We start from the raw sequence: 227,769 nt of genomic DNA, 5'->3' as shown, positions 1-227,769 counted from the left end.
TTCGCCGAGATCGTGATCGTCTCAAAGGACGTCGAAGCCCGCGAGCGGATCAAGGCGCGGCTGGAGAAGGCGGTCGCCGAGGGCGATCTGAGCGAAGCGCGCGTGCGCATCGACCGCTTCAATTTCGGCCCGCCAGTCGGCTTCCCCGTCCAATTCCGCGTGATCGGCCCCGACGCAAACACCGTGCGCGACATCTCCTACAAGGTGCGCGACGTCATGAAGCAGAATCCCAACGTCGTGGAGCCGCAACTCGACTGGAACGAGCAGTCGCCCTACCTGAAGCTCGTGGTCGACCAGGACCGGGCGCGGGCGCTCGGCCTGACCCCGCAGGACGTCTCGCAGGCGCTCGCCATGCTGATCTCAGGCGCGCAGGTCACGACCATCCGTGATGGCATCGAGAAGGTCGGCGTGGTCGCACGCGCAGTCCCGTCCGAGCGGCTCGATCTCAAGAGCGTCGGTGACCTCACTGTGACGTCACGCAACGGCGTTGCCGTGCCGCTGCAGCAGATCGCCAAGATCGAGTATTCCCATGAGGAGCCGATCATGTGGCGGCGCAACCGCGACATGGCGATCACGGTGCGCACCGACGTCGTCGACGGCGTTCAGGCGCCCGATGTCACCAACCAGATCTGGCCCAAGCTGAAGGAAATCCGCGACCATCTCGAGCCGGCCTACCGGATCGAGCCGGGCGGCGCGTTCGAGGAATCCGCCAAGGGCAATGCCTCGATCTTCGTGCTGTTCCCGCTGATGGTCATGGTGATGCTGACGCTGCTGATGATCCAGCTCCACAGCTTCTCGCGGCTGGTCCTGGTCTTCCTGACCGCGCCGCTCGGCATTGTCGGCGCCTCGCTCGGCCTCAATGTCGCCAACCAGCCGTTCGGCTTCGTGGCGCTGCTCGGCCTGATCGCGCTGGCCGGTATGATCATGCGTAACGCGGTCATTTTAGTCGATCAGATCGAGGCGGATGTCTCTCAGGGCCTGACGCGCAAGGAAGCTATCGTCGAGGCCACCGTTCGTCGGGCTCGCCCGGTGGTGCTGACCGCGCTGGCAGCAATTCTGGCCATGATTCCGCTATCGCGCTCCGCCTTCTGGGGCCCGATGGCGATCACCATCATGGGCGGGTTGTTCGTTGCAACCTTCCTGACCTTGCTGTACCTGCCGGGTCTTTATGCCCTGTGGTTCAGGAAGAGCCTGGACGAAAGCGGCCAAGCCGAGCAGCCTGATCTTGCGCCGCAGCATCAGATCAAGGGCCCGCACGCAATTCCGCTTGCCGACGCCGCAGAATAATTGAACATTGAGAGCTGACATGACGCTGATTTCGGAAAACATCGAAACTGACACCCGGGAAAGGATTCTCGTGGTGGCGGAGCGTCTGTTCAGGCAGATCGGCTACCAGAAGACCACGGTCGCCGATATCGCCAAGGAACTGCGGATGAGCCCCGCCAACGTCTATCGCTTCTTCGATTCGAAGAAGTCGATCCACGAGGGCGTGGCGCGAACCCTGATGGGCGAGGTCGAGATCGAAGCGCGACGGATCGCGGCCCAGCCCGGTCCGGCGAAGCCTCGCCTGCGCGAGCTGCTCAAGACCATCAACCGGATGAACACGGAGCGCTATGTCGGCGACTCCAAGCTCCACGAGATGGTTGAGATCGCGATGGAGGAGGATTGGGACGTCTGCGTCGCCCATATCGAATGCTGCACCGGCATCATCGGCGAGGTGATCGCGCAGGGCGTGGCGTCCGGCGAGTTCGAGGCCCCCGACCTGCCGTTGGCGGCGCTCTGCACCTGCACTGGCATGGTCCGCTTCTTCCACCCGCAGATGATCGCGCAGGCCATCAACAAGCCCAGCGCAACGATCGACCAGATGATCGATTTCCTTTTCAAGGCCCTTGAGCCGCGTAAGGCGAATTGATTCGTTCACTACTTGACACAGCCGTCATTGCGAGCGAAGCGAAGCAATCCATTGGCTCCGCGCGACGCGGCTTGGATTGCTTCGTCGCTTTCGCTCCTCGCAATGACGGAAGAGTCCCGGCGTGACCGAAAAAGACCTGCACTTCTACGAGCCGAAGAACGGCCACGGCCTCAAGCACGACCCCTTCAACGCCATCATCGCGCCGCGCCCGATCGGGTGGATTTCCTCGCGCGATGGCAGCGGCAACATCAATCTGGCGCCCTACAGCTTCTTCAACGCCTTCTGCTATCATCCGCCGATCATCGGCTTCTCCTCCACCAACTGGAAGGACAGCGCTGGAAATATCCAGGACACCGGCGAGTTCGTCTGGAATCTCGCCACCATGGATCTGGCGAAGCAGATGAACGCGACAGCGGCCCACGTTGCCCGTGATGTCGATGAGTTCAAGGTCGCAGGGCTGACGGCCGCGCCCTGCAAGCTCGTCAACGTGCCTCGCGTGGCGGAAAGCCCTGTTGCCTTCGAATGCAAGCTGACGCAGATCATCCAGTTGCAGGGCAAGGACGGCGAAAAGGCGCAGGCCTGGCTGACGCTGGGCGAAGTCGTCGCCGTACACATCGACAAGGCCTTCATCAAGGACGGCGTCTACCAGACCGGGCTGGCCCATCCGATCGTCCGTGCCGGCCGCCGCGGCGACTATTTCGAGATCAAGCCGGAAAACATGTTCGAGATGATCCGCCCGGATTGATCGTTTACCCGAACGTAGCCCGGGTGAAGCGAAGCGAAACCCGGGATCTTTTCCCCCGGACGGACCTTCCCCGGATTGCGCGGAGCCTGTCATCGGGCGGCGCTTTGCGCCGACCCGTTGGTTCCATCCGGGCTACGCGACTTGCGCCTCTTATGGAACTCCGCACCGTCCAAATCTTTATCAGATGTTGTTTCGGAGATTGCCAATGATCCGCTTGCTCGCCGGGCTGATGCTGCTTGCCTGTCTCGCCCCTCCGGCCTTCGCTGGTCCTGACGCCGCGGCGGTCAACAACGCGGAATTCAAGGGCAAGGTGCCCGCTGACGACAAGATTAATCCCGCAATCGTCAAGGCGCAGGTGCTTCTCGACCGTGCCAGTTTCTCTCCCGGCGAGATCGACGGCAAGCTGGGCGAGAATGCCGAAAAAGCCCTGAAGGCATTCGTCGAATCCAAGGGCCTCGCCGTTGGCAAGCAGCCCCTGACTTCTGAAGTCTGGGGCGCCTTGCTAGCCACCGGTCAGGATCCGGTCATCGTCGATTACAAGATCACGGAGAAGGACGTCAAAGGGCCGTTCCTGAAGAAACTGCCCGCAAAGATGGAGGACATGAGGGATCTGAAATCGCTGGACTACACCGGCCCGCGCGAGGCCATCGCCGAAAAGTTTCACATGAGCGAAGCGCTCCTGGAAGCCCTCAACCCCGGCAAGAAATTTGACGAGCCCGGTCAAACGATCTCGGTGGCGAATGTATTGATGAAAGAGACCAGGCCAACGGTTGCGCGTGTCGAGGTCGACAAGTCCGCCCAGACGGTGAAGGCGCTCGGCAAGGCCGGCGAACTGATCGCCTTCTTCCCGGCGAGCGTTGGAAGCGACGAGAAGCCGACCCCGAGCGGCGTGCTCAAGGTGACCTCGATCGATGCGCGACCGAATTACCGCTACAATCCGGACTACAAGTTCAAGGGCGTCAAATCCAGGGAGGCCTTCACGATCAAGCCCGGCCCTAACAACCCTGCCGGCTCTCACTGGATCGGCCTCTCATCGGAGGGGTATGGCATTCACGGCACGCCGCACCCCTCGAAGGTTAGCAAATCTGACTCGCACGGCTGCGTGCGCCTCACCAACTGGGATGTCGACAAGCTGGCGAAGCTGCTGAAGAAGGGCACGGAAGTCACCTTTATCGAGCGCGAGGCGGCCAACAAGAAGTGACGTCTTGGTTGGCGCAGAATTCTGAATTGAAGTTTTCATTGTCGCCAACCATCATTTGCAATGATGCGCGCGAGCGGTGAAGATAGCGCCATGTCGTTTGCCACATTCCGGAAGACCGTTCGACATCTCTACGAAGGCGCGACGCCGGAGGGCGTTCGCTTCCGCTATGCGCTGCTGGTATTCGATATCGTCACGATTCTGTTCATCATCGCCACATCGTTTCTGCCATCCAACGAGATAACCGAAACGCTCGACGTCCTGTTCGGCGTCGTGATCCTCGTGGATTTTGCCGCTCGGATGCTCGCCAGCCGGCATCGTCTGCTCGAGTTCACGCGCTTCTCGACCTGGACCGACGTCATCGCAATCATTTCATTCCTGGCGCCGCTCGCGGGAGAGGCCGGCGGCTTTCTCCGTGTCCTGCGAACATTGCGGCTGTTGCGCGACTACCAGATGCTGGTGCGGCTGCGCGAAGACAGCAGTTTCTTCCGGCGCAATGAGGAAGTTATCTTCGCCGTCACCAACCTGGCGGTATTCATCTTCGTGATGACCGCGATCGTTTACGAAACGCAAAAGTTTCGCAATCCTCAGATTGCGAACTATGCGGACGCGCTGTATTTCACCGTGACGGCGCTGACGACGACAGGCTTCGGCGACATCACCCTATCCGGCACGACCGGCCGCATGATCACCGTCGTCATCATGATTTTCGGCGTGACCCTGTTCTTCAATCTCGCCCGTGCGTTGTTGACTCCACACAAGGTGCGGTTTGCTTGCCCGACCTGTGGATTGCAGCGTCACGATAGTGATGCGGTGCACTGCAAGGCCTGCGGCAACGTGTTGAATATTCCCGACGAAGGCTTGACGTAGCGCAGCGATCATCAGTTGTCCTTGGCAAACGCGTCGTAAACCAGCTTCCTGAAGGCGGGTGTGATACGACCACGTTCGTTCTGGGTCTGCTCAAGCAGGATGTAAATCATGTCCAGCTTTGGGTCGACGCCGAAGTAGGTGCCACTGCCGCTGTCCCATTTGAGTTCGCCGATTGAACCTGGCGGCGGCGGTTTGGCATTTCCCGGATCGGTGCGTACCGCAAAGCCATAGCCGTAGCCAAAGCCATCGCCGGGAAAGTAGTAATAGTCCCGCGCAACGCCGGAACCCGGCCCGATATGGTCTGATGTCATCGACTTGAATGCGGCCGGGCTAAGGTAGCGTTTGCCGTCGAGTTCTCCGTCGCCCAGGATCATCTGGGCAAAGCGCGCATAGTCATTCAGGGTCGACACCAATCCGCCGCCACCGGACTCCCATTCCGGATGGGCGCGCCGTTGAGCCTCTGCATCTTTCAGGATGGTATCGCTTGGCAGCGGCTCGGCCATCCGCGCGCGTTCGTCGGCACTCTCCAGAACGAATTTCGTGCTGGTCATGCCGAGCGGATCGAAGATGTGCTGCTTTTCAAACTGATAGAGCGTCTGTCCGGATACGATCTCAATGATGCGCCCGAGGACGTCGGTTGAATGTCCGTAACGCCAAAGCGTGCCGGGTTGCCGCGCCAACGGCAATCTGGCGATGCGATCGGCAAACACCTTGTTGTTGTAACGCCCATCGAAAAGGCCTGATTCCGAGTAGGCCTTCATGATCAGCTTGCCACCGATATAATCGTACGTGATGCCTGACGTATGGCGCAGCAGGTCCATAATCGTCACCGGCCGATCCGCCGGAACAAGCTTTAGAACGTTCTGGCTGTCAGGAGTGTCAGAGCGGACGAGTACTTTCGCGTCGGAAAACCCGGGAATGAATTTGGACACGGGATCGGCGGGCGAGAGCTTGCCTGCGTCGATCAACATCATCGCCGCGACGCTGGTAATCGGCTTCGTCATCGAATGAAGCGCAAAGATCGTGTCTGACGTCATTGGAATTTTGGTCTCGACATCCTGGACGCCGAAACTTTTCAGATAGACCGGCCTGCCGTGCTGCTGGATCAATACGACAGCGCCCGGCAACTTCCCGGTCGCAACCTCATTGTTGAAAAATTCAGTGATGCGTTCGAGCTTGGCCGCTGAAGGGGCGGTTTCGTCGGCTGCGTGGCTGGCCCCGATCGCTTTGGTCCATATCGCGACCGAGACCGCTGCAATCGCAAGTCGCCCGGCGCGCGATGCAGCGGTGCAACGTAACGCCTTATGTGTATGCGTCCCCATTGATATTTTTCGTTCGGTCGACGGATCAACTGGTTTGACGACGACTTCGACGGCCGACGATAGTTACCATATCGTGCGGCTCGCATCTACTTGGGCACTTGTACTTGGCACCTGTACTTGGGCACTTGCCCAAACAAGCGACGGAGATGAATTCGACAAGGTAATGCCATCATGCATTGCGAGCTTGAACTGCGAGCGGAATCGAAACCAGTTCTCGCAACCGGACACGGACCGGATTAACCTCAGATTGCCAGGCCGGATCAACGGCCGGCACAGACATTGGGAGGATGCGATGCAACACCCGGAACAGCGCGATCCAGAAACCACGATATCACGACGAACCCTTGTCCACGGCCTGGCGGTATGCGCCGGTGCCACCGTGGCAGGGGCAAGCGCCGCGCTGGCCCAAGGGGGACCCCAAGCCGGCCCTCAAGGCGGTCCGGTGGCGCCGCCGTCGACGATCACCAGCCCGCCGCGCGATTTCAGTCCGCGCGGTGCTCCGACCACCTATTTCTGGGACCCCGATATCATCGCCGTCGACCCGTCGTTCAACGACCTCGCCCAGCCCAACACGGCGATCAAGCGCCTTCACACCGGGCTATTGTGGGCCGAAGGCCCGGCCTGGAGCTCGCAAGGGCGTTATCTCTTGTGGAGCGACATCCCCAACAACAGGCAGATGCGATGGTCCGAGGATGACGGTCACATCAGCGTCTTCCGCACGCCCTCCAACAACTCAAACGGCAACTCGTTCGATTTCCAGGGCCGCCAGCTCTCCTGCGAACATCTCACCCGCCGTGTGGTGCGCTATGAGCACGACGGCACCGCGACCGTGCTGGCCGATTCCTACAACGGCAAGAAGCTGAACTCACCCAACGACGTCGTCGCCCACCCGGACGGCAGCTACTGGTTCACCGATCCGCCCTATGGCGGGCAGCTCTATGAGGGTGAGCCTGATGTTGCGGGCGGTCCGAGCAATTCCGGCGGCAAGCTCAATCCGCGGATCGGACAGCCGGCAGGCTTCGTGCCGGGCAAGCGCGAACTGCCGACCAATTGCTATCGCATCGATCCCTCCGGCCGCATCGACCTCGTGGTGACCGAGGAGCAGGTGCCCGATCCCAACGGCCTCTGCTTCTCGCCGGACTACAAGAAGCTCTACGTGGCCTCTACCGGCAAGGGACCTGGCGATACCGGTCCGGGCGGCAAGGGCGACATGTTCGTGTTCGATGTCGGCGCCGACAACAAGCTCAGCAACCACAAGCGGTTCAGCGATTTCATGGTCGATGGCGTGAAATGCGGACCCGACGGCGTGCGCTGCGATGTCAACGGCAATGTCTGGTGCTCGAGCAATGCCGGCCGCGCGGTCGGCTATAGCGGCGTGACGGTGTGGTCGCCGGAAGGCAAGTTGATCGGCCGCATCCGCCTGCCCGAAGTGTGCGGCAACGTCTGCTTCGGCGGCCCCAAGCGTAACCGCCTGTTCATGGCCGCGAGCCAGTCGCTCTACGCCGTGTACACCGCCACGCAAGGCGCAGGACCGGGCTGATCGGTCAGCCTCTCTTTCTACGTCATTCCGGGATGCGCCCCGCTTGGGCGCAGGCCCGGAATCCACCGGGCCGCGGAGGTTGATGCTGAATGGATTCCGGTTCTCGCTTCGCGAGCCCGGAATGACGAAAGCGCCATTCATTAAAATTCGTCACAAATTCGCAACCGGCAGCCAACTGTTCCGGCAAAACCTAGGCGCCCCTAAACCTCAGCTTCATTGCGAGCGATGCACCCTTCTTTCCAGGAAGGGGCCTCGTCTATCAATGCCTATTTTCAAATACTTTACCTACGTCGGTTCGGCGCTACTCGTATTATTGTTTGTTTCAAACGCTTATCTCACCGACGATGAGAGCTTGCGGTTTGACGGATCGCTGTACGCCAGCGCGCTTTACGCGCCTCGCGTGGAGGAAACCCAGACCACCGCGGAGCGTCGCTTTACCCGCGATGTCACGCCTGCCGTTCGCGTTAGGGAAGTGTTTGCCGTGTTCGTCCCCAATGAGCGACGACGCAACAAGCGTGATTCATAACATTGGTTTGCCCGTGGTTGAGACCGGCGGGCACTCGGTAACTATCCTGTAACGTCGCCGGTCTCCAGCCGCCGGACAATACAGCCCTTCGGGAACGGGTCCGGGCCTCCGCCGTTATCTCCTGGTTTATCAATTTCGCTTCATTCCCGATGCGAACCGTCCCCGAAACCCGTGCTTTTCAGCTAGGATGAACCCAGGTTTGGCACGGGTGCGGCGCGACGCCGCGTCCCCGGTCATGAGGAGATCCCCATGAGCTTCCGCCGCGATTTCATCAGCAAGCCGATCTTCGCTTTCGCGCGGGGCGCAATGCCCGCGATGTCCGACACCGAGCGCGAGGCGCTCGAAGCGGGCGATGTCTGGTGGGACGCGGATCTCTTCACCGGCAATCCCGACTGGTCGAAATTGCTGGCTGTTGCGCCGGCCAGTTTGACTGAAGAAGAGAAAGCCTTTCTCAACGGCCCCGTCGACGAGCTCTGCGCCATGCTCGACGAATGGAAGATCAATTGGGAGTGGCGCGATCTGCCGCCCGAGGCGTGGGCCTTCATCAAGCGCCGTAAATTCTTCGGCATGATCATTCCCAAGGAGTTTGGCGGGCTCGGCTTCTCGCCCTATGCGCATTCGGAAGTGGTGCGAAAGCTTTCGTCGCGCTCGCTGACCGCGGCCGTCACCGTGATGGTGCCGAACTCGCTCGGGCCGGGCGAACTCTTGATGCGATTTGGCACCAAGGAGCAGCAGCAGAAATGGTTGCCGCGGCTCGCCGAGGGCACCGACATTCCCTGCTTCGGCCTCACCAGCCCCGAAGCCGGCTCGGATGCAGCGTCGATGGTCGACACCGGCATCATCTGCAAGGGCAATTTCGAAGGCCGCGAAGTGCTGGGCTTGAGGCTGAACTGGCACAAGCGCTACATCACGCTAGGTCCCGTGGCGACGCTGCTCGGTCTCGCTTTCAAGGCCTATGATCCCGATCATCTCGTAGGCCAGCAGGAAGACCTCGGCATTACCGTAGCCCTGATCCCGACCGATCTGCCCGGTGTCGAGATCGGGCGCAGGCATCTGCCGGCGATGCAGGTGTTCCAGAACGGCCCGAACTGGGGCCGCGACGTGTTCATCCCGATGGACTACATCATCGGCGGACAAGAGCGACTCGGGCAGGGCTGGAAGATGCTGATGACGGCGCTCGCCGCCGGCCGCGGCATTTCGCTGCCGTCGCTGTCGGCCGCCGGTGCCGCCTATGCGGCGCGCACGTCAGGCGCCTATGCCCGCATCCGCGAGCAGTTCGGCATTTCCATCGGCAAGTTCGAGGGCATCGAGGAGCCGCTCGCCCGCATCGCCGGCACGGCCTATCTGCTCGACGCCGCGCGCCGGCTGACCTGCGCGGCGCTCAACCAGGGGCATCATCCCGCCGTTATCTCAGGCATCATGAAGCTGCACGCCACCGAGCGGATGCGGATCGTGATCGACGACGCCATGGACATCCATGGCGGCAAGGCCGTGATCGACGGACCGCAAAACTATCTCGGCAATCTCTATCGTTCGGTGCCGGTCGGCATCACCGTCGAGGGCGCCAATATCCTCACGCGAAATCTCATCGTGTTCGGCCAAGGCGCGATCCGCGCGCATCCATTCCTGCTTGAGGAAATGAATGCGTTGGGTGAGGCCGATCGCGCCAAGGGCCTCGACGCCTTCGACAAGGCGTTCTGGAAACATCTTGGCCACAGTTTCAAGACCATGTTCCGCGCCTGGGGCCGGAGCTGGAGCGGCGGTCTGTTCGCACCCGCGCCCGATGCCGGCGAGGCGACGCGATTCTATCGCCAGCTCTCGCGCTATTCTTCGGCATTTGCCTTGTGCGCGGACATGGCGCTGCTGACGCTCGGCGGCGCGCTCAAGCGCAAGGAAATGCTCTCGGCGCGGTTCGGCGACATCCTGTCCGAACTCTATCTGTTGTCGGCGGCGCTGAAACGCTGGCAGGACGAGGGACGACAACAGGCCGATTTCGCTGCGTTGGAATGGTGCATGGCCAGTGGCTTCAAGACCATCGAGAACCGCTTTGCCGAAATCCTCGCCAACCTGCCGAACCGCTTCGTGGCCGTCATCCTGAAATTCCTGATCCAGCCGTTCGGCGCAAGGGTGGTCGGTCCGTCCGACCGCGTCGTGCATCAATGTGCACAGCTCGTGCTGGAGCCGTCGGCAGCGCGCGACCGGCTGACATCAGATCTTTCTGCGGTCGCCGATGATGGCGGCGTCGCGCGGCTGGAAAAGGCATTCCTTCTGGTCACGGCGGCGGAAGAAGTTTCCAAGCAGATGCGCGCCGCACGCCTGCATGACTGGAAGGAGGCAGTGAAGAAGGGCGTCATCACGCAGGCCGACGGCGAGAAGCTTCAGGCCGCACATGAGGCCGTTGCGAAGGTGATCGAGGTCGACGATTTTGCGCCTGAGGCGTTGTCGCGGATTTACAGGAAGGGCGCCGACGTGCATCAGTTCTTCCAGGAACTGGGTGAGCAGAGGGCGGCAAGCTGATGGCAAGACCGGTTTTTATCGTCGACGGCAGCCGGACGCCGTTCCTGAAAGCGCGCTCCGGTCCCGGCCCCTTCACCCCGGTCGATCTCGCCGTGCAGTGTGGTCGGCCGCTGTTGGCACGGCAGCCTTTTGCGCCATCGGCCTTCGACCAGGTTATCCTCGGCTGTGTCAACGTGATCGCCGACGAGATGAACCCGGCCCGGGTCGCCGCGCTGCGGCTCGGCATGGGCGAGAAGATGGTCGCCTTCACCGTGCAGATCAATTGCGGCTCCGGCATGCAGTCGATCGACACGGCTTACCGCTACATTCGCGAAGGCGCCTCGAACCTTATTCTTGCGGGGGGCGCCGAGGCGCTGAGCCACGCACCGCTGGTGTGGCCGCAACAGGGCGTGCGCTGGTTTGCGGGTCTTGCGGGAGCCAAGGATATCGGCGCAAAAATCATGGCCGCGCTGAAGGTGAAGCCGAGCTATTTCAAGCCGATCATCGGGCTCGAGCGCGGGCTGACCGATCCCATTACCGAACTCAACATGGGCCAGACCGCCGAGGCGGTCGGCCATCTCTTCGGCGTCACCCGTGCGCAATCGGATGCCTATGCTGCCGAGAGCCATAGGCGGCTGGCGAAAGCGCAGTCGGAAGGTTGGCTCAAGGGCGAGGTAGAAACCGCATTTGCACGTGACGGCAAGTTCTATGATCACGATGATGGCGTGCGCCCAGACTCGACGCCGGAGTCGCTTGCAAAGTTGAAGCCGGTGTTCGAGCGTCCCTGGGGCAAGGTTACCGCCGGCAATTCCTCGCAGATCACCGACGGTGCGTCCTGGGTGATCCTCGCCTCCGAGGATGCCGTCGCCAAACACGGGCTGACGCCGAAGGCGGTCATTCTCGACAGCCAGTGGTCGGCGCTCGATCCCGGCATCATGGGCCTCGGCCCGGTGCTGTCGGCCACCGAGCTTTTGAAGCGCAATGAGCTCACGCTTTCCGATATCGAGACCTGGGAGTTGAACGAAGCATTTGCGACGCAGGTGCTGGGCTGTCTCGCTGCCTGGAACGACGAGAAATTCTGCAAGGAGATTCTCGGCCTCGACGGCGCGGCCGGCGAACTCGACCAGAGCAAGCTGAACGTCGATGGCGGCGCGATCAGCCTCGGCCATCCCGTGGGCTGCAGCGGCAACCGCATCGTGCTGCACCTCGTCAACGCCATGAAGCGATTGGGCACACGGCGCGGCATCGCCACCGAATGTATCGGCGGCGGGCAGGGCGGCGCGATGCTGATAGAGACGGTGTGAGCATGGATAGCCAGATCATGAACGTTCTCGGCGATCGCGTGCTCGAACTCGGGCCGAAGCCCAATGCCGATGGGCCATACAAAAATTTCAAGCTGACCCGCGACAGCGATGGCGTCGCCTGGCTGTTGTTCGACCGCGAAGGCACCAGCGCCAATACGCTTTCGGCGGACCTGATCGAGGAGCTCGACAAAGTGCTCGCGGAGCTGGAAAGCCAGCGTCCCACCGGCCTCGTTATCCGCTCCGCCAAGAAGTCTGGTTTCATTGCGGGCGCCGACGTCAACGCATTTCGCGGCGCGACCGATGTGGGCGCCGTCGAGACCGAGATCGGCCGCGCGCATGCGGTGATCGACCGGCTTGAGGCTCTGCGGGTTCCGACGGTAGCCGTAATCCACGGCTTCTGCCTCGGCGGCGGTCTTGAAGTCGCGCTGGCCTGCCAGATGCGAATTGCGATCGAGGACGCGCGGTTCGGTTTTCCGGAGGTGATGCTCGGCCTGCATCCCGGCCTCGGCGGCACCGTGCGATTTACGCAGCTCGTCAATCCGATGCAGGCGATGCCGCTGATGCTCACCGGCAAGACCATCGATGCGCGAAAGGCAAAATCGCTCGGGCTGGTCGATGCCGTGACGCAGGAACGGCATGTTCGCAACGCCGTGAAGGACGCCGTGACCGGCCGGCTGAAGCCGGCGCGGCCCGGGTTTCTCAATAACGTGCTTAGCCTCGGTCCGGTGAGAAACTTCCTCGCCGGGCGGATGCGCAGCGAGGCCGCCAAGGCCGCGCCGGAAGCGCATTACCCCGCGCCTTACGCGCTGATCGATCTCTGGGAAAAGCACGGCGGTGACCGCCGGGCGATGCTCAGTGCCGAGAAGGCGTCTTTCGCCAAGCTGATGGTGACGCCGACCGCTCAGAACCTGATCCGCGTCTTCTTCCTGCGCGAGCAGATGAAGAAGCTCGCAGGCAGCGGCAACAAGATCAAGCACGTCCACGTCATCGGCGCGGGCGCGATGGGGGGCGACATCGCCGCCTGGTGCGCCGGCCAGGATTTGCGGGTGACGCTGGCCGACATGAAGCCGGAGCCGATCGCGGGCGCGATCAAGCGCGCCGCCGATCTCTACGGCAAGATCCTGCGCAAGCGCACCGCCGTGCGCGATGCGCTGGACCGACTGATGCCGGACATGCAGGCCGAGGGCGTCCGCAACGCCGATCTCATCATCGAGGCGGTGCCGGAAAAGCTGGAGCTGAAGCAGAAGGTGTATGCCAGCCTTGAGCCTGTCATGAAGCCGGGCGCGATCCTTGCGACCAACACCTCAAGCATTCCGCTGCAGGATCTGCGCACCACGCTATCGAGGCCCGAGCGGCTGCTCGGACTACACTTCTTCAATCCGGTATCGCGGCTGCAGCTCGTTGAGGTCGTCAGCCATGACGGCACCGATGCGCAACTCCTGAAAGAAGCGCTCGCTTTCGTCGGCGCTATCGACCGGCTGCCGCTTCCCGTAAAATCGTCACCCGGCTTCCTCGTCAACCGTGCGCTGACGCCCTACATGCTCGAAGCGATGGTGATGCTGGACGAGAAGATCGACAAGACGGTCATCGACGCGGCCGCGAAAAAATTCGGCATGCCGATGGGACCCATTGAATTGGCCGATCAGGTCGGCCTCGATATCTGCCTCGACGTCGGCGATATGCTGCGCTCGAAATTCGGCGACATGCTGCCGCCGACGCCGGCGTGGTTGCGCGACAAGGTCGCCAAGGGCGAACTCGGCCGCAAGACCGGCAAGGGTTTTTACACCTGGAAGGACGGCAAGGCCGACACCGGCGGCATGTCCGCGATCTCGGAGCCGTCGGCGGAAATGATCGACCGGCTGATCCTGCCGATGTCGAATGTCTGCGTCGCCTGCTTGCGCGAGGGGATCGTCGACAATGCCGATGTCGTCGACGGTGCCGTCATCTTCGGCACGGGCTACGCGCCGTTCCGCGGTGGTCCTTTGAACTATGCGCGAACCCGCGGCGTGGAGAACGTGGTCTCGACGCTGGACGCCCTGACCGACAAATTCGGCGGCCGGTTCACGCCGGATGCCGGCTGGGAGACTTTCAAGTGACGGAGACCCATGTGCAGGCGCCGGTCAACACCGAGACAGAACCGCGCGGTGATCTCTGCATTCGCACGCTGGCGATGCCCGCCGACACCAACGCCAATGGCGACATTTTTGGCGGCTGGCTGCTCAGCCAGATGGACATCGGCGGCGGCGTGTTCGCCTCCAAGATCACCAAATCGCGCACCGTGACCGTCGCGATCGAGGCGATGAATTTCCGCAAAGCGGTCTATGTCGGTGATCTCGTTTCGGTCTACGCCAATCTGGTGCGGGTCGGGCGCACCTCGATCACGGTCCATCTCGAAGCATGGGTCGTGCGCCGCAAGGAGTTGCAGTCAATCCTGGTGACGGACGGCAATTTCACCTACGTCTCGATCGACGATAACGGCCGTCCGCAGCCGGTCAAAGCGTTTTCGAGCGAAGTGGAAACCGGTTCGCGTTAAGAAAACGCGTCAAATCAAAAATCTAGAGTTCCGTTTCGATTCATCGAAACGGGACTCTAGCCCGGACGGCGTGATCAAGACGTGATCCTTACGGGCAGGGACGCTCGTAGCCGTCACGTCCGATGAACGTGCCACGGCGCGGGTCATAACTCTGCGAGCGCATGCAGCGCGGCGTGTCGTCGTAATATCGCGGCGGCGGAGGGGCGTATTGCGCCTGCACCCCGCAATAGCGCGGCGAAACCGCGGCCCAGCCGCCGGGCTGTTCCACGTAGCAGCCGCCTTGATACCAGCGGTAGCCGCCGGGGCGCGGCTCGCCCTGAGCGCCGATGGCCGCTCCGGTGCCTGCGCCGACGATGGCGCCGATCGCGGCCCCGCGGCCGCCACCCAGCGCGCCGCCGACAATAGCGCCTGCGGCGCCGCCGAACAGCGCGCCTCCGAGCGTGCTTTCCTGCGCCGCCGCCTCCTGGAGCGGTGCGCAAACCGCAAGGGCAACCAGCATCGAGAGCGCGAATTTCGGCATCATGTCAGTTCTCCGGCCAATTGGACGATTCGCTAGCTATTCCGCGACCAGCTTTGACATAGGTCGGCCTTGCGGCGCAACGGTGGGAGCGGAACAATTCGCCGTGCAACCCGTTGTAAGCCCGGAAGAAATCACAGGCTGGGCCATGTCGGACACCTATATCATCGAGGTCGGCTCGCAGCCGGCAGGGATTATCGTGCGCGCTCCCGGCGGCTATCGGTTCTTTGCCGCCTCGCACCGTTTCAACCGGCTGGAAGGGCAGATATTCCGCAACGCCCGCGAGGCCGAGCGCGCGGCCCGGCGTCTTGCCAGCGGGATGCCGCTGGCGGCGTAACCGCCAGCGCCGGTGCCCGCTGGTCAGAGCTTGGTGGCCGCCCGGGACAGCAGCTTCCAGTCCGAACCCTGCTTCTGCCAGTTCATCAGGATGTGCAGGTTCTGCGGCGTCTTCTTGCCGTCGGTGAACTCCTGCTCGCCGACGAAGTTGAAGCGCACGATGGCGGCCGGACCGACGATACGGATCGCGGGGTCCTTGTATTCAAGCGACGTCCATTTGTATTTCGCATTCTTGACGCCCGCCAGCAGTGCTGCCTTGTCGTCGACAGCTCCGCTGGAGTGGCTGTAGCTGAGTTCTTCCGCGCAGAGCGGGGCAATCCCATCGGCATTGCCAGCCGCCTGCGCCGCACGGAAGGCTTCCACGTTCTTCGCGATGGCATCCTCATCCGCACCGGCAAAAGCGGGGGCGACGCTCATGAGCCCAATTCCAAGCCCAAGTGCGAGTACGGGCAAGGCGAGCTGACGGCGATCGATGTTCATGGTTTCCTCCATTCGTTTCTGGTTGTTATCACAGTGTTGCAGCCACAAATTGCTTTGTCGAGCGGCCGCGCGCATTGTAGTTTGCATGGCTTCGGACGCGGTCGCTTTAACCAGGATTCGTTGTTTCGCCCCGCCAAGCGCCCTCGCGGTCGATCTCCCTCGTTGACCGCGGCCCCAATCAGCCGCACCATAACGGCAACTTTGTGCCCTAAGTCTGTATCTCAAGGGTGCCGCCATGGCCGGACTGTCCCACCGTCAGACTGAAATCCTGAACATCGCCCGCGCCTTTGGCCGGGTGATGGTGGAAGACCTCGCCAAGCGTTTCGAGGTTTCGGCGCAGACCATCCGCAAGGATCTCAACGACCTCTGCGACCAGCGCTCGCTGACCCGCATCCATGGCGGCGCCATCATCGCCTCCGGCGTCGAAAACCTCGCCTATGAGGCGCGGCGGTTCGTGGCGGCGGAAGAGAAGCGGGCGATCGGCATCGCCGCGGCGTCGCGGATTCCGAACGGCTGCTCGCTGTTCATCAACATCGGTACCACGACGGAAGAAGTCGCGAGCGCACTGACCTCGCATGAGGACCTGCTCGTCATCACCAATAACCTCAACGTCGCGATGCTGCTCTACCGGCACCCGCGCATCGAGGTGATCGTGGCGGGTGGCGCGGTGCGTCGTGCCGACGGCGCGGTGATCGGCTCGACCGCGATCAGCCTGATCGGCCAGTTCAAGGTCGATTACGCCATCATCGGCGCATCCGCGATCGACGAGGAGGGCGCGCTTTTGGACTTCGACTATCGCGAGGTGCAGGCGGCGCAGGCGATCATTGCCAATGCGCGCAGCGTCATGCTGGTCGCAGACTCGACAAAACTCCGGCGCAGCGCCCCGGTGCGCATCGCCCATCTCAGCCAGATCCAGACCTTTGTCACCGATGCGCCGCTGCCGGCGGGCCTTGCCAGCATCTGCCACCATCGGGGCATCGAAGTGGTCGAGGCGATGGAGAAGCCGGCGGCGGATATCGACGAGCCGGGCGAGCCGATTCCTCCTCCCGCCGCCGTGCGACTGCGATAGCGCTTCGGCCCTATCGCGTCGCGGAACGCCATCGCCGTTGTTTTTCGCGATTTCCGCAGCCTTTCATGCTGCACCATTGCCGGCGCCGGCCCTTGCTGGTGTCGAGGTAATAGACGTCGCAGTCCGAGGCGCTACATTTACGAATTCTTTTGCGATCCTCGTCAACGAGCAGACATTCGATAGCGAGCGAACAGGCGTGCAGGGGAATTCCGCGCGTCAGCGCGGGAGACCAGCGGCGATTGGCCAATCCGGGCGAGGGCGAGGAGACCAGGGTCCGGGCCGCATGTGCCGCCTGGATCGCGGCGGATAGCGCATCGAGATCGCCCTGTCGCGCGGGCCGCCCTGAATTTGCAGCAGCCAGCACATCATGAAGGTGCTCGCGAAGCTTGCGCGCGCGGTTCACGATATGCGAGCCGGAGCGGTTATCGAGCCGTTGCAGATGTGCGGCAGTCCGACGATCGAGCAGTCCCGCCAGTGCCGCGAAGCGTGTCAGGTCATGATACGTTGCCAGGTTCTCGATCGGCGTGGGCGAGGGCCGCTCATCCAGGGTGTTCACGAGGTCCAGAGCCGGATGGCCGCCGCTCCATTCGAACGGATTGGCGCGTTCTGCTTGCCTCACGTCGTGCTCCATCATAACCTGTAAAATATACCAAAAGGGTTATGAGCCGTCCATTGATGTCCGGAGTTGATGATGACGGATTTTGCCGTCCCGGCGCGCACCACTGCGGAATATGTCCGCGGCGCCCTCTATGGCCTCGCCGCCGTCAGCATCTGGTCCGGATGGATCGTTGTGGCTCGCCTGGGTCTCAAGACCAGCCTCACGCCATGGGACATCGCTGCGCTTCGTTTCGGCGTGGCCGGTTTGGTCCTGCTGCCGTACGTCGTGAGCAAGGGCCTTGCTCTTAAGCGTCTCGGCTTGATTGGGCTGGCGGCGATCGTCCTGGGTGGCGGCGCTCCCGTCCTGCTCGCGAACGCAGGCCTGCTGTTCGCGCCCGCGGCGCATGCCGGCGCGCTGTTTCCCGGGGTCATGCCGCTGGCCGTCGCGCTGCTTGCCGCGGCGATCCTGCAAGAGCCGTTCACGGCTGCGAAAAAGATCGGCTTCGTGCTGATCCTGCTCGGCGTCTTCGGCATCGCCTGGGGTGCCGGCAGCGCGATCGGGTCCGGGCAGACGATCGGGCACGCGCTGTTTCTTGGATCAGCGGTGGCGTGGGCCTGCTACACCATCGCGATGCGTCACGCGCGGCTCGATGGGCTGCACGCGGCGGGGGTCGCCGCCGTCGGCGCCTTGTTTCTCTACATGCCCGCTTATTTGTTCTTGGAGGGTGCGAGTTTCGCAAGAGCATCATGGAGCGATCTGGCGCTTCAAGCGTTCGTGCAGGGGCTTCTGACCGCCATCGTGTCCCTCGTCTTCTACGGGCGCGCCGTCAGCATCCTCGGCGCCTCGAGCGGGGCCGCATTTGCCGCGCTGTCCCCGGCGATGACAGCGGTCATGGCAATTCCGATTCTCGGCGAGTGGCCGACGGCGACGGACTGGATTGCGATCGCCGGGATTTCCGCAGGCGTTTACGTCGTGAGCGCAGGTCCGCTTCCAAGACGCCGAAGCTGACCCCCGATCAATTTGGAGGCTTCCCCCTCAAGTTCCGCGCTTTCGTCTTGCTTTCGTTTTTCTTTGTGATTAACTCCGATCCGAAAGTAAAATCGCCGAAGTGAAGAGGCGATCGCCGGGGAAACGTCTGTTGGATCGGGTATTCGACCTCGCCATCATCGGAGGCGGCATCAACGGCTGCGGCATCGCACGCGATGCGGTGGGCCGGGGCAATTCCGTTTTCCTGTGTGAAATGAACGACTTGGCGAGCGGGACGTCGTCCTGGTCGACCAAATTGGTGCATGGCGGGCTGCGCTACCTCGAATATTATGAGTTCAGGCTGGTCCGCGAGGCGCTGATCGAGCGCGAAATCCTCTGGCAGATTGCACCCCACATCATCAGGCCGTTGCGTTTCGTTTTGCCGCACCACTCCGGCCTGCGTCCGGCCTGGCTGCTCAGGCTAGGATTGTTTCTGTACGACCATATCGGCGGTCGTCATCTGCTGCCGCCGACGCGTTCGGTCGATCTCGTCCATGACGAGGTGGGCAAGCCCTTGATCGCCAACCGCTACACCAAAGGCTTTGAATATTCCGATTGCTTCGTCGACGACGCGCGCCTCGTCGTGCTCACCGCGCGGGACGCCGCCGATCGCGGCGCCGAAATCCGCACCCGATCGCGCGCGGTCGAGATCCGTCAAATCGACGGCGTCTGGCAAGTCACCGTCGAGAACACGATCAGTGGAGAGCGCACGACCATCCAGGCGCGCGCGCTGGTCAATGCCGGCGGCCCGTGGGTCGAACAGGTGCTCTCGTCAGGTTCGGGCGTCAACGCGCGTGCAAAAGTGCGGCTGGTGCAGGGCTCCCACATCGTGGTGCGCAAGCTCTATGAGCACGACCGCGCCTACATGTTCCAGAACGCCGACGGCCGCATCATCTTCGTCATTCCCTACCAGGATGATTTCACGCTGATCGGCACCACCGATCGCGACTACGACGGCGATCCGGCCAAGGTGAAAGCCTCCCCTGAGGAGATTCAATATCTCTGTGCGTCGGCCAGTGAATATCTGAAAAAGCCGGTGCTGCCTGCGGATGTCGTCTGGACCTATTCCGGCGTGCGGCCGCTCTATGACGACGGCGCCAGCGAAGCGAAAGCTGCGACCCGCGACTATGTATTCGAGCTCGATACGCCGGGTGGCGCGCCGTTGCTGTCGATCTATGGGGGCAAGATCACGACCTATCGGCGCCTGGCGGAAGAAGCGCTGGAGCGGCTCGCGCCCCAGTTGCGCAGCGCGAAAGAGAAGGAAGGTTGGACCGGCAAGGCGCCGCTGCCCGGCGGCGACATGGATGTTTCGGCGGTCGCCGCGCTGACGGCGGAACTGACGCGGGAATATCCGTTCCTCACCCCCGCGCATGCCAACCGGCTCGCGCATGCCTATGGCACGCGTGCGACAAAATTGCTCGGCAACGCGAAATCATTTGCCGATCTCGGCCAGTCGTTTGGCGCTACCCTGACCGAAAGCGAAGTCAGGTACCTGATGTCGAACGAATGGGCCTGCACTGCCGATGACGTGGTATGGCGAAGGTCCAAGCTCGGATTGCGGCTGTCGCCAGATGAAATCGCCGCGCTCGACGAGTGGATCAAAACCCATCGCGCCCCCGGCGAACGTCCCTTGCGTGAAGCGGGAGGGCGGCCATGAGCGTCACGCTCGAACACGTCACGCGAACCGTGGACGGCATCCCGACCATTCGCGATGTCTCGCTGACGCTGGAGCGCGGCACGCTGAGCGTGCTGCTCGGACCGACGCTGTCGGGCAAGACCTCGATCATGCGGCTGCTCGCCGGTCTCGACAAACCCGCGACCGGCCGCGTGCTGGTCGAGGGCAAGGACGTCACCGGCGCCGACGTGCGGCAGCGCTCGGTCGCGATGGTCTATCAGCAGTTCATCAATTACCCCTCGCTGACAGTGTATGAGAACATCGCTTCGCCGCTGCGGGTGCAGGGCCGGCCGCGCGAGGAGATCGACCGGCGCGTCCAGGAAGCCGCAAAGCTGCTGCGGCTCGAGCCCTATCTGAAGCGCACGCCGCTGCAATTGTCGGGCGGCCAGCAGCAGCGCACCGCGATCGCGCGCGCGCTGGTCAAGGGCGCTGACCTCGTGCTACTCGACGAGCCGCTCGCCAATCTCGATTACAAGCTGCGCGAGGAACTGCGCGCCGAACTGCCGCGCATCTTCGAAGCGTCGGGCGCGATCTTCGTCTATGCGACCACCGAACCCTCGGAGGCTTTGCTGCTCGGCGGTGACACCGTGTGCATGTGGGAAGGTCAGGTGCTGCAGGCCGGCAATACATCGCAGGTCTATCGCCGTCCCGATACGCTGCGGGTTGCACAGGTGTTCTCCGATCCGCCGCTCAACATCGTCGGCATCGAGAAGAAGAACGGCCAGGTCGCCTATGCCGGCGGCATCCAGGCGCCGGCCACCGGGCTCTATGCGAAGCTTTCCGACGGGCCCTATCGCGTCGGCTTCCGCGCCCACCAGCTTGAGGTGGCCAGCGGCATCGCCGGCCGCCACGCATTTCATGCCACCGTCACCGTGACCGAGATCACCGGTTCGGAAAGTTTTGTGCATCTCAACCGCGATGCCTCGAACTGGGTTGCGGTGCTGCCGGGCGTGCATGAATACGAGCCCGGCCATGTGCTCGATGCCGTCCTCGATCCCAATAATGTCTTTGTATTCGACGCCGCCGACCGCCTGGTCGCCGCGCCGAGCGCAGCGTTTTCAAGCGAAGTGCGCAGCACTTCGCGAGAAGAAAACGCACCAAGAAACAAGAGCGCATGAGGGAGATGCAGCATGGCCCGCATTGACCTCGTCGATCTCGCGCACTCCTACGGCGGCAATGACGCGCCGGCGGAATCATTTGCGCTGAAGCCGGTGACCATGACCTGGCGGCAGGGCGGGGCGTACGCGCTGCTCGGCCCGTCCGGCTGCGGCAAGACCACGCTGCTCAACCTGATCTCCGGCATCGTCACGCCGTCGCGCGGAAAGATCCTGTTCGACGGCGCCGACATCACACCGCTGTCGACGCAGAAGCGCAATATCGCGCAGGTGTTCCAGTTTCCGGTGATCTACGACACCATGACGGTCGGGCAGAACCTTGCATTCCCGCTGCAGAACCGCGGCGTGCCGAAGGCCGAGGTCGAGGCGCGAGTGAGGCAGATCGCCGATCTGCTCGACCTCACGTTCTATCTCGACCGTAAGGCAACGCGACTGACTGCCGACGCCAAGCAGAAGATTTCGCTCGGCCGCGGCCTCGTTCGCTCCGACGTCGCGGCAGTATTGTTCGATGAGCCGCTGACGGTGATCGATCCCGAGTTGAAATGGCAGTTGCGCTCAAAACTCAAGGCGCTGCATCGCGAGCTCGATCTCACGATGATCTACGTCACCCATGATCAGACCGAGGCGCTGACTTTTGCCGACACCGTCGTCGTCATGCACGATGGCCGCGTCGTGCAGAGCGGGACGCCGGCGGAATTGTTCGACAAGCCCGCGCATACCTTCGTCGGCTATTTCATCGGCTCGCCCGGCATGAACATCGTGCCGGCCGCGGTGAGCGGACACGAGGCGCGCGTCGACGGCCATATCATCGGCCTGCATCGCAATTACGGGGTGCTTCCGGCGGGTGCGAAAATCGAGATCGGCGTGCGGCCGGAATTCCTTCATGTTGCGGCGCCTGCGTCCGGACTGTTGTCGGCCGCGATCGAGCGCATCGACGATCTCGGCCGCGTTCGCTTCGCCCGCGTTCGCGTGGGGGACGCAAAATTTTCCGCCCGCGTGCCGCCGGGATTTTCCGTTCCCGACAACATGGTCGGACTGGTGTTCGATCCCGCCCATGTTCACGTCTATGCCGATAGCCGTCTGGTCGAGGGGGTTGCCTGATGGACAAGACCGTCAACCAGAAAGCCTGGTTCCTGGTGCTACCGGTATTCGCAGTGGTCGCGTTCTCTGCGATCCTGCCGCTGATGACGGTCGTGAACTATTCGATGCAGGACACGTTCGGCAACAACCAGTTCTTCTGGAACGGCGTCGGCTGGTTCAAGGAATTGCTCGATCCCTCGACCGATCTCGGCGGGCGCTTTCTGGCCTCGCTCGGCCGCAACCTGCTGTTCTCCGCCATCATCCTGGCGATCGAAGTGCCGCTCGGCATCGTGGTGGCGCTGTCGATGCCGCGAGAGGGCTGGACGGTTGCCGTATGCCTCGTGATCCTGGCGCTGCCGCTCTTGATCCCGTGGAACGTGGTCGGAACGATCTGGCAGATTTTCGGCCGGCCCGACATCGGCCTGCTCGGCTATACGCTCAACAGCCTCGGCATCGACTACAATTACGTCTCCAACGAGTTCGATGCCTGGGCCACGGTCATCGTGATGGATGTCTGGCACTGGACCAGCCTCGTGGCGCTGCTGTGCTACGCCGGGCTGAAGTCGATCCCCGACGCCTATTACCAGGCGGCGCAGATCGACGGCGCTTCGCGCTGGGCGGTGTTCAAGGCGATCCAGTTGCCGAAGATGAACCGTGTGTTGCTGATCGCCGTTCTGCTGCGCTTCATGGACAGCTTCATGATCTACACCGAGCCGTTCGTGGTGACCGGCGGCGGCCCCGGCAACTCGACCACTTTCGTATCGATCGAACTGGTCAAGATCGCGCTCGGGCAGTTCGACCTCGGCAAGGCCGCGGCACTTTCGCTGGTCTACAATCTGATCATCCTGATCGTGTGCTGGATCTTCTACACCGTGATGACCAACGCCGGGACCGAGCGTCCCGAAAAAAAGGGAGCCGCGTGATGAACTCGATTCCTGGCCGCCGCATCATCATGGTGGTGTTCCTGATCTTCCTGCTGTTGCCGATCTACTGGCTCGTCAACATGAGCTTCAAGACCAATACCGAGATCGTCACGACGATGACGCTGTGGCCGCACCAGCCGACGCTGGAAAACTACAAGCGCATCTTCACCGACGAGAGCTGGTATTCCGGCTACATCAACTCGCTGACCTACGTGCTGATCAACACCGTGATCTCGATTTCGGTGGCGTTGCCGGCGGCCTACGCCTTCTCGCGCTACCGCTTCCTCGGCGACAAGCATCTGTTCTTCTGGCTGCTGTCGAACCGCATGGCGCCGGCGGCGGTGTTTGCGCTGCCGTTCTTCAATCTCTATTCGGCGATCAATTTGTTCGATACGCCCTGGGCGGTCGCGCTGGCGCATTGCATCTTCAATGTGCCGCTGGCGGTCTGGATCCTCGAAGGCTTTGTTTCGGGCGTGCCGCGCGAGATCGACGAGACCGCGTTCCTCGACGGCTATTCATTCCCGCGCTTCTTCGTCAAGATCCTGGTGCCACTGATCGCGAGCGGCATCGGCGTCGCCGCGTTCTTCTGCTTCATGTTCTCCTGGGTCGAACTGCTGTTGGCGCGCACGTTGACCTCGGTCAACGCCAAGCCGATCTCGGCCATCATGACCCGCACCGTCTCGGCCGCTGGCATGGATTGGGGCCTGCTGGCTGCGGCCGGCGTGCTCACGATCATCCCCGGTGCCCTGGTGATCTGGTTCGTCCGCAACTACATCGCGCGCGGTTTCGCACTGGGACGGGTGTAGCCATGGAACACATCGCATGGATGGCCTGGACGCTGCCGACCGCGATCTTCTTCGTGATGCTGGCGCTGACGCTCGGCGTCATGACATGGCTTGCAGCCGTCTACCCCGAAGCCGAACGCGTCGGCGTGCTGCGCATTCCGACCACGCGCGGCGACCGCCTGTTCATTTCGCTGGTGCTCGCCGCAGTCATTCATTTGCTGTGGATCGCCTTTGTCGGCATCGACCCGCTTCTGACCCTGCCGATTGGAGAGGGCATTGAAATATCGAGCCTGTGGCTCGCAACCGTAATTTCGCTCCTATCGGCCGTTGTGATTTTTCGCACCGTCTGAAGAGCGAAGAACGAGCAGATCCGGGATCAACCCGGGCCTGGGTTTTGTTTGTCGCTGCAACCGGAGGACTCAACATGCGACGTTTTAGAGGAAGGAATAGTTCCTTGACCAAGGAGAGCTTTCTGACGATGACCAGCGCGGCTGCGCTGATAGCGGCTTCCGTTACGATTGCCGCACCCGCTCGTGCGGACGACGCCGTCAATCAGAGGTGGATCGACAGCGAATTCCAGCCCTCGACGCTCTCGAAGGCCGATCAGTTGAAGGAGCTGCAGTGGTTCGAAAAGGCCGCCGCACCCTTCAAGGGCATGGAGATCAACGTCGTGTCGGAAACGATCACGACGCATGAGTACGAATCGCGGACGCTGGCGAAGGCCTTCACCGAGATCACCGGCATCAAGGTCAAGCACGACCTGATCCAGGAAGGCGACGTGGTCGAGAAGCTGCAGACCCAGATGCAGTCCGGCAAGAACGTCTATGACGGCTGGATCAACGACTCCGACCTGATCGGTACGCACTTCCGCTACGGCCAGACCGTGATCCTGTCGGATTACATGACCGGCGAGGGCAAGGACGTCACCAACCCGCAGCTCGACGTCAACGACTTCATCGGCAAGTCCTTCACCACCGGCCCGGACGGCAAGCTCTATCAGCTTCCCGACCAGCAGTTCGCTAACCTCTATTGGTTCCGCTACGACTGGTTCTCCAATCCGGACTACAAGGCCAAGTTCAAGGCCAAGTATGGCTACGATCTCGGCGTTCCCGTGAACTGGTCGGCCTATGAAGATATCGCCGAGTTCTTCACCAACGACATCAAGGAGATCAATGGCGTCAAGGTCTATGGCCACATGGACTACGGCAAGAAGGATCCCTCGCTCGGCTGGCGCTTCACCGACGCCTGGCTGTCGATGGCCGGCAATGGCGACAAGGGCATTCCGAACGGCAAGCCGGTCGATGAATGGGGCATCCGCATGGAAGGTTGCCGTCCCGTGGGTTCATCCGTCGAGCGCGGCGGCGACACCAACGGCCCGGCGGCGGTCTATTCGATCGTCAAATATCTCGAATGGATGAAGAAGTATGCCCCGCCGCAGGCGCTAGGCATGACCTTCTCCGAATCGGGACCGGTGCCGGCACAAGGTGCGATCGCGCAGCAGATCTTCTGGTACACCGCCTTCACCGCCGACATGGTGAAGCCCGGTATCCCGGTCGTGAACGCGGACGGCACGCCGAAGTGGCGCATGGCGCCGTCGCCGCACGGCTCGTACTGGAAAGAGGGTATGAAGCTCGGCTATCAGGATGCCGGCTCCTCCACGCTGCTGAAGTCGACTCCGCCCGATCGCCGCAAGGCGGCCTGGCTCTATCTGCAGTTCATCAACTCCAAGACTGTGTCCTTGAAGAAGAGCCATGTCGGTCTCACCTTCGTTCGTGAATCCGACATTTGGGACAAGTCCTTTACTGAACGCGCGCCGAAGCTCGGCGGCCTGATCGAGTTCTACCGCTCGCCTGCGCGCGTGCAGTGGACCCCGACCGGCAACAACGTACCTGACTATCCGAAGCTCGCGCAATTGTGGTGGCAGAACATCGGCGATGCGTCGTCCGGTGCGAAGACGCCACAGGCGGCGATGGATGCGCTGGCAGCAGCGCAGGACTCGGTGCTGGAACGTCTTGAGAAGTCCGGCGTGCAGGGCGCCTGCGGGCCGAAGCTGAACAAGAAGGAGACGGCCGAGTTCTGGTTCAAGAAGTCCGAAAAGGACGGCAACGTCGCTCCCCAGCGCAAGCTGGCGAACGAGAAGCCGAAGGGCGAAACCGTCGACTACGACACGCTGGTGAAGTCGTGGCCGGCTACCCCGCCCAAGCGGGCCGAGGCGAAGTAAGCTCGCCTGTCACGAGTGATGCAAACAAGCGAAAGGCCGGGAGCGATCCCGGCCTTTTTCTTTCGTCATTGCGAGCGAAGCGAACCAATCCATTTCACCGCCTGCTGAGACATGGATTGCTTCGCTCCCTTGCGCGAACGCTTCGCGTTTGTCGCAGGCAATGACGGGGAGAGAGCGGTGAGCCACTTACTCCGCTGCCTGCGCCGCTCCAAGCGTCGGGTAATCCGTGTAGCCCTTTGCGCCGCCGCCGTAGAACGTTGCCTTGTCCCACTCGTTCAAGGGGGCGCCCTTCTTCAGCCGCTCGACGAGATCAGGATTCGAGATGAACGGTTTTCCGAATGCGATCAGGTCGGCCGCGCCGGCTTCGAGCACCTTTGTCGCCAGATCGAAATCATAGCCGTTGTTGGCGACGTAGGCTCCGCCAAAGCGCTTGCGCAAGGATGCGTAGTCGAACGGCGCGATGTCACGGGGACCGCCGGTGGCACCTTCGATGACGTGAATGTAGGTCAGCTTCAGCGCGTTGAGTCCATCGACGATGTAATCGAACAGCGGCTGCGGGTTGCTATCGGAAACGTCGTTGGCCGGCGTCACCGGCGAGATGCGGATGCCTGTGCGCTCGGGGCCGGCGATCGCGGCGACCGCTCCGGATACTTCCAGCATCAGTTTTGCGCGGTTCTCGATTCCGCCGCCATACGCATCGGTGCGCTTGTTGGTGCCGTCCTTGGCGAATTGATCGAGCAGGTAGCCATTCGCGCCGTGGATCTCGATGCCGTCGAAACCGGCCGCGAGCGCGTTCTCGGTGCCGCGCTTGAAATCCTCGATGATCCCTGGAATCTCCGACAGCTCCAGCGCGCGCGGCTCGGAGATATCGGTGAAGGTGCCATTGACAAACGTCTTGCCCTTGGCACGGATCGCGGACGGCCCCACCGGCTTGCCGCCGCCGGGCTGCAATGTGTCGTGCGAGATGCGGCCGACATGCCAGATCTGGATGAAGATGCGCCCGCCTTTTTCGTGCACGCGGTCGGTGACCTTGCGCCAGCCTTCGACCTGTTCTTTCGAGTAGATGCCGGGCGTATCCTGATAGCCCTGGCCCTGCTGCGAAACCTGGCTCGCTTCGGTGATCAGAAGACCTGCAGAAGCACGCTGGCCGTAATAGTCCACCGCGAGCGGGCTCGGCACCATGCCGGGAGGTACCGCGCGGTTGCGGGTCAGCGGCGCCATCGCGAAGCGATTGGGAAGTGTGATCGGGCCAAGCTTGAAAGGCTCGAACAGTTTGGTCTGGCTCATGTCTGATATGTCCGGATGGATGATGATAGGGGACAGTTGGGCATTGCGGCTAATTGCGCAATCCCCGAGCCATTCGGCTTGCGCAGACTAGCTGCGCAGGACCCCGGCTTCGTAGCCGGCATCCCGCTCCGGCACAGGCCCGGCGGCATAGGATGATCCCTTCGCAATCGGGAGCGGCGCAGCATGGGCGACCTCCCGCCCGCGGCAAACAAGGTTGAACGGCACTGTTGGCGCCCGGACCTGTCCCCGGCGGCCGGCGCCATGCCCCGTCGGACGATCGACGAGCCCGGCGCGATCACATTGCAGCGAACGCGCCTTTCTCAACCGCAGGCGAGTGCACCACAACGCCCATTCTCCTGTTGTCCAATTCCACCACGGGGCCTGCGGAATCGACCTGCAGCAGTTCGAACGTCACGCATTCGCAGCCAAGGGCGCGAAGCACCTGGCTGGCGGCTTTCTGCGCGCTATTGCCAAAGCTCTGGTGATCGGTCTGAATTTCGAGGCGGGATTTCCGGCTGCTCAGCGCCTTCACGACCGATTGCAGGCGGATGCAGATCTCGTCCCTGTAATTCTGGGTGCTTTCGAACGCGGCCCTGGGATCGACGATCTGGGTCCGGATGACATAGACGAGGTGGATTGCGGCCCGATCCGAGGAGACGGCGCCTTGCGTAAATCGAAACACCTCGGGACGCATGTCAATCCTCGCCAGTTGGAGGCTGCCGGGCCTGATACGGTGCCGGCCGTGGGTGAGGGCCTTTTCAAAACGCCCGTTCCTGTAGAGCAGCGCGGTTTCGAACGATCGAACACAGATCCGCTCGAAGCCGAGCAGCGCCATGATCCCCCTCCTGAACAGCGTCGAGATCCAGGCCCAGGCGCCGGCGATCACGGCGATGACGATCAAAGAAAATGCTATTGACCCCAGGAGTTCACCCACTTGCTTCCTTCCCCCGCCACCGTCTTCCTCGTTAGCGACACTGCGATTGCCAGTTCTTTTTTTGCTTTTCTCTTTTCTCTTGGCTTTCTGTGCGTCGAAAATAAGTCATCGCCAGTTCAATCAGAACGGGCACACACAAAATAATCCGACTGTTGCCCGGTCATTCGCATTTTAAATGAAGGCATTGTGACGCGCGATTGCTCGCGCCATTGCCCAAGGCTTTTGCAGGACGGGCGGGCGCATCGTCTCCACAACTTTTAATTGTATCGTACAGTTGTAGTGCGCGTGGCTTACCCCTCTCCCTAACGCGAGCGAGCTTCGCTCGTCTCGGACCCCGCAAGTGGGAGGGAACAGACCTTTCGTGCCGAACCGGTAGGCAAGGCGCTGCACAACAACCGTCGTCCCCCGCGCATGCGGGGGATCCAGTACGCTGCGGCCTATCGGTTCAATCATTGACGTCTCTGGAATACTGGGTCACCCGCCCCAGTGCGCAATTGCGCACAAGGCGGGTGACGACAGGTGAGTATGTATCGGCGTTCTCGCGGCGCATTTGCGTCCGAGGTATGCTGGATAACTTCCCGCCCTCCTGAATAGAGGGCGCAGGGAAGACCGGGTGCACGCTGCACCCGCGGTCTCGTGTGCAATTGCGCACAAGGAAAGCGCACACGAGCATACAGGTTCAGCGGAAACACTCCGGCCTTCCCTGCGCAATGGCTTTACGGCTTACTTCGTGCTCTCCCCGGCGAACGGCTTTTTTGCCACCGTCGCCCCCAAGAAGCTTGCTTCTCAAGAACTTGATGCCAGCACCGCGACATCAGGACCACACGACTTCGCCGTACACAACAGCCACGCACGTCGGTCATGGCTCTCGTGTCCACCGCATCCCACCGCGCGTTCGTGACGATCGCGACCCGCCCCTCTCATCGGGTGAGACGGGCGGAGTTATGCGGCTGATTTGGCCTGCGCGTTAAGCGGAATATTTTTGAGCGAAGGGCTGGACAGATTTTAGGTGATTTGCCCGTCGTGTTGAAATGTCGCAGGCGCTGCACAGGATTTGCGCTTGCTCGGCAAGCAAATCAGCCCGCAGAGCGAAGGCCGTAGGGTAGGCAAAGCGAAGCGTGCCCACCAATTCATACCGTGCTCAAGAGGGTGGGCACGCTACGCTTTGCCCACCCTACGCGGACCGCAGCTTCGCCATGGCAAGTAAAGCCGATGGCGCTGCGCGAACGCGTAACCCACCTAGCTATGCGCGGGTATGTCGACGCCGTCAGTCGCATACTGCCGGATCTTGTTCCGCATCGTGCGCACCGAAAGTCCGAGCACGCGCGCGGCGTGGGTGCGGTTGCCGTGGCAGCGCGCCAGCGTCTGCAGAACGAGCTCGCGCTCGATCGCCTCGACCGTGGAGCCGATCAGCATCGGCACGATCTGGTGGGGTGAAAGGGTCTGAAAATCCGGCAGCGGAATCTCGGGCGTGCAGACACAGTCCACGCCAAGGTACAGGTCACGGTACGCGCCAAGATACTCCTGGGGCATCAACACCTCCCGATCGACGCTTGCTCCGAAACGCGGAGCAGAAACATCAGGAATCAACGGCCCCCTAGCCGTAGAGGAGGGTGGACGCGTTTGGTTAATGAAAGGTTAATTGGCACGGAGAGGTTTTGGCGATGTTTTGGCACACCCTGAGGTATATGCTCATTAGCAGGCAGCTGGACGTGTCAGTGCGGCCTCGCAGTTCTGGTCGACCCTGTGAACGCACGGCCATAGCCGCGCTTCGTTGATGGTGCGATTCGGGACGGCTTAAACACCGGATGTCGCTGCGCTCATCCGGGCTTCGATACTGGAGCATACAACACTACGGTCTTTTCTTGCACGTATGGATGCTATGAAGCCATCGATCCATTCAGTGCTAGTTCAGCGATGGATCAGTCTTGGCTTCTTTGCCTCCCGAAACACGTACCGCCCTGGCCATTTCTTTCTCATAAATCCCGTCAGTGCACTGTCCCGTTAAAAGGTCGAGGCGGAACGGCACCCAGGCGTCGCTGACTGGAGAGTATGCTTCGCCTAAAAGATCCGTTTCGTGCACCTCGACGTTACGAAAACCATCCCAGGAAATGCGTGGGCTAAGCCATCCAGCGTTGTCGGCCCCAATGGCAATGAAGTCGGTCAAACGTTGAAATATGACCAGCCCAAGCGACGGAATCGAAAAAACCTGATCAGTATCCCACGCCATACTATCGAGGATGGCGCGGCGCTCTGGGTCGACAATGCAGGCCTCACCTTGTGCGACTACAATGACGTAAACTTCATTGGGATGATCAAGGACTGCGTTGCAGGCACTCATGCCTCCGATGAAGTTACCGACCCACGGTTCGGATGCCATGGGGTAAAAGCGCACAACCAATCCTTCGCGATGTTCGCGCGCGCCGTTCTTCGTGAAAGAGATGGCCATCGGGCCATATGGCGGAAGGCCTGGTAAGATTTCGAACCGCATGAGTCGTTGCTCGCATCGAGCCGAGGGCAGGGGCCATCTTGTACGAGAAGCCAATAGCCGACAGCTTCTAGTTGCTCAATGATTAGTTTGTGCCCAGTCACGTAGCAACAGCCGGAACGACGGCGTCCGCGGCGCAGCAAAAAGCCGGGCTTTCGCCCGGCCTTCGCTATTAGATGGATGCCCGGGTCAAGCCCGGGCATGACGAGGAGAGAGCGGTGCCTCACAGCACCCGATTACTCTCCTTCACCTTCTCCGCATCCAGATACACACTGCTTCCCATCTCCTTGAACTTCTGCGACATCGCCGCCATGCCGTCCTCGATGGTGCCGCTCACCGACATGCCCACGCTCGTCGGATCGTTCAGCGTCGCTGCATAATCCCGCACGTCCTGCGTGATCTTCATCGAACAGAACTTCGGGCCGCACATCGAGCAGAAGTGGGCGACCTTGTGGGCTTCCTTCGGCAGGGTCTCGTCGTGGAAGCTCTTTGCGGTGTCCGGATCAAGGCCGAGGTTGAACTGGTCGGTCCAGCGGAAGTCGAAGCGGGCGCGGCTAAGGGCGTCGTCGCGCAGTTGCGCGGCGGGGTGGCCCTTGGCGAGGTCGCTCGCGTGGGCGGCGATCTTGTAGGTGATGACGCCGACCTTGACGTCGTTACGATCAGGCAGGCCGAGATGCTCCTTCGGCGTGACGTAGCAGAGCATGGCGCAGCCGAACCAGCCGATCATCGCCGCACCGATGCCGGAGGTGATGTGGTCGTAGCCCGGCGCGATGTCGGTGGTCAGCGGGCCTAACGTGTAGAACGGGGCTTCGCCGCACTCCTTGAGCTGCTTGTCCATGTTGATCTTGATCTTGTGCATCGGCACATGGCCGGGGCCTTCGATCATCACCTGGCAGCCTTTCTCCCACGCGATCTTCGTGAGCTCGCCGAGCGTCTCCAGTTCGGCGAACTGCGCGCGGTCGTTGGCATCCGCGATCGAGCCGGGGCGCAGGCCGTCGCCGAGCGAGAACGAGACGTCGTACTTGCGCATGAGGTCGCAGATCTCGTCGAAATGGGTGTAGAGGAAGCTCTCCTTGTGATGCGCCAGGCACCACTTCGCCATGATCGAGCCGCCGCGCGACACGATGCCGGTGACGCGGTTGGCGGTGAGGTGGATGTAGGGCAGGCGCACGCCGGCGTGGATCGTGAAATAATCGACGCCCTGTTCGCACTGCTCGATCAGCGTGTCCTTGTAGAGCTCCCAGGTCAGCTTTACCGGATCGCCTTCGCACTTCTCCAGCGCCTGATAGATCGGCACGGTGCCGATCGGGATCGGTGCGTTGCGCAAAATCCATTCGCGGGTGGTGTGGATGTTGCGACCCGTCGAGAGGTCCATCACCGTGTCGGCGCCCCAGCGGATCGCCCACACCATCTTGTCGACTTCTTCCTCGACCGACGAGGTGACGGCGGAGTTGCCGATATTGGCGTTGATCTTGGTCAGGAAATTGCGGCCGATGATCATCGGCTCGAGTTCGGCGTGGTTGATGTTGCAGGGGATGATGGCGCGGCCGCGCGCGATCTCGGAGCGGACGAATTCCGGCGTGATGAAGGCGGGCACTTCCGCGCCAAAGCTTTCGCCGTCGGCAAGGGCTGCTTCCGCGCGCTCAAGCTGCTTTTTGCGGCCGAGGTTTTCGCGCTCGGCGACGTAGATCATCTCCTTGGTGATGATGCCGGCGCGGGCGAATTCGAGCTGCGTGATCTTGTGGTCGCCTGTGCCGCGCAGCGGCTTGTGATGCGCGGTGAAGGCCTTTGCGGCGTGCGACGCGCCGACATTGCCGTTGTCTTCCGGCTTGATCTCGCGGCCCTCATACTCCTCGACGCCGCCGCGTTCCTTCACCCAGGCGAGGCGGTTGCGCGACAGACCGGCGTTGACGTCGATGGTCACGGACGGATCGGTGTAGGGGCCGGAGGTGTCGTAGACCGGCAGGTTCGGCTCGCCTGCGCCTTCGCTGAGGATGATTTCGCGCAAGGGCACGCGCAGGTCGGGCGCGGCATCGGGGGTGGCGAAGATCTTTCGCGATGAGGGCAGGGGACCAGTGGTGACGGCGGGCAGGGTGGTGTCGGGGTTGGAGCGGATGTTCATTATGTATCCTCCGTTGAATTTCTGATTGGTTTTTCCGTCATTGCGAGCGCAGCGAAGCAATCCATGGCACCGCATGCGCGGAGGGATGGATTGCTTCGTCGCTTGCGCTCCTCGCAATGACGGTTGATGGTTTCGTAAACATCACGAACATCACGCTGCCTCCGCGCTTTTCCCCAGCCACTGCCGCACCCTTGCATCGGGATCGGCGTGCTGGGTGACGTCGCTGACGACGGCGATCGAGTCGGCGCCGGCCGCAAAAATCTCGGCTGATTGTTCGAACTTGATGCCGCCGATCGCGACCAGCGGGATGTCGCCGATGCGCTTCTTCCACTCGGTGATCTTTGGAATGCCCTGCGGCGCGAAGCGCATCGATTTCAGCGTGGTCGGAAAAATTGGACCGAGCGCGATATAATCCGGTTTCGCTGCAAGCGCGGTCGCCAGCTCCTCGTCGTCATGGGTGGAGATGCCGAGCGTCAATCCGGCTTTGCGGATTTCGGTAAGGTCGGCGTCGGCGAGGTCTTCCTGGCCGAGATGCAGATGTTTTGCGCCGGCGACGATCGCCGCGCGCCAGTAATCGTTGACCACGAGTTTTGCCGGCGTGCCCTTGACGGACTCCAGCGCGTCGGTCACGATCTGCAGCGCCTCTGAATCATTGAGGTCCTTGGCGCGCAACTGAATGGTGCCAACGCCGAGCAGCGCGAGCCGCGTCACCCAGGCCACGCTGTCGACCACGGGATAAAATTTATCAGGATACGGCATGCCAGAACGGTGTCCCGATCACAGGGGTTGAGGGGGAGGCGAAATCGCGGGCTTCCATCAGCCCGGCCTCGTAGGCGGTGCGGCCGGCTTCCACGCCAAGGCGGAAGGCGTTGGCCATAGCTATGGGGTCGGCGGCTTTTGCGATTGCCGTGTTGAGCAGCACGGCGTCGTAGCCGAGTTCGAGCGCGTGGGCGGCGTGCGAGGGCGCGCCGAGGCCGGCGTCGACCACCAGCGTCACGTCAGGCAGGCGCTCGCGCATCAGCTTCAGCGCGTCGCGGTTGGTGATTCCCTTGGCGCTGCCGATCGGCGCGGCCCACGGCATCACCACCTTGCAGCCGGCATCGACCAGCCGCATCGCGACCGAAAGGTCTTCGGTGCAATAGGGGAATACTTCAAAGCCGTCCTTGATCAGGATGGCGGCGGCCTCGACCAGGCCAACCACGTCGGGCTGCAGCGTGTCGTTGTCGGCGATCACTTCCAGCTTGATCCAGGGCGTGGAGAATAGCTCGCGCGCCAGCTTTGCCGTGGTCACCGCCTCGCGCACGCTGCGGCAGCCGGCGGTGTTCGGCAACACCGTGACGCCAAGCTCGCGGATCAGCGACCAGAACGCGTCCCCGGTCTTGCCGCCGGCGGCCTCGCGCCGCAGCGACACCGTGACGATGTTGGCGCCTGAGCTGCGGATCGCGTCCTGCATGATCGCGGGTGAGGGGTAGAGTGCCGTGCCGATCAGGAGGCGCGAGGAGAAGGTTTTGCCGTAGAAGTTGAGCATCAGATCAATGTCCTATTCCGAAACTCGTCATCGCACCCACCACTCGTCATCCCCGCGCAGGCGGGGATCCAGTACGCCGGGAAATTTGCGGTCAATCCGAGAGGCCGCGGCGTACTGGGTCGCCCGGTCAAGCCGGGCGATGACAGCGGAGTATGAGGCGGCAGCGCGTAACCAACCTCGTCGTCCCTGCGAACGCAGGGACCCCTAGCGTGAGCGCAATCGCGCTCATTGCGACCGCGTGATCTCGCTTGTTGACGTACTGGGAGACTCCGTCGTTCAAAACGACGGCCGGTGGCTATGGGTCCCTGCTTTCGCAGGGACGACGTGGGGAGAGATGGTGCGCACATCGTCATCATCACCCTCCCTGCCGCGGCGTGATGATCTCGATTTCGTCGCCGCTCTTCAGCACGGTCTCTGACCAGCGGCTTTTCGGCAGCACGTCGTAATTCACGGCGATCGCAAAATGCGTGCCCTCGTAGTCGAGCTCGCTGAGCAGCGCATTGACGCTGGCAGAGATGATCTCCCGCTCTTCGCCGTTGACGGTCACACGCATCGCATCACCTCATTGTCGATCGCGCCGCGCTGCACGTAGCCAAGCGTCAGCTCGGCCAGCGCGGGGGCCAGCAGAAAACCGTGGCGATAGAGCCCGTTCACGGCGATCTTCCTGTCGACCGTGATGCGCGGCAGATTGTCAGGGTAGGCCGGGCGAAGTCCGGAGCCGAACTCGACGATGCGCGCTTCGGCAAAGGCCGGATGCACGGCATAGGCCGCGCCGAGTAGTTCCAGCGCCGAGCGCACGCTGACGCCGGTATCCTCGGCCTCGATCGAGGTGGCGCCCAGCATGAATTTGTTGTCGCCGCGCGGAATGACGTAGAGCGGCCAGCGCGGATGGATCAGCCGCACCGGGCGCGACAGTTCGACCTCATTCGTTTCGACGATGATCATCTCGCCCTTGACGCCGCGCAATTCGGGCTGCTCGTCGCGCGCGGAAAGCCCGCGGCAGTCGATCACGATGCCGTCGAGATCCCTGGCATCGGCATCGCAGTCGAACTTGATGGTGCCGCCGGCGGCTTCAATGCGGGCATGCAGTTCGGGCAGAACTTTTCGCGGCTCGACATGGCCTTCACCGGCATAGAACAGGCCGTCGCGGAAACGGCCATCCAGCGACGGTTCGAGGTCGCTTAACCCTCGCGCGTCGAGCCTGACATGGCCGGTGGTCAGTTTTGCAAAACGTTCGAAATCGGCGCGGTCGCGCGCATGCGCCACGACCAGCGAACCGTTGAACGGCGTTTCTGGGAAATGCTCGCGCCACAAATCGAGCGAGCGGATGCCGAGCCGGCCGATCACCGGCTCGGAGGCCTCGGCCTCGCACCAGGGCGCCAGCATGCCGCCGGCCCAATGGCTGGTTGCGAGCGTCATCTCGGCGTCACTGCGCTCATACAGAGTGACGGCATGGCCGGCCTGCGCGAACAGCAGCGCCTGCCATGCGCCGGCTATGCCCGCGCCGATGATGGAAACGGGGGAATCCCCCCGCGGATCTGACTTCTGGTACATCCCTGTCCCTTCGCCGGCATGACCCGGATCAGGTTCAAAGGGTCACCGCGGTCCTGGGCTGAACGGCCCAAGCTTGCGGTATCTCAGCTCCTCATCGGAGCACCCCTCGGAACAGGTCTAATGTAGGCAGTTGGGGCGGGGTGTCAACAACACCCCCTCGTCATGCCCGGGCTTGGCCCGGGCATCCACGACTTCCTTGTCGTGGAAACCAGACGTGGCTGGCGGGGACGCAGGCGAGCGGAAGCGACGCCGTCCTTTGGACGGCTATGCCCGGCCATGACAGTTATTTCGCGGGAACCTGCATTGCGTTCGCCTCAGCGGGCGTTTTCGCCACCCCAACCGGCCTGGCGACGATTTTCGGCGGCGCACCACTCGCGAGCATCGGCGCGATCTGCAGGGGCCGCTCCTGCCGCTGCCGCTTTGCAGCGTAGTAATAGCCGCTCGCATAATAACGCACGGCTCGGCTGTGATCGCCGTTGGCGGCGCGGTAGGCGCCGGCGAGATATTTGATGCCCCAGGCGAGATTGGTGTCGGGATCGCGCAACCCGGCGGCGTCGCCGGTGTAGCCGAGGCCGCGCGCGGTCGGCAGCTTGATCTGCATCAGCCCGATGGTGCCGCCGCGCCCGACGAGGCCAGGATGATATTTGCTCTCGCGCACGATCACCCGGTGTACCAGCGCTTCCGGCACGTTATTGGCGCTCGCATGGGTTGCGACCATGCTTTCATACTGCGCGCGGCTCTGTGCCATCGCATCGGGCGAAACGAACAGTGCGGCCATGGCGGCGAGCCAAGAAAACTTCAGCGCAAACTGCAGCGCAAACTTCGGTGCAACCTTCGAAAAACTTTTCATAAAATAATCTCTGCGAACGGGGGCATTAACATGGGCACTTTTCGGTAGTTCCATTACCGGGCGCAGATGTGGCGAAAAACCGGCGACATCACGGCGAGATGTTCGCGGCTCGCGCACGCGGTAACGGAGGCGGGCGAGCGTGGCGCTTACGTTGTTACTGCGATGCATCGCGTCTGCGACGCGAACTGCGTCACGCGGACGCGCAGGATTGTCGTGCAAAAGACGCAGTCAAGGTGTAAAGAAGTTTTCCCAGCGACAAAGTTTTCATTCCGGCAGCAAACCTGTCTCATTCCATTAAATAATAAAACATAACAAAACCAGAAGGGAGATGCGCCTATGGCTCGACTCGATTCCGGAAATTTACCCCGCGGAAATCCCTGTGCCCAATGCGGAAAGCCGATTGCGAGACCTGATTGGGTTGAGAGTAGTCCTGGCCGCACTTCGTTCCTCTGGTTCTGCCGTGCCTGCGATTATCGCTTTGAAGCGATCGCGATCTATGAAGAGGCGCATCCCGACGCCCTCGCCGCCTGACGCCTCCGAAATCATCATCCTCTAGGCCGCAGTGCGGTCGCTGTTCTGGTGGATTGGCAATCGTATCCGAACCACCAGTCCGTGCGGCTGCCGGTCATGCAGCGACAGCGTGCCGCCATGCGCTGTTGCGATGGCGTTGGTGATCGAAAGACCAAGGCCGAAGCCTGCCGCTTCATCCATGTTGCGGGCTTCGTCGCCGCGCACGAACGGCTCCAGCATATTCTGCTTCAGCGCGTCCGAAATGCCGGGGCCGTCGTCTTCGACGTCGATGGTGAGCTGATCTACCGAGACGCGAAGGCGGATCACCGCTTCGGCGCCGAACCTCACGGCATTCTCCACCAGATTGGTGACGGCGCGGTGCAAATCGTCCGGCCGCACCGTGGCCATGGCATGCGCGGGGCCGTCATAGGCGACCTTGCGTCCCATGTCACCGAATTGGTCGGTGATAAGCTGCAGCGTGCTGGCGACGTCGGCCAGCGTCATGGCCTCTAACCTGCGGCCGTTGCGCAGGAACGACAGCACGGATTCAAGCATCGCGCGCATCTGATCGAGATCCCCGAGCATGCGGCTGCGATGGGTCTCGTCCTCGATGAATTCGGAGCGAAGACGCATTCTTGTAATCGGCGTGCGCAGATCGTGGCTGATTGCGGCGAGCATTTTTGTGCGGTCGTCGATCAGGCCGGTGATGCGCTCGCGCATGCGATTGAGCGCGCGCGCGACCGAGCGGATTTCCTCCGGCCCGCGTTCGGGGAGGGGAGCCGCGGCGCCGTTGAGGCTGAAACTCTCGGCGGCCTTGGCGAATGACGACAGTGGCGCGGTTAACGCCCGCGCCGCCCACAGGCCGAGCAGGGTGACGCTGATGACGGCAAACAGCAGCGTCATCATCCAGGGACCGCCGAGAAACGGCGGCCGCGGCCGGTCCGGCAGGATGTTGGCCGAAATCATCATGCCGTCAGGCAGGCCGATGCCGACCTTGCGGGGCTCGCCGCCGCTCCCAAGCTGCAAGATGCGATAATCATGGCCGAGGCGCCGCTGCATGCCGCGCGGGTTGAACGCGTCGCCTTCGCCCGCCGCAGGCAACGGTCCCGGCGGGAGGATCTCGATGCCGAGCTGCGGAAAGGCGCGCGCGATGTCGGCGGACAACCGCGGCCGTTCCGGCGCGGGCGCTGCGCCGAGCAACTGCACGGCTGTGACAAGCTGGCCGTGGCCGCGGTCAGACGACGGCTCCCCGTGGTCGGGCCGGTGCAGCAGGAAGCTGGCGGTGATGATCAGATGAAGGGCTGCGATCGAGACGACGACGAGGGCAGCGATCTGGCCGCTGATGCCGCGCAGGTTCAATAGGCCCTTCATGATCAGTGGCCGGCGGCGGTTACCGCCTCGACGCTGACGGCTTCAACTCTGGGCGTGAACATGTAGCCGCCCGAGCGCACCGTCTTGATCATGGTGGCAGCTTGCGGATCGGGTTCGATCTTGCGGCGGATGCGGCTGACCAGCACGTCGATCGAGCGCTCGAACGAGCCGGCGTTGCGGCCCTGCGTGAGGTCGAGCAGGCTGTCGCGCGACAGCACGCGGCCCGGCCGCTCGCAGAATGTTCGCAGCAGGTCGAACTCGGCGCTGGTCATCGCCACATGCGCGCCCTCGGGATTGCGCAGCTCCCGCAGCCGGCAATCGATCCGCCAGCCAGCGAACGCCAGCACGGTTGCGCCCTCGGTGGCGCTGGCGGTATAGGCCGCGGCCTGCCGGCGCAGCACCGCATTGATGCGGGCCAGCAATTCGCGCGGGTTGAACGGTTTGGCGAGATAGTCGTCGGCGCCCATCTCCAAGCCGAGGATGCGGTCGATGTCCTCGCCGCGCGCGGTCAGCATGATGATCGGGGTCTGCGACTCGGCGCGCACCTTGCGGCAGAGGGTGAGGCCGTCCTCGCCGGGCAGCATGACGTCGAGGATCAAAAGATCGACCCGGCGGTCGGTCATGGCGCGGACCATCTCGCGGCCGTCGGCCGCGGTGGTGACGTTGCAGGCGTTGTTGCGCAGGTATTTTGCGATCAGCGACCGCGTCTCGCGATCGTCCTCGACGACAAGGATGTTGGGTATTGCCTGGGCCATGCCAATCTTTTGTCGGTGATTCGGGTGCATGCGCGAAGGATTTTTGTTTCCGGATGTTTCCGGATGACTCAGGGCAACACCGGGCAACAGGCGAGGGGGCGGGCGAAAAGATCTCGTTAAGGTCGTTAACCCTACCGTCGTGACGTCATTTACGAACGCTCGGAGCTATCATGACCTCGATCTCGGCGGCCTCGGCCCAGACCTACCAGTCGCCTCTTCAGAAGTTGCAGGATGAGTTGCTGTCCGAAGTAAAATCCGGTGCCATCAAGTCGTCCGACCAGGACGCATTGTCGGCGGCGCTGACCGATATCGATTCGGCGATGCAGGCGAGCCGCGCCAGCGACCAGGCCAGCGGCACGCGGCCGTCGCCCGACCAACTCAAATCGAAGATCGACGATCTGATCGCCGGCGAAGTTTCCAGCGGCAAGCTGACCAGCGATCAGGCCACTGAACTGCAGGGCATCTTCAAGGCCGCCTTCGCCAACGGCCCCGGCGGGGCTGGCGGTCCGGGCGGCGCCGGCGGTCCTCCTCCGGGTGGTCCCGGCGGTCCGCCGCCTGCGGACTCCAGCGATGATACTTCGTCGAGCACGACTTCGACGTCGATCGACGACATTCTCAAGCAGTTCCTGCAATCGCTCCAGGAATCGCTGTCGGCTTCATCATCGACGACCTACGGTGCAACCGGTAGTTCAAGCACGAGCAGCAGCGGTTCCTTCTCGGCATTGCTGATCGATTATCAAAGCTGAGCTCGCGGACCGCGTTTTCGCGCGGAGCGGACAAGCGACGCAACAACCATCCTTCCCGAAAGGGAAGGATGGTTGTCTCATTTCCGGCTGGAAGGAACCGGGCGGCGATTGCGACGTTGGTTCCGCTACAAGATGTGTGGAGAGGTCCAATGACAAGCGACGTCATGGCCAAGCCGCATCAGTTGATCGCGAGCGACCGCGTCGAGGGGACCGCGGTGCGTCGGCCGAATGGAGACATGATCGGCCATATCGAACGGCTGATGATCGACAAGGTCACGGGTAAAGTATCCTATGCAATCCTGAGTTTCGGCGGGTTTCTGGGCATCGGGGCCAATCTGATTCCGTTGCCCTGGGGACGGCTTCGCTACAACACGAAGTTCGAAGCCTACGAACTCGACATCGACGATGAAGAGCTGAAGCGCGCGCCGTCATTCCAGGCGGACAAGGATTTCGACTGGGGCGATCGCGCGAAGGAAGCCGAGCTGCATCGCTATTACGGCATGCCGCCTTACTGGAGCGGCTTCTGACCGCAGTGCGGCGCACGTGTTCCATGCGAAATGCGTGGAACACTTGTTGAAGTGCCGGGTTTTCTCAGTGCGTTTCTGAAATGAGGAGAACCGATATGTTAACCAAATATGCCGTTGCCGGCGTCGCGGCTTCCGCGCTGCTGGCGAGTGTCGCGTTCGCGCAAGGTCCTTCGGCAACGACCGACAGCGCCACCACTGCCGCGCCTGTGGCTGCGTCCGATACCTCGTCGTTCAAGGGCAGCTGGCGTACGTCGAAGCTGGTCGGCCTGAACGTGTATAACGACAGCAACGAAAGCCTCGGATCGATCAACGATCTCTTGGCCGACAAGAGCGGCGACATCAAAGGCGTGGTGATCGGCGTCGGCGGCTTCCTCGGCGTCGGCGAGCACCTGGTTGCGGTGCCGATCGACAAGGTGAAGTTCGTCGATGAGCCGATCGCCTATACCGGCGCCTCGACCGCACCTGCGACCGGCGGCGCAAGGCCTTCAACGAGCACGACGACGACCGGTGCTGCGACCACGGCGCCTGCCCCGGCAGCCAAAAAGAATCCGTGGTATCCGGATCACGCCATGCTTAGCGCGACGAAGGAGCAGCTGAAGGCGATGCCGGAGTTCAAGTACTCGACCGATTGAGGCCGCGGTCTCGACTAGCAGGCGTCCTCAAAATGGCCGGACGGCGTGATGCCGCCCGGCCATTTGATTTTGTGGACGCATGTTCGCGCAATGGTGCAGCGCATCCTATTCACGATGCGCGTCCCGATGTTAGGTTGTCTCGCGGCAGGAGCACCCTGCGTCCTGCCTGAAAGCAACGGAGGACGACATGGCTGATAGCGTCTACAAGGTCATCGAGCTGATCGGCACCAGCACGGAATCCTGGGAAAAGGCCGCTGCCGCCGCGGTCGGTCGCGCTGGAGCGTCGCTGCGCGATCTGCGCGTCGCCGAGGTCGTGAAGCTGGATCTGCAACTGGACGCCAGTGGCAAGGTCGAAGCCTACCGCGCCAAAGTGAACGTCTCGTTCAAGTTCGAGGGGTCGTAGCGGCGGTTAATGTGTAGGGTGGGCAAAGCGAAGCGTGCCCACCATCCATCAACGGATAGCAAACGTGAATGGTGGGCATGCCTGCGCTTTGCCCACCCTACGGACTCCAATCTTGAGCCGTCATTGCCTGCGGCAAACGCGAAGCTTTGCGCAGGGGAGCGAAGCGACGAAGCAACCCATCTGTCATTGCGGGGATAGATGGATTGCTTCGCTTCGCTCGCAATGACGGTGTGAGAGTGCGCTGCTCGGCTCACAACGCCGGCAGCGCGCTCACATAGACGTTGATCGCGCCTTCGGCTTCGGCGATCACGCGCAGCGTTTTGGAATCGAAGGCGATGTCGGCGAGCCGCAGCTTGCTGATCTCGGCCGAGACCCGCAGGCCGTCCTCGTTCTTCTGGAAGTCGGCGATCACGGCCGCAATCTTTTTCTGGGCGTTGCTTGCGAACGGCTTGAGGTCGACGGTCGCCTTCTCCGCCAGCGTCTTCTGCAGATGCGGGATGGCTGCGCGCGCCGCGGCGCCCAGCAGCCCGAAGGCGGCCTCCGACTCGACGGCGAGTTCGATATCGGTCAGCCGCAGCGTCTGCTCGGCCTGATCGAGCACCGGCCTTCCCCAGATGTGCACATTGGCCTCGCCGCCGAGCCCTAAGAAGCTCTTCTTTTCCTTGGCGCTCACCAGCAGCGAAATCAACAGGCGGTCGCCCGACGCTGCGACGCTGGCGCGCTTGACGGTGACGTCGACCGAACCGGAGCCATCTTCCGGAAAAGTCTTTCCGGCGAACTGCGCTTCCACGATTCTGTTGAGCTCGGTGAAGGGCATGTCGATAGGAACGGCGATCGCGACCCGTCCCGGCGTCGGCGGCACGATGGCGATCGTGGCGGGGAATGGGCAGGACGGCTTGGTCTCGGCCGGTGTGACGCGGGTCTCCGCCTCGATGCCGAGCGTCAGCGTGAGGTTCGAGGCGTCGACGCGCGGCTGCGCGGCAATCGCCCGTATGGGGCGCAATTCCAGCCACAGCGCCGGCATCGTCGAACCTGCGGTCGTGCCTTGCAGCGGGATCGAGCGGCAGGCCTTGGCCCATTGCACACGCGCGTTCTGTTCGAAGGCCGGATCGTTGCGCATGCGCGCCTGCACCAGCGCGATCTGCTCGGCGACATTTTTGTCGATCAATGGCTTCACCTGCGCGGGCACGTTGACGCGCGCGCCCGCCACGGTGAGGCTGGTGTCGCCGAGATTGACCTGGCCTGCGAGGTTGGGCTCGATGCGCCAGTTCGCGGCGATCTTCGGCCGCGCCGATATGACGACGTTGCCCTTGATCTCGGCGCTGGCGTTGAGGTTCTTGATGTTCACGCTGCCGATTTGTTTCGCGACGTTGCCGCCGAGCAGGCCGCCGAGGGCGTCGCCGACCGCACCCGTCGCCTTTGCCGACAGCGAGCCGGTTACGTTCAGTGTGCCCGTCAGCGGTGTCGCCAGCGACAGCACATCCTGCGCGCCGGTAGCGCTGATCGGCCCGCGCGCGGCGGTCCAGCCGATATCGGCATTCTGCAGGATCTGCGAGATCGGATTGTCGGCCTTGCCGGCGAAGTTACGCGGCGCGCCGCGATCGGCGGCGTCGCGGATCGCCGACAGCGCAACCGCAATCGGCGCCATCACGGTGGATGCGCGCGGCGCCGGCGGCAGCGGCGGCAATTGGGCGAGCGCGGGCGGCCGGTTCGTAGCGCGCGGCGCGACGAAGTCCATCAGCTTCAGGCTGACGGCAAACGAAACGACGAGGACCGCGAGCGCGATCGTAATCGTCTTGAGACGCATCGGCAGACGCATCGTCCCCCCGGACCCCATTTAAACGCCCCGCAATATTTTACAGGGGCGGCGAGGGGGACGCCACTACACATTGTCGCGACATCAGGACAATACACAACGGCCCCGGCGAATGCCGGGGCCGCTTTCATATTAAGAAACACTAATGGCTTAGCGGATGGTTCGACCGAGATCGGCGCGGCGATCCGTCATCGGCAGCACGATCACCTTGGTGCCGACGTTGACTCGCGAATAGAGGTCGCTGACGTCTTGGTTGGTGAGGCGGAGGCAGCCCGAGGAAACGCGGGTGCCGATCGTCTCCGGCGCGTTGGTGCCGTGAATGCGATAGATGGTGCCGCCGAGATACATCGCGCGGGCGCCGAGCGGGTTACCCGGGCCGCCGGCCATGTGGCGCGGCAGATAGGGCTGGCGGGCGATCATTTCCGGGGGCGGGGTCCAGGCCGGCCATTCGGCCTTGCGGGTGATCGTCTGCGTGCCGGACCAGGTGAAGCCGTCGCGGCCGATGCCGATGCCGTAGCGCATCGCCTGGCCGTTGCCGAGCACGAGGTAGAGATAGGTATTCGGGGTATCGATGATGATCGTGCCCGGCGCCTCGCGGGTGTAGTAGTTCACGACCTGGCGGCGCAGGCGCGCCGGTATCTCGACCGTCCGGTCTTCTTCATCGCGGGGCACAGCCTGCACCGGCGGCGGGGCTGCTTCGATCTGCGGCAGGAAAAACGGAAACAGCGGCAGCGGAGCCGCGGCGGCAGGTGCGGAAAATGCGGTTGCGCCGATCGCCAGCGCACCAAAAGCGGCGGCAGCAAAGCGGGTGGTCAGGCTAAATGAATGAAACATTGGTCGCCCCTGTTTTAAATTTTTGTCGCGCCGTTCTCGGCGCGTCGTTGGGAAACCTGTACCGGTGAACCGTTTCAGGACATTTGCACGAAATCGCCAAAATGGTTTCGTGGCGTTAGGGAATTGTTTCATTAAGGTTTCGTTGACGGACCCGGCTGGACCGGTTCCCTCTCCCTTGTGGGAGAAGCTCAGCATAGGCGGCCGTCGGCCGCCGTACTTACAAGAGGACGCCGATGCTTGGCATCGGCTATGGCCGCGTAGCGGCGGCGAGACGGGTGAGGGGTTCTCTCCGCGGAGACAGACCCCTTATCCGTCGCGGACTGCGCATAGCCGACGCCAAGCATCGGCGTTCTTGAAGAACGGCGGCCGAAGGCCGCCTATGGCCACCTTCTCCCACAAGGGAGAAGGAAGAAGCGCTCTGGCTGCGCCGGATCAGGCAAGTGAGTTGAACGAGAGAAAAGCCGGCCGATCCAATCAGGCCTAGCCGGCGCGCATTCGCGGCATGCCGGCTTCGCCGGCGCTGAGCACGGTGCGGCGGTCGGCGACTGCGTGATGGAATTGCTCGAGCGCGAGCCCGATCACCGACAGGTCGCCGTCCTCGACTGCGCCGTCGTCATAGCAATCGAGCGCGTGACGCAATATGCCGTCGGCTGTGTTCTGCATCTCTGCCAGCTCTTCCGGCGTTTCCGCCTTGCGTACCCTGGAAATCAGGTCGAGCAGTTCATCGCGATGGCCGACATACACCTCGCGTTCGTCTCTGTTCCAGTAGTGCTTGAACCAGGCGCCGACCGATCCCAACCCCGAGATGATCAGGACTGCGAACCAGATGTAGTCGGTGTATTTTTCGAGGAACGTTCGCTCGTTGCCGTCGATATAGGCGGCCGCTCCCGCATGCGCCGGCAACGCGGCGTCCTTGTCGGTGTCAGGCTTTTCGATCTGCGAGGCGGTCGGCAATTCGCGCGCGAGCTGCTGGCGGTTGGTGAAGAGCTGGCGGGCGAAGGCGGCGACGGCCGTTTCCGACAACGACTTCGGCGCGATGATCAGGTGGTTGACGGCAACCGTATCGACCTTGTCTTCCGGCCGCTGCGGCGAGGAGCCGAAGATGCTGGCGGGAATTTCCTCGGATTCGTAGATCGGGTTCTTTTTCGCGATCGCGTCCGCAACGTCGACCGACAGGAATTTCGGCTCGCCGCGCGCGGTCGCCGTCGCCGCGATCGCGTCCACGGTGATCTTGCTCTTGAGCGGGCCGACCGCCATGAAGGCGTCAATCGTCTGGTCACGCGCCATTTCGCCGATCTTGTCGGTGGCGAACTGGCTGATCGTGACCTTGTCGGGATTGATACCGGACTCTTTCAGAATACTGCGCAGCAACGTGACATTGGCCTGCGTCCGCCCGATCACGCCGACGCGGTGGCCGGCGAGTTCGTCGAGACTCTTGATCTTGGGTGTCGGCTGCTTCTTCGAGCCTTTGGCGGGAAGGCCGGAAGGCGCCCACAGCACGACGACGTTCTTGCGCAGGATGGCGACCGACTCGGCATTTTCAGGCAGGTTCAGGTCGCCGCGCGCCACCGCGAGATCGGCCTTGCCGGCGGTGAACAACGCGATGCTCTCCGCCGCCCCTTCCGTCGTTAGCAACGACAGCCGCACCGAGCTGCCCTCGCGCGCAAACGTCTGCGCCATCAACTGGACCAGTTTCTGGTCTTCGCTGCCGGCGGGCCCGACCGCAATCCGCAGCGTGGTCGGCCGCAGCGCGTAGTACAGCGTGCCGGCGGCGACGCCGAATGCGAGCAAGCCGGCGGCAAGGATCAGAAGCGCGTAGCTCCTCCGCTGTCGCCGCCGTCGGGATCGCGCTGGTTCGTTGTTTGGGTCTGACATCATTCTGTCACGTTACCTGAAAAGCGTGGAGATGGGTTTAAAAAACAACCTTACAGAACGATGACGTCATACGCTTGAAATATCCATGTCCCAACGTCGGATTTGAGAATCATTAATCTCGGGTCCGGGACATGAAGATACTGATTGCGACCGATGCGTGGCATCCGCAGGTGAACGGCGTGGTCCGCACCCTGACGTCGCTGGCGAAGAGCGCCGCCGCGCTCGGCGCCGATATCAGCTTCCTCACTCCCGACGGCTTTCCCTCGATGCCCTTGCCGACCTATCCTGGCTTACGCATTGCGCTGCCGAACCGGCGCGAGGTCGCGCGGCGGATTGGAGAGGCCGCGCCGGATGCCATCCACATCGCGACCGAAGGGCCGATCGGCTGGGCGGTGCGCGCCTATTGCCGCCGCCGCAAGCTTGCGTTCACCACGTCCTATACGACGCGCTTTCCCGAATATGTCGCCGTCCGCACCGGACTCCCGCTCAGCGTGGGCTATGCGGTGATGCGGCACTTTCATGCCGCATCTTCCACAGTCATGGTCGCGACCGATTCGCTGCGGCAGGAACTCGGCGCGCGCGGTTTTCGGAAACTCGGCTTCTGGACGCGTGGCGTCGATACCGAACTGTTCAACCCGTATACATCCGCAGCGCTCGATCTGCCGCGGCCGATCTTCATGACGATGGGCCGCGTCGCGGTGGAAAAGAACCTCGAAGCGTTCTTGTCGCTCGACCTGCCGGGATCGAAAGTGGTCGTCGGCGACGGACCGCAGAAGGTGCAGCTCGCGAAGCAATATCCTGATGCGATCTTCCTCGGCGAGAAGAAGGGTGCGGACCTGACCGCGCATCTCGCCGCCGCCGACGTCTTCGTGTTTCCGAGCCTCACAGATACGTTCGGTGTCGTGCAGCTCGAAGCGCTGGCCTGCGGCACGCCGGTCGCGGCATTTCCGGTCACCGGGCCGAAGGATGTCATTGCCGATCATCCGATCGGCGCGATCGATACCGATCTGCGCAGCGCGTGCCTGCGCGCGCTGACGATGTCGCGCGAGGCTTGCCGGAATTTTGCGCTTTCGCGTTCCTGGGAAAACAGTGCGCGGCAGTTCATCGGCAACCTGACGGCGCTGCAGCCGAGCCGTGCGTTGCGGCCGGTGCGCCGGGCGCCCGCTACGAGCGCTGTGCAGAGCTAAGACCATCAAACCAGTCATACGCGTAAGACGAGAAGGCAGAACCAACCATGGCAGACATCATCAAGCTTGACAGTAGCAGGACCCTCGATTTCGACCGCGAAACGGTCGAGCAGGCCTATGATCGCTGGGCGCCGGTTTACGACCTCGTGTTCGGGGGCGTGTTCTCCAAGGGCCGCAAGGCGGCGATCCAGGCCACTAACAAGATCGGCGGCCGCGTGCTCGAAGTCGGCGTCGGCACCGGCATTTCGCTGCCGCTATACGCGCCGCATCTGCGCATCTTCGGCACCGACATTTCGGAGCTAATGTTGGAGAAGGCGAAGAAGCGCGTCGACGAGCTCGGCCTGAAGAATGTCGAGGGCCTTGCGGTGATGGACGCCGAAAACCTCGAATTCCCCGACGATTCGTTCGATGTCGTGATGGCGCAATATGTCGTCACCGCGGTGCCGAACCCTGAAAAGGCGCTCGACGAATTCGCCCGCGTGCTGCGGCCGGGCGGCGAACTCATCATCCTGACCCGCGTCAGCGCCGATGCCGGCATGCGCCGTTTCATCGAGCAGCGGCTTCAGCCGGTGGTCCGTCCGCTCGGCTTCCGCACCGCCGAGTTCGCCTGGTCGCGCTATGCGCAATGGCTGGCCGGCGCGCGCGGCATCGAACTGGCGGAACGCCGCCTGGTGCCGCCGCTCGGCCATTTCTCCCTGGTGCGGTTTCGCAAGGTCGACGTGGCAGCGGCCGCCTAGTGCGCGGCCGTTGAGGATTGCGTCATCGCGTCGCTGCAAGCCGTCACATGTCAACATGATGATGTCACATGCCGGACATCGAATCTCGGTAAACACAAGCCCGAAAAGAATTTGGGGGTAGAGAATGATCAAGAACTTCCTGCAGGAACTGCGAACCCAGCGCTGGGACGACCATCGCTACTATCACCACAGCCGCATCAACCAGTCGCTGCACTTCGTCAGCGCGGCGAGCTTCCTGTTCGCCTATGCGATGCTGTTCTTCGATCCCGTGGTGTCGGCGCTGGTCGGCTGGCTTGTGTCGATGACCACCCGTCAGGCCGGGCACTTCTTCTTCGAACCGCGCGGCTATGACCACGTCAATCACGCGACCCATGAGCACAAGGAAGAGATCAAGGTCGGCTACAATCTGCAGCGCAAGGTCGTGCTGATGACGATCTGGGCGCTGTCGCCGGTGGTGCTGTTTTTCAGTCCGACACTGTTCGGACTGGTCGAGCCCTGGACAACGAACGCCGACTTCATGCGGCAGGTTGCCAAGGTCTGGCTGGCGGTCGGCATCGGCGGTCTGTTGTTCCGCACCGTCCATCTGTTCTTCATCCGCGATGTCGAGACCGGTCTGGTCTGGATGACGAAAATCCTCACCGACCCCTTCAGCGACCTCAAGCTGTACTACAAGGCGCCGTGGGCTCTCATGAAGGGCGAGCTGATCGATCCGGGTCTCGAGAAGCACGTCAAGCACGCGTGAGTGCTCGGCGTCATCCTGAAAGCCGCACTGAAACCGTCATGCCCGGGCTTGTCCCGGGCATCCTCGTTCTTAAGCGCGCCAGCAACGAGTGATGTCGAGAACAAGAAAGACGTGGATGGCCGTGTCAAGCCCGGCCATGACGAGAGAGACAATCGGTGCGCGAGGATCGCGCTGTCCGTCATTGCGAGCGAAGCGAAGCAATCCATCTTTCTCCGCGGGGATAGACGGATTGCTTCGTCGCTTCGCTCCCTTGCGCAAACGCTTCGCGTTTGTCGCAGGCAATGACGAGCTCTCAGCGCCCCAACTTCTTGGCAAACATCTCTTTCAAAATCTGCCGCTTGATATTCTTGTTGGTCAGCGAAGCGTCATGCCACCACCAGCCATCGCGCTTCATCTTCTCGGTCGCCGCGACAAATCGATCGGCGACTTCGCTGAAATCCGCGTCCGTGTAGTTGAGGCTGAAGATCAGCCGGCCGGTTCCGACCCAGCTCAGCGCCAGCCCTTCGGCGCGGAGATAATATTGAAGCATCCAGTTGTAACGAGACGGTTCGGTATATTGCACCATCCAGATCGAGGAGAGATTGCTGACGCGGACGGGCAGATCGTTCGCCGCCAGCCGCGCGTTCAATGCCTCGGCGCGGCCGTTCCAGGTCTCGTCGAGTCCCTGATAGACGGCGTTGAAATTCGGGCTGGCGAGGCGGCTGAGGAATTCATCCATCGCCGTCAGCACGTAAGGGTGCGAATTGAAGGTGCCGCGGGCGAAGCAGATGTCGGCGGGGCGGTCGTCGCGAAAACGCCGCATCAAGTCTTTGCGGCCGCAGACCACGCCGACGGGGAGACCGCCGGCGAGGCTCTTGCCGTAAGTCACCATGTCGGCGCGGACGCCGAAATATTCCTGCGCGCCGCCGGCGGCGAGGCGGAAGCCGACGAAGATTTCATCGAAGATCAAAACGATGCCGCGTTCGGTGCAGACCTCGCGCAGCTTCTTCAGCCATTCGGTGTAAGCCGCACGGTCGAACGCGGCCTTGCGCGAACTGTCGACGAGCGCGGAATCGCCGGGCGCGTTGGCGTTCGGATGCAGCGCCTGCAGCGGATTGACCAGAACGCAGGCGATGTCCTTGCGCGTGCGCAGCACATGCAGCGTCCGCTCCGACATGTCGGCGAGCGTGTAGGTCTCGTGCGGCGACACCGGATTGCCGATGCCGGGCTGCACGTCGCCCCACCAGCCGTGATAGGCGCCGGCGAAACGAACCAGATGCGAGCGCCTGGTGTGGTAGCGCGCCAGCCGCACCGCCTGCATGACTGCTTCGGTGCCGGACATGTGGAAGGAGACTTCGTCGAGTCCGGAGATTTCGCACAACCGGCGGACGTTGTCGGTGATGACGGGATGATAGGGGCCGAGCACGGGCCCAAGCGCATGGGCGCGCTTTTCGGCTTCCGTGATGCACTCCTTGTAAAAATCGTTGCCAAAGATGTTGACGCCGTAGGAGCCGGTCAGGTCGTAGAACACATTGCCGTCGACATCGGTGACGGTGACGCCGGCGGACGACTGCATGAACGCGCCGGTGCCGAGATTTTCGCGAACGAGCCGGCTGTACTGGAACGGCACCCGGTAGCTTTCGGTGAACTGCAGGTCCGAGATGTGTGCAGCCGCTTCGGCCGTCATCTTCCGTCCCTTGGCGTAGCGCTCCTCATAGAGGCAGGCGAGCCGGAAGAAGGCATCCTGGCGCTGCATGGCGATTTCGGCGGGCGCGCCGTCGGAACGGAAGAAGCCGTCAATATCGAACTCGTAATGCGGCATCAGCCGCGCGACCATTTTGGACATTTTGGAATGTCCTGATAGCGAGCGGTGCTTGGCGCGCGACAGCGCCAGCCGCGCCTGCAATTTGGGGAAGACTGCCGCGGCGCTAGCGACCGCAGCGGCGGACAGGGAAAGAATCGGAAGGGACGAATCCATGCCTGAAGCGCTAGCCAATCCTGCTGACAGATTGATGACAATAAGGGGCCTGATCGCCCGCTTCACACAACAGGAGGACCTGAATTTCCTGCTGACCAACCGCATCCCGCGGGCGGCGCTGACGCGCTTCATGGGCTGGTTCAGCAAGATCGAGAACCCTTTTGTGCGCGATGCCTCGATCGCCTGCTGGCGGCTGTTTTCCGATCTCGATCTGTCGGAAGCCAAGAAGACCGAGTTCAAGAGCCTGCACGATTGTTTTACGCGCGAATTGCGGCCCGGCCTGCGCCCCGCTGATCCCGATCCATCCGTCGTGGCCAGCCCCTCCGACGGCATCATCGGAGCGCACGGCCGGATCGCCGATACCGAGCTGTTCCAGATCAAGGGCGCGCCTTACTCGCTGCTCGATCTGCTCGGCGATCCCGCGCTGGTGGAGCAGCACCGCAACGGCCGCTTCCTCACGCTGCGGCTGACGTCGAGCATGTATCATCGCTTCCACGCGCCCTATGACGCCACGATCAAGAGGGTGACGTTCATCCATGGCGATGTCTGGAACGTCAATCCGATCGCGCTGAAGCGGGTGGAGCGTTTGTTCTGCAAGAACGAGCGCGCGGTGCTGCGCACGCGGCTTTCGACCGGCGAGGCGCTGACGCTGGTGCCGGTCGCCGCCATTCTTGTCGCCAGCATCCGCCTGCATTTCCTCGATGTCACGCTCAACGCGCAGAGCAGGGGACCGGTGGACTTCGCCTGCTTTGCGCGGGTCAAGAAAGGCGACGAACTCGGCTGGTTCGAGCACGGCTCGACCATCATCGTGCTGGCGCCGGAGAGTTTCGAATTCGCCGACGGTGTCGTGGAGGGAGCACGCATTCGCGCCGGCGAACCGTTGTTGCGGAAACCGCAGGTTTAGGCTCGATTCTCCGCGCCCATCCCTCTATATGCTCGCGTTCGCACTGGATTCGCTAGGTGCGATAACGCGGGAAGAGAGAGATGGCGCGATCGCCCGTTCTGGCGGCGGGAGGCATTGTATTGCGGCCGGGGCAAACGCCGCTGGTCGCCGTGGTGCGCCTGCGCAAGCGCAACGAATGGGTTTTGCCCAAGGGCAAGCTCGACGACGGCGAGACGCCGCGTGCTGCTGCCGAGCGCGAGGTGGTGGAAGAAACCGGGCACGATGTCGCCGTGCACGAGTTTCTGGGCACGCTGGTCTATGAATCCCGCGGCGGTTCCAAGGTCGTGCACTACTGGCGGATGGAAGCGCGCGGTGGCGCGGTTCATGAACTGATGCGTGACGTGAAGGCCGTGGACTGGCTGCCGCTCGCGGACGCCGTCGACCGGCTCTCGCGCGATTATGAGCGCGCTTTTCTTGAAAATGTCGGCCCGATTGCACTCTCCGCAGCCGCGCATGCAGCGACCACCCGGAGAGCGCGCGCCAAACAGCCGCCGGAGAAGCGCCGGACACGGCGGCCGGACGTGACGGCGCCGCCTGCGGCCACTCCCGCGCCTGCTCCGTCCCTGCCTGATCTGCCCTCGCCGGAAGTTGCGCAGCATGACGATGTGACTGTCGTGATCGATGCGACTGCCGGTACGTCCGTTGATCAAGCCGTTGATGAAGCGCAGCCGGCCGGCCCGCCATCATTTGCGCTGGAGATAGAGCCGGTGGCCGTCGACACGGTGGAGAGTCGACCGCGACAGCAGCCGCGAAGCTTCATACAGAAGCTGCGCGACTGGCTGCGGCGCGATACCTGACTCCATCTTCCGACTACCGCTGCTCCTTCGGCGGCGGCTTGCCGCGTTGCGGCGCGGGCGCAGGCCGCCTCGGCGCGGCGGGCAGTCCCGGACGTTGTACGGCGGGCGCACCCTGGATGCCGGGCGCGCGCTGCAGTCCGGGCGTGCCAAACCTGTTCGGCAGTTCCGGCCGTACCAGCGGCGCGGCGGGCTGCGCATAGGGCTGTTGCGATTGGCCTGCGCGTGGCGGCAGGCCGGGCTGCGGTGGCAGATCGGTTCGCGGCGGTTGTCCCGCGCGCGGCGGCAGTCCGGGTTGATTGGGCGAGCCCGGTTGCTGTTGTCCCTGGCGGTTCGGCGCGCCTGGCTGTTGCTGCTGACCGGGCCGGTTCAATTGACCCGGCTGTTGCGGCTGTCCGGGACGATTGAGCTGGCCGGGCTGCTGCTGTCCCTGGCGGTTCGGCACGGCCGGCAGTGGCGGCTGACCGGGTTGTCCCGGCAGACCGTTCTGGCGCGGCTGGCCGGGACGGTTCAACTGACCCGGCTGCTGTTGTCCGGGCCTGACCTGTCCGGGCAGACCATTCTGCCGCTGCCCGCCAGGTTGAAGCTGCCGGATCGGGCGGTTCGGATTGACGAAGCTGGGGTTGGCGCGGCGGAATTCGCGCTGCTGGAACACGACCTGGCGGCCGAAATTCTGCGTCGAGTGAAGCTGACGCACAAAGCCCTGATCGCGCAGCATCACCGCTTGCGGAATCACCAGCGGCACCGCGGCGAAACGCGCGCCGCCCGCGCCCGCGCGGATGGTGAAGCCGCTCGCGCCTTGCGTGAGAAAGCCGAGCCGTGCGCCGGCGCGGTCGTTGACCTCGATCCGGCCGACGCGCCCGTCGGCATCGGGATAGAGCTTGACCGCGACGTTGTTCGGATTGTTGGCGGCGGCACCTTCCGGAACTTCGACGAGGCCGGTGGTGCCGCGAATGCCGAGCGTCGCCGTCGGCGTCGTGATCTTCATGTCGCCGGTTTTTGCCACCGAGGCTGCAACGAATGCAGCGGTACCCTTGGCGACGTCGAAGATCGCCGCGTTGCTCTTGCCGCCGTCCTCATAGACGTAATTGTCGATGGTGATTTTTGTGTTGGCCTTGAGATTGAAGGTGGTGTTGTCGATGAAGGTGATGCCGAGCGCGGAATTCGCTCCAGTCTGCACGACGTCGTTGAGATAGATGTCGTCCTTGACCTTGAGCGGCGTGGTTTTGTCGTTGCGGATCACGCTGGCGCTGCCGACCACGGTCGCGACGTTGCCGATCGGCTCCTCGGGCGCGTCCGCAGCGGTCGCGTCAGGCGTGGCGGGATCGGGCGCCGCCGTCGCCGGTGCGGCGGGCTGCGAAGGCTCGGTCTGTGCCTGCGCCAGTTGCGTCAGGCCGGACGCAGCTTCGGAAGCATTCGTCGTGCCGATCGTCGCGCTACAGGCCAACAGCAGTAGCGCGAAGGAAAGCTGGCGCGACATCGGGGATTTCCGTTCACGGGGAAGGCAGAAGGCGGGGCTCTGATTTCAGCGCTGTCAGGCTGAATGCGGGATGAACGCCGCGCTTGTTGTCACGGGAGGCGAAACGAGAAAGCGCCACGTCCGGGATACCGGGACATGGCGCTGTGACCTTAATAAGGAAAATGCTCAGCCGCGCTTGTGCGGAGTCAGGTTGAGTAGCTTGGAGGGTCTTGCCGAGGGCTCGTAGTTCGCGGGCGTGGCGGCTGGCGGCGCGTAATGAAAGACGGCCTTGCAGCCGTCGCTAAGCTGCGCGCGCTTCTGGACCATGCAGGCGGTGACGCGCTCGACATCGGGGATCTCCGAAGAGCAAAGCCGCATCGCATCGCGGGAGTCCCCCGCATGGCTGCCGGGTATCGAGCCGTTTCCACTACTTTCCGCCGCGTCGCCCAAGGTTGGCAATGTCCCTGCGGCAGGGATCGGCTATAATCTGATTCTGGCGCGGCCCATGCCTCCCCCCTCCGTCGGGAAAGCATCATTCATGCGGGGCCATTGCGATCATCGAACCAACTGTTCGAGCACCAAGCATAAGGAGGGGTTGTGATCATTGCTCGTACCAGGAGGTTCTCCGATGAAGCTGTCTGCGCCCCTTTACCACTTGAAGCGTAAGGCCAAACTTCTATCCCGTGCAGAAAATATCCCGCTGCACGAGGCGCTCGACCGCGTTGCCAGGCAAGAGGGCTTTGGCGCCTGGAGCTTGCTCGCGGCCAAAGCGACCGCGGCCGCGCCCGCCGAAAAACTGTTTGCGCGGCTGGCTCCCGGCGACCTCGTGCTGGTGGGTGCGCGCCCGGGCCAGGGCAAAACCCTGATGAGCCTCGAACTCGCCGTGCAAGCCATGAAGTCCGGCAGTCGAGGCGTGTTCTTCACGCTGGAGTATACGGAGAAGGACATGCTGGATCGTTTCCGCGCCATCGGCGTGGCGCGGGAGGATTTTGCAGGCCTGTTTGAATTCGACAGCTCCGACGAAATAAGTTCGGATTACATCGTCAAGCGGCTGGCCACCGCGTCTCGCGGCACCCTGGTGGTCGTAGACTATCTGCAACTGCTCGACCAGAAGCGTGAAAATCCGGAATTGATGGTTCAGGTTCGGGCGCTGCAATCGTTCGCACGCGATCGCGGGCTGATCTTCGTCTTTATCTCCCAGATCGATCGCTCGTACGATTCGTTGAAGAAGCCATGCCCCGATCTGGAAGATGTCAGATTGCCCAATCCACTGGATCTGAGCCTCTTCACCAAGACATGTTTCCTGAACAACGGTGAGGTTCAGTTCCGGTAATCAGCATTCTGGGCGTTGGTGGTTTGACGAGGCGATCCGGGCATGGATCGCCTCGCGGGGTACCTGACAATCTCAGTCGCCGCGTTTTTACACAGTCTGGATCCGCAACGGACTAGGTGGAAATTTCGGTTGAGAACATTGGTCCTCGTCAGCCAGGTAACAAGCCCGCAAATGGCCTGAGATTTGCCGTCCGTATCGCTTGCTCGGGGAAACCTTAGCGTCGCGCAATGCAGGAATCGCGGCGCCAGATGATGCGGCTCGCGCGGGGTGCCCGGACGGGTCGCGGGCGAAACCTCTCACGGGATATTGGACCGTGGTCCAATATCGAACCCGACGGATGCTCTGCTACTGTCGCAAAAATGCGGTGGATTTTATGGATCCAAACGCAGCGGCGCAGCTGAGCGTGGCGGAGCGTTACGTGGAGAGATGGGACCAGACATTGGGAGGGCATTATGAAAATTCACCGGATGGCTCAAGTCGCTTTCGTCGCCCTATTGCTGCTCATGGGTTTTACAAGGGTATGCTTCGCTGAAACCGGCACGGTGAGTGTCGTATTTACCAAGGGCGGTTTTATCGTCGATGTCGGCGGCGGCCAGGGTGTACTAACCTTTCGTGGCAAGAGGTATCCTTTCACGGTTTCGGGCATGAGCTTGGGCCTTCAGATCGGCGCCTCCACCAGCAAGTTCGTAGGCAGAGCACTGAACTTGCGGCGCCCCGGCGATCTCGCAGGCAGCTATGCCGTCGCCGGCGCAGGCGGTGCGATCGCCGCTGGAGCTGGGGGCGTGCAGTTGCAGAACGCCAACGGCGTTATCCTGCAGCTCAGTGGTGCCCGGATCGGTGCTGAGGTGTCGGCTGCGGTGGGCGGGGTGACCATCACAATGCAGTAAGAAGCAGGTCTCCGACTGGAGTCCGAACCTCTGCAAACGTGCTGTGGCGGCCTGGAACATTCGGCGGCGCCGAGTTTTTGGCTGCTGCGTCCGGCAAATCATTGCATCACGCTTGGGTGCTGCAATGATGAAGTGAACCAAATCGACGAAAGAGAAGCGTCAATGAAAAGCGCTGCCATTAGAAATGGCCTATTCGCACTTGCTGGCATTGTTGCGGTGTTCAGCAGCGGTGCGCTGGCGCAGACACCACCAGTCGCGCCCACCGGCTCGGCAGTACTGGCATTTGACGTACTAGTTGGCAGGTGGGTGCGAACCGAAGGCCCATATGTAATCAACATCAGTACTGTTGATGAAAACGGCAAGCTTGCCGCGAGTTATGCCAATCCGAGGCCGCTACCTTTTCACACCGCAGAAGTTACGCGCGACGGAAACGCGCTCAAGCTATTCTTTGAATTACGCGCTGGCGGGTACGGCGGCTCAACTTACACACTCAAATATGATGCCGCGAGCGACAGTTTGAGAGGCGTCTACGACCAAGTTGTCGTAAAGCAAAAGTTCGACGTGGTTTTTAATCGTACCAAGTGATGGTACCCGGCGCAGTTTGACGAGGCGCATAAAGAAGGCCCTGTGGCGAACCACAGGGCCTCAAGTCTCGGGGAGAAACAATCAGCTCACGCGCTTCCAGGTCTGGCCGCCGCAGAACATGCCGCCGAAGGCGCAGCCCTGGACCTTGAGCGTGCTGGCGCCCTTCAGCGCGATCGTCGAGTCGTAATTGCGGCCGCTGTCGGGATCATGGATTCGGCCGGCCCACTTGCTGCCCTGCGGCTTCATGTTGATCAGGATCCTTGCACCGGTGTTGACGGAATAGCCGCACAGATTGGCGCCGCATTCTTCGATGCGAACGTTGCCCTTGTTCTCTTCCGTCGACCAGATGCCGATCGGCGAGTTCGGATCGGACGCGGCTGCCGCGGCCACCGGAGCCGGCTGCGGCGCGGGCGCAGGTGCGGCGGCGACCGGCGCGGGCGGCGGAGGCGGAGCGGGTGGCGCAGCTTCGGTTCGCGCCGGTGTTGCGGCCGCAACGGTTGTTTGAGCGGGCGCGGGCGCAGTCGCGGCGGGAGCGGGGGGCTGCGGCGCGGTGGCTTGGACCGGAGCCGAAGCGGGAGCCGCCGGTGCCGCCGGCGCGGTCACCACGACGTCATCGTCGTCCTTGCGCTTGGAGCCCATGCCCTTGAGGTCGACATTGCCGAGCGTGCCGTTATAGCCGGGCGAGATGACCTTGACGCAGGAAATGGCGTTGCAGTTGCGCGGCGCTTCAACACGAATGCGCTCGCCGTTGATCTGAAAGCTAATTCCGCCGGCATGCGCCGAGGTGGTGGCCATCAACAATGCGGTGAGGATGTAGAGCTTCTTCATGACAGGCTCCTGAGCGGCTTGCGAGCGCGTGGGCGGTGAGCTTGAGGTGAACTTGGGCGGACCCTATGCGGCGGCGAGGGCACGTTCTGTGATGTACGTCACAAGACGCCCGGCAGCGCGGCGCGGCTCGGTGATTCAAATCACATCCAGTCGAGGTTCCCCGCGACTAGTTTTCTCGCATCACCTGCGGGAGGCTTCGATGAAACGATTTTGTTTTCTCGCCGTGCTGATGGCGCTCAGTTCTTCAGCCTATGCCGGCGGGTCGATTTCATTCAGCGTCGGCGGCCACCGGGTGCACATCGAATCTTCCCGGCATTGCCGTTCGGTCTCGTGTACCTCGATGTCGATCTCCAAAGGCCTCGAGTCGCGCCGCAAGCGTGACCGCCAAGACGACGATCGCGACGCGGCAGTTCCGGCAAGGCCTGTGCCATCAGCGCCACAAACGATTTCGCCGCCCGCACCGCCAGCGACCACGGCGCCGGCCAAGACCATCGTCACTGCGCCGCCGCCGGCCGTCTACGCGACGGCCGCATCGAGAAGCCATATCGTCGCTGCGCCTCCGCCAGCTCCGCCGCCCGCACCGCGGCCGGTTCAAGAGGTTTCGATTCCAGCGCCGCCGGCTCCGCCTGTCGAAAAACCGGTCGAGACCGCACAGCCTGCGCCGCAGGTCGAGCACGTCTCGCATCAGGCCGAGGAAGAGCGGTCGGATTCTCCGATCGGCGATTGGCAGACCGAAGGCAAGGGAACGGTGCGGATCGCCAAGTGCGGCAATGCGCTGTGCGGCTATGTGATTGGTTCATCGTCGAACGAGAAGGGCGAAGCGATCCTGATCAACATGAAGCCGAAGACGGAAAGGCAATGGACCGGCGGCGTCTACAGCCAGGACAGCGGCGAGACGTATTACGGCACGATGTCGATGAAGGGGATCAACACGCTTCGCGTCGAAGCCTGCGCGCTCGGCCGCTTCTACTGCTCCGGCAACAACTGGAGCCGCATCACGCGCCGGGCTGACGGCCTGGTGACGTCGCGGCAGACGCTATCCGAGCCGCGCTCGTAGCGCCTTCACAAGTGCCTATGAAGAGTTGGTCGAAGCGTTTTTTGATCGAGCTAGCTTTTTTCCTTGACCATCTCGCCCTTGGCAAAAGTAACGGGGTTGGTTTTATCTCTGGCGTCTATGTTTAGTTTCACTACCCTCGATTTTTTGTCCTCTGCGGAAATGACCGCTATCAATATCCATCCAGTCGGAGAGGATGGCGGACTTCCTAAAGCAAAACGGTCTTTGTTTTCAGGTGACCCGATATTGAAACTTAATGCATCCGCTGCATCGCGTTGCTCAAAAGCCTTGATTCGCTTGTCCTCAATGGTCACCGAACCTTTGAACATACCGAGAATTTTTGACGATACGATACGGCCAATTACAAAGAACGCTCCGTTGCCGTGTTTTATATCTACCGTGTTTGCGGATGAATCTTTGATCTCAGCCGCGAATGGGGCTTCGTAACCTCTGTATTCTACCTGCACCTTCCGTAGCGTCTTGCCATCGTCTGATAAATTGGCGACGACGAGATAGAAAGTATTTTCGTACAGATTCGTCTCACGCCCGTCAGGTGTCTTTACTGAATGAGCCTCACGGTAGATGTTTGGGTCAACGTAAAAAGTCCCGACTTCGATCACTGAAGTTTTTGGCGACCCTTCTCCAGCGGCAATGATTGAAAGCCCAAAAACTCCGATCACGATCGCACAACAAACGATAAATATTCCTGACGCCATGCGTTCCCGCCTTTCGCCTCCCCTTAAGTACGGCCATCCAAACCAAAGCAACCCGAGGCACACCAGTATAACTGCGGCTACGTACATCTGATTAGCAGAGACACCTGGCAGACAATTCTCAGGGAGTGCGGGGGCAAGTTTCCTAGGCCACTTACAAAAGTTCAAAATGGCATCGTCGGGTCCGACCTGCATCATGGTCGGAACTCCGATACCCAATGCGGCCGGAAGCAGTCGCCAAAATCCCATCTAGATTGCCCCTAGCAACACACTACACCGTTGGCAGTCCATACCACGCGCGGAGCAGGGCTCCCCACCCTCGGATCACGTCCTAGACCATTCTTCGCTCGAAAACGCTATGTGCACTCACGAAAACGCCCGGTGACATCGTCACCGGGCGTTCAGGTCCATCTCTGGACGGGAAGTCTAGATCACGCCGAGCACAATCGCGGCGACGAAAGCGAATGCAACATACGCGGTTACAATGCTCAGTCTGCTGACGAGAGGACTTACGAAATCCATTGGGGGTAGCTCCCTAGGTTCACGTCGTGCCCGCACATAACACCTAAGGCTAACAAAGCGTTCCCGGCCTAAAAAGTCAGCGTTGCTGTCCATCCCCTTCTCTCCACAGGCGGCAGCCCCAAGAAACATGGTAAAAAATTCGTAAAATCAATATGTTGAAGAGTCTTTAAATAAATTCGTTGAACGTGCGGGGGATGACGCACGGAGTTCGTTTGTATCTCGTCGGCTCCCTCGTCCTCGTCTCGCTAGCGGGTTGTGGCCGCGGATTTTTTCAGTCCGCCGAGCGCGAACCATGGCGTGCCGAGGCCGAAATCGCTTGCCTGAAGTCCGGCGCGGTCAAGGAGAGCGCGGAACTGGTCCGGATCGACCCGATCTCCGGTCCCGGCGTGTGCGGCGCGGAATATCCGCTGAAAGTGGCGGCGCTCGGCGAAAACATCACCAGCTTCGGATTTGCCGACGAAAGCCTGCGGCCGCCCGGAAATATCGGCAATCAGCCGCGCTGGCCGATCACGCGCGCGCCGGCGGCGGCTCCGCCCCAAGGGAATTATCAAGGAAATTATCAGGGAAGCTATTCCGGAAACAATTCGGGAGGCTATCCGAATCCGGCGCCGCGGCAGCCGACCTATGCCGCGCCGTCGAACGGCCCGATCTCGCTGTCCGCACCGGGCATCGCCACCCAGGAGGATGACGTCGATCTGCCGCCCGAAGGCACACCGGCATCGCGCGACGGCGGCTATAGAGCCGCTCCGTCCTATCCTTATACGGCGCCTTCCTCTGCGCCGTATCCGCAGCCATCCTATTCGCCACCGCCGGCAGCACCGGCTGCGCCGCGGCTCGGGCCCGCGCAGGGCAATTCCGTCAGCGCCTTCGGGCAGGTTTCGATGAAGCCCGCGGCAACGCTGGCATGCCCGATCGTCTCGGCGCTCGACCGCTGGCTCAGCGATTCCGTGCAGCCGGCGGCGATGCGCTGGTTCGGCGTCCGCGTCGTCGAGATCAAGCAGATCTCGGCGTATTCCTGCCGCGGCATGAACGGCAATCCGCACGCGCATATTTCCGAGCATGCGTTCGGCAACGCGCTCGACATCGCGGTCTTCACGCTCGCCGATGGCCGCCGCATCACGGTGAAGGGCGGCTGGCGCGGCATGCCGGAAGAGCAGGGCTTTCTGCGCGACGTGCAGGCGACCGCCTGCCAGCAGTTCAACACCGTGCTGGCGCCGGGCTCCAACTCCCACCACGAGGATCACATCCACGTCGACCTGATGCGCCGTTCCTCCCGCCGCACCATCTGTCAGCCGGCTGCCGTGTCGGGCGACCAGGTCGCCGCGCGCGCCGGCCAACGTAATCCCTACGCGTCACGCGATTCCTATTCGACGGGATCGCTCGGCAGCAAAAGGTCCGTGTCGCGCTGGTTCAGGGGCAACAGCAAGGTCAACGAGGAAGACGAGTTCGAGGATCATCATTAGAGCGATCCCGACTTTGTAGGGCGGATCGGCCAAAGGCATAATCCGCCGACCACAATCACATCGATATCAGAACTCCGTCTATCCCCCACGAGTGGAAAAGTCCTGCCGCTGTCGGCAAGATTTTCCGGCACGCTGCCCTTGTCGAGAACGAGGACGCCAGCCTTATCAATCATTTCCGCGTTGGCATGGTGATTGCTTCCACTCTGAATTCTTGAGGAAGGTGTATCCATGATTACGAGTATGGCCAATGCCGGGAGCTATTTGCGTCCCGCACAAGCGTACCCATCGCGGACGACATTGACGCCGGCAGATGCGTTGCCTGTGGCCGGTGCAGATGCAGGCGCGGCAGCAGGAAATGCGAAGCCGGGAATTCCAGTTTCAGCCGTCAAGGCTCTCGACATCTCCGGACTGAAGGCCGTCTCAATCAAGGACAACCCCGAGCTTCGCGACCGGATGGCGGCGAGTTGGCTAACGAAGAAAGCCGCTGACGCACGCGCCGTCACTGACGTGCCCGATAATGCGCCGCAAAATATCTATGCAACCGTCAAGGTCGACGGCAAGGTCGTTGCGACCCTCTATAACGGCGGCTCTTCGGTGATGACGAACGATGCCGCAGGAAAGGTCGGGGACCTGCAAGACCCTCCCGGCCTAAAAGGCGGCCCCGATCTGGCGCAATCGCGTGCGGAGCGTATCGCGAAGGCCATCGGCGGCACAGTCGAGAAGGCACCCACTGCGATCACGCAGTCCGAATGGAAGCCACGTGAGACTACCTCGACAGACTATACCCGCGCGCAATTGGATGCGGCCTTCGACGCAATGGTGGCCGAACAACAAAAGGCCATCGCGCCGAGGTCTGCGGGCTATTCAACCCAGCGCGAATCCTCCGGCGGTTATACAGACTTCAATGCCTGAGGCTTCTCCAATCCGCCGTTAATGAGTGCACGCCCCAAATTATCCCGCCAGCCGCTCCAGCAGATCCTGCACCACGCCTTTCAGCAGATCGAGCTTGTATCCCGTCATCGGCAGCGGCTTTGCACCTGATGTCGCTCGTTCTGCGGCAACGGCAATCGCTGCTGCATGGGCCCGCTTGCCCTGCAATGCCGCTTCCGCGGCAGCGAGACGTAGCGGCACCGGGGCGATGCCGCCGGCGGCGAGGCGGACGAACTGGAATGCACCGTCCTTGATCACGGCGCGGGCGCAGACCTCGACCAGCGGCCATTCGGCATGGGTGCGGCTGATCGCGCGCTTGTAAAGCGCGCGCTCGCCTTGCAGCGGCGAAGCAAGTGTGACGCTCTTGATCATCTCGCCCGGCTGCAGCGCGTTGTCGGCGCTGCCGTTGGAGCCGTCGCCGAGGAGGTCGCCGATCCTCAGCGAGCCCCTGCGGTCGGTGGTTACTTTCGCTTCATAGGCAAGCAGCGCCGCCGCCATCGTCGAGGGATGCGGCGCCACGCAGGGGCCGAGGTCGAAGGCGACGTGATAGAGATGATTGCCGGACCGTGCGGGACAGTCCGACCCGCCTTTCTTCAGGCAGGCAATATGCGGATTTCGATAATACCAGCAGCGCGAACGCTGCGCGAGATTGCCGCCGAGGGTCGCGAGGTGGCGGATCTGCGGCGTCGCCAGACCTTGCGCGGATGCCGCGATGCCCGGATACGCCGCGGCAAGGCGCGCGTCAGCGGCGATGGCGGCAATGGTGGTGAAGGCGCCGATGCGCAAGCTGCCGTCGGCGTCCCAGTGCATCCCGATCGTGTCGGGGGCGGCTGATATATCGATCAGAGGTCCCGTCGAGACGCCGCTGCGCCGTCTCTCGCTGAGGTCGGTGCCGGCGGCGCGGAATTCGCCTGCTTGCGTGGCGGTCATGGCTGATGGTGTCATGCGGCAGCCCTCCCTTTGAGCGCGGCGACGAGACGGTCGGGACGGATCGGCAGTTCGGTCAGCCGAACGCCGGTGGCGTTGAGAATCGCGTTGGCAACCGCCGGCGACGTTGGCACGGTTGCGACCTCGCCGATGCCGACGCTGCCGCCGAGCACGTGATCGAATCCGCCTTCGTCGAAATGCACATCGATGAGAGGCATGTCCGCGATTCCGGGAATGCGATAGTCCTCCATGCCGCCGCTGAGCACATCGCCGGTGCGGGAATCGACTTCGCGTGCTTCATAGAGCGCGTAGCCAATGCCCTGAATGACAGCGCCGGCCGCCTGGCTGTGCGCCAGCGCGGGCGCTGCGATTTTGCCGACCGCAATGCCGGTGTGAACGTTGACGACGCGCACATGGCCGAGCCAGGTATCGACTTCGACCTCGAGGACCTGCACCGAGCTCGGCACGCCCGCGCCGATCGCAAGATTGGAGAAGCGCCGCATCATCCAGCCGAAGATCCAGCCCAGGAAGCCGACCTGCCTGAGCGGCGACTCAATTCCCGGCGCCATCTGCCTGGAGTCTTCCGGGCGGACGCTGGAAGCGGAGAGGTCGGGCGATGCCGCGAGCATTTCGCGCCATGGCGCGTTGGAGCCGGGGACCGGTTGCCGCTTTGCGTTTTGCTGGATCGCGGTTTTCAACTGCTCGATTGCCAGCAGCGTCGGGGGAATCACCGAAGCGGTGACGCGGCTGCCGCCCGAGCCCGGCCCTTCCGGCAGTTTCGAATCGCCGATCCTGACTTCGATCTCATGCGGCTCCAGCCCGAACTCGCGCGCGACCGTATTGGCAATCACGGTGCGGGTGCCGGTGCCGATATCCTGCGTCGCGGTGCTGGCAACGATGCGTCCGCCCTTGACCGCCACTTCGACCTTCGAGCCCGGTTGCCACAGATAGAGCCAGTAGCCGGTGGCGACACCGACGCCGCGGCGAAAACGGCCGCTCTGCGCGGCGATCGGTTTCCGGTTGCGCCAGGCTTCCAGGCCTGAGGCCCAATCGTACAGCCGTTGCCGGTTGGGATCAGGATCCCAGCGTTTGCGCAGCGCGATCGGATCGACGTTCATGCGCAGCGCCGCTTCGTCGATCGCCTGTTCCAGTGCAAACGCCATCGGCGGCCCGCCGGGTCCGCGGAAGGGAGCGCCGGCCGGCAAATTGCTGATGACGTCGAAATCGGCCAGTTCCTTGCCTTCTGCGGGATAGATCAGGCGGGCGAGTGCTGCGATGGTCGAATTGGTCGCAGCTCCCGTGTCGGCATAAGCGGTGAGCGAAAGTGCTTTCAGTTCGCCTTGCTCGGACGGCAGCAATGCAATTTTCATCTCCGTCGCCGGCCGATAGCCGGTCACCGAAAGCTCCTCGTGCCGGTCGTAGGCTACTCTGACCGGCGCCTTCGCCTCGCGCGCCAGTTCGATCGCAGTGGTGGTCTCCACGCCAAGCGCAGCCTTCGAACCAAAACCGCCGCCGACATGGTCGGCAATCACGCGCACCTTGTCGCGGCCGAGCTTGTAGCGTTTGGCGATCAGCTCCATCACATGAAACACTGCCTGCGTCGAAACATGCACGGTGAGCCGGTCGCCGTCGAAACGCGCGACCGCGGCATGCGGTTCGAGGCAGGCATGCTGTTGCGTGCCGGTGCGGAAGATGCCTTCCACCAGCAGCGGATTGTTCGCCGCGCGCGCGGCGTCGACCCAGCTCCGCACCTTCTTCGGCTTCTTGGAGAACGCCGCCGACGGTCCGCGGACATTGCCTTTCCAGGAGGCCGGCGCGCCGCCGCCCTCGGAGACGTTGCCGGCCTTCTTGCGCGCGGATTTTTCGAACACCACCGGCGCATCGGCCCTGCGCGCTTCGTCGAGCCCGATCGCCGACGGCAGGCGTTCGCTGCCGAGCTTGATGGCGGCGATCGCGGCCAGCGCGGTCTTGCGATCCGTGGCCGCAACGGCTGCAATGGGTTCGCCGACATAGCGCACGATGCGATCGTCGCCGAGCAGCGAGATCGCAGCATTCACGCCCGGCATCGCGCGCGCCGGTGTCAGATCGAGTTCACTGATACGCGCATGCGCGAACGGCGAGCGCAGGATCACGCCTTCGAGCTGGCCGTCATGATGGATGTCGACGGTATACTTCGCCGATCCCGTCACCTTGTCGCGGGCTTCCAGGCGCGGCGGCAGGATATCGTTGCCGTCGAAGCGGCCGGCGCAGGCATCCGCCACGGCGCGGAAGATGCCGTCATAGGCACCGCAGCGGCAGAGATGGCCCGACAGCGCCGCGCCGATTTCCTCGCGCGACGGCACGGCCGTTCCCTTTGCCGCGCGCCAGGAATCGTGAAACGCCGCGGCCTCGACGATGAAGCCCGGCGTGCAGAAGCCGCATTGCAGGGCGTCGTGCGCCATGAAGGCCTTCTGCACCGGGTGCAGCCTGGCCGCGCCGATGCCTTCGACCGTGGTCACGTTCGTGTTCGCGGCTGATCGAGCCGGCATCAGGCAGCTCACGGCGGGCTCGCCATTGACCAGCACCGTGCAGGCGCCGCAGACGCCGGCCCCGCAGACCAGCTTGGTGCCGGTGAGATCGAGCGCGTCGCGCACGACGTCGACCAGCAGCGCATCGGGATCGTCGGGGAGGGGAGCGAGCTTGCCGTTGATCGTCATCGTGCTCATCTGCGATCTCCAGATTTGCGGGAAATGGATTTCTTGGCTGGTTTCGGTTTGACCGCACGCGGCTTCGCTTCCGGGCGCTCGGCGCCCGCGACCAGCGTGCGCAGCATGATTTCCAGATCTTTCAGGAAAGCATCGGCCGGCTGCATCGCGGGGTAGGCGGATTTCGTGCCGTTGACCGCCATCTCGACGCAGCGTGCAAGATCGCGCGGCGTCATGCCGGCATTGAGAACGAGGCCCTGCTTGCGGCAGACGCGCGCAATCGTCGCGGCAAGCTGCTCCGCATAGGCTGTTGCGTATTTCTGGTAGAGGTCGCGCGCCTGCAGGAGATGTTCGGAGAACAGTTCCTCGACATGGGGCGAGCCGTCGAGCGAAGCGGCCAGTTGGCCGAGTTTCGCGCTGACCGACGCGACCAGAATATCAGCGAGGCTGCCGCCTTGCTTCTCCGCGGCGCCGGCCGCCGCGATCTCGGCGGCGAGCGCGTCCTCATGCAGCCGTTCGATGACGGCGCGGAACAGCGCTTCCTTGGACTTGAAGTGATGGTAGAGCGCCTGCCGCGTCAGGCCGGCGGCCTCCGCCGCCTGCTCGATCGACGAGCGTCGGAAACCGTGCCGGCGGAACACCAGCATCGCGGCATCGAGAATTCGGGTACGCGGGCCCATTTGACGATTTTGACAAAAACATAAGAAATGTCAAATAACGAGATTGCGAACAGGGACCGGTGCCGCGACGGTAGGCCTGATGTCACTGATAGGACGGCGCTTTATGTGTGCGGCAGTCGTATGGCCCGTTTTCGTCGGAGCCTGTCGCCTTGATGTTCACATTAAAATACTGGCCCATCGAAGGTGCGTTCAGGAGCGCATCGCGCGCAGCCTTCGGCAGTTCGCAATAATGGTCGTAGACGCCGTTGCGCTGGACGAGCATGTACTGGTTCGCGTCGTCGTAACATACGCGCGCGATGATGCTGCTCCGGGTAACGTCCTGGCAGGTGAAGGCCCTGAGGTCGACCGGGCCCCGGTCCCTGACATCAACGGTTTCCGTTTCCTGCAAGGGGGCGGTGAAGAGTAAGGCGAGGATGAAGGCGAGACGGGTCATGGCGTTTTGCACCGGCAAGGCCGCAGGTAATCTGCGCCTTCAGCGAGGAGCCAGCAAGCGCGCCCGTCAGACTACACGAACTTGATCCCGATCACGTCGCCCTTTTTCCAGGCGACCTTGCAGGCCCTGCCGGGCGATGTCCGGTCGAACTTCAGTTGAAACTGCGGCTTGACGAATTGCGGGTCATCGACCCTCAACCGCGCGCCGCCTTCCGAGATGTCGATGACGATGCACTGGCGCGCCGCGAAGCCGCCATCGATCGTCATCCATGCGGACTGGTTGGTGCGCCGGCGGGCGGGCCGGGACTTTTTGCTAAGTGGCGACATGAAGCGTACCTCCCGGCCATCAAAGGCAGATGGCGCGATGCTTGTTGCGGGCAGGACAATTTGACTGACCGGCCCCGCCACGTGCGGAGTGACAAGCGCGCGCGTGGAGAGAATGGCTCATATTCGCCGGGCGTCGGCCGGAGAGCATCCGCAAGGTAACCGAAGCCCTAACGACCGGCATCGCATTGCGCTCAAATCGCGGCCGCTTCTTCAAGACGAAAGCACTACGAAAGGAGCAGGCCGGGGGCGCTGAGGGTGTTGGGGACGTTGATGACCGAGGGCATCACGAGACAGAAGACCGCGCCGACCAAGCGGCTGTTGGCGTTCTGATGCGCGCGCCGTTCGACATCGACATGATCGGGCAGAGCCTGCGCAAATCCACCGTGTTCAAGCAGTTTCCCAGGATGCAAACCGGCTGGTACGAGACGGTTGCCGGAGCGGGACGCGGCGCGCATCCGATCTCGGCGTCCGCTACGGCGGCGAGGAGTTCGCGGTGCTGTTGCCGGGGGAAACCGGCCAGGGTGCATTTGGGATCGCCGAAGAGATTCGCGCAAGCGTGTTGTCGCTTAGACTCCAGCAGCAGGGTCGCCTTGATATTTGTCCGACGATCAGCGTCGGCGTGGCTTCCATGGTTTCGCAAGTTGGGTTGACGCCAAGCGACCTGATCAAATCGGCCGATCGGGCCCTCTACGAGGCCAAGCGTTCGGGACGCAACCGTACGGTCGCGGCGCCGACCATGGCAAGCGCCCATCGCGTGGCGGCCTGAGAGCCATCTGATCCGGCGCAGTGATGTGGAGGCTGCGGCGTGTGGATATGGGCGCACGCTAGGCACGTGACAGCGGTTGCAGGGATCGCCGTGTTCTCGCACCACATGATATTATTAGAATCATACTAATTCCAAATTTTAATCCGGCGGCTGCGATTCATCCATTTGGAGCAATACTAAATTCTAAACGCGTGATTGACGCGCGCTGTATCCTTCACGCACTTCATCGCGATGGTTGCGCTTGTTACTGGTCCCGCGCAAAGCGATGAGGACTGGAAATGAATGCATGCTTGAAGACCGCGGGATGGCTCGGCGCCGCGCTGCCGATGCTCGCCGCGATGATCGATGTGACGCCGGCGCAAGCGCAATCGTCCGCACGGGAATTACCGGCAGTCGTCGTCGACCAGCCCTCACGTCCGCCGGCCGCGCGATCGCGCCCCGCACCCAGGCGGCAAGCCACGTCGGCCGCGAGCCGCCGCGCAGCCCAGCGCGCGCAGACGCCGCCTGATGCCGCGGCAGCGGCCGCCGGCGCACGCGCCGAAACGGGGACGGGCCCGGTGCGCGGCTATCTCGCCAACCAAAGCGGCACCGGCACCAAGACCGACACGCCGCTGCGTGAAACGCCGCAATCGATCACGGTGGTCACCGCCGACCGCATCACCGACCAGGGGGCACTGACCGTGCAGGAATCACTGCGCTATGTGCCCGGCGTGTTCGCCGATGCCTATGGCCCGGATTCGCGCGGCGATTATCCGCGCATTCGCGGCCAGGATCCGAACATCTATCTCGACGGCACCCGCGTGGTGAACACGTGGCAGTTCAACGAATGGCGGCCCGATCCCTTTACGCTGGAGCGCATCGAGGTGCTGCGCGGTCCGGCATCGGTGCTATATGGCGACACCTCGACGGCCGGTCTCTTGAACCTGGTCTCGAAGCGTCCGCAGCCGGAGGCGTTCAACGAGATCGGCGTGCAGTATGGCAGCTTCAACCGCAAGCAGGTGCAGATGGATAGCACCGGCAAGCTGACCAAGGATGGCGAGTGGCTTTATCGATTCGTCGGCGTATTCCGCGACAGCAATTCGCAGACCGATTACGTCAAGGACGACCGCATCGTGCTGGCGCCGTCACTGACGTGGCGGCCGACCAACAATACGAACTGGACCGTGCTCGGCACATATCAGAAGGACACGACCGGCTCCTCCACCGCGTTCCTGCCGCATGAAGGCACGCTGTTCCCCGGTCCCAACGGCCTCATTCCGGTGCGGCGATTCGCCAGCGATCCGAGTTTTGACAAGTACCAGACCGAGACCGGGGCAATCTCCAGCCTGTTCGAGCACAGCTTTGGCGATGGACTGAAGATCCGTCACAACATGCGCTACACCCATGTCGAGGGCATCTATCGGTCGGTATATCCGGACAATTATTCCAACCCGGCCGATCCATTTCTTGATCCTGCGCACCGCACCGTGGCGCGTTGGGTCTCAAGCCGGCAAACGACCAAGGACGCCTTTACCTCGGACTCCAACGCCGAACTGAAGTTCGCAACCGGCGCGATCACGCACAAAGCGTTGTTCGGAGTCGACTATCGTACCCTTGGGGAGCGCGCGTCGTCGGGCTCCCACAAAGACGGCGGAGACGTTACTCCGACACCGTTCGATCTCTACGCCCCTGTCTACAATAGCGTCGTCCCGCCCACGCTGACGGCCGAGCCTGACCTGAGGCAGAGTCAGCTCGGGCTTTATGCGCAGGACCAGATGCGGCTTGGGCCGTGGCTGGCTGTCGTTGGGATTCGCCAGGATTTCGTCAGCAACAATGTGCAGGGCTCGCCGGCCGAAGACACCAGGGCGACCACCGGCCGCGCGGGACTGATGTACGAATTGCCGTTCGGGCTGACGCCCTACGTCACCTACGCGCAGTCGTTCACGCCGATCTTCGGCTCCGCCTGCGTCGGCGGCATCTGCAAGGCCCAGCAGGGTGAAATGGTCGAACTCGGCTTCAAGTACAATCCGATGCCCGGCACCGCGATCAACGGCGCGATCTTCGACACCATCGAGAAGAACCGGCTGGCGAGCGATCCCGGCGGCACCCTGTTCTCGGTCCAGACCGGCAAGGTGCGGATTCGCGGCGCCGAACTCGAGGTGATTACCCGCGTGACGCCGGACCTCGATCTGATCGGCGCTTACTCCTACCTCAATGCGATCGTAGAAAGCGGCGACAATGCCGGCAAGCGTGTCGAAACCGTTCCCGAACACCAGGCCTCGCTATGGGCGAAGTACCGGCTCACCGCGCTCGGGCTGCAGGGTGTCACGGTTGGTGGTGGCGTGCGCTATATCGGCGTCTCCTGGGATGGCGCCGACAAACTCCAGACGCCTGACTACACCCTGTTCGACGCGATGATCCGCTATGAGACCGGGCCGTGGCGGTTTCAGGTCAATGCCAGCAACATTGCCGACAAGCGCCATCTCACCACGTGCCTCGCGCGTGGCGACTGCTTCTACGGCATCGGCCGCACGGTGCTCGGCAGCGCGACGTACAGGTTCTAGGGCATGACGACGAAAAGGGGAGGCCGGTCTTACGCCGGCTTCGCCCGATACGTCTGCAGAAACAGTCGCGTCGCGCTGTCGACCACACGCGCGATGCGCTCCGCCGATGGTGCCGGCTCTGCCTGAAACACGAACGGCAGAAACAGCGTCGCCTGGCACATCTGCAGGAACTGCGCTGCTGCAAGCACGCAATCGTCGATCGCAAGATCGTCCGGCCCGACATGGGCCTGCAGATAGTCGGCGAGACGGTTGATCGTCTGTGCCAGCACGTTCTCGTAGAACTGGCGTCCGACGTCGGGCATCCGTTCGGCGATCGCCATCACCGTGCGGATCGACGATCCGCCGCCTGGCCGGCAGATTGATCCGATGTAGGTTTGGCCAAATTCCCGCAGCGTGGTTTCGACATCGCGTTTGGGATCGAGATTGTATGCGATCTTGGCCTTTTCGAGCGCTTCGTCCTCGACGATCGCTTCGAAAAGCCGGCTCTTGTCGGCGAAGTAGACGTAGAGCGTGCCCTTGGAGACGCCGGCGGCACGCGCGATCTCGTTCATGCTGGCCCCATCGAAGCCCAGATCCATGAACACCTTTCGCGCGCCATCCAAAATCTGACGGCGCTTCGAACTATCTTCCTCGCCAAAGGGATGAATAGTGTTTGGTGTGGATGCAACCATTGGTTTATCTTCTCGCGCAAGAATTCAACCCGGGGTGCAGGCCCGCATTTCGTTTCGCTTTATGGTAGGTACTCCCGAAACGTAAGTTGACCGAACCGTTCGGTCAATGCTACATTTTGTCTCGATGTTCCCCGCGCGGCAGGTTCTAGGCTTGCGCCCGCGCCGCGTTATTGGATTTGGGAGGCCGATGATGGCCGCAGCGAGAGACCAGGCCGCGCGCATCGTTCGCGCCGGGCTCGAAACGGCGGAGGATGCGGCCGACGTCTCGGCCCAGCCGCGCGCTAGCGTTGCGGAAGAAGCAAGGCGTCGACCTGCGGAAGCGCCAGGTGCGCCGTCCGAAGCGCCCGTTGCGGCACCCGCAAGCGCCGCTCCTGCGCCGGCGGCGAAACCGGGCAAGCGCAAATTCGTCATGATCGGTGCGCTCGCACTGCTCGCGCTGGCCGCGATCGGTTACGGCGTCTACTTCGTCCTGGTCGGACGCTTCTATATCTCGACGGACGACGCTTACGTTCGCGCCAACAACACCACGCTTGGCGCCCGGGTATCGGGCCATGTCGCGGCAATCCTGCCCCGCGACAATTCGATCGTTCGCGCCGGCGACGTGATTTTCAGGATCGATGACGGCGACTATCGCATCGCAGTGGATGCCGCGCGGAGCAAGATCGCTACCCAGCAGGCCACCATCGATCGCATCGGCCGTCAGGTCACGGCGCTCGAAAGCGCTGTCGAGCAGACCAAGGCGCAGCTCGCTTCCGCGGACGCGGCGCTGAAGCGCGCCGGTCTCGACTTCGACCGCCAGCAGACGCTGAGCACCAAGGGTTTTGCCTCGCGCGCGGCCTTTGAAGTTTCAGAGGCCAGCCGCGATCAGGGCGTTGCCGCGGTGAGGTCGGCGCAGGCGGCATTTGACGCCGCGCGCGACAATGTCGAGGTAACCAAGGCGCAGCAGGCCGAGGCTCGCGCTCAGTTCGCGGAGTTGCAGACCCAGCTTGCCAAGGCCGAGCGCGATCTTTCCTTCACCTCGGTGCGCGCGCCCGTCGACGGCACCTTCTCCAACCGTCTCGTCAATGCCGGCGATTTCATCCAGGCCGGGCAGCGGCTCGCCAATGTGGTGCCGCTCAACGACGTCTTCATCGACGCCAATTACAAGGAAACCCAGCTCAAGCGCATCCGTCCCGGCCAACCGGTGAATATCTCGGTCGACGCCTATGGCCATCGCAAGTTCGCCGGCGTCGTCGACAGCATTTCGCCGGCGGCGGGATCGGTATTCACGCTGCTGCCGCCGGACAACGCGACCGGCAATTTCACCAAGATCGTGCAGCGGCTGCCGGTTCGCATTCGCGTGCCGAAGGAAGTGGCGAAGCAGAACCTGCTGCGCGCCGGCATGTCGGTCTACGTGACCGTCGATACCCGTGAGGGCGCGGCCGACGCCGACAACGAAGCCGACCTCGACGCGCCGGGGACGGTTCAACCGCAGTAGTTTTCCAGCAAAGCCCCGGGCAAGAGCCCGGCGCCCGTTCCGAGCTGATCATGGCCGACGCCACCGCTGCATCGCCTTCCACGATGAACGCCGCGGCCGACGACCGCATCCCGCCGCGACGGCTGTTTGCGTTTCTCATCATGGTGTTCGGGATGTTCATGTCGATCCTGGACATCCAGATCGTCTCGGCGTCGCTGCAGCAGATTCAGGCCGGCCTTTCCGCCAGCTCCAGCGAAGTTTCGTGGGTGCAGACTTCCTACCTGATTGCCGAAGTGATCGCGATCCCGCTTTCCGGATTCCTGTCGCGCGCGTTCGGCACGCGTTTGCTGTTTGCGATTTCCGCCTCCGGCTTCACGGTCGCGAGCTTCTTTTGCGGCTTTGCCTCGACCATCGAGCAGATGATCGTGTGGCGCGCGATCCAGGGATTTCTGGGCGCGGGCATGATCCCCACTGTGTTCGCGTCCGCCTACACGGTGTTTCCGCGTTCGAAGTTCCACATCGTCGGCCCCATCATCGGGCTGGTCGCGACGCTGGCGCCGACGATCGGGCCGACGGTCGGCGGCATCATCACCGACATGATGTCGTGGCATTGGCTGTTCTTCATCAACATCGTTCCCGGCATCGGCATCACCATCGGCGTGTGGGTGCTGTGTGATTTTGACAAGCCGAACTTTGCACTGCTCGATCATTTCGACTGGTGGGGTTTGCTGTTCATGGCGGGCTTTCTCGGCACGCTCGAATATGTGCTGGAAGAGGGACCGCAGTCGCAATGGCTGGAGGACACGTCGGTGGCGGTCTGCGCGGCGATCTGCGTGGTATCGGCGATCGCCTTCTTCTGGCGCGTGCTCAGCGCGCGGGAGCCGATCGTCGACATCAGGACCTTCACCGACCGTAATTTCGGCGTCGGCTGCCTGATCTCGTTCTGCGTCGGCATCGGGCTTTACGGCCTCACCTACATGTATCCGCGCTATCTCGCCGAAGTGCGCGGCTACAGTCCGCTGATGATCGGCGAGACCATGTTCGTCTCGGGTGTCGCCATGTTCCTGACCGCGCTGATCGTCGGACGGCTGATGGTGAAGTACGACATGCGCTACCTGATCGCGATCGGTCTGGTGCTGTTCGCGCTCGGCTCCTATCAGATGACCTGGATCACGAAGGAATATGATTTCTACGAATTGCTGCTGCCGCAGATCCTGCGCGGCGCCGGCTTGATGCTGGCGATGGTGCCGACCAACACGATCGCGCTCGGCACGCTGGCGCCGGAGCGGGTGAAGAACGCCTCGGCCCTGTTCAACCTGACGCGCAATCTCGGCGGCGCCGTCGGGCTCGCGGTCATCAACCAGGTGCTGAACGAGCGCACCGACCTGCACATCTCGCGCCTGCACGACCGCATCAACTGGGGCAACGCCACTGCGGTCGAGACGCTCAACATGTTCACCCAGCGCATGCAGGGCATGGGTGACGCCGCGCTGATGGCGATGAAGCAATTGTCGCAGATCGTGCACCGCCAGGCCGTGGTGATGGGCTATGGCGACGCCTTCTTTATGCTGACCGTATTCTATTTCGGCCTCAGCCTGTTCGTCGTGGTTTTGAAAAAGCCTTCCGCGATGGCGGCGGGGGGCGACGCGCACTAGCTTGCGTGGCAATACGCGATCACGCTGATGTCATGTTGCAAATCACCTGCGATGCATTTATAAGCAGCACATTGTCGCTCGAACCGGGGAGATTTGCATGATTTCGATGTACTCGCAGATCGCACCCTCGCGTCCGATGCTCGCGCTGGTATTTCGATCGCGTCACTGAGCGCGATCTCCGCCGGCCCTGATCGGGTCTGACGCCCGATCTCCAAAGCCTCCCAACGACTTAACGCTATTTTTCAACGACGCTTGCGTTCGCCCCTCGGGCCACTCGCGCGTCAATTCAGATGGAGCCGGCGTTGCGTGAGCGCAGCCGGATGACGCCATGACCGTTCAAACAGATAAACGTCCCGCCGCGATACGCGTGGTGATTCCGTTCGTGTTCCGCCATTGGCTGCAACAGCCCGGCCGCGCCGCCATCGTCTCCGGCGGCCTGCTCGGCGCGACCGCCGCCGACCTGTTCATGCCGATTTTCTCCGGCCGCCTGGTCGATGCGCTGACCTCAGGCGCGTCGGACGCGGCGGCGCGGCATGCCGCATTCGTTGCCTTCGGTGGGATCGTGGCGCTCGGCCTTATATCGATGATTCTGCGGCTGATCGGCCTGCAGGCGATCGTGCCGTTCACGCTGAAGACGATGTCCGACGTGTCGCGCGACGCTTTCGCGCGCGTGCAGCGTTTCTCCACGGACTGGCACGCCAACAGCTTTGCCGGCTCGACCGTGCGCAAGGTCACGCGCGGCATGTGGGCGCTCGACCTGCTCAACGACACCATTCTGATGGCGCTGGCGCCGTCGCTGCTGGTGCTGCTGGGCTCGATGATCCTGCTCGGGCTGCACTGGCCCGTGCTCGGCGCGGTCATCGCGGTGGGCACGGTGATCTACGTCTCGATGACGCTGGCGTTCTCGGTGAACTACATCGCCCCCGCCGCACGCGTCTCCAATACCTGGGACACCAAGGTCGGCGGCACGCTGGCGGACGCCCTGACCTGCAACGCGGTGGTCAAATCCTTCGGCGCGGAAGCGCGCGAGGACGCGCGGCTGGCCGGCGTCATCGGCCGGTGGCGCACGCGCGTGCGACGGACGTGGCTGCGCTACAACTACACCTCGACGGCGCAGCTCGCGGTGCTGCTGTGCTTCCGCGCGTCGGTGATCGGCGGCGCGATCCTGCTGTGGATCGCCGGTCGCGCCACGCCGGGCGACGTCACCTATGTGCTGACCAGCTACTATATCATCCACGCGTACCTGCGCGACGTCGGCATGCACATCAACAACCTGCAGCGTTCGGTGAACGACATGGAGGAGCTGGTTGCGATCCATGGCGAGCCGATCGGCATTGCGGATGCGCCTGATGCAAAACCGATCGACATCCAGGGCGGCCGCATCGTGTTCGACGCGGTGACGTTCCATTATGGCGGCCATCTTGCGCCGCTGTATGACGGCCTGTCGGTAGAGATCCGCGCAGGCGAGCGGGTCGGCCTGGTCGGCCGTTCCGGCTCCGGCAAGACGACCTTCGTCAAGCTGGTGCAGCGGCTCTATGACGTCAGCGGCGGAAGGATCCTGATCGACGGTCAGGATATCGCGAAAGCGACGCAGTATTCGCTGCGCAGCCAGATCGCGATCGTGCAACAGGACCCGATCCTGTTTCACCGCACGCTGGCCGAGAACATCGCCTATGGCCGGCCGGGCGCCAGCATGGCGGCGATCGAGCAGGCGGCGCGGCTGGCCAACGCGCACGACTTCATCCTGCGGCTGCCGAAAAGCTATGGCACGCTGGTCGGCGAGCGCGGCGTCAAGCTGTCGGGCGGCGAACGGCAGCGCGTCGCGCTGGCGCGCGCGTTCCTGGCGGACGCGCCGGTGCTGATCCTGGACGAGGCGACCTCGAGCCTCGATTCGGAATCGGAAGGCCTGATCCAGCAGGCGATGGAGCGGCTGATGAAAGGGCGCACCTCGATCGTGATCGCGCACCGGCTGTCGACGGTACGCAGCCTCGATCGCATCCTGGTGTTCGATCGCGGCGAGATCGTCGAGCAGGGAACCCACGCGGCGCTGACGGCGCGTCCGGGCGGCGTCTATCGCGGGCTGTTCGAGCTGCAGGCGACCGAGTTCGGCCGCATCTCGGCGGCGGAGTGATGCGCGTTCTTGCAGTCCTGCTCGGTGTCGGAATATGCTTCCGGCTTTATTGTAGCGGCCCTATTATTTCTCCCAGTGCTGTAATTCCAAAAAAGTGCGCGATCAAAATCACCCGTTATGAAACTAAAGAAGAGGATCCCGAAAGGGACAATCTTGCGGGGCAGTTCACTGTCGAAGGTCCCGCTTATCAGCTTATTCACGAGGCTGTTGGGCGCGTGACGGAAATGATGTCCAGCATTGAAGTCTGGTCCACCACGGGGTTGAAGAAATTAGAGTACCCGCCTGAGGCCTTGTGGAAGACGATAGTGAATGCCGTCATCCATCGTGACTACTCGACATCAGATGACATTCAAATTCTGGTGTTCGATAACCGCACCGAAATTCTTGGCCCGGCAAGCTGCCCGGCTATGTCACTGTTGAGAACATCTGAGGGCGCGTTTCCGAACACTAAATCGGTATCGAGATCCCCCAAACAAGGATCTGGGAGAGGGAGGAAGGAAACTACTTAAGGTGGTGTTGCCGCATCTTCCGCTCGCGGTGCCTACAGTTGCGATCATGGATTTCTTGCGGCAGCACGACCAGATTAGTAACAGGCAAGCTCGCGATCTTCCCGGCATAATGTCCGAGAATTCCATGAAACAGAGTTTTACAAGCTTCGGGATGAAGGTCACATCGAGCGCGTGCCGGACCTAGCAGGTAGTAGATCGGCCTGGCGTTTGACCCCCAAGGGCAAAACTTTCCTAGCCGAATGATGTCCCTCGTCTCATCAGCTCAGAAACTATTTCTGGTGATGGAATATGGGCTGGGCTGTGCGAATGCCCGGCCTAGCGCCTCTCGCTGGTGGAACCCGAATTGCTCTTGTTCTGTTAGGTATAGGCCGAGCGGCCCAACCAGCCGAGCCAACCCTATGCCAAAGATCCGCGTTTCAATGCCGGAATTGCAGCGTCGAGCGTTGTTAGAAGTAAGAAATCAGCCGGGCTGTCATAACGTCCAGGAAATAGCGATCAATCGTGTTGCACAGCACGCTGAAAATAACTGGTCGCTCTGTGTGCTTCGAGCGGGCGCGGCAGATGCCAATACCGCCGCGCGCGCGGCGGTTCACGTTCAAACTGTTTTACGCCGGGACTATGATCTGCTGACGGATTGATCTGTAGGTCCAAAAATGGAAGGCGGAGATCAAATGGACCACCGCTTCTCATTCTCGATATTCACGATTGAGATCAACGATAGGCCAACGCTTGCGTTGCAGGCTAAGAGGCACGCGGACGCGGAACGTCTTTGCGAACACAGCCGGTTACGCACAACGTTGAGTACAATCACGTCTCATGGCACCCCGTTGTGCGATGCCAGCGCCACGATGAAGGTCAGGTTGGCCACTGCCGAAGAAGCAACTCTTTATCGGCAAGCAAGGCAATCGACCGAGCCATCAAGTGACACTAACGTTGTGTACCTTGTGGATCTCGATGGATAGGCCGTGAGTCTCCGCTTTGCTGCGCATCTACGGACTCAACTCGAACATCGAGGTAGGTCCGAAGTGCCAGCAGCGGAAGCAACCCGACGAGAGAATCCCACGGCACTTATTGAGTTTAAGATTGCGCCTTGATCGCCAGAGGACGGCCGGTGAGAGGAGGGGATGATCCGGAAACGTCCGGCTTGTGCGATTGGTGACGGAATGTGGGCTGAACGACGGGTTCACCTCGTGTTCATCCGCAAATCCTTAACAGGCGCTCGGGAGGCGCTTATTGGGAGGTGGACACATGTCGGACGCCCGGGACGGCTTCGATGCCATTGGAGTTGTGGTCGATTGGATCGACGCCTGCAAGCAGCGTCGGCTAGATGATCTGCTAGACCTTTATGATGCCACGGCCACCGTTGAATGCTGCGAAGGCGGAAGCTTTCGAGGTCGATCCGAGATGGAACGATACTGGCGCCCGCGATTGGCTAGAGCCCGCTCGGATGCTTTCGAGATCGACGTTTTGATGCCCGACAAAGACGGCGTGACGCTCGATTATCGAGGGTACGACGGCTTCCCGGTGCGGACGTATTTCCGCTTCACAAGCATGGGGAAAATCAGCCTCACGGCTTGTGAGCCTATCAGAGCGGCCGCCTAAAGTCGTTAGGACCGCCACTGCCCCGGGCGGGCTCATCCGCAAGATCGTACTGCTACAAATGACTCGCAGCGCGCCCGTGCCGGAGCAAAACAGCCGATTTGGCCAGACACAAAAAGATTTGGGCCAGAGGCAACTAGCGGGAACAAGTGGCAATGTCCCAGCGTTATGTCGACGTCTGGAGGATACCGGACACATGCTAAGACGGCCTCAGCGCGTCCCCCGAAAGGCGCTGGGGCCGTCTTTGTTTAGTCGGACCAGTCGCCGGTCGCGGATGGGGCGTGGAACAAGTGGCAGCTTGTCCCCGTTTGCTCATCGAGGGCAAGATGAGGAGGAAGCAACTATGCCAGTAATATTGTTGTGGGCTGTTCCCGCGGTGATCGTTGTCGGTGGCGTTGGCTACTATTTGGTTCGCGCTGTTCACTAGTCGAATTTAGAAACGATAAGCCCGCGCCGGGTTCCGGCGCGGGCTTTTCTATGCTCGCTATGCGGCTTATGCAGCCGCATCCTCAAAGCGCGTTCGTTCAGTCGATCTCGTGCACCACGGTACGGGTGCCGGGATCTACCAGTATCACGCGGTCATTGGAATAAACATAGCGATACTTGCTGACCGAGGGTCCCCAATCCGCCGGCACTGCTTCAAGCTCAACGCTGGCAGGGACCTTGGCGCCGACAACGATTCGTTCTTGAGTCGCAACGGGTCGAATCTTCTTCTCGGTAACGTACGTCTTGATCTTAGCGCGATACTCTGGCTCGATCTGGACAGCTGCAGTGCCAATGCCGGTTGTCACGGTGGTCTGCGCGGTGGCAGTAGTCACCAAGAGCGACGTTGCTGCAGCAATCATCAAAAGCTTCTTCATCGGTTTCTCCTAGGCCGCTTGAGTGCGACGCTGCCCAACGTCCACGGGAACCGTACGTTCCAGTAGTTTTAGGCCCCCTCGATCGGGAAAAAGTAGCAACTTTTTTATGACGATCGAATTGAACGTAGGAGAGGGCGTTTTTTTGGAGTTCAAAAATGGATGAGGAATTTCCGCTGAGGGTTGCTGTTGATCAGGCTTGGACCGTGCACTTAGCCGCGCACAAGGATGTTGACGCGGCCGATCCGCGTCGTTGCTCGCTTGAGAGATACCTACGTGGGAAATGGCAAGCTGGTGAAAGCGATCCAGATGAACTGACATGCCACGGCCTTTCTAGCTCGCCTAAGGTCTGAGAGTTGGTGAGGCTGGATGACCATCTTTGCAAAGGCTCTGACCGACCTGGCTACTCGAAGTGCTCGACCGGATTGGACGTTGGCGGTGATTGCAAGTCTCATTGCATCTGGCATCGCAGCGTCGGTTCGATATGTGTTCTGGATAACAGGGTGAACTAAATGGCTGACACTGACGGTTTGAAACTCATCGGACTTGCTTTTGCAATCGTGACCTTTGTCGTCGTCACTGCAACGGCGGCGGTGGTTGCGAATGTTGATGCTGAGCAACTGGACGTGCAATCCACACTCGTTGCGAGGTAACCCGAGAAACGTCCTGTGCCGGCACTGCGAGGACGGCCATGGAATACAAAGCTTTCGAATTTGAAATCATCGAAATGACAAATCCATGTTGCTGGAAATGGGTCGTCTTTCTCGATGCAACCAAAACGCGGACTGGAATCGCGCTTACACGTGCCGACGCCGTGTTGGATGCCGAATTCGCGATCGAGAAAGCGTTGGGCTGTCATGAGCCGTCACCTCCGACATAACTACTCTAACTCGTGTCGCAGCGCGCGGACCTCTTGAAACTCTCTGATGTAAGCGGGACTCTCGCGAGCGACCCATTGCGGAAGATCATCATCCGGGTCGAAAATGTCAAAAGTGCCGAGAGGGTGGTCTAAGGCGAGCTCCAACTCGATAGAGGCAGCATGGCAAAGCAAGAGGTGCCTCTGCTGCTGGGGTTTCTTTGATTATCCGAGGTTCTCCGAAGCCTTCCGAAAGAAGAAGAATCGGAATATGCTTCCGGCATCGAGAGGACTTGCGCGATGCGCTGGTTTCATGGCGAACGGCAGCTGGAAGTTTGGGAAGTTGCCGACGATCAGCCGTTGGGCGATATCGGCGCGGTTCAAAAGATCCGCGATATTTGTGCATCCGCCGGGGCCATTGCAGAAAAGCTGGTGGCGGTCGGCGGGCGCGATACCGAGAAGAAGCACGCCGCCGATGCCGAGCGATACCAGGCCGCGATCAAGCGCGCGCTCGAACTAGCGATGCAAATCTCCGACGATTCGATGCGTGACGTTTCAGTGAGCCAGATCATCAAGCTGTGCGTGCAGGTGGATCATCTAAAGACCGCGAGGGTCCTGCTTCGCACAATACAGTCGGAAAAGACGAGGGCGGAACTGGTGGCCGATCACCCGAAGCTGATCGATCAGGATGCCGCCGACTGAGGCGGCTCTCGGTCCTGCCTCGATGGCGCCGACGCCGCGGATGCGCGCGTGCGCGTCGAGATCGCAACCGTCACCACGACGGCGGCAGCGAACAGCAGGATTTGCAGCGTGATGGTCTCGTCGTTGAAGAACGCCGCGAGCGCAAAGGTGACGAAGGGTTGCAGCAATTGGATCTGCGACACCCGTGCGATGCCGCCCATTGCGAGGCCAGCGTTCCATGCGAAGAAGCCGATCCATTGCGAGAACAGCGCGACATAGAGCAGCCCGAGCCATGGCTTCAGCGCGATGTGGGTGATGTCGGCAGGCATGGTCAGCGCGGCCGCGGGGATCGAGAGCGGCAGTGCGATGACCAGCACCCAGCTGATCACCTCCCAGCCCGGCATCTGCGACGTGAGCCGGCCGGAGAACGCATAGCCGATCGCGGCGACAGCGACGGATGCAAACAGAAACAGGTCACCGGCCGCGAGCGCCCCGCCGCCTTGACGCAAGGCAAACATGATCACCAGCGCGGCGCCGGCGACGGAAGCGATCCAGAACAGCGGCCTTGGCCGCTCATGGGTGACGGCGACGGCGACCAGCGCGGTGGCGATCGGCAATACGCCCAGCACCACGCCGCCATGCGACGCGTCGACCCGCTGCATCCCGAGCGACATCAGAAGCGGAAACAGGATGGCGACGCAGAGCATGGCGATCACGAGTTGCGGCCACAGCGCGCGGGGCGGCAGCTTGCGGCGCAACACCAGGAGCAGCGCCAGCGAGCATAGCCCGGCGATCACGGTGCGCAGCGAGGTCAGTGCAATCGGATCAATTTCCGCAACCGCGATCCGCGTCGCCGGCAGCGTGCCGCCGAAAATCACCATGCCGATGAAGCCCAGCAGCAGACCGAGACGCTCGCGTGACGCAGGGGTGGTCATGACGCGATTGGTTAGCTGCTTTGCAGGTCAGCGTACAGCAATCTACTCGGAGCACATGGCGGCCATGCGCCGCTAGAGCCCCGTTCCGATTGAATCGGAACGGGGCTCTAGATTTTTGATTTGACGCGTTTTCTTAGCGCGAACCGGTCCCCACTTCGCTGGAAAACGCTCTACCTCGGAGCAATGCTGCTCCACACCAATCCGAGTCCCGACAGAAACAGCAGCGCCAGCACGACGTCGTAGAAGTTTCGGTCGTTCAGGGCGTGGTAGGTCCGCATGCCGAGGTGGGCGCCGATCAGCGTCCCGGGCATCGCCAGCAGCGCCAGCAGCAAGACGTTCAGCTTCACGAAGCCGGTGGCGGCTTGCAGGATCAGCGCGGCGCCGAGCACGGTGCCGTTGAAGATCTGGAATACGCCGCGGCGCTGATCCTTGGTCCAGCCGCGTATGCTGGCCCACAGCGTCGGAAGCGGGCCCGACAGCCCGGCAAGGCCGCCGAGAATGCCGCCGGCAAATCCGACGCAGGCGTCGGCGATGCGGCCGCCGAAACGAAAGGCCATCGGTTTGCGGATGAAATAGAGCGCGGTCGGAAACACCAGCAGCATCACGCCGACGCTGAGCTTGAATACTTGCGGATCGGCGCGCGCGACCAAGAGCGCCCCGATCGGCATGCCGAGGAGTCCGCCGGCCACGAATGGCAAAGCCAGCTTGAAGTCGAGCAGCTTCCACATCGACGGCAATGTCGAGATTTGCGAACTCACCGAACAGATCAAGACCAGCGGCACGGCGATCGCCGGCGGCAGGATGTAAAGCCAGATCCCCAGCGCCATCAGCGCCGTGCCGAAACCGGCGAGACCTGAGACGAAACCACCGGCGAGCGCGCCGGCCAGCAGGATCGCGTAGGTGGCGACGTCCATTACCGTCTCTTGTTCTTGATCATTGCGGCGACGTTTACACGACGCGGCGGACGGGTACTATCGCAATCGAAGCCTTCAACAACAACCCCGTGGAAACCGCCCGATGAGCACAACTCCTTCGAAAACCTTTCTCGTTTGTCACGGCGCGTGGTCCGCCGGCTGGGCCTGGAAGAAGATGCACCCGCTGATGCAGGCGGCCGGGCATCGGCTGATCACTCCGAGCTACACGGGCCTTGGCGAGCGTGCGCATCTGGCGCATCCGGGAATCGATCTCGACGCGCATATCGAGGACATGCTGAATGTCATCAAATATGAGGATCTGCGCGACATCGTGCTGATCGGCCACAGCTACGGCGGCATGGTCGCGACCGGAGTCGCCGATCGCGCCCGCGACAAGGTCAAGCAACTCATCTATGTCGACGCCTTCGTGCCGCAGGACGGCCAGTCGCTGCTCGATCTGAACGAGGTCGCGCGGACGCGGATGCAAGAGCTGGCGAAGACCGGCGACGGCTGGCGCGTGCCGCCGAATCCGACACCGCCGGATACCTCGCCCGCCGACGTCGAATGGCTGACGGCGCGTCGTGTCGACATGCCGATCAAATGTTTCGAGACCAGGCTGAAACTGCAGGGTGGACCGCTGACGTTGCCGCGAAGCTACATCTACGCCACGCGCATCACCCCGGCCGATACGTTCGGACCGTTCGCCAGGATGACGAAGGGTGATCCCGCCTGGCGCTATTACGAGATCGACGCCAGTCATTCGCCGAACGTCACCGCGCCGGAAGCGCTGATGGCGTTGCTGCAGAAAATCGTCGCGTAGTCCCGCAGTCTCGTAGCCCGGATGGAGCGAAGCAAAATTTGGGGTCTCCGCCAAGGGCTCGTCCTATATTTGATTGCCGCGCCCGGGACTAACGTCGGCCCCCGGATTGCGCTTCGCTCCATCCGGGCTACGAGGCTACGAGGCGTCTCCGAGGATTGACTCTCCGCTATCAGCCCAACAAGCTGGGGAACCGGTGGTCGACGTCGATCGCGGAGGGCGGATCATGACAGCCAGGACGACGGCAGGCATCGAGACGTGGTCGACTGGCTCGGTCGAGCCTGAACGGCGCCTGGATTATTGGATCGGCGCCGTCTGCGAATGTTTTCTCGAAATGGATATCACGACGCAGGTCCGCTCGGGCTTCGACTGCTCCGTTCAGCGCGGGCAACTCGACACGATCGGCATCAACCGCGTGCAGGGATCGGCGCAGCACGTCTACCGCCGGAAAGCCAGCGTCGCGCGCAGCACCGCCAACTACTATTACCTGCTGTGCAAGACCGACAACGACTGGACGGTGATGCAGAACGGTCACGCGTCGCGGATGCGGCCAATGGATCTCGTCCTGCTGGATTCCCGGCGCTGCTATGAATTCAACTTTCCGGTGAACGCAGACACGCTGTCGCTGGAGCTGCCGATCCACTGGGTTGAATCGTGGATATCAGATCCGGAGCGGCGCATCGGGCAGCGTATCGACGGGCGCGCCGGCTGGGGCGCGGCACTCAGCGCATTTGCCTGCCAGCTAACTCCGCAACTCGCCAATGACCGGCCGCTGCCGGCGCGGGTGCTGACCGACCAACTCGGCGCGCTGATGGCGCTTGGGTTCGACAGCGAGATTCCGGCCTCGCCCGCCGAGCAGCGCGATGCGGCAAGACTTCTGGACCAGATCGGCCGAGTCATCCGGCTGCGCTACGCCGAGCCGGGACTGACGGCCGTGACGGTCGCGGAGGATTTGCGTGTCTCGGAGCGGACCTTGCATCGTTGTCTCAACAAAGCGGGCCTGACGTTCAGTGGCTTGCTCAACGATTGCCGGATGGCGGCGGCGCGCCGGATGCTGAGCGAGCCGCGGTTCGATCGCATCAGCGTCGGCGGAATCGGGTTGCGGGTCGGCCTGTCCGATCCATCCCACTTCATCCGTCAATGCCGCAAGTTTCTCGGCATGACCCCGGGCGCATTCCGGCGTCAGCGCTAAAGGCGTTATTGTAGCGCCCTTGGCGCAATCCGGCGACGACGGTGGCCGAATCCGGCCATCCGGACGAAACGCCGTCTCTATCAAGGTCTGATTTCTGAATCGAGGGGAGACGGGAATGGCAGACACTTATGTTTTAGTTCACGGCGCGTGGCACACCGGCGCCGAAATGGAAGCGGTGGCCGGACATCTGCGAAAGAGCGGCCACGTCGTGCATTGCCCGACGGTTGCCGGCAACAACAAGGACGACGATCGCGAAAAGATCGGCCTCGAGCAGGCGATCTCGTCCGTCGTTACCTACATCGAAGCGAACAATCTGCGCGACATCCGCCTGGTCGGTCACTCCTATGGCGGCATGGTGATCTCGGGTGTCGTCGACCGTCTGACTGATAGGATCAAGCGGCTCGTCTATGTCAACGCCTTCGTGCCGCTGGACGGGCAGTGCCTCAACGACATGGTGCCGCCGCACTATGTCGGCTTGTTCGATGCGGTGGCCGCCGCCAACAAGGGCGCCGTGATGCTGCCGTTCGAAATCTGGCGCGATGCCTTCATCAACGACGCCGACCTCGAACTGGCGAAGTCGGCCTTCGCCAAACTCAACCTGCATCCGTACAAGACATTCACCGATAAGATCACGCTGAAGCATGGGTTGGCGGAACTGCCGGTCGGCAAATCCTATGTCAATTGCCGGCAGGACATCGCCCTGCCGCACAGCATGCCATGGCATCCCCGGCTGTCGGAGCGGCTGGGGCTGTTCCGGCTGGTCGAATGCGACGGCAGCCACGAGATGTTCTTCAGCAATCCCGCACGGCTGGCGCAGGCGATCGCAGAGGCGGGGCGCGACTGAGATCGTTGGGCCAACGCGTAGCCCGGATGGAGCGCAGCGCAATCCGGGGGCTGGTTTCGGAAGCCATGTCGATATGCGAAAGCCATGAGCCAATCTGGCACCGATCCCGGATTGCGCTGCGCTCCATCCGGGCTACGAGTTGCGTTGGCTGAATGAAGCCGGAAATGGCGAGGGGTCCGGCGCGTTACGCCGAACCCCTCATTCTCAGCAAGACGCGTTTTCTTCGAAAACGCTTTCGCTTAGAGCATCAGCCAGCCTGTAAGCCGGGTTCTGTAGGGCACTATTCTTGCGAATGGTACGTGACGGCCATTCCTCTGGGGCCATGTTTGCACATGGCCTCGAGCAACCTACCCGGACGGCGAGCCTGACATCGCCCTGCGGTGTTATCGCTTTCGCGAACGGACCCGCGTTGCCGTCCCTATTCGGTTTTGCTCCCGGTGTGGTTTGCCATGCCGTTTCCGTTGCCGGATACGCGGTGCGCTCTTACCGCACCTTTTCACCCTTGCTGTCCTCTCCCTTTCGGGCGGGGCAGCGGTTCGTTCTCTGTGGCACTTTCCCTGGGGTTGCCCCCGCCGGACGTTATCCGGCACCGTATGTCGATGGAGCCCGGACTTTCCTCCCCCGCAGCCTTTCGACCATAGCGGGAGCGGCCGTCCGGCCGACTGACGCTGTACGAATGGGGGCTCTGGTGCGCCGCGTCAAGCGATCACGATGGTTAATCGGGTTCCATTGGCAATTTTTGACAGAAGCAGCCCGGCGGCATTTGATTGCTGGTGAGGACGAGTAGGTGACGCGCAATGAACATTCCTGCCGGTCTTGGCGAAGCACTGCTGCACAGCGCTTCCGACGCGATCATCGCGACCGATCGCGACGGCCGCATCACGTTCTGGAATCCCGGCGCCGAACGGATCTTCGGATTTCCGGCCGGGGAGACCATCGGCCAATCGCTCGACCTCATTATCCCCGAGAATTTGCGCGCGCGGCACTGGGCTGGCTTTCGTCATACGATGGAAACGGGAACGAGCCGTTACGGCCAGGGCGACATGCTGTCGGTGCCTGCGCTGACCAGCGATGGACGCCGCATCTCGGTCGAATTCACGATCGTGTTGCTGCGAGACGCGTCGCAGGAGGTCGCGGGCACGGTGGCTGTCATGCGCGACGTGACGAAGCGGTTCGAGGAAGTCAGGGAGCTGAAGCGCAAGCTTGCGGAGGCCGGCAAGAAGTCTTGAATTTGAAGTCCGTCCATGCCGGAGGGCGGCTCCCCGCGAAAAATAATTTCCGTGACGATGTCGTTTTGCGGGAGGCCCGTTCGACTGGGTGTCGGCGATCCAGCCGGTCAGAAGGAGTTTTCAAATGCAGTATCTGTTGTTGATCTATCGAAACGAAGCCGAGCAGGCAAAGATGGACGCTTCCGAGCTCCAGAAGATGACGGCCGAATACCGCGCATTCACCCAATCCATCATCCAGAGCGGCAACTTCAAGGCCGGCGACGCCCTGCAAATGACGGCGACGGCTACCACCGTGCGCGTTCGCGACGGCAAGATGTTGACCACGGACGGTCCATTTGCGGAGACCCGCGAGCAACTCGGCGGCTATTATCTGGTCGAGGCCAAGGATCTCGACACCGCGCTGGGCATTGCTGCCAGAATTCCCACCGCCAAGGTTGGTTCGATCGAAGTCAGGCCGATCATGGTCTATGAATGACGGCAACTGAGATCGCATGACACCACGCGAGATCGAGAAAATATTCCGCGACGAGGCGGGGCGGGCGCTGTCCACGCTGATCCGCCTCGTCGGCGATTTCGATCTGGCTGAGGACGCCTTGCAGGATGCGTTTGCGGTGGCCCTTGAACGTTGGCCCATCGCCGGCCTGCCGTCCAATCCGCGCGCGTGGCTGGTCAATGTCGGCCGGAACAAGGCGGTCGATCGTGTCAGGCGCAGCATTGCGTTCCGCGGCAAGCAGCAGGAATTGACGCATGAGTTGTTGCTGAATACGTCCGGGTCGTGCGACACGTCCGACGGCGCGCTCGACGACGACATGCTGCGGCTGATCTTTACCTGCTGCCATCCGTCCTTTGCCGCGGAAGTGCAGGTCGCGTTGACGTTGCGCACAGTCAGTGGCCTCACGACCGCGCAGGTCGCGCGCGCGTTTCTCGCCAGCGAAGACGCGATGGCGCAGCGCCTGGTGCGGGCCAAACAAAAAATTCGTCTCGCCGGCATTCCCTACGAGGTGCCGGAGCGCGACGCGCTGGAGCCGCGGCTGCGCGGCGTGCTCGCCGTGATCTATCTCGTGTTTACCGAGGGCTATGCGGCTACATCAGGCGAAGATCTGATGCGGCCTGATCTGGCGCGCGAAGCGATCCGGCTGGCGCGGCTGCTCGACGCGCTGATGCCGGGACGCGGCGAGATCAAGGGTTTGCTGGCCCTGATGCTGCTGCACGACTCACGGCGTGCGGGCCGCGAGACCGCAGGCGGCGATATCGTGCTGCTGGAAGAGCAAGATCGCGCGCTGTGGGATCGCGGGCAGATATCGGAGGGCCTGCTTCTCGTGGAAGAGGCGCTGCGGATGCCGGGCCGGCCGCAATCCTATGCGGTGCAGGCGGCCATCGCCGCGCTGCATGCGCGTGCGCCCAGTTACAAGGATACCGACTGGCGACAGATCGCCGGCCTCTACGAAGTGTTGCTGCGGATCAGCCCGTCGCCGGTGATCGAACTCAATCACGCCGCAACGATATCGATGGTCGACGGGCCGGAGCGGGCGCTCGACCTGATCGATGCGCTGGAAGCGCGCGGCGGGCTGAAGGGATATGAGTTGCTGCCCGCGGTGCGCGCCGATTTGCTGCGCAGGTTGGGCCGGCGCGACGCGGCGCGTGAGGCGTATCAGGCGGCGACGGCCGCGACGCAACTCGAGCCGCTGCGAAGGTTCTATGCGCGGCGGATCGCGGAAATGGAGGGAAGCGCGAACGGACCTTAGCCGTCATTGCCTGCGACAAACGCGAAGCGTTTGCGCAAGGGAGCAAAGCGACGAAGCAATCCATCTATCCATGCATGCGAAAAGATGGATTGCTTCGCTGCGCTCGCAATGACGGTTGAGAGTATTCGCGAACTACTTACTTCGCCGCCACCACCGTCGTCGCCGCATCCGCCGGCAGGCTCGTCAGCAGCGCGTGCAGCGTGCTCATGGTCGAGTGATCGGCGATGCCGTCGACGCGCGCGGGACGGAAGTGGCGCTGGAACGCGGTGACCACTTCCATGGTCGGGCCGTCAAACTTGCCGTGGATCGGGATATTGTAGCCGTATTTGGCAAGTGCGGCCTGCATGCCCGCGACGTCATCGCTGATGCTGCCGAGCTTGAGCGTTTCGCCGCGCACGATCGGCGCCGGCTGCACCCAATGGCCGACGCCGGAATTGGCCAGCGAATGCCACGGAAATTTTTCGCCGGGATCTCTTTTGCGCGCCGGGGCGACGTCGGAATGTGCGAGCACGCGATGCGAAGGTATCTTGCGGCGGAGCATGATGCCCCGGCACAGCGCGATCACGGCGGCGATCTGGCGCAGCGGGAAATCCGGATAGCCCCAGTCATGGCCGCGATTGATGATCTCGATCCCGATCGAGCAGGAATTGATGTCTTCCTCGCCGGCCCAGGAGGATACGCCGGCGTGCCAGGCGCGCTTGGCTTCCGGCACGCACTGCACGATGCGGCCGTCTTCCAGCACGATGTAATGCGCCGATACGTCGGTGCCGGGAGTGCAGAGCTGGGCGATCGCGCCTTCCACATCCGGCATGCCGGTGTAGTGCAGCAGGATCATATCGGCGACGCGGCCATTGTTGCGGTCGCCATGGTTCGGCGACGGGATGACGTCGGATGCGATCGAGGAATCTGGGGTAAAGGTCTTCATGTCGGCGTTGGCCCTGGGAACGGGAAGGGCGCGTTGACGCCTCGAATCAATACCAGCAGATACGAGCGGACCAGAAGCCATTTTTTAGTCTCAAACCGGGCAGGAGAACGGCAACTTCGTGTCTTAACCAATGCCGTTTACTATTCCTTTACCTCGCGCTCGCGCAATCCGGCGGGCCGAGTTCCAGTTTGCATTTTGACCGACTGTGTGCGGGACGCATCACCATTTTTTAGCATCTAGAGCTTCGGTTCTGATCGAAGCAGAACCGAAGCTCTAGATTCTTGTTTTGACGCGTTTTCTTCACGCGAACCGGTACCCACTTCGCTGGAAAACGCTACGGAAAGCGCGCAAAACTCGTCACCGATCATCAACGCTTTCTTAACGCTAAGTGCCGTTACTAAGTGGTGAAGAGCCGAACCGGGTTGGGGACGGCCGAGGCCCTCTTTCGCGCTCGAAATGCCATGGCAACCCAGCAAATTCCGTCTGGAAATGAGGGGGCGCGAGGCCGGGCGAGAGACGGCAATCGTGCCTGTTCGCGGCTTTTTGGCCGGAAAAGCCCGGCGAAGCGCAGAGATTTGAGGCGCAATGGGCCCGTTCGCGTCCAGTTTTCACACCATCGACTGGAAAACGCCAGAGGACGGCGCATGAGCCCGGCTGCGCCGCGCCATATCTCCGTTCTCGGCCGCGAGGCGGTCGAGATGCTCGATCCCAAGGACGGTGGCATCTATGTCGACGCGACCTTCGGCGCCGGCGGCTACAGCCGCGCGATCCTCAGCGTCGCGGGAACCCAGGTCATCGGCATCGACCGCGACCGGTCGGCGGTTACCGGTGGGTTCGATCTGATCGATCAGTCCGATGGCCGGCTGACCCTGGTCGAGGACCGGTTCTCCAACCTTGCAGACATCTGCGCGGCGCAAGGCATGGCCGAGGTGGACGGCGTCGTGATGGACGTCGGCGTTTCCTCCATGCAGCTCGATCAGGCCGAGCGCGGCTTTTCGTTCCGGCTCGGCGGCCCGCTCGACATGCGGATGGGCCATGACGGGCCGACGGCGGCGGATGTCGTTGCGAAGGCCTCCGAAGCCGATCTCGCCAACATCATCTATATTTTCGGCGAAGAGCGCCATTCCCGCGCCGTCGCCCGCGCCATCGTGGCGGCGCGCAAGGAAGCGCCGATCACGACGACGCAAGCGCTGGCCGATATCGTCGGCAAGGTGGTGCGCTCCAAGCCGAACGAGATTCATCCGGCGACACGCACGTTCCAGGGCCTGAGAATTTTCGTCAACGCGGAACTCGACGAACTGCACCTGGCGCTCGCGGCAGCCGAGCGCGTGCTGAAGCCCGGCGGCCGGCTGGTGGTCGTATCGTTTCATTCGCTGGAAGACCGCATCGTCAAGGATTTCTTCAACGCACGCGGCAAGACCGGCGGCGGTTCGCGGCACTTGCCTGAGGTCGCGCAGGCTGCGCCGAGCTTTCAGATTCTGACCAAGCGCCCCGTTACCCCCGGCGAAGCCGAAGTGGCTGCCAATCCGCGCGCGCGTTCCGCAAAACTGCGCGCTGCCGAGCGCACCACAGCGCCAGCGCATGCGGCAGGCCACCTGCCGGCCTGGCCCGTTCTTGCCGACGTGATGAGGGGAGGCTGACCATGCGGATGATCCACCTCCTCGTCATCGGCGTGCTGGTGTTCGCGGCAGCCTACGTCTACCGGATCAAGATGGAATCGACCTCGCGCGTCGAGCGCGTGCTGCGGCTCAACGCCGAGATCCGCGAGCAGCGCGACGCCATCGCGGCGCTGCGCGCGGAATGGGCCAGGCTCGATGCGCCGTTGCGGCTGCAAGGGCTCGCCGAGCGCCATCTCGGCCTGAAGCCGCTCAACGCCACGCAATACGATCAGTTGAAGAACCTGCCGGAACGGCCGCCGGCCTTTGCAAGGCCCGATGCGCCCGATCCGATCGGCGCGATGATCAACACCATCGAGGCTGCCGCCGAAGCACCGCCCACAACCGGGTCCGTGCCCGCATCGGGAGATCGGCAATGACCGGCCGGGCGCTCACCAACATCAAGCGGCCGGCGGAGCCGTGGCGGCAGCGGCTGATCCGCAGCCTGCTCTACGGGCGCAATGTCGATCGCGCCGCAAAAGCCCGGGCGCGGGTAGGATTGGCCATCCTGCTGTTCGCAGCGATCTATGCGGTGCTTGCCGGACGTCTGGTGATGTTCGCGGTCGGTGCCGACAGCCACGGCGCGCGCCGCGCCGGCTCGCAGGACGCGATCGCGACCGCGCGGCCCGATATCGTCGACCGCAACGGCACGGTGCTCGCGACCGATGTCAAGAGCCCGAGCCTGTTCGGCGAGCCCAGGCGCATCATCGACAAGGACGAGGCGATTGAACTTTTAACCGCGGCGCTGCCGGACCTCGACGAAGCGGAGGCCCGCACGCGCCTGTCGTCGCGCAAGGGGTTTGTGTGGCTCAAGCGTGAGATCACGCCGAAGCAGCAGCACGACATCCACAAGCTCGGCATTCCCGGCATCGGCTTCCTGCGCGAGAACAAGCGCGTCTATCCGACGGGTGCTGCGGTCGCGCATCTGATCGGGCTCGTCAACATCGACAACCAGGGCATCGCCGGGATGGAGAAGTGGCTGGACAATAACGGTCTGGCCGATCTGCACCGCGCCGGCTTTGCCACCGATCGCCTGCAACGGCCGGTGGAACTGTCGATCGACCTGCGTGTCGAGCATGCGCTGCGCGACGAATTGCTGAAGGCGAAAGAGAAATACAAGGCCAAGGCGGCGTCCGGCCTCGTCTCCAACGTCCGGACCGGCGAGATCGTGGCCCTGGTGTCGCTGCCGGACTTCGATCCGAACAATCCGAAAGAGGCGCACGACCCCGAGCGCATCAACCGCCTGACCACGGGCGTGTTCGAAATGGGCTCGACCTTCAAGGCGCTGACGCTGGCGATGGCGCTGGATTCCGGCAAGGCCAACCTCAACACGCTCTATGACGGACGCGGCGCGCTGAAGTTCGGCAAGTTCACCATTCACGACACCCATCCGGTCGGCCGCAACATCACGCTGGCAGAAGTGTTCACGTTCTCCTCGAACGTCGGCGCGGCCAAGATCGCGCTGGCGCAAGGCGTCGAGGCGCACAAGGCGTTCCTGAAGAAGCTCGGCCAGATGGACCGGCTGCGCACCGAGCTGCCTGAAAGCACCTCGCCGATCGTGCCGAAGCGCTGGACCGAACTCAACACCATTACGGCTTCCTTCGGTCATGGCATCGCGGTGGCGCCGCTGCAGGCGGTGATGGGCATCAACGCCTGCATCAACGGCGGTCTCCTGATTCCCCCGACCTTCCTCAAGCGGTCGGAAGAGGAGGCGAGGGCGATGGCCAAGAAGGTGCTCCGAACCGAAACCTCCGACAAGATGCGCTACCTGATGCGGCTGAACGCCGAGATCGGAACCGCCAAGAAGGCTGACGTGAAGGGCTATTATATCGGCGGCAAGACCGGCACCTCGGAAAAGGTGGTCAACGGGCGCTATTCCAAGAAGCAGGTGCTCAACTCCTTCACGGCGATCATTCCGGCCGACAATCCGCAGTATCAGCTGCTGGTCATGCTGGATGAGCCGAAGGCGCTGCCGGAAACCCATGGCTTCATCACTTCGGGCTGGAATGCGGTGCCGACCGGCGGCAAGGTGATTGCCCGCATCGGGCCGCTTCTGGGCATCGAACCGCGCTTCGATCTGCCGCCGTCCGACCGCCTTATTCTTGCGGCATCGAGGACAACCCAGTAAGGCGTAATATCACGCGCGCCTGCTGCGCCGGCCGGACTGGAACACGATGAAACTTCGCGACCTCTTCAGCGATGACGCTGCGATCGATCCGCAGGCCGAAGCTGTCGATGTGAAAGGCCTTAGCGTCGACAGCCGCGCGGTGAAGCCGGGCGACCTGTTCTTTGCCATTGCAGGCAGCAAGACCGACGGCTCGCGCTTCGTCGATTCGGCGATACAGGCGGGGGCGGTCGCGGTAGCCGGTGACCATGCGCCGCCGGACCGCCGCGTGCCGTTCGTCGTCACGCCAAATCCGCGCCGTGCACTGGCGCTGGCGGCGGCGAGATTTTATCCGCGTCAGCCCGCGACCATTGCGGCGGTGACCGGGACCAGCGGCAAGACGTCGGTCGCAGCCTTCACGCGCCAGATCTGGGAACGGCTCGGCCACGCTTCCGCCAGCATCGGCACCATCGGTCTCGTTTCGCCGAAGCGCACGGTGTACGGCTCGCTGACGACGCCGGACCCGATCGCGCTGCACAGGCAACTCGACGAAATCACGGGCGACGGCGTCACGCATCTGGCCTTCGAGGCCTCCTCGCACGGGCTCGACCAGTTCAGGCTCGACGGCGTGCGCATCGCCGCCGGCGGCTTCACCAATCTTTCGCGCGACCACATGGATTACCATCCGGATGTGGCGCATTACCTCGCTGCCAAGCTGCGGCTGTTCCGCGATCTCGTTCCACCGGGTGCTGCGGCGGTGATCTCAGCCGATCATGAGTGTTCGCCGGAAGTGATCGACGCGGCGCGGGCGCGAGGCTTGCGGATCATCGCCGTCGGCCGCAACGCGGATGGCGACGGTGAAGGCATCCGCCTCGTTGGTGCTACCGTCGAGGGATTTGCGCAGAATCTTGCGCTGGTGCACCGCGGGCGTAATTACACGATCAAGCTGCCGCTGGTCGGCGAATTCCAGATCGAGAACGCGCTCGTTGCCGCCGGGCTCGCGATTGGCACCGGCAGCGAGCCGGATGCGGTCTTCGCGGCGCTTGAACATCTCGAAGGCGCCAAGGGGCGGCTGGAGCGGGTCGGCGAACACAATGGCGCGCCGATCTTCGTCGATTACGCGCACAAGCCGGACGCGCTGGCGAAGGCGCTGCAGGCGCTGCGGCCTTACGCGAAACGCAAGCTCGTCGTTATCTTCGGCGCCGGCGGCGACCGCGACGCAGGCAAGCGGCCGATCATGGGCGCAATCGCAGCCGAGAATGCCGATCAAGTCATCGTCACCGACGATAATCCGCGCAGCGAAAATCCGGCAACGATCCGCGCCGCCATTCTGGCGGCGGCGAAGGGCGCCAGCGACATCGGCGATCGCGCGGAAGCGATCGGGGCAGGAATATCTGCGCTGCAGCCCGGCGATGCGCTCTTGATCGCCGGCAAGGGGCACGAGACCGGCCAGATCGTCGGCGACAAGGTCTTGCCGTTCAGTGATCACGAAGCGGTGGCCGCCGCGCTTGCAGCGAGGGTGGCATGAGCGCGACGCCATTGTGGACCATTGCCGAAGTCGCGCAGGCGCTCGGGCTGTCAGGCGAATTTCCGGATACGCCGATTGATTTCGTCACGCAGGACAGCCGCCTTGTAAAGCCGGGATGCCTGTTCGTGGCGTTGAGCGGCACGCCCAGCGGCGGCTTCATCTCCAGTTTCGCCAGTGCGCGCGACGGCTGGGAATTCGCCGACAAGGCGCAAGCCGCCGGCGCGGTGGCGATGATCGTTCCGCATCGGATCGACGGCGTCAGCGTTCCGCAGTTGATCGTCAAGGACACGCTGATCGACGGCCTGTGGGGGTTAGCGCGGGCGGCGCGGGCGCGGTTCAAGGGCCCGGTGATCGGCCTGACCGGCAGCGCCGGCAAGACCAGCACCAAGGAATTCCTCGCCGCGTATCCTGCCGCCTATGCCAGCCCGAGCAGTTTCAACAATTTCTGGGGCGTGCCGCTGACGCTGTGCAATGCCAGCCCCAAGGCGAGCGTGTGGGTCGTCGAAATGGGCATGAACCAGACCGGCGAGATTGCACGGCTCAGTGAATTGACGAAACCCACCGTGGCGCTGGTCGTGAACGTCCAGCCGGTGCACCTGGAAAAGCTCGGCAGCCTGGAAGCGATCCGGCGCGAGAAGGTGAGCATCGCGCAAGGCCTGCCCAAGGACGGCGTGCTGGTGTTGCCTGGGGATGTCGAGGCGCCGGAATGGAACGGCAAGGTCGTTCGCTTCGGCGAGGGATCCGAGGTGCGGGAGCTGAAGCACGCGGCCGAGGGCGAGAGCTGGATCGTCGCCGCTGATGTGAACGGCAAGCCAATCGAATTCAGCCTGACGCCCGGTGCGCCACACCGGCTGCAGAACGCGCTTGCCGCGCTGGCGTCCATCCATGCCGCTCGCCTCGAACCCGCGGCGCTGGCCAAAGAACTCGATCATGTCGGCATCATGACCGGCCGCGGCGTGGAGCAGGCGGCCCATGGCGTCACCGTGGTCGACGACAGTTTCAACGGCAACCCGGCCAGCATGGGGGCCGCGCTCGGCAGCCTGAAGGCGCGGCCGGTGAAGGCCGGCCGGCGCATCGCCATTCTCGGCGACATGCTGGAATTGGGCGCGGACGCACCCGCCTATCACACGAAGCTCGCGAAAGATTTGGCTGGAATCGACGGCATCTACTGCGTCGGCCCGCTGATGCGCCATTTGTACGATCTCGTGCCGGCGGGGCGAGCGCTCGGCTGGCATGAAGACCCGGCCACGCTCGATCCCCAGGAAATCGCCGCATTGCTGCGGAACGGGGATGTGGTCGTCGTCAAGGGCAGCAAAAAGATGTTCTGGGTGAACAAGTTTGTGCCCAGGCTGCTGGCCGCCTTGCAGGCAAAGGCGTAAACTGGCCGCACTTGACGGCTGTTGTTTCCGCCAGAGGCGATTCGTCAATACCCCATGCATGACCAAGATTTGCTTGGTTTGAGGATGAAAACGATTATCAAGGCGTTTGCCGGAACAAAGGCGTTCCCGGAGCGCATCCCGCCAAAGACGGCGCAACCAAGCCGCGTGATAGGGCCTAGCTGAATGTTTTACTGGCTGATCGAGCTTTCCAACACCGTTCCAGGTTTTGGCATCTTCCGCGGCGTGTTCAACGTGTTTCGCTACATCACCTTCCGCACCGGCGGGGCGATGGTGACGGGCGCGCTGTTCGTGTTCCTGTTCGGGCCCTGGATCATCGATCATCTGCGGCTCAGGCAGGGCAAGGGCCAACCGATCCGCGCCGACGGCCCGCAATCGCATTTGATCTCCAAGAAGGGCACGCCGACGATGGGCGGGCTGATGATCCTGTCGGGCCTCGTGGTCTCGACGTTGCTGTGGGCCAATCCGCTCAACCCCTATGTCTGGATCGTGCTGGCGGTGACGCTCGGCTTCGGCTTTGTCGGATTCTACGACGACTATCTGAAGGTGACGAAACAGAGCCATAGCGGCTTCGCCGGCAAGCTGCGGCTGTTGATCGAAGCGGTGATTGCGCTCGCGGCCTGCTACGCACTGGTCCGGCTCGGCCGTGATGCGACATCGACGTCGCTTGCGGTACCCTTCCTGAAGGACGTGGTGATCAATTTCGGCTGGTTCTTCGTGCTGTTCGGCGCGTTCGTCATCGTCGGCGCCGGCAACGCGGTTAATTTGACCGACGGCCTCGACGGGCTAGCGATCGTGCCGGTCATGATCGCCGCCGCTAGCTTCGGCATGATCTCGTATTTGACCGGCAACGCGGTGTTCTCGGACTACCTGCAGATCAGATACGTCGCCGGTACCGGCGAGCTCGCGGTGCTGTGCGGCGCGGTGCTCGGCGCCGGCCTCGGGTTCCTCTGGTTCAATGCGCCGCCGGCCTCGATCTTCATGGGCGACACCGGCTCGCTCGCGCTCGGCGGTATGCTGGGTGCGACGGCGGTGGCAGTGAAGCATGAGATCGTGCTGGCCGTGATCGGCGGATTGTTCGTGCTGGAAGCCGTCTCCGTGATCGTGCAGGTCGCCTCGTTCAAGCTGACGGGCAAACGGGTGTTCCGGATGGCGCCGCTGCATCATCATTTCGAGCAGAAGGGCTGGACCGAGCCGCAGATCGTGATCCGGTTCTGGATCATCTCGGTGATGCTGGCGCTGGCCGGCCTCTCCACGCTGAAGCTGCGGTGAGCAGCGCGCGATGATCCCCGTCACCTCCTTTGCGGGCAAGACGGTCGCCGTCTTCGGCCTCGGCGGTTCCGGCCTTGCGAGCTGCCACGCGCTGAAGGCCGGCGGCGCGGAAGTGATCGCGGGCGACGACTCTGCCGACAATGTCGCCAAGGCGGCGCAGGCCGGCTTCACCACCGCCGATCTGCGCACGGTGTCATGGTCGAATTTTGCGGCGCTAATCCTGACGCCCGGCGCGCCGCTTACTCATCCGGCGCCGCATTGGTCGGTGCTGATGGCACGCCAGGCCGGCTGTGAGGTGATCGGCGACATCGAACTGTTCTGCCGCGAGCGCCGCCGCCATGCGCCGGACGCGCCGTTCGTTGCCATCACTGGCACCAACGGCAAGTCGACCACCACGGCCCTCATCGCGCATCTGATGAAGGTGGCCGGCTACGACGCCCAGATGGGCGGCAATATCGGCACCGCGATCCTGTCGCTGGAGCCGCCGCGGATGGGACGCGTGCATGTGGTCGAGATGTCGTCCTACCAGATCGATCTGGCGCCCTCGCTCGATCCGTCGGTGGGGATTCTCTTGAATGTCAGCGAAGACCACATCGACCGCCACGGCACGCTGGAGCATTACGCCGCGGTGAAGGCGCGGCTGGTTGCCGGCGTGCAGTCGCAGGGCACCTCGATCGTCGGCGTCGATGACGGCTGGTGCCGCAACATCGCCGACCGGCTCGACCAGGCCGGCAAGCGCGTGGTGCGGATATCAGTGAAAAACCCGCTGCCCGACGGGGTCTATGTCGAGCGCGAAACCGTCGTGCAGGCGTCCGGCGGCGCACGCCGCGAGATCGCAAGGTTGGGGGGCATCGGTTCGCTGCGCGGGCTGCACAATGCGCAAAATGCAGCGTGCGCCTCGGCCTGCGCGCTGGCGATGGGCATCTCGACCGATACATTGCAGAACGGCCTGCGCAGCTTTCCCGGTCTCGCGCACCGCATGGAGCAGGTCGGCCGCCGCGGCAACGTGCTGTTCGTCAACGATTCCAAAGGCACCAATGCCGACGCCGCCGCGCACGCGCTGTCGTCCTTTGCCGATATCTTCTGGATCGCCGGCGGCAAGCCGAAGCAGGGCGGCATCACCGGTCTCGCCGAATATTTCCCGCGCATCCGCAAAGCCTATCTGATCGGCGAAGCCGCGCAGGAATTTGCGGGTACCCTGGGCGAACGCGTGCCGCACGAGATTTCCGAAACGCTCGATGTCGCAGTTGCGAACGCCGCGCGCGACGCGGAGGCTTCAGGGATTGCCGATCCGGTCGTGCTGCTGTCGCCCGCCTGCGCGTCGTTCGACCAGTACCGCAACTTCGAAATCCGCGGCACGAAGTTTCGCGATCTGGTGACGGCGATCCCGGGTGTGAAGCCGGTGGTGTAATTGTAGGATGGGTAGAGCGCAGCGAAACCCATCATCTGCCTGAACGAAAATTGATGGGTATCGCTTCGCTCCACCCATCCTGCGCGCTGGAATTGTCGCTTCTGTTCATTCGAAGGCGCCGCAAATGACAGTTCATGCTCCCTCGTGTACCCGTGCTCTGTTCTCGGTTGCAGTACTTTCGGCTATCTGCGCGTTTCAGGCGGCCGTGTACGCGGCGTCCGACAGTGTGTCTCTCAGCGAGTCGACGATCTCGTGGAGCACCGTCAAGTACGCGACCTCTGCGGAGAACGGGTTCGTCAGTGGGTCGCTCGACAAGAAGACCATCGTCGATCGCACGTTCAAGACCCACGTGCTCGAGAATCGATATCTGAAAGTAACGCTCGTCCCCGAGTTTGGCGGACGCATTGTTTCCATCATCTACAAGCCGACCGGCCACGAACAACTCTACCGCACGGAAGTCGGCGTGCCTTACGGGATCAACGCCGGCAATTTTTATTACGACTGGTTGATGGTGTATGGCGGAATCTTCCCGACGTTCCCCGATGCCGAGCACGGCAAGGCGTGGCTGAAGCCGTGGGATTTCAAGGTCGTAAAGGCGAGCCCCGGCGAAGTGACGGTGTCGATGTCGCGCAAAGATGATTCCGCGTATTCCGCGGCGCCAGGACGGTTCCTCAAGGGTTCGACGGGAATCGAAGCTACTTACTATGTCACGCTGAAAGCCGATCGCGCCGCACTCGATGCGCGCGTGGTGCTGAAAAACCCGCAAGCCCAGGCGGTCGATTACGAGTACTGGACCTGCACGACGCTGGCGCCGGGATCGGACCCGAACAATCCCAAGACGACCGGCGGCGCCGAAATCATCGCGCCGATCGAGGCCTACAGCACGCCCGCCTGGTCGGCCAATCTGTCCGATGGCGACGAGAGCGCAGGTGCGGGCAGGAGCCGTTTCGAAAAACTGCGCCACTTCAGGAACTGGCCGACGATGGGCATCGCCTACGCAGCGCCCGATATGCAGGGCGGGAATTTCTGGGGTGTGATCAACCACGACAATGAAGAGGGGATCATCCGCATCGCCGACAATGCGGTCACGCCGGGCCTGAAGATGTGGACGTGGGGATATCAGTCGTTCACGAACGAAACCGACGCACGCAAAGACCCGAACGAAGCGCGGCCTTACGTCGAATTGTGGGCGGGCGTGTCGGACCAGTTTTTCCACCGCGCAAAACTTCCCGCACGGGGCGAAGTGTCGATTCCGGAGACCTACAGCCCGACCGTCGGCATGAGCAACGTGACGGCCGCGAACGAGAATATCCTGATCAATCTCTCGGCCGCAGCCTCTGGCGTGAACCTTCAGTTCTTCAGTATCGAACCGGCCACGCCGATGCGCATAACGTTGAAACGCGGCGATGCAATATTGTTTAGCGATGCCGTGAAAGCCGACCCGAAAAACGGAAATCGCATTTCCGCGACGATCCCCGCCGGCGGCAGCGGAGAGCAGGTGCGGCTGACGATCGCGACCACGGACGGAAGAGAGCTGATCGCGGCCGAGACAAAAATAAAGTAGTTTCGCCGTGGGATGGGTAGAGCGGTCATGCCCGCGAAAGCGGATGGATCCAGTATTCCAGAGGCCTCAGCGATAGAATCGAAAAGACGCGGCGTACACGGTATGACGATTATTCGGGAAGCGCTGCGTCGCCACAATGTTAACGACCTCATTTAACGCTTTCTCGACGCAGGCCGTTTCTCAACCAGAATTGATGGGCATCGCTTCGCTCCACCCATCCTGCGTAGTGCATATTCAGTTGTAGCGCGCGTCGTTGCGGACAGAGGAGAACGGACTTGAGCGAAAGCGAGCCTGCAATCGAGACGGTCGTAATCCCCAGCGAATTCGCGTTGAAAAATCCGGCCGCTCCGCCCGTCACCGTGTCGCTGCCGATCGTCGCGCGGTCGTCGGAGCTCAAGAATTACTTGCTTGGGTTGTTCTTCCTTGCGGGTGGCTTGTTCGCCCTTTTGTGCGGCGTGCTCATTGGCATGGCGGTGGTGTTTGGATTTGGGCCTCGCGCGGTGAGCGTCGGCATGTCGATTTGGGACGTCCTCCTCCTCCTCCTCCTCCTCCTCGTGCTCGTGCCAATGCTGATTTTAGGCGTGCGGTGGGGCGTGGGCTGCACGGTCGCGGCGTTGACCTGCTTCCGGGACGCCATGCGGAATGGTCCCGCCCTCGAGATCACCGCCGATGGTCTGCGCGACTATCGCTCCGGCCTGTCGGTGCCCTGGTCGTCGGTGCAGTGCGCCAGGATTGCCAACAACGGCATCGATGGCGTCATTCTGCAGCTTCGCGAGCCGGTGAAGCATTGGCAGAATCCGCTTCGGTTGGACGTGCAGTTTCAGGGCTATCGTCCGAAGCCGGATCACGTGCTCGTTTCTGCCGCCTATCTCGATGTGTGCGCGCACGTGGTGACCTACACAATCCTCGCCTTGACCCAATCGAGCGGCGGCGAGGCAAACGGCACGTCGGCTGATCGGAACGGTGCGGGGCTCGGACTGATCCGCGGGCGACGCGCGTGAATGTCCGGTCGTCTCCGGCTTCATGAGCGCTGCCATCTAGAAAGTTACCGACCTCATTAACCTCTTGGAAACCATCCTGCTCCACCAATGGGCGTTACCTCTGCCATTTTGGGGACGCCCATGCTCGCCCGTGACCAACGCACGCCGTTTTCGGACTGGTGGTGGACCGTGGATAAGCTGCTGCTCGGCGCGATCATGGTGCTGATGCTGGGCGGCGTCATCCTTTCGCTGGCGGCGAGCCCGCCGGTGGCGACCCGGATCGGGCTCGATCCCTTCCATTTCTTCGGCCGGCACGTGCTGTTCCTGCTGCCGTCCTTGATGGTGCTGATCGGGGTGTCGTTCCTCTCGCCCAAGCATATCCGCCGTCTCGCGCTGCTGGTGTTCGTGGTCTCGATCCTGCTGATCGTGGCGACGCTTGTCTTCGGCGCGGAGGTGAAGGGATCGCGGCGCTGGATCACGCTGCTTGGCGTCAACATCCAGGCCTCCGAATCCGCAAAACCCGCTTTCGTCGTCATGGCGGCGTGGCTGTTTGCGGAATCGACCAAGCGGCCGGAAATGCCGGCGACGTCGATGGCGATCGTGCTGTTGCTGACGCTGGTGGCGCTTCTGGTGATGGAACCGGATTTCGGCCAGACCATGCTGATCCTGATGGTGTGGGGCGCGCTGTTCTTCATCGCGGGCATGCGGATGATTTGGGTGGCCGGCCTTGCCGGCGCCTCGGCGGCCGGATTGTTCGGTGCGTATCTGCTGGTGCCGCACGTCGCGGGCCGCATCAGGCGCTTCATGAACCCGGCCTCCGGCGACACGTTCCAGGTCGATATGGCGATGGAGGCGTTCTGGAACGGCGGCTGGTTCGGCCTCGGACCCGGTGAAGGGATTGCAAAACGCAGCTTGCCGGACAGCCATACCGACTTCGTGTTCGCGGTGGCCGCCGAAGAGTTCGGCATCATCCTGTGCCTGGCGCTGGTTTCGCTGTTCGCCTTCGTTGTGATCCGGACGCTGACGCGCGCCTATTCGACCGAGGATATGTTCGCGCGCTTTGCGGCGTCGGGGCTTGCGATCCTGTTCGGCGTGCAGGCCGCGATCAACATGGCGGTCAATCTGCAACTGATCCCGGCCAAGGGCATGACGCTGCCCTTCATCTCCTATGGCGGCTCGTCGATCATCTCGCTGGCCTATGGCGTCGGCATGATGCTGGCGCTGACCCGGCAGCGCTCGCGCACCGAGGTGGAATCGATGAACGCCGCCGGCGTATCGCGCGGTTACGCTTGACCGTACGGACGTGGTGACGGCGGCCTCGCCGTCGGCTATTTGAGGCCATGGAAAAAAACGCGCCTCTCATTCTACTCGCCGCGGGCGGCACCGGCGGTCATCTGTTTCCCGCCGAAGCGCTGGGCGTCGAGCTCATCAAACGCGGCCTGCGGGTGCGTCTTGCAACCGACGCCCGCGCGCTGCGGTACAGCGGCCTGTTCACCCCTGAAAATATCGACGTGGTGCCGAGCGAGACCGTGCGCGGCCGCTCGCTGCTGTCGCTGGTGCGCACCGCTTACATGCTCGGTTACGGCACGCTGGTGGCTGCCAGGCTGGTGCGACGGCTGAAACCTGCGGCCGTGGTCGGCTTTGGCGGTTATCCGACGCTGCCGCCGCTGATGGCGGCAAGGCTGCTCGGCGTGCCCGGCATCATTCATGACGCCAATGCCGTGCTCGGCCGCGCCAACCGGTTTCTCTCCCGCCGCGTCAACGCCATTGCCACCTCGCTGCCCGGCGTGCTCGACCGCGATCCTGATCTTGCGGGCAAGACTGTGACCGTCGGCACGCCGATGCGCCCCGCGATCCTCGCGGCTGCCGCGGTGCCGTTTGCGTCTCCGGAACCGAACGGGCCGCTGCGCCTGCTGGTGGTCGGCGGCAGCCAGGGCGCGCGGGTCATGAGCGATATCGTGCCGGGCGCAATCGAAAAGCTGGAGCCGATGCTGTGGAGCCGCCTGATTCTGACGCAGCAGGTGCGCAAGGAAGACATGGGGCGGGTGCGCTCGATCTATGAACGGCGCAGGATCAATGCCGAACTCGCGCCGTTCTTTACCGACCTGCCGGCGCGGCTGGCGTCCAGCCACCTCGTGGTCTCGCGCTCCGGCGCCGGCACGGTGGCGGAACTCGCCGCGATCGGGCGGCCTTCGATTTTGGTGCCGCTGCCCGGCGCGATCGACCAGGACCAGTTCGCCAATGCCGGCGTGCTGGCCCAGGTGGACGGGGCTTTGCGGATTCCGCAGGCCGAATTCACGTCCGACCGGCTGGCGGCGGAAATCTCCGCCTTCGCCGCCGAACCGGCGCGGCTGACCGCGATGGCATCAGCCGCCCGCAATGTGGGCCGGCTGGATGCTGCGGAGCGGTTGGCCGATCTGGTGATGAAAACCGCCGGAATCTAGGCCGTTGCGCACAAAATTGCCCCTTGTCAGCGCCTTCGAAAGCGGGGCATCCAGTACTCTGCGGCGCCTGATTTGAGCCCGGCTTCGCGGAATACTGGATCATCCGCTTTTCGAGGATGATGACGACTAGGGATGCACCATGAGACTGCCGCGCGAGATCGGACCCATTCACTTCGTCGGGATCGGCGGCATCGGCATGAGCGGAATCGCCGAGGTCCTCGTCAATCTCGGCTACACCGTGCAGGGCTCGGACGCCTCCGAGAGCGGCAATGTCGCGCGGCTGCGGGAGAAGGGCGTCAAGGTCTCGGTCGGCCACAAGGCCGAGAATGTCGACGGCGCCGACGTGGTCGTGGTCTCGACCGCGATCAAGCGTGACAATCCGGAGCTGATGGCGGCCCGCGCCCAGCGCATCCCGGTGGTGCGCCGCGCCGAAATGCTCGCCGAATTGATGCGTTTGAAAAGCTGCGTCGCGATTGCGGGCACCCACGGCAAGACTACCACGACGACGATGGTGGCGACACTGCTCGATGCCGGCGGCCTCGATCCGACCGTGATCAACGGCGGTATCATCAATGCCTATGGCTCCAACGCCCGGCTCGGCGCCGGCGACTGGATGGTGGTCGAAGCCGATGAGAGCGACGGCACGTTCCTGAAGCTGCCGTCCGATGTCGTGATCGTCACCAACATCGATCCCGAACATCTCGATCATTTCAAGACTTTCGAGGCGATCCAGGAAGCGTTCCGCAATTTCGTCGAGAACGTGCCGTTCTATGGCTTTGCCGTAATGTGCACCGATCATCCCGTGGTGCAGACCCTTGTCGGCAAGATCGAGGATCGCCGCATCATCACCTACGGTGAAAACCCGCAAGCCGATGTGCGGCTGGTCGATCTGACGCCGACCGGCGGCGGATCGACATTCAAGGTCGTGTTCCGCAACCGCAAGACCGACGCCATCCACGAGATCGCTGATATCATGCTGCCGATGCCCGGCCGGCATAACGCATCGAATGCGACCGCGGCGATCGCGGTGGCCCATGAGCTCGGCATGTCCGACGAGGCGATCCGCAAGGCGATCGCAGGCTTCGGCGGCGTCAAGCGGCGCTTCACCCGGACCGGCGAGTGGAACGGTGTCACCGTGATCGACGATTACGGCCACCACCCCGTCGAGATATCAGCCGTCCTTAAAGCGGCGCGGGAATCCACCAACGGCAAGGTCGTCGCCGTGGTGCAGCCGCATCGCTTCACTCGGCTGCAATCGCTGTTCGAAGAATTCTGCACTTGTTTCAACGATGCCGACGCAGTTGTTGTTGCCGAGGTTTATCCGGCCGGCGAGGCGCCGATCGAGGGCATCGACCGCGACCATTTCGTGCTCGGCCTGCGCACGCATGGCCATCGCGAGGTGATCCCGCTGCAGAGTTCGGCGGAACTGGCCAAAGTCGTTCACGGAATTGCGCATCCGGGCGATCTCGTCGTCTGCCTCGGCGCCGGCAACATCACGCAATGGGCCTACGCGCTGCCCGGCGAATTGAAGGCTTTGGGTTAACGGTGGCATTCCCCGACATCACGCCTGATCTGAAAGCCGCCATGCCGCAACTGCGCGGGCGGCTGCTGGCGAACCAGTCGCTGGCGGAGCTGACGTGGTTTCGCGTCGGCGGGCCGGCACAGGTGCTGTTTACGCCGGCGGATGAGGACGATCTCGCGTACTTCTTGAAGCTGCTTCCGAAGGAATTGGCGGTCTATGTCGTCGGCGTCGGCTCCAACCTGATCGTGCGCGATGGCGGCATGGCGGGTGTGGTGATCCGCCTGGCGCCGCGGGCGTTTGGCGAGACGTCCGCTTCCGGCGATATCGTCAGCGCGGGCACGGCTGCACTCGACAAGCGCGTGGCGGAGACTGCGGCAGCCGCCAACATCGGCGGCATGGAATTCTTCTTCGGCATTCCCGGCACCATCGGCGGCGCGCTGCGGATGAATGCCGGCGCCAATGGCGGGGAAACCAAGGATATCCTGATCGAGGCTGTCGGCATCGGTCGCGACGGCACGAGACATGTCTTTGGCAATGCCGACATGAAGTTCGTCTATCGCAACAGCGGCGTCGACCCATCGATCATCTTCACGTCGGCGCGCTTTCAAGGCGCAATCACGGATACTGAGGCCATTCGCGCGCGGATGAACGAGGTGCAGAACCATCGCGAAACCGCTCAGCCGATTCGCGAAAAGACCGGCGGTTCAACCTTCAAGAATCCACCCGGCAACAGCGCGTGGAAACTGATCGACGCCGCCGGCTGCCGGGGCCTGCGGGTCGGCGGGGCGCAGGTCTCGGAAATGCACTGCAATTTCCTTATCAATACCGGTAACGCCACCGGACATGATATTGAAACGCTGGGTGAAACCGTGCGCGAGCGGGTTAAAGCGAATTCTGGCATAGAGCTACATTGGGAAATCAAGCGGATCGGAATCGAGCAGGGCTGATGCGGATTACCATTCTCTTTGGCGGTACCAACACGGAGCGGCTGGTCTCGGTCGCGAGCGCCCAGGCGCTGCATCGGGCGTTGCCGGAAGCCGATCTCTGGTTCTGGGACGTTGCCGACACCGTGCACGAGGTCGCGTCGCAGAAGCTGCTCGGACACGCGCGTCCGTTCGAGGATGAATTCAAACCCGGCAACCGCGGCCTGCCGCTCGAAGCGGCGCTCGACAAGGCCAAGTCCGAGGATCGCGTGCTGGTGCTCGGCCTGCATGGCGGCCGGGCCGAGAACGGCGAATTGCAGGCGATGTGCGAACTGCGCGGGATTCCCTTCACCGGCTCCGGCTCGGCGTCGTCCAATCTCGCCTTGGACAAGGTGGCGGCCAAACGATTCGCGGCGATTGCGGGCGTCGCGGCGCCGGCCGGTGTCGCCCTGGAAAACCTCGACGCGGCGTTTGCCGAATACGGCAAGCTGATCGCAAAGCCGGCGCGGGATGGATCGAGCTATGGCCTGATCTTCGTCAATGCGAAGCAGGATCTCGTCGCCGTGCGCAACGCCGCCAAAACGGAGGAATATTTGATCGAGCCGTTCATCTCGGGCGTGGAGGCGACCTGCGGTGTGCTGGAGCGGCCCGACGGTTCGGTGCTTTCGCTGCCGCCGGTCGAGATCGTGCCCGCGGATGGCGCGTTCGACTACGCGGCGAAATACCTGCTGAAATCGACCCAGGAGATCTGCCCTGGACGCTTTTCACCCGAGATCAGCGCCGCGCTCATGGACCAGGCGTTGCGGGCGCATCGGGCGCTGTCCTGTAGCGGTTACTCAAGGACCGACTTCATCGTCTCGGCGAAAGGGCTGGTTTACCTGGAAACCAACACGCTGCCGGGCCTGACCGCCGCATCGCTCTACCCGAAGGCGCTGAAGGCGCAGGGGATCGAATTCCCGGATTTTCTGCGTGAGCAGATCGCGCTGGCCGAACGGCGGAACCGGGAACGGGTTTGACCGCCCGCTGAGCCATTAACAGGCCGTTAACCCGGAACTAACCTCGCCACGAGAATTGTTGCTAAAATCCTAAGAATTGTCCGGCAAACCACTCAAAAGACGCGTCAAAGCGCGTCCGCAGTGCCGCAAATTTACACTTTGTTTACCAGGAAGTCCGAAGGTTAACGCTGGCGGCGCATGTTGCGCTTGGCTCCGGCGTGCGCTGTTCCGACTTCAGATCAGCACCAAGTCCGGCAAGACCGAGGCGTCATATGGGCCGGAACCCGCAAAAACGCTTGCGGGAACAACACTTGGACAGGCTCGTGCAATGGATGGTGCAGGACGCCTCGCTCGGTCGGTGAGATCGCTGGGGCCCCAAGCTGACCTGAAAGCGGCCGCTATTGGAGCGGCTGTGCTGCTGCGCGAGCGGCTGGGCCTTCGTGCCCGTGTCCCGGCAAAGCGCGTAGTCGATCGTGAGCCGCCGAATCGTCTGGTCCGTCTGGTCGAGCGTCATCTTCCGAATCGCCTCGGCGTGACCCTCACCGTGCTGATGCTGCTCGGCAGCGCCGGCCTTGGAATCGTCAAGGGCGGTCATGTTGACGAATTCATGGTTGCGCTCAACGACACCCGCAACGCATTGGCCAATTCAGCCGGGTTCCGCATCACCGAGATTGCGATCAACGGCCGCAAGCAATTGAGCCAGGACGAGGTGCTCGCGATCGGCGGCGTCAATGGCCGCTCTTCGCTGCTGTTTCTCGATGCCACCACCCTGCGCGACAAGCTCAAGGCGAATCCCTGGATATCAGACGCGACCATCCTGAAGCTTTATCCGGGCCGGCTGCAGATCGACATCGTTGAGCGCACGGCTTTCGCGCTGTGGCAGCAGGACGGCCGGCTGTCCGTGATCTCGGAAGATGGCGCGGTGCTGGAGCCCTACGTGTCGCGCCGCTTCGTGACGCTGCCGCTGGTGGTGGGGAAGGGCGCCGACGTCAGGGCCCGCGACTTCCTCGCCCTTCTGGACCGCTATCCGCAGGTTCGCGCAGCGACCAAGGCTGCGATCTTCGTCGGCGAACGGCGCTGGAATTTGCGGCTGAAGGACGGCCTCGACATTCGCCTGCCGGAGAACGACGTCGGCAACGCGCTTGCGATGCTGAGCAAGCTCGACAAGGACGACCGGCTGTTCTCGCGCGACATCGTCACCGTCGACATGCGTCTGCCGGACAGGCTCACCGTGCAATTGTCGGAAGAAGCAGCCAAGGCCCGCGAAGAACTGTTCAAGGACAAGAAACCCAAGAAAAAGGCCGGTGACGCATGACCGGCCTCGATCGCAACCAGACCCCGAAGACACGCCCCGTCGATCACAAGCGCACGGCGCTGGTGGCGTCGCTCGATGTCGGCACCAGCAAGATCGCCTGCATGATCGCGCGGCTGAAGCCGTCGCCGGCGAACGACGCGCTGCGCGGCCGCACCCATGCGGTGGAATTGATCGGCTACAGCCAGATCCAGTCGCGCGGCGTCAAGGCCGGCTCCGTGGTCGATCTCGCCGAATGCGAGCAGGCGGTCCGCCAGGCGGTGGCGCTGGCCGAGGGCATGGCCAAGGTCCGCGTTGAGTCAGTATTGCTGTCGGTTTCCGGCGGCCGGTTGCAGGGGCAACTGGTCGAGGCTGCCGCCGATATCAGAGGTGGCGCCGTTACCGCCGATGACGTCACCCGGGTGACCTCCACCGGCATGCGCCACGCCACCGGCGAGGGACGCACGGTACTGCACGCGCTGCCGGTCGGCTATGCGCTGGATGGCGTCAAGGGCATCCGCGATCCCCGCGGCATGGTGGCCCGGCAGTTCGGCGTCGACATGAACGTGGTGACGGCGGATGCGACGGTCGCGCGCAACCTGATGCTGGTGGTCGAGCGCTGCCATCTCAATGTCGAAGCCATGGCGGCGAGTCCTTATGTCGCAGGCCTGTCCGTGTTGACCGACGACGAGGCCGATCTCGGCGCTGCCGTGGTCGAAATGGGCGCCGGATCGACCACGATTGCGACCTATTCGGCTGGCCGCTTCGTGCATGCCAGCGGATTTGCGCTCGGCGGGCAGCACGTGACGATGGATCTTGCACGCGGCGTCAGCGCATGCATTGCGGATGCCGAGCGAATCAAGACGTTATATGGCACCGTGCTGACCGGCGGGTCTGACGCGCGCGAGCTGATGTCTGTACCGACTGCGGGCGAAGAACACGATGCGCCGCAGATCGTTTCGCGCGCCACGATTGCCAACATCGTCCGGCATCGCGCCGAGGAGATTTTTGAAATGGTCCGGGACCGGCTCGCGGATTCCCCCTTTGCGGCAGAGCCGAGGGCGCGGGTTGTGTTGAGCGGCGGCGCTTCCCAGCTCACCGGCACCGTCGAACTCGCCACCCGCATTCTCAACCGGCCGGTCCGGATCGGCCGTCCGCTCGGTTTCGGCCGGTTGCCCAACGAGGCCAAGAGCGCCTCGTTCGCGGTGCCGACCGGCCTCCTGGTCTATCCGCAATACGCTCATCTGGAACACGTCGAACCGCGGCATACGCGGCAGCTCAGGACAGGGACTGACGGCTATTTCGGAAAGGTCGGACGATGGCTTCGCGAGGGCTTCTGATGACCGGTCCAGTAACCAAACGATTTTCACCAAACCCCGCGGCCGCCGGCCGGGGTGAACCAAAGCGCGCGTCGTAATCGAGAGGCAACCATGGCACTCAATCTGACCCCCCCTGACATCAGCGAGCTGAAACCGCGGATTACCGTCTTCGGCGTCGGTGGAGCAGGCGGCAATGCCGTCAATAACATGATTACTGCCGGGTTGCAGGGCGTCGATTTCGTCGTCGCCAACACCGACGCGCAGGCGCTGACCATGTCGAAGGCGCAGCGCATCGTGCAGATGGGCACGCAGGTGACGCAGGGCCTCGGCGCGGGGTCCCAGCCTGATGTCGGCGCGGCGGCGGCGCAGGAGGTCATCGACGAGCTTCGCGACCATCTCTCGGGCGCCAACATGGTGTTCGTCACCGCCGGCATGGGCGGCGGCACCGGCACGGGTGCAGCCCCTGTCATCGCCAAGACCGCGCGCGAAATGGGCATCCTCACCGTCGGCGTCGTGACCAAGCCGTTCCACTTCGAGGGCATGCGCCGCATGCGCACCGCCGAGTCCGGCATCGCCGAACTGCACAAGGTGGTCGACACGCTCCTGATCATCCCGAACCAAAACCTGTTCCGGGTCGCCAACGAAAAGACCACCTTCGCCGACGCCTTCGCGATGGCCGACCAGGTGCTCTATTCGGGCGTTGCCTGCATCACCGACCTGATGGTCAAGGAAGGCCTGATCAACCTCGACTTCGCCGACGTCCGCGCCGTGATGCGCGAAATGGGCAAGGCGATGATGGGAACCGGCGAAGCCACCGGCGACAAGCGGGCGCTGACCGCAGCGGAAGCTGCGATCGCCAACCCGCTGATCGACGACTCATCGATGAAGGGCGCCCGCGGCCTGTTGATCTCGATCACCGGCGGCAAGGACTTGACCCTGTTCGAAGTCGACGAAGCCGCAACCCGGATTCGCGAGGAAGTGGATCAGGACGCCAACATCATCGTCGGCGCCACCTTCGACGAAACGCTCGACGGCATCATCCGCGTTTCCGTCGTCGCCACGGGTATCGAGCAGGCGCAGATCGCGCGCAATGCCGCCGCCGCTCCGGCGGTCGCGACCACTGCCACCGCCGCTGCCCCGTCCTCGCCCGACAACCGTCTGGCTGAACTGACCGCTCGCCTTCGCGCCGACAATGCGCGCCTGGCCGAACGCGCCCAGAAGCTCGAGCCGGCGCCGCATGCGGTTGCTCCGGTTCCCGCGCAGGCTCCCGCCGCGCCGGCGCAACGTCCGGCCAGCAATGTCGAGCGTGCAGCGCTCGCCGCGATCGCCGCGGCGGTCGAGCCGCCGCAACAGGCTCCGATCCAGCCGGCGTCCTATGGCGATGTCACGGTCCGCCCGATCGCGCAGAAGCCGACCCTGTTCCCGGATCACAACGAGGCCGCTCGCGCCGAGGCCGAGCAGCCTCCGACACCCGAAACCTTCATCCCGCAGGCGGCCGAACGTGCGCCGGCCCGCTCGCCGCGGATGCCGAAATTCGAGGATCTCCCGATGCCGGCGCAGGCCGAAATCCGGCAGGCCCGCGGCGAGGCAGAGGAAGAGCATCCGCAGAAGTCCAAGCTGTCGCTCTTGCAGCGGCTCGCCAATGTCGGCCTCGGCCGCCGCGACGAAGAGACCGAGCCGCCGATCGCGGCCCGCGCCTCCGGGCCTGCGATGGCGCCGCTGCCCGATCGGAAGCCGCAGCGTACCGTCGCCCAGCAAATGGCGGCGAATCACGAGCCGGTATCCGAGTATGCAAAGCGCCCGGCGCCGCAAGGTTTGGACGCCCATGGCCGCCCGGCACCTGTTGCGCCGACGCCACAGGGCGACGACCATCTTGATATCCCAGCCTTCCTCCGACGCCAGGCCAACTGAGGTTTTGTAACAATTGAGGCGAGCCAAAGGGCCCCGGCTAACCCAGCCGGGGCCCTTCTCTTGGCTGGGTGCCGCGCCCCGGATAGCCGGTCAACCAACTGATTTTAAATGATTAATTATTCATTCCGTGATCAGCTATCACAGCTGAAACAGCCTTCGGCCGTGCCGGAGTTTGGTTAACCCTTGGCGCGATTGCGGCAGAGATAGGGTAACAATCCGTAAAGAAGCGTGAGTTGGCGCGCTTTCGGAATTGATTATGGTCTGCCGTGACTTGGGGATGCCTAGAACGCGAATCGGCGCTCACGCGCGGTTCCTGTCTTTAGGTTAAGTCGGGTAGTGGGCAGTTATCGATGAAATTCAGCCGTCAAACCACGCTTCGGTCGCAAGCCACCGTAACGGGCGTTGGCGTGCATTCCGGTTTACCTGTCAGCCTGACGCTCGGACCTGCACCTGTGGATGCGGGTTTTATTTTTGTCCGCACCGGCCTTGATGAGGCCGACCGCGAAGTTCCTGCCATCGCAGAATCCGTCACCGCCACCGATCTCGCTACCGTTCTCGGCGACCGCGAAGGCCCGCTGGTTTCCACCGCCGAACATGTGCTCGCTGCCTTGCGCGGCATGGGCGTCGACAACGCCATCATCGAAGTTGACGGTCCCGAAGTTCCGATCATGGACGGCAGCGCGGCGGCTTTCGTCGCCGCCATCGATCAGGCCGGCATCGTCACCCAGTCGGCCTCGCGCCGCTTCATTCAGGTGCTGAAGCCGGTGCAGGTCGCGATCGGCGATAGCTTCGGCGAGCTGCGCCCGCATGCGGGCGGGTTCCGCGTCGAGGTCGAGATCGACTTCGCGAATCCGGTGATCGGCCGCCAGAATTTCTCGCTCGATCTCAACCCCGAAAGCTTCCGCCGCGAGATTTCACGCGCCCGGACCTTTGGCTTCATGAACGACGTCGCGCGGCTCTGGAGCGCCGGTTTTGCGCGCGGCGCCTCGTTTGAGAATACCGTGGTGCTCGATGACGCCCGTCTGCTCAACACCGAAGGGCTGCGCTTCAGCGACGAATGCGCCCGCCACAAGGCGCTGGATGCGGTTGGCGATCTTACCCTGGCTGGTTTGCCGCTGCTCGGTGCCTACCGCTCGGTGCGTGGCGGCCACAAGCTGAACCACGCCGTGCTGACGGCTCTGTTGGCCGATCACAGCGCCTGGCGGGTGGTCGAGGCTGAACCGGCACGCCGCCACCGTGGCCATGTCGAGGCCGGCGCTGGCATGGTGGGCGGCTTGATCGCCCCGGCCTATGGTCCGGACGTTTCCTGACTTTCGTGTCCCGGCCTTCGTCTTCGGGACTTTCGGCTTCGAAATGCCCGGGCTTTCGGCTTCGAAATGCCCAGGCTTTCGGCTTCGAAATGCCCTTGAATTTCTAAGCTATTTTGCGCCGTACGGACGCGTTTTCCGTAGTAACCACAATTGGTAACGCGGCCGTTCCGCCGCCTTAATCCGGGCGAATTGGCTGCGTATTCGGTTGGTCGAGGACCATTTTTCGGTTACAGAGACCGGCGGTCGCCCGAGAAGGCGCCACGAGGTCCCTGAAGAATTGGGCACCAAACGCGCTGGGCTCAGGGAATGTTGGGCACGGGGAATATGGCGTCCATGACTGCGGTTCACGGACGGGCGGGCTCAGTCATCATTCGCATCACAAGGCGTCCAGATTTCATGTCGGCACAGCGTATGACGCTCGAACCACGCAAATCACTAAGGTCTTCCAGCCTCGCTCGCGCCGGACGGTCGCTGCGGTTGGCGGCGGGCCTGATTGCGCTCGCCATTCCCTTGAGCGGATGCGGCAGCGGCGCGCTCTGGGACAAGTTCACCGCCAAGGACGACACTTTCAACGAGGAACCGGCGGACAAGCTCTATAATGAGGGCTTGTACCTGATGAACCAACGCAAGGATAACAAGGCGGCGTCGAAGAAATTCGAGGAAGTCGACCGCCAGCATCCCTATTCGGACTGGGCGCGCAAGTCGCTCCTGATGTCGGCCTATTCCTTCTACAATGCCGGCGACTACGACAGCTGCATCGGTGCCGCCACCCGTTACGTCACGCTGCATCCCGGCAGTTCCGATGCGGCTTACGCGCAATACCTGATCGCGGCCTCGCATTACGACCAGATCCCGGACATCTCCCGCGACCAGGGCCGCACCGAAAAGGCGATCGCGGCGCTGGAAGAGGTGATTCGCAAATATCCGACCTCGGAATATGCCAACTCCGCCAAGGCCAAGCTCGAAGGCGCGCGCGACCAGCTCGCCGGCAAGGAAATGGATGTCGGCCGCTATTATTTGGCAAAGCGCGACTTCACCCCGGCCATCAATCGCTTCAAGACCGTGGTCACCCGCTACCAGACCACGCGGCATGTCGAGGAGGCGCTGGCGCGGCTCACCGAGGCCTATATGGCGATCGGCATCGTCGGCGAGGCGCAGACCGCTGCGGCCGTACTTGGGCACAACTTTCCTGACAGCCGCTGGTACAAGGACGCCTATAATCTTGTAAAGTCGGGCGGTCTCGAGCCGAGCGAGAACAAGGGCTCCTATATTTCCAGGGCCTTCAAGAAATTGGGTCTCGGCTAGGAATTTACTTCGCATGCTGGCGCGTCTGTCGATCCGTGACATCGTCCTGATCGAACGGCTCGATATCGAATTCTCCCGTGGCCTCGCGGTGCTGACCGGCGAGACCGGCGCGGGTAAATCCATCCTGCTCGATGCCTTCGCGCTGGCGCTCGGCGGCCGCGGCGACGCGGGCCTCGTTCGCCATGGCGCGGAGCAGGGCCAGGTGACGGCCACTTTCGACGTCCCCAAGGGCCATCCGGCGGCAAAGATCCTGTCCGGGAACGGCCTCGACGATACCGGCGAGATGATTCTTCGCCGCGTGCAGCTTGCCGACGGCCGCACCCGCGCCTTCATCAATGATCAGTCGATCAGCGTGCAGACCCTCAAAGCGGTCGGTGCGGCGCTCGTCGAGATCCATGGCCAGCATGACGAGCGCGCGCTGGTCGACGCCTCGACGCACCGGCAGTTGCTCGACGCCTTTGCCGGGCTGGAGAAAGAGGTCGCGGCGCTGGAGACGCTTTGGGAGGCGCGGCGCACCGCCAACGCGGCGCTGGACGAGCATCGCGCCAGCATGGAACGCGCCGCGCGCGAGGCGGACTATCTGCGCCACGCCGCCGACGAACTGAAGACGCTGAAACCCAAGGACGGCGAGGAGACGGCGCTGGCCGGGCGCCGCACCACCATGATGCAGGGCGAGAAGATCGCAAGCGACCTGCGCGAGGCGCAGGAGGCGGTCGGCGGCCCCCATTCGCCGGTGCCGGCGCTGGCCGCCGCCGTACGCCGCCTCGAACGCCGTGCCGCCAATTCGCCCGCCCTGGTCGAGCCTGCGGTGAAGGCGATCGATATCGCGATCAACGCGCTGGAAGAGGCCGACCAGCATCTCAACGCAGCCCTGGTCGCGGCCGATTTCGATCCCGCCGAACTGGAACGCATCGAGGAGCGGCTGTTTGCGCTTCGCGCCGCCTCCCGCAAATATTCGACGCCGGTCGACGGGCTCGCCGCACTCGCCGCCAAATTCGTCGCCGATGTGGCGCTGATCGATGCCGGCGCGGACCGGTTGAAGAAGCTGGAAGCCGCGGCAGCCGAGGCCGACCAGCGCTACGGCGCGGCAGCCGAGAAGCTCTCCGCGGCCCGTACCAAATCCGCCGAGAAGCTCAACAAGGCGGTGAATGCCGAACTGGCGCCGCTGAAACTCGAACGCGCAAAATTCATGACGCAGGTTGAAACCGACGCGAAGTCGCCGGGGCCGCAGGGCATCGACCGCGTCGAGTTCTGGGTGCAGACCAATCCCGGCACCAAGGCGGGCCCGCTGATGAAGGTCGCCTCCGGCGGCGAGCTGTCGCGGTTCCTGCTGGCGCTCAAGGTGGTGCTGTCTGACCGCGGTTCGGCCCCCACGCTGGTGTTCGACGAAATCGATACCGGCGTCGGCGGCGCGGTGGCGGACGCGATCGGCGCGCGGCTTTCGCGGCTGGCCGGCCAGGTTCAGGTGATGGCGGTGACGCATGCGCCGCAGGTCGCCGCAAGGGCGAACCAGCATCTGCTGATTTCCAAGGATGCGCTCGACAAGGGCAAGCGCGTCGCCACCCGCGTCAACGCACTCGCCGCCGACCACCGCCGCGAAGAAATTGCCCGCATGCTGGCGGGAGCGGAGATCACCGCGGAGGCGCGGGCCGCGGCGGAGCGGCTGTTGCGCGCGGCGACGGCGTAGCGACGGCGCGACCATGGCTGCGAAAGCGACGAAAGCGCTGGTTGATGTCGAGAAGCTCACCAAGGCCCAGGCCAAGGTGGAGCATATGCGGCTGTCGCTCGAAATCGAGGGGCACAACGAGCGCTACTATCAAAAGGATGCGCCGACAGTCTCGGACGCGGCCTACGATGCCTTGCGCCAGCGGCTGGTAACGATCGAGGCGAAATTCCCCGATCTCGTCACGACGGATTCGCCCACGCAAAAGGTGGGCGCGGCGCCCGCACGCGGCTTTGCGAAAGTGCAGCATGCCGTTCCCATGCTGTCGCTCGGCAATGCGTTCAGCGATGAGGATGTCACGGAGTTCGTCGATCGTATCCGGCGCTTTCTCAAGCTCGATGCCGACCATATTCCGGCACTTGTCGCCGAACCGAAGATCGACGGCCTGTCGTTATCGCTGCGCTACGAAAACGGCGAACTGGTTCGCGCCGCGACGCGCGGCGATGGCTTTACCGGCGAGGACGTCACCGCCAACGTCCGTACCATCAAGGACATTCCGCATACGCTGAAGGGGCGGCATATTCCTGCGGCCTGTGAAATGCGCGGCGAAGTCTACATGCTCAAGAAGGACTTTCTCGAGCTGAACAAGAAGCAGGCGGAGGCCGAAGACACGGTGTTCGCCAATCCGCGCAATTCGGCGGCGGGGTCGCTGCGCCAGAAAGACGTTTCGATCACCGCGTCGCGACCGCTGAAGTTCTTCGCCTATACCTGGGGCGAGATGAGCGAGCGTCCGGCCGATACCCAGCACGGCATGCTGGAGTGGATGGACAAGGCCGGCTTTGTCGTCAATCCGCGGACGAAGCTTTGCAAGGATGTCGACGCCGTCCTGGAATTCTACAGCAAGATCGGCGAGGAACGCGCCTCGCTCGGCTACGATATCGACGGCGTGGTCTACAAGGTCGACCGGCTCGACTGGCAGGATCGCCTCGGCTTCGTTTCGCGCAGTCCGCGCTGGGCGATCGCGCACAAATTCGCGGCCGAGCAGGCGACGACGATCCTCAATGGCATCGATATCCAGGTTGGCCGCACGGGTGCGCTGACGCCGGTGGCGCGGCTCGAGCCGGTGACCGTCGGCGGCGTCGTCGTGTCGAACGCGACGCTGCATAACGAGGACTACATCAAGGGCATCGGCAACGACGGCAATCCGATCCGTGACGGCGTCGATCTTCGCGTCGGCGATACGGTTGTCGTTCAGCGTGCCGGTGACGTGATTCCGCAGGTCGTCAGCGTCGTCATGGACAAGCGGCCGAAGAGCGCCAAGCCCTACAAGTTTCCGGAGACGTGTCCGGTGTGCGGCAGTCATGCGGTTCGCGAGGAGGACGAGGCGGTGCGCCGCTGTACCGGCGCGATGATCTGCCCGGCGCAGGCGGTGGAGCGGCTCAAGCATTTCGTTTCACGGCTGGCGTTCGATATCGACGGCCTCGGCGACAAGCAGATCCAGGAGTTCTACGAGGATGGTCTGGTGATGTCGCCGGTCGACATCTTCACGCTGCAGAAGCGTGATGCCCGCTCGACCAGCAAGCTGATGGCGCGCGAGGGCTATGGCGAAACCTCGGTGCGCAATCTGTTCAATGCGATCGACGCCCGCCGCTCGATCGAGTTGCACCGCCTGATCTTCGCGCTCGGCATCCGCCACGTCGGCGAGGGCAACGCCAAACTGCTGGCACGGCACTACCACACGATCGAGAATTTTCGCGAGGCGATGCTGGCCGCCGCCAAGGGGACGAAGGACGAAGAGAACACGACCGAGGCCTATCAGGACCTCAACAATATCGGCGGCGTCGGCGAGATCGTCGCGGATGCCGTGGTCGAGTTCTTCGCCGAGCCGCGCAATGTGAAGGCGCTCGGCGAGCTCCTGCGTGAGATCGAGGTGAAGCCCGCCGAACAGCCGCGCAAGAGCTCGCCGGTCTCGGACAAGACCGTGGTTTTTACCGGCTCGCTGACCAAGTTCACCCGCGACGAAGCCAAGGCGATGGCGGAGCGCCTCGGCGCCAAGGTTGCGGGTTCGGTGTCGAAGAAAACGGACTATGTGGTTGCGGGCGAGGACGCCGGGTCCAAGCTGACGAAGGCGCGCGAGCTTGGCGTGGCGGTGCTGACCGAGGACGAGTGGCTGAAGCTGATCGGGGAGTGAGGCGGGCGGCACACTCCGTTGTCGTCACCCGCGAAAGCGGGTGACCCAGTATTCCAAAGACAGAGGTGACGGACTGAGGAGCCGCGGCGTACTGGATCGCCCGCTTTCGCGGGCGATGACAGAGGATGGTGAGGCGCTGACTTCGCACATTACTCCGCCTGCTCGATCAATTCTTCGCAAGCATTCAACCTCAGTCGAACTCGAGCGGCTTGCCTTTCTCCCAGGGCCGGAAGGGTGAAACGACGCGTCCCTTGCGATCAATGCGCCCCCATTGCCCACCCTCGTACCAGCCACGCTCGCCCTCAGAGGCAGTGCTGTCAGAGACATAAGTGCAAGCCGTGCAGACGACAGCAACGCCATCCTTGAATGGATAGGCTCCATCATACGTCGCCGGAATCACGAGATTGAGTTTGCGGTCGACGTACCCGATCTTCCCGCCGACCCGCGACCGCGCGAGACCATCCTCGAAATAGTCGGGGCCGTTGTCCATTGATTCAACCGGCACCGGGGCGACGCCACGCCGAACGTAGAACCATTGGAATTTTCGTGGGTCAATCCCATCCCATAATAGGACGGAAGCCAGCCCGTCACGGTCATATCGAAGCCGAGTCAGATAGGATCGTGTCAAGCGCGGTCGTCCGTCGGCGCCGGTTGCTGCGCATTTCTTGAAGGTGCGCTCGGGCTCCCAGCAATCGAAGGCTGGCGCAACCGTGCTCTGATCGATCGCTATGACCGGCCTGGACGAGAGTACAAGCAGGGCGCTCAGCGCAACAATTTTGAAGAAATTAGGCATGATGCGCGCATTTGTTCCGGCCGTCATTGCGAGCGCAGCGAAGCAATCCATTGCGGCGTAAGAAAGTTAAGTGGATTGATTTGCGTTGCGGCGAGGTGGATTGCTTCGCGGAGCCTGTCATCGGGCGCGCGTTTGCGCGACCCGTTGGCTCGCAATGACGGGGCCGACAACTTCTGCGCCTCTCACAACATTCCCGACTCTTCCTCCTCCGCCTTCTTGATCAATTCCTCGCTGACCACGACCGTTGGCCGCGGCACGAGGAAGAACATGGCCGACGCGCAGGCGATCGAGAGCGCGAAGATTGCGGCGGTCAACGGCAGCGTGGTGGTGGAGTGGCCGCCGAGATAGGCGCCGAATTGCGAGACCAGTGCGCCGATGCCCTGCTGCAGAAAGCCCATCGCGCCCGCGGCGGTGCCGGCGGCCTCGGGCCGCACGCTGATGGCGCCGGCCGCGGCGTTGTTCATCACGAAGGCGTTGGCGATCATGACGATCATCTGGGTGCCGAACAGCCAGACTGGCGACTGATTGGTCCCGACGATGCTGAAGGTCAGGTTCAGCAGGGCACCGGCGAATTGCAGCGCCAGCCCGAACCAGATCAGCTTCTCCAGTGAATGGCGCGGCGCGAAGCGGACGCAAAAGAGGTTACCGATCAGATAGGCAAATCCGGTTGTCGCAAACCAGGCGCCATATTCGGCGGTGGTTCGGCCCATCTGCGTCACCACGATGTAAGGCCCGCCGCCGGCAAAGGTGAAGATGATCTGGGAGGCCAGCACCTGGCACAGCACATAGCCGAGAAAGGCGCGGTCGCGGATCAGCTTGCCGACGTCGCCGCGGAAGCTGCTGCCCACGCCGCGGTCGCGCCGCGTCTCGGGCAGCGCAACGGCGATAAGCACGGCGACACTGAGCGAAGCCGCGGTGATGAAATAGAAGATCGCGCGCCAGCCGAACGCGGTCTCCAAGAGGCCGCCGGCGAGCGCGCTCAGCATCTGCGCCACCATCATGACCCCGATGACGAGGCTGATCATGGAGCTGATGCGGTCGCGGCTGTAGAGATCGCGGATGATGGCGCGGCTCACCACCATGCCGGTGGCGCCGCCGAGCGCCTGCAGGAAGCGTGCGGCGATCAACTGCGGCAGCGTCTGCGCCAGCGAGCAGCCGATGCTGGCCGCCACCATCAGGGCCAAGCCCACGAGCAGCACCGGGCGGCGGCCGAACTTGTCCGACAGCGGCCCCATGATGAGCTGCGAGCAGGCGATGCCGACCATATAGAGCGACACCGTCATCTGCGCGACCGAGATGTCGCCGTTGAACGTCGTCGCCAGCACGGGCAGCGCCGGCACCAGCATGTAGAGCGAGATCGGCGCGACGCCGGTCATCGCAACCAGCATCAGCAGCATGATTTTCGAGGTCGCGACGGCGTTCACCGCCGCGCCGGGCGGTTTGCCCACGACGCCGTGCATTCAGTCCAGATCCCTCTGTTGGTTGAATCAGACTTTTAACCAGATGGCTCAGCGGGAATACGGACGTTTCGGCATGCGGCCATGCCGATTTGGGAGGGCATATTCCATCGTGCTTAATGAATGACGTTGTCGTCACCCGCGAATGCGGGTGATCCAGTATTCCAGAGAAGTCAGCGGTTGTACCGATAGGCCGCGGCGTACTGGGTCCCCCGCTTTCGCGGAGGATGACGATCGCGCATTAGGCAGCAACGATTAAAGCGGCAGCATCGCTGCCGTCGCCTCATCGAGCCACAGTTTCGTGGCGTTGTCGTCGAGATGCGGGCGCACCGCGCGGTTGACGCGCTCGTGGTAATCGTTCAGCCACTTCAGTTCAGTGGCGCTCAGCATGTTGACGTCGATCAGGCGGCGGTCGATCGGCGCCAGCGTCAGCGTCTCGAAGGCGTTCACCGGCTTCTCGGCGCCTGATACGTCGGTGCCGATGACGAGTTCGAGGTTTTCGATCCGGATGCCGTAGGCGTCGGTCTTGTAATAGCCGGGCTCGTTGGAAAGGATCATGCCGCGCTTCAGCGGCGTGGTGCCGAGTTTTGAAATCCGCGCCGGGCCTTCGTGCACGGACAGATAGCTGCCGACGCCATGGCCGGTGCCGTGCTCGAAATCGAGGCCGGCCTGCCACAGGAATTGCCGTGCAAAGGAGTCGAGTTGCGCGCCGGTGGTGCCGTCGGGAAAGATCGCGCGCGCGATCGCGATGTGCCCGCGCAGCACGCGGGTGAAGCGGTCGCGCATTTCGTCGGTGGGCGTGCCGATCGCAATCGTACGGGTGACGTCGGTGGTGCCGTCCTCATATTGCGCGCCGGAATCGATCAGCAGGAGGTCGCCGGGCGAAATCCGCCGGTTGCTCCTGCGGGTGACGCGGTAATGCACGATGGCACCGTTCGGCCCGGTCCCGGCGATCGTCGGAAACGAAACATCCTTCAGCGCGCAGGTCTGACGGCGGAAAGTTTCCAGCGCCTCCACGGCGTCGATCTCCGTCAGCGCACCGGACGGCGCCTCGCGGTCGATCCAGGCGAGGAAGCGTGTCAGCGCCACCGCGTCGCGCTGGTGCGCGGTCCGCGTGCCCTCGATCTCGGTGATGTTCTTCACCGCCTTCAACAGGCTCACCGGATCGTTGCCGCGCACCGGCTTTCCGCCGGCGCCAGCGATCAGGCGGCTGAGGGCGTCCGCGGCGGTGGCGCTGTCGAGGGCGATTGTGGCGCCGCTGCGCGAGAGCTCGGTCAGATCGGGCACCAGCGCGTCGGGCTCTCGGACATCGGCGGATTGTTCGAGATGGTCGCGCGTCAGGTTGGACAGCTTGCGGTGATCGATGAAGACGGTGGGGCGGCCGTCCTTCGGCACCAGCGCGTAGGACAACGGTAGCGGCGTGTGGGAGACGTCGGCACCGCGCACGTTGAAGGTCCAGGCCACCGCATGGCTGTCCGACAGCACCAGCGCCTCGACCCCGAGCTTGCTCATCTCGAGCCGGATCCGCTTGAGCTTTTCGGCTTCGATCTCGCCGGAAAATTGCGTGCCATGAATGGCGACGGGGCCGAGCGGCGGGGCCGGGCGCTCATGCCAGACCGAATCCAGCGGGTTGCTGTCCACCGCGATCAGCTCGGCGCCGGCCTTGGCGCAGGCGGCGGCCAGACGCTCGGCTGCCGCCGAAGTGTGCAGCCACGGGTCAAAACCGAGGCGGTCACCGGCCACGAGATGCTTGGCCAGCCAGTGTTCCGGCGGCGGATCGGCCAGCGGCTCGATGTGCCAGGCCTTGCGGTCGACCTGCTTGGCGGCCTGCAGCGTATAGCGGCCATCGACGAAAACGGCGGCCTCGCGCGTCAGGACGATCGCCATGCCGGCCGAGCCGGTGAAGCCGGTCAGCCAGGCCAGACGCTCTTCGGAGGCCGCGACATACTCGTTTTGCTGCTGATCGGCGCGGGGAATCACGAATCCGGTCAGTTTCCGGCGCGCCAGTTCCTCGCGAAAGATGCCCAGCCGCGCGGTTAGCGCGACGCCGCTCTCGGGTTCTTCGAATGTCTGGAAATGAGCTTCGAACATCGCCGGGTCACTTTAGAGTTGGGTGGAGCGGTCCGCAATGCGGCCGGCATGGCCACAATTTGGCATAATCCGTGCTTCAATATATCCGTCCGCGTTAGTCGGATGGAACGGTTTTGCGGTGCAGGGCTGTTCGGCTAAAGATATCCGGGAGGCTCCAGGAGTGTTTCAACTCAATGAAGAGGGGATGCACCATGCCTGCTTTCATGTTTGAGAAGATTTCGCCACCGGCCGACCGCGGCCCGATCCCGCCGGTCGCCAACAAGAAACAGCGCGGCGTCATTGTTCAGATCCTCGACCGCTTCGCGGAAGCGCGCGTCAAACGGACGCTGAAAGAAGGAAAGGGCGTGATCGCCCGCAATCGGCACACACCATCCGACTAGAGTTTCAGTTCACCTTGCGCAGCAACAGGCTGCTCCAGCCGTCGATGCGAAGGTGCCGGACCGGCACCAGCCCACGGGCGCGATAGGCGGCGATGACGCCGGGCGCCTGATGCGTCAGCAGGCCCGAGAGAATGACCAGCGCCGATGGCGCCAGATGCCGCGCCATCGGCCCTGCCAGTTGCCGCAACGGATTGGCGAGAATATTTGCCAGCACCAGGTCGAACGGCGCGGCAGCTACGAATTGCGGCGCTGCGAAGCCGGTGGCGCGGATCGCCTGCACCAGATGCCCTGACACGTTCAGGCGCGCATTTTCGCGGGCGACCTGCACCGAGGGCGGGTCGATATCGCTCGCCAGTATCTTTTCATGCAGCGCCCTGGCGGCGGCGATTGCCAGCACGCCGGTGCCGGTGCCGAGATCGAGTACGCGGCGCGGACGCCAGGCTTTCAGGACATGATCGAGCAGCAGCAGGCAGCCGCGCGTGGTGCCGTGGTGGCCGGTGCCGAAGGCCAGCGCCGCCTCGATTTCGATGCCGATCTTGTTGGGTGCGACCCTCTCGCGGTCATGCTGGCCGTGGACGACGAAGCGCCCGGCCGGCACGGGGACGAGGTCTTCCAGGCTGGCCTTGACCCAATCCTTGGCCTCGACGGTGTCGAAGCCAATGCCCTCTGCAACTTCCCGACCCGCGGCGTTGGCCACGAGTTCGCAGACCAGCGGCTGATCAGGCGGCTCGGCAAAATGCACCGTGACGTCCCATCGGCCATCCGGCCGCTCGAACGCGGCAACCGCGGCCTGGCCTTCAAAGAAAATTTCGGTCAGTGCATCGACGACGCCTTTGGCGGTGTGCTCGTCACCGACGGCAAAATTGGCGCGGTGCGTAGGGGCGATGGAAGTCATTGAAGAACCTGGAGAAAAGTGGGGAGATTCGAATGAGAGAAGGTGCGTTTCATTCAAATTTGAGCAAATTTCATGTCGTATTACTCGAAAAGTTGAGTGCTGGCTGTTAGGGCGACCTTGGATTCCTCTCCCGTATGTTCCCAGACAGGAACTGCAGGGGGAGCCTCGGTTCCGAGGGACGAATCAGGACCCTATCGAGTATGGCCTGATCGCAGCGGGTATCGCGATTACGGCAGTCGACGAACTTCGTTACGATCTCGAACTCGCTGAAGTAATCGCCCATTCCGGGGGCATTACGGGGCCGGCGCGTCAATGCGCCGGCCCTGTGCATTTTTGGGCCGGGATTTGCGCACGCAATCTCCACCGACTATGCACAGCCGGGTGGGGCATTTGCCAACCGGCTATACGCGAAGCATCGCGATGCTTTCCACAGACACTGCGGCGGGGTTTCCACAGCCGCCACGGCAAGTTTTCGACAAGCAATCCACAGGCTTTTCCCCTCGTTACCCACCGGCTCTACACACATTGTCCCCAGCCAGCCGCATGGCGGAGCCGGATGCGAGCGGTGGGGACCTGGTTAAGGTCCGGTTTGCGCCGCCGCTCCCGGCGTCGCGCCTTGTGCATTTTATCGGCCTATCCGAACAGCGCGCGGTGATCGCCCAGGATTGTGCGCGCGGCGTTGTGGCCAGGGGCGCCGGTGACGCCGCCGCCGGGATGGGCACCCGAGCCGCAATGATAGAGGCCCTTCAGCGGTCCGCGATAATCGGCATGGCCCAGCATCGGCCGCGCCGAGAACAATTGGTTGAGCGTCAAGGCGCCGTGAAAGATGTCGCCGCCGAGCAGGCCGAACTGCCGCTCGAGGTCGAGCGGCGACAGCACCTGGCGGCCGATCACGCTGGCTGCAAAGCCCGGTGCGAATTTATCCACCGTCGCAATCATGAGGTCGGCGACCTCCTCGCGATGGTCGTCCCATGATTTTCCGTCCGGCAATTCCGGCGCGACATGCTGGCAGAACAGGCTCGCGACATGTTGGCCCTCCGGCGCGAGCGAATCGTCCAGCGTCGAGGGGATCAGCACTTCCACCACCGGCTCACGGCTCCAGCCGTAGGCACGCGCGTCCTGCCAGGCGCGATCCATGTAGCCGAGGCTGGGCGCTAGGATGATGCCGGCGGTGAGATGGTCGCCGGCGCCGGGCAGTGCGGTGAACGAGGGCAGGGCGTTCAGCGCGACATTCATCCGGAAGGTGCCGGAGCCGTTGCGCCAGCGCGCGATACGCTCGAGGAATTCCGGCGCCAGTGCGCCCGACGGCACGAGCCGCGTATACAGCAATTTCGGATTGACGCCGGAGACGACGTATTTCGCGCGGATGGCCTCGCCATTGTCGAGGGTGACGCCCGCAGCGCGCCCGCCCTCGACGATCACTTCGCGCACGCCGGCCTCGGTTTCGATCTCGGCGCCATGCCCGCGCGCCGCGCGCGCCATCGCTAAAGTGATCGCGCCCATGCCGCCGATCGCGTGGCCCCAGACGCCCTTCTTGCCGTTCACCTCGCCGAACGCATGGTGCAGCATGACGTAGGCAGAGCCCGCCGCGTAGGGGCTGGCGTAATTGCCGACGATGGCGTCGAAGCCAAACAGCGCCTTCACCAGGTCGTTCTCGAAACGCTCGTCCAGCATCTCGCCGGCCGAGCGCGTGAAGAGATCGAGCAGATTGCGCTGCTGTTCCAGTGAAAGCTTGCGCAGGATGCCTGCGGTACCCATCGCGTTGAAGGCTTCGCGGATCGCGCCGATCCCAAAACCCTCGACGAGGTTCGGCGGAGGGCGCAGCACGAACTGCCGCAGCACGTCGGCGATGGCCTCCAGCTCGTGCGAGAAGGCGTCGATGCGGGCGGCATCGTGCCGGCTGAGTTTTTCCACCGATGGTTGGGTGCGGCCTTCGCCGGTCAGGAGATAGCTGCCGTCGCGCGCGGGCAGAAAATTCTGTGCGCGGCGCTCGACGATGCGCAGGCCGTGATCGGCGAGCTTCAGGTCGGCAATGATCCGCGGATTGAGCAGGCTGATCGTATAGGCGGCCACCGAGTTGCGGAAGCCGGGGTGGAATTCCTCGGTCACGGCGGCGCCTCCGACCGCCTTGCGGCGCTCCACAACTTTCACGCGCAGGCCCGCCATCGCGAGATAGGCCGCGCAGGTGAGGCCGTTATGCCCCGCCCCGATGATGACAACGTCCGTCTCGTTCATGCCAGCTTCAACTTCAAGAAGGTTTGATCGGGAGGGGCGCGAAGCGCCCTATCCGTGCTTTCTTATCCCGCATTGCTCGCCGTGTCGCCCTGTGCTCCATTGCGCCCCGCCGGCGGCCCTGCCGGGCATCCCGTCACCGGCGCCCGCCGGTTTCCAGCCGGAGTTTTGATGCTTTCTCCCGATCCGTCCGTTTCAGCGGACCAGCCTTCCGAAAGCCGGAACCGGCTGGTCCTGGTCGTCTACACCGCCGCGATCTTCGTCAGCGCGCTGCTGCTGTTCTCGGTGCAGCCCTTGTTCACCAAGATGGTGCTGCCGCGGCTCGGCGGCTCGCCGGCCGTGTGGTCGGTGGCGATGGTGTTCTTCCAGTCGCTGCTGCTCGGCGGCTATGCCTATGCGCATTTTCTGATGCAGCTCCGTAATCGCACGCTCCCCGTGGCGATTCATCTGGTGTTGCTCGCGGTCGCTATGCTGACGCTGCCGCTGTCGATCTCGAGCGGGTGGGGCGATCCGCCGACTTCGGGCTATGCGTTCTGGCTGCTGGGCCTGTTTGCGGTGTCGATCGGGCTGCCGTTCTTCGCGCTCGCCGCCAATAATCCGCTGCTGCAGGCCTGGTTCGTCCGCACCGGCCACCCCAACGGTCCCGACCCCTACTTCCTCTATGCTTCCTCGAATATCGGCAGCTTCCTGGCGCTGTTGTCCTATCCGGTGCTGCTGGAGCCGATGTTTACGCTGCGCACGCAAAACCTGATCTGGACCGGCGGTTATGGCCTGCTGATCGTGCTGATCGCAACATGCGGCGTCCTGCTGCTGCGCTCGCCGGCGAAGGCGGCGGAACTGAACATGCCGGCCGACGATACCAACGCGTCGGCGCCGCCATGGATTCTGCGCGCGCGCTGGATATTCCTTGCCGCCGTACCGTCCGGGCTGCTGATCGCGGTGACCGCGCATATTTCCACCGATGTCGCGGCGGCGCCGCTGCTGTGGGTGCTGCCGCTGTCGCTTTATCTCCTGACCTGGGTGCTGGTGTTCCAGTCACGCCCGCTGTTGCCGCACAAGTTCATGCTGATGCTGCAACCGTTGGCGATCATGGGGGTGATCCTGCTGTTGGCAGTAGGCGGCGAGCAGAACCTGTTGCTGACGCTCGGTGGACATCAGCTCTGCTTCTTCGTGATCGCGATGGCCTGTCACGGCGAACTGGCGCGCACCCGCCCGGCAGCGAAGTACCTCACCGGCTTCTATGTCGCGCTGTCGTTCGGCGGCATGGTCGGCGGCTTGTTCGCCGGCCTGATCGCGCCGTTCACCTTCTCGTGGATCGCGGAATATCCGATTCTGGTGGCGCTGGCGGTGCTGTGCCGGCCGCCGGCCGACGAGCGGTGGCCGCAATGGACCCGCTGGTTCTGGCCGCTGCTAGCCATCGCTGCGGTGGCGCTGATCGCGCCGTCCTACAGCAGCGGCAAGATCTTCACATGGCTGGATACCAATCGAGTCTACGTGGTAGCCGCAGTTGCGGCCGTCTCGATGATATTGGCGATCCTGCTCAAGGCGGATCGCTGGAAGCTGGCCGCCGTGGTGACGTTGGCGCTGATGCTGATCCGGATGTATCCCTCCGACGAGGGGCGCGTCGAGACGGTGCGCAGCTTCTTCGGCGTCCACAAGATCGTGGTGACGCCGAACGGCCAGTATCACGTGCTGATGCACGGCACCACGATCCACGGCGCGGAGAAATTCAAGAACGACGACGGCACGCCGGTCACCGGCCAGCCGGAGCCGATCACCTACTACCACAAGGACGGCGGCATCGGTCAGGCGATCACGTCGATCCGCGAGCGCAAGGGCGCGCCGCTGCGGGTAGCCGTGATCGGGCTCGGCTCCGGCACGCTGGTCTGCGCGTCCGAGCCCGGCGAGGAGTGGAAGTTCTTCGAGATCGACCAGACGATGGTCGATACCGCGCGCGACCCGAAATACTTCACCTACATCCAGGTCTGCGAGCCGAATCTCGAACCCGTGATCGGCGATGCGCGGCTGACCTTCGCGCGCGAGCCCGACGGCGTCTACGATCTGATCATCGTCGACGCCTATTCCTCGGATGCGATTCCGATCCATCTGGCAACCGAAGAGGCGATGGAGATCTACAAGGCCAAGCTGGCGCCGCAGGGGGCGGTGGTGATGCACGTTTCCAACCGGCATCTGGAACTGTCGAGCGTGGTCGTGGGAATCGCCGACGCCAACGACTTGAAGAGCTGGGTCTACAGCGAGGATTCCGGCCGCGACAATGAATACATCTTCTCGACCTCGGTCGTGGTCTCGGCGCGCGAAGAGGACGACGTCGGCAAGCTGGCGTCGTCGGATAAATGGACACTGACCGAGGCTGAGGATCACCAGCGGGTCTGGACCGACGATTATTCCAACGTGCTGGGCGCGGTATGGCGGCGGCTCAGGGGCGGCGAGGAGTAGGCGGGTTGCGGTCAGGCAAGGCGGGTCTATGATTGAGCGCGCGTCCTAACGAAAGAAAACCCGTCATGGCCAACTTCACTCCCGTATCGGCCGCGATCGGCGGCGTGCTGATCGGGCTTTCCGCCGTCCTGCTGATGTTGTCGACCGGCCGGATCGCTGGCACCAGCGGCATTTTCAGCGGCCTGTTGAATTTGCGCGGCGAGGACAAAGGCTGGCGCATCGCTTTCATCGCCGGGCTCATTCTCGCGCCCATCCTCGCCGGCCTGATCGGTTACGGAATGGCGCAGCCCAAACTGCCATCGAACTGGGCCGTCATTATCGCAGCAGGACTGCTGGTCGGGTTCGGCACCCGGCTCGGCGGCGGCTGCACCTCCGGTCACGGCATTTGCGGAATAGCACGGCTGTCGCCGCGCTCCATCGCCGCCACGATCGTCTTCATGGTGACGGCGGTCATCACGGTGGCGGTCACCCACCATGTGTTGGGAGGTTGAGCCATGTGGATCATTGCTGCCTTGTTGTGCGGCCTGATCTTCGGCGCGGGCCTGCTGATTTCAGGCATGGTGCAGCCGACCAAGGTTTTGGGTTTTCTGGACATCTTCGGCGCGTGGGATCCAAGTCTCGCGGTGGTGATGGCCGCGGCGCTCGCCGTGTCGGTGCCCGGCTTCAGACTGGCTGATCGCAATGCGCAGCCGTGGTTTGCCGCGCAATATTTTCGGCCGGGCAAATCGGGAATCGATCTGCCGCTGGTCGCGGGCGCAGCGCTGTTCGGAATCGGGTGGGGCCTTGTCGGGTTATGCCCGGGGCCGGCTTTGGAGAGCCTGGCGACGCTGTCGCCCGGGGTCATCGTCTTCGTCGTGGCGATGGCCGCCGGCATGATGGCTCACGACGCCTGGCAACAGTCGCGGCTTACGGCGCAACGCGAGCGCCTGCTGGCGAGTGCGACGGACGGCTGAGGTCGCGGCCGCGATGTACTCGCCGGCTAATTCTGATAGCCGAACAGCCCGCGCGGCTGATACGACTGCCGCGGTTGATAGTAGTAGCCCTGCGGCGCCGGCGCATAGCCGCGGTTGTCGTAATATTGCTGCTGCTGCTGCGGCTGCTGATAGGCCTGGGTGTCGTAGACGCGGCGGCCGGGTGCGGGATAGCGCGCTTCGTTCGACGAGCCGTCGGCGGGATAGATGTAGCCGTCGTCGGCCCGCGCCTGCGGTGCCACGCGCTGCTGTTGCGGCGTGATCACAATGGGATCGCCGGCGGCGGAGTCGTATTGCTGCTCATATTGCGGCAGCGGTGCGCGGCGGGCGACGGCGGTGTTGGAGCGCGGCCGCGGATTGCGCGCCAGCGCGACCTGCGACGATCCGCTCAGCGTCACCGTGGTGTTGAGCACGCCTTGCTCCTTGACCAGCGCGAAGAGCTTTGCGGCATTCTCGCGCGACAGCCGGATGCAGCCATGCGAAGCGGGAGAGCCGAGACGGTTGACGGAATCAGTGCCGTGGATGGCGTGGCCGATCTTCGTGAAGAAGATCGAGTGCGGCATCGGCGCCTCGTCGAATTCCTTGGAGTAGTGGTCCTCTTCCATCCGGAAGGCGCGGAAGCTGCCGTTCGGAGTCTCGTAGGAGGGAAGGCCTGATGATACCGGCCATCGGTACGTTTCGACGCCGTCGACGGCGACGGTCATCTGCTGGTTATCCTTGTCGACTGATATGGCGACTTTGGCTTGGGCAGCGCCCGAGGCAAACAGCGTCAGGGCGGCGACGGCAATGAGGAAGGAACGCATTTTACCTTTGGCCTCCAGGCCTCTGAACTAAAACTGCCGGCTCTCCGTCCCCTGGTACCCAATATGCCCGGAAACCGGCACTGGTTCCAGTGGCCCGCGCTCGCAATCGTTAACGCCTGCGGCGGCGCAAACAAGGCGGCAGGACGGCGCAGGCCTGCTGCGGCGCTGACTTTTTCGCGAGTGGAGCACCCGTAGCCCGGATGGAGCGAAGCGCAATCCGGGGCACTGCCAATGATTGAATGGGGAATCCCGGATTGCGCTTCGCTCCATCCGGGCTACAGATCCCCGTCAGTTCTTCAGCCGGTACCCGGTCCGGAAAATCCACCACACCAGGGCCATACAGATGGCGAGGAAGCCGAGTGTCATGCCGAGGCTCACCGCCACGCTGACGTCGGCGATCTCGTAAAAACTCCAGCGGAAGCCCGAGATCAGATACACCACGGGATTGAGCAGGGTGATGGTGCGCCAGCCCGAGGGCAGCATGTTCACCGAGTAGAAGCTGCCGCCGAGGAAGGTCAGCGGCGTCACCACCAGCATCGGGATCATCTGCAGCTTTTCGAAGCCGTCGGCCCAGATGCCGATGATGAAGCCGAACAGGCTGAAGGTCACTGCCGTCAGCACCAGGAAGGTCAGCATCCACCAGGGATGAAGGATGTGCAGCGGCACGAACAGCGCGGCGGTGGCCAGAATGATCAGGCCGAGGATGATGGATTTGGTCGCGGCCGCGCCGACATAGCCAATCACGATCTCGACATACGAAACTGGCGCCGACAATATTTCATAGATGGTGCCGACGAATTTCGGGAAATAGATGCCGAAGGAGGCGTTGGCGATGCTCTGCGTCAAGACCGACAGCATCACCAGACCGGGCACGATGAAGGTGCCGTAGCTGACGCCCTCGACTTCCGTGATGCGGGAGCCGATCGCGGCGCCGAACACCACGAAATAGAGCGAGGTCGAGACCACCGGCGAGACGATGCTCTGCAGCAGCGTGCGCCAGGTGCGGGCCATTTCGAACAAATAGATGGCGCGGATCGCACGGTAATTCATGGCGCCCTCACCAGGCTGACGAAGATGTCTTCGAGGGAAGATTGGCGGGTATCGAGGTCCGAGATGCGAATGCCGGCATTGCGGAGGTCGTTGAGCAGGCTGGTGATGCCCGTACGGTCGCCCTTGGTGTCGTAATCGTAGATCACGGCGTGGCCATCATCGGACAGTTCGAGATTGTAGGCGGCGAGCGAGGCGGGAATCGCATCGATCCTGCCTTGCAGGTGCACCTTCAACTCTTTCTTGCCGAGTTTCTGCATCAGCCCGGCCTTGTCCTCGACCAGGATGATCTCGCCCTTGTTGATGACGCCGATGCGGTCGGCCATCTCCTCGGCTTCCTCGATGTAGTGCGTGGTCAGGATGATGGTGACGCCGGAGGCCTGCAGGGTGCGCACCACTTCCCACATGCCCTTGCGCAGTTCGACGTCGACGCCCGCGGTAGGTTCGTCCAGAAACAGGATCTGCGGCTCGTGCGACAGCGCCTTCGCAATCATCACGCGGCGCTTCATGCCGCCGGAGAGCGTGATGATCTTGGAGTCCTTCTTGTCCCACAGCGACAGGTCCTTCAGCACCTTCTCGATATGTGTCGGGTTCTTCGGCTTGCCGAACAGGCCGCGGCTGAAGCTGACGGTCGCCCACACGGTTTCAAAAGAATCAGTGTGCAGTTCCTGCGGCACCAGCCCGATCAGCGAGCGCGCGGCGCGATAATCCCGGTTGATGTCGTGCCCGCCGACCGTAACGCTGCCCTCGCTCAGATTGGCGATGCCGCAGACGATGCTGATCAGCGTGGTCTTGCCCGCGCCGTTCGGTCCGAGCAGCGCGAAGATCTCGCCGCGCTTGATGTCCAGATTGATACCGTTCAGCGCCTTGAAACCGGAGCCGTAGGTTTTTGAGAGATTTGAGACGGATATGATGGGTGGCATCGCGAGCATGGCAGTCTGAAAAGGAAATGGGCGACGACACAGCGGCGCTTCGGCCGGGTCGAGGCGGGGACAGGTGGGAACCGGGAGATAGGAACGCGATGCTGCTTATGCAATCGCGCGGGGAAAAATTATGCTGCTTTCGGCGTGCCGGCGACTTGCAGCGGCAACTCAGTATAGTTGCCCTTGGCTGGCCAAGGGGGCTCTACACCCGCTCGACGAAGCTATCGACCACCTTCTTCTCGCCGGCCTTTTCGAACGCGATCGTCAGCTTGTTGCCGTCGATCTTCACCACGTTGCCGTAGCCGAACTTCTGGTGAAACACGCGGTCGTCGAGCGAGAACTCCGAAACGGTACCGGTGGATTTTGCGACCAGCTCGCCTTCGATCACCATCGGCCCGCGCTTGTTGCGCGAAAAGCCGCCAGAGAAGGCGTCGCTGCGAGAGCCTGAGGCATCGCTGCGCGAGCCTGAAAATGACGACTGGCTTTCCTCGAAGCCGCCGCGGGCCTGTCCGCGACCACCCTGGCTGCGGTTGCGGTTGGCTTGGGCGCGCTGCCAGCCTGGTGTGCTGTAGCTGGAGCCGAAGGACTCGACATTGTCGAAGCGCGAGGGGCCGTAGCCGCCGCTGCCGCCCCAGCCGGAGCCGCCCTTGGATTCCGTGATCTCGACATTGGCCGCCGGCAGTTCATCGAGGAAGCGCGAGGGGATCGTGGTCGACCACGTGCCGTGGATGCGGCGGTTGGTGGCGAAATAGAGTTTGGCGCGGCGGCGGGCGCGGGTCAGGCCGACATGGGCGAGGCGTCGCTCTTCTTCGAGACCGGCGCGGCCCTGTTCGTCGAGCGTGCGCTGGCTCGGAAACAGGCCTTCTTCCCAGCCGGGCAGGAACACATTGTCGAATTCAAGCCCCTTGGCCGAATGCAGCGTCATCAGCGACACGGCTTCGTCTTCGGCGCCGCCGTCGCGGTCCATCACCAGCGAGATGTGTTCGAGAAAACCCTGCAGGTTCTCGAACTCTTCCATCGAGCGCACCAGTTCCTTCAGGTTATCCAGCCGGCCCGCGGCGTCGGCCGAGCGGTCCTTCTGCCACATCTCGGTGTAGCCGCTCTCGTCGAGCACGATTTCGGCCAATTCCGTATGCGCGGTGACTTCGCGCCGAGCACGCCAGCGATCGAAATTCAGGATGAGATCGCGCAGGCTCCCGCGCGCCTTCGGCTTCAGCTCGTCGGTCTCGACCACGGCGCGCGCGGCCTCGAACAAGGGAATGCGGCGCTTGCGGGCGTGGTCGTGCAGCATCTGCACGGTGGCGTCGCCAAGGCCGCGCTTCGGGACATTGACGATGCGCTCGAAGGCGAGATCGTCGGCCGGCGAATTGATCACGCGCAGATAGGCCAGCGCGTCGCGGATTTCAGCGCGCTCATAAAATCGGGGGCCACCGATGACGCGATAGGGCAGGCCGAGCGTGACGAAACGATCTTCGAATTCGCGCATCTGGAACGAGGCCCGCACCAGGATCGCGACCTCGTTGAGGTTCTCGCCTGATCGTTGCAGCTCCTCGATCTCTTCGCCGATGGCGCGGGCTTCCTCTTCCGAATCCCAGGAGCCGGTCACGGTCACCTTCTCGCCATCGACATCCTCGGTGCGCAGCGTCTTGCCGAGACGGCCTTCGTTGTGCGCGATCAGATGCGAGGCGGCGGCCAGGATGTGGCCGGTGGAGCGGTAATTGCGTTCGAGGCGGATGACTTTTGCGCCGGGAAAGTCGTGATCGAAGCGCAGGATGTTGTCGACCTCCGCGCCGCGCCAGCCATAGATCGACTGATCGTCGTCGCCGACGCAGCAGATGTTTTTGAGGGGGGAGGCGGGTGCCGGGGCAGCAGGCTCCGTCATTCCGGGATGCGCTGAAAGCGCAGACCCGGAAGCTGGAGATGAGTCCTCTTTATCTTGAGATTCCGGGTTCACGCCTTCGGCGTGCCCCGGGATCTCGGGAGGATCGATGCGCCCTGGAACGGCAGAGTCAGTGGCTCCCGGAATGATCGCCGAAAGCGGCGCGCCCGGCCGCGATGGCGCCTGCGACAGCAGCCGCAGCCAGAGATACTGCGCGACGTTGGTGTCCTGATATTCGTCGACCAGAATGAACTTGAACCGGTTCTGGTACTGCCGCAGTACGTCGGGATGCTCGCGGAACAGCCGGATGTTCTCCAGCAAGAGATCGCCGAAATCGGCGGCGTTGAGAATCTTCAGCCGCTCCTGATAGCTGGCGTAGAGTTTTCCACCCTTGCCGTTGCCGAACATCGCGGCCTCGCCCGCCGGCACCTGCGAAGGCGTTAGCCCGCGATTCTTCCAGCCGTCGATCAGTCCGGCCAGCATGCGTGCGGGCCAGCGCTTGTCGTCGATGTTCTCGGCCTGCAGGAGCTGCTTGAGCAGCCGCACCTGATCGTCGACATCGAGCACGGTGAAATTGGATTTGAGCTGCACCAGTTCGGCGTGGAAACGCAGGATGCGGCCGCCGATGGAGTGGAAGGTGCCGAGCCACGGCATGCCTTCCACGGCCTGACCGAGCATCTGGCCGAGCCGCAGCTTCATCTCGCGCGCCGCCTTGTTGGTGAAGGTCACCGACAGGATTTCGTGCGGGCGCGCGCGGCCCTGGCTCAGGATGTGGGCGATCCGCGTGGTCAGCACGCGCGTCTTGCCGGTGCCGGCGCCGGCCAGCACCAGAACCGGGCCGTCCAGCGTCACGACCGCATCGCGCTGTTCCGGATTGAGGCCGTTGAGATATTGCGGGCCGGCCGCAGCCCGCGCACGCGCGGCGATGCCGCCAGCCGCTGGCTGGTGCTCGGGGACGCCGCGATGGGGCAGTTTGCTCGGCTCGGTCATGCTCGAATCGTGTTGGCCCCACGATGGCACCGTGAGGCGGTAAAGGGGAGCCTTCATAGCAGGGATTAAGGGCCATATAGGGCCTGTCCGGCCGTTTTGACAGGTTTATCCCGGGCGCTTTTGCCGGCCGGATTTCGAGGCAAGCCTGCGAATTTGTTCCGCCGGAATCGTCAAATTTCCCGGTTTTGCCGCCCGGAACCATCATTCCCGGCCCGGATTGTTCCTGCAGGCGATGCGCGGCGCTTCAGTCACCGCCGTTGCGAGCAACAGCCAATCGAGGTGGTGTCATGCTGAGCTGGGTCGTTACGTTTCTGATCGTCGCGTTGATCGCAGGTATTCTGGGCTTCGGCGGTATCGCCGGCGCTTCCGTCGAAATCGCCAAGGCGATCTTCTTCATCGCCGTGATCCTGTTTGTGATCTCGGCAGTGGTCGGACTGGTGCGCGGACGCAGTAACGTCTAGCCAGCCGCTGTAAAAACGGGCCGTGGCGCCGCGCAAACTACTGCGCGGCCGCCAATGGCAGACTGGATCGCTCCACGTGACGGGCCACCAAGTCCGCAAATTGCTTCGGGTGGGTCGCGATCATGAAATGAGACGCGCCGGCAATCGTGGCGCGGTCGGCGCGCGGGATATGCCGGCTCAGGAGATCGTTCGCCCGACGTACAGCCGGATGGCTGGTTTCACCCCATATGACGAGCGTGGGAATTTTCACGGTCGCCAGTGACATGGGTGTGAGACGAAAACCATAAGCCGATTTCCAGTCCAGCAAATTCGCAGAGGTCGTTTCGGTGGCGTAGTCGCGAACGCGCTGCGGCCAGGAGGCGAAGGTGCCGGCGCCGCCGTAGAAATCGACCATTCGCGCGATCGCATCGGTTTCGCCGCGCCTGAAAGCATCGGAATAGGCGCGGGACATGTTTCGGAAAGCTTCATAGTGCTGCTGCTCTCCGGTTTCTTTCAGGATTTCCATGGCCGGTGCTTCGGCGATGGTCAGGCTGAGCAGCGGAACACGCCCCCGTAGCGCGACTGCAAGCGCCGTCAATCCGCCGAACGAGTGACCCACGAGATGCACTGGGCCGCCTGCACGACGAATCACGGACTCGAGGATTTCGCGCTCATGGGCGATATCGGTATCATCTGCGGCGCGGCGCTCTGCGGTACCGCCATATCCCAACAGGCTGGTGGTCACGCAGCGGAACTGGCCTTGCCAATGAGCCATGACCGGCCGCCAGGCCGCACCGGTGCTGCATGAGCCCGGCACGAGCACTACGGTCGGGCCCTTGCCGGTCTCCTGGTAATCGATGAGCCCGGGGGTTTGGTAAATCATCGCGGAAGCTCCTTCGTGGACACCACCGACGGGCGGCGGCCTGCTCAATGGCCACCGCTTACGGCTGGATTTCGTCAACGCTTGGTGATGACGATTTCCAAATACTCACTCGCCAGCACCATGGTGCCGTCCTCGGCGCGGTTCATCGATGCGATCAGTTTCAGGATATCGTCGGCGAGGCGGCGCTGGTTGGTTTCATCAAGGGCGGCAAAGGCTTTCAGCGTCGGGCCGTAGTAATTCCTGAACACGTCGAGAAAGTGCATCGGCGAGCGGTAGCGGAACGTGAAGTGACGCTTCTCGGCCTTGATCGAGGCGGCTGACGTTCCGAACATCTCCGTGATGCGCGCCTGCGTTCCCCACAGCGCCGGCGATTTCGCCCCGGCTGGCGGCGGCAGGTACTTGCCGAGCGTCTTGAACAACTGCCCGATAAAGCCTTCCGGCGTCCAGTTGGTGAGACCGATCTTGCCGCCGCTCTTGCACACCCGCAGCAATTCGGAAGCCGCACGGTCCTGGTCCGGCGTGAACATCACGCCGAAGGTCGAGAGCACGACATCGAAAGTCGCGTCACCGAAATCCAAAGCCTCCGCATCGGCTTCCTTGAACTGAACCGACAGGCCTTCCGCCGCGGCGCGCGCGCGGCCGCGCTCGAGCAGGCTCGGCACATAATCGGTCGAGATCACCTCGCACCAACGGCGCGCCGCGGCGAGCGTGGCATTGCCGTTGCCGGCGGCGACGTCGAGCACCTTCTGGCCGGCCCTGAGGTCGAGGGCCTCGCACAGCTCTTCGCCGACGATCTGCAGCGTGGTGCCGACGACGGCATAGTCGCCGGACGACCAGGCGCCGTGCTGCTTGGTCTTGACGGCGGAAAGGTCGATCTGGCCGGGTTGCTCGTTCTTGACGGCAGTGGACGTAGCCATGTGCAAGTTGCTCCTCTGAGGCGCGGATTTGACGGTTTTGGCGTGCTCCGGGCTTAGTCCGGAGGACCTCCGGACGGCTATCCACTTCGCGACACGGCTATCCCGAACGTGAACCTTTCCGCTGTTCCCAGGACTCACAACCGGGGGCCTTCGGAGTTGCGTGCGGATGATTATCAGCCAGGACGTTTCATCGACGGCGTCGCCGCTGCCGCGCGGTGTCAGGCGTGCACTGGACGCGATGCGCTCGAATATCGGCCACAATTGGCGCTTGTCGGAGCTCGCTGCCATCGCTGGTGTTGCCGGCCGAACCTTGCAACGCCAGTTCCTCAGCTTTGTCGGCAAGACCCCGCGCGCCGTGCTTCGCGACATCGGGCTCGAATGCGCCCGCCGCGAGCTGCTGCAGGGGGTGCCCGGCGTCACAATCATGGATATCGCGCTGCGTTGCGGCTTTCCTCATTGCGGCCGGTTTTCGATCGCGTATCGCCGCCGCTACGGCGAGACGCCGTCGCAGACGCTGAAGCGGCAGGCGGTGTTTACGGCTACCCTCGGCGCCATGCCTTCGCTGTTTGGATCGGCGCGGGACCGGCCGGCGGTCGCCTTCGGGCCGATCGAGGCGGCGACAGAACATCTGGAGATCGCGGCCGATATCGCCGACGATATTGCCGCCGCACTCACCCGCGCCGGGATTTCGGTCGCATCCAGCCCGCGGAGGGCCGGCTATCAGTTGACCGGTTCGATGCGGGGATCAGGCCCGCAGACGCGCCTGATCTTCCGGCTGATCGACACTGAAACCGGCGGCCAGCTCTGGGCCCATCGCGCCGACGGGGTGCCGCGCGACGAAACCGCGATCGGAGAACATCTCGCGACCAGGATTGCTGCGGCGCTGCAGCCATGCCTGCGCGTCGCTGAGATCGATCGCGCCTTGCGAAAACCGGCGAACTGCCTCAGCGCGCACGATCTCGCCCTGCGCGCCATGCCGGGCGTATTGTCGCTCGATGCCGACGGCAATGCCCGCGCTCTCGACCTACTGGAGCGCGCACTCGATCTGGATCCCGATCATCCGCTGGCCATTGCACTGGCGGCCTGGGCGCATGTGCAGCGCGTCGTCTATCACTTCACGCATGCTCCACGGGAAGAGCGCGCCCGGAGCCTCGAACTGGCGCACAGAGCGAGCAAGCTTTGCACCGATGCCACGGTGCTTGCGGTTCTCGGCAATGCATTGACGTTGCTCAACGAGGTCGACGCCGCGGATGTCGTCATTCGAAAAGCGCTTGCGGTCGACGGCGGATCTGCCTGGGCGTGGAGCCGCAGCGGATGGATCGACGTCTACAAGGGTGATCCGCAATCCGGGATCGAGCGTTTCAAGATCGCGCTCGACCTCGCGCCGCACGATCCGCTCGCCTTCAACAGCATGGTCGGAATCGGCTGCGCGCATTTCAACGCCGGCCAATATGCCGATGCGGCCGTCTGGCAGGAACGCGCGCTGTCCGAACACCCTTCCGCAAGCTGGGTGCATCGTACGCTGTGCCCCGCCTATGTGCTCGCCGGGCAAGGGCCACAGGCCCGCCGCAGTCTCGGTGCGCTGCGGCAGCATTATCCCGATCTCACGGTGTCGGAGGTGGAGCGAGGCATGCCGCCGCTGCCGCCAAGCCAGTGCGACCTGGTTTTCGGAGCCCTGCAAGAGGCCGGGCTACCGGCCTGAACCGAAACCTATTTCTGGGGCATCGCAACCTTGCGGCCGGTCCCCTCGGGCCGCGGCACGGCTGCATGCGAGTCCGCCACCGCCAGGATGCGCGCGCGGATATCGGGCGGGAAGGGAGCCACTTTCCGCGCATTCATATCCATATGGAGCGTCATGTTTTCCGACGTCGCGGAGAGCCAGCCTTCGGTCGCGTGGCGCAGTTCCTCGAACGTGTGCAGTCGCTTCTCGTCGCTACCCAACAGATAAACTGAAATCTGAACGGGATCGCCGAGATGAATTTCACGTATGTACCGCACATGGCATTCGGCGGTGAAGGTCGAGCAGTGGCGTTCCTTCATGTAGGCCGGCCCGATCCCGAGTTGCAGCCACATCTCGTCGATCGCCCGGTCCATCATCACGTTGTAGTAGGCCATGTTGAGGTGGCCGTTATAGTCGATCCATTGCGGTTCGATCCGCATCACCGAGGACAGGAACGGCGCCGGCGGTAACGGCATATCCTTCAAATTATCCTGCAAACTATCCTTGGCGGCGGCAGCGGTGGTCATCATCCATCCCTTTGTTTTTACGGGTCTCTTGACCCCCCTTATATCCTTTGCCACGGTCCGCTCAAATCCGGAGGAGTTTGCCGTGGCGACGACGATATCGAATAATTTAAAGCGGCCGGCGCCGCAGGCGCTGGCAAGCGCGATCGAGGCGCTGGCGGCGCGATTCGGTAACCGGCTGATCACCTCGCAGGCGGTGCGCGAACAGCACGCCCATACCACCACCTGGCTGCCAACGCAGCCGCCCGATGCGGTGGTGATGGCGCAGGAAACCCAGGACATCCAGGACGTGGTGCGGATCTGCGCCAAACACTCTGTTCCCGTGATCGCCTTCGGCACCGGCACTTCGCTGGAGGGCCAAGTCAACGCGCCGGCCGGCGGCGTCTGCATCGACTTGCGCGACATGAACCGGATTCTCGAAGTTCATGCCGAGGATCTTGATTGCGTGATCCAGCCGGGCGTGACCCGCAAGGCGCTGAACGAGCATCTGCGCGACCAGGGATTGTTCTTCCCGATTGACCCGGGCGCCGACGCTTCGCTCGGCGGTATGGCTTCGACGCGGGCCTCAGGGACCAATGCGGTGCGTTATGGCACCATCCGCGACAATGTGCTCGCGCTCAAGGTGGTGCGCGGCGACGGCGAGATCATCACGACCGGCACGCGGGCGAAAAAATCATCGGCCGGTTACGACCTGACGCATCTGTTCGTCGGCGCCGAGGGTACGCTCGGCATCATCTCCGAACTCACCATCAAGCTGCGCGGCATTCCCGAGACGATCGCGGCCGCGGCCTGCTCGTTCGAAACCGTGCGCGGCGCCTGCCAGGCGACCATCCTTGCCATCCAGACCGGCATTCCGCTCGCGCGGATCGAACTGCTCAACGCCGAGCAGGTCCGCGCCTGCAATTCCTATTCGAAGCTGACCTTGCCGGAGACGCCGCTGCTGTTGCTGGAATTCCATGGCAGCGAGGTCGAGGTGGCCGAGCAGTCGAGGAACTTCAGCGAGATCGCCAAGGAATGCGGCGGCGGGGATTTCACCTGGACCACCAAGCCGGAGGACCGCACAAAACTCTGGCAGGCGCGGCATGACGCCTATTGGTCAGTGAAGGCGCTACGTCCAGGCGCGGGCGTGGTGGCGACCGACGTCTGCGTGCCGATCTCACGGCTGGCCGATTGCGTCACCGAGACCGAAGACGATCTGAAGCGGCTCGGCCTGCTGTCGCCGATCGTCGGCCATGTCGGCGACGGCAATTTCCATTGCTCGCTGGTCTGCGACGTCGACAATGCCGAGGAAATGGCGCGCGGCGAGGACTTCATGCATCGCCTGGTCGAGCGGGCGCAGTCGATGGGCGGCACCTGCACCGGCGAGCACGGCATCGGGCAGGGCAAGCAGAAATACCTCAAGGCCGAGCTTGGCCCCGAGGCGATCGACGCCATGCGCGCGCTGAAGCAGGCGCTCGATCCGCAGAACATTTTCAATCCCGGCAAGATCGTGCCGGTGAACTAGTCACGTGAACCCATAAGGAATGACCGAAGTTGGTGGGAAGCGGACTGGCCGCTTCCAGGATCCAATGAACGAAACCCGCCATCGATCTGTACCTTGTGGGACGCGCCATCTCGTCGCTTGCATAAGAAGGGAAGAGCTGGGTTGATCATCCTCGTGCTTAAACAGTCTTCCGGCAATGCACCGAAAGCGGCTCCGGTTTTCCCGGCGCAAGCGTGTCCAGCGTTACCTCTCCGAATCGCTCCACGAACAGTGCTTCCGCTCGTGCCATCGTGTCCGCCATAGCGGCATTGACGTTCCTTTCGACCAGGCAATCAGGGTGATCGCTGCGGTTTCCGATGGCGAAGAGATTGGGTCGGCCAAGCGCTTCATAAACGGCGAGGAGACTGATCTGGCGCAAGGGGCGCGCCAATTGCCAGCCGCCGCCATGTCCCTTGCCGGACTGGACGTGACCTGCCTTCCTTAAGCCCGCCATGGTCCGCCGGAACACGGCCGGGTTGGTGCCCATGCTTCTCGCCAGAACCTCTGATGTCACCGGCTCTTCGACTTGCCCCAAGTGCAGCAGCACATGCAGGACGTCGGATAGTCTGGTGTCCCTGTTCATCTCCTGAACCTCAAATATTGCGCTGCGCGTCACCGTTGCACGAGGCACCGCATAGATCATTGACAGGAGGCGAGTGCATTTGTATCTTTTGAAGATACATGAGTTGCGTGCCCTTATGTAGCTCCATCTGATACATGACTTGGAATTCCCATGTCCACCCCCAACGACGCCAACACAAAAGCCAAGGACCTTTCTCGAACCCGGCCCTGGTCGCAACCTATGCGGACGACACGCCACGGAAGGTGCCGGGTCTGGCCGATCTCCATCGCATGGCGATGCTGCTCCTCAGCGAGCGGGCACAAGAAGCGGCCCATATTCTCGTGGTCGGTGCGGGAGGGGGCATGGAGCTGAAGGCGATGGCTGAAGCCCAGCGGCAATGGGTATTCACCGGCGTCGACCCCTCCGCCGCCATGCTCGACCTTGCGCGCCGCAATATCGAGCCGTTCAACGATCGGATCATGCTGATAGAGGGTACCGTCGATGCGGCACAGTCAGGTTCGTTCGACGGAGCGGCATGTCTGCTCACGCTGCACTTTCTCGACAAGAGCGAGCGGCTGCTAACGTTGAAGGACATCCATCGTCGGCTGAAGCCGGACGCACGCCTTGTTGTCGCCCATCACAGCGTGCCGAGCGGAGGTGCGGAACGCTGGTTGGCGCGCTCGGCGGCCTTTGCCGACCGCACCAGCGTTGATTGGGGGAAGGCCATGGCCTCCGCGGGAATGGCTGGGCGCTTACCCCTGCTTTCTGTTGCCGAAGAGGAAGCGCTGCTTTGCGAGGCCGGATTCTCGGATGTCGAGCTCTTCTATGCCGCCTTCTCGTTCCGCGGCTGGGTGGCGACGGCAAGCTCGGCCTGAGCGCCTCCAGCGTCCGCTAACGGGGTTGACCCAAACTGACTTCCAGCGGCTGAAATGAGGTCGTTTATCGACTGGCGGCTTTCACAACGCGCCGAGTTCTGATTCCAGCTCAACATGATCTGACCGACTTCGAGTGACGCGTGATCGGTATCCACTTCGCTCGAAACGCCATAGCCGCGCTCGCGGCCCGCCACCTTCGAACTGAAACCGCAGGTGGCGGGCAACGGCTTGCAGCGACCTTCTTCGCTCAAGGGTTGTACATTGTGGCGGCCGTCGCAGTTTGGTTCCAAACATAGCCTCGTTTCAACACAGCGCCGCCCGACTTAAACATCGTCGCGCCCGAAGTTCCCTCTCCAGCTTGGTTCCGCAACATGTGTTGCGTGGTCGTGCGTGATGAGGTGCGTTGATGCGTTTTGTTTCCTGGGGGATTGTTGCGGCTTGTGGCTTTTTACTGGCAGGATCGGCAGCTAAGGCTGCCGATCTTCGTATTCCGGACCTGCCTTCGCCTCATTACAACTGGACCGGGTTTTATGCGGGCGTTTACGGCGGCGGTGCGTATGCGGCGTGGGCGGCCGATTACTGTCGAAATGGTGCTTGCCGTCATTCGGAGGGGCAGGCGAGCGGCTTCGCGGTCGGCGTCTACGGCGGCTACAACCATCAGTTCGCCAACCGCTTTGTGATCGGCGGCGAATTCGAGTGGGGCAAGTCCTCTTCGTCGCGGGACGAACTGATCTTTGGCGACAGCGCCCTGCTGTCGGACTTCGGCGCCTTCGGTGCGGCTCGCCTGCGCGCCGGCTACGCGTTCGACCGCCTGCTGGCGTACGGCGCCATCGGTGTCGGCGTAGCCAGCGTCGGCAATGGCTACCGCTATACGGTGCAGAAGGGGTGCGACACCGTGCAGGAGATGATCTGGGACGAGCAGGTCAAGGCCGGGCTGATCGTGGGCGGCGGCTTCGAGTATGCCTTCACGAAGCATTTTGTCGGGCGCGGCGAATATCTCTATGCCGATTATGGCAGCGTCACGCTGTCCGGCAAGGACCGTACGCGAACCGAATTCCGCAACGAGATGCACCTCGTGCGCGTCGGCGCCAGCTATCGGTTCTGATCCGTGGCGCAAAGGGTCCGGCAGCGACTGGCTGCCGGATCTTCGTTTATCCACGCGGCGCGGTGATCGCCTTGCGGATCGCTGCGAGCGGCGCGGCGTCGTCGAATTCGATATCTTCGCCAACCCGCTTCAAGCCGAGGTCGCGCCATAGTGCGGCAAGGTCGGGCGTCACCGGTTTCGGCCCCATCTCGTTGTGGAGCCGGGTCAGCACGTCGACGCCGACGGCTTTGTCCGCGGTTGCAAGGATGCGCTCGATCGGCCAGTCCTGCTCATGATTGCCGCCGGCGGCAAGCACGCCGCGCATCGCGTCCTGCAAGCCCAGGCGGTTGTTCGTCGCTTTGCGGATTTCGATATCGGCCAGCAGGCAGAACATCGCGCCGCCCCAGTATTTGCGCCCCCAGGTGCCGGTGTTGTCGAGGCCCTGATCGCCGGCCTGCGGCAAACCTTTCGGCATGTCGCGCATCATCGCCTGCCAGATTTCCCGCGCGTTAAGGTCTCCGGCCTGCACCCGCGCGACCGGCTCGACATAGACGGCAAGTCCCTCCGACAGCCAGGCGTAGCGATCCGGCATATCGGGCAGGGCGGTGTGCACCATCTCGTGCACCATCACCCAGTCGCGCTGCAAGACATCCTCGGTGGAATCGCGGCCGAGCGGAATGCGAATGGCGGCGCCGCGATAGCCCCACGTCGTGCCGCCGCGAATGCGCCCGCCATCGACCGGTACCAGCAGCAGCCGCAGCGAATTGACGGGAAACCGCCCGTAATAGGTCGTGACGGCCCGGGCCGACATCCTGATCCAGCCGAGCAGCTTTTCCTTTGGCAGCGTGATGTCGCCCGGCGCGAACGCGACATGGATGGTGCCGCCGGGCACTTCAAGATCGGTCCTGGGCAGCCGGTCGAACGCATCATAGGGCATGCGATTGCCGCGCATATATTCCGATTGCGCGTCGGCGCGGAACGACAGGGTGCTTGCCAGTATCGCGGCGAGCATGGCCGCGGCAACGGTCCAGCGAAACGCGCCGGCGGCTTTCATCTCAGCACGCTTTGGACCGCCGCGGGCCGGTGCTCCTCGGTGCCTTGCGCGATGAACGCGGCGGCCTGTTCGTGGAGGTCGTCGAGCATGGCGGCGAGCAAGGCTTCGCCCTTGGCCGATGTCGCCCGTGTCGGATCGCCATAGCTGCCGGAGCGGCTGTAGTTCGGCGAATTCGGGTCCGATGGCGTCAATGCGCCCGGCGTCTCCTGTTTCAGCGCGGGGCTGGCTTCGGCGCGCGTCATGTCGACCAGATGCGGCGCCAGCGCCAGCATCAGCGACGTTTCCATCTCGTCGGCATGGCTGCCATGGCTCTGCTCGGCCAATTGCCTGGCGACGCGGGGATAGCGCGGACCTTCGTGGATCCACAAATGCTTGACCCGCTCGCTCGCAAGGCGCGCCAGCGCGCGGTCGACCGGGGCCAAGGTGCTGATCCCGGTATTGAGCACAAGCAGCTTTGGGCATCCGCTGGAGAGAATCTGCCCCGCAACCTCGCGCACGAGCGCCTCGAAGGTCGAAATCGACAGGCTGTTGCTGCCGGCATATTCGACGAAGGCGGGGTAATGGCCGTAGGTCAGCGTCGGCCAGATCAGCGCGTCGATTTTTTCCGCCATCCTGCCCGCGAACCATTCGGCCTGAATGCGGTCGGTGTTGAGGGGAAGGTGGAAACCGTGCTGCTTGGCGGCGGCGCCGATCGGCAATATTGCCACCGCGCCATCGCCGATGCGCCGCGCGACTTCATCCCAATGCATGCGCTCGATGAAATGGCGATCAGTGTCTTTTCCCATTTCGCCGAGCGCTCCCCTTCATGGGCCGACGGAAACATCCGTCAAAAGTCCTGCCGTGATCCAGCCGTGCAGATAACCCGCGCCGCGGCCCGCCGCGCTGTCGGGATCGTCATAGGTAGCTAACATTTCGCAGAGCACGCCGAACGGAATGCCGTTCGCGGCTTCGTCCCACATCATCGCTTCCTCCGCCGAAAGTTCGCGGAACATCGGCGTGACGTCCTGACGCCAGATCAGGAGATGCGCGGGTTGCTCCAGCCCGGTCGCGTCCGGCGGCGCTTCGTCGTTCTTGAGCGCAAGCCAGATCGCGGCCGCGTTGGTCGTTAGCTCAAGTCTGCATGCACTGGGATGCGGTCGGAATCGGAGGCCCGACCATGCTTCGGGCGCAAAGCCCGCCATGTCGGTCAGTTCGACGGCCTTGCCTTCCGCGGCGTCGAAGGCGTCGTTGAGCGCCTTTTCGAGCGCTGCGAGATCGGACAGCTCGGGGTGCTCGGCGTAGGGTGGGGTCGATTTCAGGAACGCCGGCAGACCTTGCGAGAACCAGCGCAGGTTCGGATGCCCGGACGGGCGCGCCTTGACATAGGCGTGGCCCATCTCGTCGAACATCTCGTCGCCGAGATAAAGATGCAGCAGCTCATGGTCGTTGCGAACAGCCTCGACCAGCCGCGAACCATAGGCATAGCGATAGACGCCGAACAGCGTCTCGCGCTTCTCCCGGGGGCTGTCGAGAATTTCCGATAACACCGCGTCGTCGCCATCAAGGATGCCGCGCTGAAACTCGGCCTGCTGTCGTGCGAAGTCACTCATTCCGCATGCACGCCCGCGGGCAAGACCTTCTCGGCCATCTCGCGGGTCCTGACGACCTCAACCAGCAGTTCGTCGAGCGACGGAATGTTGTCGTCGCGCTCGATCATGGTCGAGATCCGGCCGAAGCGCTTTAGCGCAGCGACGTAGAGGTCCCAGACATCCTCGCAGACTGGATGATCGTGGGTGTCGATGATATGGGTGCCCATGTGGCTGTGGCCGGCCATATGAAACTGCACCACGCGATCCGCCGGAATTCCGTTGAGGAAGGTCATCGGATCGTAGCCGTGGTTGAAGGCGCTGACATAGACGTTGTTGACGTCGAACAAGAGCCAGCATCCGGAGCGTCGCGACAGCTCGGACAGGAATTCCCATTCCGTCATTTCGGAATTGCTGAACTGGACGTAGGTCGAGACGTTCTCGAGCACGATGGCGCGGCCGAGAAAATCCTGCACCAGCTGGACGCGGCCGACGACGTGATCGAGCGCTTCTTTGGTGTAGGGGATCGGCAGGAGATCATGCAGGTTCTTGCCGTGGACGCCGGTCCAGCACAAATGGTCCGACACCCATTTCGGCTCGACCCGCCTGGCGAGGTCCTTCAGGGCTTGCAGATATTCGAAGTTCGGGGGTGCTGTGGAGGCGATCGACATCGACACGCCGTGCATCACCACGGGATAGCGTTCGCAAATGCGATCGAGCGTGCGCAGCGGTTGGCCGCCGGGCAGCATGTAGTTTTCGCTGATGACCTCGAACCAGTCGATCGGCGGATTGCCGCTGAGGATTTCGTCATAATGCTGGTGGCGCAGGCCGAGACCGAAGCCGAGGAACGGCGGCTTGGCCGATTTCGCCGGCCGGTCTGCAAGCGTGGCCGCCGAGCTGTCCAATCTGCTTGCGACGTTCATCTCGTCTCCGCTCCACCGCCAAGCGAGGCGGCGTGTCCCAAACTGTACTCTCAACCTAGCATGGATACGAGGCCCGGCCTACACCGGGCCTCGACGGGGTCGCGGCTTAAGACGGCATGTACTTGCCCTTGGCAGCGTCGCACTTTTCCTTGGTCATGGCCGAGAAGCCCTGGCCCTTGCAGGCGTTCTGGCCCTTGCAGGCATTTGCCCCGCCCTTGCAGGCGCTCTGACCCTTGCAGGCATTGGCGCCGACGCACTTACCTTCGCCGGCGGCATGGGTCACGGTCGACATGGTGGCGCCGGCCAGGAACAAGGTGGCGGCAGCGGCGGCGAGGGTCGCGCCGGACTTGGAAGTCATCTTCATTTGTATCCTCCAAAGGAAGTGTGAGGGTGCATCGCCCGCAAGCAGCGACAGTTCCAGCCGACAAACGGCACCCGGAGATAGTTACGCGGTGGGTCTGGCCTTGGTTACACGCGGGACCGAATTTATTTCGGCCGCCGGGTCGAAACAACGAGGGCCCGGCAGCGCCGGGCCCTCCCTCGCATTTGATCCGCCGATCAGCCCTTGACGAACTTGGCGCCCATGGCGGCGCACTGCTTTTCGCCAGCCATCGAGAAGCCGGTGCCCTTGCAGGCGTTCTGGCCCTTGCAGGCGTTGCCGGCCATGCACTTGCCCGCGGCGGCGTTCGCTGATGTCGACACCGTCGACACCACCGAGCCGGCGAGGAACAGGGTGGCGGCGGCAGCGGCGAGCGTCGCACCGGATTTGGAATTCAACTTCATGACGATCTCCTCGATGATTGTTTGAAGACAAAGTAACGCCGCGAGATCGGTTGATCGTTCGATCTAAGACCCCGCCGACGCAGGGAGGGACGGATGCCAGTCAGATCGCGGTGGCTTGCCGGAGGACGTCAGGTCTCCGTGATTTGAGTGCTCATCCGAAACCAGCTACGGGGCATCAGGCGATTTGGTTACAGAGTTTCAAAAGAAAATTTTCTTTTTTTCGTATGGGACATCAGGTCCATGTCTAACGCCGGCGGCTTGAGAGTATTTCGTTACGCGCCGCGCCGTCCTCTGCGAGCGTACGAGATCAGAACGCTCGGTACATCAATGGATTAGCGCGGATGCCGATGACCAGTGCGTTGCACAAGAAATTCCAGTCATCTAGCCGCGCACCGGTTTCAGCTTGGCCATCTGCGCTACCGTCGCCCGCAACTCTTCAGCATTGAAGGACGGAAACGAACAGATGCGGTTGCTGCAGGCGAACGCCGCGGGTTCGCCGAGATCAGGGTATTCGACGTCGGGATTGGGCAGCTTGCCCTCGCGCAGATCGAGCCACTCCAGGCGCTTGTAGCGGGCCGGCAGCGCACGGGCCAGGGTGTGCAAGGTTCTCGCGCGGGCGTCGTCCTTGTGTCCGACGATTGTCATGTGGGTGGGCTCGACCGCGAGTTCTTCGTCGGCGAGCAGGACGCCGGGCAGCGGACGCATCATGCCGGCCGAGGCACTGGCGAGATAGCGCATCGCGTGCGCCGCCTGTTCGCGATAGTCGTTGCCGAAGTAGCGGTTGAGCAGGTTCATGAATCTAGCGACCTGAACCTGATCGTCGATCAGCTTGGCGGGCTTTGCGAGCACGCCGGTCTTGCCTTCCGCGGTCTTCGAGGTCACGAAGCCGCCGGCCTCATCCCGGAAGGTCGCGACGAAATCGCCCGCCTTGGCTGCCGAAGTGAGCCAGTCGCGATTTCCCGTGGCGGCATAGAGTTCGAGGAAGGCCTGGCCCATCGCGAGCGTATCGCCCAGAAATGGTCCGCCGCGATCCTTCTCGCCATGACGGAAACCGCCATCCGGCAGCGCGCGGTTGTCGATCACCCATTTCGCCGCGCGTTCCGCGATCGCCAGCACCTTGGGATCGTTGGTGACGTTATAGTACGCGGCAAGTCCTGAAATGGCCCAGCCATTTTCGCGCGCGTATAAATTCTTGTCGATGCGCGGCATGCCGAGTTTGCGGCGCTCGCCGTCCGACAACGCGTAGTATTTGTGCCCGTCGGTATCGTGATCGAGATCGGCATCTTGGCTGACATAGAACGCGCCGTCGGGGCTCGTCAGAAAGTCAGCGAGATAGCGTTCGATGCTGCGTGCGGCGGCGAGATATTTCGGATCCTTCCACAGCGCATAGGCCTGGCTGTATTGCCTCAGATACTGCGCCTGGAACGACATGATCTTTTCGAAATGCGCGCGGGTCCAGGAGCCGCCTTCGGAATATTGGTACACGCCGCCCCAGACCGGATCGATCAGCGCAATGGCGGCATCCAGCGTCTGCCGGGCGCGCTTGATCGCGGTGGCGTCGCCGGCCTCGGCGAGGGTGATCGCCAGATCCATGCTGTCGGCGTCGATGTATTTCTGGTTCTCGCCCCAGCCACCGAGTTTTTCCTCGTAGGATTCGTCGACATTCTTGGTCAGCGCGGCGCGCTGTTCCTTGTCGAGGAAGGCGGAGGTGGACGGCTTTACCTCAAAGGCTTCGCCGACCGACGGTCCGGGTGAGGGATCGTCGATGATCGCCTTGAGTAGTGCCTGCATCCGTTCCGGCTCGATATATCCCCTGATCTTGGCGATTTCGGTGCCGTCGGGGCCGAACACGATGGTCGCCGGCCAGCCCCAGTCGCCATAGCGGCTCGACAGATCGGGGTTGGCGTCCTGGTCGACCCGCACCGGCAGATATTTCGCGGCCAGCAATTCCCTGACCTCGGGATTGGCGTAGGTCGTCTTCTCCATGACGTGGCACCAGTGGCACCACACCGCCTCGAGATCGAGAATGACGAAGCGTTGTTCGGCCTGCGCGCGGGTGAACAGATCGTCGCTCCATTCACTCCATTTCGGCCCGTCCGAAGCAAACGATGGAGACGCCACAAGCGTGGCGAGGGCGAAGGCGACGATGCGGACGAGTGTCATGGCGGCTCCCGGAAACGCTGGCGTTTCGACAGCTACGCGCGCGACAAAATCCGGGCTCAGCTTTTCGCCGCTGTCACAGGATTGTGAGATCAGGTTGATTTCTTGCTGTGGCCGGCCGCATTCACCAGCAGCCGGTCCAGTGACGCAGCGCCGGGACCGCAGATCGCCAGCCACATGAAGGCAGCAAAATAGGTCGCTTCCTCGAAGCCGAGCAGCGTCTCCAGCGAATCGACGTCGCCCCATTTCGCCGACTTGATGGCGACGACCATGACCACTGCCAGCATCGCGGCCGGGATTCGCGTGAACAGGCCGAGGATCAGCATCGCACCGCCGAAAAATTCGACGCCCGACACAAAGGGAGTGAGTATTTTGGGAAACGGAATGCCCCAGCCGATAAAGTTCTCGGTCACCTGCGCCAGATTATTGAGCTTGCCCCAGCCGGCCAGCATGAAGGTGTAACCGACGATCAACCGCATGATCAGCGGTCCGGCCCAGGAAAAATGCGATGCGATTTGCGCGGGCAGCAGGATGAGCAGATGGACGATGAAATACATGCGAACCCCCCTTTAATTATTGGCGATGCCGCGACCTGCGGCTTCTTTCAATCCAGTGCGCGCAAAAAGCCGCGGCCGCGATCGCAGTGATCTGGTCCTGACAGCAATTTCGCAATGGCTCGCCCGCTTGTTACGGGGCCTAACCGAAATTTTGCAGTGCGGGGAAAGTCTCCAGCAGCCAGATGCTGATGCTGGTGACGGAGCCGGTCAGGAAGCCGATGCCGGTGATCACCATCAGGACGCCCATGGCCTGCTCGACCTTGCCGAGGTGCCGCTTCAACCGCGCAAACAGCGAGGAGAACTGCTCGATCATGAAGGCCGCCAGCAGGAACGGGATTCCGAGCCCGGCGGAATAGACCGCGAGCAGCCCGGCGCCCTTGGTGACGGTGGCCTCGGCCGCCGCGATCGACAGGATCGCCGCCAGAATGGGACCGATGCAGGGTGTCCAGCCAAACGCGAAGGCGAGGCCCATGGCATAGGCGCCCCAGAGGCCGACCGGCTTTGCCATCGTCATCCGTCCCTCGCGCATCAACAGCCCGATCCGGGTCAGGCCGAGGAAATGCAGGCCCATGATGATGATCACGATGCCGGCCAGGATCGAGAGCTCTGCCGACCAGGCGCGGATCAGGCCGCCGATCAGGGAGGCGCTGGCGCCGAGCGCCACGAAGACGGTGGAAAAGCCGAGCACGAACATCAGCGCCGAGGTCATCACCGCGCGCCTGGAGGCCTGCGTCGGCCCGTCATTGGCGACATGCTCGATGGTCGCGCCGGTGAGATAGATCAGGTAGGGCGGCACCAGCGGCAGTACGCAGGGCGACAGGAAGCTGACGAGACCGGCAATCAGGGCCGCCGGTATGGAAACATCGTGCATTGCATGACCTTCGAGAATTGCCACAAGGCATAGCGCCGTCCTGGCATGTACGGAACAGCCAATCGATAAGTTTCGTCGTCATTACGGCTCAACTGCGGTCACAGAGCCGTGTCCGGGGCGCCGAAATGGCCTCGCGGCTGAAACAGGCGCTGGTATGGTCTCGTAAGGCCGGTAACGGCCCCGCGAAACAGGACCCCCGCATGCGCCTCGGCATCCGCACCGCCATTTCCGCCCTCGTGCTGACGTCCATCATCGTCAGCGCCGTCGGCGTGCATTTGCTGTGGTGGCGCACCGCCCATCAGGTCAGCCAGACGCTCGCCAACACCATCAACGACCAGATCGTTTCGGCAGTGGGCGACGAACTCCAATCGGTCACGACGGAGGCGCGGTCGTCGATGATGGCGGTGCGAACGCTGCTGGCCGAGAAAGTGTTCGAGCCGCGCGACGCCAGGAAACGCGAAATCGTTTTCCGGTCGCAATTGCTGTCGCAGCCGACCATCTCCTGGGTGGCGTTCGGATGGCCCGACGGATCGTTTTTTGCCGGGCACAAGCTTGGCAACAACATCATCGAAATGCTCGAGATCACGCCCGACCGCAACATGCGCATCAATCGCTACGAATTCGTCGGCAACGATCTGCGGCTCAAGGCCAGCTGGTTCGAAGAAACCGACTATTCCGTGACGGAACAGGAATGGTTTCGGGTCGCCAAAGAGACCAACGACGAATACTGGTCGACGCTGACGACGCATCCGCGTGGCGAAGCGCTGGCGGCGGCCTTCTCGGCCCCGGTCGACATCGACGGGAAATCGGCAGGCGTCATTGCCATCATCATCGAACTGACCCGTGTCTCGAATTTCCTGTCGCAGCTCACGGTCGGAAAATCCGCCGGCGCCTTTCTTCTCGAGCGGGACGGCAAGGTGGTGGCCTCACCCGATCCCGATGCCAGCGAGTTGGTGGCGCTGAAGACCGATCACCTGCTGTTGCCGGTCGCGGTCGAGGCGATCCGCAATGCCGGCAGCGCCTACGAACCCGGCGAGGGGCAGCCGTTCAATACGTCAGTGACTCGGGACGGCAAGGCCTATCAGGCCGTCATCACGCCGATCTCGTTTCCGGGGTGGTCGCTGGTAACGGTGGTGCCGGAATCGGAGTTTCTCGGACCCGTCCAGATGACGATCCGGAATCTGCTGATCGGCCTCGCGGTGTTGATCGTTTGCGCCGGGTTGCTGTCGGCGTGGCTCGCTCAGCGCCTGATCGCCGCGCCTCTGATCAAGGTGGTGAACGAGATCAGGCATGTCGAGCGTTTTGACCTCGACAAGGTGCAGCGGCATCCGTCGCGGCTGACCGAGATCGAGAATCTTTCCGGTGCTATCGGCGACATGGCGCAGGGGCTTGCGGCGTTCCGGAAATATATTCCCGCCGATCTGGTGAAGCGGCTGATCAGCGACGGCAACGGGGCGCGCCTCGGCGGCGCGGTGCGGCCAATGAGCGTGATGTTCATCGACCTCGCCGGCTTCACCGGGATGTCGGAACGGCTCGGCGACCGCATCATTCCGCTGCTGTCGCGCTATTTCGACAGCGTCTCGGTGCAGATTCAAAACCACAACGGCACCATCGACAAGTTCATCGGCGATGCCGTGATGGCGTTCTGGGGCGCGCCGTCGCCCAATCCGGATTATGCCGTTGATTGCTGCCGGGCGGCCCTGGCATGCCGGCGCGCGGTGGAAGAGGCCGGTCTCGTCGACGACCATGGCGAGCGCGTCAAGATTCGCATCGGCATCAATTCCGGCGACATGCTGGTCGGCAATATCGGATCGGAAGTGCGGCTGAATTACACTGTGATCGGCGATGCCGTGAATATTGCGAGCCGGCTTGAGAGCACCAATAAAGCCTACGGCTCCACGATCATCATTGGCCCCGAGACGCGCCGGCTAGCGGGGAAGAGCATCGTGGTTCGCGAACTCGACCGTCTGGCGGTCTATGGCCGCGCGGGCGGACTGCAGATCTATGAACTGCTTGATATGGCCGGCGAGTTCGGCGGCGTGCCCGACTGGGTGGCTTGCTATGAGGCCGGCCTGGCCGCCTTCCGCGCGCGCGATTTCACGGCCGCGATCGGTGCGTTCGAGAAGGTGCTGGAAATCCGCAAAGACGACGCGGCGTCATCGGCGATGATCGACCGCTGCCGGCAGCAACTCGAAAATCCCGCCGGCGAAGCGTGGGACGGCACGACGATTGCGCGAACGAAGTAGGCCGGCGCGGCCCCGCCACCTTGCGCAAGGCGGCGGTCTGGCCATAGATGTGCCGGCCGTGACGCCACATGCCATGACGATCGATAGGGAAGCCGCCCAGCGTTGAAAGTCCTGTTGACCCACACGCCGCAGTCTCGCGCCCAGTATTACGGCGAACGCAGCCTCAGCGGGCTACGAGCCATCGCGCAGGTGAAGCTGTATGAATCGAACAGCGCGCTCGACGCCGCCGGCCTGATCCAGGCTGCGCGCGACGTCGATATCATCGTGGCCGACCGGCTCACCGCGGGTCCGGGCGAGATATTTCCAGCGCTTCCAAAACTGCGCGCCTTCGTTCGCTGCGCGGTCGATATTCGCAACATCGATGTCGACGCCGCTTCCGCGGCCGGCGTTCTGGTCACGCGGGCCGGGCCGGGTTTCGTCCAATCGGTCGCCGAACTGGCGCTCGGCTTCATGGTCGATCTGTCGCGTGGCGTGTCGCGCGCGACCGCTGACTACCATTCGGAGCGCAAGCCCGAGATCATCATGGGGCGGCAACTGGCCGGCAGCCGCCTCGGCATCATCGGCTATGGCAGCATCGGCCGTTACCTGGCTCAGATCGCCAAGGTGTTAGGCATGGAAGTTCTGATTGCCGATCCCTTTGCGACCGTCAGCGAACACGGTCTCCAGCATGTGCCGCTCGACGATCTGCTTGTCCGATCCGACTTCGTCGTCTGTCTCGCTGTTGCCAACGAGCAAACCGAAAATCTGATCGGGCAGGCGGCGCTGGCGCGCATGCAGAGGCATGCTTTCTTCATCAACCTGTCGCGCGGCAATCTCGTCGACGAGGCCGCGTTGTCAGCGGCGCTGCGCGAGAACTGCATCGCCGGCGCCGCGATGGATGTCGGCCGCGCGCTGGACCAGATGCCGACGCCGGAATTGGCCAAGCTGCCGAACGTCATCGCGACGCCGCATATCGGCGGCCTGACGCCGCCGGCGATCGAGAGCCAGTCGCTGGAGACGGTGCGGCAGGTCGAGAAGATCGTCGGCGGTGAGGTTCCTCCCGGCGCCGTCAACGCCGACAACTGGACGCGCCGTCCTTGACCGCCGAAGGCACGAGTGCCAGCGTGACGTTCATCTGATCATCCGCACCAACGCGGCAAAAACAAAACGGTAACGCGGTGATGCGTCTTCCCTTCTTCTACGGCTGGCTGATCGTTGCGGTGACGTTCGTCACCATGGCGATCGGCGTCAATGCGCGGACGGCGTTCTCGCTGTTCTTTCCGCCGATCATCGGCGAGTTCGGATGGGATCGCGGCGTCACCGCGGGCGCGTTTTCCTTTGGCTTCGTGGTTTCCGGTGCCGTCAGTCCGCTGATCGGGCGCATGATGGATCGCTTCGGTCCGCGCGCGGTGATGGAGCTCGGCGTCGCGCTGATGGGCGGCGGGCTGCTGCTCGCGCCGCTGACGACGCAGCCCTGGCATCTCTATCTCACGATCGGCGTGCTGGTCGGTGCGGGGAGTGTGTGCCTCGGCTATTCCGGACAATCGCTGTTTCTGCCGAACTGGTTCATTCGCCGCCGCGGGCTCGCCATGGGGCTCGCCTTTGCCGGCGTCGGCATCGGCTCGGTGACCTTGCTGCCATGGGTGCAGCATTTGATCGAGCAGACCGGCTGGCGCACCGCCTGCACCGCGATGGGCATCCTGGTGCTCGCCGTGCTCGCGCCGATCAATCTGTTGCTGCGCATGCGCCCCGAGGATATCGGGCTATTGCCGGATGGCGACGCGGCGCCGTCGGCGACATCGGCCGCGCCTCGCTCGAACGTCGTCGATCCCGTGTGGGCCAATACCGACTGGACGTTGCGACGCGCGCTGCGCACCGCGCGATTCTGGTGGATTTCGCTCGGTTACTTCTGCGGCCTTTATGTCTGGTACGCGGTGCAGGTGCACCAGACCAAATTTCTGCTGGACATCGGCTTCAGCGCCAACGTTGCGGTATGGGCGCTCGGCGTCGTCAGCCTTCTCGGCATCCCCGGTCAGATCTGGCTCGGGCATCTTTCCGACCGGATCGGGCGCGAATGGATCTGGGCCATCAGCTGCGCCGGCTTTGCGATCTGTTTCGCCGCGCTGATCGCCTTGAAATTCGCGCCGGTATTGCCGCTGGTCTATCTCATGATCTTCACCCAAGGCGCGCTCGGCTACGGCCTGACGTCGGTCATGGGCGCGGTGGTGCTGGAAATTTTTCAGGGCAGGCAATACGGCAGTATCTTCGGCACCATCATGCTGGCGGCACTGGCCGGAGGCGCGGCAGGCCCGTGGGCGACCGGGCTGCTGTACGATCTTTCGGGCAGCTACACGTCAGCCTTTACGATCGGCATTGCCGTCAGCATCCTGTCGGCGGTTGCGATCTGGCGGGCGTCGCCGCGCAAGGTGAGGGCGGTCGCGGGACAAATGCACAGGGCGCACATCAAGAGTGGCGCGGGCTAGCCGCAATTACCGTAACGCGCGGATCAAGGCTCATCGAGAACGTGATTCAACGTCGAAAGTCTTTCGCAGCACTTCGGCGCCGTCTCTGGTTACGCGGTATGTCGCGCTGTAGCGGCCGGCAGGCCACGCCACCTCCGTGCGCTTCTTTCCGGCGATGACAAGAAACTGCGCCTTGTCCCGGTCGAGCGCAGGAAGATTGTTGGTTGAGATGGCAGCACCGCCCGGGCCTTGCACCGTGAGGACTTGCTGGTCGCCGGCCTGCAGGCCGATGGCCCTGACATAAGCGACGAGTGCATCCGAGCCCGACGCGAAGGGATGCTTGCCGATTTCCCCGGACTCGATCAGTTCCATGGTCGGCGCGATACCGGCAAAGCCGTAATCGATGATTTCGCGGGGCCGGTATTCCGTTTGCTCGCCAAGGGAAGCGGCCCAGATCGACCGGCCGCCGCCGCAGGAATTCGCAGGCACACCATAGGCAAAGGGGTCGACGATCTTTCCGCGATGCCGCACCGTAAAATGAAGATGAAAGAATTCGGTATCGCCGGATAGGCCGACCAGGCCGATCGGCTGCCCGGCCGTCGTTTGTTCGCCGACTTTGACCCGGACGCTGCCCTTGGCCATGTGGCAATATTGGGTGCGCCAGCCGCCTTCATGGTCGATGACCACGCCGTTGCCGCATTCCTTTCCGGCGATGGCGGCCTTGCCCGCGGTCTTCACCGAGACGTCGTCCATGTCATTTCGCGTCCCGATGACGCGTCCCGGCGCCGCGGCGAGCACCTCTATTCCCTGTCTCTGTATTTCCAGGTTTCGAATCCGGATGTCGGTGCCGTCGTGACCGTCATAGCTGCGTCCGCCGCAGCGATAGTCGCGGGCCTTGTCCGAGGCATCGTGATCGACATAGTTCTGAAAGAAGCAGGTCACGCCCGGCTGGCACTTCATCGGCAGCGCGAGCGAAATGACTTCCTCGGCCCTGGCGTCGATCGCACCCGACAAACACAGCAAAATCAAGAGCAGGCATTTCAGGCGGAACGATACGCGTGCAGTGAAGCGACGTATGCGTCGGCTCGCGGAATGCGTCGAATTTCCGGTGTCGGCGTTTGCAGGCATCTGCTCACGTTAGCGATTTGTGGTGGCTTTCGCGAGGCGGATATTTTCCTCTCAGGCCGATGAAATTCCCATCGTCCGCTGCAGGTCGCCGATGGCGCGAAAAAAGCTGTCGGGCGGCGTGGTCTCGGGATCGATCAGGCGGTGCAGCCGAAAGCCGTCTTCCAGCGCCAGCACCAGCGCGCCGGCCCATGTCGGATTGAGAATTGTCGTCCGGCCGCTGTTCCTGGCCGTGGTCTCGATGATGTCGGTGACCAGCTTTCGCCGGGCGCGCAGCCGCTTGGCAAGTTCAGGCCGGCGCTTTTCGGCGCGCGCCACGAACAGGATCATTTCCATATGCAGCAGGGGAGAGCGGCCGAGTGGATCGTGATGGCTTTTATCCATGCTCTTCAGCGCGTCGATGAAATCAGCAAGGTTCTTGTGCCTGTCGAGCAGATCGCGGATGCGCCCGATGGATTGCTCGACGTGATCCTCGAGCATGGCGATGATCAGTTCGTCCTTGCTCTTGAAGTTCGAATAGAACGCCCCGCGCGTGAAGCCGGCCGCCGCCGCAATCGCCTCGATGCTGGCGCCGCCGATGCCCTGTTCCTCGAACACGCGCGCCGCCGCTTCGAACAGCTTTTCGCGGGTGTCGTCCCTTGTGGGTCTGGTTCGCACTCTTGACATCTGCCCAGTTTAGGCGAGAATGCAACTCAATACAATAATGTATCGAGTTTCGATCGATCGGCTCCGGGGGGAAAACGCTTTGAACTGCGCACAGCAACCAGTGAGGTCACCATGAACGAGCATGTTCAGACTGCCAGTAGCGCGCCGCTGTTCAACCCGCTGGCCCCGGAGTTCATTCGCAACCCCTATCCCCACTACGAGCGGATGCGGACCACCGATCCGGTGCACCTGACGCCGCTCGGCATGTATGTCTGCAGCCGCCACGCCGAGGCCAGCCTCGTGCTGCGCGACAAGCGGTTCGGCAAGGATTACGTCGAGCGCACGATGCGCCGTTACGGCCCCAAGATCATGGACGAGCCGGTGTTCCGCAGCATGAGCCACTGGATGCTGCAGCAGGATCCGCCGGACCACACCCGCCTGCGCGGGCTGGTGGTGAAGGCGTTCACTGCGCGCCGCGTCGAGGACATGCGCCCGCGCATCCAGCAGATCGTCGACGAGACGCTCGACCGCATCATCCCGCAGGGCAAGATGGACCTGATCGAGGATTTCGCGTTCCGCCTGCCGGTCACCATCATCTGCGACATGCTCGGAATCCCCGAGGAGCATCGCGAGGTGTTTTATACGAGTTCGCGCGATGGCGGGCGCCTGCTCGATCCGGTGCCGCTGACGCCGGAGGAGATCAAGCAGGGCAACGCCGGCAATGCGATGGCGGCGATGTATTTCCAGCAGATGTTCGAGCTGCGGCGGAAGACCCCCGGCGACGACCTGATCACGCAGCTGGTTCAGGCCGAGGAGGACGGCCACAAGCTCTCCAACGAGGAGCTGACCGCCAATATCATCCTCCTGTTCGGCGCGGGCCACGAGACCACCGTCAACCTGATCGGCAACGGTTTGCTGGCGCTGCATCGCAATCCCGACCAGCTCGCGCTGCTCAAGGCCAGGCCCGAGCTCATCACCAACGCCATCGAGGAATTCCTGCGCTACGACTCCTCGGTACAACTAACCGGCCGGGTGGCGCTGGAAGACATCGAAGACCTCGGCGGAAAGCGAATTCCCAAGGGCGAGAGCGTGCTGTGTCTGCTGGGCTCGGCCAACCACGACCCCGCGGTCTATCCGGACCACCCGGAGCGCCTGGACATCGCCCGGCCCAATGTCAGGCCGCTGTCCTTTGGCGGCGGCATCCACTTCTGCCTCGGAGCCCAGTTGGCGCGAATCGAGGCCGAGGTCGCGATTTCGACCCTGCTGCGCCGGCTGCCGGACCTGCGGCTGGATGACGCTGTAAATCCGGAATGGCGGCCGACCTTCGTGCTGCGCGGCCTGAAGCGCCTGCCGGCGAGCTGGTAACGGCTCGGCGCGGCAATGTTAACCCTCGGCTCCGGTGCCTGGAGCCGGACAGGGCTCCTGTCAGTATGACGCTGTGACTTCGCCACACTTCTCTCTATATTCCGGGCAGCTCCGGGGCCGGGTTCGGCGTAGCGCGGCCTGCACGCCGGGGTGGTTCAAAGGGAGATACCGTGCAGACGACGCTGCTCGGCCTGGCAATCGCCTTCATCATTGCGCTGATTGCCGCACTCGTCGGGCCGTATTTCATTGACTGGAACCAGTTCCGGCCGCAATTCGAGGCCGAGGCGACGCGGATCATCGGCGCGCCGGTCCGTGTCGGCGGCAAGCTCGACGCCCGGCTGTTGCCGGCGCCGTCGCTGCAGCTGCGCTCGGTGGTGGTCGGCGGCGCCAACGATCTCGGCAAGGTTCGCGCCGACAAGCTCGACGTGGAATTCAGTCTGGGTTCGCTGATGCGCGGCGAGGTGCGCGCCACCGAATTAACCATCAACGGGCTGTCGCTCGATCTCGGGCTCGATGCGAAGGGGCGCATCGATTGGCCGGCGACGACCGGGACGGTCAATCTGGGCTCGCTGGCGATCGATCGGCTCAATCTCACCGGCCGCATCGCCCTGCATGATGCGGCCAGCCGCTCTACGCTCGAACTGAACGATATCGCCTTCAGTGGCGACGTGCGTTCGCTGGCCGGCTCGGTCCGCGGCGACGGCAACTTCATGCTGTCGGGCACGCGCTATCCGTTTCGCGTCTCCTCGGGGCAGGGCCCCGACGGCAATGGCACCCGCGTGCATCTCAATATCGATCCGGGCCAGCGCGCGCTCGCCATCGATCTCGATGGCGTCCTGAATTTCGATGCCCGCGCGCCGCGCTTCGAAGGCGCGATGACGCTGGCTGCTCCCGCCCAAAAGGGCAAGGGCGACGAACTGCCGTGGCGCATCGCCGCGAAGGTCAAGTCCGATTATTCGGCGGCGCGGCTCGAGCAGGTCGAGGTGACCTTTGGCCCGGAGGAACGCGCGCTGAAACTTTCAGGCAATGGCGACATCCGCTTCGGTGCGGAACCGCTTTTGCGCGCGGCGCTGTCGGCGCGCCAGCTCGATGCCGACAGGTTCGTCGCCAAGGACAACGCCGCTGAGCCGGCCCGCGCGTTACCGGCGCTGCGGGCGATCACATCAGTCGTTCCGCATCTGCCGGTCCGCGCGCAGATCGAACTCGCTTCCGAGCAGGTGATGCTGGGCGGACGCCCGTTGCAGGACATCGCTGCCGAATTGCAAGGCGATACCAAATCCTGGAGCCTCCGAAGACTGGAGTTCCGCGCGCCCGGCGCGACCAGGGTTTCGCTCAGCGAGGCCAGTGCGAAGAGCGTTACGCCTGATAGCTTCAAGGCCGCGCTCAGCGTCGAATCCTCCGATCCCGAGGCGCTGCTGACCTGGCTGCAGGGCCGCGGCGAGACCGCCTATCGCAGCCAGAAGCCGCTTCGGCTGCGCGGCGACGTGACCGTGGCACCCGAGGGCTTTGCCATCGACGCCATGAAGGCCGACATCGATGGCGGCACGGTGGAGGGGCGGGTCGTGGTGTCGTACCGGCAAGCCGTTCACGGCTCCCGGGTCGATGCGGAGCTGAAGGCGGAGCGTCTCGATCTCGATGCCGCCACGGCCTTTGCGCGGTCGCTGGCGGGGCCGCAAGGCGAGTGGCCCGACGAGGCGAAGCTTTCGCTCGATATCGGCCGCGCCACCTCCGCCGGCCAGGAGTTGAGCCCGCTGCTCGCCAGACTAGCCTACTCGCCGGCGAAGATATCGCTCGAGCAGTTGAAGGTCGGCCAGCTTGAAAGCGTGACGCTGGACGGCGCGGGCAATTTCGACCGCGTCAGCGCGACCGGATGGTTCGCGCTCAATTCGAGCGCCGCCTCGCTCAGCCGGTTGACCAGCTTGATCGTTCCCTTTTCACCGGCGCTGGCTGCGCGACTTAATGCGATGGGGACCAGCCCTGGCCCGGCGCGCCTGAAGCTGGCGCTCGATCTCACCAGAAATGCGACGCAGTCCGACCGGGTCCAGGCGCGTGCCGTCGCTGATCTCGACTCACCGCTACTCAAGGGCGTCACCACGATCACAGGCAGGCCGGCTGTCGCGGCAATCCAGGGCCTCGATCTCGCAGCCCTCGGGCGCAGTGAAGTCTGGGTCGATTCGAAATTGTCGTCCGAGCAAGGTCGCGCCTTGCTTGCCGGGCTCGGTCTTGATCGCGTCGTCGCGGCGGGTGATGGCCCTGGGCAGTTCGAGGGCACCGCGACCGGCGCGTGGGGTGCGCCATTGCGGCTCAAGGCAAAGATCTCGGCAACGGGCATTGATGCCGAAGCGGAAGGCTCCGCCGAGCCATGGGCGCCGGAGGCGCAGGCAAATCTCGGCCTGAAAGTTCGCCGCGCCGATTTCGGGCCGCTGCTCGGTCTCAAGCCGGCGGATACGCTGGCGCAGAACATCGGCCTGTCTTCGCGCGTGCAGCTCACCGGCAACAAGCTGATCTTCGACGATCTCGACAGCAGCGCCGGCGGTTCGCGTCTGCGCGGCAGCGTGGCGGTGACGCTCGGTGAGGAGAAGGAGATCGAGGGTGAAATCGGCGCCGACCAGCTCGCGCTGGCGCCGGCGTTTGCGTTGGCGGTCGGCGCCGCCGGACATGATGCCGCCGAGCCGCTCGGCACCGGGCTGGCGAAGGGCTGGCGCGGCAGGATCGCGTTTCAGGCGCTGCGCGGCCTGCTTCCGGGCGGAAGCGAATTGCAGCCGGTGAGCGGGGTGATCAAGAGCGACGGCCAGTCGCTGAGCTTCGATGCCATCAAAGGCAAGATCGGCGGCGGCGAAGTCACCGCCAGCATGGATACGAAGCCGGGCGCGAGCGGCATTGTGTTGAATGCGAGCGTTCAGTTCTCCGGCGTCGACGGCACGGCGCTGCGCTATCGTAACCTCGCGATGCCGGCCGGCCGCGCGTCGATGCAGATGACGCTGACGAGCCAGGGCCGCAGCGCCTCTGCGCTGGCAGGCGCGCTGTCCGGCAGCGGAACGCTGACGCTGGAGGCGGCCAGGATCTCGGGCCTCGATCCGCGCGCCTTCGAAGTAGCGGTCCGCGCCAATGACAGCGGGCAGGCAAAGGACGACGTTCGATTGAAGCAGATTGTCGAAGCCGCTCTTCCGGCCGGCGCGCTTGCGGTTCCTTCCGCGCAAATCCCGTTCACCGTCAGGGACGGCCGGCTTCGCGTGGGCTCGACGACGCTGGACGGCAATGGCGTGCGGGCCACTGTCTCCGGCGGATACGATATCGGCGCCGATCAGGCCGATATCCGAGCCGCCCTTTCCTTGACGATGACGACCGGGCGTCCGGAGATTCAACTGCTTGCGGTGGGCACGCCCGACGCGATGAGCCGCAGCGTCGACGTTGCTCCATTGTCTTCGTGGCTGGCGGTGCGCGCGATCGATCACGAAACCCGAAGGCTCGATGCGATCGAACGTGGCGAGCCGCCGCCGCCGGCGCCGCCGCCAATCGTGCTGCCCGCGGAGGGACTATCGCCGATTCCGGAGGCGGCGCTGCCGCCCGCGCCGGTGGCCCCGAAGGGTCGAGGTCCACGGCAGCCTCCCGCGAAGAAGGCAACGGCGCCGCGTCCGCCCGTCGTCAATGCGCCGCCGCCGCCCGTCGCCGGCCAGCCGCAGGTTGCGCCACTGCCGCCGCCGATCGACGTGAAGCCCGCGCCGGGCGCGGCCAAGCAGAAGCAGCAGCCGCCGCGTCCGCCGCTGGCGCTGACGCCGCAGGTCGCCAATCCGCCGCCGCGCTCGAACTAGGGCATGGACTCATTAGCGCGCAGCCATAGGCAGCCGGTCGCTTTGGGGCAAAGCGGACATCAAATGAAAGGCAGCGCACGCAGACTCGGTCGAAAATGATCCAACTCGGACATTGGCCCTAGCCCAAGGGCAACGCCCCATGCTTTGGTATGTCCGACGGATCTACCGATCTCGGGAGGCCGTTTTGACCGACAATCGCGTTGAACGGCGGCTTGCAGCTATCCTTGCGGCTGATGTGGCTGGGTATAGTCGCCTGACCGGCTTGGACGAGGAAGGGACACACGTCCGGCTGAGGGAGCGTTTGCGTGGGCTCGCTGATCCCAAGATCAGCGAGCATCGTGGCAAGGTCGTCAAGCACACGGGCGATGGCGTGCTCGCTGAGTTCGGCAGTGTCGTAGATGCGGTGCGCTGCGCCATTGAGGTCCAGCGCGGTATGGCTGAGCAAAATGCTACCATGCCGCAGGCCAAGCGGATCGAATTTCGCATCGGCATCCACGTCGGCGACATCATCGTCGATGACAACGATATCTTTGGCGACGGCGTCAACATCGCCGCTCGCCTTGAAGGGATTGCGGAGCCGGGTGGCGTTTGCATCTCTGACGACGCACAACGTCAGGTCCGCGGGAAGGTCAATTTCGCCTTTGAGGATATGGGTCCGCAGAACCTGAAGAATATTGTTGAACCGATGCGGGCGTGGCGGTTGAGGATGAATGCGAGCGGTTCTGCGGCAGCGCCGAATGAGCCGCCTGTCGGGAGCACGCAAGCTCTGGCGCTCCCCGACAAGCCGTCTATCGCCGTGCTTCCATTCGAGAACATGAGTGGCGATCCCGAGCAGGATTATTTCGCCGATGGCATGGTGGAGGACATCATCACTGGACTGTCACGGTCCAAGTCGCTGTTCGTCATCGCACGTAATTCCAGTTTCACCTACAAAGGCAAAGCCGTCGATATCAAGCAAGTTGGGCGTGAACTCGGCGTCCGCTACGTGCTGGAGGGCAGCGTCCGCAAGGCCGGCAATCGCGTTCGTATCACAGGACAGCTCATTAATGCCGAGACGGCTAACCATATCTGGGCAGACAGATACGACAGTACACTCGAAGACATTTTCGATTTGCAGGATCGTGTGACGACGAGCGTAATAGGCGCAATCGCGCCTCAACTTGAGTGGTCCGAAATTGCGAGGGCTCAGCGCAAACCGACCGAGAGCCTGCAAGCGTACGATTACTATCTTCGCGCCCTGGCAAGTTTTTATCGCTTTACACCAGAAGCGAATATAGAGGCGCTTAAGCTCACCCGGACGGCAAACAATCTCGATCCCGGCTATGCAGCCCCATTCGCGTTGGGAGCAACTTGCTATGTCCAACGGTGGGGGTTTGGCTGGAATATTGCTGATGCTGAAGATGAAACTGAGGCTCGCCGATTGACGAGGCGGGCCCTTGAGCTTGGTAAAGATGATCCCCTGGTGCTTGCACTAGCTGGGCAAGCCCTCGGGCTATTCATAGGAGAGGTACAGGAGGGATCGGCGCTACTGGCGCGGGCTATAAGCCTCGATCCAAATTTGGCCGCCGCACGATTCTGGAACGGCTATGTACAGCTTTATCTCGGTGACGGAGATGCCGCGATAGAACAATTCCAAATCGGTCTACGGATGAGCCCCCTCGATCCACGAATTTATTTGGCCCAGAATGGAATAGCAGCTGCTCATTTCTCAGCTGGTCGATATGAGGATGGTTCCTTGTGGGCGAAAATTGCTGTGCAACAGAACCCCAATTTTGTAGCTGCACATCACACCCTGATCGCTTGCCATGCGATGGCCGGACGGGTTGAAGAAGCGCGACAGGCTTGGGCGGTCGCGAGACAAATCGACCCCACCCAGCGACTCTCGACTGTTTTAAGTAAGCGGTACCGCCTTCGGCGATCCAAAGATATTATTCAACGGTATGCGGAAGCGTTCCGGATAGTGGGGATGCCGGAATGACGACGCGCCGCCTCGCAGCCATTCTCGCGGCAGATGTCCTCGGCTACAGCCGCTTGATGGGCATAGCGAAGTCGCGACGCTAGACTGGAGATGTTGAGGGCACATCGGCGTTCAATAGTACAGCCAACGCGGTCGTCGCGACCAAATCCGGCGCAAGACACCGCAGCATTCAGCCGAGCAGGGCATAAAGGCTCCCACCGAGCTTGCTGACGCTCGCCGGTGATGTGATCGAATAGCGACGTTCTTTGCTGCGGTGCATGAGTCCGAGTGTGGCACTTCCCGTCACTTCGCTGCCGTGCGGTAACGGCGTCGCTCTAAGGGCAAAGCAGACATTTTTTCTGTACGTCACATCACCGGTTTTATAGGTACATGGCCTAACCGAGCACGATCTCCCGTCCGATCCCGATCGCCCGCAAGAACGCCTCGTCGTGGCTGACGACGATCAACGCGCCGTCGAATCCTTTCAGAGCATCTTCCAGTTCCTCGATCGCGGCGAGATCGAGATGGTTCGTCGGCTCGTCCAGCAGCAGCAGGAACGGCGGCTGCGGGCGGGCGAATACGCAGGCCAGGCCCGCGCGCAGCAGTTCGCCGCCTGAGAGTGTGGCCGCGATCTGCAGCGCCGCCCGGTTACGGAACGCAAACCGTGCCAGCGCCGCGTGGGCCTCGTTGGCCGAGAGCTCCGGATTCAAGCGGCGCAGATTGTCGAGAATGCTCTCCGCCGGATCGAGCAGGCCGATGTGCTGATCGAGTACGGCAATGCGGTCGGTGAGGCGGCCGACGTCGCCGCTTGCAGGTTTCAGTTCGCCGGTGAGCAGGCGGAACAAGGTGGTCTTGCCAGAACCGTTGGCGCCGCGGATGGCGATCCGCTCGGGTCCGCGAACGTCGAATGACAGCGGACCGAACAGATGTCGCTCTCCGAAGGCCATCACCACGTCTTTCAACGCAATGAGTTCGCGGCCGCCGGGCAGGTGGGTGCGCGGCAGATCGATCGAAAGCGGCGTCAGGATCTCGACTTGCGCCCTGGCCATCTCCAGCGCCTCGGTGCGCTCGCCGAGCAGGCGGCCGGCGAGCTGGCTGTCGCGCGCGGCGCTGTTCTCGGCGCGCTCCTTCTCGCGGTCCATGAACATCTTGTCCTCGATGCCCTTGGCGCGCCAGGCGCGGCCGGCCTTGTCGCGGCGCGCCTTCTTTTCCCGGGCCTTCTGCAGCGCGCGTTCGGTGTTGCGCAGGGCATCCGAGGCGCGGTCGAGGCCATCGGCGGCGCGGGTGCGGGCAGCCTCGCGCGCTTCGGTAAAGGCGGACCACGCGCCGCCGAATATGCTGATGCCGATCGGCGTCAGTTCGACGATGCGGTCGACGCGCTCCAGCAGCGCGCGGTCATGGCTGGCGACGAGGACGCCGCCCTGCCAGCGTTCGAGCAACTGCGCCACGGCCTGCCGGCCGTCAGCGTCGAGATTGTTGGTGGGCTCGTCCAGCAGCAGCAGATCCGGCGCCGCGATCAGGAGGCGCGCCAGCGCGAGGCGCGTTCGCTCGCCGCCGCTCAGGGAGACGATCGGGCGATGCAGTGGCAACGACGGCAGTCCGGCTTCGACCAGCGCCACCTGTATTCTCGCTTCCAGCGTCCAATCAGCCTCCGCGACGTCATCAAGCGATGCTTGAAGCGATCCTTGGCCGTGTTCGAGCCGGCGCAGCCGGGCAAGATCGCCGGCGACGCCGAGCGCCTCGTCGACCGTCAGTCGTTCATCGGTCAGTTGCGCCAGCATGCCGATCGAGCCGATGCGTTGCAGCGATCCGCCTGCTGGTTCGATCTCGCCCGCGATCAGGCGAAGCAATGTGGATTTGCCGCAGCCGTTGCGGCCGACAAGGCCGGTGCGCTCGCGCCCGATGGCGAGCGTCAATCCATCGAACAGCGGACGTCCGTCAGGGGTGGCGAGGGAGATGGAATCCAGAACGAGAAAGGCAGGCATGGAGAGCTTCCGAAAATGGACTGAGGTCGCGAGGCGCGGTCAGCTTTGCGATGTCCATTTCTCTCTCCAGGGTTCTCGGTGACGGGTCTTCTTCCGTCAGTCTTTGTCTTCCGTCGGTCTTCGTCGGGTTCCTCCCGCCGCTTTTGCGGGGAACTGCGACGACCATCAATTAAATACGCATTGCCCCGTCATTCGTCCAGCCTGCCGCAACGCGCAACGCTTCTGCGCGGCCGGCGGGAATACTTGCCGCCCGGCGGGGTCTGTACCTGCGGCTGGACCATGGACTCGCTCACGCAGGAAAACCGGAGGTTCGCATGTTGAAATCGGCAATCAAGCTCGCAACGCTGGCACTGTTTTCGGTGGCTCTGGTCGCAGCGCCGCCATCCGTTCCGGCCTTTGCGGCGGGAGGCGGCGGCGATCCACCTTCGGCCACCCCGCCACCGCCGGACACCAGATCCGCTCCCAGATCGAGCGCCAAATCCAAGAAGAAGCCCAGCAAACAGTCGAGCGTCGACGATGCCGCCTTCCGGCAGGGATACCGCGCCGCCCATGCGACGATCTATGAGCGCAACGATTATGCCGCCGCCATCGGACAGCTAAAGGCGCTCGGCCACGACGACAACGCAGGTGTCGCCAATCTGATCGGCTATTCCTATCGCAAGCTCGGCGACTACAAGCTGTCGCAGACCTGGTATGAGCGCGCGCTGAAGGCGGACCCGAACCACGTGCTGACGTGGCAGTATTACGGGCTGTGGCAGATCGAGCAGGGCAATCGCGACCAGGCGTCGTATCATCTCAGCCGTATCGCGGCGATTTGCGGCACTGCTTGCGAAGAATATCGGTCGTTGGCCACGGCGCTCGAAAAGCCGCCCGGCACCGGACTCGTTTATTGAGCGTTGCGGTGGAGCAGAGCGGGCGCGCTTGCGGCGCGCTCGCCTGATCTAAACCTTAAGCCTGCGGCCGCGGCGCGTCCGGCGCGGCAGCCGGCGGCATGGCGCGGGTGCGGAAATAGTCGAGCACGAAAAGTCGGATCGCCGAGGACAGATTGCCCTGCTGGCGATTGCTGTCGATCTCGCCGACCAGCTCGGACAAGGTCATGTTCCGCAGCCCCGAGATTTCCTTCATGCCGTTCCAGAACGCCTCTTCGAGGCTGACGCTGGTCTTGTGGCCGGCGACCACGATCGAGCGTTTGACGACGGGTGACTTCATGACGCGCCTCCGTCATCGAGCTTGTGCTGGTCCAAAAGATCGCCGGCGCGATCCTTGCGACGTTCATCGAGCGCGCGTTCGGCCTTGGTCCGGCCGAAGCGCGCGCGGTTGGCATCGGCTTGCCTTGCCGATTGTTCCCGTTCGCTACGCTTCTTGAATCGCTTCAGGTTGATCACGTCTGCCATGTTCGCTTCCATCATCCGGCGACTCGAAGGCATGATAATTCATTGGCTGAAAAAACGTCGTGTCGTGCGCTGGCAAATTGCATAGTCATTCGGAATCCCCGTGTAGGACTCTCTGATAGCATCAAAAAATATGTTTCGCTCTGCGAAAACCGAATAATTCCTGCTCCTACCATGCGTCGATGCAATCGCGATAGATGATCAACCTCATTCTTCAGGTATGATCCATAATTTATATTTCTCACCCGTAGTTTCCCGGGGATGGCCGTGGCCTTCAGCCCGGGTGTGTCATTTTGTCCGGCTGCACCAGGCGTTCGAATTCGGCGGCGTTCACAAACCCGAGGCGCACAGCCTCTTCCTTCAATGTTGTTCCGCGCGCGTGCGCCGATTTGGCGACCTTCGCCGCGTTGTCGTATCCGATCTTCGGAGCCAGCGCGGTGACCAGCATCAGCGAGCGCTCCATCAAATCGCGAATTCGCTTTTCGTCGGCGCGTATGCCCACCACGCAATGTTCGGTGAACGAGCGCGCCGCGTCCGACAGCAGTTGAATGGAATGCATCATACAATATGCCAACACGGGTTTGTAAACATTCAATTCGAAATGTCCCTGGCTCCCGGCAACGGTGACGGCTGTCTGGTTACCGAACACCTGACAGCAGACCATGGTGATCGCTTCGCACTGGGTCGGGTTGACCTTGCCGGGCATGATCGACGAGCCCGGTTCGTTTTCCGGCAGGATCAATTCGCCGAGACCGGAACGCGGGCCCGAGCCCAAGAGGCGAATGTCGTTGGCGATCTTGAACAGGCCGGTCGCCACCGAATTGATCGCGCCATGCACCATGACATAGGCGTCGTTGGAAGCCAGCGCCTCGAATTTGTTTGGCGCGCTGGTGAAGGGCAGTCGTGTGATTTTCGCGACGTGCCTGGCAAACAGTTTTGCAAATCGCGGCTTCGAGTTGAGGCCGGTGCCGACGGCAGTTCCGCCCTGCGCCAGCGGGAACAGTTCCTTCACCGCAATGCGCAGCCGCGCGATGCCGCTCTCGACCTGCGCAGCATAGCCGGAAAATTCCTGCCCCAGCGTCAATGGCGTTGCGTCCTGGGTGTGGGTTCGCCCGATCTTGACGATCTTTGCGAACGCCTTTTCCTTCTTGCGCAATTCACGATGCAGTTCGGTGAGCGCCGGAATCAGGTCGGCGATGATGCGTCCCGCGGCGGCGATATGCATTGCCGTCGGAAACGAATCGTTCGACGACTGACTCATGTTGACGTGATCGTTGGGATGAACCGGCTCCTTGGCGCCGAGCTTGCCGCCCAGCAACACGTTGGCGCGGTTGGCGATCACCTCGTTGAGGTTCATGTTGCTCTGGGTGCCGGAGCCGGTCTGCCAGACGACCAGAGGAAAGTGATCGTCGAGCTTGCCTTCGATCACTTCGCGTGCGGCGCGGATGATGGCGCCGGCGCGGCGCGCATCGAGCAAGCCGAGTTCCCGGTTGGTTTGGGCGGAGGCGAGTTTAACGAGGCCGAGCGCATGGACGATCGCGATCGGCATGCGATCCTGTCCGATCTTGAAATTCTGTCGCGAGCGCTCGGTTTGCGCGCCCCAATAGCGGTCGGCGGGAACGTCGATCGGACCGAAGCTGTCGGTCTCGCTGCGGGTAGATTTGTTTCCGGATGTTTCTGATCGAGCCATACGTAATGTCCGTTGCGCCGTGAGATGGCGGAACGTGTACATTACAGCGTCGCGGTTTTTCCGCGCGTAGATTATTTCTTACGAAAACGATCCAGCCGCACCACTTCCGCGCCTTCGCCCGTCTTCGCCGGCTCGTCCTTGCTTTCCGCGGCGGGCTCCGGCGCGGCGACGGGTAGCGCAGACGGAGCGGGGACCGCGGGCAACTTCGCCGCAGGCGCCTCTGCCACGGCTTCGGACGGCTCGAATTGCAGGCCGAACTGCACCGACGGATCGAGAAAACTCTTGATCGCGGCGAACGGCACCACCAGCCGCTCCGGAATGCCGCCGAACGACAGGCCGACCTCGAAACGATCCTCGGTCACCACCAGATCCCAGAACTGGTGCTGCAGGATGATCGTCATCTCTTCCGGATATTGCGCCAACAGCCGCGGCGAGAGCTTCACGCCGTCGGCGGTGGACAGGAAGGTGATGAAGAAATGATGCTCGCCCGGCAGGCCGTGTTCGGCGGCGTCGGTCAGCACGCGGCGCAGCACACCGCGCAGCGCGTCGCGCGCCAGCACGTCATAACGGATATGGTCGGTCGCCATGGTCGTCCTGTTACGTTGGATGGCCGCCGGTCTCCCGACTCGCCCCTTTGCCCCATGCTACCCCGGCGGGAGCCGCAGGTCAGCAGGCGTGAGGGAGCGAATTTGCGGCAGAACGGCGTCGTCGGCCGGATATGAAAAGAATAAAGTGGAGGCTTCTGTTGCCAGGTGCCTCCGAACCCCGCCTAGCGGAGCTTAACCCACTAGGACTTTAGACTTGGTCTTTCAAACTGCGTTACGCAGCCTGAGCAACCGGAGCATAGTTGTCGTTTGCAACTATTGCATAGCCCGATAACGGCGGAACCATACCGAGAAAAAACTCGCCCTTTACGCCCTCGTCGATCCTGGTTCGCCCCCGCCGAAACCCGCACCAAAGGGGTGGGCTTGGGTGGAGGCGCCGGGTACTGCCCCCGGGTCCGAATGGTTTATTGCGACGGTCATTTATTTCCATAGCCGGCGAACCGGCCCCCCCAATATAGGGTGCAAGTTTGGAGAAAAATAGGGCCAAAGGCGCTGAACGGCAGGGGATTACCGGCCCCGGGGCTTTCGGTTTGACATCGCTCAGTTGCGGTTTCGCCGCGAATTCGACCATTCCCGAAGCGCACCAGATGCCGATCGCGTCCCAGCATCAGGATTTCGCCGGCATGGCGTCTGGATCGCGTGTCCGATCGGCTAATGCTCGGATGTTGCTGTGCTCCAATCGCAATGGTTGCGATCTGCGGCCCTTCGGTGAGCCTGATTGCAAGCTTACGACATCATTTGCCAATCGGCCCGGAAGCTTTTTGGGTTTTGCTGGCGTTGTCTGAGGAAACTCGCTAGCAAGTTTCCGGGACAAGTATTCAGGTTATCCAAGCAACGGGCTCAAGCCCGCTTTGGGGGAGGAGTATCCATGAACGCCACGCCCGGCCAGGAGCCGGTCAAATCTTTCTTGCCGAAATGGGTTCGCGGCCCGCAGGATTTCATCGGCGGAGTAGCCCTGATGGCTATCGCCTTGTTCGCCCTTTGGGCGTCGAGCGACCTGCAGGGCATGCGCGGATTTTCGTTCGGCGCCGGCACGGCGCCCCGGATGTTTGGATTTCTGCTGCTGGGTCTGGGCGCTGCCGTCGCCCTCGTCGGCGTTTTCACCGAAGGCGCTCACCTCGCGAAATACCACTGGCGGGGTCCTCTGTTTGTTTCGCTGGCGATCCTGTCGTTTGCCTTTACGATCCGGCCGATGGGAATGATCTTCGCGGCCATGGCAAGCTTCGTCATCGCGGCATGCGGAACACCGGAGACACGGTGGGTAGAAACACTGATCGTCGGCGCCTGCCTGACGGCGTTTTGCGCCCTGCTATTTCCATACGCGCTCGGACTGCCTTTGCAGCTCCTGCCGACTTTCCTGATACGTTGAGGGTACGATGGGAGATATCTTCTCAAATCTTGGGCTCGGCTTCGGTGTCGTTTTCCAGTTCGTACAGTGGACGCCCGCCTTTCTGGGCGGAGCTTCGATTCCGATTCCCGTCAACATTCTGCTGTGTCTGATCGGCGCGCTGGTCGGCACGCTGGTGGGCGTGCTGCCGGGCATCGGCACCATCGCCACTGTCGCCATGCTGCTTCCGATTACCTTTGGCCTGCCGCCGGTTGGCGCGCTGATCATGCTGGCCGGCATCTATTACGGTGCGCAGTATGGCGGCTCGACCACCTCGATCCTGGTCAACATTCCCGGTGAGGCCGGCTCGGTGGTCACCGCGCTGGACGGCTTCCAGATGGCGAAAAAGGGCCGCGCCGGTCCGGCGCTCGCGATCGCCGCGATCGGATCGTTCTTCGCCGGCTGTGTCGCGACCGTGCTGATCGCGCTGCTGGGCGCGCCGCTCACCAAGCTCGCGCTGGCGTTCGGTCCTGCCGAATATTTCTCGCTGATGGTTCTCGGCCTGATCTTTGCGGTTGTGCTCGCAAAGGGGTCGGTGCTGAAGGCGATCGCGATGATCGTGTTCGGACTGCTGCTGTCCATGGTCGGGTCCGACATCGAGACCGGTGCGTCTCGCATGGCTTTCAACATTCCCGAACTCGCCGACGGACTTGGCTTCGCCACGGTGGCGATGGGCCTGTTCGGTTTTGCGGAGATCATCAGAAATCTCGATGCTGGCGGTGAAACCGATCGCAAGCTGGTTCAGGAAAAAGTCACGGGTCTGATGCCGACGCGGAAAGACCTCAAGGATTCGGCCCCCGCGATTCTGCGCGGCACCGTGCTTGGATCGTTGCTCGGTATTCTGCCGGGCGGTGGCGCCGTGATCGCTTCCTTCGCCGCCTACACGCTCGAAAAGAAGATATCTAAGAATCCGTCGCAGTTTGGCCACGGGGTGATCCAGGGCGTCGCGGCGCCCGAAAGCGCCAACAATGCTGCGGCCCAGACCTCGTTCATCCCGTTGCTCACGCTGGGTATCCCACCCAACGCCGTCATGGCGCTGATGGTTGGCGCGATGACGATTCACGGCATCGTGCCGGGTCCCCAGGTAATGCAGAAGCAGCCGGAACTCGTTTGGGGCATGATTGCCTCAATGTGGGTCGGCAATCTGATGCTGCTAATCATCAACCTGCCGCTGGTTGGGATCTGGGTGCGGCTGTTGCGGGTGCCTTATCGCCTGATGTTTCCGGCGATCGTGGTTTTCTGCTCCATCGGCATCTACTCAGTGAACAACGCCCCAACGGACGTCATGCTCGCAGGCGCGTTCGGCTTGGTCGGCTACTGGCTGATCAAGCACGATTTCGAGCCGGCGCCGTTGCTGCTCGGCATGGTGCTCGGACCGCTGATGGAAGAAAACCTGCGTCGTGCACTTCTGATCTCGCGCGGTGACTGGTCAGTGTTCCTGACCCGCCCGTTGTCGGCGGTGCTGATGGCGATCGCTGCGGGCCTGCTTGTGCTTGCGGTATTGCCTTCGCTGCGCAAGAAGCGCGACGAGGTCTTTGTGGAGTCGGAGAACTGACCTGCGTCTGTGCGTCGCAGCCCGAAGTCTGGTTGACTTCGGGCTAATTTTCTATGCCATGGAAAATGATGCCGGCCGGCGGGATCGGCACTGCAACGGATATCGGGAGGTCAAAAATGAATTGGTACGGTCGCTCGCTCGCGAGCGGTTTTCTGGCAGTGCTTGCCGGAATGGGCTTGTCTTCTTCGCAGGCTCAGGCTCAGGCCTATCCGACGCGCAGCATCACCATGATCGTGCCGTTCGCGGCGGGCGGTCCGACCGATGTCATCGCGCGCATCGTCACCGGCCACATGGCGCAGACGCTCGGTCAAGCCATCATCATCGAAAACGTCGTCGGCGCCGGCGGCACCACCGCCACCACGCGCGCGTCGAAGGCCGCCAATGACGGCTATACGTTGATAACAGGGCATATGGGCACGCATGCGGCCTCGGTGCCGCTTTATCCCAAGCTCGCCTATCACCCGGAAAAGGATTTCGAGCCGGTCGGACTGCTCGCAGGCACGCCGATCCTGATCCTGGCGCGCAAGGATCTGCCGCCAAAGGATCTCAAGGAATTCATCACCTACGTCAAAGCGAACGAAAGCAAGGTCAACGCGGCGCATGCCGGCGTCGGCTCGGTCTCGAACGTCTCGTGCGAGTTGCTGAACTCGGTCCTCGGGGTCAAGCCGATCGGCGTTCCCTTCAACGGCACCGGTCCGGCGATGAACGCGCTGGTGGCCGGGCAGGTCGATTACATGTGCGACCAGATCGTCAATGCCGTGCCGCAGGTCAACGGCGGCACCATCAAGGCCTATGCCGTGGCGACAGCGGAGCGCAATCCGTCGCTACCCGATGTTCCCACCACCACCGAGGCCGGGCTGCCGGCGTTCCAGGCCCAGGCGTGGAACGCGATCTTCGCGCCGAAGGGAACGCCTGCGGATGTCGTCGCCAAATTGAACGCCGCCGTCGTCAAGGCGCTGGATGACGAGGGCGTGCGCAAGCGCCTGCTCGATCTCGGCAGCGTGATCCCGGCTCCCGCCGACCGCACCCCTGCGGCGCTGGGAACGCTGGTGAAGAACGAAATCGCCAAGTGGACGCCGGTGCTCAAAGCGGTGAATTAATCCACACAATCAAGGCAATGGGCGAGGGGCGGGACGCAGGTTCCGCCCCTTGTCGTTTGTGCCGGGGATGATCATTTTTCCGGGTATAATCGCCGGGAGGGGTCGAATCGGCGTGTCGATCGGCTATCCCGGTCGTTAAATTCGCCTTCCCGAAAGGCCCGAAACTCAGCCATGAACCAGTACCACGACCTGCTCGAACGGATCCTCTCTGACGGCGCGGAAAAGCACGACCGCACCGGCACCGGCACGCTGTCGATCTTCGGTCACCAGATGCGGTTCAACCTGTCGGCCGGTTTTCCGATGCTGACCACCAAGCGGTTACCGCTGAAGGCGATCGTGCACGAATTGCTGTGGTTCCTCGCCGGCGACACCAACATCAAATACCTCAAGGACAATGGCGTTTCGATCTGGGATGAATGGGCCGACGCCAATGGCGATCTCGGCCCGGTCTACGGCTCGCAATGGCGGTCATGGCCGGCGCCTGATGGCCGCAGCATCGACCAGATTTCCAACGTCGTCGACATGATCAGGCGCAATCCGGATTCGCGGCGGCTGATCGTGAGCGCCTGGAATCCGGCCGACGTCGACAAGATGGCGCTGCCGCCCTGTCACTGCCTGTTTCAGTTCTACGTCGCGAACGGCAAGCTCTCCTGCCAGCTCTATCAGCGTTCCGCCGATGTGTTTCTCGGCGTGCCCTTCAACATCGCTTCCTATTCGCTGCTGACCATGATGGTCGCGCAGGTGACGGGCCTGAAGCCCGGTGATTTCGTGCACTCACTCGGCGATGCCCATCTCTACTCCAACCACCTCGAACAGGCGCGGCTGCAACTGACGCGGCCGACGCGCCAATTGCCGGCCATGAAGATCAATCCGGAGGTGAAGGATATCTTCGCGTTCCGTTACGAGGACTTTGCGCTCGAAGGCTACGATCCGCACCCGCACATCAAGGCCGAAGTGGCTGTATGAGCAGCGGTTTGAGCATCTGATGTCCCTCGCGATCCGCCGCGCGCGCCCGGGCGAAGCGGGACTTGTCCTGTCCTTCGTTCGCGAACTCGCCGAGTACGAAAAGCTGCTTCACGAAATGGAGGCGACGGAGGCCGACATCGATGCGGCGCTGTTCGGCGCCAATCCGCGATTGTTTTGCGAGATCGCCGAATGGAACGGGATGCCTGCCGGTTTCGCGGTCTGGTTCGTCAATTTCTCGACCTTCAGCGGCCGCTCCGGGATCTATCTGGAAGATCTGTTCGTTCGCCCGGCGCTGCGCGGCAAGGGCATCGGCAAGGCGCTCCTCGTGCATCTCGCCAGGGAATGCGTGGCAAACGGCTGGTCGCGTCTGCAATGGTCGGTGCTGGACTGGAACACGCCGTCGATCGAATTCTACAAATCGCTCGGCGCGGTCCTGATGGACGAGTGGACGATTTGCCGGGTCGGCGGTCCTGATCTGGCGGCGCTGGCGCAAGGGACGCGGTAATGGAAATCGTTCTCGTCGTTGCGGTCGCGGAGAATGGCGTGATCGGGGCAAGTGGCGCCATTCCGTGGCGGCTGAAATCGGACATGGCGCGCTTCAAGGCGCTGACGACAGGAAAGCCCGTGGTGATGGGGCGCAAGACCTTCGTCTCGATCGGCCGGCCGCTTCCCGGACGGACCAATATCGTCGTCACCCGCGACTTGGGCTTTCGCGCCGATGGCGTGGTGGTTACCCATTCCTTCACCGACGCGAAGGCGATCGCCACGGGCGATGCGCTGCGACGTTTCGCCACTGAGATCGCTGTGATCGGCGGCGCGGAAATCTATGCCCAATGGATGGACAGCGCCGATCGCCTGGAGTTAACCGAGGTGCATGCCCGGCCCGACGGCGACACGCGTTTCCCGGCCGTCGATGAAACCGCTTGGGAAGAGGTGGCGCGGGTGCGGAATCCGGCCGGCCCGCACGACAGTGCCGATTTCTCCTATGTGACATTTCGTCGGCGCCAACAGCGTTAACCTCGCTAACCAATGTTTGCATTGACAATTATGGCGTCAGGCATAGCTGCTTCGAGCGGTAAGCTTGCGTTGTAAGGGACCTAGCGGTCCCCTATAAAGCCGGGCGGATATGCGAGGCTTAAGGCATCTTGCCCAACAGGCGGACCCGGGCCCCCCGCAGAGGAGAGTTTATATGCCGTGGAAGAATCAAGGCGGAGGCGGACCGTGGGGCCAGGGTCCCAAGGGACCATGGGGCGGCGGTCCGCAATCGGTCGGGCCGAGGCCACCCGACCTGGAAGACCTTCTGCGGCGCGGCCAGGACAGGCTGCAGCAGCTTCTGCCGGGCGGACATTTCAGCGGCATGGGCGTCGCGCTGGTGCTGGTTGGCGCGCTGGCGATCTGGGGATTGTCCGGATTCTTCCGCGTGCAGTCGGAAGAACTCGGCGTCGTGCTGCGCTTCGGCAAGCATGTGCGCACCGTGCAACCCGGCCTGAACTATCATCTGCCGTATCCGATCGAGACCGTGCTGCTGCCGAAGGCGTTGCGCGTCTCCACCCTCTCGATCGGCATGTCGCTGATCGACGATCCGGCACGGCGCGGCCGCACCATGCGGGACGTGCCGGAAGAAAGCCTGATGCTGACCGGCGACGAGAACATCGTCGACGTCGACTTCACCGTGTTGTGGCGGATCAAGCCCGACGGCGTCGGCAATTTTCTCTTCAACATCCAGAATCCCGAAGGCACCGTGAAAGCGGTGGCCGAGAGCGCGATGCGCGAGGTGATCGGGCGTTCGCAGATCCAGCCGATCCTCACCGGCGCCCGCAACACGACCGAGCAGGCCGTCCAGGAGCTGATGCAGAAGACGCTCGATCAATACGGCTCCGGCGTTCAGATCACGCAGGTGCAGATGCAGAAGGTCGACCCGCCCGCGCAGGTGATCGACGCGTTCCGCGACGTGCAGGCCGCGCGCGCCGACTTCGAGCGGCTGCAGAACGAGGCGCAGACTTATGCCAACCGCGTCATTCCCGACGCACGTGGCCGCGCTGCGCAGATTCTGCAGGTTGCTGAAGGCTACAGGGAACAGGCGATTGCCGAGGCCAAGGGCCAGAGTTCGCGCTTCGAGAAGGTCTTTGACGAATACAAGAAGGCGCCTGATGTGACGCGGCAACGACTTTATCTGGAGACGATGGAGCGGATCCTCGGCGGTTCCGAGAAGCTGGTCTATGACGGCGGCAACTCCGCACAGGGCGTCGTGCCGTTTCTTCCGCTCAGCGAATTGACGCCGCGCCGGCCGGCGCCCACGGCTGGCCAGCAGCAGCAGGGAGGCACCCGATGAAGTCTCCGGTTGCAGGTATTGTCACCCTGGTCGTGCTGTTCCTCGCGGCTATCGTGATTTACAGCTCGATCTTCACGGTGTCGCAGACCGAACAGGCGCTCGTGGTCCGGCTCGGCCGGCCGGTCGACGTCGTGTCCGAGCCGGGCCTTAACTTCAAGGCGCCGTTCATCGACACCGTCATCAGCATCGACAAGCGCATCCTCGATCTGGAAAATCCGTCCCAGGAAGTCATCGCTTCCGACCAGAAGCGGCTCGTCGTCGACGCCTTCGCCCGCTACCGGATCAAGAATCCGTTGCGCTTCTATCAGAGCATCGGTTCGATCCAGGCCGCCAACATCCAGCTCACGACGCTGCTGAACGCGTCGCTGCGCCGCGTGCTGGGTGAGGTCACCTTCATCAATGTGGTGCGCGACGAACGCGAGGGCCTGATGACGCGCATCCGCGACCAGCTCGACAGGGAGGCCGATCAGTACGGCATTCAGGTCGTCGACGTGCGTATCCGCCGCGCCGATCTGCCGGAGGCCAACAGCCAGGCGGTCTATCAGCGCATGCAGACCGAACGGCAGCGCGAGGCGGCGGAGTTCCGCGCCCAGGGCGGCCAGAAGTCGCAGGAGATCCGCTCCAAGGCCGATCGCGAGGCGACGGTCATCGTCGCGGAGGCCAATTCGACCGCCGAGCAGACTCGCGGCGTGGGCGACGCCGAACGCAACCGGCTGTTCGCCGAGGCCTATGGCAGGGATCCGGAGTTCTTTGCCTTCTATCGTTCGATGTCGGCCTATGAGACCGGGCTCCGCTCCAACGACACCCGTTTCCTGCTGCGGCCGGATTCCGAGTTCTTCCGCTTCTTTGCCAATCCGTCGGGCCATCCGCCGACGGCCGCGGCGGCGCCGAAGCCATAGACGTCCGGGCCGGAATACACGCGTTACGGCGAAGCGGACCCGCTTCGCCGGCATAAAAGCAAAAGGCGCTTGAATAGCGGGGGTTGGTGTCCGATGAGGTCCATAGCGTTCACCGACTTCCTCGTCGGTGTGGGCATCCTCTTTGTGCTCGAGGGCCTGATGTTCGCCGCCAGCCCGGCCTGGATGCGCCGGGCGATGAAGAGCGCGCTGGCTACGCCTGACAATATCCTGCGGATCGTCGGCATCGTCTCGGCGGTCGTGGGTCTGCTCCTGATCTGGTTCGTGCGGCGGTAAGACGGTCACCGTCATTTCGGGACGGTCCGAAGGACAGTACCCACGATGTGCAATTGCACATCGGGGATGTGCCATTGTACACCCGGGAACTTCGAGATTTTGCGCCGTGCAATGGCACGCCTTAAATTTGCTTCGCGCGCTTGGAATGACGACGTCCCAGGGACGCAAGTAGCTGTGGCGTCAACGTAATCGTGAGCCGCCTGGGCCCGGTTTTTCGCCGGAATGTCAGGCGCAGATGCTTGCGCCTCGGACCGGTTCGGGCGCACTGTGGACCCGTATTCACCCCCTTGGAGATAAGCCGACATGACCGGTGCCAGACCCGCCTTGAGCCGCCGCCTGCGCCTGATGGGGATTGCGATCTCGCTCAGTGCCGCCAGCTTGCTGGCGTCGGTGCCGGCTAGCGCGCGCGGGCCGGACGGCATCGCCGACATTGCCGAAAAGGTGATCGACTCCGTCGTCAATATCTCGACCTCGCAGAACGTCGAGGCCAAAGGCGGTGGCAACAACAGGGAAGCGATGCCGCAATTGCCGCCGGGCTCGCCGTTCGAAGAGTTCTTCGACGATTTCTTCAAGAACCGTCGCGGCGGCGCCCCCAAGGACGGCGACAAGAGCGGTGAGATGCAGCGACGCAAGACCAATTCGCTCGGCTCCGGTTTCATCATCGACGCCACGGGCGTCGTCGTCACCAACAATCACGTCATCGCGGATGCCGACGAGATCAACGTGATCATGAATGACGGCACCAAGATCAGGGCCGAGCTGGTCGGCGTCGACAAGAAGACCGACATCGCGGTGCTGAAGTTCAAGCCGGTGAAGCCGGTGAACGCGGTGAAGTTCGGCGATTCCGACAAGCTGCGGCTCGGCGAATGGGTGATCGCGATCGGCAATCCGTTCAGCCTCGGCGGTTCGGTCACGGCCGGCATCGTGTCGGCGCGCAACCGCGACATCAGCCAGGGCCCGTATGACAGCTACATACAGACCGATGCATCGATCAATCGCGGTAATTCCGGCGGGCCGCTGTTCAACCTCGAAGGCGAGGTGGTCGGTGTCAACACGTTGATCATTTCGCCGACCGGCGGTTCGATCGGTCTCGGCTTCGCGGTGCCGTCGAAGACGGTGGCAGGCGTGGTCGATCAGCTTCGGCAGTTCGGCGAACTGCGCCGCGGCTGGCTCGGCGTGCGGATCCAGCAGGTCACCGACGAAATCGCCGAAAGCCTCAACATCAAGCCCGCCCGCGGCGCGCTGGTTGCCGGTGTCGACGACAAGGGGCCGGCCAAGCCCGCCGGCATCGAGCCCGGCGACGTCGTCGTCAAGTTCGACGGCAAGGACGTCAAGGACCCGAAGGATCTCTCTCGCGTCGTCGCTGACACCGCGGTCGGCAAGGAAGTCGACGTGGTCATCATCCGCAAGGGCAAGGAGGAAAGCCGCAAGGTCACGCTCGGCCGCCTCGAGGACAACGAAAAGGTGCAGCAGGCCGCTGCCAAGACCAAGGAAGACCCCGCCGAGAAGCCGGTGACGCAAAAGGCGCTCGGCCTCGATCTCGCCGCGCTGAGCAAGGACCTGCGCACGAAGTACAAGATCAAGGACAGCGTCAAGGGCGTGATCGTCACCGGTGTCGATGGCAACTCCGATGCCGCCGAAAAGCGGCTCTCCGCCGGCGACGTCATCGTCGAGGTGGCGCAGGAAGCGGTCACTAACGCCGCCGACATCAAGAAGCGCGTCGATCAGCTCAAGAAGGACGGCAAGAAGTCGGTGCTGCTGCTGGTCTCGAACGGCGAAGGCGAATTGCGCTTCGTCGCGCTGAGTGTGCAGTAAAGCTGGTGTGACCTCCGCTGGCCGCTCCACACGACCATGTCGTCCCTGCGAACGCAGGGACCCATACGCCGCGGCCGGTGTAAAGGGCAGGCGGGAAGACGGCTTCGCCTCAGCAGCCCACCGTCCCAGTTGATTGACGCAGAGCATAAGCCACCGCGCCTCATCGAGGGATCACGCGGTATGGGTCCCTGCGTTCGCAGGGACGACGTCGAGTCTGTATCAACGAACTCCCCGCGCCGATAAGCCTCACGTGAGCGAGACCACGGCCAGAAAGTGGATTGGCTCAAGGCGAAGCTTCGATCGCCTGACTTCGGGGATCTTGCTGTAATGCTGCAGCCAAAGTTCGAGAAAGCGGTCGAGGTCGACCAGTTCGATGTGAACGGCGCCATTGCCGGCTTCGCGACGCGCCTCCCTTGAGAAGCCACCGGAAGAAACAAACAGCCCAATTTCCCGATCGCCCCGGATGATGCCTCGAAGTGCTGCGACATCTTCACGCGAAGCTGTCTGGTCTCGATGCTTCACCTGAACCCGGATATGCGGCGTCTGCGCGCCCAAGGGATCGATATAGGCAAGGATATCCGTCCCTCCATCCGAGCCTGGTTTTGAAACCGTGCTTGTGGCGTATCCCATCCCTTCAAGCAGCGCCGCCACGAGGTTCTGGAATTCGTAGCCCGAGAGGGTGTCGAGATAGGTGTCGATTTCCTCGCGGGCCTTTTCCTTGGCATCTTCGAACAGAACCGAAGTGTCGAGCGGCGGCGTTTCGTCGACAGCGGTTGCAATTCCAGCGGTCTTTACCTTCTGGTGGCTCCAACGCCATTCCCGGTAGCGGGACCGCATCAGCCGCTTGAGTTCGTAATCCGGCAGGGTCACAAACTTCTGACCCTCATCCGTCACCCGCCAGCGTCCGTCCGACTTGACGAGCAATACAGCTTTCGTCGCTGCGACAGAGTGGAAATGCAGGGTGGCTCGCCACCGGGGCAGTCCCGATCCCTTCATCGTCTCCTTGTCGAAATCATCCAGGGGCAGCTTTGATTCGATCTCTGCGTAGATGTCGCGTGGACGCATGCCGTCCGGGTGAGCCCTTAAGAGTCCAAGCACGAATTTGATGAACGAAACGCCACGATCAACCGTCTTAGGTTGGCTCATTGCGACCCCTTAAGATGCTTCTTTTGTGCAAGCTACTTAAGGTTGCTCATCGTCGCAATAGGTTCACGTTGCTGGCGTGAGCAACAAACCAATTTCAATTAGTCCGCGAACTCGTCGCGCCGATAGCCCTGCGCATATAGCAATGCAGTGAGATCGCCGTAGTCGATCCGCGCGGCGGCGGCGGCGGCGACCGCGGGCTTGGCGTGATAGGCGACGCCGAGCCCCGCAGCCTGGATCATGCCGAGATCGTTGGCGCCGTCGCCGGTCACCAGCGTGTCGATTTCGTCGAGGTCGAACGATTCGCGAAGCTCGATCAGCGTTGCCAGCTTGGTGGCGCGGCCGAGGATCGGCTCGGCGACTTCGCCGGTGAACTTGCCGTCGCGAACCCCGAGTTCGTTGGCGCGGTTCTCCTGGAAGCCGATTTTTGCGGCGACCGCATTGGTGAACAGCGTGAAGCCGCCCGAGATCAGGCAGGTGTAAGCGCCGTTGGCACGCATGGTCATGACCAGCTCGCGGCCTCCCGCCGTCGGCGTGATGCGTTTTGCCAGCACCTCGTCGACCACGCTGACCGGGAGGTCTTTCAAGAGCGCGACGCGCTCGCGTAGCGCCGGCTCGAATTCGATCTCGCCGCGCATCGCCCGTTCGGTGATCCCAGCGACATGCGCCTTCAGCCCGGCGAAATCGGCCAACTCGTCGATGCATTCCTGGCCGATCATGGTGGAATCCATGTCCGCCAGAAAAAGCTTCTTGCGCCTGAAGGCCACAGGCTGCACGACGATGTCGATCGGCAGGTCGCCGCGCGCCGCTTGCAGGCGGGTTTCGATCGCCTTGATGTCATCAGGGCTCTTGACCTGATAGTCGAAGGGAATGTCGACTGCCACTTCGTCGAACAACCATTGCGCCGTGCCGGGCGAGGGGAGAACGGCCAGCGCGCCGTCGACGATGGTGGTGTCGAGCGCGGGATTGGCCGGGTTGCAGATGAGGGTGGCGACGAGGGACATGCAGGCGAATTCGCTTAGTTTGAGCAAGGCCGTGCTTATCGCAGGGCCGACCGCCAGCGGCAAGTCGGCCCTGGCGCTCGAATTGGCGCAAAAGACCGGCGGAATCGTCATCAACACCGATTCCATGCAGGTCTATCGCGATCTCCGCATCATCACGGCGCGGCCGACGGTGGAGGAGGAGGCCCGCGCGCCGCACCGGCTCTATGGCCATGTCGATGCATCGGTCAATTTCTCGGCGGGGGCCTGGGTGGCGGATGCTGCCAAGGTGCTGGCGGAGGCGCGTGCGGAAAAGCGCTTGGCCGTCTTCATCGGCGGCTCCGGCCTATACTTCAAGGCATTGACGCGTGGTCTCTCCGCAGTGCCGCCGATTCCACCCGATGTGCGCGAAGCCGTTCGCGCCCGGCTGGAGCGCGACGGTGTCGAAGCGCTGCACACTGAGCTGGCGCGGCGCGATCCCGTCTCGGCCGAACGCCTGAAGCCGCGCGACCGCACGCGGATTGCCCGCGCGCTGGAGGTCGTCGAAGCCACCGGCCGTACGCTGCCCGACTGGCATCAGGAAGGCCTGCCGCCGCTGCTGCCTCGGAGCGAATTCACCGCCCTGTTCCTCGCGCCCGAACGGGATCAGCTTTATGCGCGGATCGATGCGCGGTTCGACGCGATGCTGACCGCTGGCGCGCTGGATGAGGTCGCCGCACTGGCCGCGCGAAACCTCGATCCCTTGCTGCCGGCGATGAAGGCCCATGGCGTACCGGTGCTGATCCACTACCTCCGCAGCGAGATCACGCGCGAAGAGGCCGCCGAAATCGGCCGCGCCGACACCCGCCATTACGCCAAGCGGCAATTCACCTGGTTCCGGCATCAGCTGCCGGAGTTCGAATGGGTGAAGCCGGAGGCGGCGAGGGGGTGGCTGGAAGCACGGACCGCGTAGCCCGGATGGAGCGCAGCGCAATCCGGGATTCACTCTCCCGGTCCCCGGGTTGCGCTTCGCTCCACCCGGGCTACGGGCCGCCGGCTACGAGCGAGGGCAGCGAGGGGGTGGGTGGAAGCACGGACCGCGTAGCCCGGATGGAGCGCAGCGAAATCCGGGATTCTCTCTGCGGCTCCCGGCCCCGGGTTGCGCTTCGCTCCACCCGGGCTACGGGCCGCCGGCTACGAGCGAGGGCAGCGAGGGGGTGGGGGGAAGCACGGGACCGCGTAGCCCGGATGGAGCGAAGCGCAATCCGGGATTCGCTCAGCAGGCACCAGCCCCGGATTACGCTGCGCTCCAGGCCACGAGCCTCCCCGCATGGCTGCACGCATGAAATTCCCACTCGCCGAACGGCCGGAACGCCGCTAAGCTGCAAAAATCGCGCTAAAGGCGTCCTTCCCTTGACTTCCGGGGAGCGGGCGGTATAACCGCGCAATCTTTGGGAAGTCCGGGTCGCCAAATGCGTAATATTATTACCAAACTCCTTATCGTAGTCGTACCCAGGCGCACCGCCGGGGGTGGCTGAGGCCATCCCAAATTCAGGCGGTGTGCATGGGGCCTCTCGGGCCCTTTTTTTATTCCCAGAGCATGATCCGGAAAAGTGGGAACCGGTTTTCCGAAAAGATCATGCTCAAACAAGAAGATAGAGCGAGATGACGCTTCGAAGAAACGTCATCTGGCTCTGAAACTCAAAACCGAAGAAAGCCGCGCCAGCAGCGCATCCGGAGCAGACCATGACCGACAAGAGCCACGATCCGAACCAGATGACCGGCGCCGCGATGATCGTGCGCGCGCTCATCGATCATGGCGTCCAGCATCTGTTCGGCTATCCCGGCGGCGCGGTGCTTCCGATCTATGACGAGATTTTCCAGCAGAGCGACGTCGAGCACATTCTGGTGCGGCACGAGCAGGGCGCCGGCCATGCGGCCGAAGGCTATGCGCGCTCGACCGGCAAGCCCGGCGTGGTGCTGGTGACGTCGGGTCCCGGCGCCACCAACATGGTGACGCCGCTGACCGACGCGCTGATGGATTCGATTCCGCTGGTCTGCATCACCGGGCAAGTTCCTACACATCTGATCGGCAACGACGCGTTCCAGGAATGCGACACCGTCGGCATCACCCGTCCCTGCACCAAGCACAACTGGCTGGTGCGCGACGTCAACGATCTGGCCAAGGTGCTGCACGAGGCGTTCTATGTCGCGACCACGGGCCGTCCCGGACCCGTGCTGGTCGACGTGCCCAAGGACGTGCAGTTTGCAACCGGCACGTATCATCCGCCGCGCAGGGACGACGTGCACGTTTCCTACACGCCGCGGGTGAAGGGCGATGCGGCTCAGATTCGCAAGGCTGTGGCGCTGCTGGCTTCCGCCAAGCGGCCGGTGATCTACTCCGGCGGCGGCGTCATCAATTCGGGGCTCGAGGCGTCCAAGCTGTTGCGCGAGCTGGTCGAGGTCACGGGATTCCCGATCACCTCGACCCTGATGGGCCTCGGCGCCTATCCGGCCACGGGGAAGAACTGGCTGGGCATGCTCGGCATGCACGGCACCTACGAGTCCAACATGGCGATGCATGGTTGCGACGTCATGCTGTGCGTCGGCGCGCGCTTCGACGACCGCATCACCGGGCGTGTCGATGCGTTCTCGCCGGGCTCGAAGAAGATCCACATCGACATCGATCCGTCCTCGATCAACAAGAACATTCATGTCGACGTGCCGATCATCGGCGACGCCGGCAATGTGCTCGGCGACCTGCTGCAGGTGTTCAAGGCAGAAGCAAAGAAGCCCGACATCAAGAGCTGGTGGCAGGAGATTGCCACCTGGCGCGCGCGCAATTCGTTGGCCTACAAGAAGAGCAACGACGTCATCCTGCCGCAGCACGCCATTCAGAAGCTGTTCGAGGCGACGCGTGGCCATGACACCTACATCACGACCGAAGTCGGCCAGCACCAGATGTGGGCGGCGCAGTTCTTCGGGTTCGAGGAGCCGCACCGCTGGATGACGTCGGGCGGTCTCGGCACCATGGGCTACGGCCTGCCGGCCGCGCTCGGCGTGCAGGTCGCGCATCGCGACAGCCTCGTGATCGACATCGCGGGTGATGCCTCGGTGCAGATGACGATGCAGGAGATGTCGACGGCGGTTCAGTATGAACTGCCGATCAAGATCTTCATCCTGAACAACCAGTACATGGGCATGGTGCGGCAGTGGCAGCAGCTGCTGCACGGCAACCGGCTGTCGCATTCCTACTCCGAAGCGCTGCCGGATTTCGTCAAGCTCGCGGACGCGTTCGGCTGCGTCGGCCTGCAGGCGATCAAGCCTGGCGATCTCGACGGCGCGCTCAAGGAGATGATCAAGGTCAAGCGGCCGGTGCTGTTCGATTGCCGTGTCGCTGCGCTGGAAAACTGCTTCCCGATGATTCCGTCCGGCAAGGCGCATAACGAAATGCTGCTGCCGGCGGAAGCCACCGACGAAGCTACCGCCGCGGCGTTCGCCGGCGGCAAGGCGCTGGTGTGAGGTGAAGCATTCCCATGTTTGACCTCAAAGAGCTCGAACGCGCGCATGAGATTGTGGGGCAGGCGGTGCCGCCGACGGCGGCGCATGCCTGGCCGTTGCTGAGCGAGCGCCTCGGCGCCAATGTCGTGGTCAAGCATGAGAACCACACGCCGATCGGCGCGTTCAAGGTGCGCGGCGGGCTGGTCTATCTCGACCGGTTGAAGCGGGAGCGGCCGAACACGCCTGGAATCATTTCCGCCACGCGCGGCAATCACGGGCAGAGTCTTGCGTTCGCCGCCGGCCGTCATGGCGTTCGCGCGTTGATCTATGTCCCGAAAGGCAATTCGGTGGAGAAGAACCGCGCCATGCGCGCGTTCGGCGCCGAACTGGTCGAGCATGGCGAGGATTTTCAGGCGGCAGCTGAAGAAGCCCAGCGCCGCGCCCAGTTCGACGGCCTTCACATGGTGCCGTCGTTTCATCCCGACCTCGTGCTCGGCGTCGCGACCTATGCGCTCGAATTGCTGCGCGCGGCGCCTGACCTCGACGTGCTCTATGTGCCGATCGGGCAGGGCTCTGGGATCTGCGGCTGCATCATGGCGCGCGATCTGCTTGGGCTGAAGACTGAGATCGTCGGCGTGCAGTCGACCGAAGCGCCATCCTACGCGCTGTCGTTTGCGGCCGGCATGGTCGTCACAACCGAGACCAGCAACACGCTGGCCGACGGCATGGCCACCCGCGTTCCCGTTGCCGAAGCGCTTGCGGTCATTCGCAAAGGCGCCTCGCGCATCGTGCAGGTCACGGACGATGAGGTCGCAGCAGCCGTCCGCGCCTACTGGACCGACACGCACAACCTCGCCGAAGGCGCCGGCGCGGCTGCGCTGGCCGCGGCGCTGCAGGAGAAGGCAAAGCTCGCCGGCAAGCGCGTCGGCCTGATCCTGAGCGGCGGCAATATCGATTTCGATCTGTTCCGAAAATGGATCGGGACGGACATCACTGCTACCGCCCAACGGGCGATGGCGTGACGAGAGGACATTTGAGGGGACGACAATGAACCAGCCCGCATCAGCCTACTTCCTGGAAGAGCGCCATGATCCCAACGAGACGCACACGCTCTCGGTCCTGGTGCAGAACGAGCCGGGCGTGCTCGCGCGCGTGATCGGTCTGTTCTCCGGCCGCGGCTACAACATCGACAGTCTCACAGTGTCGGAAACCGAGAGCCAGAAACATCTCTCGCGCATCACCATCGTCACGACGGGTACGCCGATGGTGATCGAGCAGATCAAGCACCAGCTCGATCGCATGGTGCCGGTCTATCGCGTCGTCGACATGACGATCACCGGCCGCTCCATCGAGCGGGAACTCGCCATGGTGAAAGTGCGCGGCGGCGGCGACCACCGGGTCGAGGCGCTGCGGCTGGCGGATGCGTTCCGCGCCCGCGTGATCGACGCCACGACCGAGAGTTTTGTGTTCGAGATCACAGGCAATTCTTCCAAGATCAATCAATTTATCGACCTGATGCGCCCGCTCGGCCTTGTCGAGGTGTCGCGTACTGGCGTTGCTGCGATCGGGCGCGGGCCTGAGGGGATGTGAAACATGCTGGCGCGGGACTGGTATTACAATCAACGGCGGCAGCTCGGGCTCGATTCCGCGGTCGCCTCGATCTACGACCGGCATGACGACAGCGACCTCCGCGCCCGCGCGGCGCTGACCATGCTCGGCGTGCAGAAGGGCTGGCGGGTGGCCGATATCGGCTGCGGCAACGGTGTGCTGGCCTGCGAAGGCGCCCTGATGGGCGCCGAAGTCGATGCGATCGACATTTCGCCGGCGATGCTGGCGCTCGCCAACATCCAGGCCCGCGACCGCAAGGTGGCGATCCGCACCCAGCCGGCCGGCATGCTGAGCTTTGCCTACCAACCGAATTCCTATGACCTGATCGTCAGCGAATTCACGCTGCATCATCTGCCTGACTTCTGGAAGGCGGTGGCGCTGGCGAGAATCTATGCGGCGCTGAAGCCCGGCGCCAATTTCTACCTGCGCGACATCGTGTTCGTCAGCATGCCCGACGGCACTGAGCGCGATGTCGAGCAGTGGGCCGATTTCACCATCAAGAACCACGATTTCCAGCGCGAGGGCGTGGTCACCCATATGCGCGACGAATACTCGACCTTCGGCTGGGTGATCGAGCGGATGCTGACCGACGTCGGCTTCACGCTGGAATCGGTCGACTATCACGCGCCCCTCCACGGCACCTATCTCCTGCGCAAACCAAAGCCGGACCAACAGAGCTAAGAAAAACCAACAGAGCCCAGAAACAACAGAGCCAACAAATGAAACCGGCCGATGTCTGCATCGCCGTCCTGGTGGCGGTGATCTGGGGGCTTGCCTTCGTCGCGAGCCGGATTGCGCTCAATGAATTTTCGCCGGAACTGATGACGACGCTGCGCTTTGCCATCGCCGCCTTGCCCTGCCTGTTCGTGGCACGGCCGAAGGTTTCATGGATGGTGCTGGTCTCGATCAGCTTCACGCTGTTCCTCGGGCAGTTTCTGGCGCAAGCCTTTGCCATCGCCCACGGCGTTCCCGTCGGCCTCTCCAGCGTGATCGTGCAGAGCCAGGCGCTGTTCACCATCGGCTTTGCCGCGCTGCTGTTCCGCGAGCGGCCGGGCGCGTGGCAGACGGTGGGCATCGGTATCGCCACGGTCGGCCTGCTGATGATCTGCGGCACCGTCGGTTACGATTTCAGCGTCGGTGCCTTCGCGATTCTGATGATCTCTCCGCTCAGCTTCGCGGCCGGCAATTTGCTGCTCCGGCGCGCGGCTGATGTGCCGATGTTCGACCTGTTCGCGTGGCTGTGCCTGGTCGCGGCGGTGCCCTTAGTTGCACTGACGCTGGTCAGCAACGGCCCGCAGCCGACCTGGCATGCGCTGACCCACATGTCGCTGACCGGCCTGATGTGCATGATCGGCCTCGGCGGCGTCTCCACCAGCATCGCCTACTGGCTGTGGGGGAGGCTGCTGCGCGATTATCCCGCGGCGCAGGTGGTGCCGTTCGCGCTGCTGGTGCCGTTCGTCGGTTCCGCCGCCTCGAGCGTGGTGTTCGGCGAAACGTTCGGGCCGCTTCGGCTGGCCGGCATGGTCACGGTGGTGGGCGGTATCGCCGTCATGCTGCTGTCGAAGCGTCCCAAGGATTCAGAAGATCCCAAGGCCTTAGAAAAACAAGTTCTGCCAAAGATCGCGTGAGGCCCCCATGTCGCATTCGCTTTTGATCGCCTTCGTGATGTTCGCCACCGTGATGTTCTTCACGCCGGGGCCGAACAACATCATGCTGCTGTCGTCGGGGCTGACCTACGGCTTCCGCCCCACCATCCCGCACATCATGGGCATCACGGTCGGCTTCGCCTTCATGGTCGGCGCGGTCGGCCTCGGGCTCGGGACCATCTTCATCGCCTATCCGGTGCTGCAGACCATCCTGAAATATGCCGGTGTGGCCTATCTGGTCTATCTGGCCTGGGCGATTGCGATGTCCGAACCGCCGTCCGCGGATCAGGACAGTCGTGGCCGTCCGATGACGTTCTGGGGCGCGGCCATGTTCCAGTGGGTCAATGCCAAGGGCTGGGTTATGGTGATCGGCACCATTACCGCCTATGCGGCGATCGCCGCCTATCCCTGGAACATCGCGATTCAGGTCAGCTTGAGCCTGATCCTGGGTGTCCTGTCCTGCACCACCTGGGCCCTGTTCGGCACCGCGCTGCGGCCGGTCCTGACCTCCCGGCGGGCGGTGCGGGCCTTCAACATCGTCATGGCGGTGCTGCTCTTGGCCTCGCTCTATCCGGTCTTCATGGACGCATGATGCCGCACTGGGCCATGCAGAAACGGGTTTCCCCTAAAGCGGAAAATGCTCTAGACAACGCCGGAAATTCGCGGGCGACCGGCGGTCCTATTCCTCCAAATGCCTGATTAACCGGCCGATTTGGCCATCGATTAAGGAAACGACCCATGCGTGTTTATTACGATCGCGACGCCGACCTGAACCTGATCAAGGGCAAGAAGGTGGTCATCGTCGGCTACGGCAGCCAGGGCCACGCCCATGCGCTGAACCTGAAGGATTCCGGCGTCAAGGAAGTGGCGATTGCGCTGCGCAAGGGCTCGGCCTCGGCCAAGAAGGCGGAAGCCGCCGGCTTCAAGGTGATGGAAGTCGCCGAAGCCGCCAAATGGGCCGACCTCGTGATGATGCTGACCCCCGACGAACTGCAGGGCGACATCTACCGCGAGCACCTGCACGACAACATGAAGAAGGGCGCGGCGCTCGTCTTCGCCCACGGCCTCAACGTCCATTTCAACCTGCTCGACCCGCGCGCCGACCTCGACGTGCTGATGATCGCCCCGAAGGGCCCCGGCCACACCGTCCGCTCGGAATACCAGCGCGGCGGCGGCGTGCCCTGCCTGATCGCGATCGCCAAGGACGTTTCCGGCAATGCCCATGACCTCGGCCTGAGCTACGCCTCGGCGATCGGCGGCGGCCGCGCCGGCATCATCGAGACCTCGTTCAAGGAAGAGTGCGAGACCGACCTGTTCGGCGAGCAGGTGGTGCTCTGCGGCGGCCTGGTCGAACTGATCAAGGGCGGCTTCGAGACGCTGGTGGAAGCCGGCTACGCCCCCGAGATGGCCTATTTCGAGTGCCTGCACGAGGTGAAGCTGATCGTCGACCTGATCTATGAAGGCGGCATCGCCAACATGAACTACTCGATCTCCAACACCGCCGAATACGGCGAGTACGTCACCGGTCCGCGCATCGTCACCGACGAGACCAAGAAAGAGATGAAGCGGGTGCTCAACGACATCCAGTCCGGCAAGTTCGCCCGCGACTGGATGCTGGAGAACAAGGTCAACCAGACCTCGTTCAAGGCGACCCGCGCCAAGCTCGCCGCCCATCCGATCGAGGAAGTCGGCGAGAAGCTCCGCGACATGATGCCGTGGATCAAGAAGGGCGCGCTGGTCGACAAGACCAAGAACTGAGGTTGGTCGATCTGTGTAGGGGTGGGCAAAGCGTAGCGTGCCCACCATTCAGGATGACCAGGTGGATAGATGGTGGGCACGGCGCAAGTGCGCCTTTGCCCACCCTACAAAGCCGGTAGCAGAACACCAAATCTTAAGCCTTGATCGGCATTGTCCGGCGAGATCGCCAACGCGGTCTCGCCGCTTCTTCGAAGGATCGATGGCTCAACTATATTCTTGAACGCGCCGCGCCGAGTGCGCCGCCCGAGCCGAAACGAAGAGCTGACGCTTCATGCACATTCTTGGTGCGAAGCAATTCGACAATTACATCAGCGACGGAAAAGCCAGCGTTTACCGAGTCAAAGCGCGATTGCTTAATCTGCATTCTCGCGCGTGAAACGAGGTCGTCGGTCGAACAGCGCGACCGGGTATCAGTTTTCCCATGCAGTAAGGCGAGGTCGACCCCGTCAAAGACGTCGGTCGACCGCCTACTTCTCGATCCTGTTGTGAAGCTGCCAGAAGCGCACGGTGCGCTGGGCCGTCTCCATCGACAGTTTCCGGTAATCGCGCTCTGCGATCTGCAGCGTCTGCTCGTTGACCGAAGGCATGACCGGCCGGTTGCGCAGGATTGACTCGACCGTCGGCCAGTTCAGGCGGGCCGACCGGCAGGGGATGAGGAGGAGGTCGGCGCGGGGGCCTTCCATCAGCCGGGCCACCATTTCGATTGGCATCTCATTGAGAAGCGCGATCGCAACCGTGACCTCGTCGAACTTTTTCGACTCGGCGAACTTGTAGACCGCCGCGTCGTCCAGCTCGTTCAGCCCCTTCATCAGCTTCACGTACTCCTCGGCGACGCCGAAGCTCCGCCCCGGAGGCGGCGTTTCGCGGGCGATCGTGTTCAAGACCTGCTTGATCTCTTCCTGAAGCGCGGGCGGCGCGATGGCCAGCAGGCGGGCGCGGACCGCATCCTTGGCGCGGCGTAGCAGATCGCGCATGCCATTTGCCGGCAAATCGCCGCGAAGGCCGAGAATCTCGACCAGTTCGTCGTCGGCGGAGGCGCGGGCGACGATGTTGGAATAACCTACCTCGGAAAACTGCGCGCCGGCATTGTTGGCCAGTTTGCGGATCACCGGGGCTTCGCCGCGATCGACGATGACGTCGGTCACGGCCGCGGGCAGGTTGGGCCGGCCTGAAATGGCGAGCAGGTGGTCCTGCCCCTTGCTGCTGGCGATCTCGACCAGCACGTCGGTCCCGAGCCGGCTGGAGCTTGCAAGCACGCTGCCGGCAACCTCGATCTCGTCGTCCCAGGCCAAATGCTGGATCACCTCGAACGGCGCGTAGTCGAGCGGCGCCAGCCGTTTCGAGAGTTCGGCCTTCGCCCGCGTTTCGACGCGCGCGATCAGGAGACAAAGCACGTCGTCGAAGACCTTGACCTGGTCGTCGCTGAGGCGATCTCCGTCATGGAGGAAGAGGTCGGTAACCTGCCGCAGGGTTTCCACCCGTTTGGCAGATGAACCGCCTCTGACGGCATCTTCGAGTTCGGCAATGATCGAGTGCGCCGGCTGTTGCACCATTGTGGGCAGCCTGTCTGGTTGTTGAAGGGTTGGTGCACAATGACGAGCCGAGCCTTACGCCGCGTTAAAGGCGCGATCCGGTAGACGTACAGACCGTCTGCACCTGAAATGTGCAATCGATTGGCCACGGCTGTCTTGAGCACACCGGCGTCGAAGCACGCCGCGCATTGCAAACGCCGCGTTCCGAATTGCTTTACCAATGCGATCGGGACGTATGCGGCGATTTCACGCGATAAATCGCCGATGTCGAACTGCATCATGCATGCGCCGCCGCTTCCGGTATCCCGGTCCGGCTGCTATCCTCTCCAAATCGTTCCCGGGAAAAATCGAATAGCAACTTGCCGAACAAGACGCCGTCAAGGTTGGCCGCACCCGTGGAGGAAGCTCACGAAGCCAGTGCTTAAGCATTCCTTCACGACGAACTTCATTAAACCTCTCACAAGGGCTTAAGTCATGAGATCTGTCGTCATCACCGGCGCGTCCACCGGCATCGGCTGGGCCAGCGCGAAACTGCTGCTCGACCGCGGTTTCCGCGTGTTCGGCAGCGTGCGCAAGCAGGCCGACGCCGACCGTCTCAGGAGCGAGTTTGGGGCGAACTTCACGCCATTGATCTTCGACGTCACCGATGAGGCCGCCGTGCTGGCCGCCGGACGCGAGGTCCGGGGCGCCCTCAACGGCGAAACGCTCGCCGGCCTCGTCAACAATGCCGGCATTGCGGTCTCAGGTCCCGTGCTCGAACTCGCCGCCGACGAATTCCGCCGCCAGATGGAGGTCAACTTCATCGGCCCGATCATCGCGACCCAGGCTTTCGGGCCGCTGCTCGGCTCCGATCCGACCCTGAAGGGGCCGAAGGGGCGGATCGTGATGATCTCCTCGGTCGCCGGCAAGAACGGCAATCCGATGACCTCGGCCTATTCCGCCTCCAAGCATGCGATCGAAGGACTGTCGGAGAGCCTGCGCCGCGAACTGATGCTGTTCGGGATCGACGTCATCATCATTGCGCCGGGCGCGGTGAAGACGCCGATCTGGGGCAAGGCCGAGGAGGTCGACATCTCCGCCTACAAGAACTCGCCGTATTTTCCGGCGCTGGAGAAAGTCCGCGCCTTCATGCTGGGCCTTGGCGCGACCGGATTGCCGGCGGAGAAGATCGCCGAGAAGGTGTTCGGAGCATTGACGTTGCCGAACCCCAAGGTGCGCTACGTGATCGTGCCGGATCCGATGCGGCTGTTGATGGCGGCGGTATTGCCCAAGCGCACCCTCGACAGGATCATCGCCAAGCGCCTCGGGCTGACGCCGCAGGGATGAAGCCGACCGTGACGACGCGCATTGGTAAGACCCACGCCGAGTTGACTCTGCTTGCAAACGCCGCGCTTCGCGCTCAACCCGGGTGCGAAACCGCTTCCGTTCCGGCCCTGTCGGCATTGTCCATTCGCGAGGGGCGAAACTGGGAGATCCCCAACGTCGTACTCGGCGACAGCCTGATCAGCGATGTCGATCGGGCTGTCATCACGGTGCACCATCAGCTCGGCCGCAAGTTCTTCTTGCTCGCGAAAAACTAGATCAACCGGCGCGAACGGTGGCTTTTGCCCGCGGCGCCATCGCGATCATTCGCAGCGCGAACACCGCCACCAGCGGAATCAGGAACAGCGCGTAGGGCGGCATGTCGGGGATCCGCTTGCCGAACGACACCATGAACTGGAACAGCAGGTAGTAGCCGCCGGCGAGATGCAGCCGGCGCCAGGCGCGCGCGCCGATCGCTGTGGCGGTGCGGTCGAACGAGGTGGCGGCCATGGCAATGATGAAGGCGTAGCCGATGCCGCCGAAGATATAGGACGCGATCGATGTTGCCGCCGCGTATCCTGCGGGATCCATCACCGCGAACGCCAAGATGGCGACCGCGTGGATGGCGTGCGAGGCGGCAAAGCTGACGCCGATATAGCGGCGGTTGCGGCGCAGCCATCGCGTCCCTGCATTGGGCCACAGCCGTGCCAGCGCTGTGCCTGCGAAGGCGAGGCAGAACAGCACCAGCGAGGTTCGCGCGGTGAAGCGGATCACCATGCGCACGCCGTCGACCTCGAAGCCCCGCATGCCGGCGATCCAGATGCTGAGTGCAAGCAGGGTCAGCGAGAGCAGGGCGAACAGCCGCCAGCCATCGAACCAGTTTTGACGTGTCGACATGTTCGTTCCCCCATTGATTGAGCCGTCATTGCGAGCGAAGCAACTTGTCCGCCGTAGCTCAACGAGCGTAGGCGGAAGCAATCCATTCTTTCTTGACGCGGTGAGATGGATTGCTTCGCTTGCGCTCGCAATGACGCGGATGGTGATGTAATCACTAGTTACATATGCGCCGCCGGATAGGTCAACCCGTGTAATCGATGCTTACATTCACAAGCCGGTGATGCTAGGAGAGGGCATGCGTCCTGCCGGCAAACCTTCTGCTGCCAAAGCCCCCGCCGCCAAGCCGCGCCGCCGCGCCTCCCGGGCGCCCGCGCCAAAGCCGTATCACCACGGCGATCTGCGGCGTGTCCTGATCGACGCCGCGCTGCAACTGGTCGGCGAGGGCGGGGCGGAGGCGGTCAGCGTCCGCGAGGCCGCCCGCCGGGCCGGCGTGTCGCCGGGGGCGCCGTTTCGGCATTTTCCGAGCCGCGACGCCCTGATGCAGGCGGTGGCGGAGGAGGCCCAGCGGCGGTTCCGCACCGAAATCGAGGCGGCGCTTGCCGGATCACCGCCCGGCGATCCGCTCGGCCGCTTTCGCTGCCTCGGGCTCGCCTATTTGCGCTGGGCGATGCGCAACCCGACCCATTTCGAAATCATTTCCAGCGGCCGCTTTTTCGATCATGACCGGGCGGCCGCCGTCAGCCGTGACAATGCCGAACTGATCGAACTGACCGAGCGGACGCTCGCCGAAGCCTTTGCGGCCGGCCAGCTCCGACCAGCGGACCTCAAGCAGATCCAGATCGCCGGGCGGGCGCTGGTCTATGGCTTTGCCCGGATGAATATCGACGGCCATTTTCCGCGCTGGGGGGTGGCAGGCTCCGAGGCCGAGCAGACCGCCGAGGCGATCCTCGATCTCTTCATCGAGGGCATCGCCAAGCGGGCGTGACGCGCCCCGGAATGACGGCGCCAAATTTACTCTGACGCGACCGCCCTTGGGCAAATTCATTGCCTGTTCATGACGATTCCACTACGTTTTTATGACACGACACAGGTTCCGGATGGGTCGTGCGTCTCCTGGTCGTCGCCAGCCAAGGCTTTGCATTGCGCCGGGTCATGTTGCGTAACCTTCCATGGCGCCCGCGCCAAATCCAGGGCCCTCCGCTACCACCCTTGCCGCCGGCCTTGCCGCGATTGGTTTCTGGCGGCTTTCGGCTGTTGCTGCACCGCACATGGCGGCGCTGGCGATCCTGCTGCAGACCGAAACCGATTTCGGCGGCCGCATGGGCTTCGCCCTGGCCTGGGGCATCCTGAACTTCTTCTTTATCGCGCTGCTGCGGCGCCCGGCGCTGTCGGGCGCGCTGTCGCTGACGCTTGTCGTGGTGCTGGTGCTGCTGTCGCGGCTCAAGCACGACGTCGTGCAGATGACCGCGAACTTCGTCGACCTGATGGTGATCGACCGCGACACCGCGGCCTACCTGTTCACGATCTTTCCCAACCTGCGCTGGAGCGTGGTCGGCGCCGCGCTCGTCATCCTGCCGCTGATGTACGCGCTGTGGTGGCTCGATCCGTTCCGCATCCGCCGCCTGCCGGCGGTGGCCGGCCTGCTGGCCGGTCTAGCCGCGCTGGCCGGTTATTCCGTCACTTGGCCGGATGAAGCCTGGCGCGGCTATTACGACGACGGCTACCTCTCCAAATTCGCCCGCTCCGGCGTGACGGCGGTTGCCGACTTCGCCAATTACGGCTTCATGGAATCGGAGGCCGCGACCGCCGAGCGGCTGAAGGTGCCGCTGGTCGATTCCTGCCATGTCGCCGGCCGCCGCCCGCACATCATCATGATCCATGACGAGTCGAGCTTCGACATCCGTCAGGCCGGTGGCGTCAAGGTGCCGCCGGGCTATGGCAGCCACTTCAAGTCCTTTGACGGCCGCGAGCGCAAGTTCATGGCCGAGAGCAGCGGCGGCGCAAGCTGGATGGCCGAGTACAACGTGCTGGCCGGCCTGTCGTCGCGCTCGTTCGGCCGCTTCTCCTATTTCGTCACCCGCATCGCGTCGGGGCGGGTCGAACGCGGATTGCCGCTGGCGCTGCGCCGCTGCGGTTACAGCACCCTCTCGCTCTATCCGGCCTACGGCGCCTTCATGGGCGCGCGCGGCTTTCAGACCTCCACGGGCATCCAGCACTTTTACGATGCGCGCGATCTCGGCGCCAAGGGCATCGAGCCGGACAGCTTCTTCTATGATAAGGCCGTCAAGCTGATCGCCGAGCAGCCGGTGAATACGCCGCTGTTCACCTTCGTCTATCTGGCCGCCAACCATTTCCCCTGGGAAACCAGGTTCCGCCCGGACCTGCTGCCGTCCTGGCGCAAGCCCGGCAACGAGCCGGTGGTCGATGAATATCTGCGCCGCCAGACCATGAGCGCCGGCGACTATGCGGGCTTCGTCGCCAGCCTGAAGAAGAAGTTCCCGGCGCAGCCGTTCCTGATCGTGCGCTACGGCGACCATCAGCCGGAGTTCTCGTCGAACTTGCTGGATCCCGGCCTGGACGAAGCCAAGGTCGCCCGCAAGTTCAATACCTATGATCCGCGCTACTTCACCACCTATTACGCGATCGACGCCATCAATTTCGAGCCGGTGAAGAGTCCCGCCGTCATGGACACGATCGACGCACCCTATCTGCCGCTGGTGATCCAGGAAGCCGCCGGCATTCCGCTCGACCCGTCCTTCGAGGAGCAAAAGAACATTATGCTCCGCTGCAAGGGTGTATTCTACGCCTGCAAGGACGGCGCCGAGGTGCGCAGGTTCAATCGGTTATTGATCGAGGCAGGTTTCATCAAAGGGCTCTAAGCATGATCCGGAAAAGTGGAAACCGGTTTTCCGAACAGATCATGCTCAAACAAGGAGATGAGATCATGATGCGATCCTTGATCGCATCATGATCGAGGACAAATGCCAGCCGTGACGGAACCCGGAATGAGCGACAGCATCCGCGCGGAATCGCGCGGTATCAGGTTCTTTGCCCTGGCCGGCCTGATCGTTGCCGTCCATCTGGCGGGGCTCGTGGTCCTGCTCACCACCGAATACGGGCCATTCGCGATCACGCTGTCCGTGCTGGCGTGGGTCTTCGTGAACTGCTTGCTGCTGGTCGTGTTGCAGCGGCCCGTAATCTGCGCCGCGCTGGCGCTGGCCTTGATCGTGATCCTGATCGCGCTGTCGCACTTCAAGTTCGGAATTCTGCAACTGACGCTGACGTTCCTCGACTTCCTGATCATCGACCGCGACACCTTTTCGTTTCTGCTCTCGGTATTCCCACGGCTGCAGATGCAGTTGATGATGGCGGGGCTGGTTGCGGTTCCGCTGCTATGGGCGCTCTGGCGCTTCGATCCGTTTCGCGTGCGCCGCCGCCTTGCATTGATGGGAGTGGCGGCGACGACGGCGCTGATCGCGGTGATGTCGGTCGCATCGCCCGAGCAGGCATGGGAGCCGTTCCAGGGCGTCAATCATATTTCCAATCTGGCGCGCTCGGGTGTGGTGGCGGTGTCGCGGCTGGCGTCGACAGGGTGGATCGAGGCCGATCCGCCGGCGAACGGCCCGCTCAGCCTCGCGCGGGACGCCCATGCCGCCGGCCTGCCTGCGCTGCCATCAGGCGAGGTCTGCGAGGCCACGGCCAAGCGGCCGCACATCATCATGCTGCTCGACGAGTCGAGCTTCGATGTCACCTCGGCGCCGGGCATCAAAGTGCCGGCGGGATACGCCGACTACTTCAAGTCGATCGACGGCAAGCAGCGAACCATGATCGCGGAGTCGACCGGCGGCCCGACATGGTACACCGAGTACAACGTGCTGACCGGCCTGTCGGCGCGCTCGTTCGGCGATTTGAAGTTTTACATCACGCGGATCACCGCCGGCCGCGTGACGCGCGGATTGCCGCAGGCCCTGCAGCGCTGCGGCTACAAGACTGTCTCGCTCTATCCGACCTATGGCGACTTCCTGAGCGCGCGTGCCTTCCAGAAGGGCATCGGCGTCGACCAGTTCATCGACATGGCCGAGATGGGCGTGAATGAGGACATGCAGCCCGACCAGTTCTACTACGATCAGGCCCTGAAGGCATTCGCGCGCGAGCAGCCGAAGCAGTCGCCGGTCTTCATGTTTGTCTACCTCACCGCCAATCATTTTCCCTGGCACGACGTCTATCGTCCCGACCTGACGCCTGCGGGCTGGACGCCGCCGGGCAACACTGCCGAGGTCGATGAGTACATCCGCCGCCAGGCCATGACGGCAAACGACTATCGCGAATTCACCGAGCGGCTGAAGCGCGACTATCCGGACGAGTCGTTCCTTGTGCTGCGTTTCGGCGATCACCAGCCGGCGATCTCGCAAAAGCTGCTCGAGCCCGGCATCGATCGGGCGACGCTGGCGAAACGCCTGATGGCCACCGATCCGCGCTATTACTCGACTTATTATGCCATCGACGGTATCAACTACCAGCCGCGCAACCTGTCGTCCGCGCTTGAAACGCTCGACGCGGCCTATATCCCGCTCGTGCTCCAGGAAGCCGCCGGCCTCCCGCTCGATCCGTCGTTCGCCGAGCAGAAGAGCATCATGCTCCGCTGCAAGGGCACCTTCTACGCCTGCAAGAAAGGCGCAGAAGCGCGCCGGTTCAACCGCCTGCTGATTGATGCGGGCATGATCAAGGGGCTGTGACGCTACATCGTCATTGCGAGATCCCGTAGGGTGGGCAAAGCTTCCGTTGCCGGCCATCCACGTCTCCATCCCCGTCATTGCCTGCGACAAACGCGAAGCGTTTGCGCAAGGGAGCGAAGCGACGAAGCAATCCATGCCTCAGCTTGCGGCGAGATGGATTGCTTCGCTGCGCTCGCAATGACGGAAGAACCTCCTACTTCTTCCCCACCTTCTCCCACAGCCACTGCGCCACTGCATCCGGCGAGCTTGTCGCATCATTGCCGGCCGCGCGCAGATTGGCCTCGCGCATCGTGGCGATGTCGATCTTGCCGAGCAGCGGCGTCAGCGCCTTGCGTAAGCCCTCGTCATTGGCGCGCTTGGGCGCCAGCAGCACCATCGCGTCGTAGGGCGGGATCGCGCGCCTGATGTCGCCGAGAACAACCAGATCGTATTTCGCGATCAATCCGTCGCTGGTGTAGCCGGCGATGACGTCGACTTCGCCGGAGGCGACCGCCGCATACATGAAGTCCGGTTGCATCTGCCGCTGGCCGCGGAACGACAGGCCGTAGGCCTTGCGCAGCGCGGTCCATTCGGGCCGCGAGAAGAATTCATAGTCGCCGGCGATCGACATGTTCGCCGCGCGCGAGGCGAGGTCGGCGATGGTGCGAATGCCGAGCTGCTCGGCGCGCTTGCGCGGCATCACCAGCGCATAGGCGTTCTCGAAGCCGAGTTCGCCCAATAGCGTGATGTTCTGCTTCGCCAGCATCGTCTTCAGTTCGGCCAGCACCTCCTGGCGCGGCCTGATGTCGGTGCGCTGGAACTGGTTGGCCCACAGCGTGCCGGAATAGTCGACATAGACGTCGATGTCGTTGGCCGCCAGCGCTTCGAAGATCACGTTGGACCCGAGGCCTTCGCGTGTCGTCGCAGGAAGGGAGGCTGCTTTCAGCCGCTGCGCCATCAATGCCGACAGCACGTATTGCTCGGTGAAGGTTTTTGCGCCGACGACGTAGTTCGTTTGCGAGCGCATCACAGTGGGCACCAGCGTGGCCGCGACCAACGCCGCAATCCCGGCGCCGCCCAGCACCGCGCGAAAACGGCTGCGGTGGCGCAGGCCGCTTTCGATCAGCGCCAGCAGTTGATCGACGGCCAGCGCCAGCACCGCGGCGGCAAGGCAGCCAAACAGCACGAACACCCAGTTTTGGGTCTGCAACCCTGCAAAGATGTAATTGCCGAGGCTGGTCTGGCCGATCGGCGTCGACAGCGTCGCGGTGCCGATCACCCAGACCGCCGCGGTGCGGATGCCCGCCATCATCACCGGCAGCGCCAGCGGCAATTCCACCGTGAACAGCGATTGCCGCGGCGTCATGCCGACGCCCTGGGCTGCTTCGAGGATCGCAGGCTCCACGCCCTGCAAGCCCGTGATGGTGTTGCGCAGTACCGGCAGCATCGAATAGAGCGCCAGCGCCAGCACCGCAGGCAAAAATCCGAAGGCGGAGAAGCCAAACCCGAACCACGACAGCGACAGCGCCGCGAGCGCCAGCAGCAGCGGATAGAACAGCGCCAGCAACGCCAGTCCCGGCACCGTCTGCACGATGCTGGCGAGCCCGAGCAGCGCGCCGCGCAGCACGGGCCGGTGGCGCGAGAGGATCGCGAGCGGCAGGCTGACGAGTAAGCCCAGCGCCAGCGCGGTGACGCTGACGCGGACATGGTTGCCGAGATAATCGGGCAGGTGGCCCAGCGCCTCGCCCCAGCGCGGATCGGTGAAGAGACTCATGCCGCACCCTCGCGGGGCAGCAAGGCGCCGAGGCGCTCGGCCTGCCGACGCGGCGTGCGCAGGAGTTCGCCGACGTAAGTATCGTCGCTTTCGGAAAGCTCTGATGGCGTGCCCTGCGCCAGCAGCTTTCCGCCTCCCATCACCGCGATCCGGTCGGCGAGGAGGATCGCCTCCGTCATGTCATGGGTGATCATGACCGTGGTCAGGCCGAGCGTGCGATGCAGCTCGCGAAAATCGTCGCCGAGCGCGTCGCGGGTTAAGGGGTCAAGTGCGCCGAACGGCTCATCCATCAGCACGATGCGCGGTTTTGCGGCAAGCGCGCGCGCCACGCCGACGCGCTGGCGCTGGCCGCCGGAGAGTTCATGCGGCAGCCGGTCACGGTATTGCGCCCGGTCGAGCCGCACCAGGTCGAGCAGTTCATCCACCCGCGCGGAAATCTCCGCGGGCGGTGTGCCCGTCAGCTTCGGCGTAATGCCGATATTGCCGGCGACGCTGAGATGCGGAAACAATCCCCCGCTCTGGAAGACATAGCCGATCCGCCGCCGCAGCAGGATCGGATCGACATTGCGCACGTCCTCGCCTTCGACCGTAATCGAGCCGGAGTCCGCCTCGATCAGCCGGTTGGCGAGCCGCAACAGCGTCGTCTTGCCCGAACCGGAGCCGCCGACGATGGCCAGGAATTCGCCCTCGGCGACGTCGAGTGAAACGTCGTCGACGGCCCTCACGCGGCCATCGTCAAAGGTCTTGCCGACGTGAGTATAGGCGATCAGGGGAGTGGTCGGCATTTGGTGCGGTCTCAACCCTTGGCGCGATTCCCAACGGATACAGTGATAGCCGATAAATGGCCGGCCGTGAGCCGAGCGCGGGATCTTTTATGCGACGGGCCCTTCAATTCCAAACCTCATGATCGCGGATCACGCCGCAATTAAATGGCTTTGACTTCCGGCGATAACCTACACATCATCGGGGTTCGGGTGGCGGCGCGCGATTTATAGCGAGCCATGGCGTCGAGCATGAAGTCGGAGGTTTGATCGTACTGCGGTACTCGGTACTGTGCTCCGCGCCTACTCTGTGCAGAAAGGTCGGCTCGGCCGGCTAATATAGTCAACAAATTTGCCCTGAAGGTTGAGCCAACGGGCGTTTGATTCGATGTCAGAGGTCTCGGATAGTCCTTTCGGGCGCGTGCTGGATCCGATGGAACGGATCTCGGAGACCTTGTTCGGCCTGATCATGGCTCTCACCTTCATTTGCAGCCTCGGTGTCGCAACGTCGGGCAACATCAAGATTCAAACGATGCTGATCGGAGCGCTCGGCTGCAACCTGGCTTGGGGCATCGTTGACGGCGGTCTTTATTTGCTGGCGCGTATCAATGAGCGGGGCGGCAAGAACCTGACCCTGCGCGCAATACGGCAGGCGCCGGATGCTGAGACCGCGCAACGCGTCATCGCCGACGCGCTGCCGCCGGAATTGGTGTCGGTCCTGCCCGCGGAGCAACTGGAGTTGATGCGGCAAAAAGTGCTGCAGTCGCCTGAGCCCAAGGGTCCGAAGCTGACCAGGCGCGACTGGACCGGAGCGCTGGGTCTTTGCTTGCTGAGTTTCCTTGCGACTTTCCCGGTCGTGATCCCCTTCATCCTCGTCAGCGACGCCAAACTGGCGTTGCGTGTCTCCTACGCCGTCGCCATCGCGATGCTGTTCTGCTGTGGCTACGCGTTCGGAGTCCAGAGCGGAATTAAGCCCTGGGTGGCGGGTCTTTCGATGGTGGCTTTTGGCAGTGCGTTGGTCGGCATCGCGGTAGCCCTTGGAGGATAGTCGACGGTGCGGCAGCGAGGCATTGCAGAAGTCTGGCTCGTCGGCGGCACCTCGATTGCCGTGTTCGTTGCCTTATCGCTTGCGCCCATGACCGGCGGCTTGGCGCGCGCGCAAACCCCTGAGGTCAGCTCGGGCGGTGCGATCGGCCTTGGCAATCGCGGCTGGTCCGCCTCCGACCCGAACCGCGCAACGTCTGCGAATGAGCTCGAATTCAGCGCCCGCGCGGGGGCTGCATCCGACTACATTTATCGCGGGACCACGCTGTCCGATCACGGGCCCGCAGCCGGGGCTGCCGTTGAAGCAAGGTTTGGCGCTCTGTACGCCGGCACCACCGTGGCCACCGTCAAACTGCCGACTCAACCATTCGCCGAGTTCACTTTTGCGGCCGGCGTCCGCCCGAAGATCGCAACGATCGACTTCGATTTCGGCATGACCTATTTCGCCTATCCCGGAGAGAGGCTACTCGGCGAGACCGGCATCAATTATTGGGAGGCGGTTGTCCGCGGCGATCGAAGCATCGGCGAACAGGTCCGCGTCGCCGCCGGCTACGCCTATTCTCCGAACGTCTCAAACACCGGCGCCTGGAGCCAATACGTCGCGGCTGGTGTGGGTTACGACGTGCCGGGCCGTCTGCTCCCGCCGAACCTTGGCATATCCTTCACTACCGCTGCCGGCTATTCGTGGTTCGGAAATCAGATGCCAACCCTCGGCGGCTTCCCGCTACCCGCCTATCTCAATTGGCAGGCGGGGGTGACCTTCACTCACAAGGCCTTCAACCTCGATCTGCGCTACTACGACACCAATCTGTCGAAAGAGAACTGCTTCGTCTTCACCGGAGATCCAAACGCACGGCTGGGTGGCCGTGTCGATCCCGTTACCAACCCGGCTGGCCTTATCTCGAACTGGTGCAGCGCGACGTTCGTCGCCAAGGCCTGGTTTGCGTTTTAGATAATCAGCTCGTTCGCGGCGTCGGATTCCATCGCGTGCGAGCTTTGCGCTTCGGTGATTTGAATGGGCACCATCACCCACCATTGTCCGGTAGCGAGTTTTGAGCAGGCATCAGGCGTTCGCTTAGAACTTGCATCTCGTGTAGTTCAGGCTCATTCCCGCAATCTCGGGAAATGACCGGGAAATAGTATCGTCGTTGATGATTTTCAGACTGAATCGGACATCCTGGGTCATGATGCTCGACGCGCAAGCTGCGGAAAGCTCGAGGCTATCGCCCTCCTGCTTCCTGGATTTGATTGTGCAGGTCGCGGCTCTTCCTCTGATCCGGTCGCCATCGATGATGAAACCTGAACCGAAAAGCTCGGAAAACTCTGCATACTCGACCCTGCCATCCTTCTTTGTGAAGACCTGGCTGCACAGATCCGCGTGCCCCGCCCATGCGCCTGTAAGTTCGATCGCCCGCGCTTCGGCCACGGAAAAGATGCTCGAGCCCAACATGACGGCTGCCCCAGCCAATCGGAACGCTCTACACATAATCTCTGCTCCCAAATTCAATGATTTTGAATGCCTTGCTTGCCCTTCCTGATCTTGCCCTTCTTGTTCGCCGGCCGCCATCTTAGCCTCTAATTCTCGATCGCGGGGCGTAAAAACGGTCGCCCTGCAAAAGAGGGCAAGCCGAAGTCTCGACCGGCTCAATCCGAAAGCCGGAGATGATCAACGACCCGCGTTGCAGCGCCGCGTTGAACTTATCCTTGGTAACCGCTAAGGCATCCGTCCAAATCTTGGGGAGAAAGCATGGCCGATACCGCAGAGCCCGTGGCGGTCGCCCTTGACGACGCGACGGTGGCGTTTCGCGTGGCCGGGGATCGTGTCTACACAGCCGTGGAGCGGGCCAGCCTGTCCGTCGCCCATGGCGAGTTTGTTGCCATTGTCGGCCCGACCGGGTGCGGGAAATCGACGCTGCTCAACGTGGCGGCCGGGCTTTTGAAGCCCGCCGCGGGGTCGGTGAAGATTTTCGGTCAGCCGCTGACGGGGTTGAACCGGGAAGCCGGCTATCTGTTTCAGGCCGATGCGCTGTTTCCCTGGAAGACCGCGATCGACAATGTCGCCATTGGCCTCGACATCAAGGGCGCGCCGCGCGAGCAGGCGTTGCAGCGGGCGCAGGGCTGGCTCACGTCAGTGGGGCTCGGCGCGTTCGCCAACCGCTATCCGCACATGCTGTCCGGCGGCCAGCGCAAGCGCGTCGGCCTCGCGCAGGTTTTGATCCGCGATCCAAAAATCCTTCTGATGGACGAGCCGTTCGGCCCGCTCGACGCCCAAACCCGGCAGATCATGGGCAACCTGCTGCTGGAACTGTGGAACGCCGACCGCAAGGCGGTGCTGTTCGTCACCCACGATCTCGAAGAGGCGATCGCGCTTGCCGATCGCGTCGTGATCATGTCGGCAGGGCCATCCGCGCGCATCATCGGCGACTGGCGTGTGCCGCTGCCGCGCCCGCGCGACATCTCGGAAGTGCGGATGGAAAAGCAATTCCACGAACTGCACCGCGAAATCTGGAGCGTGCTGAAGGACGAAGTGATGAAGGGTTATGTACAGTCGACGCTAAGTGCGGAGGTCGGCTGATGTCGCGCCTGACACTGCTGTTCTGGCAATTGATGGTGGCGGTGGTCGCACTGTCGCTGTGGCAGTTCCTCGCCACCGTGCCGGTGTTCGGCCGCATCCTGCTGCCGCCGTTCTTCTTCTCCAACCCGGTCGATGTCGCGAGCCAGATCGTCAAATGGTTCTCCTCAGGCGTGATCTGGAAGCATCTGATGATTACGCTGTGGGAGTCGGTGCTGGCTTTCGTGATCGGCTCGGTCGGCGGCGTGCTGGTCGGCTTCTGGTTCGCGCGCCAGCCGCGCGTCGCCGCGGTATTCGATCCCTACGTCAAGATGGTCAACGCGCTGCCGCGCGTGGTGCTGGCGCCGATCTTCACGCTGTGGCTGGGCTTGGGCATCTGGTCCAAGGTCGCGCTCGGCGTGACGCTGGTGTTCTTCATCGTGTTCTTCAACGTCTATCAGGGCGTCAAGGAGGTCAGCCAGACCGTGCTGGACAACGGCCGCATGCTCGGCATGAGCGAACGGCAATTGACGCGGCATGTCTACTGGCCGTCGGCGCTGTCGTGGATGTTTTCCTCGCTGCACACCGCGGTCGGCTTCGCCGTGGTCGGTGCTGTCGTCGGCGAATATCTGGGATCGGCGGCCGGTCTCGGCTACCTGATCCAGCAGGCCGAAGGCGTGTTCGACGTCGCCGCCGTGTTCGCCGGCATGTTCGTGCTATCGGCTTTCGTCATCCTGATCGACATGGTGGTGACGCTGGTCGAGCGCCGGCTGCTGGTCTGGCGGCCGGTCGCGGCGGAGAGCAGGGGGTAGGTCTCCCCGTCATCGCAGGAATCGTAGGGTGGGCAAAGCGAAGCGTGCCCACCATCTGCAGAGACTGCGATGCGGATGAATGGTGGGCACGCTTGCGCTTTGCCCACCCTACGGTTCTGCCGTTATCTGCTACTGTTACAGTCACCAGCTCAATTGTTATTCGCCTTCCGCGAGCCAAACGCGCATGGTGAAGCCGGGCCGTGCCGGAAGCGGCTTCGAGCGGCGCAACGGCCCGAAGGCAGATGATCCCCGCACAGGACACAAGCCCTCCTGATGAGACGCTGCTGCGCTATGCTGGCTGGCGGGCCGTGCTCGCCTGTTTCCTCATGGCGCTGTTTCTGTTCGGCTTTGCCCTTTACGGCCAGGGCGTCTACCTGGTCGAACTCCAGCGCCTGAATGGCTGGCCGCCCGCGCTGATCTCGGGGGCCAGCACGCTGTCCTTCCTGCGCAGCAATATCCTTGCGACCTTCACCAGCGAGTTCGTGGACCGGTTGGGCGCGAAGCGGCTCGTCCTGCTCGGAATTGCAGCGCTTGCAGCCTCCATGGCGATGCTCGCATCGGCGACCACGGTTTGGCAGCTCTATGCCGCCTTCATCCTGATGTCGCTGGGATGGATCGGCATGGGAACCGTCGTGATCGCGACCGTCGTAAGTCTGTGGTTCGTGCGCCGTCGCGGGCTCGCGATCAGTCTGGCGTACACCGGTGCGAGTTTCGGCGGGGTCGTCGCGACGCCCTTGCTCGTGCTTCTCGTCGAACGAACAGGCTTTGCAGCCGCGATGTTGATCGCGGCAGCGGTCACGGTTGTCGTTCTCGTGCCCGTCGCGCTCGCCTGGATCGGCCCGCGATCTCAGATGGGTGCCGTGGAGGCCAGCGAGCCGCCGCAACCTCGATCGTCGTCCGTAACGGCCGAAATATCGCGCGTGAAGCTGCTGCGCAGCCTGGCGTTCTGGACCATCTCGCTTCCCTTTGCGCTCGCCCTGGTAGCCCAGGTGGGCTTCATCGTGCATCAGATCGCGCTGCTTGAACCGAAGGTCGGCCGCAGCAGCGCGGGGCTCGCGGTTTCCGTCATGACCTTCACGGCGATCGCAGGGCGCCTCGGCCTTGGCATGGTTGTCGACCGGTTCGATCCGCGGCTCGTCACCGCCGTGTCGCTCGTCAGCCAGGCGGCGGCGCTTCTCCTCATCCGCCAGACCGATACCGTGCCGATGATCCTGGCCGCGTCCGCCGTCTTTGGTTTTTCGGTCGGCAACATCATTACGCTGCCGCCGCTGATCATTCATCGCGAATTCAGCGCCGCCAGTTTCGTCGTCGTCATGGGCCTGTCGACCGCGATCAGCGGCACCGTCGGCGCGCTGGGTCCCGCATTGATCGGCCTCATTCGGGGGTGGAGCAGCGACTATGACGCCGCCCTTCTGGTTTGCATCGCGCTGGAGCTTGTCGCCGCGGCGATCGTGGCCCGCCGGGGATTTCTGATCTGGCAGGAATCGTAGGGTGGGCAAAGCGAAGCGTGCCCACCGTTCACGACCACAGCAAAAACATGGTGGGCACGGCGAAGAGCGCGCCTTTGCCCACCCTACGATTCTGCAACGCGCAGACTCAATTCAACATCTTCGTATCATCCGGCGCCTGCGGCGGCGTCTTGATCGCGATCGCCTTGAGGGTGCGGCCGTCGGGCTTGGTGCCGCCATGCGCGGTGCCCTTCGGGATCACGACGAGGTCGCCCGGCTTTACCCGCACTTCCTTGTCGCCCAGCCAGATCGTGCCGGTGCCGTCGAGGATGTACTGGATCTCGTTGGTGTTGGGATGCATGTGCTTGCCGACATTGCCGTCCTGGATCGAGATGGTCATGCCGTCGGCGGCAACGAACAGCTTTGAGCGCATTCCGGTGCCCGAGGGCATGCCGAGCTTGTCGCCTTCGAGCTCGCCGGTGCTGATGACCTGCGCGGTGATGTTCTCGGCGGCGATTGCCGGACGGAGCAGATGGGTGACGCTGCAACCGGCGGCGAAAGCGGCGGCGAGCGATAGCGTGATGGCTAGGCGATTCATGGGCAGTCCTCCCCTGTGTTGATTTTTGTGGAGGCGATGCTATGCCGCGGGAATCCGTCTGACCAGCGCGCGATGCTGCGTATCTCACGAAAAGATCGCGGAATAGAGCGGTCTGCATGATCAGGACGCCAGCGTTGCGAGCCGCGCTTTGGCACCAAAGTCGCCTTCTCAAGCCCGCCGGGCTGCACTATCGTGCGAGCCAAATCTTTGGAGGAACCCATGAAGAAACTGTTCGGCCGGCTGGCCGCTTCGCTGCTGGCGCTGACGCTGACCTCGGGATTTGCCGCAGCGCAAAGCAAGGTCACCGTCGCGATCGGGGGCGGCTCCTGCCTGTGCTATCTGCCGACGGTGCTGGCCAGGCAGCTCGGCGAATATGAAAAGGCGGGGCTGGCGGTCGAACTGGTCGACCTCAAGGGCGGTTCGGACGCGCTGAAAGCCGTGCTCGGCGGCAGCGCCGACGTGGTGTCGGGCTATTTCGACCACTGCGTCAATCTGGCCGCCAAGAAGCAGGAATTGCAGTCCTTCGTGATCTATGACCGCTACCCCGGTCTGGTGCTGGTGGTGTCGCCCAAGCACACCAACGACATCAAGTCGATCAAGGATCTGGCCGGCAAGAAGGTCGGCGTCAGCGCGCCGGGCTCCTCGACCGATTTCTTCCTGAAATATCTCCTGAAGAAGAACGGCCTCGACCCGACCAGCGCCGCGGTGATCGGTGTCGGCCTCGGCGCGACCGCCGTGGCGGCGATGCAGCAGGGACAGATCGAAGCGGCCGTGATGCTCGATCCCTCCGTCACCGTTTTGCAGGGCAGCTATCCCGATTTGAAGATACTGGCCGACACCCGCAGCGAGAAGGACACGCTCGCCGTGTTCGGCGGCGAATATCCCGGCGGCGCACTCTATACGACCACGGCGTGGATCAAGTCGCACGAGAAGGAAGTGCAGGCGCTGACCACGGCGATCGTCAACACGCTGGACTGGATTCACTCGCATTCGCCGGAAGAGATCATGGCGAAGATGCCCGAAGAAATCGTCGGCAAGAACAAGGAGCTCTATCTGGCGGCGCTGAAGAACACGATCCCGATGTATTCGCTGACCGGCAAGATGGACCCCAAGGGCGCGGATGCCGTGCTCGCGGTGTTCAGCGAGGGTTCGCCGGAGGTCGCCAAGGCCAATATCGACGTGACCAAGACTTACACCAACAAATATGTCGAACAGGTCAAGAAGACCTCTGGCACGAACACCAAGTGAAGCCCGGATAGGATGGGCATGAGATCGAGCGAAGCCAGGCGATGAGTGACACGAAGCCTCCGGTCATTCATCGCGTCAGCGCGCTCGACCTCGTTGTCGAAGCGTGGACGTGGCCGTTTGCCGAAACGCGGCGCGCGGAGATCGCGGCGCATTTCGCCGACAAGCAGCGCGAAAAACCTGCGATGTGGAACGGCCGCGTGCTGCTCGGGCGCAATCCGGTGTTTTCAGGCGACCGCTTCAGCGCCAGCTATTTCGAAACCGATTTCGCAAGCTTTCTGGCCTGGCGGGACTGGGGCTTTCCTGACCCAAGCGTGTTCAACGGCTTCGGCATGGGTGCGCTATGTTGCGCCGACGGCGCCTTCGTGCTCGGCGAGATGGGGCAGCACACGTCGAACGCCGGGCGCATCTATTTCCCGTCAGGCACGCCCGACCTCGACGACATCAGGGACGGCGCGGTTGATATATCAGGCAGCGTCACGCGCGAGCTTGAGGAAGAAACCGGGCTGGCGCCCGGCGAGTACGAGAGCGAGCCGCATTGGCACTGCATCTATACGGGACGTGCGGTCGCAATGATCCGCATGCTGCGCGTCGGCATGCCGGGCGATGCGGTGCGCGAGCGGATCGAGCGCAATCTCGCCGCGCAGCACCAGCCTGAATTATCTGCCATCCACCTCGTGCGCGGCACCCGCGATCTCACCCCCGCAATGCCGCGTTTTGTCACGGCCTTTCTTGAAGCGCAGTTTGCGGCCTAGGGCTACCCATGGCTCTTTTTCTTCTTGTTGACGCCTGCCTTTTTGACGGCAGCTTTCTTCTTTGACGTGCCTGTAGCCGTGCCGGCCGGCCGTCGATCGGCGGCGGTGGCGATTGCCGTCTTCCGGTTCGACAGTTTCAACTTCGTATAATCAAGCACCCGTTCCATCGCGATCCGCGCCTTCTCGGCGTCGCCGCTCTCGATTGCGCGCGCGGCGGCGGCGTGGTTGGGCAGATTGTCCTTGAACCAGCCGACGCTGCCGACCGCGACATCGAAGACCGTGTTGAGGATGGTGTCGATGGCGCCACGAAAGCCCTGCAGCACCGGGTTGTGCGTCGCGTCGAGGATCGCAAGGTGAAACGCCTTGTCGGCGGCGATGGCGCTCGCCTCGTCCTGCGCGGTCTCCATCGCGGCCAACGCCGTATTGATCCGCCAGCGGTCGTTCTTGGTGGCGCGCTCGGCGGCAAGCGCTGCGGCCGCCGGCTCGATGATCGAGCGGACTTCCTGAATGGCCAGCAGCAGATCGCGGTCCGGCTCGTTCTGGCCGACCAGCCAGCTCAACACGTCGCGGTCGAGCAGGCTCCATTCAGAGCGCGGCAGCACATGCGTGCCGTGCCGCGGCCGGACGCTCACCATTCCCTTTGCGGCAAGCGTCTTGACGGCTTCCCGCACCACACCGCGTCCGACGCCGAAGCGGGCTTCGAGATCCGGCTCGGGCGGCAAGGCCGCTCCGACCGGAATGTGATCCTGCGCAATTTCGCGGCCGAGCCTCGTCAACACGTTGCGAATGCGCCCCGGCTTGATGCGCCTGTCGGCGGTCCGTGGCTTGGCCACCTCGTTCTGCTCCTGATCTCGGGCGAATTCGCGATTGCCTAACACGCGCACGCTGTGCTAGGCAATCATCCGATGTTTAACATCCGATGTTTGCGATGATCACGCGCGCATCGGCCGGACCGGAGATTGCGACTTTTGGGTGCCGAGGCGCCGCGACAGTGTGGCATCGGTTATTCGGCTTGACATCGCACGGCGCTGCCCGTGTGATGAGAACAACAACTACAAAAAGAAAACGACAAAAAAGAAAAAGGTGCATTGCACCATCTACAGAGGGAGGTTTTGATGCCGGGGCGCAAAGCTGCACGCCTTCTCGTTGGGCTGTCCGCCGCAATCGCGGTGCTGGGGATGGCGGTGACCGCCAAGGCCCAGGAAAAGAAAATCAAGATCGGCGTGATTTACGACCTGACCGGCCCGCTCGCGGGCGGCGGCTCGGAGCTGCAATATATCGGCGCCAAGATCATGCTCGACCAGTACGCCAAGACCGGCGTCGAGGGTTACAAGGTCGAGGCGGTTTACGCCGACGCCCAGAGCAAGCCTGATGTTGCGATCAACGAGGCGGTACGGCTGATCGAGCAGGAAAAGGTCAACATGCTGCTCGGCTTCTTCTCGTCGGCGCAATGCGTGCCGGTGGCCGCGCGCGTCGAGCAGTTGAAGAACTTCATGTGGATCACGACTTGCATTTCTTCCGCCGTGCTCGCGGACAAGAACTTCAAATACGTGTTCCGTCCGCAGGCGTCAGGTGACCAGTTCGGCATGATGACGATGGATTTCATCGCGCAGAACTCCAAGGAGAAGCTCGGCAAGGATCCAAAGGATCTGCGCGTCGCCATCATCCACGAGGACGGCGCCTACGGCGTCGACGTCTCCAAGGGCAACGAGGCCGGCGCCAAGAAGGCCGGCTTCAACATCGTGATGAAGGAAGGTTATTCGGCCACCGCGCCGGATCTTTCCGCGCTGGTCACCAAGCTGAAGCGCGGGCGGCCCGACGTGATCTTCCACACCGGCTATAATCCGGACATCACGCTGTTCGGCCGTCAGGCGCGCGAGCAGGGGCTAAAATTCCAGGCGCTCGTCGGTCACGGCGCGGGCTATGGCGTGTATGAGAAGCTGAAGGAAGGTCTCGGCGGTGACGTCAACTACGTCTTCAACACCGATCCGATTTCGATCTGGCTCGCCAATCAGAAATCGATGGATCCGAAGCTGCCGCCGGTCATCAAGATGGTCGGCGAGGAATTCGACAAGGCCAAGCCTGGGGTCGCGATCCGTTCCGCCCATGTCGGCATGGCGGCGTCGAACACCTACCTCTTCCTCACCGACGTGCTGCCGCGCGCCATCAAGAAATACGGTGGCGTCGATCCCGATGCGCTGCGCAAGGCCGCGCTCGAAGTCGACATTCCCGAGGGTGGCACCATGCTCGGCTTCGGCGTCAAATTCCACGGCGAAGGCACGCAGATGGCCGGCCAGAACGAGCGCTCGTTCCCGGTGGTCATTCAGTATGTCGACGACAAGTCGTATGTGGTGTGGCCGAAGAGCCAGGCGCAGCGCGAAGCCGTGCTGCCGCTGCCGAAGGGAACCACGTTCAGCAACCAGTAAAGCATGATCCCCGCGCAAACGCCTTCGCGTTTGTCGCGTTTTCCGGACTATGCTCAAACAAGAAACGTCGACGGAGAATCCGGCGTGCTGACGGTAGAAGGGTTGGTGAAGCGTTTCGGCGGCTTCACCGCAGTTAACAATGTGTCGTTCCGGGTCGAGCAGGGCGAGATTCTCGGTCTGATCGGCCCGAACGGCTCCGGCAAGAGCACGATCTTCAACATGCTGTCGGGCACGCTGGTGCCGACGGCGGGATCGATCCTGTTTGACGGCGCGGAGATCTCAGGCGTCGCCCCGCACCGCATCATCAACAGTGGCATCGGCCGCACTTTCCAGATCCCGCGGCCGTTTCACAGGCTCAGCATTTTTGAGAACGTGGCGCTGGCCGGCTATTACGGCCAGGGCAGCCATAGCCGGGCCAAGGCCGATGAAGCTGCCGAGCGCGCGCTTGGCATGGTCGGCCTGCCGACGGATCGGCACGCGAGTGTCGACGGGCTTGGCGCCGCCGGCCTGAAAAAACTCGAACTGGCAAAAGCGCTCGCGACGGGGCCAAAACTTCTGCTCGCCGATGAAAGCCTCGGCGGGCTCGACGAGCACGAGATGGATCAGGCCGCCGACATGCTGCGCAAGATCCGCGACGAGCTCGGCATCACCATCATCTGGGTCGAGCACATCATGGGCGTGTTGATGCGGGTGGTCGATCGCGTGATGGTGCTCGATCACGGCGAGAAGATTTCGGAGGGCCTGCCGAGCGCGGTGGCTGGCGATCCCAGGGTGATCGAGGTCTATCTCGGGACGGATGCGGATTCGAGCCAGGCTGCGGCGGCGGAAGCGCGCCGCAAGGCGGGGGTCTGACGCATGCTCGAATTGAAATCGGTCGACGCGGGCTACGGCACCTTCCAGGCTTTGTTCGGCATCAATCTCGAGGTCAAGGCGGGCGAGGCCGTCGGCGTCATCGGCCCCAACGGCGCCGGCAAGACCACATTGATGCGCGTGATCTCAGGGCTGATCCGCCCCACCAGGGGCGCGATCGCGATGGAAGGCCACGATGTGCTGGCGACGCCGGCGCATCGCATCGTAGATCTCGGCATCGCCCACGTGCCGGAAAACCGCCGGCTGTTTCCGCGGCTCACCGTCGACGACAATCTGAAGATGGGCGCCTACATGCCGGGCGCGCGCTCCAAATATGCCGAACGTCTGGAGTTCGTGTTCGACCTCTTCCCGCGCATGAAGGAGCGGCGTAGCCAGATGGCCGGCACCCTGTCAGGCGGCGAGCAGCAGATGTGCGCGATCGGCCGCGCGCTGATGTCGGACCCGAAGCTGCTCCTGCTCGACGAGCCGTCGGCGGGTCTCGCCCCGGTCGTGGTGCAGCAGGTGTTCGAACTGGTCAAACGCATCCGCGCAATTGGGCTGACGGTTCTGATCGTCGAGCAGAACGTGCAGCAGGTGCTGAAGGTCGTCGACCGCGCCTATCTGCTCGAGGCCGGCACCATCCGCGCGTCGGGCACGTCGGAAGAGATGTTGTCGACCGATACGATCAAGCAGGCATATTTGGGCGTGTAGGGCAGGGCACAGATGCAGGCATTTCTCGACATCTTCGACATCTATCTGCTGGAAGCCGTGGTCAACGGCATCCTGCTCGGCGGCGTGCTGGCGCTGCTCGCGCTCGGGCTCAATTTGATTTTCGGCGTCATCGACGTCACCTGGATCTGCTACGCCGAGCTGGTGATGATCGGCATGTACGGCATGTATTACATGGTCCAGGTGTTCGGATTGCCATACTGGGTCGCGGCGCCGTTCGCGATCCTGCTGGTCGCAGCCCTTGGGGCGGCGCTGCACTACATCGTCATCGCGCCGCTTCTGACCGCGCCGCCGATCAACCAGCTGCTCGCGACCGGCGGCGTGCTGTTCATCCTGCAGAGTTTTGCCACCGTCGCCTTCGGCATCGATTTCCGCAACCTCGGCATCCGCCTGCCGGTGCTGGCGATCGGCGAGATGCATTTCAGTTATTCGCGGCTCCTTGCCTTCGCCGCCGCCTTGATCGGCATGCTGGCGATCTACTTCTTCATGAAGCGCACCTATACGGGTACTGCGATCCGCGCGGTCGCGCAGGACCGCCAGATCATGTCGCTGATGGGGGTCGATACCAAGCGGATCTATCTCATCACCTCGGCGCTGGGAGGCGCGCTCGCCGGCCTCGCCGCCTGTCTTCTGGTGCTGCAATACGACGTGCACCCCTTCGTCGGGCTGTCGTTCGGGCCGATCACCTTTCTGATCTGCGTGCTCGGCGGGCTCGGCAATTTCGTCGGCGGCTTCATCGCGGCGTTCGTGTTCGCGCAGATCATTTCGCTGGGCGGCCTGTTCTCCGACCTCGAATGGGGTTACGTGCTGGCGTTTGCCTTCTTCATCGTCATGATGTTCATCCGGCCCGCGGGCCTTTTTGCGAGGCGCTCGTGAATTCCCGCCACATCGCCTGGGCCGTTGGCCTCGCCGCGCTGGTCGCGCTGCCCTTCGTCTATCGCGAGCCCTATCACCTGCACATTCTCGTGCTGATCCTGATCTGGTCGTTCGCCTATACCGCATGGTCGATCATGGGCCGCTTCGGCCTGGTGTCGCTCGGCCATGGCGGCTTCATGGGCGTCGGGGCTTATGTCACCGCGCTGCTCTGGAACCATCTCGGCGTGTCGCCGTGGATCGGCATTCCCATCAGCATGGTGGCTGCCGGGGTGCTGGCGCTCGTCGTCGCCTATCCCTGTTTCCGCTTCCGCATCACCGGGCATTATTTCGTGCTGGTGACGCTGGCGCTGTCGGGCATCGTGCTGCAGGTCATCACCGCGACCCGCGACTACACCGGCGGCTCGCTCGGCTACACGCCGAACCGCGCCCCCAGCGGCAAGGGGCTGCTCGCGCTGCAGTTCGACGACAAGACGACCTGGTATCTGATCGCGCTCGGCGTCTGGGTGCTGGGCCTTCTGGTCTGGCGCTGGGTCGACCGCAGCATGAGCCGCTACGCCATGGAGGCGATCTCGGAGGACGAGGACGCCGCCGCTGCCGCCGGCGTCAACGTCACGGCCGAAAAGCTCAAGATCACGCTGATCTCGGCGCTGATGACCGCGCTCGCCGGCGCGCTCTACTGCCAGTACCAGATGTTCATCTCGCCCGACACCGTCAGCGGCATCGCGGTGTCGTTGCAGATGGTGTTCGCCGTCATCGTCGGCGGCCTCTACGTCTCGCTCGGGCCGACGGTGGGCGCCATCATCACCATCATGCTGGCAGAAGTCTTGCGCATCCGCTTCGGCACCGGCGCGGTTGGCTGGGACAACCTCGTCTACGGCGTGCTGCTGGTCGTCTTCATCATATTCCTTCCCAAGGGCATTCTTGGTAGCGTCATGGAGAGATTCAAGACGCAACCCAAGAAGGTGTGAGGACCGAGCAAATACACGGTACTCTCTCCGTCATGGCCGGGCATAGCCGTCCGAAGGACGGCGTCGCTTGCGCGTCGCCTATGCCCGGCCATCCACGTCTTTGCGGGCGGTGTTAAGAGCGTGGATGCCCGGGTCAAGCCCGGGCATGACGAGGAGGAAATAGATGAGCAAGAAATCCTCAAAGCCGATTGCCGATGAACTAAAATCCTATGTCGCCCCGTTCCGTTTCGACGGGGCGGGCGAATTTCACCTGAAATCGCACAAGACCAACGAGAAGGGCGGGCTCGACAAGGAGGGGGCGACGAAGATCATCGAGGCCAATCGCGAGCGCCTGTCCGATTTCCAGGAACAGCTCTACGCGCAGGACCGCTGGTCGATGCTGCTGATCTTCCAGGGCATGGACGCCGCCGGCAAGGATTCTGCGATCAAGAGCGTGTTCGAGGGCGTCAATCCGCAGGGCTGCGAGGTCTGGTCGTTCAAGCAGCCGTCGAGCAGGGAACTCGATCACGATTTCATGTGGCGATCCATGATCGCACTGCCGGAGCGCGGCCGGATCGGTATCTTCAACCGCTCCTATTACGAGGAATGCCTGGTGGTGCGGGTGCATCCGGAGATACTCGCCAGGCAGAAGATACCCGAGCGGCTGGTGACCAAGGAGATCTGGAAGGAGCGGTTCGAGGATATCTCCGCGATGGAGCGCTACCTCGCGCGCAACGGCACCGTGATTCTGAAGTTCTTCATGAACGTGTCGAAGGAGGAACAGCGCGAGCGCTTCCTCGAGCGGCTGGAGGATCCCGGCAAGAACTGGAAGTTCTCGCTGGCCGACATCGGTGAGCGTGGGCTGTGGGCGAAATATCAGGCTGCTTACCAGGACCTGATCCGCCACACCTCGACGAAGCAAGCGCCATGGCACATCGTGCCGGCCGACCACAAATGGTTCGCCCGCGTCGTGATCGGTTCAGCGATCGTCAGCGCGCTCGATAAGCTCGACCTGCATTTCCCAGAGGTAGACAAGGCCGACCGCAGCGAGTTCAAGCAGGTCCGTGAGGCGTTGCTGGCCGAGGGCAAGAGCGCGAAGAAGTAGGGTGGGCAAAGGCGCACTTGCGCCGTGCCCACCATGGCGCCGAATCCCGGGCGGAATGGTGGGCACGCTGCGCTTTGCCCACCCTACGGATCGGCTTACTGCGCCCGCTATGCGACGAATTTTTTGTACAACCAGCGACGGCCGTCGTGGCGCCGCCAAACCTGTCCGCGCACCAGCCGGCCGGTAATGCTGCGTCTCGGCATGATGACCCGCCGTAGATGCCAGGTGGTTGGTTTGGCCGGTCGCCGGTTCAATCCAATATTGATGGTTGTAAATCTGATCGATGCCATGCTGACCCACCCGGCTCAAGCTGCCCGCTGCAGGCATCGCCCACAGCGGGCATCTCGGCGCCCCTCATCGGCTTTCACGATCGTCGCCCTTGCCACGACCGCGAGAAATAACACTGACTTGAGGAATCCCGTTCTCGGGTCCCCGCGATACGGGAATCATAGCGAATCGGGCGGCCACAGTGGTCAACGAAATCCAGGTTTTGACCTGAGTTATAATTATTGGCCGTCACTGCGATATTTTTGCCCCATGCTTCACCATGATTCATGAGCGTCCGCCAGGCGCCGAATACCCGGGCGGAATTGTGGACGCGCCGCGTTTTGCCCACCTTACGCATCACTCCGCGGCTTCCCCGAAAACCATCTGCCAGCCTTTTCGTGTGTCCATGTACTCGCGAACCTGCTTGATGCGGCCATCCGCGACGACAAAGATGAAGCAGTAGTCGTTGTCATACGGCCGTCCTTCCGGAAGTGTCGCCCGCATCCGCTCTTCGATGATCACCGTGTCTCCATCGGTATGGATCGCGCGGAACGAGATATCGATCTCCGAGAACAGGCGGTGCATCTCGGAGGCGATGAAGCGCGCGATCTGGTCGGGGCCGATCATGTGGTCGGTATGCGCGAGCGCAACCGCCGTTGCATTGCGGGCTGGCGCGATCCATTCGGCGTCCGGCGTGAAGAGGGATGCGATCTGGCCTGCGTCGCGCGTCGAGAATGTCTTCCAGGCGTTGAGGACGATGTCTTTGACGGTCGGATGATCCATGCTGTGGCCTTCAGTGAGGAGTGAAAATCAATCGTCCTCATCTAGGCCAGCCTCGCCGTTCGCGCTGGCCGGAATCGGACTTCATCACCAGCGGCCACTTTCCCCGACCGCGCGATGCGCTAGGATCCGCTGATGCTGAGTTTTGATGTCTGCAACGCCGCACGGCTGCGGCGCGACGCACGCTACGACGGCCGCTTCTTCACGGCGGTCCGGACCACGCGGATCTATTGCCGCCCGGTCTGCCCGGTGAAGCACCCGTTGACGCGCAACGTCACCTACTACCCAACGGCAGCCGCCGCAGAGGCGGCGGGATACCGGCCGTGCCTGCGTTGTCGCCCGGAGACGGCTCCGTTCTGCCCGGCCTGGAACGGCACGCGCTCGACGGTTGCGCGGGCACTGAAACTGATCGACGGCGGCGCGCTGGAGCAAGGCTCGGTCGCCGCACTGGCGGAGAAACTCGGGGTCACCTCGCGCCATCTCGCTCGCCTGTTCGAACGCCATGTCGGGGCAAGCCCGCAGCAGGTCGCGACCACCCGCCGCGTCCAGCGCGCCAAGCGGCTGCTCGACACCACCGACGATACGATGACCGAGATCGCCTTCCGTGCGGGTTTCGGCAGCGTCCGCCGCTTCAATGCTGCCTTCGCCGACCTTTACGGCCGCTCACCATCGAGCCTTCGCCCCAAGGGGCGCGGGCGGAATTGACAGGGAATCGTGAGCCGCATCAGCTCGAATGCGTGTGTGACGACCGCATCAGCCAAGCGCGGAAAGATGGCGTAGCGCACGCAGCTCCTTTGCCGCCGCTTTCATGAGCGGCCTTGCCTGCTCATCCTCGCGACCAACGATAATGCCGGAAACATAGGCGCGGGCGCGCCTGTCTTGCGGCGGCGCCTGGAGCGCGGCCTCTGCCGCCATCTTTCGGTCCGCAACGAAGTCGTTGAGCGAGCCGAGCGCATCCTGAATCTTCTTCGTGTGTTTCGATAGACGTACGAGCGCCTTTCGCTCGCGCTTGCTGGGGAAAAGGCTTTCGAAAAACTCGGCCGCGTATCTGAGCTTCTTCATCCTGATTCGGAATTTATGCCGCTCGGGTGCCGTCATCTCCTGCAGCTTCCCTGCGTCCTTGTGTGCCTTTCTCAGCCGCCGATCCAGCAGCTTTGCGGCGAATTCGCCAAGTCCGCTGTTGGCAACGTCTGTCCGGCCGCGCTGGGCCTCGATCCACTCGAGCACATCGATGAGCAGGGCGCGGCAGCGCGGCGAATCGACAGCCTTGCTGGCCTGCTCGAGCGCCTCAGCGCGTTTATCGGCAAATTGCTTCGCGATGGCTTTACCGCCTCGTTGCGGCGTTATTTCGCGGGCGACGGGACCAATCTTCTCCTCCAGGACGACGTCGAGCTCGCGCGCGGGCGCCAGCTCGTTTGTCAGCCATCTGAGTTCTGTCTTGATTTTTTCGGTTTTCGCAGTCGCCAGTGCATTCGAAAACAGCGACATGGCGGCGCGCAAGCGGCGCAAGCCTACGCGCATCTGATGCACGCCTTCCGGATCAAGCTTACGGATCGCGTCGAGGTTTCCGGAAAAATGACGAAGGGCGGAGCGGGCGATCACCTGGAAACCCTCGATGGCGGTCATCCGCTTCTCAAGCTCGATTGGCTCGGCAAAAACAGCTTGAGCGCGCTTGCCGTTGACAAGATCGTAGCCCTGGTCTGCCTTCGCTCTCAAACAGAGCTCGGCCGCGAGCTTTCGCTCCAGCGCCTTCGCGACGCGAAACAGGTCCCTCGCTGGTCCAGTTTTCAATTCAAGTTCAACTTCCTCGATGCGGCTCGTGTGCCCGGCCGCGACAATCCTGCCGTGATCAATGGCAAGCTCCAGTTCGCTCCGTTTGGTGCGGACCGGCATGGTGATGCGATGTACCGAGGTCTCGAAGATTGGCTTCAACTTGCGCCGCAGCTTGTTCGAGGCCAACCGCTGAAGTGGCGTGCCGTTCGCCTCGTCGAGATCGGGGGTGCGACCTGCTATTTCGGTTTCCCACTCGCCGCGGCCGAACTGCGCTCCGGACGTCTTCTTGATCGTTTGTATGTGCTTGCCGTCCGTTTGCCTCACCCGGAGCAGAAGTCCGCGCCGCTTCAGCTTGTGTTTTCGCGTGTCGAAATAGGTCGACAGCAGATCGCTCTCCGAGCGCGCGCCAATCTTGCAGCCGGGCACCGTCAATCTGGCAGATGCCCCGCGATTATGGTTCGGCATGCGGAACTTGATTTCGGTCTCGACGCCCATTTGATGCTTGCCTGGAGCTATTGGTTGATAACGCCGCAAGGCGCTTCAGGTGCCGTCCGCTCTCGCACTCCACTTCCCGACCCATTAGGTCACCCCTCCTGACCATCTTTTGGCATTGCGGCCGGCCATAATTCTCGTCTAGAACGGCCCTTGGACGCACTCCCGGCAACGAACCGTCAATGGTTTTGGCCGAGATTTGGTCGTCCAAAGGGTCTGGCAATGCTGATTCGCAGCGAAAAGTCTGGAGTTCGGGGTGGAGCGGCCAAGGCTGCCCCCGTGCGTCCGGCTGCGTCCGCGCCCACCCTCCTTCTTGGCGGGCTTCTGCTTCTTATCGGCCCCTGAGGGCCGTCTGGGCGTTTGCGCCTGGGCACTCAGGGGTTTTGAGCGAGATCACCAGACCCTTCAGCGCCCATTGAACCGGCGCACGACCCAAAAGGAACTTCAGAAATGACCACCGCCAACAAGTCCGAGAAGGACCGCGTCATCGTATTCGACACTACCCTGCGCGACGGCGAGCAGTGCCCGGGCGCGACCATGACGTTCGAGGAAAAGCTCGAGATCGCCGAAATGCTCGACGACATGGGCGTCGACGTCATCGAGGCCGGTTTTCCGATCACCTCCGAAGGCGACTTCCAGGCGGTCAGCGAGATCGCCCGCCGCTCCAAGAACGCCGTCATCGCCGGCCTGTCGCGCGCCCACCCCAAGGACATCGACCGCTGTGCCGAAGCGGTGAAGTTTGCCAAGCGTGGCCGCGTCCACACCGTGATCGCGACCTCGCCGCTGCACATGCGCGTCAAGCTGAACATGACGCCGGAGCAGGTGGTGGAGCTCTCGATCGCAAACGTCACCCGCGCGCGCAACCAGGTCGACGACGTCGAATGGTCGGCCGAAGACGGCACCCGCAGCGAGATGGATTTCCTCTGCCGCATTGTGGAAGCCGTGATCAAGGCAGGCGCCACCACGGTCAACATTCCGGACACGGTCGGCTACACCGTGCCGGAAGAATACACCAGGTTCATACGCACGCTGATCGAGCGGGTGCCGAATTCCGACAAGGCGGTATTCTCGGTACACTGCCATAACGACCTCGGCATGGCGGTGGCGAATTCGCTGGCCGGTATCGCCGGCGGCGCGCGGCAGATCGAATGCACCGTCAACGGCATCGGCGAGCGGGCAGGCAATGCCGCGCTTGAAGAAGTCGTGATGGCGATCAACGTGAGGAACGACGTGTTTCCGTGGTGGAACAAGATCGACACCACCATGCTGACGCGGGCCTCGAAGCTGGTTTCGGCGGCGACCTCGTTCCCGGTGCAATACAACAAGGCGATCGTCGGCCGCAACGCGTTCGCGCATGAAAGCGGCATCCATCAGGACGGCGTTCTGAAGGACGCATCGACCTACGAGATCATGCGGCCCGAGATGATCGGCCTGAAGAAGTCGTCGCTGGTGCTCGGCAAGCATTCCGGCCGCCACGCCTTCGTGCACAAGCTGGAGGAGATGGGCTACAAGCTCGGCGCCAACCAGCTCGAAGACGCCTTCGTGCGGATGAAGGCGCTGGCCGATCGCAAGAAGGACATCTATGACGAGGACATCGAGGCGCTGGTCGATCAGGAGATCGCGGCCTCGCATGACCGCATCAAGCTGGTCTCGCTGACGGTCATCGCCGGCACCCATGGACCGCAGCGCGCGACCATGAAGCTCGACGTCGAAGGCCAGATGAAAATCGAGGAAGCCGAAGGCAACGGCCCGGTGGATGCGGTCTTCAACTGCATCAAGGCGCTGGTGCCGCACGAGGCCAAGCTGGAGCTGTATCAGGTCCACGCCGTTACCGAAGGCACCGACGCGCAAGCCGAAGTCTCCGTGCGGCTCGCCCATGAAGGCCGCTCGATGACGGCGAAGGGGGCCGATCCGGATACGCTGGTGGCGTCCGCGAAAGCCTATCTCGGCGCGCTGAACAAGATCGTCATGAAGCACCAGCGCGACAGGCCGGCGCAGGCGGCGAGCTGATTACGTAGCTTTCGCAATAGTAATTCGTAGGGTGGGCAAAACGAAGCGTGCCCACCATTGCGAGCGGAATGTAAGACGGTGGGCACGGCGCAAACGCGCCTTTGCCCACCCTACGTCGCCCTTACTTTCGGCTCATATCGGTCAATTGGACGGGGACGTGCGGCGAGGTGCTGATGACCCTCGGGCCGCCATCGGGATAGGCCGGGCCACGCACGGCCAGGCTCCGGATCGTTTCCAAAAGCAGCATATACTTTTCGGCGAGCATGGCATTTCCAGTTCTGAGCTGGCCTCGCCGCTGGTCTGGCGAGACGCGGGGAATTCATCAGCCTGCCATGCTGCCGCAGTTCGATTTCAGGAAGTTTTCGTGGAATCGGAAAAATGGCTTCGTCCGTCGGGTGAAATGCTTCGTCGCGGCCGCCTGCACGAAACCGAGATTACCGAATCGTTAATTGCTGCGGCGCGGCGCACCGCCGCCCATGCGCCAAGCGACAAATGTGGACCTGCCGCCACGCTCAAAACGGAAGAAAAATCGGAACGAGCAGCACGCTCACGATTGCAGCAATAACTGTGAACGGCACACCCACCTTCACGAAGTCGCCGAAACTATACTGTCCGGGTCCGACGACCAGCGTGTTTACCGGCGAGGAGATAGGCGTCATGAAAGCCGCGGATGCGGCCAGCGCGACGATCATCGCGAACGGATAGGGTGAGGCTCCGAGGTCCTTGGCGATGGCCAGCGCCACGGGCGCCATCAGTACGGCCGTGGCCGTATTGGAGATGAACAAGCCTAGCGCCGCGGTGATGACGAACAAGGTCGCCAGTACGAAACGCGGTGCGGCGGCTCCAACCAGGCCGACGACTGCGTCGGCAGCAAGATCGACCCCTCCCGTCCGCTGCAATGCCAGCGAGAACGGCAGCATGCCGACGATCAGGATGAGCGTCTTCCAGTTGATGGAGCGATAGGCGCTGTTGAAATCGACGCAACCCAGAAGTCCCATCAGCAGGCAGCCTATCAGCGCGGCCTGGACGTTCGGCACCAAACCGCTGACCATCAGCGCGACCACCAGCCCGAGCACGGCCAGCGCGTGCGGCGCCCGCCGTGCTGCAGGGAGGACTTCCTCCAGTTCAACCGGCATGTTCAGGACGACCACGTCCTCCCTGTGGGACTGAAGATCCTGAATGTCAGACCAGAAGCCGATCAGCAGGAGGGTATCTCCGATCTTCAACCTTTCCCCCAGCAGGTCGTGCATGACCACGTTGTTGCCGTGCCGCAACCCGATGACGGTGAGGCCGTAGTCGGAGCGAATCCGGGCCTCGCGCACGGTCTGACCGATCAGCGCGGACTCAGCCGGCAGGATGACCTCCGCTGCGCCGATCTCCTGAGAGCGGTCGACAAAGTAGTTTCCGATCTCGTTGAGCGGCTGCGGCTCGAGTTTCAGGGACTGCCAATGCTCTTTGGCGCCGTCGTTCGCGATGTCCACATCGGCGAGCAGTACATCGCCGGCCTGCAGTTCGGTTTGCGCGGTCGGACGGAGCACCTTGGCCGCAAACCCCGTTCCACGCTCGATGGCGAGAAGGTTCACGCCCGCGGCGCGGAACGACAGCTCGTCGAGGCGCTTTCCGATGAGTGACGAGCCGGCGCTTATGCGGCCGCGCTTCTCGCGATCGGCGAGGCCGTATTGCTCGATCCACCGCGCAAGCCTGGGGCGGCGGTCCGCGGCGGCGGGCAGGTTCTTGCCGGAGAGCAGGCCGCGCGCGAAAAGCATATAGATGATACCAAGTGCGAGCAGCGGCAGCCCGAACGGGGTAAAGCTGAAAAAATTGAATCCCTGCGCACCCTGCCGGATCAGTTCGGCGTTTACGACCAGATTGGGCGCTGTTGCCACCAGTGTCAGCATCCCGCTGATCAGCGCGGCGAAACTCAGCGGCATCATAAGCCGGCTTGGCGCCATGCCGCGATTTTGCGAGATGCGCAGCACCACGGGGATGAAAATGGCGACAACAGCGGTTGAGCTCATCAGGGAGCCGAGCCCGCCTACGGCCGCCATCAGCAGGATGAGCAGGCGGTTCTCGCTGCTGCCGGCCTTCGCGTCGAGCCAGTCGCCGAGCCGTCGTGCGACGCCGGTCCTCACCAGGCCTTCGCCGATGACGAATAGCGCGGCGATCAGTATGATCGATGGATCGGCAAACCCCGCCAGCGCTTCGTTCATGGTAATGATGCCGGTGAAGGGCATCGCGACCATCACGAGGAGCGCGACTGCGTCCATGCGGGGCCGGTTGATGACGAACATCGCGATCGCGGCCACGAGCATGAGCAGGATAAGGGCGAGATCGAGGTTCATCAGTTACCTCTTTCCATCGGTGGCAGCACCTAGCCACTGATCTGTAAGATGGCTACCTTTGTCCATCGTAACGGGTGTCCGGCGCTCGGTACATCGAGCCCGCTCGGTCTCATGGAGTCAATCCAATCGGAGGAGGCTCGTATGGCGAAAATCGGCATCGTTCACACCACCGAATACACCTACCGCAACCCGGTCGGCCTGCTACGGCACAAGTTGATGGTCCGGCCGGACGAGAGCCACGACCTTCGCCTGCACAGCGCGATGCTGAAGGTCGAACCGGAGCCGAATGCGATCTACTGGAAGCATGACGTCTTCAACAATTCCATCTGCTACCTCGAATGGCCGGAAGCACTCAGGACCGAGCGGCTCAGCATCGTATCGACGCTTGACATGACGCATCACCCCGATGGTCAGCCGCTTCCGGTCTACAGCCTCGACGCCACTGCCGAGCAGTTTCCGTGTTCCTATGCCGCTCATGAGATTCCCGATCTGGCTCGCCTCGCTGAACGCCAGATGCCGGACCCCGAGCGAAAGGTCGACGCCTGGGCCCGCCGCGTCGTGTCCGACGCAAACAGCAAACAGACCCTGAAGGTGCTGGAAGCAATGACGCACGCCATCAAGCAGGAGTTCAATTATCGGGCGCGTTACGAGGAGGGCACGCAGACGGCCGCCCAGACACTGGCGTTAGGCTCCGGCACCTGCCGCGACTTTGCGGTGCTGATGATGGAAGCGCTGCGCAGCTTTGGCCTCGCTACGCGTTTTGTCACCGGCTATTTGTACGACGATTCTTCGGGCACGACCGTGGGCGGCGGCAGCACGCACGCCTGGTGCAGCGTCTATCTGCCCGGTGCGGGCTGGGTCGAGTACGATCCGACCAATGGTTTGATTGCCGGCGCCAACCTGATCCGCGTGGGCGTGACCAGGGAGGCGGAACAGGCGATCCCGATATCGGGCGGCTTCGTCGGCAATGCGGACGATCCGACCGGACTGCATGTGGATGTATCGGTCCACGCCGCACCGATGCTTTAAACGCGAACCTCGATGGACCGCTCAACGTCCCCGTTCGTTGGCGCCTTTGCGGCGGGCGGCTGCTCCAGGCTGAAAATCCATGGTGCGATTACAACTGCTTCTGGCACTTTTGAGACATGCCCGCCTATCCTGAGAATGTCCGTTCACCGGGGTAGACCGGAAGTCGCCGTGGTCCGGCCAATCCGACGCGAATGACGTTAGTTGACCTCAAGCGTTACTCTGCAGGAGGTCCCCAACCCTTTTGAGCCGCCTTACGGGATCGAGGGTCGCGAGCAGCACCTGCTTATCCGGGATCGAAAGCTCGATATGCGATGCAATCATATCGGCGAGCCGGCCAGGATCGCGCGGCTTGGCGTCAATCACCTATCGAGCTGCACTGAAGGAATTGCA

At 63.0% G+C, this 227,769-nt stretch carries 208 protein-coding genes, 2 other RNA genes, 1 pseudogene and 1 riboswitch (1 of these 212 only partly in view); of the genes and pseudogenes, 131 read left to right on the top strand and 80 right to left on the bottom strand.

Translation table 11 applies throughout. The annotated features are described in order from the left end of the window. The 5 genes from KIP88_RS08940 to KIP88_RS08920 all read left to right on the top strand — a co-directional run. Positions 1-1,287: the end of an efflux RND transporter permease subunit gene (locus tag KIP88_RS08940; RefSeq protein ID WP_214487533.1), read on the top strand. 1,854 nt of this gene lie to the left of the window's left edge; 1,287 of the gene's 3,141 nt are visible here — the last part of the coding sequence; its start codon lies beyond the left edge, outside the window; it ends in the stop codon at positions 1,285-1,287. Between the two features lie 19 nt (positions 1,288-1,306). Next, on the top strand, positions 1,307-1,912 hold the full coding sequence (locus tag KIP88_RS08935; RefSeq protein WP_214487532.1) for a TetR/AcrR family transcriptional regulator: 606 nt from the start codon (positions 1,307-1,309) through the stop codon (positions 1,910-1,912). A gap of 121 nt (positions 1,913-2,033) precedes the next feature. Beyond that, positions 2,034-2,657, top strand: a complete 624-nt coding sequence (locus tag KIP88_RS08930; protein ID WP_214487531.1) for a flavin reductase family protein — start codon at positions 2,034-2,036, stop codon at positions 2,655-2,657. Between the two features lie 205 nt (positions 2,658-2,862). After that, positions 2,863-3,858 (top strand): L,D-transpeptidase family protein, encoded by a 996-nt coding sequence (locus tag KIP88_RS08925; RefSeq protein WP_214487530.1) that lies wholly within the window; start codon positions 2,863-2,865, stop codon positions 3,856-3,858. Between the two features lie 90 nt (positions 3,859-3,948). Continuing rightward, positions 3,949-4,725, top strand: a complete 777-nt coding sequence (locus KIP88_RS08920) for a potassium channel family protein (protein ID WP_214487529.1) — start codon at positions 3,949-3,951, stop codon at positions 4,723-4,725. A gap of 11 nt (positions 4,726-4,736) precedes the next feature. Here KIP88_RS08920 and KIP88_RS08915 read toward each other — a convergent pair whose 3' ends face one another. After that, entirely contained in the window at positions 4,737-6,047 is a 1,311-nt protein-coding gene (locus KIP88_RS08915; protein ID WP_214487528.1) for a serine hydrolase, read from the bottom strand. A gap of 292 nt (positions 6,048-6,339) precedes the next feature. On the opposite strand from KIP88_RS08915, the gene KIP88_RS08910 reads away from it, so the two are divergent. The 6 genes from KIP88_RS08910 to KIP88_RS08885 all read left to right on the top strand — a co-directional run bounded on the left by KIP88_RS08910 (position 6,340) and on the right by KIP88_RS08885 (position 14,446). Continuing rightward, positions 6,340-7,587, top strand: a complete 1,248-nt coding sequence (locus KIP88_RS08910) for an SMP-30/gluconolactonase/LRE family protein (RefSeq protein ID WP_214487527.1) — start codon at positions 6,340-6,342, stop codon at positions 7,585-7,587. 121 nt (positions 7,588-7,708) lie between these two features. Then, complete coding sequence (locus KIP88_RS08905) at positions 7,709-8,113, top strand: hypothetical protein (protein WP_249790637.1); 405 nt, start codon at positions 7,709-7,711, stop codon at positions 8,111-8,113. Positions 8,114-8,362: 249 nt separating this feature from the next. Continuing rightward, entirely contained in the window at positions 8,363-10,630 is a 2,268-nt protein-coding gene (locus KIP88_RS08900) for an acyl-CoA dehydrogenase (RefSeq protein ID WP_214487526.1), read from the top strand. Next, positions 10,630-11,913, top strand: a complete 1,284-nt coding sequence (locus tag KIP88_RS08895; protein ID WP_214487525.1) for an acetyl-CoA C-acetyltransferase — start codon at positions 10,630-10,632, stop codon at positions 11,911-11,913. The genes KIP88_RS08900 and KIP88_RS08895 overlap by 1 nt, the downstream gene beginning before the upstream one ends. Before the next feature lie 2 nt (positions 11,914-11,915). Then, entirely contained in the window at positions 11,916-14,009 is a 2,094-nt protein-coding gene (locus KIP88_RS08890; protein WP_214487524.1) for a 3-hydroxyacyl-CoA dehydrogenase NAD-binding domain-containing protein, read from the top strand. Positions 14,010-14,083: 74 nt separating this feature from the next. After that, positions 14,084-14,446 (top strand): acyl-CoA thioesterase, encoded by a 363-nt coding sequence (locus tag KIP88_RS08885; RefSeq protein WP_249790686.1) that lies wholly within the window; start codon positions 14,084-14,086, stop codon positions 14,444-14,446. Between the two features lie 88 nt (positions 14,447-14,534). On the opposite strand, the gene KIP88_RS08880 is transcribed toward KIP88_RS08885, so the two are convergent. Continuing rightward, positions 14,535-14,969 (bottom strand): glycine zipper domain-containing protein, encoded by a 435-nt coding sequence (locus tag KIP88_RS08880; protein ID WP_214487522.1) that lies wholly within the window; start codon positions 14,967-14,969, stop codon positions 14,535-14,537. 142 nt (positions 14,970-15,111) lie between these two features. On the opposite strand from KIP88_RS08880, the gene KIP88_RS08875 reads away from it, so the two are divergent. Further along, complete coding sequence (locus KIP88_RS08875; protein WP_212417845.1) at positions 15,112-15,300, top strand: hypothetical protein; 189 nt, start codon at positions 15,112-15,114, stop codon at positions 15,298-15,300. Positions 15,301-15,323: 23 nt separating this feature from the next. Here KIP88_RS08875 and KIP88_RS08870 read toward each other — a convergent pair whose 3' ends face one another. Continuing rightward, complete coding sequence (locus KIP88_RS08870; RefSeq protein ID WP_214487521.1) at positions 15,324-15,779, bottom strand: nuclear transport factor 2 family protein; 456 nt, start codon at positions 15,777-15,779, stop codon at positions 15,324-15,326. Positions 15,780-16,014: 235 nt separating this feature from the next. On the opposite strand from KIP88_RS08870, the gene KIP88_RS08865 reads away from it, so the two are divergent. Continuing rightward, positions 16,015-16,848 carry a DeoR/GlpR family DNA-binding transcription regulator gene (locus tag KIP88_RS08865; RefSeq protein ID WP_214487520.1) on the top strand — a complete coding sequence of 278 codons (834 nt, stop codon included), beginning with the start codon at positions 16,015-16,017 and terminating at the stop codon, positions 16,846-16,848. A 10-nt stretch (positions 16,849-16,858) separates the two neighbouring features. Here the strand turns inward: KIP88_RS08865 and KIP88_RS08860 are convergent, their stop codons facing one another. Then, positions 16,859-17,467, bottom strand: coding sequence for an ABATE domain-containing protein (locus KIP88_RS08860; RefSeq protein ID WP_214487519.1), 609 nt, complete (start codon positions 17,465-17,467; stop codon positions 16,859-16,861). 72 nt (positions 17,468-17,539) lie between these two features. Between KIP88_RS08860 and KIP88_RS08855 the strand changes: the two genes are divergently transcribed. From KIP88_RS08855 to KIP88_RS08820, 8 genes are all read left to right on the top strand, one after another. Beyond that, positions 17,540-18,454, top strand: a complete 915-nt coding sequence (locus KIP88_RS08855) for a DMT family transporter (protein WP_214487518.1) — start codon at positions 17,540-17,542, stop codon at positions 18,452-18,454. Between the two features lie 130 nt (positions 18,455-18,584). After that, complete coding sequence (gene glpD, locus KIP88_RS08850; RefSeq protein ID WP_214487517.1) at positions 18,585-20,129, top strand: glycerol-3-phosphate dehydrogenase; 1,545 nt, start codon at positions 18,585-18,587, stop codon at positions 20,127-20,129. Further along, complete coding sequence (locus KIP88_RS08845; protein WP_214487516.1) at positions 20,126-21,265, top strand: ABC transporter ATP-binding protein; 1,140 nt, start codon at positions 20,126-20,128, stop codon at positions 21,263-21,265. The genes glpD and KIP88_RS08845 overlap by 4 nt, the downstream gene beginning before the upstream one ends. Before the next feature lie 12 nt (positions 21,266-21,277). Continuing rightward, positions 21,278-22,363 carry an ABC transporter ATP-binding protein gene (locus tag KIP88_RS08840; protein ID WP_214487515.1) on the top strand — a complete coding sequence of 362 codons (1,086 nt, stop codon included), beginning with the start codon at positions 21,278-21,280 and terminating at the stop codon, positions 22,361-22,363. Then, complete coding sequence (locus tag KIP88_RS08835) at positions 22,363-23,265, top strand: carbohydrate ABC transporter permease (RefSeq protein ID WP_214487514.1); 903 nt, start codon at positions 22,363-22,365, stop codon at positions 23,263-23,265. The genes KIP88_RS08840 and KIP88_RS08835 overlap by 1 nt, the downstream gene beginning before the upstream one ends. Further along, on the top strand, positions 23,265-24,071 hold the full coding sequence (locus tag KIP88_RS08830) for a carbohydrate ABC transporter permease (RefSeq protein WP_214487513.1): 807 nt from the start codon (positions 23,265-23,267) through the stop codon (positions 24,069-24,071). The genes KIP88_RS08835 and KIP88_RS08830 overlap by 1 nt, the downstream gene beginning before the upstream one ends. 2 nt (positions 24,072-24,073) lie before the next feature. Continuing rightward, positions 24,074-24,400, top strand: a complete 327-nt coding sequence (locus KIP88_RS08825) for a DUF2160 domain-containing protein (protein WP_214487512.1) — start codon at positions 24,074-24,076, stop codon at positions 24,398-24,400. A gap of 74 nt (positions 24,401-24,474) precedes the next feature. Beyond that, entirely contained in the window at positions 24,475-26,271 is a 1,797-nt protein-coding gene (locus KIP88_RS08820) for an ABC transporter substrate-binding protein (RefSeq protein WP_214487511.1), read from the top strand. Positions 26,272-26,457: 186 nt separating this feature from the next. Here KIP88_RS08820 and KIP88_RS08815 read toward each other — a convergent pair whose 3' ends face one another. The 12 genes from KIP88_RS08815 to KIP88_RS08760 form a co-directional block, all read right to left on the bottom strand. Beyond that, complete coding sequence (locus KIP88_RS08815) at positions 26,458-27,558, bottom strand: alkene reductase (protein WP_214487510.1); 1,101 nt, start codon at positions 27,556-27,558, stop codon at positions 26,458-26,460. A gap of 295 nt (positions 27,559-27,853) precedes the next feature. Beyond that, entirely contained in the window at positions 27,854-28,492 is a 639-nt protein-coding gene (locus KIP88_RS08810; protein WP_214487509.1) for an SPFH domain-containing protein, read from the bottom strand. 1,239 nt (positions 28,493-29,731) lie between these two features. Then, positions 29,732-30,025: a helix-turn-helix domain-containing protein gene (locus KIP88_RS08805; RefSeq protein WP_214487508.1), complete on the bottom strand. Its 294-nt coding sequence runs from the start codon at positions 30,023-30,025 to the stop codon at positions 29,732-29,734. A gap of 373 nt (positions 30,026-30,398) precedes the next feature. Next, positions 30,399-30,983: a hypothetical protein gene (locus tag KIP88_RS08800; RefSeq protein ID WP_214487507.1), complete on the bottom strand. Its 585-nt coding sequence runs from the start codon at positions 30,981-30,983 to the stop codon at positions 30,399-30,401. Between the two features lie 220 nt (positions 30,984-31,203). Beyond that, positions 31,204-33,102 carry a phosphomethylpyrimidine synthase ThiC gene (thiC, locus tag KIP88_RS08795; protein ID WP_214487506.1) on the bottom strand — a complete coding sequence of 633 codons (1,899 nt, stop codon included), beginning with the start codon at positions 33,100-33,102 and terminating at the stop codon, positions 31,204-31,206. Positions 33,103-33,252: 150 nt separating this feature from the next. Next, positions 33,253-33,861: a thiamine phosphate synthase gene (locus tag KIP88_RS08790; protein ID WP_214487505.1), complete on the bottom strand. Its 609-nt coding sequence runs from the start codon at positions 33,859-33,861 to the stop codon at positions 33,253-33,255. Continuing rightward, a complete protein-coding gene (locus tag KIP88_RS08785) occupies positions 33,848-34,630 on the bottom strand; it encodes a thiazole synthase (RefSeq protein ID WP_214487504.1) in 783 nt (260 codons plus the stop codon). The genes KIP88_RS08790 and KIP88_RS08785 overlap by 14 nt, the downstream gene beginning before the upstream one ends. A gap of 355 nt (positions 34,631-34,985) precedes the next feature. Then, a complete protein-coding gene (gene thiS, locus KIP88_RS08780; protein ID WP_214487503.1) occupies positions 34,986-35,183 on the bottom strand; it encodes a sulfur carrier protein ThiS in 198 nt (65 codons plus the stop codon). Beyond that, complete coding sequence (locus KIP88_RS08775) at positions 35,174-36,184, bottom strand: FAD-dependent oxidoreductase (RefSeq protein WP_214487502.1); 1,011 nt, start codon at positions 36,182-36,184, stop codon at positions 35,174-35,176. Before KIP88_RS08775 ends, thiS begins: the two co-directional genes overlap by 10 nt. After that, a riboswitch (TPP riboswitch) is annotated at positions 36,172-36,301 on the bottom strand. It overlaps the preceding gene by 13 nt. 166 nt (positions 36,302-36,467) lie before the next feature. After that, complete coding sequence (locus KIP88_RS08770; RefSeq protein ID WP_374226448.1) at positions 36,468-36,986, bottom strand: transglycosylase SLT domain-containing protein; 519 nt, start codon at positions 36,984-36,986, stop codon at positions 36,468-36,470. Positions 36,987-37,586: 600 nt separating this feature from the next. Next, complete coding sequence (locus KIP88_RS08765; protein ID WP_214487501.1) at positions 37,587-38,915, bottom strand: ATP-binding protein; 1,329 nt, start codon at positions 38,913-38,915, stop codon at positions 37,587-37,589. A 2-nt stretch (positions 38,916-38,917) separates the two neighbouring features. After that, complete coding sequence (locus KIP88_RS08760; protein WP_214487500.1) at positions 38,918-39,670, bottom strand: response regulator; 753 nt, start codon at positions 39,668-39,670, stop codon at positions 38,918-38,920. A gap of 170 nt (positions 39,671-39,840) precedes the next feature. Here KIP88_RS08760 and KIP88_RS08755 point away from each other — a divergent pair, with 170 nt between their 5' ends. The 4 genes from KIP88_RS08755 to KIP88_RS08740 all read left to right on the top strand — a co-directional run bounded on the left by KIP88_RS08755 (position 39,841) and on the right by KIP88_RS08740 (position 41,978). Further along, positions 39,841-40,416, top strand: coding sequence for a hypothetical protein (locus KIP88_RS08755; protein WP_214487499.1), 576 nt, complete (start codon positions 39,841-39,843; stop codon positions 40,414-40,416). A 149-nt stretch (positions 40,417-40,565) separates the two neighbouring features. Beyond that, entirely contained in the window at positions 40,566-40,943 is a 378-nt protein-coding gene (locus KIP88_RS08750; RefSeq protein WP_214487498.1) for a PRC-barrel domain-containing protein, read from the top strand. 95 nt (positions 40,944-41,038) lie between these two features. Further along, positions 41,039-41,575 (top strand): PRC-barrel domain-containing protein, encoded by a 537-nt coding sequence (locus KIP88_RS08745; RefSeq protein WP_214487497.1) that lies wholly within the window; start codon positions 41,039-41,041, stop codon positions 41,573-41,575. A gap of 187 nt (positions 41,576-41,762) precedes the next feature. Beyond that, positions 41,763-41,978 (top strand): dodecin family protein, encoded by a 216-nt coding sequence (locus tag KIP88_RS08740; RefSeq protein ID WP_214487496.1) that lies wholly within the window; start codon positions 41,763-41,765, stop codon positions 41,976-41,978. A 250-nt stretch (positions 41,979-42,228) separates the two neighbouring features. On the opposite strand, the gene KIP88_RS08735 is transcribed toward KIP88_RS08740, so the two are convergent. From KIP88_RS08735 to KIP88_RS08725, 3 genes are all read right to left on the bottom strand, one after another. After that, positions 42,229-43,797 (bottom strand): DUF4403 family protein, encoded by a 1,569-nt coding sequence (locus tag KIP88_RS08735; RefSeq protein WP_214487495.1) that lies wholly within the window; start codon positions 43,795-43,797, stop codon positions 42,229-42,231. 147 nt (positions 43,798-43,944) lie between these two features. Then, entirely contained in the window at positions 43,945-44,628 is a 684-nt protein-coding gene (locus KIP88_RS08730; RefSeq protein ID WP_214487494.1) for a L,D-transpeptidase, read from the bottom strand. Between the two features lie 480 nt (positions 44,629-45,108). Continuing rightward, entirely contained in the window at positions 45,109-46,503 is a 1,395-nt protein-coding gene (locus KIP88_RS08725; protein WP_214487493.1) for a TAXI family TRAP transporter solute-binding subunit, read from the bottom strand. Between the two features lie 131 nt (positions 46,504-46,634). On the opposite strand from KIP88_RS08725, the gene KIP88_RS08720 reads away from it, so the two are divergent. The 3 genes from KIP88_RS08720 (at position 46,635) to KIP88_RS08710 (ending at position 49,169) form a co-directional block, all read left to right on the top strand. After that, the gene (locus KIP88_RS08720) at positions 46,635-47,690 is read left to right on the top strand and encodes a glycosyltransferase family 1 protein (RefSeq protein WP_214487492.1); all 1,056 of its coding nucleotides are present in this window, start codon (positions 46,635-46,637) and stop codon (positions 47,688-47,690) included. Positions 47,691-47,737: 47 nt separating this feature from the next. Then, a complete protein-coding gene (locus KIP88_RS08715; RefSeq protein ID WP_214487491.1) occupies positions 47,738-48,427 on the top strand; it encodes a class I SAM-dependent methyltransferase in 690 nt (229 codons plus the stop codon). A gap of 124 nt (positions 48,428-48,551) precedes the next feature. Next, positions 48,552-49,169, top strand: coding sequence for a hypothetical protein (locus KIP88_RS08710; RefSeq protein ID WP_214487490.1), 618 nt, complete (start codon positions 48,552-48,554; stop codon positions 49,167-49,169). A gap of 292 nt (positions 49,170-49,461) precedes the next feature. Here KIP88_RS08710 and KIP88_RS08705 read toward each other — a convergent pair whose 3' ends face one another. After that, positions 49,462-51,126 (bottom strand): aminotransferase class III-fold pyridoxal phosphate-dependent enzyme, encoded by a 1,665-nt coding sequence (locus KIP88_RS08705; protein ID WP_214487489.1) that lies wholly within the window; start codon positions 51,124-51,126, stop codon positions 49,462-49,464. 34 nt (positions 51,127-51,160) lie between these two features. Here KIP88_RS08705 and asd point away from each other — a divergent pair, with 34 nt between their 5' ends. Next, positions 51,161-52,030, top strand: coding sequence for an archaetidylserine decarboxylase (gene asd, locus KIP88_RS08700; RefSeq protein WP_214487987.1), 870 nt, complete (start codon positions 51,161-51,163; stop codon positions 52,028-52,030). A gap of 80 nt (positions 52,031-52,110) precedes the next feature. Beyond that, positions 52,111-52,866, top strand: a complete 756-nt coding sequence (locus tag KIP88_RS48480) for an NUDIX hydrolase (protein ID WP_214487488.1) — start codon at positions 52,111-52,113, stop codon at positions 52,864-52,866. A gap of 13 nt (positions 52,867-52,879) precedes the next feature. Here the strand turns inward: KIP88_RS48480 and KIP88_RS08690 are convergent, their stop codons facing one another. Continuing rightward, entirely contained in the window at positions 52,880-54,343 is a 1,464-nt protein-coding gene (locus tag KIP88_RS08690; RefSeq protein ID WP_214487487.1) for a FecR domain-containing protein, read from the bottom strand. Between the two features lie 165 nt (positions 54,344-54,508). Beyond that, a complete protein-coding gene (locus tag KIP88_RS08685; protein ID WP_249790634.1) occupies positions 54,509-54,772 on the bottom strand; it encodes a hypothetical protein in 264 nt (87 codons plus the stop codon). A gap of 178 nt (positions 54,773-54,950) precedes the next feature. On the opposite strand from KIP88_RS08685, the gene KIP88_RS08680 reads away from it, so the two are divergent. The 3 genes from KIP88_RS08680 (at position 54,951) to KIP88_RS08670 (ending at position 57,127) form a co-directional block, all read left to right on the top strand. After that, on the top strand, positions 54,951-55,655 hold the full coding sequence (locus tag KIP88_RS08680) for a DNA helicase (RefSeq protein WP_214487486.1): 705 nt from the start codon (positions 54,951-54,953) through the stop codon (positions 55,653-55,655). A 467-nt stretch (positions 55,656-56,122) separates the two neighbouring features. Continuing rightward, on the top strand, positions 56,123-56,542 hold the full coding sequence (locus tag KIP88_RS08675) for a hypothetical protein (protein WP_214487986.1): 420 nt from the start codon (positions 56,123-56,125) through the stop codon (positions 56,540-56,542). A gap of 162 nt (positions 56,543-56,704) precedes the next feature. Next, on the top strand, positions 56,705-57,127 hold the full coding sequence (locus tag KIP88_RS08670; protein ID WP_214487485.1) for a hypothetical protein: 423 nt from the start codon (positions 56,705-56,707) through the stop codon (positions 57,125-57,127). Positions 57,128-57,208: 81 nt separating this feature from the next. On the opposite strand, the gene KIP88_RS08665 is transcribed toward KIP88_RS08670, so the two are convergent. Beyond that, positions 57,209-57,955 (bottom strand): DUF2147 domain-containing protein, encoded by a 747-nt coding sequence (locus KIP88_RS08665; protein ID WP_214487484.1) that lies wholly within the window; start codon positions 57,953-57,955, stop codon positions 57,209-57,211. A gap of 199 nt (positions 57,956-58,154) precedes the next feature. Here KIP88_RS08665 and KIP88_RS08660 point away from each other — a divergent pair, with 199 nt between their 5' ends. Then, the gene (locus KIP88_RS08660) at positions 58,155-59,012 is read left to right on the top strand and encodes a DUF2147 domain-containing protein (protein ID WP_214487483.1); all 858 of its coding nucleotides are present in this window, start codon (positions 58,155-58,157) and stop codon (positions 59,010-59,012) included. Positions 59,013-59,062: 50 nt separating this feature from the next. On the opposite strand, the gene KIP88_RS08655 is transcribed toward KIP88_RS08660, so the two are convergent. Then, positions 59,063-59,725 carry a hypothetical protein gene (locus KIP88_RS08655; protein WP_214487482.1) on the bottom strand — a complete coding sequence of 221 codons (663 nt, stop codon included), beginning with the start codon at positions 59,723-59,725 and terminating at the stop codon, positions 59,063-59,065. A 713-nt stretch (positions 59,726-60,438) separates the two neighbouring features. Here KIP88_RS08655 and KIP88_RS08650 point away from each other — a divergent pair. Both KIP88_RS08650 and KIP88_RS08645 read left to right on the top strand, forming a co-directional pair. Next, positions 60,439-61,707 carry an extensin family protein gene (locus KIP88_RS08650; protein ID WP_214487481.1) on the top strand — a complete coding sequence of 423 codons (1,269 nt, stop codon included), beginning with the start codon at positions 60,439-60,441 and terminating at the stop codon, positions 61,705-61,707. Between the two features lie 240 nt (positions 61,708-61,947). Then, positions 61,948-62,619, top strand: coding sequence for a hypothetical protein (locus KIP88_RS08645; protein ID WP_249790633.1), 672 nt, complete (start codon positions 61,948-61,950; stop codon positions 62,617-62,619). A 39-nt stretch (positions 62,620-62,658) separates the two neighbouring features. On the opposite strand, the gene KIP88_RS08640 is transcribed toward KIP88_RS08645, so the two are convergent. From KIP88_RS08640 to KIP88_RS08615, 6 genes are all read right to left on the bottom strand, one after another. Then, the gene (locus KIP88_RS08640; RefSeq protein ID WP_214487479.1) at positions 62,659-63,582 is read right to left on the bottom strand and encodes a xanthine dehydrogenase family protein subunit M; all 924 of its coding nucleotides are present in this window, start codon (positions 63,580-63,582) and stop codon (positions 62,659-62,661) included. Next, positions 63,579-66,269, bottom strand: a complete 2,691-nt coding sequence (locus tag KIP88_RS08635; protein ID WP_214487478.1) for a molybdopterin-dependent oxidoreductase — start codon at positions 66,267-66,269, stop codon at positions 63,579-63,581. The genes KIP88_RS08640 and KIP88_RS08635 overlap by 4 nt, the downstream gene beginning before the upstream one ends. Further along, on the bottom strand, positions 66,266-66,928 hold the full coding sequence (locus KIP88_RS08630) for a TetR/AcrR family transcriptional regulator (RefSeq protein WP_214487477.1): 663 nt from the start codon (positions 66,926-66,928) through the stop codon (positions 66,266-66,268). The genes KIP88_RS08635 and KIP88_RS08630 overlap by 4 nt, the downstream gene beginning before the upstream one ends. A gap of 82 nt (positions 66,929-67,010) precedes the next feature. Then, positions 67,011-67,361 carry a KTSC domain-containing protein gene (locus tag KIP88_RS08625; RefSeq protein ID WP_214487476.1) on the bottom strand — a complete coding sequence of 117 codons (351 nt, stop codon included), beginning with the start codon at positions 67,359-67,361 and terminating at the stop codon, positions 67,011-67,013. Positions 67,362-67,432: 71 nt separating this feature from the next. Beyond that, the gene (locus KIP88_RS08620; RefSeq protein WP_214487475.1) at positions 67,433-67,687 is read right to left on the bottom strand and encodes a PilZ domain-containing protein; all 255 of its coding nucleotides are present in this window, start codon (positions 67,685-67,687) and stop codon (positions 67,433-67,435) included. Between the two features lie 224 nt (positions 67,688-67,911). Next, positions 67,912-68,142: a hypothetical protein gene (locus tag KIP88_RS08615; RefSeq protein ID WP_214487474.1), complete on the bottom strand. Its 231-nt coding sequence runs from the start codon at positions 68,140-68,142 to the stop codon at positions 67,912-67,914. A 38-nt stretch (positions 68,143-68,180) separates the two neighbouring features. Here KIP88_RS08615 and KIP88_RS08610 point away from each other — a divergent pair, with 38 nt between their 5' ends. Beyond that, complete coding sequence (locus tag KIP88_RS08610) at positions 68,181-68,453, top strand: diguanylate cyclase (protein ID WP_308163323.1); 273 nt, start codon at positions 68,181-68,183, stop codon at positions 68,451-68,453. A gap of 278 nt (positions 68,454-68,731) precedes the next feature. Next, a complete protein-coding gene (locus tag KIP88_RS08605) occupies positions 68,732-70,996 on the top strand; it encodes a TonB-dependent siderophore receptor (protein WP_214487473.1) in 2,265 nt (754 codons plus the stop codon). A 29-nt stretch (positions 70,997-71,025) separates the two neighbouring features. Here KIP88_RS08605 and KIP88_RS08600 read toward each other — a convergent pair whose 3' ends face one another. Then, entirely contained in the window at positions 71,026-71,667 is a 642-nt protein-coding gene (locus KIP88_RS08600; protein WP_214487472.1) for a TetR/AcrR family transcriptional regulator, read from the bottom strand. 190 nt (positions 71,668-71,857) lie between these two features. Here KIP88_RS08600 and KIP88_RS08595 point away from each other — a divergent pair, with 190 nt between their 5' ends. The 6 genes from KIP88_RS08595 (at position 71,858) to KIP88_RS08570 (ending at position 79,020) form a co-directional block, all read left to right on the top strand. After that, complete coding sequence (locus KIP88_RS08595; RefSeq protein WP_214487471.1) at positions 71,858-73,144, top strand: HlyD family secretion protein; 1,287 nt, start codon at positions 71,858-71,860, stop codon at positions 73,142-73,144. Between the two features lie 50 nt (positions 73,145-73,194). Then, positions 73,195-74,778: a DHA2 family efflux MFS transporter permease subunit gene (locus tag KIP88_RS08590; protein ID WP_214487470.1), complete on the top strand. Its 1,584-nt coding sequence runs from the start codon at positions 73,195-73,197 to the stop codon at positions 74,776-74,778. 328 nt (positions 74,779-75,106) lie between these two features. Next, positions 75,107-76,909: an ABC transporter ATP-binding protein gene (locus tag KIP88_RS08585; protein WP_214487469.1), complete on the top strand. Its 1,803-nt coding sequence runs from the start codon at positions 75,107-75,109 to the stop codon at positions 76,907-76,909. Continuing rightward, positions 76,909-77,418: a hypothetical protein gene (locus KIP88_RS08580; protein WP_214487468.1), complete on the top strand. Its 510-nt coding sequence runs from the start codon at positions 76,909-76,911 to the stop codon at positions 77,416-77,418. Before KIP88_RS08585 ends, KIP88_RS08580 begins: the two co-directional genes overlap by 1 nt. Before the next feature lie 398 nt (positions 77,419-77,816). Then, positions 77,817-78,056: a hypothetical protein gene (locus KIP88_RS08575; protein ID WP_214487467.1), complete on the top strand. Its 240-nt coding sequence runs from the start codon at positions 77,817-77,819 to the stop codon at positions 78,054-78,056. 610 nt (positions 78,057-78,666) lie between these two features. Continuing rightward, the gene (locus KIP88_RS08570) at positions 78,667-79,020 is read left to right on the top strand and encodes a nuclear transport factor 2 family protein (RefSeq protein ID WP_214487466.1); all 354 of its coding nucleotides are present in this window, start codon (positions 78,667-78,669) and stop codon (positions 79,018-79,020) included. Between the two features lie 521 nt (positions 79,021-79,541). Here KIP88_RS08570 and KIP88_RS08565 read toward each other — a convergent pair. After that, positions 79,542-79,877, bottom strand: a complete 336-nt coding sequence (locus tag KIP88_RS08565; RefSeq protein WP_214487465.1) for a DUF1236 domain-containing protein — start codon at positions 79,875-79,877, stop codon at positions 79,542-79,544. A 155-nt stretch (positions 79,878-80,032) separates the two neighbouring features. On the opposite strand from KIP88_RS08565, the gene KIP88_RS08560 reads away from it, so the two are divergent. The 4 genes from KIP88_RS08560 (at position 80,033) to KIP88_RS08545 (ending at position 81,432) form a co-directional block, all read left to right on the top strand. Continuing rightward, on the top strand, positions 80,033-80,227 hold the full coding sequence (locus KIP88_RS08560; protein ID WP_214487464.1) for a hypothetical protein: 195 nt from the start codon (positions 80,033-80,035) through the stop codon (positions 80,225-80,227). Positions 80,228-80,386: 159 nt separating this feature from the next. Beyond that, complete coding sequence (locus KIP88_RS08555; protein ID WP_214487463.1) at positions 80,387-80,527, top strand: hypothetical protein; 141 nt, start codon at positions 80,387-80,389, stop codon at positions 80,525-80,527. A gap of 38 nt (positions 80,528-80,565) precedes the next feature. Beyond that, positions 80,566-80,754, top strand: coding sequence for a hypothetical protein (locus KIP88_RS08550; protein WP_214487462.1), 189 nt, complete (start codon positions 80,566-80,568; stop codon positions 80,752-80,754). A gap of 276 nt (positions 80,755-81,030) precedes the next feature. Next, positions 81,031-81,432 (top strand): hypothetical protein, encoded by a 402-nt coding sequence (locus tag KIP88_RS08545; protein WP_214487461.1) that lies wholly within the window; start codon positions 81,031-81,033, stop codon positions 81,430-81,432. Here KIP88_RS08545 and KIP88_RS08540 read toward each other — a convergent pair. Together KIP88_RS08540 and KIP88_RS08535 are read right to left on the bottom strand one after the other, a co-directional pair. After that, a complete protein-coding gene (locus KIP88_RS08540) occupies positions 81,414-82,346 on the bottom strand; it encodes a DMT family transporter (protein WP_214487460.1) in 933 nt (310 codons plus the stop codon). The genes KIP88_RS08545 and KIP88_RS08540 overlap by 19 nt on opposite strands. Positions 82,347-82,516: 170 nt before the next feature. Further along, positions 82,517-83,260, bottom strand: coding sequence for a sulfite exporter TauE/SafE family protein (locus KIP88_RS08535; RefSeq protein ID WP_214487459.1), 744 nt, complete (start codon positions 83,258-83,260; stop codon positions 82,517-82,519). 103 nt (positions 83,261-83,363) lie between these two features. On the opposite strand from KIP88_RS08535, the gene KIP88_RS08530 reads away from it, so the two are divergent. The 3 genes from KIP88_RS08530 (at position 83,364) to KIP88_RS08520 (ending at position 86,113) form a co-directional block, all read left to right on the top strand. After that, positions 83,364-84,080: an alpha/beta fold hydrolase gene (locus tag KIP88_RS08530; RefSeq protein ID WP_214487458.1), complete on the top strand. Its 717-nt coding sequence runs from the start codon at positions 83,364-83,366 to the stop codon at positions 84,078-84,080. Between the two features lie 223 nt (positions 84,081-84,303). Continuing rightward, positions 84,304-85,269: an AraC family transcriptional regulator gene (locus KIP88_RS08525; RefSeq protein ID WP_214487457.1), complete on the top strand. Its 966-nt coding sequence runs from the start codon at positions 84,304-84,306 to the stop codon at positions 85,267-85,269. 115 nt (positions 85,270-85,384) lie between these two features. Beyond that, positions 85,385-86,113: an alpha/beta fold hydrolase gene (locus tag KIP88_RS08520; protein WP_214487456.1), complete on the top strand. Its 729-nt coding sequence runs from the start codon at positions 85,385-85,387 to the stop codon at positions 86,111-86,113. Positions 86,114-86,356: 243 nt separating this feature from the next. Here KIP88_RS08520 and rnpB read toward each other — a convergent pair. Further along, positions 86,357-86,779: RNase P RNA component class A (gene rnpB / locus KIP88_RS08515), an RNA gene on the bottom strand. A 131-nt stretch (positions 86,780-86,910) separates the two neighbouring features. On the opposite strand from rnpB, the gene KIP88_RS08510 reads away from it, so the two are divergent. From KIP88_RS08510 to KIP88_RS08500, 3 genes are all read left to right on the top strand, one after another. Continuing rightward, positions 86,911-87,342: a PAS domain-containing protein gene (locus KIP88_RS08510; protein ID WP_214487455.1), complete on the top strand. Its 432-nt coding sequence runs from the start codon at positions 86,911-86,913 to the stop codon at positions 87,340-87,342. A gap of 124 nt (positions 87,343-87,466) precedes the next feature. Further along, positions 87,467-87,817, top strand: a complete 351-nt coding sequence (locus KIP88_RS08505; RefSeq protein WP_214487454.1) for a YciI family protein — start codon at positions 87,467-87,469, stop codon at positions 87,815-87,817. A gap of 16 nt (positions 87,818-87,833) precedes the next feature. After that, complete coding sequence (locus KIP88_RS08500; RefSeq protein ID WP_214487453.1) at positions 87,834-89,087, top strand: RNA polymerase sigma factor; 1,254 nt, start codon at positions 87,834-87,836, stop codon at positions 89,085-89,087. A 136-nt stretch (positions 89,088-89,223) separates the two neighbouring features. Here the strand turns inward: KIP88_RS08500 and KIP88_RS08495 are convergent, their stop codons facing one another. Then, positions 89,224-90,012, bottom strand: a complete 789-nt coding sequence (locus KIP88_RS08495; protein ID WP_249790632.1) for an N-acetylmuramoyl-L-alanine amidase — start codon at positions 90,010-90,012, stop codon at positions 89,224-89,226. 461 nt (positions 90,013-90,473) lie between these two features. Here KIP88_RS08495 and rsmH point away from each other — a divergent pair, with 461 nt between their 5' ends. The 22 genes and pseudogenes from rsmH to ligA all read left to right on the top strand — a co-directional run bounded on the left by rsmH (position 90,474) and on the right by ligA (position 118,797). Further along, positions 90,474-91,652, top strand: coding sequence for a 16S rRNA (cytosine(1402)-N(4))-methyltransferase RsmH (rsmH, locus tag KIP88_RS08490; protein WP_374226434.1), 1,179 nt, complete (start codon positions 90,474-90,476; stop codon positions 91,650-91,652). Positions 91,653-91,654: 2 nt separating this feature from the next. After that, complete coding sequence (locus tag KIP88_RS08485) at positions 91,655-92,047, top strand: hypothetical protein (RefSeq protein ID WP_214487450.1); 393 nt, start codon at positions 91,655-91,657, stop codon at positions 92,045-92,047. Then, positions 92,044-93,795 (top strand): penicillin-binding protein 2, encoded by a 1,752-nt coding sequence (locus tag KIP88_RS08480; protein ID WP_214487449.1) that lies wholly within the window; start codon positions 92,044-92,046, stop codon positions 93,793-93,795. The genes KIP88_RS08485 and KIP88_RS08480 overlap by 4 nt, the downstream gene beginning before the upstream one ends. A 46-nt stretch (positions 93,796-93,841) precedes the next feature. After that, the gene (locus KIP88_RS08475; RefSeq protein ID WP_214487448.1) at positions 93,842-95,299 is read left to right on the top strand and encodes a UDP-N-acetylmuramoyl-L-alanyl-D-glutamate--2,6-diaminopimelate ligase; all 1,458 of its coding nucleotides are present in this window, start codon (positions 93,842-93,844) and stop codon (positions 95,297-95,299) included. Further along, positions 95,296-96,678 carry a UDP-N-acetylmuramoyl-tripeptide--D-alanyl-D-alanine ligase gene (murF, locus tag KIP88_RS08470; protein WP_214487447.1) on the top strand — a complete coding sequence of 461 codons (1,383 nt, stop codon included), beginning with the start codon at positions 95,296-95,298 and terminating at the stop codon, positions 96,676-96,678. Before KIP88_RS08475 ends, murF begins: the two co-directional genes overlap by 4 nt. Before the next feature lie 183 nt (positions 96,679-96,861). Next, complete coding sequence (mraY, locus tag KIP88_RS08465; protein WP_214487446.1) at positions 96,862-97,968, top strand: phospho-N-acetylmuramoyl-pentapeptide-transferase; 1,107 nt, start codon at positions 96,862-96,864, stop codon at positions 97,966-97,968. Between the two features lie 10 nt (positions 97,969-97,978). Beyond that, the gene (murD, locus tag KIP88_RS08460) at positions 97,979-99,379 is read left to right on the top strand and encodes a UDP-N-acetylmuramoyl-L-alanine--D-glutamate ligase (RefSeq protein WP_214487445.1); all 1,401 of its coding nucleotides are present in this window, start codon (positions 97,979-97,981) and stop codon (positions 99,377-99,379) included. A gap of 226 nt (positions 99,380-99,605) precedes the next feature. Further along, the gene (locus tag KIP88_RS08455) at positions 99,606-100,943 is read left to right on the top strand and encodes a DUF5107 domain-containing protein (protein ID WP_214487444.1); all 1,338 of its coding nucleotides are present in this window, start codon (positions 99,606-99,608) and stop codon (positions 100,941-100,943) included. 275 nt (positions 100,944-101,218) lie between these two features. Then, entirely contained in the window at positions 101,219-101,944 is a 726-nt protein-coding gene (locus KIP88_RS08450) for a hypothetical protein (RefSeq protein ID WP_214487443.1), read from the top strand. Positions 101,945-102,064: 120 nt separating this feature from the next. Further along, positions 102,065-103,216, top strand: coding sequence for a putative lipid II flippase FtsW (gene ftsW / locus KIP88_RS08445; RefSeq protein WP_214487442.1), 1,152 nt, complete (start codon positions 102,065-102,067; stop codon positions 103,214-103,216). 47 nt (positions 103,217-103,263) lie between these two features. Then, positions 103,264-104,367 carry an undecaprenyldiphospho-muramoylpentapeptide beta-N-acetylglucosaminyltransferase gene (gene murG / locus KIP88_RS08440; protein WP_214487441.1) on the top strand — a complete coding sequence of 368 codons (1,104 nt, stop codon included), beginning with the start codon at positions 103,264-103,266 and terminating at the stop codon, positions 104,365-104,367. 139 nt (positions 104,368-104,506) lie between these two features. Continuing rightward, positions 104,507-105,910: a UDP-N-acetylmuramate--L-alanine ligase gene (gene murC / locus KIP88_RS08435; RefSeq protein WP_214487440.1), complete on the top strand. Its 1,404-nt coding sequence runs from the start codon at positions 104,507-104,509 to the stop codon at positions 105,908-105,910. A 2-nt stretch (positions 105,911-105,912) separates the two neighbouring features. After that, positions 105,913-106,836: a UDP-N-acetylmuramate dehydrogenase gene (gene murB, locus KIP88_RS08430; RefSeq protein ID WP_214487439.1), complete on the top strand. Its 924-nt coding sequence runs from the start codon at positions 105,913-105,915 to the stop codon at positions 106,834-106,836. Then, a complete protein-coding gene (locus tag KIP88_RS08425) occupies positions 106,836-107,828 on the top strand; it encodes a D-alanine--D-alanine ligase (protein WP_214487438.1) in 993 nt (330 codons plus the stop codon). The genes murB and KIP88_RS08425 overlap by 1 nt, the downstream gene beginning before the upstream one ends. Before the next feature lie 83 nt (positions 107,829-107,911). After that, a pseudogene (locus KIP88_RS48475) lies at positions 107,912-108,169 on the top strand (D-alanine--D-alanine ligase); the annotation flags it as partial. After that, the gene (locus KIP88_RS08420) at positions 108,136-109,122 is read left to right on the top strand and encodes a cell division protein FtsQ/DivIB (protein WP_214487437.1); all 987 of its coding nucleotides are present in this window, start codon (positions 108,136-108,138) and stop codon (positions 109,120-109,122) included. The pseudogene KIP88_RS48475 and the gene KIP88_RS08420, both read left to right, overlap by 34 nt. After that, the gene (gene ftsA / locus KIP88_RS08415; protein WP_214487436.1) at positions 109,119-110,438 is read left to right on the top strand and encodes a cell division protein FtsA; all 1,320 of its coding nucleotides are present in this window, start codon (positions 109,119-109,121) and stop codon (positions 110,436-110,438) included. The genes KIP88_RS08420 and ftsA overlap by 4 nt, the downstream gene beginning before the upstream one ends. A 90-nt stretch (positions 110,439-110,528) precedes the next feature. Then, complete coding sequence (gene ftsZ, locus KIP88_RS08410) at positions 110,529-112,328, top strand: cell division protein FtsZ (protein ID WP_214487435.1); 1,800 nt, start codon at positions 110,529-110,531, stop codon at positions 112,326-112,328. 350 nt (positions 112,329-112,678) lie between these two features. Further along, a complete protein-coding gene (lpxC, locus tag KIP88_RS08405) occupies positions 112,679-113,638 on the top strand; it encodes a UDP-3-O-acyl-N-acetylglucosamine deacetylase (RefSeq protein ID WP_214487434.1) in 960 nt (319 codons plus the stop codon). A 396-nt stretch (positions 113,639-114,034) separates the two neighbouring features. Further along, positions 114,035-114,943, top strand: a complete 909-nt coding sequence (locus tag KIP88_RS08400) for an outer membrane protein assembly factor BamD (protein WP_214487433.1) — start codon at positions 114,035-114,037, stop codon at positions 114,941-114,943. 13 nt (positions 114,944-114,956) lie between these two features. Then, positions 114,957-116,630: a DNA repair protein RecN gene (gene recN, locus KIP88_RS08395; RefSeq protein ID WP_214487432.1), complete on the top strand. Its 1,674-nt coding sequence runs from the start codon at positions 114,957-114,959 to the stop codon at positions 116,628-116,630. Positions 116,631-116,643: 13 nt separating this feature from the next. Then, positions 116,644-118,797 carry an NAD-dependent DNA ligase LigA gene (gene ligA, locus KIP88_RS08390; protein ID WP_214487431.1) on the top strand — a complete coding sequence of 718 codons (2,154 nt, stop codon included), beginning with the start codon at positions 116,644-116,646 and terminating at the stop codon, positions 118,795-118,797. Positions 118,798-118,987: 190 nt separating this feature from the next. Here the strand turns inward: ligA and KIP88_RS08385 are convergent, their stop codons facing one another. The 3 genes from KIP88_RS08385 to KIP88_RS08375 form a co-directional block, all read right to left on the bottom strand. After that, complete coding sequence (locus tag KIP88_RS08385) at positions 118,988-119,617, bottom strand: WG repeat-containing protein (RefSeq protein WP_249790630.1); 630 nt, start codon at positions 119,615-119,617, stop codon at positions 118,988-118,990. 155 nt (positions 119,618-119,772) lie between these two features. Then, positions 119,773-121,050, bottom strand: coding sequence for a multidrug effflux MFS transporter (locus KIP88_RS08380; RefSeq protein ID WP_214487430.1), 1,278 nt, complete (start codon positions 121,048-121,050; stop codon positions 119,773-119,775). A 252-nt stretch (positions 121,051-121,302) separates the two neighbouring features. Beyond that, positions 121,303-123,138, bottom strand: a complete 1,836-nt coding sequence (locus KIP88_RS08375) for an aminopeptidase P family protein (protein WP_214487429.1) — start codon at positions 123,136-123,138, stop codon at positions 121,303-121,305. 191 nt (positions 123,139-123,329) lie between these two features. Here KIP88_RS08375 and KIP88_RS08370 point away from each other — a divergent pair, with 191 nt between their 5' ends. Then, positions 123,330-123,518, top strand: a complete 189-nt coding sequence (locus KIP88_RS08370; protein ID WP_214487428.1) for a hypothetical protein — start codon at positions 123,330-123,332, stop codon at positions 123,516-123,518. 4 nt (positions 123,519-123,522) lie between these two features. On the opposite strand, the gene KIP88_RS08365 is transcribed toward KIP88_RS08370, so the two are convergent. After that, entirely contained in the window at positions 123,523-124,413 is an 891-nt protein-coding gene (locus KIP88_RS08365) for a 50S ribosomal protein L11 methyltransferase (RefSeq protein ID WP_214487426.1), read from the bottom strand. A 633-nt stretch (positions 124,414-125,046) separates the two neighbouring features. Beyond that, complete coding sequence (locus KIP88_RS08360; RefSeq protein WP_214487424.1) at positions 125,047-126,648, bottom strand: NAD(P)/FAD-dependent oxidoreductase; 1,602 nt, start codon at positions 126,646-126,648, stop codon at positions 125,047-125,049. A gap of 168 nt (positions 126,649-126,816) precedes the next feature. Here KIP88_RS08360 and KIP88_RS08355 point away from each other — a divergent pair, with 168 nt between their 5' ends. From KIP88_RS08355 to KIP88_RS08345, 3 genes are all read left to right on the top strand, one after another. Next, positions 126,817-129,102: a spermidine synthase gene (locus tag KIP88_RS08355; protein ID WP_214487422.1), complete on the top strand. Its 2,286-nt coding sequence runs from the start codon at positions 126,817-126,819 to the stop codon at positions 129,100-129,102. A gap of 65 nt (positions 129,103-129,167) precedes the next feature. Next, positions 129,168-129,593 (top strand): YeeE/YedE family protein, encoded by a 426-nt coding sequence (locus tag KIP88_RS08350; protein ID WP_214487420.1) that lies wholly within the window; start codon positions 129,168-129,170, stop codon positions 129,591-129,593. A gap of 3 nt (positions 129,594-129,596) precedes the next feature. After that, positions 129,597-130,055: a DUF6691 family protein gene (locus KIP88_RS08345; RefSeq protein ID WP_214487419.1), complete on the top strand. Its 459-nt coding sequence runs from the start codon at positions 129,597-129,599 to the stop codon at positions 130,053-130,055. Between the two features lie 26 nt (positions 130,056-130,081). Here KIP88_RS08345 and KIP88_RS08340 read toward each other — a convergent pair whose 3' ends face one another. The 4 genes from KIP88_RS08340 to KIP88_RS08325 all read right to left on the bottom strand — a co-directional run bounded on the left by KIP88_RS08340 (position 130,082) and on the right by KIP88_RS08325 (position 135,715). Then, positions 130,082-130,876, bottom strand: coding sequence for a L,D-transpeptidase family protein (locus KIP88_RS08340; RefSeq protein WP_214487418.1), 795 nt, complete (start codon positions 130,874-130,876; stop codon positions 130,082-130,084). A 288-nt stretch (positions 130,877-131,164) separates the two neighbouring features. Beyond that, positions 131,165-131,926, bottom strand: a complete 762-nt coding sequence (locus KIP88_RS08335) for an ABC transporter permease (protein WP_214487417.1) — start codon at positions 131,924-131,926, stop codon at positions 131,165-131,167. Continuing rightward, positions 131,923-132,846, bottom strand: coding sequence for an ABC transporter ATP-binding protein (locus tag KIP88_RS08330; protein WP_214487983.1), 924 nt, complete (start codon positions 132,844-132,846; stop codon positions 131,923-131,925). Before KIP88_RS08330 ends, KIP88_RS08335 begins: the two co-directional genes overlap by 4 nt. A gap of 202 nt (positions 132,847-133,048) precedes the next feature. After that, on the bottom strand, positions 133,049-135,715 hold the full coding sequence (locus KIP88_RS08325) for an ATP-dependent helicase (protein WP_214487416.1): 2,667 nt from the start codon (positions 135,713-135,715) through the stop codon (positions 133,049-133,051). Between the two features lie 287 nt (positions 135,716-136,002). Here KIP88_RS08325 and KIP88_RS08320 point away from each other — a divergent pair, with 287 nt between their 5' ends. Further along, entirely contained in the window at positions 136,003-136,176 is a 174-nt protein-coding gene (locus KIP88_RS08320; protein WP_214487415.1) for a DUF1328 domain-containing protein, read from the top strand. A gap of 37 nt (positions 136,177-136,213) precedes the next feature. On the opposite strand, the gene KIP88_RS08315 is transcribed toward KIP88_RS08320, so the two are convergent. Continuing rightward, positions 136,214-137,038, bottom strand: a complete 825-nt coding sequence (locus KIP88_RS08315) for an alpha/beta fold hydrolase (protein WP_214487414.1) — start codon at positions 137,036-137,038, stop codon at positions 136,214-136,216. A gap of 74 nt (positions 137,039-137,112) precedes the next feature. Further along, positions 137,113-137,955: a class I SAM-dependent methyltransferase gene (locus tag KIP88_RS08310; RefSeq protein ID WP_214487413.1), complete on the bottom strand. Its 843-nt coding sequence runs from the start codon at positions 137,953-137,955 to the stop codon at positions 137,113-137,115. A gap of 166 nt (positions 137,956-138,121) precedes the next feature. Here KIP88_RS08310 and KIP88_RS08305 point away from each other — a divergent pair, with 166 nt between their 5' ends. Then, positions 138,122-139,657 (top strand): helix-turn-helix domain-containing protein, encoded by a 1,536-nt coding sequence (locus KIP88_RS08305; protein ID WP_214487411.1) that lies wholly within the window; start codon positions 138,122-138,124, stop codon positions 139,655-139,657. An 8-nt stretch (positions 139,658-139,665) separates the two neighbouring features. Here KIP88_RS08305 and KIP88_RS08300 read toward each other — a convergent pair whose 3' ends face one another. Further along, complete coding sequence (locus tag KIP88_RS08300) at positions 139,666-140,151, bottom strand: thioesterase family protein (protein WP_214487982.1); 486 nt, start codon at positions 140,149-140,151, stop codon at positions 139,666-139,668. Between the two features lie 133 nt (positions 140,152-140,284). On the opposite strand from KIP88_RS08300, the gene KIP88_RS08295 reads away from it, so the two are divergent. Beyond that, positions 140,285-141,703 carry an FAD-binding oxidoreductase gene (locus KIP88_RS08295; protein ID WP_214487410.1) on the top strand — a complete coding sequence of 473 codons (1,419 nt, stop codon included), beginning with the start codon at positions 140,285-140,287 and terminating at the stop codon, positions 141,701-141,703. Between the two features lie 157 nt (positions 141,704-141,860). On the opposite strand, the gene KIP88_RS08290 is transcribed toward KIP88_RS08295, so the two are convergent. Continuing rightward, a complete protein-coding gene (locus KIP88_RS08290) occupies positions 141,861-142,304 on the bottom strand; it encodes an Rrf2 family transcriptional regulator (RefSeq protein WP_214487408.1) in 444 nt (147 codons plus the stop codon). Positions 142,305-142,573: 269 nt separating this feature from the next. Here KIP88_RS08290 and KIP88_RS08285 point away from each other — a divergent pair, with 269 nt between their 5' ends. Next, the gene (locus KIP88_RS08285; protein ID WP_308163318.1) at positions 142,574-143,158 is read left to right on the top strand and encodes a class I SAM-dependent methyltransferase; all 585 of its coding nucleotides are present in this window, start codon (positions 142,574-142,576) and stop codon (positions 143,156-143,158) included. Positions 143,159-143,564: 406 nt separating this feature from the next. Next, positions 143,565-144,263 carry an outer membrane protein gene (locus tag KIP88_RS08280; protein WP_249790682.1) on the top strand — a complete coding sequence of 233 codons (699 nt, stop codon included), beginning with the start codon at positions 143,565-143,567 and terminating at the stop codon, positions 144,261-144,263. Positions 144,264-144,309: 46 nt separating this feature from the next. Here KIP88_RS08280 and KIP88_RS08275 read toward each other — a convergent pair whose 3' ends face one another. From KIP88_RS08275 to KIP88_RS08235, 9 genes are all read right to left on the bottom strand, one after another. Continuing rightward, positions 144,310-145,296 (bottom strand): hypothetical protein, encoded by a 987-nt coding sequence (locus tag KIP88_RS08275; RefSeq protein WP_249790628.1) that lies wholly within the window; start codon positions 145,294-145,296, stop codon positions 144,310-144,312. Next, positions 145,293-146,081, bottom strand: coding sequence for a creatininase family protein (locus KIP88_RS08270; protein WP_214487404.1), 789 nt, complete (start codon positions 146,079-146,081; stop codon positions 145,293-145,295). The genes KIP88_RS08275 and KIP88_RS08270 overlap by 4 nt, the downstream gene beginning before the upstream one ends. 18 nt (positions 146,082-146,099) lie before the next feature. Next, entirely contained in the window at positions 146,100-146,885 is a 786-nt protein-coding gene (locus KIP88_RS08265) for a DNA-binding domain-containing protein (protein ID WP_214487403.1), read from the bottom strand. After that, complete coding sequence (locus tag KIP88_RS08260) at positions 146,882-147,784, bottom strand: DUF692 domain-containing protein (RefSeq protein ID WP_214487402.1); 903 nt, start codon at positions 147,782-147,784, stop codon at positions 146,882-146,884. Before KIP88_RS08260 ends, KIP88_RS08265 begins: the two co-directional genes overlap by 4 nt. A gap of 106 nt (positions 147,785-147,890) precedes the next feature. Beyond that, positions 147,891-148,148, bottom strand: a complete 258-nt coding sequence (locus tag KIP88_RS08255) for a hypothetical protein (protein ID WP_308163317.1) — start codon at positions 148,146-148,148, stop codon at positions 147,891-147,893. Positions 148,149-148,342: 194 nt separating this feature from the next. Then, on the bottom strand, positions 148,343-148,567 hold the full coding sequence (locus KIP88_RS08250) for a hypothetical protein (RefSeq protein ID WP_214487401.1): 225 nt from the start codon (positions 148,565-148,567) through the stop codon (positions 148,343-148,345). Positions 148,568-148,948: 381 nt separating this feature from the next. Beyond that, complete coding sequence (locus KIP88_RS08245) at positions 148,949-150,730, bottom strand: thioredoxin domain-containing protein (protein ID WP_214487400.1); 1,782 nt, start codon at positions 150,728-150,730, stop codon at positions 148,949-148,951. Between the two features lie 89 nt (positions 150,731-150,819). Beyond that, positions 150,820-151,284 carry a DoxX family protein gene (locus KIP88_RS08240; protein ID WP_214487399.1) on the bottom strand — a complete coding sequence of 155 codons (465 nt, stop codon included), beginning with the start codon at positions 151,282-151,284 and terminating at the stop codon, positions 150,820-150,822. Between the two features lie 139 nt (positions 151,285-151,423). After that, positions 151,424-152,155, bottom strand: coding sequence for a cytochrome c biogenesis CcdA family protein (locus KIP88_RS08235; RefSeq protein ID WP_214487398.1), 732 nt, complete (start codon positions 152,153-152,155; stop codon positions 151,424-151,426). A 125-nt stretch (positions 152,156-152,280) separates the two neighbouring features. Between KIP88_RS08235 and KIP88_RS08230 the strand changes: the two genes are divergently transcribed. From KIP88_RS08230 to KIP88_RS08220, 3 genes are all read left to right on the top strand, one after another. Next, a complete protein-coding gene (locus KIP88_RS08230; RefSeq protein ID WP_214487397.1) occupies positions 152,281-154,401 on the top strand; it encodes an adenylate/guanylate cyclase domain-containing protein in 2,121 nt (706 codons plus the stop codon). 102 nt (positions 154,402-154,503) lie between these two features. Further along, positions 154,504-155,481 carry a hydroxyacid dehydrogenase gene (locus KIP88_RS08225; protein ID WP_214487396.1) on the top strand — a complete coding sequence of 326 codons (978 nt, stop codon included), beginning with the start codon at positions 154,504-154,506 and terminating at the stop codon, positions 155,479-155,481. Positions 155,482-155,561: 80 nt separating this feature from the next. Next, a complete protein-coding gene (locus KIP88_RS08220; RefSeq protein ID WP_214487395.1) occupies positions 155,562-156,863 on the top strand; it encodes an MFS transporter in 1,302 nt (433 codons plus the stop codon). 30 nt (positions 156,864-156,893) lie between these two features. Here the strand turns inward: KIP88_RS08220 and KIP88_RS08215 are convergent, their stop codons facing one another. Both KIP88_RS08215 and KIP88_RS08210 read right to left on the bottom strand, forming a co-directional pair. Further along, positions 156,894-157,871 carry a M23 family metallopeptidase gene (locus KIP88_RS08215; RefSeq protein WP_249790627.1) on the bottom strand — a complete coding sequence of 326 codons (978 nt, stop codon included), beginning with the start codon at positions 157,869-157,871 and terminating at the stop codon, positions 156,894-156,896. 150 nt (positions 157,872-158,021) lie between these two features. Continuing rightward, on the bottom strand, positions 158,022-158,633 hold the full coding sequence (locus tag KIP88_RS08210) for a TetR/AcrR family transcriptional regulator (RefSeq protein WP_214487393.1): 612 nt from the start codon (positions 158,631-158,633) through the stop codon (positions 158,022-158,024). A gap of 111 nt (positions 158,634-158,744) precedes the next feature. Between KIP88_RS08210 and KIP88_RS08205 the strand changes: the two genes are divergently transcribed. The 3 genes from KIP88_RS08205 to KIP88_RS08195 all read left to right on the top strand — a co-directional run bounded on the left by KIP88_RS08205 (position 158,745) and on the right by KIP88_RS08195 (position 165,767). After that, the gene (locus tag KIP88_RS08205) at positions 158,745-159,977 is read left to right on the top strand and encodes a cytochrome P450 (RefSeq protein WP_214487392.1); all 1,233 of its coding nucleotides are present in this window, start codon (positions 158,745-158,747) and stop codon (positions 159,975-159,977) included. A gap of 170 nt (positions 159,978-160,147) precedes the next feature. Further along, entirely contained in the window at positions 160,148-163,789 is a 3,642-nt protein-coding gene (locus tag KIP88_RS08200) for an AsmA-like C-terminal region-containing protein (RefSeq protein WP_214487391.1), read from the top strand. A 184-nt stretch (positions 163,790-163,973) separates the two neighbouring features. Then, positions 163,974-165,767, top strand: coding sequence for an adenylate/guanylate cyclase domain-containing protein (locus KIP88_RS08195; protein ID WP_249790626.1), 1,794 nt, complete (start codon positions 163,974-163,976; stop codon positions 165,765-165,767). A 374-nt stretch (positions 165,768-166,141) separates the two neighbouring features. On the opposite strand, the gene KIP88_RS08190 is transcribed toward KIP88_RS08195, so the two are convergent. Further along, on the bottom strand, positions 166,142-167,731 hold the full coding sequence (locus KIP88_RS08190) for an ABC-F family ATP-binding cassette domain-containing protein (RefSeq protein ID WP_214487389.1): 1,590 nt from the start codon (positions 167,729-167,731) through the stop codon (positions 166,142-166,144). Between the two features lie 314 nt (positions 167,732-168,045). On the opposite strand from KIP88_RS08190, the gene KIP88_RS08185 reads away from it, so the two are divergent. Next, positions 168,046-168,624 (top strand): lipopolysaccharide assembly protein LapB, encoded by a 579-nt coding sequence (locus KIP88_RS08185; protein ID WP_214487388.1) that lies wholly within the window; start codon positions 168,046-168,048, stop codon positions 168,622-168,624. A 55-nt stretch (positions 168,625-168,679) separates the two neighbouring features. Here KIP88_RS08185 and KIP88_RS08180 read toward each other — a convergent pair whose 3' ends face one another. The 5 genes from KIP88_RS08180 to ssrA form a co-directional block, all read right to left on the bottom strand. Next, positions 168,680-168,940, bottom strand: coding sequence for a ribbon-helix-helix domain-containing protein (locus KIP88_RS08180; RefSeq protein ID WP_214487387.1), 261 nt, complete (start codon positions 168,938-168,940; stop codon positions 168,680-168,682). Beyond that, positions 168,937-169,125 (bottom strand): DUF4169 family protein, encoded by a 189-nt coding sequence (locus KIP88_RS08175; RefSeq protein ID WP_214487386.1) that lies wholly within the window; start codon positions 169,123-169,125, stop codon positions 168,937-168,939. The genes KIP88_RS08180 and KIP88_RS08175 overlap by 4 nt, the downstream gene beginning before the upstream one ends. A gap of 271 nt (positions 169,126-169,396) precedes the next feature. Then, a complete protein-coding gene (fumC, locus tag KIP88_RS08170; protein WP_214487385.1) occupies positions 169,397-170,812 on the bottom strand; it encodes a class II fumarate hydratase in 1,416 nt (471 codons plus the stop codon). A gap of 71 nt (positions 170,813-170,883) precedes the next feature. Further along, the gene (locus tag KIP88_RS08165) at positions 170,884-171,399 is read right to left on the bottom strand and encodes an SspB family protein (protein WP_214487384.1); all 516 of its coding nucleotides are present in this window, start codon (positions 171,397-171,399) and stop codon (positions 170,884-170,886) included. Between the two features lie 144 nt (positions 171,400-171,543). Then, positions 171,544-171,901: a transfer-messenger RNA gene (gene ssrA, locus KIP88_RS08160) on the bottom strand. 234 nt (positions 171,902-172,135) lie between these two features. Between ssrA and KIP88_RS08155 the strand changes: the two genes are divergently transcribed. From KIP88_RS08155 to KIP88_RS08110, 10 genes are all read left to right on the top strand, one after another. Beyond that, entirely contained in the window at positions 172,136-172,786 is a 651-nt protein-coding gene (locus KIP88_RS08155) for a tripartite tricarboxylate transporter TctB family protein (RefSeq protein WP_249790625.1), read from the top strand. A gap of 7 nt (positions 172,787-172,793) precedes the next feature. Continuing rightward, positions 172,794-174,359 (top strand): tripartite tricarboxylate transporter permease, encoded by a 1,566-nt coding sequence (locus KIP88_RS08150; RefSeq protein WP_214487383.1) that lies wholly within the window; start codon positions 172,794-172,796, stop codon positions 174,357-174,359. Positions 174,360-174,475: 116 nt separating this feature from the next. Continuing rightward, positions 174,476-175,459: a tripartite tricarboxylate transporter substrate binding protein BugD gene (locus KIP88_RS08145; RefSeq protein ID WP_214487382.1), complete on the top strand. Its 984-nt coding sequence runs from the start codon at positions 174,476-174,478 to the stop codon at positions 175,457-175,459. 171 nt (positions 175,460-175,630) lie between these two features. Continuing rightward, positions 175,631-176,425 carry a thymidylate synthase gene (locus KIP88_RS08140; protein WP_214487381.1) on the top strand — a complete coding sequence of 265 codons (795 nt, stop codon included), beginning with the start codon at positions 175,631-175,633 and terminating at the stop codon, positions 176,423-176,425. A 19-nt stretch (positions 176,426-176,444) separates the two neighbouring features. After that, positions 176,445-176,930, top strand: a complete 486-nt coding sequence (locus KIP88_RS08135) for a GNAT family N-acetyltransferase (protein ID WP_214487380.1) — start codon at positions 176,445-176,447, stop codon at positions 176,928-176,930. Next, positions 176,930-177,442, top strand: coding sequence for a dihydrofolate reductase (locus KIP88_RS08130; protein WP_214487379.1), 513 nt, complete (start codon positions 176,930-176,932; stop codon positions 177,440-177,442). The genes KIP88_RS08135 and KIP88_RS08130 overlap by 1 nt, the downstream gene beginning before the upstream one ends. Positions 177,443-177,614: 172 nt before the next feature. Next, positions 177,615-178,757 (top strand): FtsH protease activity modulator HflK, encoded by a 1,143-nt coding sequence (hflK, locus tag KIP88_RS08125; RefSeq protein WP_214487378.1) that lies wholly within the window; start codon positions 177,615-177,617, stop codon positions 178,755-178,757. Next, positions 178,754-179,656 (top strand): protease modulator HflC, encoded by a 903-nt coding sequence (gene hflC, locus KIP88_RS08120; RefSeq protein ID WP_214487377.1) that lies wholly within the window; start codon positions 178,754-178,756, stop codon positions 179,654-179,656. The genes hflK and hflC overlap by 4 nt, the downstream gene beginning before the upstream one ends. Before the next feature lie 93 nt (positions 179,657-179,749). Then, on the top strand, positions 179,750-179,950 hold the full coding sequence (locus KIP88_RS08115) for a DUF2065 domain-containing protein (RefSeq protein WP_214487376.1): 201 nt from the start codon (positions 179,750-179,752) through the stop codon (positions 179,948-179,950). Between the two features lie 303 nt (positions 179,951-180,253). Beyond that, a complete protein-coding gene (locus KIP88_RS08110; RefSeq protein WP_214487375.1) occupies positions 180,254-181,765 on the top strand; it encodes a Do family serine endopeptidase in 1,512 nt (503 codons plus the stop codon). A 246-nt stretch (positions 181,766-182,011) separates the two neighbouring features. Here KIP88_RS08110 and KIP88_RS08105 read toward each other — a convergent pair whose 3' ends face one another. Then, entirely contained in the window at positions 182,012-182,911 is a 900-nt protein-coding gene (locus KIP88_RS08105; protein WP_214487374.1) for a restriction endonuclease, read from the bottom strand. Positions 182,912-183,009: 98 nt separating this feature from the next. After that, positions 183,010-183,912, bottom strand: coding sequence for a phosphoserine phosphatase SerB (gene serB, locus KIP88_RS08100; RefSeq protein WP_214487373.1), 903 nt, complete (start codon positions 183,910-183,912; stop codon positions 183,010-183,012). On the opposite strand from serB, the gene miaA reads away from it, so the two are divergent. The 8 genes from miaA to ilvC all read left to right on the top strand — a co-directional run bounded on the left by miaA (position 183,911) and on the right by ilvC (position 192,380). Then, the gene (gene miaA, locus KIP88_RS08095) at positions 183,911-184,840 is read left to right on the top strand and encodes a tRNA (adenosine(37)-N6)-dimethylallyltransferase MiaA (protein ID WP_214487372.1); all 930 of its coding nucleotides are present in this window, start codon (positions 183,911-183,913) and stop codon (positions 184,838-184,840) included. The genes serB and miaA overlap by 2 nt on opposite strands. 773 nt (positions 184,841-185,613) lie before the next feature. Further along, a complete protein-coding gene (locus KIP88_RS08090; protein WP_214487371.1) occupies positions 185,614-187,389 on the top strand; it encodes an acetolactate synthase 3 large subunit in 1,776 nt (591 codons plus the stop codon). A gap of 14 nt (positions 187,390-187,403) precedes the next feature. Then, positions 187,404-188,390 (top strand): threonine dehydratase, encoded by a 987-nt coding sequence (locus KIP88_RS08085; protein WP_214487370.1) that lies wholly within the window; start codon positions 187,404-187,406, stop codon positions 188,388-188,390. 25 nt (positions 188,391-188,415) lie between these two features. Beyond that, the gene (ilvN, locus tag KIP88_RS08080; RefSeq protein WP_214487369.1) at positions 188,416-188,958 is read left to right on the top strand and encodes an acetolactate synthase small subunit; all 543 of its coding nucleotides are present in this window, start codon (positions 188,416-188,418) and stop codon (positions 188,956-188,958) included. 3 nt (positions 188,959-188,961) lie between these two features. Then, a complete protein-coding gene (locus KIP88_RS08075) occupies positions 188,962-189,657 on the top strand; it encodes a class I SAM-dependent methyltransferase (protein ID WP_214487368.1) in 696 nt (231 codons plus the stop codon). 38 nt (positions 189,658-189,695) lie between these two features. Next, positions 189,696-190,604: an EamA family transporter gene (locus KIP88_RS08070; RefSeq protein WP_214487367.1), complete on the top strand. Its 909-nt coding sequence runs from the start codon at positions 189,696-189,698 to the stop codon at positions 190,602-190,604. A gap of 7 nt (positions 190,605-190,611) precedes the next feature. Further along, positions 190,612-191,214, top strand: coding sequence for a LysE family translocator (locus KIP88_RS08065; RefSeq protein WP_214487366.1), 603 nt, complete (start codon positions 190,612-190,614; stop codon positions 191,212-191,214). Between the two features lie 146 nt (positions 191,215-191,360). Continuing rightward, the gene (gene ilvC, locus KIP88_RS08060; protein WP_214487365.1) at positions 191,361-192,380 is read left to right on the top strand and encodes a ketol-acid reductoisomerase; all 1,020 of its coding nucleotides are present in this window, start codon (positions 191,361-191,363) and stop codon (positions 192,378-192,380) included. A gap of 467 nt (positions 192,381-192,847) precedes the next feature. On the opposite strand, the gene KIP88_RS08055 is transcribed toward ilvC, so the two are convergent. Beyond that, the gene (locus KIP88_RS08055; RefSeq protein WP_214487364.1) at positions 192,848-193,933 is read right to left on the bottom strand and encodes a DUF2336 domain-containing protein; all 1,086 of its coding nucleotides are present in this window, start codon (positions 193,931-193,933) and stop codon (positions 192,848-192,850) included. A 453-nt stretch (positions 193,934-194,386) separates the two neighbouring features. Here KIP88_RS08055 and KIP88_RS08050 point away from each other — a divergent pair, with 453 nt between their 5' ends. Both KIP88_RS08050 and KIP88_RS08045 read left to right on the top strand, forming a co-directional pair. Then, positions 194,387-195,238: an SDR family oxidoreductase gene (locus KIP88_RS08050; RefSeq protein ID WP_214487363.1), complete on the top strand. Its 852-nt coding sequence runs from the start codon at positions 194,387-194,389 to the stop codon at positions 195,236-195,238. Next, on the top strand, positions 195,235-195,492 hold the full coding sequence (locus KIP88_RS08045; protein WP_214487362.1) for a hypothetical protein: 258 nt from the start codon (positions 195,235-195,237) through the stop codon (positions 195,490-195,492). Before KIP88_RS08050 ends, KIP88_RS08045 begins: the two co-directional genes overlap by 4 nt. 1 nt (position 195,493) lies before the next feature. Here the strand turns inward: KIP88_RS08045 and KIP88_RS08040 are convergent, their stop codons facing one another. After that, entirely contained in the window at positions 195,494-196,111 is a 618-nt protein-coding gene (locus KIP88_RS08040) for a hypothetical protein (protein ID WP_214487361.1), read from the bottom strand. A 235-nt stretch (positions 196,112-196,346) separates the two neighbouring features. Between KIP88_RS08040 and KIP88_RS08035 the strand changes: the two genes are divergently transcribed. The 3 genes from KIP88_RS08035 (at position 196,347) to KIP88_RS08025 (ending at position 200,787) form a co-directional block, all read left to right on the top strand. Beyond that, entirely contained in the window at positions 196,347-197,036 is a 690-nt protein-coding gene (locus KIP88_RS08035) for a TetR/AcrR family transcriptional regulator (protein WP_214487360.1), read from the top strand. Between the two features lie 184 nt (positions 197,037-197,220). Further along, positions 197,221-198,930 carry a sulfatase-like hydrolase/transferase gene (locus tag KIP88_RS08030; protein ID WP_214487359.1) on the top strand — a complete coding sequence of 570 codons (1,710 nt, stop codon included), beginning with the start codon at positions 197,221-197,223 and terminating at the stop codon, positions 198,928-198,930. Positions 198,931-199,056: 126 nt separating this feature from the next. After that, complete coding sequence (locus KIP88_RS08025) at positions 199,057-200,787, top strand: sulfatase-like hydrolase/transferase (protein WP_249790624.1); 1,731 nt, start codon at positions 199,057-199,059, stop codon at positions 200,785-200,787. Between the two features lie 193 nt (positions 200,788-200,980). On the opposite strand, the gene KIP88_RS08020 is transcribed toward KIP88_RS08025, so the two are convergent. Together KIP88_RS08020 and KIP88_RS08015 are read right to left on the bottom strand one after the other, a co-directional pair. Then, the gene (locus tag KIP88_RS08020; RefSeq protein ID WP_214487357.1) at positions 200,981-202,540 is read right to left on the bottom strand and encodes an ABC transporter permease/substrate-binding protein; all 1,560 of its coding nucleotides are present in this window, start codon (positions 202,538-202,540) and stop codon (positions 200,981-200,983) included. Next, positions 202,537-203,325 (bottom strand): ATP-binding cassette domain-containing protein, encoded by a 789-nt coding sequence (locus tag KIP88_RS08015; RefSeq protein WP_214487356.1) that lies wholly within the window; start codon positions 203,323-203,325, stop codon positions 202,537-202,539. The genes KIP88_RS08020 and KIP88_RS08015 overlap by 4 nt, the downstream gene beginning before the upstream one ends. 364 nt (positions 203,326-203,689) lie before the next feature. On the opposite strand from KIP88_RS08015, the gene KIP88_RS08010 reads away from it, so the two are divergent. Then, on the top strand, positions 203,690-204,349 hold the full coding sequence (locus tag KIP88_RS08010; protein ID WP_214487355.1) for a VIT1/CCC1 transporter family protein: 660 nt from the start codon (positions 203,690-203,692) through the stop codon (positions 204,347-204,349). Between the two features lie 6 nt (positions 204,350-204,355). Then, on the top strand, positions 204,356-205,297 hold the full coding sequence (locus KIP88_RS08005; protein WP_214487354.1) for a TorF family putative porin: 942 nt from the start codon (positions 204,356-204,358) through the stop codon (positions 205,295-205,297). Positions 205,298-205,420: 123 nt separating this feature from the next. Here KIP88_RS08005 and KIP88_RS08000 read toward each other — a convergent pair whose 3' ends face one another. Further along, the gene (locus KIP88_RS08000; protein WP_249790623.1) at positions 205,421-205,912 is read right to left on the bottom strand and encodes a hypothetical protein; all 492 of its coding nucleotides are present in this window, start codon (positions 205,910-205,912) and stop codon (positions 205,421-205,423) included. Between the two features lie 180 nt (positions 205,913-206,092). Here KIP88_RS08000 and KIP88_RS07995 point away from each other — a divergent pair, with 180 nt between their 5' ends. From KIP88_RS07995 to KIP88_RS07985, 3 genes are all read left to right on the top strand, one after another. Then, positions 206,093-206,920: an ABC transporter ATP-binding protein gene (locus KIP88_RS07995; RefSeq protein WP_214487353.1), complete on the top strand. Its 828-nt coding sequence runs from the start codon at positions 206,093-206,095 to the stop codon at positions 206,918-206,920. Beyond that, positions 206,920-207,708, top strand: coding sequence for an ABC transporter permease (locus KIP88_RS07990; protein WP_214487352.1), 789 nt, complete (start codon positions 206,920-206,922; stop codon positions 207,706-207,708). Before KIP88_RS07995 ends, KIP88_RS07990 begins: the two co-directional genes overlap by 1 nt. 242 nt (positions 207,709-207,950) lie before the next feature. Further along, positions 207,951-209,198 carry an MFS transporter gene (locus KIP88_RS07985; RefSeq protein WP_214487351.1) on the top strand — a complete coding sequence of 416 codons (1,248 nt, stop codon included), beginning with the start codon at positions 207,951-207,953 and terminating at the stop codon, positions 209,196-209,198. A 106-nt stretch (positions 209,199-209,304) separates the two neighbouring features. Here KIP88_RS07985 and KIP88_RS07980 read toward each other — a convergent pair whose 3' ends face one another. Then, on the bottom strand, positions 209,305-209,754 hold the full coding sequence (locus KIP88_RS07980; RefSeq protein ID WP_214487350.1) for a cupin domain-containing protein: 450 nt from the start codon (positions 209,752-209,754) through the stop codon (positions 209,305-209,307). 219 nt (positions 209,755-209,973) lie between these two features. On the opposite strand from KIP88_RS07980, the gene KIP88_RS07975 reads away from it, so the two are divergent. Further along, a complete protein-coding gene (locus KIP88_RS07975) occupies positions 209,974-211,002 on the top strand; it encodes an ABC transporter substrate-binding protein (RefSeq protein WP_214487349.1) in 1,029 nt (342 codons plus the stop codon). Between the two features lie 41 nt (positions 211,003-211,043). Further along, the gene (locus KIP88_RS07970) at positions 211,044-211,754 is read left to right on the top strand and encodes an NUDIX hydrolase (protein ID WP_214487348.1); all 711 of its coding nucleotides are present in this window, start codon (positions 211,044-211,046) and stop codon (positions 211,752-211,754) included. A 2-nt stretch (positions 211,755-211,756) separates the two neighbouring features. On the opposite strand, the gene KIP88_RS07965 is transcribed toward KIP88_RS07970, so the two are convergent. Further along, positions 211,757-212,587, bottom strand: a complete 831-nt coding sequence (locus KIP88_RS07965) for a FadR/GntR family transcriptional regulator (protein WP_214487347.1) — start codon at positions 212,585-212,587, stop codon at positions 211,757-211,759. Between the two features lie 282 nt (positions 212,588-212,869). Between KIP88_RS07965 and KIP88_RS07960 the strand changes: the two genes are divergently transcribed. From KIP88_RS07960 to KIP88_RS07935, 6 genes are all read left to right on the top strand, one after another. Next, the gene (locus tag KIP88_RS07960; RefSeq protein WP_214487346.1) at positions 212,870-214,180 is read left to right on the top strand and encodes an ABC transporter substrate-binding protein; all 1,311 of its coding nucleotides are present in this window, start codon (positions 212,870-212,872) and stop codon (positions 214,178-214,180) included. Between the two features lie 84 nt (positions 214,181-214,264). Beyond that, positions 214,265-215,032, top strand: coding sequence for an ABC transporter ATP-binding protein (locus KIP88_RS07955; protein ID WP_214487345.1), 768 nt, complete (start codon positions 214,265-214,267; stop codon positions 215,030-215,032). Between the two features lie 3 nt (positions 215,033-215,035). Continuing rightward, a complete protein-coding gene (locus KIP88_RS07950) occupies positions 215,036-215,740 on the top strand; it encodes an ABC transporter ATP-binding protein (RefSeq protein ID WP_214487344.1) in 705 nt (234 codons plus the stop codon). A 12-nt stretch (positions 215,741-215,752) separates the two neighbouring features. After that, positions 215,753-216,634, top strand: a complete 882-nt coding sequence (locus KIP88_RS07945; protein ID WP_214487343.1) for a branched-chain amino acid ABC transporter permease — start codon at positions 215,753-215,755, stop codon at positions 216,632-216,634. After that, positions 216,631-217,602: a branched-chain amino acid ABC transporter permease gene (locus KIP88_RS07940; protein WP_308163311.1), complete on the top strand. Its 972-nt coding sequence runs from the start codon at positions 216,631-216,633 to the stop codon at positions 217,600-217,602. The genes KIP88_RS07945 and KIP88_RS07940 overlap by 4 nt, the downstream gene beginning before the upstream one ends. Positions 217,603-217,765: 163 nt before the next feature. Then, positions 217,766-218,686, top strand: coding sequence for a polyphosphate kinase 2 family protein (locus KIP88_RS07935; protein WP_214487341.1), 921 nt, complete (start codon positions 217,766-217,768; stop codon positions 218,684-218,686). A gap of 624 nt (positions 218,687-219,310) precedes the next feature. Here KIP88_RS07935 and KIP88_RS07930 read toward each other — a convergent pair. Next, positions 219,311-219,736, bottom strand: coding sequence for a nuclear transport factor 2 family protein (locus KIP88_RS07930; protein WP_214487340.1), 426 nt, complete (start codon positions 219,734-219,736; stop codon positions 219,311-219,313). 132 nt (positions 219,737-219,868) lie between these two features. On the opposite strand from KIP88_RS07930, the gene KIP88_RS07925 reads away from it, so the two are divergent. Next, positions 219,869-220,438 (top strand): bifunctional transcriptional activator/DNA repair enzyme AdaA, encoded by a 570-nt coding sequence (locus KIP88_RS07925; RefSeq protein WP_214487339.1) that lies wholly within the window; start codon positions 219,869-219,871, stop codon positions 220,436-220,438. A 48-nt stretch (positions 220,439-220,486) separates the two neighbouring features. Here the strand turns inward: KIP88_RS07925 and KIP88_RS07920 are convergent, their stop codons facing one another. Then, positions 220,487-222,001, bottom strand: coding sequence for a CYTH and CHAD domain-containing protein (locus tag KIP88_RS07920; protein ID WP_214487338.1), 1,515 nt, complete (start codon positions 221,999-222,001; stop codon positions 220,487-220,489). A gap of 447 nt (positions 222,002-222,448) precedes the next feature. Between KIP88_RS07920 and KIP88_RS07915 the strand changes: the two genes are divergently transcribed. Next, a complete protein-coding gene (locus KIP88_RS07915; RefSeq protein ID WP_214487337.1) occupies positions 222,449-224,008 on the top strand; it encodes a 2-isopropylmalate synthase in 1,560 nt (519 codons plus the stop codon). Positions 224,009-224,129: 121 nt separating this feature from the next. Here KIP88_RS07915 and KIP88_RS07910 read toward each other — a convergent pair whose 3' ends face one another. Together KIP88_RS07910 and KIP88_RS07905 are read right to left on the bottom strand one after the other, a co-directional pair. After that, entirely contained in the window at positions 224,130-224,273 is a 144-nt protein-coding gene (locus KIP88_RS07910; RefSeq protein WP_214487336.1) for a hypothetical protein, read from the bottom strand. A gap of 247 nt (positions 224,274-224,520) precedes the next feature. After that, complete coding sequence (locus KIP88_RS07905; RefSeq protein ID WP_214487335.1) at positions 224,521-226,350, bottom strand: SLC13 family permease; 1,830 nt, start codon at positions 226,348-226,350, stop codon at positions 224,521-224,523. A gap of 141 nt (positions 226,351-226,491) precedes the next feature. Between KIP88_RS07905 and KIP88_RS07900 the strand changes: the two genes are divergently transcribed. Continuing rightward, positions 226,492-227,379 (top strand): transglutaminase family protein, encoded by an 888-nt coding sequence (locus KIP88_RS07900; RefSeq protein ID WP_214487334.1) that lies wholly within the window; start codon positions 226,492-226,494, stop codon positions 227,377-227,379. 207 nt (positions 227,380-227,586) lie between these two features. On the opposite strand, the gene KIP88_RS48470 is transcribed toward KIP88_RS07900, so the two are convergent. Beyond that, the gene (locus tag KIP88_RS48470) at positions 227,587-227,742 is read right to left on the bottom strand and encodes an LON peptidase substrate-binding domain-containing protein (RefSeq protein WP_214487333.1); all 156 of its coding nucleotides are present in this window, start codon (positions 227,740-227,742) and stop codon (positions 227,587-227,589) included. Positions 227,743-227,769: the final 27 nt, after the last annotated feature.

Origin of the sequence: Bradyrhizobium sp. SRL28 (assembly GCF_018596315.1) — a bacterium.
Classification (GTDB): domain Bacteria; phylum Pseudomonadota; class Alphaproteobacteria; order Rhizobiales; family Xanthobacteraceae; genus Bradyrhizobium.
The sequence above is the reverse complement of the archived record's forward strand: the minus strand, read 5'-3'. Positions and strand labels throughout refer to the sequence as shown.

Excerpts from the sequence above, each read along its gene's own strand:
- KIP88_RS07930 (WP_214487340.1), bottom strand. The coding sequence starts at position 219,736 with ATGGATCATCCGACCGTCAAAGACATCGTCCTCAACGCCTGGAAGACA.
- KIP88_RS08805 (WP_214487508.1), bottom strand. The coding sequence starts at position 30,025 with ATGCCCCAGGAGTATCTTGGCGCGTACCGTGACCTGTACCTTGGCGTG.
- KIP88_RS08205 (WP_214487392.1), top strand. The coding sequence starts at position 158,745 with ATGAACGAGCATGTTCAGACTGCCAGTAGCGCGCCGCTGTTCAACCCG.
- KIP88_RS08065 (WP_214487366.1), top strand. The coding sequence starts at position 190,612 with ATGTCGCATTCGCTTTTGATCGCCTTCGTGATGTTCGCCACCGTGATG.
- KIP88_RS08575 (WP_214487467.1), top strand. The coding sequence starts at position 77,817 with ATGCCAAAGATCCGCGTTTCAATGCCGGAATTGCAGCGTCGAGCGTTG.
- KIP88_RS08335 (WP_214487417.1), bottom strand. The coding sequence starts at position 131,926 with ATGAATTACCGTGCGATCCGCGCCATCTATTTGTTCGAAATGGCCCGC.
- KIP88_RS08315 (WP_214487414.1), bottom strand. The coding sequence starts at position 137,038 with ATGATTTACCAAACCCCCGGGCTCATCGATTACCAGGAGACCGGCAAG.
- KIP88_RS08045 (WP_214487362.1), top strand. The coding sequence starts at position 195,235 with ATGAAGCCGACCGTGACGACGCGCATTGGTAAGACCCACGCCGAGTTG.
- KIP88_RS08310 (WP_214487413.1), bottom strand. The coding sequence starts at position 137,955 with ATGGCTACGTCCACTGCCGTCAAGAACGAGCAACCCGGCCAGATCGAC.
- KIP88_RS08650 (WP_214487481.1), top strand. The coding sequence starts at position 60,439 with ATGACGCACGGAGTTCGTTTGTATCTCGTCGGCTCCCTCGTCCTCGTC.
- KIP88_RS08590 (WP_214487470.1), top strand. The coding sequence starts at position 73,195 with ATGGCCGACGCCACCGCTGCATCGCCTTCCACGATGAACGCCGCGGCC.
- KIP88_RS08720 (WP_214487492.1), top strand. The coding sequence starts at position 46,635 with ATGAAGATACTGATTGCGACCGATGCGTGGCATCCGCAGGTGAACGGC.
- lpxC (WP_214487434.1), top strand. The coding sequence starts at position 112,679 with ATGAAATTCAGCCGTCAAACCACGCTTCGGTCGCAAGCCACCGTAACG.
- hflK (WP_214487378.1), top strand. The coding sequence starts at position 177,615 with ATGCCGTGGAAGAATCAAGGCGGAGGCGGACCGTGGGGCCAGGGTCCC.
- KIP88_RS08025 (WP_249790624.1), top strand. The coding sequence starts at position 199,057 with ATGAGCGACAGCATCCGCGCGGAATCGCGCGGTATCAGGTTCTTTGCC.
- KIP88_RS08820 (WP_214487511.1), top strand. The coding sequence starts at position 24,475 with ATGCGACGTTTTAGAGGAAGGAATAGTTCCTTGACCAAGGAGAGCTTT.
- mraY (WP_214487446.1), top strand. The coding sequence starts at position 96,862 with ATGTTTTACTGGCTGATCGAGCTTTCCAACACCGTTCCAGGTTTTGGC.
- KIP88_RS08900 (WP_214487526.1), top strand. The coding sequence starts at position 8,363 with ATGAGCTTCCGCCGCGATTTCATCAGCAAGCCGATCTTCGCTTTCGCG.
- thiC (WP_214487506.1), bottom strand. The coding sequence starts at position 33,102 with ATGAACATCCGCTCCAACCCCGACACCACCCTGCCCGCCGTCACCACT.
- KIP88_RS08885 (WP_249790686.1), top strand. The coding sequence starts at position 14,084 with ATGCCCGCCGACACCAACGCCAATGGCGACATTTTTGGCGGCTGGCTG.
- KIP88_RS08180 (WP_214487387.1), bottom strand. The coding sequence starts at position 168,940 with ATGAAGTCACCCGTCGTCAAACGCTCGATCGTGGTCGCCGGCCACAAG.
- KIP88_RS08785 (WP_214487504.1), bottom strand. The coding sequence starts at position 34,630 with ATGCTCAACTTCTACGGCAAAACCTTCTCCTCGCGCCTCCTGATCGGC.
- KIP88_RS08105 (WP_214487374.1), bottom strand. The coding sequence starts at position 182,911 with ATGAGCCAACCTAAGACGGTTGATCGTGGCGTTTCGTTCATCAAATTC.
- KIP88_RS08830 (WP_214487513.1), top strand. The coding sequence starts at position 23,265 with ATGAACTCGATTCCTGGCCGCCGCATCATCATGGTGGTGTTCCTGATC.
- KIP88_RS08070 (WP_214487367.1), top strand. The coding sequence starts at position 189,696 with ATGAAACCGGCCGATGTCTGCATCGCCGTCCTGGTGGCGGTGATCTGG.
- KIP88_RS08290 (WP_214487408.1), bottom strand. The coding sequence starts at position 142,304 with ATGAACAGGGACACCAGACTATCCGACGTCCTGCATGTGCTGCTGCAC.
- KIP88_RS08115 (WP_214487376.1), top strand. The coding sequence starts at position 179,750 with ATGAGGTCCATAGCGTTCACCGACTTCCTCGTCGGTGTGGGCATCCTC.
- KIP88_RS08670 (WP_214487485.1), top strand. The coding sequence starts at position 56,705 with ATGAAAAGCGCTGCCATTAGAAATGGCCTATTCGCACTTGCTGGCATT.
- KIP88_RS08040 (WP_214487361.1), bottom strand. The coding sequence starts at position 196,111 with ATGTCGACACGTCAAAACTGGTTCGATGGCTGGCGGCTGTTCGCCCTG.
- KIP88_RS08775 (WP_214487502.1), bottom strand. The coding sequence starts at position 36,184 with ATGTACCAGAAGTCAGATCCGCGGGGGGATTCCCCCGTTTCCATCATC.
- KIP88_RS07935 (WP_214487341.1), top strand. The coding sequence starts at position 217,766 with ATGAGCAAGAAATCCTCAAAGCCGATTGCCGATGAACTAAAATCCTAT.
- KIP88_RS08305 (WP_214487411.1), top strand. The coding sequence starts at position 138,122 with ATGATTATCAGCCAGGACGTTTCATCGACGGCGTCGCCGCTGCCGCGC.
- KIP88_RS08260 (WP_214487402.1), bottom strand. The coding sequence starts at position 147,784 with ATGAACGTCGCAAGCAGATTGGACAGCTCGGCGGCCACGCTTGCAGAC.
- KIP88_RS08825 (WP_214487512.1), top strand. The coding sequence starts at position 24,074 with ATGGAACACATCGCATGGATGGCCTGGACGCTGCCGACCGCGATCTTC.
- KIP88_RS08790 (WP_214487505.1), bottom strand. The coding sequence starts at position 33,861 with ATGCCGTATCCTGATAAATTTTATCCCGTGGTCGACAGCGTGGCCTGG.
- KIP88_RS08400 (WP_214487433.1), top strand. The coding sequence starts at position 114,035 with ATGTCGGCACAGCGTATGACGCTCGAACCACGCAAATCACTAAGGTCT.
- KIP88_RS08730 (WP_214487494.1), bottom strand. The coding sequence starts at position 44,628 with ATGTTTCATTCATTTAGCCTGACCACCCGCTTTGCTGCCGCCGCTTTT.
- serB (WP_214487373.1), bottom strand. The coding sequence starts at position 183,912 with ATGTCCCTCGTCGCCACCCTCATCTGCAACCCGGCCAATCCCGCGCTC.
- KIP88_RS08880 (WP_214487522.1), bottom strand. The coding sequence starts at position 14,969 with ATGATGCCGAAATTCGCGCTCTCGATGCTGGTTGCCCTTGCGGTTTGC.
- KIP88_RS08620 (WP_214487475.1), bottom strand. The coding sequence starts at position 67,687 with ATGTCGCCACTTAGCAAAAAGTCCCGGCCCGCCCGCCGGCGCACCAAC.
- KIP88_RS08725 (WP_214487493.1), bottom strand. The coding sequence starts at position 46,503 with ATGTCAGACCCAAACAACGAACCAGCGCGATCCCGACGGCGGCGACAG.
- KIP88_RS08540 (WP_214487460.1), bottom strand. The coding sequence starts at position 82,346 with ATGACCACCCCTGCGTCACGCGAGCGTCTCGGTCTGCTGCTGGGCTTC.
- KIP88_RS08030 (WP_214487359.1), top strand. The coding sequence starts at position 197,221 with ATGGCGCCCGCGCCAAATCCAGGGCCCTCCGCTACCACCCTTGCCGCC.
- KIP88_RS08550 (WP_214487462.1), top strand. The coding sequence starts at position 80,566 with ATGGAATACAAAGCTTTCGAATTTGAAATCATCGAAATGACAAATCCA.
- KIP88_RS08075 (WP_214487368.1), top strand. The coding sequence starts at position 188,962 with ATGCTGGCGCGGGACTGGTATTACAATCAACGGCGGCAGCTCGGGCTC.
- murC (WP_214487440.1), top strand. The coding sequence starts at position 104,507 with ATGAGACTGCCGCGCGAGATCGGACCCATTCACTTCGTCGGGATCGGC.
- KIP88_RS07985 (WP_214487351.1), top strand. The coding sequence starts at position 207,951 with ATGATCCCCGCACAGGACACAAGCCCTCCTGATGAGACGCTGCTGCGC.
- KIP88_RS08665 (WP_214487484.1), bottom strand. The coding sequence starts at position 57,955 with ATGAAGAAGCTCTACATCCTCACCGCATTGTTGATGGCCACCACCTCG.
- KIP88_RS08235 (WP_214487398.1), bottom strand. The coding sequence starts at position 152,155 with ATGCACGATGTTTCCATACCGGCGGCCCTGATTGCCGGTCTCGTCAGC.
- KIP88_RS08480 (WP_214487449.1), top strand. The coding sequence starts at position 92,044 with ATGACCGGCCGGGCGCTCACCAACATCAAGCGGCCGGCGGAGCCGTGG.
- KIP88_RS08240 (WP_214487399.1), bottom strand. The coding sequence starts at position 151,284 with ATGTATTTCATCGTCCATCTGCTCATCCTGCTGCCCGCGCAAATCGCA.
- ilvN (WP_214487369.1), top strand. The coding sequence starts at position 188,416 with ATGAACCAGCCCGCATCAGCCTACTTCCTGGAAGAGCGCCATGATCCC.
- KIP88_RS07990 (WP_214487352.1), top strand. The coding sequence starts at position 206,920 with ATGTCGCGCCTGACACTGCTGTTCTGGCAATTGATGGTGGCGGTGGTC.
- KIP88_RS08150 (WP_214487383.1), top strand. The coding sequence starts at position 172,794 with ATGGGAGATATCTTCTCAAATCTTGGGCTCGGCTTCGGTGTCGTTTTC.
- KIP88_RS08935 (WP_214487532.1), top strand. The coding sequence starts at position 1,307 with ATGACGCTGATTTCGGAAAACATCGAAACTGACACCCGGGAAAGGATT.
- KIP88_RS08050 (WP_214487363.1), top strand. The coding sequence starts at position 194,387 with ATGAGATCTGTCGTCATCACCGGCGCGTCCACCGGCATCGGCTGGGCC.
- KIP88_RS08090 (WP_214487371.1), top strand. The coding sequence starts at position 185,614 with ATGACCGACAAGAGCCACGATCCGAACCAGATGACCGGCGCCGCGATG.
- murD (WP_214487445.1), top strand. The coding sequence starts at position 97,979 with ATGATCCCCGTCACCTCCTTTGCGGGCAAGACGGTCGCCGTCTTCGGC.
- KIP88_RS08140 (WP_214487381.1), top strand. The coding sequence starts at position 175,631 with ATGAACCAGTACCACGACCTGCTCGAACGGATCCTCTCTGACGGCGCG.
- asd (WP_214487987.1), top strand. The coding sequence starts at position 51,161 with ATGACAATAAGGGGCCTGATCGCCCGCTTCACACAACAGGAGGACCTG.
- KIP88_RS08605 (WP_214487473.1), top strand. The coding sequence starts at position 68,732 with ATGAATGCATGCTTGAAGACCGCGGGATGGCTCGGCGCCGCGCTGCCG.
- KIP88_RS08085 (WP_214487370.1), top strand. The coding sequence starts at position 187,404 with ATGTTTGACCTCAAAGAGCTCGAACGCGCGCATGAGATTGTGGGGCAG.
- KIP88_RS08565 (WP_214487465.1), bottom strand. The coding sequence starts at position 79,877 with ATGAAGAAGCTTTTGATGATTGCTGCAGCAACGTCGCTCTTGGTGACT.
- KIP88_RS08715 (WP_214487491.1), top strand. The coding sequence starts at position 47,738 with ATGGCAGACATCATCAAGCTTGACAGTAGCAGGACCCTCGATTTCGAC.
- KIP88_RS08380 (WP_214487430.1), bottom strand. The coding sequence starts at position 121,050 with ATGCACGGCGTCGTGGGCAAACCGCCCGGCGCGGCGGTGAACGCCGTC.
- KIP88_RS08925 (WP_214487530.1), top strand. The coding sequence starts at position 2,863 with ATGATCCGCTTGCTCGCCGGGCTGATGCTGCTTGCCTGTCTCGCCCCT.
- KIP88_RS07905 (WP_214487335.1), bottom strand. The coding sequence starts at position 226,350 with ATGAACCTCGATCTCGCCCTTATCCTGCTCATGCTCGTGGCCGCGATC.
- KIP88_RS08370 (WP_214487428.1), top strand. The coding sequence starts at position 123,330 with ATGCCTGCTTTCATGTTTGAGAAGATTTCGCCACCGGCCGACCGCGGC.
- KIP88_RS07970 (WP_214487348.1), top strand. The coding sequence starts at position 211,044 with ATGAGTGACACGAAGCCTCCGGTCATTCATCGCGTCAGCGCGCTCGAC.
- KIP88_RS08855 (WP_214487518.1), top strand. The coding sequence starts at position 17,540 with ATGACGGATTTTGCCGTCCCGGCGCGCACCACTGCGGAATATGTCCGC.
- KIP88_RS08845 (WP_214487516.1), top strand. The coding sequence starts at position 20,126 with ATGAGCGTCACGCTCGAACACGTCACGCGAACCGTGGACGGCATCCCG.
- KIP88_RS08475 (WP_214487448.1), top strand. The coding sequence starts at position 93,842 with ATGAAACTTCGCGACCTCTTCAGCGATGACGCTGCGATCGATCCGCAG.
- KIP88_RS08325 (WP_214487416.1), bottom strand. The coding sequence starts at position 135,715 with ATGACCGAGCCGAGCAAACTGCCCCATCGCGGCGTCCCCGAGCACCAG.
- KIP88_RS08385 (WP_249790630.1), bottom strand. The coding sequence starts at position 119,617 with ATGACGGCCGGAACAAATGCGCGCATCATGCCTAATTTCTTCAAAATT.
- KIP88_RS08355 (WP_214487422.1), top strand. The coding sequence starts at position 126,817 with ATGCTTTCTCCCGATCCGTCCGTTTCAGCGGACCAGCCTTCCGAAAGC.
- KIP88_RS08570 (WP_214487466.1), top strand. The coding sequence starts at position 78,667 with ATGTCGGACGCCCGGGACGGCTTCGATGCCATTGGAGTTGTGGTCGAT.
- KIP88_RS08745 (WP_214487497.1), top strand. The coding sequence starts at position 41,039 with ATGTTAACCAAATATGCCGTTGCCGGCGTCGCGGCTTCCGCGCTGCTG.
- KIP88_RS07925 (WP_214487339.1), top strand. The coding sequence starts at position 219,869 with ATGCTGAGTTTTGATGTCTGCAACGCCGCACGGCTGCGGCGCGACGCA.
- KIP88_RS08020 (WP_214487357.1), bottom strand. The coding sequence starts at position 202,540 with ATGAGTCTCTTCACCGATCCGCGCTGGGGCGAGGCGCTGGGCCACCTG.
- KIP88_RS08510 (WP_214487455.1), top strand. The coding sequence starts at position 86,911 with ATGAACATTCCTGCCGGTCTTGGCGAAGCACTGCTGCACAGCGCTTCC.
- KIP88_RS08630 (WP_214487477.1), bottom strand. The coding sequence starts at position 66,928 with ATGGGCCCGCGTACCCGAATTCTCGATGCCGCGATGCTGGTGTTCCGC.
- KIP88_RS08345 (WP_214487419.1), top strand. The coding sequence starts at position 129,597 with ATGTGGATCATTGCTGCCTTGTTGTGCGGCCTGATCTTCGGCGCGGGC.
- KIP88_RS08520 (WP_214487456.1), top strand. The coding sequence starts at position 85,385 with ATGGCAGACACTTATGTTTTAGTTCACGGCGCGTGGCACACCGGCGCC.
- rsmH (WP_374226434.1), top strand. The coding sequence starts at position 90,474 with ATGGCAACCCAGCAAATTCCGTCTGGAAATGAGGGGGCGCGAGGCCGG.
- KIP88_RS08165 (WP_214487384.1), bottom strand. The coding sequence starts at position 171,399 with ATGGCGACCGACCATATCCGTTATGACGTGCTGGCGCGCGACGCGCTG.
- KIP88_RS08600 (WP_214487472.1), bottom strand. The coding sequence starts at position 71,667 with ATGGTTGCATCCACACCAAACACTATTCATCCCTTTGGCGAGGAAGAT.
- thiS (WP_214487503.1), bottom strand. The coding sequence starts at position 35,183 with ATGCGTGTGACCGTCAACGGCGAAGAGCGGGAGATCATCTCTGCCAGC.
- KIP88_RS08840 (WP_214487515.1), top strand. The coding sequence starts at position 21,278 with ATGGCCCGCATTGACCTCGTCGATCTCGCGCACTCCTACGGCGGCAAT.
- murF (WP_214487447.1), top strand. The coding sequence starts at position 95,296 with ATGAGCGCGACGCCATTGTGGACCATTGCCGAAGTCGCGCAGGCGCTC.
- KIP88_RS08705 (WP_214487489.1), bottom strand. The coding sequence starts at position 51,126 with ATGGATTCGTCCCTTCCGATTCTTTCCCTGTCCGCCGCTGCGGTCGCT.
- KIP88_RS08285 (WP_308163318.1), top strand. The coding sequence starts at position 142,574 with ATGGCGATGCTGCTCCTCAGCGAGCGGGCACAAGAAGCGGCCCATATT.
- KIP88_RS48480 (WP_214487488.1), top strand. The coding sequence starts at position 52,111 with ATGGCGCGATCGCCCGTTCTGGCGGCGGGAGGCATTGTATTGCGGCCG.
- KIP88_RS08585 (WP_214487469.1), top strand. The coding sequence starts at position 75,107 with ATGACCGTTCAAACAGATAAACGTCCCGCCGCGATACGCGTGGTGATT.
- KIP88_RS08425 (WP_214487438.1), top strand. The coding sequence starts at position 106,836 with ATGCGGATTACCATTCTCTTTGGCGGTACCAACACGGAGCGGCTGGTC.
- ligA (WP_214487431.1), top strand. The coding sequence starts at position 116,644 with ATGGCTGCGAAAGCGACGAAAGCGCTGGTTGATGTCGAGAAGCTCACC.
- KIP88_RS08895 (WP_214487525.1), top strand. The coding sequence starts at position 10,630 with ATGGCAAGACCGGTTTTTATCGTCGACGGCAGCCGGACGCCGTTCCTG.
- KIP88_RS08735 (WP_214487495.1), bottom strand. The coding sequence starts at position 43,797 with ATGCGTCTGCCGATGCGTCTCAAGACGATTACGATCGCGCTCGCGGTC.
- KIP88_RS08035 (WP_214487360.1), top strand. The coding sequence starts at position 196,347 with ATGCGTCCTGCCGGCAAACCTTCTGCTGCCAAAGCCCCCGCCGCCAAG.
- KIP88_RS08190 (WP_214487389.1), bottom strand. The coding sequence starts at position 167,731 with ATGCCTGCCTTTCTCGTTCTGGATTCCATCTCCCTCGCCACCCCTGAC.
- KIP88_RS08645 (WP_249790633.1), top strand. The coding sequence starts at position 61,948 with ATGGCCAATGCCGGGAGCTATTTGCGTCCCGCACAAGCGTACCCATCG.
- KIP88_RS08210 (WP_214487393.1), bottom strand. The coding sequence starts at position 158,633 with ATGTCAAGAGTGCGAACCAGACCCACAAGGGACGACACCCGCGAAAAG.
- murG (WP_214487441.1), top strand. The coding sequence starts at position 103,264 with ATGGAAAAAAACGCGCCTCTCATTCTACTCGCCGCGGGCGGCACCGGC.
- KIP88_RS08015 (WP_214487356.1), bottom strand. The coding sequence starts at position 203,325 with ATGCCGACCACTCCCCTGATCGCCTATACTCACGTCGGCAAGACCTTT.
- KIP88_RS08185 (WP_214487388.1), top strand. The coding sequence starts at position 168,046 with ATGTTGAAATCGGCAATCAAGCTCGCAACGCTGGCACTGTTTTCGGTG.
- KIP88_RS08920 (WP_214487529.1), top strand. The coding sequence starts at position 3,949 with ATGTCGTTTGCCACATTCCGGAAGACCGTTCGACATCTCTACGAAGGC.
- KIP88_RS08760 (WP_214487500.1), bottom strand. The coding sequence starts at position 39,670 with ATGGCCCAGGCAATACCCAACATCCTTGTCGTCGAGGACGATCGCGAG.
- KIP88_RS08765 (WP_214487501.1), bottom strand. The coding sequence starts at position 38,915 with ATGAAGGGCCTATTGAACCTGCGCGGCATCAGCGGCCAGATCGCTGCC.
- KIP88_RS07945 (WP_214487343.1), top strand. The coding sequence starts at position 215,753 with ATGCAGGCATTTCTCGACATCTTCGACATCTATCTGCTGGAAGCCGTG.
- KIP88_RS08375 (WP_214487429.1), bottom strand. The coding sequence starts at position 123,138 with ATGTTCGAAGCTCATTTCCAGACATTCGAAGAACCCGAGAGCGGCGTC.
- KIP88_RS08420 (WP_214487437.1), top strand. The coding sequence starts at position 108,136 with ATGGATGGTGCAGGACGCCTCGCTCGGTCGGTGAGATCGCTGGGGCCC.
- KIP88_RS07980 (WP_214487350.1), bottom strand. The coding sequence starts at position 209,754 with ATGAATCGCCTAGCCATCACGCTATCGCTCGCCGCCGCTTTCGCCGCC.
- KIP88_RS08800 (WP_214487507.1), bottom strand. The coding sequence starts at position 30,983 with ATGCGGTTCGAAATCTTACCAGGCCTTCCGCCATATGGCCCGATGGCC.
- KIP88_RS07995 (WP_214487353.1), top strand. The coding sequence starts at position 206,093 with ATGGCCGATACCGCAGAGCCCGTGGCGGTCGCCCTTGACGACGCGACG.
- KIP88_RS08300 (WP_214487982.1), bottom strand. The coding sequence starts at position 140,151 with ATGCCGTTACCGCCGGCGCCGTTCCTGTCCTCGGTGATGCGGATCGAA.
- KIP88_RS08710 (WP_214487490.1), top strand. The coding sequence starts at position 48,552 with ATGATCAAGAACTTCCTGCAGGAACTGCGAACCCAGCGCTGGGACGAC.
- KIP88_RS08835 (WP_214487514.1), top strand. The coding sequence starts at position 22,363 with ATGGACAAGACCGTCAACCAGAAAGCCTGGTTCCTGGTGCTACCGGTA.
- KIP88_RS08365 (WP_214487426.1), bottom strand. The coding sequence starts at position 124,413 with ATGACTTCCATCGCCCCTACGCACCGCGCCAATTTTGCCGTCGGTGAC.
- KIP88_RS08270 (WP_214487404.1), bottom strand. The coding sequence starts at position 146,081 with ATGGGAAAAGACACTGATCGCCATTTCATCGAGCGCATGCATTGGGAT.
- KIP88_RS08755 (WP_214487499.1), top strand. The coding sequence starts at position 39,841 with ATGACCTCGATCTCGGCGGCCTCGGCCCAGACCTACCAGTCGCCTCTT.
- KIP88_RS08875 (WP_212417845.1), top strand. The coding sequence starts at position 15,112 with ATGTCGGACACCTATATCATCGAGGTCGGCTCGCAGCCGGCAGGGATT.
- KIP88_RS08145 (WP_214487382.1), top strand. The coding sequence starts at position 174,476 with ATGAATTGGTACGGTCGCTCGCTCGCGAGCGGTTTTCTGGCAGTGCTT.
- KIP88_RS08870 (WP_214487521.1), bottom strand. The coding sequence starts at position 15,779 with ATGAACATCGATCGCCGTCAGCTCGCCTTGCCCGTACTCGCACTTGGG.
- KIP88_RS08680 (WP_214487486.1), top strand. The coding sequence starts at position 54,951 with ATGAAGCTGTCTGCGCCCCTTTACCACTTGAAGCGTAAGGCCAAACTT.
- KIP88_RS08615 (WP_214487474.1), bottom strand. The coding sequence starts at position 68,142 with ATGCGCGCCGCGTCCCGCTCCGGCAACCGTCTCGTACCAGCCGGTTTG.
- KIP88_RS08330 (WP_214487983.1), bottom strand. The coding sequence starts at position 132,846 with ATGCCACCCATCATATCCGTCTCAAATCTCTCAAAAACCTACGGCTCC.
- KIP88_RS07950 (WP_214487344.1), top strand. The coding sequence starts at position 215,036 with ATGCTCGAATTGAAATCGGTCGACGCGGGCTACGGCACCTTCCAGGCT.
- KIP88_RS08640 (WP_214487479.1), bottom strand. The coding sequence starts at position 63,582 with ATGACACCATCAGCCATGACCGCCACGCAAGCAGGCGAATTCCGCGCC.
- KIP88_RS08280 (WP_249790682.1), top strand. The coding sequence starts at position 143,565 with ATGCGTTTTGTTTCCTGGGGGATTGTTGCGGCTTGTGGCTTTTTACTG.
- fumC (WP_214487385.1), bottom strand. The coding sequence starts at position 170,812 with ATGGCTCGATCAGAAACATCCGGAAACAAATCTACCCGCAGCGAGACC.
- KIP88_RS08000 (WP_249790623.1), bottom strand. The coding sequence starts at position 205,912 with ATGGCGGCCGGCGAACAAGAAGGGCAAGATCAGGAAGGGCAAGCAAGG.
- KIP88_RS07960 (WP_214487346.1), top strand. The coding sequence starts at position 212,870 with ATGCCGGGGCGCAAAGCTGCACGCCTTCTCGTTGGGCTGTCCGCCGCA.
- KIP88_RS07910 (WP_214487336.1), bottom strand. The coding sequence starts at position 224,273 with ATGCTCGCCGAAAAGTATATGCTGCTTTTGGAAACGATCCGGAGCCTG.
- KIP88_RS08675 (WP_214487986.1), top strand. The coding sequence starts at position 56,123 with ATGGCTCAAGTCGCTTTCGTCGCCCTATTGCTGCTCATGGGTTTTACA.
- KIP88_RS08525 (WP_214487457.1), top strand. The coding sequence starts at position 84,304 with ATGACAGCCAGGACGACGGCAGGCATCGAGACGTGGTCGACTGGCTCG.
- miaA (WP_214487372.1), top strand. The coding sequence starts at position 183,911 with ATGCAGGCGAATTCGCTTAGTTTGAGCAAGGCCGTGCTTATCGCAGGG.
- KIP88_RS08135 (WP_214487380.1), top strand. The coding sequence starts at position 176,445 with ATGTCCCTCGCGATCCGCCGCGCGCGCCCGGGCGAAGCGGGACTTGTC.
- KIP88_RS07915 (WP_214487337.1), top strand. The coding sequence starts at position 222,449 with ATGACCACCGCCAACAAGTCCGAGAAGGACCGCGTCATCGTATTCGAC.
- KIP88_RS07920 (WP_214487338.1), bottom strand. The coding sequence starts at position 222,001 with ATGGGCGTCGAGACCGAAATCAAGTTCCGCATGCCGAACCATAATCGC.
- KIP88_RS08910 (WP_214487527.1), top strand. The coding sequence starts at position 6,340 with ATGCAACACCCGGAACAGCGCGATCCAGAAACCACGATATCACGACGA.
- KIP88_RS08595 (WP_214487471.1), top strand. The coding sequence starts at position 71,858 with ATGGCCGCAGCGAGAGACCAGGCCGCGCGCATCGTTCGCGCCGGGCTC.
- KIP88_RS08320 (WP_214487415.1), top strand. The coding sequence starts at position 136,003 with ATGCTGAGCTGGGTCGTTACGTTTCTGATCGTCGCGTTGATCGCAGGT.
- KIP88_RS08750 (WP_214487498.1), top strand. The coding sequence starts at position 40,566 with ATGACAAGCGACGTCATGGCCAAGCCGCATCAGTTGATCGCGAGCGAC.
- KIP88_RS08055 (WP_214487364.1), bottom strand. The coding sequence starts at position 193,933 with ATGGTGCAACAGCCGGCGCACTCGATCATTGCCGAACTCGAAGATGCC.
- KIP88_RS08255 (WP_308163317.1), bottom strand. The coding sequence starts at position 148,148 with ATGAAGATGACTTCCAAGTCCGGCGCGACCCTCGCCGCCGCTGCCGCC.
- ftsZ (WP_214487435.1), top strand. The coding sequence starts at position 110,529 with ATGGCACTCAATCTGACCCCCCCTGACATCAGCGAGCTGAAACCGCGG.
- KIP88_RS08340 (WP_214487418.1), bottom strand. The coding sequence starts at position 130,876 with ATGCGTTCCTTCCTCATTGCCGTCGCCGCCCTGACGCTGTTTGCCTCG.
- KIP88_RS08555 (WP_214487463.1), top strand. The coding sequence starts at position 80,387 with ATGGCTGACACTGACGGTTTGAAACTCATCGGACTTGCTTTTGCAATC.
- ftsW (WP_214487442.1), top strand. The coding sequence starts at position 102,065 with ATGCTCGCCCGTGACCAACGCACGCCGTTTTCGGACTGGTGGTGGACC.
- KIP88_RS08865 (WP_214487520.1), top strand. The coding sequence starts at position 16,015 with ATGGCCGGACTGTCCCACCGTCAGACTGAAATCCTGAACATCGCCCGC.
- KIP88_RS08250 (WP_214487401.1), bottom strand. The coding sequence starts at position 148,567 with ATGAAGTTGAATTCCAAATCCGGTGCGACGCTCGCCGCTGCCGCCGCC.
- KIP88_RS08740 (WP_214487496.1), top strand. The coding sequence starts at position 41,763 with ATGGCTGATAGCGTCTACAAGGTCATCGAGCTGATCGGCACCAGCACG.
- KIP88_RS08915 (WP_214487528.1), bottom strand. The coding sequence starts at position 6,047 with ATGGGGACGCATACACATAAGGCGTTACGTTGCACCGCTGCATCGCGC.
- KIP88_RS08505 (WP_214487454.1), top strand. The coding sequence starts at position 87,467 with ATGCAGTATCTGTTGTTGATCTATCGAAACGAAGCCGAGCAGGCAAAG.
- KIP88_RS08545 (WP_214487461.1), top strand. The coding sequence starts at position 81,031 with ATGCGCTGGTTTCATGGCGAACGGCAGCTGGAAGTTTGGGAAGTTGCC.
- KIP88_RS08230 (WP_214487397.1), top strand. The coding sequence starts at position 152,281 with ATGGCCTCGCGGCTGAAACAGGCGCTGGTATGGTCTCGTAAGGCCGGT.
- KIP88_RS08275 (WP_249790628.1), bottom strand. The coding sequence starts at position 145,296 with ATGAAAGCCGCCGGCGCGTTTCGCTGGACCGTTGCCGCGGCCATGCTC.
- KIP88_RS08905 (WP_249790637.1), top strand. The coding sequence starts at position 7,709 with ATGACGAAAGCGCCATTCATTAAAATTCGTCACAAATTCGCAACCGGC.
- ilvC (WP_214487365.1), top strand. The coding sequence starts at position 191,361 with ATGCGTGTTTATTACGATCGCGACGCCGACCTGAACCTGATCAAGGGC.
- KIP88_RS08625 (WP_214487476.1), bottom strand. The coding sequence starts at position 67,361 with ATGACCCGTCTCGCCTTCATCCTCGCCTTACTCTTCACCGCCCCCTTG.
- KIP88_RS08580 (WP_214487468.1), top strand. The coding sequence starts at position 76,909 with ATGCGCGTTCTTGCAGTCCTGCTCGGTGTCGGAATATGCTTCCGGCTT.
- KIP88_RS08245 (WP_214487400.1), bottom strand. The coding sequence starts at position 150,730 with ATGACACTCGTCCGCATCGTCGCCTTCGCCCTCGCCACGCTTGTGGCG.
- KIP88_RS08635 (WP_214487478.1), bottom strand. The coding sequence starts at position 66,269 with ATGAGCACGATGACGATCAACGGCAAGCTCGCTCCCCTCCCCGACGAT.
- KIP88_RS08495 (WP_249790632.1), bottom strand. The coding sequence starts at position 90,012 with ATGAAGACCTTTACCCCAGATTCCTCGATCGCATCCGACGTCATCCCG.
- KIP88_RS07975 (WP_214487349.1), top strand. The coding sequence starts at position 209,974 with ATGAAGAAACTGTTCGGCCGGCTGGCCGCTTCGCTGCTGGCGCTGACG.
- KIP88_RS08265 (WP_214487403.1), bottom strand. The coding sequence starts at position 146,885 with ATGAGTGACTTCGCACGACAGCAGGCCGAGTTTCAGCGCGGCATCCTT.
- KIP88_RS08690 (WP_214487487.1), bottom strand. The coding sequence starts at position 54,343 with ATGTCGCGCCAGCTTTCCTTCGCGCTACTGCTGTTGGCCTGTAGCGCG.
- KIP88_RS08535 (WP_214487459.1), bottom strand. The coding sequence starts at position 83,260 with ATGGACGTCGCCACCTACGCGATCCTGCTGGCCGGCGCGCTCGCCGGT.
- KIP88_RS08500 (WP_214487453.1), top strand. The coding sequence starts at position 87,834 with ATGACACCACGCGAGATCGAGAAAATATTCCGCGACGAGGCGGGGCGG.
- KIP88_RS08560 (WP_214487464.1), top strand. The coding sequence starts at position 80,033 with ATGGATGAGGAATTTCCGCTGAGGGTTGCTGTTGATCAGGCTTGGACC.
- KIP88_RS08815 (WP_214487510.1), bottom strand. The coding sequence starts at position 27,558 with ATGAGCCAGACCAAACTGTTCGAGCCTTTCAAGCTTGGCCCGATCACA.
- KIP88_RS07900 (WP_214487334.1), top strand. The coding sequence starts at position 226,492 with ATGGCGAAAATCGGCATCGTTCACACCACCGAATACACCTACCGCAAC.
- KIP88_RS08655 (WP_214487482.1), bottom strand. The coding sequence starts at position 59,725 with ATGGCGTCAGGAATATTTATCGTTTGTTGTGCGATCGTGATCGGAGTT.
- KIP88_RS08220 (WP_214487395.1), top strand. The coding sequence starts at position 155,562 with ATGCGTCTTCCCTTCTTCTACGGCTGGCTGATCGTTGCGGTGACGTTC.
- KIP88_RS08130 (WP_214487379.1), top strand. The coding sequence starts at position 176,930 with ATGGAAATCGTTCTCGTCGTTGCGGTCGCGGAGAATGGCGTGATCGGG.
- KIP88_RS08360 (WP_214487424.1), bottom strand. The coding sequence starts at position 126,648 with ATGAACGAGACGGACGTTGTCATCATCGGGGCGGGGCATAACGGCCTC.
- KIP88_RS08110 (WP_214487375.1), top strand. The coding sequence starts at position 180,254 with ATGACCGGTGCCAGACCCGCCTTGAGCCGCCGCCTGCGCCTGATGGGG.
- KIP88_RS08350 (WP_214487420.1), top strand. The coding sequence starts at position 129,168 with ATGGCCAACTTCACTCCCGTATCGGCCGCGATCGGCGGCGTGCTGATC.
- KIP88_RS08175 (WP_214487386.1), bottom strand. The coding sequence starts at position 169,125 with ATGGCAGACGTGATCAACCTGAAGCGATTCAAGAAGCGTAGCGAACGG.
- ftsA (WP_214487436.1), top strand. The coding sequence starts at position 109,119 with ATGACCGGCCTCGATCGCAACCAGACCCCGAAGACACGCCCCGTCGAT.
- KIP88_RS08660 (WP_214487483.1), top strand. The coding sequence starts at position 58,155 with ATGAAACGATTTTGTTTTCTCGCCGTGCTGATGGCGCTCAGTTCTTCA.
- recN (WP_214487432.1), top strand. The coding sequence starts at position 114,957 with ATGCTGGCGCGTCTGTCGATCCGTGACATCGTCCTGATCGAACGGCTC.
- KIP88_RS08890 (WP_214487524.1), top strand. The coding sequence starts at position 11,916 with ATGGATAGCCAGATCATGAACGTTCTCGGCGATCGCGTGCTCGAACTC.
- KIP88_RS08485 (WP_214487450.1), top strand. The coding sequence starts at position 91,655 with ATGCGGATGATCCACCTCCTCGTCATCGGCGTGCTGGTGTTCGCGGCA.
- hflC (WP_214487377.1), top strand. The coding sequence starts at position 178,754 with ATGAAGTCTCCGGTTGCAGGTATTGTCACCCTGGTCGTGCTGTTCCTC.
- KIP88_RS08530 (WP_214487458.1), top strand. The coding sequence starts at position 83,364 with ATGAGCACAACTCCTTCGAAAACCTTTCTCGTTTGTCACGGCGCGTGG.
- KIP88_RS08010 (WP_214487355.1), top strand. The coding sequence starts at position 203,690 with ATGTCAGAGGTCTCGGATAGTCCTTTCGGGCGCGTGCTGGATCCGATG.